Annotated in this window: 159 protein-coding genes and 1 other RNA gene (2 of these 160 cut by a window edge); 75 read left to right on the top strand and 85 right to left on the bottom strand. The window is 55.8% G+C overall.

All coding sequences use genetic code 11. From position 1 onward, the window contains the following. Both IEW06_RS10630 and IEW06_RS10625 read right to left on the bottom strand, forming a co-directional pair. A protein-coding gene (locus IEW06_RS10630; RefSeq protein WP_187732512.1) for an outer membrane beta-barrel family protein crosses the window boundary here: on the bottom strand, positions 1-784 show its 5' end (the start). 2072 nt of this gene lie to the left of the window's left edge; the window shows 784 of its 2856 coding nt (coding positions 1-784); it begins with the start codon at positions 782-784; its stop codon lies off the left edge, out of view. A 228-nt stretch (positions 785-1012) separates the two neighbouring features. Then, positions 1013-1819 (bottom strand): GLPGLI family protein, encoded by an 807-nt coding sequence (locus IEW06_RS10625; RefSeq protein WP_187732511.1) that lies wholly within the window; start codon positions 1817-1819, stop codon positions 1013-1015. Between the two features lie 150 nt (positions 1820-1969). Here IEW06_RS10625 and IEW06_RS10620 point away from each other — a divergent pair, with 150 nt between their 5' ends. Both IEW06_RS10620 and IEW06_RS10615 read left to right on the top strand, forming a co-directional pair. Beyond that, the gene (locus IEW06_RS10620) at positions 1970-3421 is read left to right on the top strand and encodes a sensor histidine kinase (protein WP_187732510.1); all 1452 of its coding nucleotides are present in this window, start codon (positions 1970-1972) and stop codon (positions 3419-3421) included. Between the two features lie 130 nt (positions 3422-3551). Continuing rightward, positions 3552-4226, top strand: a complete 675-nt coding sequence (locus IEW06_RS10615) for a response regulator transcription factor (RefSeq protein ID WP_188548254.1) — start codon at positions 3552-3554, stop codon at positions 4224-4226. A 29-nt stretch (positions 4227-4255) separates the two neighbouring features. Here IEW06_RS10615 and IEW06_RS10610 read toward each other — a convergent pair whose 3' ends face one another. From IEW06_RS10610 to IEW06_RS10600, 3 genes are all read right to left on the bottom strand, one after another. Beyond that, positions 4256-6322, bottom strand: coding sequence for an ATP-binding protein (locus tag IEW06_RS10610; protein WP_188548253.1), 2067 nt, complete (start codon positions 6320-6322; stop codon positions 4256-4258). Between the two features lie 481 nt (positions 6323-6803). After that, positions 6804-8366 carry a sensor histidine kinase gene (locus tag IEW06_RS10605; RefSeq protein WP_229743100.1) on the bottom strand — a complete coding sequence of 521 codons (1563 nt, stop codon included), beginning with the start codon at positions 8364-8366 and terminating at the stop codon, positions 6804-6806. Positions 8367-8641: 275 nt separating this feature from the next. After that, the gene (locus tag IEW06_RS10600) at positions 8642-9706 is read right to left on the bottom strand and encodes a LacI family DNA-binding transcriptional regulator (protein ID WP_187732508.1); all 1065 of its coding nucleotides are present in this window, start codon (positions 9704-9706) and stop codon (positions 8642-8644) included. Between the two features lie 564 nt (positions 9707-10270). Here IEW06_RS10600 and IEW06_RS10595 point away from each other — a divergent pair. Further along, the gene (locus IEW06_RS10595; protein ID WP_188548251.1) at positions 10271-11017 is read left to right on the top strand and encodes an SDR family oxidoreductase; all 747 of its coding nucleotides are present in this window, start codon (positions 10271-10273) and stop codon (positions 11015-11017) included. Positions 11018-11094: 77 nt separating this feature from the next. Here the strand turns inward: IEW06_RS10595 and IEW06_RS10590 are convergent, their stop codons facing one another. Then, the gene (locus IEW06_RS10590) at positions 11095-13320 is read right to left on the bottom strand and encodes a bifunctional alpha,alpha-trehalose-phosphate synthase (UDP-forming)/trehalose-phosphatase (protein ID WP_187732507.1); all 2226 of its coding nucleotides are present in this window, start codon (positions 13318-13320) and stop codon (positions 11095-11097) included. A gap of 450 nt (positions 13321-13770) precedes the next feature. Here IEW06_RS10590 and yiaK point away from each other — a divergent pair, with 450 nt between their 5' ends. Continuing rightward, positions 13771-14763, top strand: coding sequence for a 3-dehydro-L-gulonate 2-dehydrogenase (yiaK, locus tag IEW06_RS10585; RefSeq protein ID WP_188548250.1), 993 nt, complete (start codon positions 13771-13773; stop codon positions 14761-14763). Positions 14764-14788: 25 nt separating this feature from the next. Here yiaK and IEW06_RS10580 read toward each other — a convergent pair whose 3' ends face one another. The 3 genes from IEW06_RS10580 to IEW06_RS10570 are packed head-to-tail and all read right to left on the bottom strand — an operon-like array spanning position 14789 to position 19046. Continuing rightward, positions 14789-15547: a LytR/AlgR family response regulator transcription factor gene (locus tag IEW06_RS10580; RefSeq protein ID WP_188548249.1), complete on the bottom strand. Its 759-nt coding sequence runs from the start codon at positions 15545-15547 to the stop codon at positions 14789-14791. Beyond that, positions 15544-16566 carry a sensor histidine kinase gene (locus IEW06_RS10575; protein ID WP_187732505.1) on the bottom strand — a complete coding sequence of 341 codons (1023 nt, stop codon included), beginning with the start codon at positions 16564-16566 and terminating at the stop codon, positions 15544-15546. The genes IEW06_RS10580 and IEW06_RS10575 overlap by 4 nt, the downstream gene beginning before the upstream one ends. A gap of 47 nt (positions 16567-16613) precedes the next feature. Beyond that, positions 16614-19046, bottom strand: coding sequence for an outer membrane beta-barrel family protein (locus tag IEW06_RS10570; protein WP_188548248.1), 2433 nt, complete (start codon positions 19044-19046; stop codon positions 16614-16616). A 246-nt stretch (positions 19047-19292) separates the two neighbouring features. Here IEW06_RS10570 and IEW06_RS10565 point away from each other — a divergent pair, with 246 nt between their 5' ends. After that, positions 19293-20021 carry a DUF8737 domain-containing protein gene (locus IEW06_RS10565; protein ID WP_188548247.1) on the top strand — a complete coding sequence of 243 codons (729 nt, stop codon included), beginning with the start codon at positions 19293-19295 and terminating at the stop codon, positions 20019-20021. A 220-nt stretch (positions 20022-20241) separates the two neighbouring features. Here the strand turns inward: IEW06_RS10565 and IEW06_RS10560 are convergent, their stop codons facing one another. Continuing rightward, complete coding sequence (locus IEW06_RS10560; RefSeq protein ID WP_187732500.1) at positions 20242-20976, bottom strand: SDR family oxidoreductase; 735 nt, start codon at positions 20974-20976, stop codon at positions 20242-20244. A 354-nt stretch (positions 20977-21330) separates the two neighbouring features. Here IEW06_RS10560 and IEW06_RS10555 point away from each other — a divergent pair, with 354 nt between their 5' ends. Beyond that, positions 21331-24033 (top strand): glycoside hydrolase family 3 C-terminal domain-containing protein, encoded by a 2703-nt coding sequence (locus IEW06_RS10555; protein WP_188548246.1) that lies wholly within the window; start codon positions 21331-21333, stop codon positions 24031-24033. Between the two features lie 194 nt (positions 24034-24227). On the opposite strand, the gene IEW06_RS10550 is transcribed toward IEW06_RS10555, so the two are convergent. Beyond that, positions 24228-26423, bottom strand: coding sequence for a penicillin acylase family protein (locus tag IEW06_RS10550; protein WP_188548245.1), 2196 nt, complete (start codon positions 26421-26423; stop codon positions 24228-24230). Positions 26424-26764: 341 nt separating this feature from the next. Between IEW06_RS10550 and IEW06_RS10545 the strand changes: the two genes are divergently transcribed. Then, positions 26765-28012: a cysteine desulfurase-like protein gene (locus tag IEW06_RS10545; protein ID WP_188548244.1), complete on the top strand. Its 1248-nt coding sequence runs from the start codon at positions 26765-26767 to the stop codon at positions 28010-28012. Positions 28013-28201: 189 nt separating this feature from the next. Here the strand turns inward: IEW06_RS10545 and IEW06_RS10540 are convergent, their stop codons facing one another. Then, positions 28202-28948 carry a superoxide dismutase gene (locus IEW06_RS10540; RefSeq protein ID WP_187732498.1) on the bottom strand — a complete coding sequence of 249 codons (747 nt, stop codon included), beginning with the start codon at positions 28946-28948 and terminating at the stop codon, positions 28202-28204. Positions 28949-29291: 343 nt separating this feature from the next. Between IEW06_RS10540 and IEW06_RS10535 the strand changes: the two genes are divergently transcribed. After that, on the top strand, positions 29292-30305 hold the full coding sequence (locus IEW06_RS10535; protein ID WP_188548243.1) for a methyltransferase: 1014 nt from the start codon (positions 29292-29294) through the stop codon (positions 30303-30305). Between the two features lie 172 nt (positions 30306-30477). On the opposite strand, the gene IEW06_RS10530 is transcribed toward IEW06_RS10535, so the two are convergent. The 5 genes from IEW06_RS10530 to IEW06_RS10510 form a co-directional block, all read right to left on the bottom strand. Further along, positions 30478-32697 (bottom strand): tetratricopeptide repeat protein, encoded by a 2220-nt coding sequence (locus IEW06_RS10530; protein WP_188548242.1) that lies wholly within the window; start codon positions 32695-32697, stop codon positions 30478-30480. Positions 32698-32769: 72 nt separating this feature from the next. Further along, positions 32770-32955, bottom strand: a complete 186-nt coding sequence (locus tag IEW06_RS10525; RefSeq protein ID WP_187732496.1) for a hypothetical protein — start codon at positions 32953-32955, stop codon at positions 32770-32772. Between the two features lie 9 nt (positions 32956-32964). Further along, positions 32965-33378, bottom strand: coding sequence for a hypothetical protein (locus tag IEW06_RS10520; protein WP_188548241.1), 414 nt, complete (start codon positions 33376-33378; stop codon positions 32965-32967). 393 nt (positions 33379-33771) lie between these two features. Further along, positions 33772-34521 (bottom strand): SGNH/GDSL hydrolase family protein, encoded by a 750-nt coding sequence (locus IEW06_RS10515; protein WP_187732494.1) that lies wholly within the window; start codon positions 34519-34521, stop codon positions 33772-33774. Between the two features lie 168 nt (positions 34522-34689). Continuing rightward, positions 34690-35229, bottom strand: a complete 540-nt coding sequence (locus IEW06_RS10510; RefSeq protein WP_188548240.1) for a heme NO-binding domain-containing protein — start codon at positions 35227-35229, stop codon at positions 34690-34692. 654 nt (positions 35230-35883) lie between these two features. Between IEW06_RS10510 and IEW06_RS10505 the strand changes: the two genes are divergently transcribed. From IEW06_RS10505 to IEW06_RS10460, 10 genes are all read left to right on the top strand, one after another. Continuing rightward, the gene (locus IEW06_RS10505) at positions 35884-36636 is read left to right on the top strand and encodes a polysaccharide deacetylase family protein (RefSeq protein WP_187732491.1); all 753 of its coding nucleotides are present in this window, start codon (positions 35884-35886) and stop codon (positions 36634-36636) included. Between the two features lie 38 nt (positions 36637-36674). Further along, the gene (locus tag IEW06_RS10500) at positions 36675-37895 is read left to right on the top strand and encodes an oligogalacturonate lyase family protein (protein ID WP_187732490.1); all 1221 of its coding nucleotides are present in this window, start codon (positions 36675-36677) and stop codon (positions 37893-37895) included. A 150-nt stretch (positions 37896-38045) separates the two neighbouring features. Then, entirely contained in the window at positions 38046-39137 is a 1092-nt protein-coding gene (locus IEW06_RS10495) for a glycoside hydrolase family 88/105 protein (RefSeq protein WP_229743130.1), read from the top strand. A 361-nt stretch (positions 39138-39498) separates the two neighbouring features. Further along, positions 39499-42366: a glycosyl hydrolase gene (locus IEW06_RS10490; protein WP_188548239.1), complete on the top strand. Its 2868-nt coding sequence runs from the start codon at positions 39499-39501 to the stop codon at positions 42364-42366. A 205-nt stretch (positions 42367-42571) separates the two neighbouring features. Continuing rightward, on the top strand, positions 42572-43654 hold the full coding sequence (locus tag IEW06_RS10485) for a glycoside hydrolase family protein (protein WP_187732489.1): 1083 nt from the start codon (positions 42572-42574) through the stop codon (positions 43652-43654). A 15-nt stretch (positions 43655-43669) separates the two neighbouring features. Further along, positions 43670-45205 carry a sialate O-acetylesterase gene (locus IEW06_RS10480; protein ID WP_188548238.1) on the top strand — a complete coding sequence of 512 codons (1536 nt, stop codon included), beginning with the start codon at positions 43670-43672 and terminating at the stop codon, positions 45203-45205. 7 nt (positions 45206-45212) lie between these two features. Further along, entirely contained in the window at positions 45213-45527 is a 315-nt protein-coding gene (gene rhaM / locus IEW06_RS10475; RefSeq protein WP_187732488.1) for an L-rhamnose mutarotase, read from the top strand. Between the two features lie 391 nt (positions 45528-45918). Then, the gene (locus tag IEW06_RS10470) at positions 45919-49098 is read left to right on the top strand and encodes a SusC/RagA family TonB-linked outer membrane protein (RefSeq protein ID WP_188548237.1); all 3180 of its coding nucleotides are present in this window, start codon (positions 45919-45921) and stop codon (positions 49096-49098) included. A 35-nt stretch (positions 49099-49133) separates the two neighbouring features. Then, positions 49134-51071: a RagB/SusD family nutrient uptake outer membrane protein gene (locus IEW06_RS10465; protein WP_187732485.1), complete on the top strand. Its 1938-nt coding sequence runs from the start codon at positions 49134-49136 to the stop codon at positions 51069-51071. Positions 51072-51412: 341 nt separating this feature from the next. Further along, the gene (locus IEW06_RS10460) at positions 51413-52840 is read left to right on the top strand and encodes a glycoside hydrolase family 28 protein (RefSeq protein WP_187732484.1); all 1428 of its coding nucleotides are present in this window, start codon (positions 51413-51415) and stop codon (positions 52838-52840) included. A gap of 208 nt (positions 52841-53048) precedes the next feature. Here the strand turns inward: IEW06_RS10460 and IEW06_RS10455 are convergent, their stop codons facing one another. The 7 genes from IEW06_RS10455 to IEW06_RS10425 all read right to left on the bottom strand — a co-directional run bounded on the left by IEW06_RS10455 (position 53049) and on the right by IEW06_RS10425 (position 62396). Next, the gene (locus IEW06_RS10455; RefSeq protein WP_188548236.1) at positions 53049-53621 is read right to left on the bottom strand and encodes a LutC/YkgG family protein; all 573 of its coding nucleotides are present in this window, start codon (positions 53619-53621) and stop codon (positions 53049-53051) included. Beyond that, on the bottom strand, positions 53618-54988 hold the full coding sequence (locus IEW06_RS10450) for a lactate utilization protein B (protein ID WP_187732483.1): 1371 nt from the start codon (positions 54986-54988) through the stop codon (positions 53618-53620). Before IEW06_RS10450 ends, IEW06_RS10455 begins: the two co-directional genes overlap by 4 nt. Next, positions 54985-55725, bottom strand: a complete 741-nt coding sequence (locus tag IEW06_RS10445; protein WP_187732482.1) for a (Fe-S)-binding protein — start codon at positions 55723-55725, stop codon at positions 54985-54987. The genes IEW06_RS10450 and IEW06_RS10445 overlap by 4 nt, the downstream gene beginning before the upstream one ends. 236 nt (positions 55726-55961) lie before the next feature. Beyond that, positions 55962-57290 carry an FGGY-family carbohydrate kinase gene (locus IEW06_RS10440; protein WP_187732481.1) on the bottom strand — a complete coding sequence of 443 codons (1329 nt, stop codon included), beginning with the start codon at positions 57288-57290 and terminating at the stop codon, positions 55962-55964. Next, on the bottom strand, positions 57287-58567 hold the full coding sequence (locus tag IEW06_RS10435) for a sugar isomerase (protein ID WP_188548235.1): 1281 nt from the start codon (positions 58565-58567) through the stop codon (positions 57287-57289). The genes IEW06_RS10440 and IEW06_RS10435 overlap by 4 nt, the downstream gene beginning before the upstream one ends. Positions 58568-58965: 398 nt before the next feature. Then, positions 58966-60009 carry a GntR family transcriptional regulator gene (locus tag IEW06_RS10430; RefSeq protein WP_223284616.1) on the bottom strand — a complete coding sequence of 348 codons (1044 nt, stop codon included), beginning with the start codon at positions 60007-60009 and terminating at the stop codon, positions 58966-58968. A gap of 278 nt (positions 60010-60287) precedes the next feature. Then, positions 60288-62396, bottom strand: a complete 2109-nt coding sequence (locus IEW06_RS10425; protein WP_188548234.1) for a bifunctional aldolase/short-chain dehydrogenase — start codon at positions 62394-62396, stop codon at positions 60288-60290. Between the two features lie 359 nt (positions 62397-62755). Here IEW06_RS10425 and rhaT point away from each other — a divergent pair, with 359 nt between their 5' ends. From rhaT to IEW06_RS10390, 7 genes are all read left to right on the top strand, one after another. Next, positions 62756-63793, top strand: a complete 1038-nt coding sequence (rhaT, locus tag IEW06_RS10420; protein ID WP_188548233.1) for an L-rhamnose/proton symporter RhaT — start codon at positions 62756-62758, stop codon at positions 63791-63793. A gap of 489 nt (positions 63794-64282) precedes the next feature. Beyond that, positions 64283-67435 (top strand): SusC/RagA family TonB-linked outer membrane protein, encoded by a 3153-nt coding sequence (locus tag IEW06_RS10415; protein WP_188548232.1) that lies wholly within the window; start codon positions 64283-64285, stop codon positions 67433-67435. Positions 67436-67504: 69 nt separating this feature from the next. Then, positions 67505-68992 carry a RagB/SusD family nutrient uptake outer membrane protein gene (locus IEW06_RS10410; RefSeq protein WP_187732478.1) on the top strand — a complete coding sequence of 496 codons (1488 nt, stop codon included), beginning with the start codon at positions 67505-67507 and terminating at the stop codon, positions 68990-68992. A gap of 108 nt (positions 68993-69100) precedes the next feature. Next, positions 69101-72835: a DUF4450 domain-containing protein gene (locus IEW06_RS10405; protein ID WP_188548231.1), complete on the top strand. Its 3735-nt coding sequence runs from the start codon at positions 69101-69103 to the stop codon at positions 72833-72835. 141 nt (positions 72836-72976) lie between these two features. Next, positions 72977-75115, top strand: coding sequence for a hypothetical protein (locus IEW06_RS10400; RefSeq protein ID WP_229743099.1), 2139 nt, complete (start codon positions 72977-72979; stop codon positions 75113-75115). A 190-nt stretch (positions 75116-75305) separates the two neighbouring features. Next, positions 75306-76967, top strand: coding sequence for a glycoside hydrolase family 28 protein (locus IEW06_RS10395; protein ID WP_188548230.1), 1662 nt, complete (start codon positions 75306-75308; stop codon positions 76965-76967). Positions 76968-77181: 214 nt separating this feature from the next. Continuing rightward, entirely contained in the window at positions 77182-78366 is a 1185-nt protein-coding gene (locus IEW06_RS10390; protein ID WP_308422007.1) for a glycoside hydrolase family 88/105 protein, read from the top strand. Between the two features lie 63 nt (positions 78367-78429). Here the strand turns inward: IEW06_RS10390 and IEW06_RS10385 are convergent, their stop codons facing one another. Both IEW06_RS10385 and IEW06_RS10380 read right to left on the bottom strand, forming a co-directional pair. Next, complete coding sequence (locus tag IEW06_RS10385; protein WP_188548229.1) at positions 78430-81300, bottom strand: glycoside hydrolase family 2 protein; 2871 nt, start codon at positions 81298-81300, stop codon at positions 78430-78432. Between the two features lie 214 nt (positions 81301-81514). Beyond that, positions 81515-83704: a rhamnogalacturonan lyase family protein gene (locus IEW06_RS10380; RefSeq protein ID WP_308422006.1), complete on the bottom strand. Its 2190-nt coding sequence runs from the start codon at positions 83702-83704 to the stop codon at positions 81515-81517. Positions 83705-84055: 351 nt separating this feature from the next. On the opposite strand from IEW06_RS10380, the gene IEW06_RS10375 reads away from it, so the two are divergent. Then, entirely contained in the window at positions 84056-84823 is a 768-nt protein-coding gene (locus tag IEW06_RS10375) for a rhamnogalacturonan acetylesterase (protein WP_188548228.1), read from the top strand. 175 nt (positions 84824-84998) lie between these two features. Next, positions 84999-85820, top strand: coding sequence for a rhamnogalacturonan acetylesterase (locus IEW06_RS10370; protein WP_229743098.1), 822 nt, complete (start codon positions 84999-85001; stop codon positions 85818-85820). Between the two features lie 270 nt (positions 85821-86090). Here the strand turns inward: IEW06_RS10370 and IEW06_RS10365 are convergent, their stop codons facing one another. The 6 genes from IEW06_RS10365 to IEW06_RS10340 all read right to left on the bottom strand — a co-directional run bounded on the left by IEW06_RS10365 (position 86091) and on the right by IEW06_RS10340 (position 92780). Beyond that, complete coding sequence (locus IEW06_RS10365; RefSeq protein WP_187732474.1) at positions 86091-87056, bottom strand: glycoside hydrolase family 43 protein; 966 nt, start codon at positions 87054-87056, stop codon at positions 86091-86093. A gap of 12 nt (positions 87057-87068) precedes the next feature. Next, positions 87069-88109, bottom strand: coding sequence for a glycoside hydrolase family protein (locus IEW06_RS10360; RefSeq protein WP_187732473.1), 1041 nt, complete (start codon positions 88107-88109; stop codon positions 87069-87071). Position 88110: 1 nt separating this feature from the next. Beyond that, positions 88111-89445, bottom strand: coding sequence for a rhamnogalacturonan acetylesterase (locus tag IEW06_RS10355; RefSeq protein WP_187732472.1), 1335 nt, complete (start codon positions 89443-89445; stop codon positions 88111-88113). 86 nt (positions 89446-89531) lie between these two features. Beyond that, positions 89532-91184 carry an FAD-binding dehydrogenase gene (locus IEW06_RS10350; RefSeq protein WP_229743097.1) on the bottom strand — a complete coding sequence of 551 codons (1653 nt, stop codon included), beginning with the start codon at positions 91182-91184 and terminating at the stop codon, positions 89532-89534. Positions 91185-91233: 49 nt separating this feature from the next. Next, positions 91234-92016: a hypothetical protein gene (locus IEW06_RS10345; protein ID WP_187732471.1), complete on the bottom strand. Its 783-nt coding sequence runs from the start codon at positions 92014-92016 to the stop codon at positions 91234-91236. Between the two features lie 47 nt (positions 92017-92063). Then, positions 92064-92780 carry a hypothetical protein gene (locus tag IEW06_RS10340; protein WP_188548227.1) on the bottom strand — a complete coding sequence of 239 codons (717 nt, stop codon included), beginning with the start codon at positions 92778-92780 and terminating at the stop codon, positions 92064-92066. A 388-nt stretch (positions 92781-93168) separates the two neighbouring features. Between IEW06_RS10340 and IEW06_RS10335 the strand changes: the two genes are divergently transcribed. After that, a complete protein-coding gene (locus tag IEW06_RS10335; protein WP_229743096.1) occupies positions 93169-95826 on the top strand; it encodes an alpha-L-rhamnosidase-related protein in 2658 nt (885 codons plus the stop codon). Positions 95827-96150: 324 nt separating this feature from the next. Continuing rightward, positions 96151-97233, top strand: a complete 1083-nt coding sequence (gene fbaA / locus IEW06_RS10330) for a class II fructose-bisphosphate aldolase (protein ID WP_188548484.1) — start codon at positions 96151-96153, stop codon at positions 97231-97233. Between the two features lie 281 nt (positions 97234-97514). Here fbaA and IEW06_RS10325 read toward each other — a convergent pair whose 3' ends face one another. From IEW06_RS10325 to IEW06_RS10315, 3 genes are all read right to left on the bottom strand, one after another. After that, a complete protein-coding gene (locus IEW06_RS10325) occupies positions 97515-99425 on the bottom strand; it encodes a DUF294 nucleotidyltransferase-like domain-containing protein (protein WP_187732469.1) in 1911 nt (636 codons plus the stop codon). A 1-nt stretch (position 99426) separates the two neighbouring features. Continuing rightward, positions 99427-100137 (bottom strand): 3'-5' exonuclease, encoded by a 711-nt coding sequence (locus IEW06_RS10320; RefSeq protein ID WP_187732468.1) that lies wholly within the window; start codon positions 100135-100137, stop codon positions 99427-99429. A 61-nt stretch (positions 100138-100198) separates the two neighbouring features. After that, entirely contained in the window at positions 100199-101260 is a 1062-nt protein-coding gene (locus IEW06_RS10315) for a LacI family DNA-binding transcriptional regulator (protein ID WP_187732467.1), read from the bottom strand. Between the two features lie 148 nt (positions 101261-101408). Here IEW06_RS10315 and IEW06_RS10310 point away from each other — a divergent pair, with 148 nt between their 5' ends. The 3 genes from IEW06_RS10310 to IEW06_RS10300 all read left to right on the top strand — a co-directional run bounded on the left by IEW06_RS10310 (position 101409) and on the right by IEW06_RS10300 (position 106614). Then, positions 101409-102395: an arabinan endo-1,5-alpha-L-arabinosidase gene (locus IEW06_RS10310; protein WP_188548225.1), complete on the top strand. Its 987-nt coding sequence runs from the start codon at positions 101409-101411 to the stop codon at positions 102393-102395. A gap of 307 nt (positions 102396-102702) precedes the next feature. Beyond that, entirely contained in the window at positions 102703-105549 is a 2847-nt protein-coding gene (locus tag IEW06_RS10305; protein ID WP_188548224.1) for a bifunctional transaldolase/phosoglucose isomerase, read from the top strand. Positions 105550-105630: 81 nt separating this feature from the next. After that, the gene (locus tag IEW06_RS10300; protein ID WP_188548223.1) at positions 105631-106614 is read left to right on the top strand and encodes a glycoside hydrolase family 43 protein; all 984 of its coding nucleotides are present in this window, start codon (positions 105631-105633) and stop codon (positions 106612-106614) included. Between the two features lie 106 nt (positions 106615-106720). Here IEW06_RS10300 and IEW06_RS10295 read toward each other — a convergent pair whose 3' ends face one another. From IEW06_RS10295 to dinB, 12 genes are all read right to left on the bottom strand, one after another. Beyond that, complete coding sequence (locus IEW06_RS10295; protein ID WP_188548222.1) at positions 106721-108565, bottom strand: NPCBM/NEW2 domain-containing protein; 1845 nt, start codon at positions 108563-108565, stop codon at positions 106721-106723. A gap of 139 nt (positions 108566-108704) precedes the next feature. Beyond that, positions 108705-110807, bottom strand: a complete 2103-nt coding sequence (locus IEW06_RS10290; protein WP_188548221.1) for an alpha-L-arabinofuranosidase family protein — start codon at positions 110805-110807, stop codon at positions 108705-108707. Positions 110808-110900: 93 nt separating this feature from the next. After that, positions 110901-112583, bottom strand: a complete 1683-nt coding sequence (locus tag IEW06_RS10285) for a sodium/sugar symporter (protein ID WP_187732460.1) — start codon at positions 112581-112583, stop codon at positions 110901-110903. 57 nt (positions 112584-112640) lie between these two features. After that, complete coding sequence (gene araA / locus IEW06_RS10280; protein WP_187732459.1) at positions 112641-114131, bottom strand: L-arabinose isomerase; 1491 nt, start codon at positions 114129-114131, stop codon at positions 112641-112643. Between the two features lie 142 nt (positions 114132-114273). Continuing rightward, on the bottom strand, positions 114274-114975 hold the full coding sequence (locus IEW06_RS10275) for an L-ribulose-5-phosphate 4-epimerase (protein WP_187732458.1): 702 nt from the start codon (positions 114973-114975) through the stop codon (positions 114274-114276). Further along, a complete protein-coding gene (locus IEW06_RS10270) occupies positions 114972-116729 on the bottom strand; it encodes a ribulokinase (protein ID WP_229743095.1) in 1758 nt (585 codons plus the stop codon). Before IEW06_RS10270 ends, IEW06_RS10275 begins: the two co-directional genes overlap by 4 nt. A gap of 45 nt (positions 116730-116774) precedes the next feature. Then, positions 116775-117977: an aldose epimerase family protein gene (locus IEW06_RS10265; protein WP_223284602.1), complete on the bottom strand. Its 1203-nt coding sequence runs from the start codon at positions 117975-117977 to the stop codon at positions 116775-116777. Between the two features lie 264 nt (positions 117978-118241). Continuing rightward, complete coding sequence (locus IEW06_RS10260) at positions 118242-119960, bottom strand: family 43 glycosylhydrolase (RefSeq protein WP_188548220.1); 1719 nt, start codon at positions 119958-119960, stop codon at positions 118242-118244. A 40-nt stretch (positions 119961-120000) separates the two neighbouring features. After that, entirely contained in the window at positions 120001-121113 is a 1113-nt protein-coding gene (locus IEW06_RS10255) for a glycoside hydrolase family 43 protein (RefSeq protein WP_223284600.1), read from the bottom strand. A gap of 85 nt (positions 121114-121198) precedes the next feature. After that, positions 121199-122728, bottom strand: coding sequence for a RagB/SusD family nutrient uptake outer membrane protein (locus IEW06_RS10250; RefSeq protein ID WP_188548219.1), 1530 nt, complete (start codon positions 122726-122728; stop codon positions 121199-121201). A gap of 63 nt (positions 122729-122791) precedes the next feature. Beyond that, positions 122792-125965: a SusC/RagA family TonB-linked outer membrane protein gene (locus IEW06_RS10245; protein ID WP_188548218.1), complete on the bottom strand. Its 3174-nt coding sequence runs from the start codon at positions 125963-125965 to the stop codon at positions 122792-122794. A gap of 401 nt (positions 125966-126366) precedes the next feature. After that, positions 126367-127404, bottom strand: a complete 1038-nt coding sequence (gene dinB, locus IEW06_RS10240; RefSeq protein WP_229743094.1) for a DNA polymerase IV — start codon at positions 127402-127404, stop codon at positions 126367-126369. Positions 127405-127601: 197 nt separating this feature from the next. Between dinB and IEW06_RS10235 the strand changes: the two genes are divergently transcribed. From IEW06_RS10235 to IEW06_RS10200, 8 genes are all read left to right on the top strand, one after another. Further along, a complete protein-coding gene (locus tag IEW06_RS10235; RefSeq protein WP_187732452.1) occupies positions 127602-127823 on the top strand; it encodes a Kazal-type serine protease inhibitor family protein in 222 nt (73 codons plus the stop codon). 272 nt (positions 127824-128095) lie between these two features. Beyond that, complete coding sequence (locus tag IEW06_RS10230; protein ID WP_187732451.1) at positions 128096-128770, top strand: (2Fe-2S)-binding protein; 675 nt, start codon at positions 128096-128098, stop codon at positions 128768-128770. 3 nt (positions 128771-128773) lie between these two features. Further along, entirely contained in the window at positions 128774-131272 is a 2499-nt protein-coding gene (locus IEW06_RS10225; RefSeq protein WP_188548217.1) for a xanthine dehydrogenase family protein molybdopterin-binding subunit, read from the top strand. Between the two features lie 56 nt (positions 131273-131328). Then, positions 131329-132351 (top strand): FAD binding domain-containing protein, encoded by a 1023-nt coding sequence (locus IEW06_RS10220; RefSeq protein WP_187732450.1) that lies wholly within the window; start codon positions 131329-131331, stop codon positions 132349-132351. Positions 132352-132769: 418 nt separating this feature from the next. Further along, a complete protein-coding gene (locus IEW06_RS10215; protein ID WP_187732449.1) occupies positions 132770-133963 on the top strand; it encodes an XdhC family protein in 1194 nt (397 codons plus the stop codon). Beyond that, positions 133948-134625, top strand: a complete 678-nt coding sequence (locus tag IEW06_RS10210) for a nucleotidyltransferase family protein (protein WP_188548216.1) — start codon at positions 133948-133950, stop codon at positions 134623-134625. The genes IEW06_RS10215 and IEW06_RS10210 overlap by 16 nt, the downstream gene beginning before the upstream one ends. A gap of 57 nt (positions 134626-134682) precedes the next feature. Then, positions 134683-136068: an MFS transporter gene (locus IEW06_RS10205; protein ID WP_187732447.1), complete on the top strand. Its 1386-nt coding sequence runs from the start codon at positions 134683-134685 to the stop codon at positions 136066-136068. A gap of 139 nt (positions 136069-136207) precedes the next feature. Beyond that, positions 136208-136726 carry a DinB family protein gene (locus IEW06_RS10200; protein ID WP_187732446.1) on the top strand — a complete coding sequence of 173 codons (519 nt, stop codon included), beginning with the start codon at positions 136208-136210 and terminating at the stop codon, positions 136724-136726. A 99-nt stretch (positions 136727-136825) separates the two neighbouring features. Here the strand turns inward: IEW06_RS10200 and IEW06_RS10195 are convergent, their stop codons facing one another. Together IEW06_RS10195 and IEW06_RS10190 are read right to left on the bottom strand one after the other, a co-directional pair. Then, complete coding sequence (locus tag IEW06_RS10195) at positions 136826-138490, bottom strand: amidohydrolase (RefSeq protein WP_188548215.1); 1665 nt, start codon at positions 138488-138490, stop codon at positions 136826-136828. Positions 138491-138720: 230 nt separating this feature from the next. Next, a complete protein-coding gene (locus tag IEW06_RS10190; protein WP_188548214.1) occupies positions 138721-139494 on the bottom strand; it encodes an AMP nucleosidase in 774 nt (257 codons plus the stop codon). Positions 139495-139707: 213 nt separating this feature from the next. Here IEW06_RS10190 and IEW06_RS10185 point away from each other — a divergent pair, with 213 nt between their 5' ends. After that, entirely contained in the window at positions 139708-140172 is a 465-nt protein-coding gene (locus IEW06_RS10185; protein WP_187732445.1) for a type I restriction enzyme HsdR N-terminal domain-containing protein, read from the top strand. Between the two features lie 119 nt (positions 140173-140291). Here the strand turns inward: IEW06_RS10185 and IEW06_RS10180 are convergent, their stop codons facing one another. The 4 genes from IEW06_RS10180 to IEW06_RS10165 form a co-directional block, all read right to left on the bottom strand. Beyond that, positions 140292-142199, bottom strand: coding sequence for an LTA synthase family protein (locus IEW06_RS10180; RefSeq protein WP_188548213.1), 1908 nt, complete (start codon positions 142197-142199; stop codon positions 140292-140294). 10 nt (positions 142200-142209) lie between these two features. Beyond that, the gene (locus tag IEW06_RS10175; protein ID WP_187732443.1) at positions 142210-142812 is read right to left on the bottom strand and encodes an SMI1/KNR4 family protein; all 603 of its coding nucleotides are present in this window, start codon (positions 142810-142812) and stop codon (positions 142210-142212) included. Between the two features lie 259 nt (positions 142813-143071). Further along, positions 143072-144199: an alanine dehydrogenase gene (gene ald / locus IEW06_RS10170; protein WP_188548212.1), complete on the bottom strand. Its 1128-nt coding sequence runs from the start codon at positions 144197-144199 to the stop codon at positions 143072-143074. A gap of 170 nt (positions 144200-144369) precedes the next feature. Continuing rightward, complete coding sequence (locus IEW06_RS10165) at positions 144370-145113, bottom strand: DUF1573 domain-containing protein (RefSeq protein WP_262891921.1); 744 nt, start codon at positions 145111-145113, stop codon at positions 144370-144372. Between the two features lie 275 nt (positions 145114-145388). Here IEW06_RS10165 and IEW06_RS10160 point away from each other — a divergent pair, with 275 nt between their 5' ends. Further along, a complete protein-coding gene (locus IEW06_RS10160) occupies positions 145389-147809 on the top strand; it encodes an alpha-ketoacid dehydrogenase subunit alpha/beta (protein ID WP_187732440.1) in 2421 nt (806 codons plus the stop codon). 80 nt (positions 147810-147889) lie between these two features. Here IEW06_RS10160 and IEW06_RS10155 read toward each other — a convergent pair whose 3' ends face one another. Beyond that, a complete protein-coding gene (locus tag IEW06_RS10155) occupies positions 147890-148456 on the bottom strand; it encodes a hypothetical protein (protein ID WP_187732439.1) in 567 nt (188 codons plus the stop codon). Between the two features lie 116 nt (positions 148457-148572). On the opposite strand from IEW06_RS10155, the gene IEW06_RS10150 reads away from it, so the two are divergent. Then, positions 148573-149574, top strand: coding sequence for an acyl-CoA synthetase family protein (locus IEW06_RS10150; protein WP_187732438.1), 1002 nt, complete (start codon positions 148573-148575; stop codon positions 149572-149574). Positions 149575-149884: 310 nt separating this feature from the next. Here IEW06_RS10150 and IEW06_RS10145 read toward each other — a convergent pair whose 3' ends face one another. Both IEW06_RS10145 and rnpB read right to left on the bottom strand, forming a co-directional pair. Next, entirely contained in the window at positions 149885-151042 is a 1158-nt protein-coding gene (locus tag IEW06_RS10145; RefSeq protein WP_188548210.1) for a sigma-54-dependent transcriptional regulator, read from the bottom strand. 224 nt (positions 151043-151266) lie between these two features. Beyond that, positions 151267-151664: RNase P RNA component class A (rnpB, locus tag IEW06_RS10140), an RNA gene on the bottom strand. A 442-nt stretch (positions 151665-152106) separates the two neighbouring features. Between rnpB and IEW06_RS10135 the strand changes: the two genes are divergently transcribed. Next, positions 152107-153303 carry a S8 family serine peptidase gene (locus tag IEW06_RS10135; RefSeq protein WP_187734352.1) on the top strand — a complete coding sequence of 399 codons (1197 nt, stop codon included), beginning with the start codon at positions 152107-152109 and terminating at the stop codon, positions 153301-153303. A gap of 244 nt (positions 153304-153547) precedes the next feature. On the opposite strand, the gene IEW06_RS10130 is transcribed toward IEW06_RS10135, so the two are convergent. The 4 genes from IEW06_RS10130 to IEW06_RS10115 form a co-directional block, all read right to left on the bottom strand. Next, positions 153548-154669, bottom strand: coding sequence for a Smr/MutS family protein (locus IEW06_RS10130; RefSeq protein WP_229743092.1), 1122 nt, complete (start codon positions 154667-154669; stop codon positions 153548-153550). A gap of 234 nt (positions 154670-154903) precedes the next feature. Further along, on the bottom strand, positions 154904-156280 hold the full coding sequence (locus IEW06_RS10125; RefSeq protein ID WP_188548209.1) for a SusD/RagB family nutrient-binding outer membrane lipoprotein: 1377 nt from the start codon (positions 156278-156280) through the stop codon (positions 154904-154906). 81 nt (positions 156281-156361) lie between these two features. Further along, complete coding sequence (locus tag IEW06_RS10120) at positions 156362-159733, bottom strand: SusC/RagA family TonB-linked outer membrane protein (protein WP_188548208.1); 3372 nt, start codon at positions 159731-159733, stop codon at positions 156362-156364. 376 nt (positions 159734-160109) lie between these two features. Continuing rightward, the gene (locus IEW06_RS10115; protein WP_223284594.1) at positions 160110-161123 is read right to left on the bottom strand and encodes a YfiM family lipoprotein; all 1014 of its coding nucleotides are present in this window, start codon (positions 161121-161123) and stop codon (positions 160110-160112) included. 143 nt (positions 161124-161266) lie between these two features. Here IEW06_RS10115 and IEW06_RS10110 point away from each other — a divergent pair, with 143 nt between their 5' ends. Further along, complete coding sequence (locus IEW06_RS10110) at positions 161267-164131, top strand: alpha-amylase family glycosyl hydrolase (protein ID WP_187732434.1); 2865 nt, start codon at positions 161267-161269, stop codon at positions 164129-164131. Between the two features lie 110 nt (positions 164132-164241). On the opposite strand, the gene IEW06_RS10105 is transcribed toward IEW06_RS10110, so the two are convergent. The 6 genes from IEW06_RS10105 to IEW06_RS10080 all read right to left on the bottom strand — a co-directional run bounded on the left by IEW06_RS10105 (position 164242) and on the right by IEW06_RS10080 (position 176808). Next, on the bottom strand, positions 164242-165099 hold the full coding sequence (locus IEW06_RS10105; protein ID WP_187732433.1) for an N-acetylglucosamine kinase: 858 nt from the start codon (positions 165097-165099) through the stop codon (positions 164242-164244). A gap of 268 nt (positions 165100-165367) precedes the next feature. Next, positions 165368-166510 carry a SusE domain-containing protein gene (locus IEW06_RS10100; RefSeq protein WP_229743091.1) on the bottom strand — a complete coding sequence of 381 codons (1143 nt, stop codon included), beginning with the start codon at positions 166508-166510 and terminating at the stop codon, positions 165368-165370. A 50-nt stretch (positions 166511-166560) separates the two neighbouring features. After that, entirely contained in the window at positions 166561-168165 is a 1605-nt protein-coding gene (locus IEW06_RS10095) for a RagB/SusD family nutrient uptake outer membrane protein (protein ID WP_188548207.1), read from the bottom strand. 21 nt (positions 168166-168186) lie between these two features. Continuing rightward, complete coding sequence (locus IEW06_RS10090; RefSeq protein WP_187732431.1) at positions 168187-171177, bottom strand: SusC/RagA family TonB-linked outer membrane protein; 2991 nt, start codon at positions 171175-171177, stop codon at positions 168187-168189. Between the two features lie 610 nt (positions 171178-171787). Beyond that, entirely contained in the window at positions 171788-174202 is a 2415-nt protein-coding gene (locus IEW06_RS10085) for a glycoside hydrolase family 2 TIM barrel-domain containing protein (RefSeq protein ID WP_188548206.1), read from the bottom strand. A 5-nt stretch (positions 174203-174207) separates the two neighbouring features. Further along, positions 174208-176808, bottom strand: a complete 2601-nt coding sequence (locus tag IEW06_RS10080; RefSeq protein WP_188548205.1) for a cellulase family glycosylhydrolase — start codon at positions 176806-176808, stop codon at positions 174208-174210. A 203-nt stretch (positions 176809-177011) separates the two neighbouring features. Between IEW06_RS10080 and IEW06_RS10075 the strand changes: the two genes are divergently transcribed. The 12 genes from IEW06_RS10075 to IEW06_RS10020 all read left to right on the top strand — a co-directional run bounded on the left by IEW06_RS10075 (position 177012) and on the right by IEW06_RS10020 (position 190154). After that, positions 177012-178193 (top strand): alpha/beta hydrolase-fold protein, encoded by a 1182-nt coding sequence (locus tag IEW06_RS10075; protein WP_187732427.1) that lies wholly within the window; start codon positions 177012-177014, stop codon positions 178191-178193. Positions 178194-178489: 296 nt separating this feature from the next. Then, positions 178490-179944 carry an anthranilate synthase component I family protein gene (locus IEW06_RS10070; protein ID WP_187732426.1) on the top strand — a complete coding sequence of 485 codons (1455 nt, stop codon included), beginning with the start codon at positions 178490-178492 and terminating at the stop codon, positions 179942-179944. A 144-nt stretch (positions 179945-180088) separates the two neighbouring features. Then, positions 180089-180661 (top strand): anthranilate synthase component II, encoded by a 573-nt coding sequence (locus IEW06_RS10065; protein WP_187732425.1) that lies wholly within the window; start codon positions 180089-180091, stop codon positions 180659-180661. A gap of 167 nt (positions 180662-180828) precedes the next feature. Then, positions 180829-181818: an anthranilate phosphoribosyltransferase gene (gene trpD, locus IEW06_RS10060; RefSeq protein WP_187732424.1), complete on the top strand. Its 990-nt coding sequence runs from the start codon at positions 180829-180831 to the stop codon at positions 181816-181818. 89 nt (positions 181819-181907) lie between these two features. Next, a complete protein-coding gene (gene trpC, locus IEW06_RS10055; protein ID WP_187732423.1) occupies positions 181908-182720 on the top strand; it encodes an indole-3-glycerol phosphate synthase TrpC in 813 nt (270 codons plus the stop codon). 23 nt (positions 182721-182743) lie between these two features. Beyond that, entirely contained in the window at positions 182744-183454 is a 711-nt protein-coding gene (locus tag IEW06_RS10050) for a phosphoribosylanthranilate isomerase (protein WP_187732422.1), read from the top strand. A gap of 113 nt (positions 183455-183567) precedes the next feature. Next, positions 183568-184767 (top strand): tryptophan synthase subunit beta, encoded by a 1200-nt coding sequence (gene trpB, locus IEW06_RS10045; RefSeq protein WP_187732421.1) that lies wholly within the window; start codon positions 183568-183570, stop codon positions 184765-184767. Between the two features lie 115 nt (positions 184768-184882). Next, positions 184883-185662 (top strand): tryptophan synthase subunit alpha, encoded by a 780-nt coding sequence (gene trpA / locus IEW06_RS10040; protein ID WP_188548204.1) that lies wholly within the window; start codon positions 184883-184885, stop codon positions 185660-185662. A 92-nt stretch (positions 185663-185754) separates the two neighbouring features. Then, the gene (locus IEW06_RS10035; RefSeq protein ID WP_188548203.1) at positions 185755-186768 is read left to right on the top strand and encodes a bifunctional 3-deoxy-7-phosphoheptulonate synthase/chorismate mutase; all 1014 of its coding nucleotides are present in this window, start codon (positions 185755-185757) and stop codon (positions 186766-186768) included. 33 nt (positions 186769-186801) lie between these two features. Continuing rightward, complete coding sequence (locus IEW06_RS10030) at positions 186802-188115, top strand: helix-turn-helix domain-containing protein (RefSeq protein ID WP_187732420.1); 1314 nt, start codon at positions 186802-186804, stop codon at positions 188113-188115. A gap of 85 nt (positions 188116-188200) precedes the next feature. Beyond that, positions 188201-189088: a DoxX family protein gene (locus IEW06_RS10025; protein WP_188548202.1), complete on the top strand. Its 888-nt coding sequence runs from the start codon at positions 188201-188203 to the stop codon at positions 189086-189088. A 334-nt stretch (positions 189089-189422) separates the two neighbouring features. Continuing rightward, complete coding sequence (locus IEW06_RS10020) at positions 189423-190154, top strand: phenylalanine-4-hydroxylase (RefSeq protein ID WP_188548201.1); 732 nt, start codon at positions 189423-189425, stop codon at positions 190152-190154. 116 nt (positions 190155-190270) lie between these two features. Here the strand turns inward: IEW06_RS10020 and IEW06_RS10015 are convergent, their stop codons facing one another. From IEW06_RS10015 to IEW06_RS09990, 6 genes are all read right to left on the bottom strand, one after another. Next, positions 190271-191131 (bottom strand): dienelactone hydrolase family protein, encoded by an 861-nt coding sequence (locus IEW06_RS10015; RefSeq protein WP_187732418.1) that lies wholly within the window; start codon positions 191129-191131, stop codon positions 190271-190273. 142 nt (positions 191132-191273) lie between these two features. Continuing rightward, entirely contained in the window at positions 191274-192635 is a 1362-nt protein-coding gene (locus IEW06_RS10010) for an ABC1 kinase family protein (RefSeq protein WP_188548200.1), read from the bottom strand. Then, entirely contained in the window at positions 192635-193279 is a 645-nt protein-coding gene (locus tag IEW06_RS10005; RefSeq protein WP_187732417.1) for a TetR/AcrR family transcriptional regulator, read from the bottom strand. The genes IEW06_RS10010 and IEW06_RS10005 overlap by 1 nt, the downstream gene beginning before the upstream one ends. Before the next feature lie 60 nt (positions 193280-193339). After that, positions 193340-194659 (bottom strand): cryptochrome/photolyase family protein, encoded by a 1320-nt coding sequence (locus IEW06_RS10000; protein WP_188548199.1) that lies wholly within the window; start codon positions 194657-194659, stop codon positions 193340-193342. A 152-nt stretch (positions 194660-194811) separates the two neighbouring features. Further along, positions 194812-195528 carry an SDR family NAD(P)-dependent oxidoreductase gene (locus IEW06_RS09995; protein WP_188548198.1) on the bottom strand — a complete coding sequence of 239 codons (717 nt, stop codon included), beginning with the start codon at positions 195526-195528 and terminating at the stop codon, positions 194812-194814. A gap of 344 nt (positions 195529-195872) precedes the next feature. Beyond that, the gene (locus tag IEW06_RS09990) at positions 195873-196316 is read right to left on the bottom strand and encodes an META domain-containing protein (RefSeq protein WP_188548197.1); all 444 of its coding nucleotides are present in this window, start codon (positions 196314-196316) and stop codon (positions 195873-195875) included. Positions 196317-196559: 243 nt separating this feature from the next. Between IEW06_RS09990 and IEW06_RS09985 the strand changes: the two genes are divergently transcribed. The 3 genes from IEW06_RS09985 (at position 196560) to IEW06_RS09975 (ending at position 201822) form a co-directional block, all read left to right on the top strand. Then, complete coding sequence (locus IEW06_RS09985; protein ID WP_187732415.1) at positions 196560-197279, top strand: head GIN domain-containing protein; 720 nt, start codon at positions 196560-196562, stop codon at positions 197277-197279. 268 nt (positions 197280-197547) lie between these two features. After that, positions 197548-200994 (top strand): pyruvate carboxylase, encoded by a 3447-nt coding sequence (locus IEW06_RS09980; protein WP_188548196.1) that lies wholly within the window; start codon positions 197548-197550, stop codon positions 200992-200994. A gap of 90 nt (positions 200995-201084) precedes the next feature. Continuing rightward, positions 201085-201822: a hypothetical protein gene (locus IEW06_RS09975; RefSeq protein ID WP_187732414.1), complete on the top strand. Its 738-nt coding sequence runs from the start codon at positions 201085-201087 to the stop codon at positions 201820-201822. 60 nt (positions 201823-201882) lie between these two features. Here IEW06_RS09975 and IEW06_RS09970 read toward each other — a convergent pair whose 3' ends face one another. Further along, the gene (locus tag IEW06_RS09970; RefSeq protein WP_187732413.1) at positions 201883-202320 is read right to left on the bottom strand and encodes an META domain-containing protein; all 438 of its coding nucleotides are present in this window, start codon (positions 202318-202320) and stop codon (positions 201883-201885) included. Positions 202321-202408: 88 nt separating this feature from the next. Between IEW06_RS09970 and IEW06_RS09965 the strand changes: the two genes are divergently transcribed. Beyond that, positions 202409-203755 carry a M20/M25/M40 family metallo-hydrolase gene (locus IEW06_RS09965; RefSeq protein ID WP_187732412.1) on the top strand — a complete coding sequence of 449 codons (1347 nt, stop codon included), beginning with the start codon at positions 202409-202411 and terminating at the stop codon, positions 203753-203755. Between the two features lie 84 nt (positions 203756-203839). Here IEW06_RS09965 and IEW06_RS09960 read toward each other — a convergent pair whose 3' ends face one another. Beyond that, positions 203840-204709: a transporter gene (locus IEW06_RS09960; protein WP_187732411.1), complete on the bottom strand. Its 870-nt coding sequence runs from the start codon at positions 204707-204709 to the stop codon at positions 203840-203842. A 567-nt stretch (positions 204710-205276) separates the two neighbouring features. Between IEW06_RS09960 and IEW06_RS09955 the strand changes: the two genes are divergently transcribed. Continuing rightward, positions 205277-206182, top strand: a complete 906-nt coding sequence (locus tag IEW06_RS09955) for a cobalamin B12-binding domain-containing protein (protein ID WP_187732410.1) — start codon at positions 205277-205279, stop codon at positions 206180-206182. A gap of 10 nt (positions 206183-206192) precedes the next feature. On the opposite strand, the gene IEW06_RS09950 is transcribed toward IEW06_RS09955, so the two are convergent. Continuing rightward, a complete protein-coding gene (locus IEW06_RS09950; protein WP_187732409.1) occupies positions 206193-206531 on the bottom strand; it encodes a tetratricopeptide repeat protein in 339 nt (112 codons plus the stop codon). Between the two features lie 75 nt (positions 206532-206606). On the opposite strand from IEW06_RS09950, the gene IEW06_RS09945 reads away from it, so the two are divergent. The 4 genes from IEW06_RS09945 to IEW06_RS09930 all read left to right on the top strand — a co-directional run bounded on the left by IEW06_RS09945 (position 206607) and on the right by IEW06_RS09930 (position 209786). Beyond that, entirely contained in the window at positions 206607-207344 is a 738-nt protein-coding gene (locus tag IEW06_RS09945) for an electron transfer flavoprotein subunit beta/FixA family protein (protein WP_187732408.1), read from the top strand. A gap of 101 nt (positions 207345-207445) precedes the next feature. Continuing rightward, positions 207446-208423 carry an electron transfer flavoprotein subunit alpha/FixB family protein gene (locus tag IEW06_RS09940; RefSeq protein WP_187732407.1) on the top strand — a complete coding sequence of 326 codons (978 nt, stop codon included), beginning with the start codon at positions 207446-207448 and terminating at the stop codon, positions 208421-208423. A gap of 118 nt (positions 208424-208541) precedes the next feature. Continuing rightward, complete coding sequence (locus tag IEW06_RS09935; RefSeq protein ID WP_187732406.1) at positions 208542-209168, top strand: bifunctional nuclease family protein; 627 nt, start codon at positions 208542-208544, stop codon at positions 209166-209168. 81 nt (positions 209169-209249) lie between these two features. After that, positions 209250-209786 (top strand): YfiT family bacillithiol transferase, encoded by a 537-nt coding sequence (locus tag IEW06_RS09930; RefSeq protein ID WP_187732405.1) that lies wholly within the window; start codon positions 209250-209252, stop codon positions 209784-209786. A gap of 70 nt (positions 209787-209856) precedes the next feature. Here the strand turns inward: IEW06_RS09930 and IEW06_RS09925 are convergent, their stop codons facing one another. Together IEW06_RS09925 and IEW06_RS09920 are read right to left on the bottom strand one after the other, a co-directional pair. Next, positions 209857-210666, bottom strand: a complete 810-nt coding sequence (locus IEW06_RS09925; protein ID WP_187732404.1) for an ABC transporter ATP-binding protein — start codon at positions 210664-210666, stop codon at positions 209857-209859. An 89-nt stretch (positions 210667-210755) separates the two neighbouring features. Next, on the bottom strand, positions 210756-211487 hold the full coding sequence (locus IEW06_RS09920) for an MlaE family ABC transporter permease (protein ID WP_187311221.1): 732 nt from the start codon (positions 211485-211487) through the stop codon (positions 210756-210758). A gap of 116 nt (positions 211488-211603) precedes the next feature. Between IEW06_RS09920 and IEW06_RS09915 the strand changes: the two genes are divergently transcribed. Then, complete coding sequence (locus tag IEW06_RS09915) at positions 211604-212317, top strand: SDR family oxidoreductase (protein ID WP_188548195.1); 714 nt, start codon at positions 211604-211606, stop codon at positions 212315-212317. 22 nt (positions 212318-212339) lie between these two features. Here IEW06_RS09915 and IEW06_RS09910 read toward each other — a convergent pair whose 3' ends face one another. Next, positions 212340-213053: a GIN domain-containing protein gene (locus IEW06_RS09910; RefSeq protein WP_187732403.1), complete on the bottom strand. Its 714-nt coding sequence runs from the start codon at positions 213051-213053 to the stop codon at positions 212340-212342. A gap of 87 nt (positions 213054-213140) precedes the next feature. Between IEW06_RS09910 and IEW06_RS09905 the strand changes: the two genes are divergently transcribed. The 4 genes from IEW06_RS09905 to gldG all read left to right on the top strand — a co-directional run bounded on the left by IEW06_RS09905 (position 213141) and on the right by gldG (position 217461). Further along, positions 213141-213836, top strand: a complete 696-nt coding sequence (locus tag IEW06_RS09905) for an SDR family oxidoreductase (protein WP_187732402.1) — start codon at positions 213141-213143, stop codon at positions 213834-213836. Between the two features lie 108 nt (positions 213837-213944). Then, complete coding sequence (gldA, locus tag IEW06_RS09900; RefSeq protein ID WP_187732401.1) at positions 213945-214853, top strand: gliding motility-associated ABC transporter ATP-binding subunit GldA; 909 nt, start codon at positions 213945-213947, stop codon at positions 214851-214853. 131 nt (positions 214854-214984) lie between these two features. After that, positions 214985-215710, top strand: coding sequence for a gliding motility-associated ABC transporter permease subunit GldF (gene gldF, locus IEW06_RS09895; protein ID WP_188548194.1), 726 nt, complete (start codon positions 214985-214987; stop codon positions 215708-215710). Positions 215711-215763: 53 nt separating this feature from the next. Next, a complete protein-coding gene (gene gldG, locus IEW06_RS09890) occupies positions 215764-217461 on the top strand; it encodes a gliding motility-associated ABC transporter substrate-binding protein GldG (protein ID WP_188548193.1) in 1698 nt (565 codons plus the stop codon). 2 nt (positions 217462-217463) lie between these two features. Here the strand turns inward: gldG and IEW06_RS09885 are convergent, their stop codons facing one another. Continuing rightward, the gene (locus IEW06_RS09885; protein ID WP_187732400.1) at positions 217464-218189 is read right to left on the bottom strand and encodes a hypothetical protein; all 726 of its coding nucleotides are present in this window, start codon (positions 218187-218189) and stop codon (positions 217464-217466) included. 339 nt (positions 218190-218528) lie between these two features. Between IEW06_RS09885 and dnaN the strand changes: the two genes are divergently transcribed. Beyond that, positions 218529-219653 carry a DNA polymerase III subunit beta gene (dnaN, locus tag IEW06_RS09880; RefSeq protein WP_133273287.1) on the top strand — a complete coding sequence of 375 codons (1125 nt, stop codon included), beginning with the start codon at positions 218529-218531 and terminating at the stop codon, positions 219651-219653. 107 nt (positions 219654-219760) lie between these two features. Beyond that, positions 219761-220099 carry a gliding motility protein GldC gene (gene gldC, locus IEW06_RS09875; protein WP_187732399.1) on the top strand — a complete coding sequence of 113 codons (339 nt, stop codon included), beginning with the start codon at positions 219761-219763 and terminating at the stop codon, positions 220097-220099. 74 nt (positions 220100-220173) lie between these two features. On the opposite strand, the gene IEW06_RS09870 is transcribed toward gldC, so the two are convergent. The 5 genes from IEW06_RS09870 to IEW06_RS09850 form a co-directional block, all read right to left on the bottom strand. Next, a complete protein-coding gene (locus IEW06_RS09870; RefSeq protein WP_187732398.1) occupies positions 220174-220707 on the bottom strand; it encodes a DUF4890 domain-containing protein in 534 nt (177 codons plus the stop codon). 215 nt (positions 220708-220922) lie between these two features. Then, positions 220923-221459, bottom strand: a complete 537-nt coding sequence (dcd, locus tag IEW06_RS09865; RefSeq protein ID WP_187732397.1) for a dCTP deaminase — start codon at positions 221457-221459, stop codon at positions 220923-220925. A gap of 81 nt (positions 221460-221540) precedes the next feature. After that, positions 221541-222401 carry a hypothetical protein gene (locus tag IEW06_RS09860; RefSeq protein WP_187732396.1) on the bottom strand — a complete coding sequence of 287 codons (861 nt, stop codon included), beginning with the start codon at positions 222399-222401 and terminating at the stop codon, positions 221541-221543. Between the two features lie 258 nt (positions 222402-222659). Beyond that, positions 222660-223988, bottom strand: coding sequence for a glutamate-1-semialdehyde 2,1-aminomutase (hemL, locus tag IEW06_RS09855; RefSeq protein WP_187732395.1), 1329 nt, complete (start codon positions 223986-223988; stop codon positions 222660-222662). Between the two features lie 63 nt (positions 223989-224051). Further along, positions 224052-225962, bottom strand: a complete 1911-nt coding sequence (locus tag IEW06_RS09850; protein WP_188548192.1) for an ABC transporter substrate-binding protein — start codon at positions 225960-225962, stop codon at positions 224052-224054. 314 nt (positions 225963-226276) lie between these two features. Here IEW06_RS09850 and IEW06_RS09845 point away from each other — a divergent pair, with 314 nt between their 5' ends. Both IEW06_RS09845 and IEW06_RS09840 read left to right on the top strand, forming a co-directional pair. Next, positions 226277-226975 carry a DUF1361 domain-containing protein gene (locus tag IEW06_RS09845; protein ID WP_187732392.1) on the top strand — a complete coding sequence of 233 codons (699 nt, stop codon included), beginning with the start codon at positions 226277-226279 and terminating at the stop codon, positions 226973-226975. Positions 226976-227075: 100 nt separating this feature from the next. Continuing rightward, positions 227076-228992: a DUF4153 domain-containing protein gene (locus tag IEW06_RS09840; RefSeq protein ID WP_188548191.1), complete on the top strand. Its 1917-nt coding sequence runs from the start codon at positions 227076-227078 to the stop codon at positions 228990-228992. A gap of 367 nt (positions 228993-229359) precedes the next feature. Here IEW06_RS09840 and guaA read toward each other — a convergent pair whose 3' ends face one another. After that, positions 229360-230686, bottom strand: the 3' portion of a protein-coding gene (gene guaA / locus IEW06_RS09835) for a glutamine-hydrolyzing GMP synthase (protein WP_187732389.1). The gene runs 206 nt beyond the window's last position; the window shows 1327 of its 1533 coding nt (coding positions 207-1533); its start codon lies off the right edge, out of view; its stop codon occupies positions 229360-229362.

Raw genomic sequence — 230686 nt, 5'->3', positions numbered from 1 at the left:
GCGCGCGGTAGCGCTCATCGGTGCCGGCCCCGATTGACTCAGTGCCGAAATAGCCTTTGCGCTTGTCGCGCTTGGTAATCAGGTTGATGGTTTTCTCCTGTTGGCCATCGTCGATGCCGGAGAAGGCCGACTGGTCGCTGCGCTGGTTGTAGAGCTGCACTTGGTCGATAATATTGGCGGGCAGGTTGCGGGTGGCCAGCTTGGGGTCGTCGCCAAAAAAAGGCTTGCCATCCACCAGCACCCGATTCACCTGATGGCCCTGGGCCCGGATGGTGCCGTCGCGGTCGACCTGCACGCCGGGCAGCTTCTTGAGCAAGGCTTCCACGACCGCATTGGGCTGAGTGCGAAAGGCGCGGGCACTAAAGGCCACCGTGTCGCCCTGCACCGAAACCGGGGCGCGCTCCTGCTGCACTACCACTTCGCCCAGGGTGTGAGAAATGCCCCCCAGCCGCTGCATTCCGATGTCGGTGGCGCCGGCTGTCGCGGATACGGGGAGCAGCTTGCTTTTGTAGCCAACGAAGGTGAGCAGCAGGAAGTAGCGGCCGGGCGCCACGCCGCGCAGGGCAAAGCGCCCGTCGCCATCGGTGATGGTGAAGGAGATGTAGGACGAATCGCGGGCCGCCAGCAGTGATACGGAAGCCTCGCGCAGGGGCTTGCCGCTAACCGAATCGGCGATGCCGCCCAGAATCTGGCCGGTACCGCTGGCGCGGGCTGGGGTCGGCTGTTGGGCGTACGCCTGAACCGCGCTGAGGCAGCATACAAGAAGCAGTAGAACAGTGCGCATATAGGTTGAGGCTTAGTGAAATTTGCCCCCCAGCGGCTTCTTTTCAGTAAAAGCAGAGAATAATTCTACCAACAATAGCAGGTGTGGAGACGCGTATTCGCGTCTGTCGTTGAACGAGCAGCAACGCGCAATTCGTCGCCCCAGCGACCGCAACGATTAGACGCGAATACGCGTCTCTACACCCGTGCTGAAGGCTAAGAAGCTTTTTCGGGGAGAAGGAGCCGGGAATTAGTTGGAGCCGCGGCCGCCGAAGTTTTCCATCATGCGCGAGCGGAAATCGGCCCGGGCCTTTTCGCGCACGTCATTCAGCTCGGCTACGGTCACCATCTGGGCCTGGGTGCTGGGCCGCACTTCCGCTTCTTTTACTGGGGCCTTCAGGTCAACTTTGGTGGCTTTAAATTGCTCGCCAGAGCCTTCCACGGCCAGCACAACCCCTTTTTCCGGCGTCAGGTCGCGGATGGGGGAGTAGGTAAACGGCAAGTCCGTCGTGATCCAGACGGTGTAGGTTTCTTTGCGGAAGGGCACCGTGGCTTTGCGGCAGGTGTAGCCGGCAATCTTCTTGGTTTGGGCGGTCAGCTGCCAGTTTTCGGGCTTTGCGAAGGGAGCATCGGCCCGATATTCGGTGGTTTGGTCGTCTTTTTTGACCGACACTACGGTGGCGTAGGTGCGGTCTTTCAGATTCAGGAAAACCGTTTCCTCGAAGGGGCGACCAATGTTGGTAGTCTGCGGAGCACTGTTTGGGCCACCTTCCACAATGCGAACCATCGCCCCGCCGCCTTCCTGGGCTTCCCGGGCATAGTCGCCGGCGAAGCTCAGCGTCTGGCCGAAGGAGCGCACGTCGGGAAGGTCGGCGGGGAAGTCGGGGCTGCCTGGCTTCACTTCCTGGCCATTAATTACAATGCGCCGCTGGTTTGGGTCGATGCGGCGGGTGCCTTCGTAGCTGATGCGCCCGGTGGTCTGGGCCTGGAGAGACGAGGCCGCGCTCATGCCAAAGGCGAGCAGCAGCGTGAAAAGGGAAGTGGGGAGGAGTTTCATGGTAGCGGGAGTTTGAAGCAATGAATTACGCTTACAAAGCACCACTTCCGGCGTGTAAACCACTGTTATCTTGTGTTAAAGAATGTTAACGGTGGTGAGTACCATGCGGCAAGGCCGTATTTTCGTTCTGCTCTACCTTTTGCCCCACCCATGAAACGCCGTATCCGCTCTATTTTCTGGCTTATGGCAGCTTGTATTCTGGGCATCAACGGCTTCCAGGCGTACTGGCTCTACAATACCTACCAGCTCACCGGCCAGCAGTTCGACCGCACCACCCGTGAGGCCCTGCTGGCCGTGGTGCAGCGGCAGCTGCTCGGTGGTGCGCGCCAACTGGTGCAGGGCGAGCAGAAAGGCGTAAGCAGGCGGGTTATGCTACAGGAGTTCAATTCCGATGCTGGGGGGCAAATTGAGCGTATTGTCGTGTCGCCGCAGTCTGCGCCGCCTGATACGGGCCGCCGCGTGCTCCGCTCCGACAGGCTGATTATCACCACTCGCCAGCCGTCGGGCCAACGCCGGGCTGCCGCCGACACGGCCGCGCGTACCATCTCGCGCATCATCATGAACGACTGGATCGGCAGCCGCCACGTGAATCTGCCTCAGCTTCTGGCGGCCTACCAAGCGGAGCTGCGTTTGCGCGATGTGCAAACCGCCGTGAAGCTCGACACGCTGACCGTGCCCGTGGCTGAACCGATGCTGGCGGCAAATGTGCCCAACAAGCCCGCGCCCGCTGGCTACCCCGTCCAAACGCCCCCCATCCCGCTCAATCCCATTCGTTCGGTGTTTGTGCAGGCATCTTTCCCCACGCCCACACCCTATATTCTGCGCCAGATGGGCGGTCTGCTGGCTGGGTCGGTAGCGTTGCTGGGGCTCACCACGGGCTGCTTTGCGCTGATGCTGAGCACTATTCTGCGGCAGAAAAAGCTCTCGGAGGTCAAGAATGACTTCATCAACAACATGACCCACGAGCTGAAAACGCCACTGGCCACGGTGTCGGCGGCAGTGGAGGCCATGCAGAATTTCGGCGCCCTGAATGACCCGCAAAAGGCCCAAACCTACCTGAGCATTTCCCAAAAGGAGCTGCAACGGCTGTCGGATCTGGTGGAGAAAGTGCTCAACAGCGCGGTGGAAGAGCGTCAGCAATTGACTATCAACCCGGAGCCGGTGCGGCCCGCGGAGCTGGTGCAGGAACTGGTAGCGCGCCATCAGCTGCAGGCTTCCAAGCCTGTGCGTTTTGAGGTCGATATTGAGCCGTCCGAGTCGTTGTCGCTGGACCGGCTGCACGTGGCGGGCGTCATCAACAACCTGATCGACAACGCTATTAAGTACTCGCGCGAGCAGGTGACCATCGCCATCAAAGGTCGCCGCGACGAAACCGGCTGGCGCCTGACGGTGCAGGACGACGGCATTGGGATTCCGCGGAGTTACCAGGCCGCCGTTTTTGACCGGTTTTTTCGCGTGCCGACCGGCAATCTGCACCCCGTGAAAGGCTTCGGATTGGGCTTGTATTACGTCCGCCAGGTGGTAGAGCGGCATGGGGGGCATATTGACGTGCGTAGCGAGCCAAATCGGGGCAGTGAGTTTTCTATGTGGCTGCCCGTATGACGTTCAGTGTAGAGACGCGTAGTCGGGTCTCAATCGTCGCGGTTAATGTTTAGAATAAAGTATTCAACGGCGCAACACCAATCGTTCAACGACCAGACTCCAACTATTGCGTCTCTACAAAATGCCCCCCATGCCTTCCATTCTCCTCATCGAAGACGAGCCCGCGCTGGGCATGATTGTGAAAGACAGTCTGGAGGTGCGTGGCTTTACGGTGCGCTACGCCGCCGACGGGCAGGAAGGCCTGGAGCTTTTCCGGCAGCAGTGCCCCGATATTGTGGTGGCCGATGTGATGATGCCCCGCCTCGATGGCTTTTCCCTGGCCGAAATAATCCGCCGCGACAACGCCTCGGTGCCCATTATTTTCCTGACGGCCCGCTCCCAGCCCGCCGATGTGGTGCGCGGCTTTGAGCTGGGGGGCAATGACTACCTCAAAAAGCCCTTCAGCATGGATGAGCTGATTGTCCGCATTAAGGCACGCCTGAGCACAACCCCGCCAGCGGCCGCGCCTTCCGCTGTGCTCACCATCGGCCGCTATGAGTTTGATCATCCCAGGCAGCGCCTACTGCTAGGCACCCACGAAGAAGTATTAACCCACCGCGAAGCCGAGCTGCTCAAGTGCCTTTACGACCAGCGCAACCAGGTGCTGGAGCGGGCCACGGTGCTCCAGGAGCTATGGGGCAACGACAGCTTCTTCAACGGCCGCAGCCTCGATGTGTTTATAACCCGCTTGCGGCGCTATCTGAAGGACGACCCACAGGTGCAGATCGTGAACGTGCGCGGCATCGGCTACAAGCTTATCTGGTAGGTTTCTCCAATACCTACATCAGGCAAGAGCTAGCTCATAATGGCTACGTCTTCGGCCAATTCCGCGTCTGGGGGGCTTTTTTTGTAGTTCGGAACCTGGGGGAGCTCAATGGTAAATTCGGTGAATTCGCCCTCCTGACTATCTACCCGGAGCGAGCCCCCGTGGCCGTGGGTAATGATGTCGTAGCTCAGGGAAAGGCCCAGGCCCGTGCCTTCACCGGAAGGTTTGGTGGTGAAAAAAGGCTGAAAGATTTTGTCGCGTATCTGAGCGGGGATGCCCAGGCCGTTGTCGCGCACGCGCACTTCTATTCGCTTGTTGCGGCGGTACGTTTGCACCTGCACCTCGGGGCAATAATTTCCGCCTTCAACTTTTTGTCGCTGCTGCACAGCATAAAAAGCATTGTTAAGCAGGTTCAATAATACCCGGCCGAGCGCTTGCGGAATAGCTCGAATACGACCCAAGGCTGGATCTAATTTGGTGGTAATGGTAGCCACAAAATGTGGGTCTTTCGCCCGGAAACTGTGGTAAGCCAGCTGCAGATGTTCATTAGCTAGGGCATTCAAATCGGTCAGTACCCGTTCGCCCCCAATGGTGCGAGCGTGGGCCAGCATATCGCGCACAATATTGGCCGCCCGGCGTCCGTACAGGTATATTTTTTCCTGGTTTTCCTTCAACTCAGCTGCCGCGCTGCGCAGGGTGAGCAGGTCGGGCTGGGGTTGGTCGGCCTCGGCTTGAAGCTCGGTGGCTAGCTCCGTGCTCACCTCAGCGAAGTTATTGACGAAGTTCAAGGGGTTCTGAATCTCGTGGGCAATGCCGGCCGTCAGCTCGCCCAAGGAGGCCATTTTCTCGCGTTGTACCAGCTGTGCCTGGGTGGCTTTCAGCTGCGATAGGGTAGCGCTTAGCTTGTTGCGCTGGTTAGCTATTTCCGCATTCTGAGCATTTAGTTTGAGGTTCGCCCGCTGCTTATGCCGAATCGTGCGCCATAGTAGCAGCAGCACCGGAATGATGCTAGCCAAAGCAGCAATCAGCCAATGAGAGCGGTGTTCTTCATCGCTTTGGGCCTGCTGAATGGCGCGTTCCTGCTGGCGGAGCTGTTCGCTTACTTCAAGGGCCTGCACCTGCGCCATTTTGGTTTGGCTAAACAGGCTATCGCGGGTAGTGCTAGCTAGGGTCAGGTAATGGAATGCGCGGGCATTGTTGCGGCGGGCGGCATAGGTGCTCGACAAAAACCGGCTGGCTTCCAGCACTCCTTTCGGGTAGTTGCCTTTCTGGGCGGCAATCAGTGCTTTATGCCCGAAATAAAGGGCTGAATCGGCCCACGGCCCCAGCTCTTCCCTGAATAGCTGGGCCTGCCCCAGATACGCCCGGCACAAGGCAAACGTAACATGCTGGCTCAGCGCCCGCTGAATGCTGCGGCGGTAGTAATGGCGGGCCAGCTGCGGGTTGCCCAGCTTCGCGTAGATGTTGCCAAGCATGGCCGCGTCGCCTACCTCACTGATCAGGTCGTGCTCACTTAAGTCCATGGCGTAGCCAACCTGCGAGTAGTGGCGCGCCGAGTCCAGGCGGTTTAGCTGGGCATACACGTTGCCGATGTTGCCCATAATGCGGGTCAGGAGCTTAATGTTGCGGCTTTTTTCGGCTACGCTCTTCGCCTTAAAAAAGTAAGCCAGCGCCGGCCGGCTATAGCCTTGCTCCCAATACAGATAGCCCAGCGTATTCAGCGCCCGCCCAATCAGCTCCTGATCGCGCAGCTCTTCGGCCAGCCGCAGGCCCTGTATTCCTACCTGCAGCGCCGCCGGATAGTTGCCCGACTCCCGAAAACCCGATCCCAACCGAATCAAGGCCCACGCCTCACCCCGTCGATATTTCAGCTTCTGGGCCAGCTGTAGGGCTTGCTTGCCATAAAAGATAGTAGCCAGCGGGTTGCTTTGCGTGTTTTCGTAGGCCAGCTGAGTCAGCAGCAGCACCCGCCCGGTATCGGGGGGCGCTACCAGCAATAGCCGGTGCAAGCTGTCGAGCCTGACATCAAGCTGAACGGCCCTGGCAGGGACACTCAAACTTAAGCCCCACAGTAGCAGCACATAAAACCTTTTCATGGCAAGGAGCGAAGCACCACTTAAGCGAAAAAGCATCCGAACGCGACCAATAACCCCATGCCATTCTTTAACCTGGGGGGCTTTTTAGGGCTGCTGCCAGTACTTGCGGCAGCCCCAAAGTATCCTCTCTTTTGAAGGAGCAAGCGCAGTAGTCAATTCCGGCGCAAACAATTACCGGAGAGCGCAGCTGCTGACAATTTCAATCTGTGCGTACGGGAGGGGGTGGTCGTGAATGGCCGGTGATGGGAACAGCAGATTTCCAACGTCAGAAGGGGCTAAAATCCCACCGAAAGAAGAACCTTAATCTTGTAAGCCAAACGCCGCACAAGCGTCGGCACCGAAAACGCACAGGGGCCCAGCTTGCGCCCCCACCACCTGATTTTCTGCTACCGAACAAATCGGTATATGTTGCCCACTAATATACTAAAAAATACTTAATTATTTATATTAAGTGCTACGTATTTATCCACAGCTACATGTGCTAATCAGGTAGTTGGATTTGCTCCACGGGTGCGTCCTGTCGGCCCTGCTGTGCCTGCGTCTGGGGGGCTTTTTCCGGTGCCGGGCTTTGGGGGAGCTCAATGGTAAACTCGGTGAATTCGCCCTCCTGACTATCAACAGTGAGCGTGCCGCCGTGGCCCTGGGTGATGATGTCGTAGCTAAGCGAGAGGCCCAAACCTGTGCCTTCGCCCGTGGGCTTGGTGGTGAAAAAGGGCTGAAAGATTTTGTCGCGAATGGGGGCTGGAATGCCCAAGCCATTGTCGCGCACGCGCACTTCTACGCGCCCATTGGAGCGGTGGGTGTATACCTGCACCTCCGGCCGGTAGCCGTTGACCTCCGTTTTTTTTCGCTGCTGCAAGGCGTAGAAGGCATTATTGAACAAATTCACCATCACCCGGCTCAAGGCTTCCGGTATGGCCTCAACAGGGCCCAACGCCGGATCGAAGTGCGTGGTAAGCGCGGCGTTAAACTGCGGATCTTTGGCCCGGAGGCTGTGATAAGCCAGGTGCAGGTGCTCATCGGCCAGCGCATTCAGGTCGGTGGGAACACGCGCGCCGCTGTTGGCGCGGGCATGGGCCAGCATATCGCGCACAATATTGGCCGCTCGGCGCCCGTGCTGCTGAATGCGCTCCTGGTTTTGCCTCAAATCCTCGGCGGCCTCGCGCAGGGTCAGCAGGTCCGGTTCGGGCTGGGCAGCTTCGGCTTGCAGCTCGGCGGCCAGTTCAGTGCTCACCTCGGCGAAGTTATTGACGAAGTTCAGCGGGTTCTGTATCTCGTGGGCAATACCAGCCGTCAACTCCCCAAGGCTCGCCATTTTCTCCCGCTGCACCAGCTGCGCTTGGGTGTTTTCCAATGAGTTAAGCGCATCGGCCAGCTGCTCAGCCTGCAACTCCAGCTCTTCCCGTTGGGCATTCGATTTGTTCTTTTCCGCCTCGATAGTTCGGCGTTGGAGGAAATCAATCCGGCTGTTCACTTCAAAAAAGTAGCACGTTAGGGCAGAAACAAAATGCGCAGAAAGCAGCATCATTCCATTATTGATAATCAGCAGCCTGTTGTGAATTGAATGCCCGTCGGTTACCAGTACTACGAAATATATACTGATTATCAGAGTGTTGGAAACGAAAGCGTACCAGAACTTCAGCCGTGCCCACGACCCCGTAAACATCATGATGATGATCAGGCCCACGTAATAATGGGTGTGCGCCAATTCGCTCGGGTCCGTTTTCTTGATAATCAGACTGACGGTGATGGCGGCCACGATGCACCCACCGCTGATAATCTGCTGTAGATAGGAGCGTAGCGCTTTTATGTGGGTGATGATAACAATGAGCAGCAGGGTGGGGCTGCCAATGCCAAAGCGATAAAACCACGCTGTAGCCGTCGAATTGGGCGCCGAAAAGATATCCAGAATGCCAAACGATGAGTAAAGCACGAAGCCAAAAGCCAGGGATATCTTGATGGTTCTGATGTTTGTCTCTTCGTAATGCTGAATGAAATCTATCTCGGTGTCTTTGGGAAATCGCAGGCGCCAGACGGCGGGCATTAGCTGTAGATAATCCATGTTCTAATGCGATAGGGGCAGAAATCGTGGGAGCGTTTGCTGTTGGTCGGGCCTACGGTAGCGGCCGCAACAATCTAACTTACTACAGCGCCTGCTAAGTGACAAATTTGCCCCCAGGCCACTTCGAGGCGTGTTTTTCTACTGTTGTGCTTCCGGTGTTAGCGGGCGGTGCCTATGCTGCCAGACGCTAACAGTAAAAAGCCCCCCAGCAGATCTAAATTGTCTGCTGGGGGGCTTTTTACTCTTTGTTTTCCCGATCAGGAAGCCTGTAGTTGGGGCTGCCAATGCTGCATATGCAGCGAAGAGTCGCGGAGGCGAAGCTCTGGCTTGAGTACGATGGGTGGGGGTGCGTACTCGGGGCCGCGCTTGCAGAGCTGCAAGAACAAGCGCACCGCCGTTTCGCCCATCTGCTCGGCCCGCTGATCTACGGCGGTCAGGCGGGGAGTGGTCATGGTGGTGAAGGGCTCGTTGCTGAAGCAGGCTAAGGCAATATCCTGCGGCACCCGAACCTTGCGCTCATGCAGCACTTCCAGAGCGCCGGCCGTAGGGATGGCATAGGCAGCAAACACCGCATCAGGCGGCTGGGTTAGCCCCAGCAGATGCTCCATGCCCATGCGGCCCGACTCCTGGCTTAGCGCCGGCAACGCAAACACCAGGTTCTCATCGTCGAGGGGCAGACCGTGGGCCCGCATGGCCTGCGCGTAGCCCAGGTAGCGGTTGCGGCTGGTGTTTAGGTGCTGAGGACCAGCTAAGTGCGCAATTCGGGTGCAGCCCTGCTCAATCAGGTGAGTGACCACCTGGTAGGCGCCCGAAAAGTCGTCGAGAACGACGCCGGTGCTGCCAACCAGCTCGGGCATGCGGTCGAAAAACACCAGCGGCGTGCCTTGCTTACGCACTTGCTCAAAGTGGTCCGTTTGGTCGAGGGTAGTGGCCGATACCGACATCAGAATGCCCTCCACCTGCGCCGACAGCAGCGTTTCGACGTTGCGCCGCTCGCGCCGCACGTCTTCGTTCGATTCGCATAGGAGCACGTTGTAGCCTGCTTTGCTGGCTATGGTTTCGATGCCGTGCATTACGGCCGGAAAGAAATAGCCTTTTATGTGCGGTACAATCACGCCCAAAGTGCCGCTCCGGCCTTTGCGCAGCGCCGAGGCCAGTTGGTTGGGCCGATAGTTTAGCTCTTGGGCCAACTGGCGCACGCGCGCTTTGGTGGCCTCGCCAATATCTTTTTTATCGGCTAATGCCCTCGATACCGTCGCTACCGACAGGTTTAGCGCCTTGGCTATGTCGATTATGGAAACACGCTTCGGAGTAGGTGCCATGCTTTAGGTTCTGTAGAAGGAGAAAAAGGAAACTAGGATGTGGAGCGGCGACACAATGCAAAGTTCCTTATTAATTGTGTGGTGTTATGATAATAGCCTCTATTCTATGGGGCTGTTTTAATAAAAGTACAGGTTTTTTACATTCGCCCTATAAATTTTCAAGGTAGATACATTAGGTATTACCAACTTTTTTCTAAATTGCCATCATAATTGAGGCTTACACCTTAATGAAGATATTCGTGATAAGCTGTTTAGCTGGCTTTCACCAACAGTCTTAGTCTCTGGAATGGTGCCAATACTGTCAGTTGTGGCGCCGATTCTGGGAGGCTAACCCAAGTTGAAGTAGGGGTGGGACTTTGTCTTCAACTTTGGGATTTGAAAAGGGCATTCCGGGTGGGATGCCTTTTTTTATGCCTTTTCCTGTCCGTTTCTGTGGTTGTGTAAGCCGCTAGCATTGCCGCTGGCAAAAAAGGTTGGGTCAGGGTTCATGGTTTTCGTTCTCACACGCTTCGTCTGCGTTTAGGAGAAGATATTTCTACCTCAACCATTAGTCGCAGCTATTCTATGAACCTTCAAAACAACACGATTCTGATAACGGGTGGCGCTTCCGGTATTGGGTTCGCACTGGCCCAGCGCCTGCGTGAGGCGGGCAGCGACGTAATTATCTGCGGACGCCGCGCCGATAAGCTGCGCGAAGCTCAAGACAAAGTTTCCGGTTTGCACATCTACGAGTGCGACCTTGCGCAGGCCACCGACCGCGCTGAACTGGCCCGCCAAGTACAAGCCGACTTCCCAGCCCTGAATGTGCTGATCAATAACGCTGGCATCCAAAACCGTTTCCAGCTCGCCGATTTGCCCCCCAGCCTGGAGGCTTGGGAAGAGCAGCGCCAGGAAATTGCTATCAACTTTGAAGCGCCCATTCACCTGACGGCTTTGCTGCTGCCCCACCTGCGGCAGCAACCTAATCCCGTGGTTATCAATGTATCGTCGGGGCTGGCTTTTGCGCCGATGGCGGCGGCGCCTATTTATAGCGCTACTAAGGCGGCGCTGCACTCCTTTACACTCTCGCTCCGGCAGCAGCTTGTGTCCGTTGGGGTGAGCGTGCTGGAAATTGTGCCGCCCGGCGTCAATACCGACCTGGGCGGACCCGGCTTGCACACCTGGGCCGTACCTGTCGATGAGTTTGCGGACAGTATCGTGGCCCGACTAGCAGCGGGGGAGCAGGAAATAGGCTATGGCACCTCCGAGAAGATCCGACAGGCCTCGCGCGCCGAGCTTGATGCTCGATTTGAGCAGATTAACAGCCATTAGGAAACAGTTGAATGCAAAAAAGCCCCCCAGAACTTCGCTGGGGGGCTTTTTTGCATTCAATGGCTAACAGCGCGACACTAGGTAGGAGTGGACTGCGCTATGTGTACATCTGGGCGGTTGGCTTCTACCTCGGTAAGCTCGGTAAGCAGCTTGCGCACGTCCGAAACGCCGCCCACCGCGTAGCGGGCCGCTGAGTGGATGGCGCTGCCAACCTTCACGCTGTAGGCGTGGGCGGGCAAAGCCCGGAAGATGTCTTCGTCGCTGCGGTCGTCGCCGATGGCCAGGATAAAGTCGGAAGAATCAGGCGTGAGCCAGCGCTGGGCGGCGGTGCCTTTCGTAATACCGATAGTCTTTATTTCCAGCGCTTTATTGCCCTCCAGAACCTGCAAATCGGTGTTGGAAGTCATAAAATTGAGATGGTTTAGCAACTCGCGCGAGCGTACTTCGCCCAGGGCAGCGTCGGCGCGGCGGTAGTGCCACACCAGGGAGTAATCTTTCTCTTCAATGAACGCGCCGGCGGTGCGGCTGACATACTGCTCCAGCAAAGGTCGGAATGCCTGCTTCCATACCGACTCCATTGGCCGAAAAAGGTACCATTCTTCGCCCGCCCGCCGCAGCCAAACGCCATGCTCGGCAATAAAATCGAGGCGGAGGTGGCCCAGCCATTTTTCCAGCGTTGGGCGGTCGTGGCCGCTGATAATAACGACGCGGTTCTGCGGGTTGGCCGTGAGGGCGCGCAGCAGATGGAGCAGCTCTTCGTCGGGCTTCGCGTGCTCGGGGTTGTTGTGAAAACCGACCAAGGTGCCGCCATAATCGAGCAATAACAGGCGATGGGGGGCTTTTTGATAGTCGCGCCGCAATTGGGCGCTGGCATCGTCATCCAGTAAATCGGTGCCCAACGTCAGCTGCTTGATCTTGCTGTACGCCAACCGATTCATGAACAGCTCCGTCCAGGCAAACACGTCGTATTGCCGCACCAAAGCCTGCAAGCTGCTCATGCGGCTTTTTTGCTCTTCCTCCGGCATGGTCAGGGCCTGGTGCAGTACGTCGGCCACTTTGCCGGTGGCGGTGGGGTTGATGAGCAGCGCATCGGAGAGCTCTTGGGCCGCGCCGGCCCGTTCGCTGAGGATGAGCACGCCGCGCTGGTCGGCTTTGCAGGCAATGAATTCCTTGGCTACCAGGTTCATACCATCGCGCACAGGCGTTACCAGCGCCACGTCGGCTAGCCGGTAGAGCGCCACCAGCTGGTCGAAGGGCAGCGAGCGGTAGAAGTACAGAATGGGAGTCCAGGCAATAGTGCCGTACTGGGCGTTGATGCGGCCTACCAGCTCATCTACCTCTACTTTCAGGGCCTGATACTGCGTTACCTGGTCGCGGGAGGGCACCACCAGCATGAGCAGGCTCACCTGCTCGCGCCACTCGGGATAGCGCTTTAGCAGTTCTTCAAAGGCCCGCAGACGCTGGGCAATGCCCTTGGTATAGTCGAGGCGGTCGATGGACAGGATCATGCGCACCCCGCGCAGGGCTTCGCGGAAGGTTTCGATATGCGCCAGCGCAGCTTCAGACGCGGCGGCCGAGGCGTAGCGCTCATAGTCGATGCCCATCGGGAAGGCATCGACGAGCACCATGCGGCTGGGCGTTTCAATCTGGCCGTTCTGATTGGGCAGACCCAGCAGGTTGGACACCGCGCTCAGGAAATGGCGCATGTAGTAGAAGGTGTGGAAGCCAATCAGATCGGCGCCCAGCATGCCTTCCAGCAGCTCCTTGCTCCAGGGCAGCACCCGCAGCAGCTCATATGAAGGAAACGGAATGTGCAGGAAGAAGCCAATGGTGGCATTGGGTCGCGCGCGGCGCAGCATCTGGGGCAAGAGCAGCAGCTGGTAGTCGTGCACCCAGATGGTATCGTCGGGGCCGGCCAGCTCCAGTACGGCGTCGCAGAATTTCTGATTGGCCGCTACGTAGGCTTCCCAATGAGCTTCTTCAAAGCTGGCGTATTCGTTGAAATAGTGAAAAATAGGCCAGAGCGTGGAGTTGCTGAAGCCTTCGTAAAAATCCCGGATTTCGGTTTCGGTCAGGAATACGGGCGCCATGCTGTCGTTGCGGAGCTGGTCGGCTACGTGCTGTTGTTCGGCGGGATTATCTACGAATAAGCCCGGCCAGCCCACCCAAATGTTGTCATCGGCCCTGTAAATGGAGCCCAAGCCAGTTGCCAGCCCGCCTTCGCTGGGTTGAAAAGTAAGCCCGTCGGCGGTGCGCTGCACTTTGGTCGGCAAGCGGTTGGAAACAATAATGGTTCTGGCCATCAATCGAAATGTATAAAGCCTCAGACGCACAGGGACAATGGTGCCTGCTCGTAAATCTGTTGTGTATAACGTGTCGGCGCTACAGCGGGGACAGTTAGCTACTACGGATTTTACGACACTTCAGCTTCGTTTTTTGTCCGTATTACTACGGAGGAGCTATGACCCAAGCCAAAACCCATCCGCTTGCTCACGAGCCTTGCTACCATGTGGGGGGCTAATTTCTCTCCTTAAGATCTGAAAATGCCGTTGGGCAACCCGTAGATGCGCTGCCCGAATAGATGACAGTGGCGAAAAAGCAGGTAGAAATTTGAAAAATCGCGTATTGCAAACTTGAGTATGCTAGATGAAACCGGAAGCAGGCAGCGTAATGCTGGCCCGAATGCACAAGAGTAAGCTGCTTTCTAGCGGACAACCACAAGTAGCTGCTAATCATCAACAAAAAAGCCCCCCATGAGCCTTCGCATCCCTTACCCACAATTACAGCAAGAGTTAATGCGAGTGCTATTGTCGCTTTCCTTTTCGGAAGAAAGAGCCGAGCACTGTGCCACCATTTTTGCCCAGAATAGCCGCGACGGCGTGTATACCCATGGCCTCAACCGGTTTCCCACGTTTGTGCAGGTCGTGCAGCAAGGCTTGATTCATCCAGCCGCCGAGCCCGAATGTATGGAGCAAAATGGCGCACTGGAGCGCTGGGATGGCAACTTAGCCCCCGGCATGTACAGCGCCAGCGTCTGCATGGATCGGGCTATTGCTTTGGCCAAGGAGCATGGCATTGGCTGCGTGGCGCTCCGCAACACCAACCACTGGATGCGCGGCGGCACCTACGGCTGGCAGGCCGCCGAAGCCGGCTGTATCGGCATTTGCTTTACCAATACCATTGCCAACGTCACGCCCTGGGGCGGCACCGACGCACGGCTGGGCAACAATCCACTAGTAATTGCCGTGCCGCGCGCCGAAAAGCCCCCCATCGTGCTGGATATGGCAATTTCGCAGTTCTCTTATGGCAAGCTCAATACCTACGCCACCCGGCAGGAACCTCTACCTGTGCCCGGCGGCTACGACCAAGACGGTAAGCTCACTACCAACGCCGCCGATATTCTGGCCTCAGAGCGGGCCCTGCCTATTGGCTTTTGGAAAGGGTCGGGCCTGTCGTTGGTACTCGACGTGCTGTTGACCGCCCTCAGCGGTGGCCGTTCCACGGCGGCCATCACGCGGTCGGGCACTGAGGCGGGCGTGTCGCAGTGCTTTATTGCCTTGCATCAGCCCAACATGCACGCGAGCCTGATTGAGGAAATTATTAGCTACACCAAAAGCGGCGCGCCGTCGGAAACCGGCGAGCAGGTGTACTACCCCGGCGAGCAGTCGTATGCTACCCGCCAGGATAATCTGAAGCATGGTATTCCAGTGGAGGAAGACATCTGGCAGCAAGTGCAGCAAATGTGAAGGCTCACGCAGACCTCCTCACGCACTACATATCCAGCCACTGTCGGAAGGCGGCCGCCCGGCTGCTAGTCACTACCTGCTCCTCGGTTATTGGCGGCTTCACAACCAACGACAAGCGCCCCTTGAAGTAAGGCCGGACCTCCTGCACGGCCCCAATGTGCACGATGAATTGCCGATTTGCCCGGAAAAACTGGCTGCCGTCCAGCTGTTCTTCCAGCTGATCTAGCGTGAGATTGATTATAAACCGCGCCCCCTGCTTCGTAACCAAAAACACAACGCCTTCTTCCGCGAAAAAATACGCCACCTCATCGGCCCCTACCGACTTCAACCCCTGGCCTTGCTTTACCAAAAACCGAGTGCGGAAAGTAGCCGGCGCCGGCGTATGCACTAGGCGCTGCAGGTTTTCCAAACCATAAGGCAAATGGTGACGCTGCAACTCCTCGTACTTTTTCAGGGCCTTAGCCACCTCCCCGGCTTCAATAGGTTTGAGCAGATAATCGATACTATTTACCTTAAAAGCTTCAATGGCATACTCGTTATAGGCAGTGGTGAAGATGACCGGGCTCCGCACATCCACCTGCTGAAATATGCTGAAGCTATTGCCGTCGGAAAGATGGATGTCGCAGAAAATCAGGTCGGGAGCTTGGTGCAGTGTCAGCCATTCCACTGCCTCTGCCACCGAGCCGAGGGAAGCCATAATAGTAGCTTGGGGGCGCAGGCGGGTAATTATGCTCGCTAGCACCTCGGCGGCCAGCTGCTCATCTTCAATAATGAGTACGTTCATACGGTGGGGGAGGCAGACAGCAAGGGAAGCCGCACGGTAAAGGTCTCGTCAGTCGGGACAATCTGCACGGGTTTCGGCGTCAGGTGCTCATAGCGGTTGATAATATTTTGCAGGCCCAGTCCCGTTGACGGTGCTGCATCCAAGCGCGGCTGACGGTTGTTTTCTACTACTAGCTGATCTTGATCAACACAAATCCGCACGCGCAAAGGCTTGTTGGTCGTGGCTCCGTTGTGCTTGATAGCATTCTCAATGAGCAGTTGCAGCACCGCGGGAGGTACCTCGCAAACTTGCTTGTCGGCGGGTACATCTATCTGAAAATCCAGGGTATCGCCAAAGCGGGTTTTCATTAAGTAGATGTAGGCGTCGGCTAGCTCTAGCTCAGCCCGCAACGGCACTGTAAGCCGGTCGCTGTGGGTAAGCACCGAGCGGTACACACCCGAGAGTCGGTGCAGAAACGTAACGGCTTGGTCCTGGTCTTTGTAAATCAAGGACCCAAGTACGTTCAGGCTATTAAACAGGAAGTGCGGGTTTACCTGGTTTTTTAGGGCTTCCAATTGAGCCTGAAAGCTTTCTTTCTGCAGTTGCTCCGCTCGCAGAAACTCCAGTTGTAGCTTTTTCTGCACCCTTTCCCGCTCCACGAAATAGTAAAAGAACAGGAACAGGAATGCCGTAAACACCAACCAAAGCCGCAGGTCTTGAGCCGGAAATTTGGCAGTTGGAATCAATAAGGAAGCAGGGACGAAAACAAAGAGGCAGCACAGGAGCATGGCGGTAGCAAATACGGCCGCGCCTTCCAGCAGCCGTTTAGCCCAGTTAGGTAGCCAATCGAGCCGGGCAGAGGTGAAGAGCAAGGCTATTTTCTCATGCACCCAAAACGAGCTGAGCATAAAGAGAAAGATAAACGGCAGCTCTATCATGCCCCGTAGGTTGAAAAACCACACGGTGCCCATCTTGATAAATACGATGATGTAAAACCAAGCTATGGCCGTAAGCGCAGCGGTGATAATTCGTCGGAGCATGCGTGGTGTCTTCAAGGAAGGTACTAAGGACAGCTGCTAGGGCAAGGCTAGTCTTTGGCGCGATTCAGCTCATCCAGGTTGGTGGTACGGGTTTTGGCTTTAAACGCCGCGCCTTTGCTGAACGAATAGCGCACTTGCAGCCCCACGCTTTGGGTACCACGATATACGTCGAAGGCGGTGCGGTTGCTGGCCGTCTGGAAAGAGCCCCGCAGCTGGCGCGAGCGGAAGATATCCACCACGTTCAGGCTCACGTCCAGCTTGTCGCCCAGGAAGGAGCGCTTCAGGCCAGCATCTACCCACCAGATAGGCTTCACTTGGTAAATCCCGTAGGCCTGCGGTCCCAGATACATGCCGCTCACTTCCAGCTTAAGCTGGCCGGGCAGCTGTACCTGCTGGCTGGATTGCAGGAAGTAATGCAGCTGGCGGTTATTTACTTTCTGACCTTGCAGCTCCGTCTGAAAGTGTTGGTAAGCCACGCTAAGCACGTTGTTCATTTGCCACTTCGAGCCGAGCTTTACAGGCACCGAAAGGGTTCCATTCAGTTGGTCGAAGCGGTCCACGTTGCGCTGCTGCATTAGGGTCAAGGTATCCTGAGCATTCTGCGTGGGGATTTCCGCGATGTAATCGGCAGTTCGGGCAAAGCCCAGCGTGAGATTGTAAGTCGACTTTAGCGTCTGCGATACCTGCCAGGAATTCGTGTATTGTGGGCGCAACTGTGGGTTGCCCTGGGCGAAGGTGTACGGGTCGAGGAAGAACACGAAAGGGTTGAGGTCTTCGTAGCGTGGCCGGCTGATGCGGCGGCTGTACTGGTAGCTGACCTGGTACTCCTTACTCACATTTTGCTGCACAAACATGCTCGGGAACAGATCGAGGTAGCGGCGGGCCGTAGTGGTGCCCAGGGTGCGGGAGTTGCCTTTGCTGCGGGTTTGCTCAGCCCTCAGGCCGGCTTGCAGCTTCCACTTATCGCCCAGGCTGGTGCTGAAGTTGGTGTAGCCCGCCACGATATTTTCCCGATACACGAAGTGGTTGCTGCGCGTTATATCCAGGATACGCTCACTCGCGGAGTTCGTGTAGAATGCCAGCTCATTGTCGGAGCGAACTTGGCTTATTTTGCCCCCCAACTCAAGCTCAGAATTGCCCCCCAGCGCTTTAGTGTAGTCCATTTTGGCCGCGTAGATATCGTAGTTCACGGGGTTGTCGCTGGCCAGCGTTTGCGTCCTTCCTTCCTCGACCGCATTCACGGGCAGATACCGGTTTAGGAAAGTGCTGCGCGTGTCATCGGTCAGGGTTACGTAGTCGGCATCGGCCGATAATGTGGTGCCTAGGGTGTCCAGTTTGCCGAGGTAGTGCAGGTTGAAAGTGCCGCTAGTCAGGCGGTTGTTAAGAGTATTGCGCGCCTCCACCTGCTGCCGGCTGGTGTCCGCGTCAGCGCCGAGTAGCGTTTCGGTTCTGAACACATTTGATTCATCAGCCAACACCACGTTAGCCGTGACTCCTACATTGTGCTTGGCGTTGAAGTCATAATCAGTGCCTACCCGCAAGGAAGGCGTCTTGCGCGTTCCGGTCTGCCGACTGTCTTGTCGAAACTGAACACCGGGACCTGAGGCATCGAAGGTGCGATTTGCCGCAATAGTGTGCAGGTTAGGACGCTGGGCCATATCCAGGCTGCCAAACGAGTTCCAAGCGCCGTGTTTTACATTCAGTGTGCCACCGCCTGAGTAGCCGGCCCGACCATTGTATTGAGCTCCAGCATACACGCTGCCGTTGAGACCTGCCTGCTGATTTTTCTTGAGCGTCAGGTTGATGACACCGGCCGTGCCCTCGGCATCGAATCGGGCGGAGGGGTTGGAAATGAGCTCCAAGGTGCGAACCTGTTCTGCGGGCATGCTTTGCAGCACGGTCTGTAATTCTTTGCCCGTGAGGTACACCCGCTTGCCATCCAGCATAATTTGCACACCGGCCTTGCCATTCAATTGAATGCTGCCGTCCTGGTCCACAAATACGCCGGGCGCTCGGGCTAGCACGTCGAAGGCAGTGTTGCCGGCCGCCAGTGCCGTGCCTTCCACGTTGACCACCGTGCGGTCTGCGAGCTGCACCACCGTAGGCTTCATGGCTTGCACTTTTACTTCCTTGAGCAACTGCGTGCTGGGCGCCAGCACGATAGCGCCGAAATCACGTCCGCCGGCTTCTGCGCTGACCTCAAACGCTGCTGATGTCCATTGCATATAGCCGAGGCCCATCACTTGCAGGCGGAAAAATCCTGGCTGGGGGGCATTTAGTTTGAAGCCGCCGTTAACGTCCGTTACCGTGCCGACTATAAGAGCGGTGTCGGCGGCTTTGACGAGCGTTACATTCACAAAAGGCACTGCGGCGTGCTCCTGGTCGAGTACGGTTCCGGAGAGCGACGTGCTATCCTGTGCGAAGCTCTTGAAAGAAAGACTGGCAAACACCAGCAGGAGAAATTTAACAGCGTTTTTCATGGTCTAAGTGCGTGACTGGTTGTGCTAAGCAGCCTTGATGGCTGGCGTGGTACAAAGGTCACGAGCATCTTTCCGGCCCGGAATCAGATTCTGATGAAGCCGGATGTAGACGCAATGAAATAGGATATTAGCTCAGTGAATTAGCGCGCATTCCTGGCAGGTAAGGATGCGAAAAGACGCGCTAGTACTTTTATTCAATTATGGCTATATTATTATCTAGTAAGCCACTACTAACACCTGCTTTTCATGCCTACTGTCAATCTGGACTACTTGAACGCACCAGCGCCCGCCTGGCTTAGCGTGCTGTTTGTGGCCTGTACTTCTTTTACCGCGTGGCTGATGGCGCAGGCGATTCAACGCGCTGGCAGCTCAGTCAACTATTACTGGCTGATCGTTGGCCTGTGGCTTACCGCGCAGGCCGGCTTGGCGCTGGGGGGCTTTTATCAAACCGATTTGGACGCGCTGCCGCCCCGCTTGGCGCTGGGCGCACTTTTTCCGGCCCTAGCCGTGATTCTGGCCATCGTTATTTCCCCGCAAGGCCGCCGCTGGATGGCCCGCCTGCCCCTTGCCGATCTGGCTGCCATCAGCGTAGTGCGGATAGGCGTGGAAATCGGCTTATACGGACTGGCAGCCGCTCATCTGGTGCCCGAGCTGATGACGTTTTCCGGCCGCAACTTCGATGTTCTCTCGGGCCTGACGGCTCCGGTGGTGGCAAGTTTGTGGCGCAATAAGCGGTTGGGTAGGGGAGGGCTAATTGCCTGGAATATAGCTGCCTTGGTATTGCTTGGCATCATTGTAACGCTGGCTTTGCTCTCGGCCCCCACTCCGCTTCAGCGGCTAGCTTTTGAGCAGCCAAATGTGGGAGTGCTGCGCTTTCCATTTGTGTGGCTGCCCGCGTTTATTGTGCCGGTGGTGCTGTTCAGCCATATAGCCAGCCTGTATCAATTGCTGCGGCAGCCCGCATTAGCTACTTAAGAAGCGGGTTGAACGATGTAGAGACGCAACACTTTGCGTCTCGTCGTTGAACGACCCATACTGCACTGTTAAAAACATCAGCAACGACGAGACGCAAAGTGTTGCGTCTCTACATCGTTCTGATTTCTACAGTGCAGGTTTTATAGCTTCGTAAGAACCAAAAAAGCCCCCCAGGTATCTGCTGGGGGGCTTTTTTATGATTTAGTTGTAAAGCCAAGGCTTACGTCAGCGCCTCGTCCATGGTGCGCATCTGAATCTCGATGATGCGCGAGTTCGACGACTGCGTGCAGGCCAGCAGCACAGCGCCGGCCACGTCCTCGGGCTCCAGCATCCCCGACTGGGCTACTTTGTCTTCGGTGCGGCCTTTGCCCAGGGCAAACTCCGTTTTGACGCCGCCGGGGCAGATAGCGCCTACTTTGATGCCGTCGGGCCGCAGCTCTTTATCCAGGGCCTGAGCAAAGCCAACCTGAGCAAACTTGGTGGCGCAGTACACCGCTTCGCCCGCAAAACCATACACGCCCGCCATCGACGAGAGCATGAGAATGGTGCCGGATTTCTGGCTTTGCATCACGGGCACGGCGTGGCGGGTGAAGAGGAAAGTCGTGCGCATGTTCGTGTCCATGAGCTCGTCGTATTCGTCGGCGCTCGTGTCAACTAGGTTTTTATAGTTGCCAGCGCCGGCGTTGTTGATCAGGATGTCGAGGCGGCCAAACGAGTCGGTGGCGGCTTGCACGGTGCGGCGGGCAGTTTCTTCGTCGCGGGCGTCGCCGGCTACAAACGTTACTTCCACGCCCAATTGGCGCAGTTCCGCGGCTAGTGATTCCAGCCGCTCGTCGCGCCGGGCGGTCAATACCAAATTGGCTCCTTCGGCGGCCAAAGCCCGCGCGCAGGCTTCGCCGATGCCGGCACTTGCACCCGTAATGAGAGCTACTTTTCCATTGAGTTTTCCTGCCATGATTTTGCTTTTCTAGAGTAGTATAAGGTTGGGGTGAGGTAAGATCTGCGTCTTGGGTTCGAAGCTAGATAAACGTAGAGAGGCGGGCAAAGGGCTGAGTTACGAAGGCACTTATATCGGTAAGAAATACTATCACAATCGTTTACATAGATTATTTCTTGCGCTACAGCGCAGATTTGGCTTAAAATCGCTGGTCGTGGGTGGTAAGCCGCCTACTTTAGATGCGGGTCTTTGTGATTGAAACCAGCCTGAACCGAACACTTACAGTCACGCGCCCTTGCCCATGTACTATGCGTCGTCAGCGACCCGGAGTAGCCACCGCTGACCATCGTTTCACCCAACCCCACCTTCAGGATGAAGAAACTCTTAATCGTTGTATCGCTGGTAGCCCTTGCTGGGTGCAATAAAGGAAGCCAGCAAACTGCTACTGTTCCAGCCTCCGCTACTGCTCAGGAAATGCCCCCCAGCAAGCCCGAAGACTTCCCGTTTCGCAATCCCGATCTGCCCGTTGATCAGCGGGTAGATGACCTGGTCGGTCGCCTGACGCTGGAGGAAAAAGTGAGTCAGATGCTGAACGCCTCGCCCGCCATCGACCGACTGGGCATTCCGGCTTACAACTGGTGGAACGAAGCCCTGCACGGCGTAGCCCGCACGAGCATGAAAACAACGGTGTTTCCGCAGGCCATCGGCTTGGCGGCCACGTTCAACACCGAGGCCATGCTCAAAATGGCCACCATCACCTCCGACGAAGCCCGTGCTGTGCACCACGAGTACGCCCGCCGTGGCGAGCGGGGCATCTATCAGGGTCTCACGTTCTGGACGCCTAACATTAACATCTTCCGCGACCCGCGCTGGGGGCGGGGGCAGGAAACCTACGGCGAAGATCCGTACCTGACCGGGCAGCTGGGTTCGGCTTTGGTAAAAGGCTTTCAGGGCGACGACCCGAAGTATCTGAAAGTAACGGCCTGCGCCAAGCACTTTGCCGTGCACAGCGGCCCCGAGCAATTGCGCCACGTATTCGATGCTAAAATCAGCGACTACGACTTGTGGGACACGTATTTGCCAGCTTTCCGCGACCTGATTGTAGATGCGAAAGTGGCCAGCGTGATGTGCGCTTATAACGCCTACGCCGGGCAGCCCTGCTGCGGCAGCGACAAGCTCATGAACGAGATTCTCTACGATAAGTGGAAGTTCACAGGCTACGTCACCTCCGACTGCGACGGCATCAACGACTTCTGGCAAAACCACAAAACCGACCCCGACGCGGCCACCGCTGCTGCCAACGCCGTGCTCCACGGCACAGACCTCGAATGCGCCACCGGCAAGCTCTTTACTTATAACTCTCTGCTCGAATCGGTGCAGCGCAAGCTCATCACCGAGCAGCAGTTGGACGTGTCGGTGAAGCGCCTGTATAAGATTCGCTTTCAGCTGGGCATGTTCGACCCCACGGAGCGCGTGAAGTACGCCCAGATTCCGATGAGCGTGGTGGAAAGTGCCCCCCACCAGGCCCATGCCCTGCAAATGGCGCACGAATCGTTGGTGCTCTTGAAAAACGACAAGAACACGCTGCCGCTTCGCAAAGACATCAAGAAGCTAGTTGTGCTCGGCCCCAACGCCGACAATGACGCCGTGCAGCTCGGCAACTATAACGGCTTCCCGACCGATAATGTAACCCCGCTCGAAGGCATTCGGGCTAAGGTGGGCAAAGGCACCGAAGTAACTTTCATCCAGGGAGTTGACTACGCCAGCAATATCGTGTATGAAACCTTCGACATCAATAAAAACCTGACCAGCAACGGCCAGCCCGGCTTTAAGGCTGAGTACTTCAAAGGCACCGAGCTGCAAGGTCAGCCTATAGTTACTACCCAGGAAGCCGGCCTCGACCGCTATCTGGCCAACGTAAAGATTGAAGTGGTGCCGGGCTTGCCGGCCGAGAACTTCTCGGCCCGCTACACCACTACGTTTACCCCGGAAAAGTCGGAAGAGCTGGCTTTCCAAATCACCGGCGACGACGGCTACCGCTTGTTCATCGACAATAAGCTGGTGCTCGACAACTGGAAAAGCCGCGGCGTATCAACCACCCAGCACAAACAGAAAGTAGTGGCGGGTCAAAAGATGGAAATCAGGCTCGAATACTTTCAGGCCGACCGCCGTACCATTCTCAAGTTTGCCGGTGCCCACATTGTACCCATGAACGCCAAGAACATTCTGGCTCAAGTGCGCAACGCCGACGCGATTATTTTCGTGGGGGGCATTTCTCCCCGTCTGGAAGGTGAGGAAATGAAGGTAGATGTGGAAGGCTTCAGCGGCGGCGACCGCACCAGTATTGCCCTGCCCAAAGTACAGACCGAACTGCTGAAGGTGCTGAAGTCATCAGGCAAGCCGGTGGTATTTGCTATGATGACCGGCAGCGCCCTGGGTGTGCCGTGGGAAGCCGCCAACATTCCCGCCATCATCAACACTTGGTACGGCGGCCAAGCCACCGGCACTGCCCTGGCCGATGTGCTGTTCGGCGACTACAACCCCGCCGGCCGCCTTCCCGTCACGTTCTACAAATCAGAAAAGCAGCTGCCCGCCTTCGATAACTACGACATGGAAGGCCGCACCTACCGTTACTTCCGCGACACGCCGCTGTATCCGTTCGGCCACGGCCTGAGCTACACCACCTTCAAGTACAGCGCCCTAAAAATGCCCCCCAGTGCCCCCACCGGCCAACCCGTAACGGTAAGCGTAGAAGTGCAAAACACCGGCAAGCGCGCCGGCGACGAGGTAGTACAGCTTTACGTAAAACACCCCAATGCCAAAGGACGCGTGGCACTGCACGCGCTCGAAGGCTTTCAGCGGATAAACCTCAAAGCCGGCGAGAAAAAGACGATTCAGTTCACGCTCACTCCCCGGCAGTTATCCTTGCTGAATGACAAAGCCGAGCGCATGGAACAGGCCGGCCAAGTGCAGGTTTTCGTGGGTGGCGGACAGCCGCTGAAATCGGCGCTGGCCGCGAAGCAAGTATTGCAAGCCAACGTGGCTTTGACGGGTGCCAATGTTATGATTGATTAACCAGCCGGAGTAAAACAGCGAGGCCGCGCCGTCTGATTATTGACGGCGCGGCCTCGCTGTTTTACAGGGTGTAGAGACACATACTTGTGTCTCGTCGTTGCGAATGTTGTTTCTACAGTAAAACTGCGTGGTGCTGGTCGTTCAATAAGAAGACACAAGTATGTGTCTCTACATCGTTCTTGCGTCTGCAATGCCTACTCGCCGGGGTGATAGGTCTTCTTGGCATTCTTGCGAACATCTTCGGGATAAAACAGCACGTCTTTGAACCGCTGCTCCGCGTACATCGTCGCTTGGTCGGTGAAGTGGGGCGAGTTGGGGTCGCTGTTTTCACCCCCCGCCAGCACCGAGCGCGCCTTGATGCGCGGCCCGAACTCTACCACAGCCACGAAGCTGTTGCCGACGTTGCCGTAGCGCTTTTTGGTGCCGGTTTGGGCCCGCGCGCCGAAAGCGGCCAAGGAGCCCCAGGCCGAGGAGGTGAAAGCCACTGGAATGCTCGGCTTGCTGTCATCGTACACTTCCTGAATTTGGCCGGTGAGGCGTTGGAAGCGGTTTACTTCGCCCCAGGGCATTTTCCAGGTGCCGAAGTCGCGGGTCAGCTCGTCGAGGGTTTCGGCCAGGGCGACTACCTTCTCCTGGGGCGTCGTTTTTTCAATGACTAAGGCGGTGAAGGTCAGGTTGTCGAGGCGCTGGTCGGGGAGGGCGCGGGTGCGGGCTAGCTTCTGGATGCGCTCGGCCCAATAGATAGCCAGCGTTTGCCCGACGGAGGTCTTGCCGTATTTCTTGTCCCAGGTACGCAGCACCTCTATGGCTTCCGGCACCGCCTTCGAGGCAGTGCTGGCCTTGCCGGCCGGGGTTTGATAAGCGGCTACCAGGGCCGGAATTAACTCCTCGAACCCTGCCAGATATGGGTCATTGGCGGCGGCAATGAGCGTGTCGAGCGTGTATAGTTTCCGGCGGCTGAGCACGCGCACGGCATTGATGCCGCGGTAGTTTTCCGCGTCGGGAGCCATGTAGGCGGCATACTTATCCTTGGCCGGGCTGCTGGGGCCGGATACGGTAAACGGGGTGGAGTTGCAGTTTTGAATCCAGCCACTGGCAGGGTTGAGCACCTGCACTAGCTCGTTTACCTTGTGTAAGCCTTTCCACTCAGTTTGCGGATTGCTGCCATCAACGGGGCGGCTCCAGTCGAACTGGGGGTCGCGGATGGGCATGAAGTTGCCGTGCCAGTAGGCGATATTGCCCTTGCTATCGGCGAAAACGGTGTTGTTGGTGGCGTTGCCGTTGAGCTTCATCACCTCGTTGAAGCTGGCGTAGTCAGTGGCTTTGGTGCGCAGGTACGACTGCTCCAGCGCTTCCAGCGGCGTATCCATCATGCGCACCGTCACCCATTGGTTGTCGGCCTGCTGACCCACGACCGGGCCGTGGTGGGTGCGGTAAGTAGTGAACTCCTTGCGCAGCACCTGGTTGCCCTGCTTATAAGCCAGCGACACCTTTTTGACCTGCACCGGGCGCCGCTTCTTGCCAACCTTGTAATACAGCTTGCCATTTTTCTCCTCAATGGTTTCCAGGTACTCATCCATGGAGTCGGCCTGGCTGGAGGTGTGCATCCAGCCGCAGTTCTGATTAAATCCCTGATATACAAAAAACTGCCCCCACGTAACGGCACCGTAGGCATTCAGGCCGGCTTCGCTTACCATCTGCACTTCGGGCCGGAAGTAGAAGGACGTGTGCGGATTAATTAGCAGCAGGGCGTGGCCGCTGGCACTTTTGGCCGGAGCAATAGCAAATCCATTGGAGCCGACGGGTTCACGGTCTTGCTTCTCAAAATCAGGGTGCTGCCAGGAAGTTGATTTTTTCTGGCTATAAAAGGCTTTCAAACGCTCCAGCGGCACCACGCTGATATTGCCACCAATGCTGCCCTCGCTGAACATAAGCGGCATCCAGGGCTGGTAGCGCGTGAGCAGCTTAGGCTTGACGGTGGGGTGAGTGTAGAGGTAATAGTTGGTGCCGTCGGCGAAGGCATTCAGCAGCTCCTTCATCCATGGGGGGCTTTTTTTATAGATATTGATGGCCTGGGTGCTGTCCAAAAAGAGGTTAGCGCGCAAATCACTATACAAAGCCGTTTCGCCCTCTACTTCTGCTAAGCGCCCGATGTTGGTGAGGTAGTTTTCCTCCACGCGGGCGAAGTCGTCCTCGCACTGGGCGTAGAGCAGGCCGAACACGGCATCCGCGTCAGTTTTGCCATAGATGTGCGGCACGCCCCACTGGTCGCGGATGATATTTACTTGCTTGGCTTGCCGCTGCCAGCGCGCAATTTCTTCGGGTTTGAATGCCTGCGCTTGAGCCGCTAAGCAGGAGAAAAGAAGGAACAGAGTAAATAGAGGGCGCATCGGAACAGGAAGTGGACGGGTGGAGTGGTCGGTAAATGTACAGGAGCGACAGGACTACGCTACGGTTTTGCGGTAATTGCCATGACCTTTAGCGCAGCGTATGTGACTGTTGTTTCTAAAAGTAGCACGGAACATTAGAAAGCCCCCCAGGCCGTCATGCAGAGCGCAGCGACGCATCTCGCGTGCTGATGTCTGATTAGTAATCTCACCACCGCGAGCGAGATGCGTCGCTGCCGCTCTGCATGACGACCTGGGGGCTTTTTTGCGTAGGCTAGCGCATGTTCCCGCCGCTTTATACCTTACGAGCAATCTGCAGCCTCCCCTCATTCCACCCTCTTCGCATGTCGCTTACAACTCTGCCAGTCGATTCCATTCGCGCCCATTTTCCGGCCCTTCGCCCCAGCTCTCAGCACAAGCCTTATATCTTTTTCGATGGCCCCGGCGGCACCCAGATGGCCCAGCAGGCCCTGGACGCGATGGTAAACTACATCAGCGGCGGCATGGCCAACCTGCACGGCATGTTCGGGACCAGCCAAGCCACCGATGAGCTGCTGGAAGAAGGCCGGCGCGGCATGGCCGACTTTCTCAACTGCCAGCCCCAGGAAGTGGCCTTCGGGCAAAACATGACCTCGCTGGCCTTCGCCATTGCCCGCAGTCTGGGGGGCTTTATTCAGCCCGGCGACGAAATACTCGTCACCGAAATCGACCACCGCGCCAACGTCGATCCGTGGGTGACCCTGGCCAAAGACCGGGGCGCGGTGGTGAAGTTCATCCCCGTAAACCCCGAAACCTTCACCCTCGAACTAAACCAGCTCGACAAGCTGCTAACGACCCGCACCAAGCTCGTGGCCGTGAGTATGTCGTCGAACGTGACGGGCACCGTGACGCCGGTAGAGGACATAATTCGGCGGGCCAAGGCGGTAAATGCCCTCGTCGTGCTGGATGCCGTGCACGCCGCGCCGCACCTGCCGATTGACTTTCAGGCGCTGGGGGCCGATATTCTGTTTTGCTCGGCTTACAAATTCTTCGGGCCGCACCTGGGCATTGCGGTCGTGTCGGCGGCGTTGTTTGAGCAACTGCCCGTCTACAAATTGGCCCCCGCGCCCGCCCACATTCCCGATAAGCTGGAAACCGGCACCCAAAACCACGAAGCCATTGCCGGCCTGCTGGGCGCGCTGGATTTTATTCAAACTCTGGGCACGGGCGCCACGCGCAAACAGCGCCTGCGCACGGCCATGGAAGCCATTGAGAAACAGGAAGTAGAGCAGGCGCTCATGCTGGAAGAATTTCTGCAAAATTTGCCCCCCGTACGCTTGTACCGCGCCCCGACCGACACCCGCAAAACGCCCACCCTGGCCTTTACGCTCGACGGCGTGAACTCCCGGGATGCCGCGGCATGGTTTGCCGATAACTACAATATGTGCATAGCGCACGGCCATTTTTACGCTTCCACCATGGCCGATAAGCTGCAAGTAAACGAGCTGGGCGGCTGGCTCCGCATCGGCCTGGCGCCTTACAACACGCCGGAGGAAATTGAGCTGTTTAAAACGGCTCTGCTGGCGTTTATCGACATTCACTACAAGCCGTAGCAAAGAACGAAAAGCAGATGACTGAGTCTTAGAGTAATAAATAAGGCGGTCATGCAGAGCAGCGCGAAGCATCTCGCGTGCTGACGCTGGATTTCTAACCTCACTACCGCGAGCGAGATGCTTCGCGCTGCTCTGCATGACCGCCTCGTGTTTGTAAATCCAAGGAGGTCTTACGCTGTGTTCTAGGGTCTAGCTCTTGCGGGCAGCGTCGTAGCGCTGCCCTACTGCCGACCAGTTCACTGCATTCCAGAAGGCCTTCACGTAATCGGGGCGCTTGTTCTGGTACTTCAGGTAGTAGGCGTGCTCCCACACATCGAGGCCCAGGATGGGCGTGCCGCGCTGAATACCCGGTAAATCCATCAAGGGGTTGTCCTGGTTGGGCGTGGAGGAGATGAACAGCTTGCCAGCCTTATCTACGCTCAGCCACGCCCAGCCTGAGCCGAAGCGCCCCGTGGCCGCTTTGGCAAATTCCTCCTGAAACTTCTCGTAGGAGCCGAAAGTCTTGGTTAGGTCAGTAGCCAGATTGCCCGTGGGCTGCCCGCCACCTTTAGCGGCGAGTATCTGCCAGAACATAGAGTGATTCCAGTGGCCGCCGGCATTGTTGCGCACGGCGTCGGGCTGCTTACTGGCGGAGGCCAGCAGCTCGGCCAACGACTGCTTTTCCTGGGGTTTGCCCACCACGGCTTCGTTGAGCTTCGACACGTAGGTTTTGTGGTGGGCATCATGGTGAATCTCCATGGTGCGCGCGTCGATGTGGGGCTCCAGGGCATTGAAGGCGTAAGGCAGCGCGGGCAGCGTGAAAGGGCCATCGGCCATGGGCGTGGCGCGGGCTTCGGCCAGAAACTTTTCGTCGCGGGCGCGGGCCAGCAGGGCGGGGCTTACCAGGCCGCTAATGGCCAGCAGCAGACCGCGCTGCAAAAAATCACGTTTGTTCATAGTAGTGGTAGATAAAGTGAGGGTTTACTGATCTGGTGGAGGTGATTCAAACGTTGGTTTTCCTATAAATAATGAAGCTTGTACGAGAACGTACGGGCAAAAATTGCGACTAAAGCTTTATAAATAAGAATAGAATAAATAGAATAAATAGAATAAATAGAATAAATAGAATAAATAGAATAAATAGAATAAATAGAATAAATAGAATAAATAGAATAAATAGAATAAATAGAATAAATAGAATATATTAGAGTAGCGTTCTGGGGGGGCAAATTCGAGCTATAGCCTTCCAGTAAACTATAAACTGCGCTTAACTATCTGATATGCTTTAAGTAAACTATCTATGTCGCAAGAGCTACCTCCTTCCCTTCAGCTCATGCAGGTTATGTTTGGGTTTGCGCCCTCCCGCGCTATAGGGGTTGCCGCCGAGCTGGGTATTGCCGATCTGCTGCAGGACGGCCCCAAGAGCGCCGGCGAGCTGTCCCGCCTTACCAGCACGCACGAGCGCTCCCTGTATCGGGTGCTGCGGGCCTGTGCCAGCGTGGGCGTATTCTCCGAAGACGAAGACAAGCGTTTTCGCCTGACGCCGCCGGCCGAGTCGCTGCTGAGCGACGTGCCCGGCAGCCTGCGGTCCTTCGTAACCCTGATGACCAACGACTTTCAGTACCAAACCTGGGCCGAGCTGCTCTACAGCGTGCAAACCGGCGAGCCGGCCTTCGACAAGGTATTTGGTACCTCGTCCTTCGATTATTTCTGGAAGAATGAGAAGGCCGGCAAGGTGTTCAACGATGCCATGTCCAGCAACAGCGCCTTTAGCAGCGCCGCCGTGCTGGAAGCCTACGATTTTTCGGCCTTTTCTACCATCGTGGATGTAGGCGGCGGACATGGTTTGCTGCTGGCTTCTATTCTGAAAAAATACCCCCGGCTGCGGGGCATTCTCTACGACATGCCGGCCATCGTGGAAGCTGCCGCCGACCTGATACAATCGCAGGGCGTAGCCGACCGCTGCGAGCGGGTGGGGGGCAGTTTTTTCGATTCAGTGCCGGCAGGGGCCGATGCGTACATCATGAAGCACATCATCCACGACTGGAACGATGAGCAGAGCCTGACCATTCTGAATAACTGCCGCGAGGCGATGAACCCGGAAGGCAAGGTGCTGGTGGTGGAAATGGTGCTGCCCGAAGGCAACGAGCCTTCCTTCGGCAAGTTTCTGGACCTGCAGATGCTGCTGTACCTGCGCGGCTGCGAGCGGACCGAAGCGGAGTACCGTCAGCTGTTCGGGAAGGCCGGCCTAGAGCTGACCCGCATCCTGCCGACCAGGTCGCCGTTCAGCATTATCGAAGGCATACGCAAGTAAAAAAGCCCCCCAGCGCCATGTAGAGACGCGTATTGGCTGTGCCGACCTTCGGTTCGCGTCTAGTCGGTGAACGATGGGCATCGCGCCGTTCGCATAATTCGCCTAAACAACGACCGCGACGATGAGACGTGAACCGAAGGTCGGCACAGCCAATACGCGTCTCTACAGGAGTTTATACACCGGCCTTGGTCATTTCCGGTGTGGCGGTGCGGGCGGCGCGTTGTGGGGCGACGGCTAGTGGGAGGCAAATCGTAAACTCCGTGTACTCGCCCTCCTTTGTTTCTACGCTCAGCGTGCCGCGGTGGCCTTTGGTGATGATATCATAGCTCAGCGACAGGCCTAAGCCCGTGCCTTCGCCCGTGGGTTTGGTCGTAAAGAAGGGCTCGAAAATGCGTTGGCGCACCTCGGCCGGAATGCCGTTGCCATTGTCGCGAATCACAATCCGAACGTCCTTTTCGGTTTCCTGGGTGCGGATGGTTATTTCCGGCTGATACGCTTCGCCCAACTGTCGGCGCTTTTCGGCTACGGCGTAAAACGCGTTGGTGAGCAGGTTTATCAGCACCCGGCTCAAATCCTGGGGCACCACTTGCAGGCTGGGAAGCTGGGGGGCAAATTCGGTGGTGAGCGTGGCTTTAAAGTCCTTGTTGGCAGCCTGATAGCTGTAGTGCGCCAAGCGCAGACACTCCTCTGCCAGCACGTTCAGATCGGTGGACTGGGGTTGGCCGCTGCTGGCCCTGGAGTGCTCCAGCATGCTTTTCACGATGCGGTCGGCGCGGCGGCCGTGCTGATGAATGCTCAGCTGGTTATGCGACAGATCGTGCAGCAGTTCCTCAATCGTGGCCCGCCCCCTTTCCGACAGCTTTTCTTTCGCCAGCTCCTCCTGCAATTCGGTCGTCAGCTCCACGCCCAGGTCGGAGAAGTTGGTAATGAAGTTCAGCGGGTTCTGGATTTCGTGGGCCACGCCCGCCGTCAGCTGCCCCAGCGAGGCCAGCTTCTCGTGCTGCACCAGCTGGGCCTGGGTGGCGCGCAACTCCGTTAGGGCCTGGTCGAGGTCGTCGCGGTGGGCGGCGATGGCCAGGTTCTTTTCCTTGAGCTGGCGGTTGGCGCGCTGCTTTAAAAAGACGTTGCGCAGCAATAGCCCGGCCAGCAGCAACAGCCCCGCAATGCCAGCCAGCAGGCCCACGAACTTCTGCCGTTGGCGCTCAGCTTTCTGCTTCTGGAGCTGGCGGTCTTTGCTGAGCAGGTCAATCTGCGCCTTTTTGCGGTCCAGCTCGTAGCCATAGCGCAAGGCGCTGGTGCGGCGCTGAATGTCTTCCCCGGAGAGCGAATCGTCATAGGCTATCTGCAGATTGCGGTAGCGGTAAGCCTGCTCAAAATCCCGACGCTGACCGTAGGCGTCGGCCAGCAACTCGCTGGCCATGAAAATATTGACGTTGCTGCCCGATTTCTGGCTAAGCTCCAGGGCATGATGGGCCAGGGCCAGCACGCTATCGGTCTGGTTGGCGAGCAGATAGGCCCGGGCCAGCATCAGCTCCACCGAGGGCAGGTTGTACGTATCCTGAGTGGCGCGCACCAGCTGGCGAGCCCGTAGGCCGTGGGCCAGCGCCTGGGTTGTGTTTCCCTGCCGGCCATATACTTCCGCAAGGTTGATTTCATCCGAAATTTCGCCCCCCACGTTGCCCAGCTTTTTGCTGAGGCTAAGGGAACGCTGGTGATAAGCAATAGCCTGCGGCCAGTTTTTGAGCGTTTGATAGGTAGTGCCCAATCCATTCAGGGCCATTAATACCGTCTGCTCGTCATTGAGGCGCCGGGCGTTCTTTAGCGCAGCCCGAAGCGTCGAGAGCGCCTCCGTGTAGTCGCCCAGCTGGCTGTAGATATTGCCCATATTGATTTGCAGCCGCGTGCGGGTAAGCAGGTCGCCGCTTTTCTCCGTCAGGGGCAAGCCTTTCAGGGCAGAAGACAAGGCGCCCGGATAATTGCCTTGTAATAAGTCAATCCAGCTCATTTGCAGCCAGGTTCTGCCCAGTCCTTCCGGGTCGTTGGGCCTGGCAAACAAGCTCTGGGCCTGCTGGGCGTAGCGGCGGGCCAGGTCGTAATTGGTCTGGCGGCGGTAGAGGATGCTCAGGGCCAACAGCGCCTCAGCCTGGCCGTCGGTATTGGCCAGCTTGCGGGCCAGCGTGAGCGCCTGCCGATTCAGCTGCATGGCCTGGGGCATATCTGCTATACGCACCGCGTGCGCCAGGGCCAGCAGGCGCTGCACGCGGACGGTATCGGCGCGGGGCTGCTGGCGCAACAGCTGGCGCAGGCTGTCGGCGGCAGCCGGCGTTTGGCCCAGAGCCGGCTGCGGGAGCAGAATAACGCTCAAAAGAAGCAGGACTACTACATGCTTCATGCTGGCGGGCACAAAGGGTAAATACGTTGATGCGCGTGCTGGCTGGTAGGCGGTTAGCAAACAGCCGCCGCGCTATTCCTCGTCGATAGTGCTGGACTCCTGGCTTTGCTTTGCCTGGGGTGGGTTGTGCAATACGCCGCCCTCCAGCGTGGAGAGGTCGACGGGCTCATCCGGATTGCTGCCAATGGGGGTGGGGGCATCAGGGTTCGACTCATCGGGAGCCGAGTCGCCTTTGCCGGTTGTGCGAGATTTTGACATGCTGTTTTTTTAATAAGGCGGATTGTGAATAACGCCGCCTGTTCTTTCGGTAAGCTCTTCTGCTTTGCTAAACTTGAATTCGGCGAACCGAAGCGTGGCTTCCACTATTTTGCCTTCCCGCAGGGCCGTAACGTTGACGTCGTAGGGCTTTTTGAATTGGTACTTGGGGGGCATGGCCTCATAAATGAGATCCACAAAGCCTGCATGGGGCACGTCGGTGTAAGTGGCCGTGCCGGCAATCATCGAATCGCCGGTGTTTATAACGTACAGTATCTCACCATTTTCCAGCTGAAAAGCGGCAGTAAAGGGATTCGGGTCTTCGAGCCGCTTGGAGGTCTCGCTGAATGCATCAACGTAAAGCTGCCACTCGTCGGATGGCACTGGAAACTCTATGCTGTCTGTATTTCCTTCGGTGAGCGCCATAGGTAAGATAGCTGAGGTGATAATAACTATTAATGTATACTAATATTAGAAATAATACAAAAGAATATTGTGTTGTTTATATGCAAATTGAATTGTGCTATCGGGCTTCCGTTCATTGTCCTGAGCCGCCACACACGTCCAAGCTCCCCTCCTTAACAAGGAGGGGATGGTTTCGCGCAGCGCAAACGGGGGTGGTTGAGGTCGTTGTTTAGGTGTTTGGTTGTTTGATTATTGGATAGTCTGGGGGGCTTTTTCACATAAAAACGTCTCACATAAGACCGTCATGCAGAGCGGAGCGAAGCATCTCGCTCGTGCCGTTTGATTACTAATCTCTCGTCAGCACGCCAGATGCTTCGCTCCGCTCTGCATGACGGTCTAGTTTATGAAATCGTATTACTTGCCTGCCTTGATAACCGCCACGATGGACTTGGCGAAGATGGGTGCTACTACCTGCTGGCCGGCGTCGTTGAGATGCACGAGGTCGTGGTAGTAGGTTTTGTCTTTCTCGGTGCCGCCTGGGCCGATGCGCGGGTCCTGGGCTACGTCGGCTAGCTCATGGAACAGCGTGTTGCCGCTGGCTTTTACGGCGCGCAGGGCCACGTTTACGGCCAGACGGTCGCGCTCCTGGGTGGCGGGGTAGTCGTCTTCGGAGCGGGGCAACAAGGTGCCCATCACGATTTTCCACTCGGGGTGCGCGGCGCGCGCCTTGCGGCACACTTCAAGCAGCGACTCTTCGGCTTGCTTGGCCGTGGCTCCGTAGTAAATATGATTGGTGCCTTCCCAAAGCACCAGCACGTTCACGTCCTTGGTTGGGTCGAAGGCCGCGTTAATCTTCGGCAGCTGGTCTATCACCTGCGGGGTAACGTAGTTGGCTACCGCAAAATTTTCGGAGGTGCCGGCGCCTAAAGCAGCTCCGCCTTGGCTCTTGACCTCGGCCATGATCTTGGTATCAATCACGAAGCCCAGGTAGCCGGAGAGCAGGCTGTTGCCGGCATACGTGATTTTGTAGGTGATAGGAGCCGCCGGGGCAGGGGGAGGAGCTGGCGCAGGCGTAGGTTCCGGGTCGGAGCTGTTGGAGCTACAGCCAAACACGCTAATAGAGAGGGCAATAAGTAAGCTGCGGGTGGTGATTTTTATAGACATGAAGTTGGTTCTTGGATCAGGAATAACCAGAGTACAAGCTTTAGCGGAAAAGTGCACTCAGGCCGGCAAGGACCCTAGAACGTTGGTGGAGGGCAAAAAGATATTACTGCCGGGCTTTAAATGTCCAATAGACCCATCTTTTTGCCCCCCGCTTCCCTCAAAATGCCCTCAGGTCCGGCGCACATGGATGCGCACCCGCTCGCCGTCGTGGCTGGTGGTGGGCATCACATCGATGCGGTCGGCCTCATCGAAGTAAGTAGCCAGGCCGCGCACGATGCCCACAGCTAGCCCACTCATGCGGCGCGGCGACACGTAGTCGATGATCAGTTCGTTTTCGCCCAAACGCTTTACATTAAGCACTGGGGGGCTATTTTCGGGGTGCTCACGCCGTACTTGTTTGTGCATGGTAAGCTCGGTATGCTCTATCATGTCGAGGGTTTTCCACTCGGGCTGCACGTATTTCTGATACATAAACATCAGATCAGGCACCAGGTACTCACCAAACTTCTCGTGCAATTCGCCCGCCGATAGGCCGGTCATCTCGGCAGCCTGACCTACCAAGGCATAAATGTTCTCGTCAGGGTATACTGTTTTGTGGTCGAATTCAACGTTTTCGAGGCCCGAAAGCTCCATGAGCTTGAGCCATGTGCTGTGGTCGTACTGAGTTTGAACGTAACGCTTAAGCAGCATAAGAACGGTGCCATGCATAATCTGGGCTGAGGGTACAGGTAAAAATGAGTGATAGAACTGGCCGTGTCCTTGCCTTCACCGGGAGTTGTTATTCTACTAAATATTCAACGTGCGGCTTGTCTGCTGATGTGCCCAATCTATTGTTCAGCTTACCAGGCAGCGGCTTTGCTAAGGTACAAGCTCTAGGCTAAGGAATACTTTCAACTCCTATTGCTTGCGCTATTGCCTAGTCGAGCATAGCGGCTAGAAGTGCTTTAGCGCCCTGACTCGTGAATATAATTGTCTAATCATCCGTATTCACCCACATTTCCCCCGCTGTCATCCTGAGGCACGAAGAATCTTTTCACCGATGAACGACTAGCATAACAACGATCCGTGCCTGAGTGAGAAGGTCCTTCGTGCCTCAGGATGACAGCGGGAGAATGACAATATAAAGGATAACTGTGCTAATAAAGCGCAAAGCCATATCGTAACATCGTGCTAGCTACAGTAACCATTGGTACACTTCGAACGCAGAAGCTACAGACCCAAAGGCTATAGTATCGGGCATTTCACAGCGAATGAATTTCACTGCACCCCAGAGTACAGGAGGGTTGGGGCAAGGGAAGAGTGTTTCTTGTACACATGCTTCACGCCATTCGTGTACATACCGCAGAGCTTCACTTACTTAGAATGCTGCTTCTGGTAGCGCTCGGCCTGCGTGTTGGCAGCAGCCACGCCCAGCAGCTGCGCCGGTCCGTGCCCGACAGGCTGGTAGTGCTCACCTTCGACGATGCGGCCGTAACGCACGCCACCTACGTAGCGCCTCTGCTCAGGAAATACGGCTTCGGCGCCACTTTCTACGTCTGCGAGTTTCGCCCCGATTTCGCCGACAAAACCAAGTACATGAGCTGGTCTCAGATTGGAGACTTGCACCGGCAGGGTTTCGAAATCGGGAGCCACACGCTCACACATAAGCACGTGAACAAGATGAGCGCGCCGGAACTGGTGGCCGAGCTGGATTCTATTGAAAGCCGCTGCCGCAACAATGGTATTGCTAAGCCAACCACATTTGCTTATCCCGCTTACGATACGCACCCGATAGCCTTCACCGTGCTGCCCCAGCAGGGCTACCAGTTTGCCCGCGTAGGCGGCGACAAGCCCTACGACCCCGCCACCGATAACCCCCTGCTCATCCCCAGCTTCACCACTACCGGCACCGACAAGCAGCGCGTGCTGACAGCCATTCAGCAGGCCGTGGGGGGCAAAATTGTGGTGCTCACCGTGCACGGCGTCCCCGATTATGCCCACGACTGGGTAACCACGCCGCCCGCGCTATTTGAGGAATACCTGCGCTATCTGCACGACAATCACTACAAAGTCATTGCCCTGCGCGACCTCAAAAAGTACGTGCGCGTGCCAGGCGCTAGCACGCCCAAATCCTGACTTCGGAATTCTCTCCCAAATCTCCCACTCTCCCGACTATGAAATCAACCAGACTTTACCTCCTGCTCAGCGCCGGCCTGCTGCTGGCCACTGGTACGCAGGCCCAAACCAAGCAGGAAACCGGCGGTAAACCCATGCCCGCCGACTGGATAGACCAGGACACGGGCCACAAAGTGATGCGCCTGACGCCCACCGACGGTGGCAACGGCAGCTTCTATTTTCACAACAACCCCTTCCTGAAAGGCAAGGCAGGTGAAGGCGACAAAATGGTGTATTACCACACCGATGAGCGCGGCAAGCAGCTACGGTTGGTAAACCTGAAAACGCGGCAGGTGGAACCGCTGACCCGCTATTTTACCAAAGTGAGCGGCGAAATAGTAGCTCCTAAAGGTCGAGATGTGTTCTACCAAGCCCAGGATACGGTGTACGCCACCAACGTGGACACCAAAAAGACCCGCCGCATCTACGTGTTCCCCAAGGATTTTCCGGGCAATATCACCAGCCTGAACGCCAACGAAACCACGATTGCCGGCGCGCTCGGCGGCAAAGAAGCCCGCGAAATCCTGCGCAAATACCCCGCAAAGAGCGACTTCTTCAACCGCATCTACGATGCCAAGGTGGAGCACATTCTGTTCACCATCGACGCCAAAACCGGCAAGCGGACGGATATCTACAAGGAGAATACTTGGCTGGGTCATGTGCAGTTTTCGCCCACCGACCCCGATTTGCTCATGTATTGCCACGAAGGTCCCTGGCACAAGGTGGACCGCATCTGGCATATCAACATCAAAACCAAGCAGAACAAGCTGGTGCACAAGCGCACTGTGGAGGGCGAAATTGCCGGCCACGAGTTTTTCAGCCCCGATGGCAAAACGGTGTGGTTTGACTTGCAGAAGCCCCGCAGCGTGACCTTCTATCTGGCCGGTGCCGAGGTGAAAACCGGCAAGGAAAAGCTCTACCAGATGGACCGCAACGAGTGGTCGATTCACTTCAACATCTCGCCCGATCAGAAGCTATTCGCCGGTGACGGCGGCGACGCGGGCCAGGTAGCCAAAGCGCCCGACGGCATGTGGATTTATCTGTTCCGCCCGGAGGGCGACAAATTCAAATCGGAGCGGCTCGTGAACATGAAGCACCACGGCTACAAGCTCGAGCCGAACGTCCATTTCTCACCCGATGGCAAGTGGATAATTTTCCGCGCCAACTTTGAGGGCCAGGAGCAGGTGTACGCGGTAGAAATTGCCAAAGCGGCGTCGTAGCAAAACGTGCCCGAACGACAACAAAAATCACTAACACTTATGACACCACATACCATGACAATGACGCAGCGCTGGGGGGCTTTTTATTGTAAATTATTGGTGGCGGCTTGCCTGCTGACCAGTCTGGCAACTTCGGCTGAGGCCCAGAAAATGCCCAAGCAGAAGGACGTGCTCAAAACCCTGCGCAAGACCAACGCTTACTTCATGAAGAAGTGGCCGGATACGGGCAAGGAAATCGTGACCAACAAAACCCGTCCCAGCCACATCTGGACGCGGGCCGTGTACTACGAAGGCCTTATGGCACTCTATGGCATCGATAAGCAGAAGCAGTACTACGACTACGCCGTGGACTGGGGCGAAAAGCACCAATGGGGCCTGAATAACGGCATCACCACGCGGAACGCCGACAACCAGGCCGCCGGCCAGACCTACATTGCGCTCTACGAAATAGACCCCAAGCCCGAGCGCATCCGCGACATTAAAGCCAGCATCGACCTGATGGTGAACAGCCCGAAGGTAGACGACTGGTGGTGGATTGACGCCCTGCAAATGGCCATGCCCGTGTACGCCAAGCTCGGCGTGATGACCAAGGATACGGCCTACTACGAGAAGATGTACCGCCTCTACAACTACTCCAAAACGGTGCACGGCACCAACGGCCTCTACAACCCCCAAGACCAGCTTTGGTGGCGCGACAAGGACTTTGTGCCACCATACAAAGAGCCAAACGGCGAGGATTGCTACTGGAGCCGCGGCAACGGCTGGGTGGTAGCCGCCATGGTCCGGACGCTCGAAATTCTGCCCCAAGATGCCCCCCACCGTGCCGAGTACGAGCAAATGTACATGAACATGATGAAGGCCCTACCCGCCCTCCAGCGCCCCGACGGCTACTGGAACGTCAGCCTCCACGACCCCACAAACTTCGGCGGCAAAGAGCTAACCGGCACGTCCCTTTTCATCTACGGCATGGCCTGGGGCATCAATAACGGTCTGCTCGACGCCAAGCAATACCAGCCCATCATCGCCAAAGCATGGAACGCCATGGCCAAGGAGTGCGTGCACCCCAATGGCTTCCTGGGCTACGTGCAAGGCACCGGCAAAGAGCCCAAAGACGGCCAGCCCGTGAGCTACACCAGCAAACCCGACTTCGAGGACTACGGCCTCGGCTGCTTCCTGCTGGCCGGCAGCGAGATCTACAAAATGAATGATATTAAATCAAAGTCAGTAAGCGCCGGAAACTAGAACTAGCTCCCCTCCTCAGTTGAGGAGGGGACGCTTTGGCAAAGCCAAAGCTGGGGTGATTGACCTCGTTGCTGATGTTGTTTCGGCAGTATTGCCCCCCAAGGCCGTCATGCAGAGCGGAGCGAAGCATCTCGCGTGCTGATGGCAGATTAGTAATTCTACATCAGCACGCGAGATGCTTCGCTCCACTCTGCATGACCGCCTTTTTTAAGCAACAAAACACCGCTCCGGTCAACCACCTCCAACCCCTCCTCAGCTGAGGAGGGGAGCTAGTTCTAGTTTTCGTCTTAGATTCTTTAGGCTTCGTTGCTTTCTTCTTAGCACCAGCTTCCAGCTACGCTTTCTTGCTCTTCTTTTCCCCATGAAAAAGTCCCTGTTTCTTTCCTTACTGGTTGCCGCGGCGCTTCATCAAAATACTGCATCGGCCCAGGCCTTGAAATGGCCTGAAATCACCCAGCAAAACAAACCATGGACGCGCTGGTGGTGGCAGGGCAGCGCCGTGAACGAGCAGGACTTAACACGCTTGCTTACCCAGTACCAGCAAGCCGGCTTAGGCGGCACCGAAATTACGCCTATTTATGGGGTGAAAGGCACGGAAAACCAGTTTGTTAATTTCCTGTCGCCCAAGTGGATGGATATGCTCACGCACACGCTTACCGAGTCGAAGCGCTTAGGGCTGGGTGTGGATATGGCGCAGGCGTCGGGGTGGCCGTTTGGTGGCCCGTGGGTGACGCTTGAGGATGCTTGTAAGTACGTGGCTTACCAGACCTATACTGTGAAAGGCGGGGAGCAATTGAAGGAGGCTGTCAACTACATGCAGAAGCCTATGATACGCACGGTGGGCCAACCCATCGACATCAAGCAGCTGGTAGAGCCGGTCGCCCAAAACAAGGATTTGCAGCTCCATGCGTTCGACCAGGTTCGGTTCGAGAAGCCGCTACCGCTACAGGCGCTGATGGCTTATTCGGATAAGGGCCAAACGGTGGATTTGACCAGTAAAGTAGATGCCAGCGGCAAGCTGAACTGGACTGCGCCCGCCGGCAACTGGACCTTGTTTGGCGTGTTTCAGGGCTGGCACGGCAAGCAGGTAGAGCGGGCCGGCCCCGGTGGCGAAGGCGACGTAATTGACCACTTTTCCCAAACCGCAACCCAGCACTATTTGCAGCGCTTCGACGATGCCTTCAAAGGCAAAGACGTGTCGGGTATTCGCGCTTTTTTCAACGATTCCTACGAGGTAGACGACGCCCAGGGCGAGAGCAACTGGACGCCCCAGATGTTTGCCGAATTTCAGAAGCGCCGTGGCTACGATTTGCGCCAGCATTTGCCTGCTTTGTTCGGTAAAGCCAGCGAAGATCAGAACCAGCGCGTACTAACTGATTACCGTGAAACCTTGTCGGAGCTGCTGCTGGAAAACTACACCAAAACCTGGAGCGACTGGGCCAAAACGCACAAAGCCCTGATTCGTAATCAGGCCCACGGCTCGCCGGCCAACATCCTCGATTTGTACGCCGTCACGGATATTCCCGAGATTGAAGGGGAGGACTTGCTGCGAATCAAATTTGCTTCTTCGGCCGCGCACGTAACAGGCAAGAAGCTTACATCTTCGGAGACGGCGACGTGGGAAAATGACCACTTCTTGTCCAAGCTCAGCGACATCAAAAAAGCGATGGACCGCATGCTGCTGGGGGGCGTAAATCACACGTTTTACCACGGCACTAACTACTCACCCCAGGCTGCGGCCTGGCCGGGCTGGCTGTTTTACGCGGCGGTTCACTTCAACCCCAATAACACGTTCTGGACGGATTTTGCCCAGCTAAACCGCTACGTGGCGCACGCGCAGTCATTTATGCAGGCCGGTCAGCCCAGCAACGACGTGCTGGTGTACTTGCCCATATATGACTCTTACGGCAAGCCCGGCAAGGTAATGCTTCAGCACTTCGACGGCATTGACCACGGCTTTAAAGGCATACCCGTAGGAGCTACCGGCGAAGCATTGCTGGCCAAAGGCTACGGCTTCGATTTTATTTCCGATCTGCAAATTCAGCAGGTAAAAAACACAGGCAAAACCTTGCAAACCGGCGGTGGCTCGGCCTACCAAACCATTCTGGTTCCGGCCGCTCAGGTGATGCCCCTGGCCACGATGGAGCAGCTCATGAAGCTGGCCCAAAACGGTGCTACCATCGTGTTTCAGGAGCAACTACCCACCGACGTACCCGGTTTAGGCAAACTTGATACTCGCCGTGCTGCTTTCAAAAAGCTGGTTGGCACGCTCAAGTTTACCACTAGCGGCGGTGTACAAAAGGCTACCGTGGGCAAAGGCTCGGTGCTGGTTGGTAAAGATGTGGATCAGGCGCTGACTGCTGCCGGCGTGCAGCGCGAAACGATGGTGGATAAGGGCTTAGAGTTCGTGCGTCGTCGCCATGATAAAGGGCACTACTACTTCGTGGCTAACTGGGGCGAAAAACCAGTGGAAGCCTGGGTGCCGCTGCGCGTGGGGGGCAAATCGGTGGCCCTGTACAACCCCATGACCGAAAAGCTGGGCCTAGCCGCCTCGCGCACGTCGTCGGCCGGTACGGAGGTGTATGTACAATTGGCCCCCGGCGAGTCGTGCATCCTGGAAACCAACGATGCTGCCCTGACTGGCCCTGCTTATGCTTATCTGAAAGCTACCGGCGCTTCGCAGCCTGTGCAGGGCACTTGGGACGTGAGCTTTGTGTCGGGTGGACCAGAGTTACCGGCCAAAGCACAGGTGAAAGACTTAAGCTCGTGGACCAGCTGGAACGGTGAGGCGGTCAAAAACTTCTCCGGCACTGCCACTTACGCCATTTCATTTGCCAAACCCCAGGGTACGGGCGAAGGATTTATGCTCGATCTGGGCCGCGTGGCGGAAAGCGCCCGCGTACAGCTCAATGGGCAGGAGCTAGGCACGTTGGTTGGTCCGACGTATCAGGTATTTGTGCCCAAGGAGAAAATGCAAGCCACAAACAAGCTGGTAGTTACCGTCAGCAATAGCATGGCGAACCGCATCATCCACATGGACCGCAACAAGGTGCCTTATAAGAATGCTTACAACATCAATATGTCGAGCAAGCTCAAGGAAAACCGTGGTGCAGATGGCCTATTCACAGCTGAGAAATGGACCCCGAAAGAGTCTGGCTTGCTAGGCCCCGTGACCCTGACGCCCACGACCACGAATGGCCAGCAGGGGAAAGCATCGCCAGGTTTGTAAGGTGGTAGAAACGCAATAGTTGGAGTCTCCTCTTTGAACAATAATCATCTGTCATCCTGAGCTTGCGAAGGACCTTCTCACCGTTGAACAACCTGTGCCTCTTCGATAAGGTCCTTCGCAAGCTCAGGATGACAGGCGTATAAGCGACTAAACAACATCAGCAACGAGGAGACGAAAAATATTGCGTCTCTACAGTGTTACCAATATGCTTACTCGTCGCACCTTTCTTGCTACCCTGACACTGGCTCCTATAGCACGGGCGCTGGGGGGCTTTTCTGCGGGCCGGCTGATTGATTATCCCAAGGGTAGCCTCTCCAAATTCAGCAAACACCTGAAGCCCGTGGGCCGCGCCCTGGAGCTGCCCGATTACTTTGTGTGGTGCACCAGCCCAATCGAAGACCCCGATGGGAAAGTGCACGTGTTTTTCTCGCGGTGGCCTGCTAAAAAGGGCATGGGTGGCTGGATTAACAGCTCTGAAATAGCCCACGCCGTCGGTGACTCGCCCGAAGGCCCGTTTACCTTCGTGGACGTAGTGCTGGCCCCGCGCGGGCCTGGCTTCTGGGACGCTACTACCTGTCACAATCCCAGCATTCAGTTTGTCGATGACAAGTACTGCCTGTTTTTCATGGGCAACAGCAACGGCAAAACCAACACCAAGCGCATTGGCCTCGCCACGGCTGACTCATTAAATGGTCCTTGGCAACGACCAGATGCACCCTTGCTGGAGCCCGGCGCCGAAGGCGCCTGGGACGACCATTGCACCACCAATCCAGCTTTCATTAAGCACCCGAATGGGCAGTATTGGTTGTACTACAAATCGTGGAATACCCAGGACTACCTCACGGCCAAAGACCCCACCATTCGCGGCAACCGCAAGTACGGCTTGGCCGTGGCCGATAAGCTGGAAGGCCCTTATGTGAAGTACACGGGCAACCCCGTTATTGATTTCTCCAACCAGGGCCACAACAAGCAGTTTGAAGACGCTTTCGTGTGGCGGCAGGGGGGCAAATTTCGGCTCCTGGCCCGCGACATGGGCGTGTACAACCACGAAGTCGGCCTTTACCTCGAATCGGAGGATGGCAAGCGCTGGGACTTCCCTAAGATTGCCTATTTACCGCTGCGTGAGTACGGTGTGGTGGAGCCGCCCGCTCCGTCTAACCTGAAACGCTACGGCCGCTTGGAGCGCCCGCAATTGCTGCTGCGCGACGGTAAGCCCGCCTACTTATTTGGTGCTTCCCAGGGCGGTAAATCCATGACCGCTTCTGCCTTTATCTTTAAAATAATCTAGAAAAAGCCCCCAAGCATGACTCACCGGCTTCCTTTGCGCCACCTACTGCTTCTGCTGCTTTTTGCACTGGCCAGCCCTGCTTGGGCCAACATCAAGCTACCCGCTTTGATGGCCGACAACATGGTGCTTCAGCAAAAAACCACCGTAGCCCTCTGGGGCTGGGCCGACCCCGGCGAAGCCGTAACGGTAACTGCCAGCTGGCAAAAAGCCCCCCAGAAAGTCACGGCCGATGCCCAGGGCAACTGGCAGGTTCGCATCCCCACCGATAAAGCCGGCGGACCACACACCATCACCTTTCAGGGCAAGAATAAGCTGACGGTCAGCAATGTGCTGCTGGGGGAAGTGTGGCTGTGCTCGGGGCAATCGAACATGAATTTCCCGGTGGCTAAAGGGGCATCTAAGTGGATGACGGGCGTCGTGAACGAAGCGGAAGTGGTGCCCAAGGCCACGTATCCGGCCATCCGCATGTTTACGGTGCCGCAGAAAGTGTCCGATACGCCCCAGATGGATACGGAGGGGAGTTGGGTGGTGTGCAGCCCCGAAACAGTGGGGAGCTTTTCGGCCGTGGCCTACTTTTTTGGCCAGGAAATTCACGAGAAAACCAAGGTGCCGGTGGGCCTGATTCACTCCTCTTGGGGTGGCACCCCGGCCGAGTCGTGGACGCGGAAAGACGTGCTGGAAAAAGACCCCGACCTGCGCCCCATCCTCACCCGCTATGACGAAGGGCTGACCCAGCGCCCGGCCTACGAAGCGGCCCTGACCGCCTGGAAGCAAGAGCAGGCTGCCTCTCCCCAAACCAAAACGCCCAAGCCCGCCGAGCCCCTCAGCGCAACCAGCAACAAGTCGCCCTACAAGCTCTACAACGGCATGATAAAGCCCCTGATTCCGTACACGCTCAAGGGTGTAATCTGGTATCAGGGCGAGAGCAACGCCGTGCGGGCCTATCAGTACCGCAAGCTATTTCCGGCCATGATAGCCAACTGGCGCCAGGACTGGCAGCAGCCGAATCTGCCGTTTTACTTCGTCCAGATAACCCCCCACAAGGAGCAGAATCCCGAAATTCGGGAAGCGCAGCTGCTAAGTATGCAAACCGTGCCGAACACGGGCATGGTGGTCATTACCGACGTGGGCGACTCGCTGGATATTCATCCGCGCAACAAGCAAGTCGTGGGGCACCGATTGGCACTGTGGGCCTTAGCAAAAGAATACGGGCAGAAAAATCTGCCGTATTCGGGGCCTATCTACAAAAAGATGGAAGTGAAAGATGGCAAAGCACGCCTGCAATTCGACTATACTTCCGGTGGCCTAGTTGCCCAAAACGGCGATCTGCGCGAGTTCACCATTGCCGGCCCCGACAGCGTGTTTCGGCCCGCCCAGGCTCGTATTGAGGGCAACTCGGTGGTGGTGTGGAGCGAGCAGGTAAAGCAGCCGGTGGCCGTGCGTTTTGGCTGGAGTAAGTCGCCCATGCCCAATTTATACAACGGGGCCGGCTTGCCCGCTTCGCCCTTTCGCACCGACCAATGGCGGGTAAGCACCCAAGGAAAACTGTAAGCCTTTTATGGAAGAAATAGCCTTCACCATGCAGCTGCGCCCCGGCGTGCAAGCCGAGTACCAGCGCCGCCACGACGAAATCTGGCCCGAACTGACTGCGGCCCTGCACGAAGCCGGCATCCGCGAGTATTCTATCTACCTGAACCCCGCTACTGACACGCTATTTGCCGTGCAGCGTCGCCTGCCTGAGCACACCGCCGATCAGCTGCCGTCGCTGCCAATCATGCAGCGCTGGTGGGCTTATATGGCTGATTTGATGCTGACCAATCCGGATAACTCGCCGGTGGTAACGCCGTTGGAAAGGGTATTTTATCAAGCATAAAAAGTTTGTATGATAGATGATTGAACGTGTCATCCTGAACTGAGCCGAAGCTTATTAACCACTCCGTTTGTCATCCTTAATCTAGCGTACGGCACGAAGGACCTTCTCTCCGAAGAACGATTTGTTTCAACGTGAGAAGGTCCTTCGTGCCGTACGCTAGATTAAGGATGACAATGATGTGAATAGGTAGTATAGAAACATCAGTATGCGTAAAGCTTCGTCGCAGCTGAAGGCGCAGAATACACGTCAGGATGTTTAAGAGATATTTTTGATCACTTCGAAGAAATACTAGCACGGCAGCAGGAGAGTGCGGGAGAGATTTGGGGAAGAAAGACAGGTACTTGGTAGGTAGAAACTCCCTGTTTGCATTCCCACTTCCAACTCCTCCTTTATGTTACAACTTTACAACTCAGTCCGCTGGTTGCCCCTGACAGTAGTAGTTGGTCTGGCGCCCGCCAGCGTCTTTGCCCAGACGGATCAAACCGTAACAGGGCGGGTCGTTACGGCCACCGACAAAAGTGGTTTGCCAGGGGTAACGGTAGTCGTGAAAGGCACCACCACCGGCACGAGCACCAACCCCGATGGCAGCTTCACCCTGACGGCCCCGGCCGGAGCCACGCTCACCATCTCCTCGATTGGCTATGTAACCCAGGAAGTGCCCGCCAGCGCATCACCGATAAGCGTGGCGCTGGCCGAGGATGTAACGCAGCTGGCAGACGTGGTAGTAGTTGGCTACGGCACCCAGAAAAAGAGCGACGTAACCGGCGCGCTGTCGTCGGTGTCGGAAGAGAAGATCAAGCAGGTGCCGGTTCAGAACCTGACCCAGGCCCTGCAAGGCCGCGCGGCCGGCGTCGACGTGGCGGGGGGCAATTTTCGGCCCGGTGAAACGCCCGCTATCCGTATTCGCGGCAACCGCTCGGTGCGGGCTTCCAACGAGCCGCTTTATGTAGTTGATGGCATTCCGCTGGCGCAAGGCACGGGCCTGAATGACTTCAACCCCGATGATATCGAATCAGTAGAAGTGCTAAAAGATGCTTCGGCAACCGCTATTTACGGTTCGCGGGGGGCAAATGGCGTGGTCATCGTGACTACCAAGCGCGGCAAGGAAGGCAAGTTTAATATCAGCTACAACACCTACGGCAGCTTCGACCGGCCTTTGCGCCTGCCGGAACTGTTCGACGCAGCAGAGTTTGCCGATGTGCGCCGCGAAGCGTACCGTACGTCGGGCTCTTATACCACGCCTTATCCTAATCCCGTAAACGATTTCACGCTGTTTGGCACCGACCCGAACGTGTGGGCCAACATCGCCGGGGCGTACACTTGGCGGGATTTTGACGCGCGCATTCCCGAAACGCGCGAAGCGACAGAGGAGGAGAAAGCCCGTTATGCCCTCTACGGCTTCCCGAACGTCACCCAGATTCCGATTTACGACCCCAGCAAGATCAGGAGCTTCGACTGGCAGGATGCCGCCTTGCGCAACGCCTTCACCCAAAACCACCAGCTTAGCGCTAGTGGCGGCTCCGAGAACCTGCGCGCGTCGCTGTCGGTGGGCTACCTGAATCAGGAAGGTATTCAGCCTGGCCAGGACTTCACCCGCTACACAGCCCGCGCTACCTTCGATTTCAAAGTCAATAAGATCATTTCGGTGGGCGGCTCTACCAACGCCAGCCTGGGTATTCAGAACGTCGGCCCCGACATCTACGGCAAAGCCGTTGGGCAGCTGCCGTATGCTACGCCCTACAACGCGGAAGGCGTATTCCAGACCAACCCCGGTGCCGACGCCAACATTTTGAACCCGCTGCTCGACCCGGAAAACACCTTTAGTGAGCGACGTGTGGCCCGTTTCTTTACCAGCCTCTACGCTGAGGCCCGGCTGCTGGAAGGCCTGCGCTACCGCCTCAACGTAGGCCCCGACTTCCGCAACGCCCGCAATGGTCAGTTTCGGTCGGCCCGCTCTACGGGACAGGGCGGCGGTGCCAACGCGGTATCGTTCGCGCAATACGATCAGAATCAGAACTTTACTTACGTCGTAGAAAACCTGCTTTTCTACGATAAGCAGCTCACCGCAGACCATAGCCTGGGCGTGACGCTCCTGCAAAGTATTCAGCAGGACCGCAGCGAAGGCTCCTCCATCAGTGCCACCAACCTGCCCTACGACTCGCAGAAGTGGTACAACCTAGGCTCAACCAACAACGCGGCGGCACAAAGTTTCGGCTCGGGTCCGTTTATCCAGCGCCAGCTGATGTCGTGGATGGGACGGGTAAACTACAGCTTCCGCGACAAGTACGTGTTGACGGCTACCGGACGGGCCGATGGTGCTTCCGTGCTGGCTGAGGGCCGCAAATGGGCATTTTTCCCTTCCGTAGCCCTAGCCTGGAAACTCCAGGAGGAGGGCTTTTTTAAGGACATAGCCATGCTGAGCGAGCTGAAGCTGCGCGGCGGCTACGGCTCCGTAGGCCAGGCGTCCGTAGACCCTTACACCACCGGCGGCACCTTGCAGCAAACTCCCTACGTGTGGGACGAGACGCCAGCGTATGGCTACACGCCCACGCCCGGCACGCTGCCCAATACGCTGGGGGGCTTACCCAACAGTGAGCTGGAGTGGGAGCGGACCAACACCGTAAACGTAGGTCTGGACTTTGGTTTGTTTAAAAACCGCATCAACGGTTCGGTGGAAGTGTACCGTGCCAACACCACCGGCCTGTTGCTGCCCCGCGCGCTGCCTACGGTTTCGGGCTTTAATAACGTGCTGCAAAACATCGGTGCCACGCGCAACACCGGCGTAGAAGCCACTGTGTCGACGGTGAACGTGGAAACCATCAAGTTCCGCTGGGGCTCTGACTTTGTCTTCACCAAGAACAAGGAAGAGTTCGTGGAGCTGGCCTCGGGCAAGCAGGACGACCTTGGCAACCGCTGGTTTATCGGCGAGCCCTTGGGCGTGTACTACGACTACAAGTACGAAGGCATCTGGCAGAGCTACGACACCGAAGGCCTAACTCGCTATAACGTGCGGCCAGGTACGATAAAAGTTGTGGACGTAAACAACGATGGCCAGATCAACACTCAGGACCAGATTGTGCTGGGCTCGAACCGCCCCAAGTGGAGCGGCAGCGTAAGCAACAGCTTCTCCTACGGCGGCTTCGATTTGAGCTTCCTGGTGTATGCCCGTGTCGGCCAGATGCTGGCCACGGGCTTCCGGCCCGGCCTTGGGGGGCGTTTTCCAGGTCAGAAAGTCGACTACTGGACACCAGCCAATCCAACCACCGAGGAGCCCCGGCCAAACAGCCAGCAGGACATTGCCACCTTTGGCGACGCCTTGCGGTACCAGGATGGCAGCTTCGCCAAAGTGCGCAGCATCTCGCTCACTTATAACCTCCCTAAGGAGCTAGCCTCTAAGTTCTACAGCAGCAACCTGAGTGTGTACGTGAATGCGGTCAACCCCTTCCTGATCACCAAGTTCAAGGGGCTGGACCCCGAAGCCACCGATATCGGTACTACCTCTGGCGAACTGGCGCAAGCGCGTAACCTGAGCACCAAAAGCTTGGTGCTTGGCCTCCGCATTGGCTTCTGATTTGACGACTAATTCCCCACGTCTAGCCTAGTATCATGAAACGTTCATATCGACTCATAACCATTGCCCTGCTTACTACCTTCGGCCTGACTACCACGGCCTGCAAGGATTATCTGCAGGAAGAACTCGTCTCTACCCTTACCAACGATTATTACACTACGGAAAAAGGGCTGGAAGACCTTGTAAAAGCGGCCTACGAACAGACCCGCTTCAAGTACGCCAACGAGCACAGCTACGCGATGTTCAACTTCGGCACCGATGAGTTTACGCATGCCGATCAGGTTAACTACGTTTACTGGAATACCTACGACCGTAGCCGTCTGAATACCGGTAATGGCATCGAAAGCTTCGTGCACGATGTGTGGACGGCCGACTACGATGGTATCAACCGCTGCAACATCGGCATCGATAAGATTCCGGCTTTCACTGGCGGCACTACCACGCTGGCTACTGCGGCACAGAAGGCCCAGCGCCTCGGCGAGCTGCATTTCCTGCGGGCTTACTACTATTTTCAGCTAGTGCAGCAGTACGGTGCCATCCCAGTTTCGCTGAAGCCTACCGAAAGTATACAGCTGGAATACGAGCGCACGCCCGTGCCGCAGGTGTATCAGCAGATCATCAAGGATTTGCGCTTTGCGGAGGAAAATTTGTCCCCCACAAGCGCGGAGTTTGGTCGCGCTACCAAAGGCGCGGCTCAGCATTACTTAGCCAAAGTGTACCTGACGCGCGGCAGCGCCATCACCGACGAGCGGGGCCAGAAGCCCACCGACGTGGATAGCGCTGCTTACTACGCCGACCAGGTGATTACCTCGGGCCGTTACGTGCTGGAAAACGACTTTGCCAAACTCTGGGATATTTCCAGCTATGCGAATAACCGCGCCGGGCAAACCAGCCGGGAAGTCATTTTCTCCACGCAGTTCAACAACGTCATTACCCTGGCAGGCCGCTTTGGCAACCGCGTGCACTCGTATTTCACCATGATCTACGAAGACACCCCCGGCATGGCCCGCGACCTGCTCAACGACCGGCCCTTCCGCCGCCTGATGCCCACCAACTACACCATGGATATCTACGACCGGCGCAACGACTCGCGGTTTTATAAGAGCTTCAAAACGGTGTGGATTGCTAATAACGCCGCCACCATTCCCAAATGGACGGCCGCCAATGCACCTACTCCCGCGCAGGTAGGGCAAAACAAATTTGCCATAGGCGATACGGCCATTTTTATCCAAGTAAATACCCCGCAAACCACGCTCACTGCCAACCAGATTTCGCGGACGCGCTACGCTACGTTTGCGCGCTACTTCCGCAACGGTAGCAACGCTGTGTCTTCGGCTTATGACCCAACCGGCCCGGTAGGCGTGCGCAACAAATATCCTCAGCTGCTGAAGTATATCGACCCGTTTCGGGCCGGCTCTGGCGTAAATGAAGAGGCTGGCACGCGCGACGGTATCCTGGCTCGCTTTGCTGAAACGTATCTGATTGCCGCCGAGGCTTATGGTCGTAAGGGTGATTACGCCAAGGCTATCGGCTACATCAACACCCTGCGCAACCGGGCAGCATACAAGGCCGGCGAAGCAAAGCCCACGGCTTTCTCACTAGTGGAAGGCGGCACCCGCGGCGACGTGACGAGCACGGCTCCGGCCTTGCAGGTTACTATGACCAAGTTCACCACCAACGACCCAGCTGAGTTGTATCCGCCGTCGGCCACCACCACGCAGGCTCGTTTTATCGCCTTCATCTTGAATGAAAGAACCCGCGAGCTGGCCGGGGAGCTGCACCGCTGGGAAGATCTGGCCCGCACCGAAACGCTGCTGGAGCGCGCCCGCACCTTCAATCCTGATACCCGGTCCGAAATACAGCCCTATCACAAGCTGCGGCCCATCCCGCGCGAGCACTTGGAGCGGATATTCCGCGGTGGTCAATCACTAACCCAGGAACAGCGCCAGACCGAGCAGAATCCGGGCTACTAACCGGCTGTTAATTGTCCATTTTTAAGTCCGTCATGCTGAGCATGACGGACTTATTTTTTAGCCCCTGGATGAATAGCTCGCAGCACGCATGTGCAACTTTCAACGTGTAGCCGCCCCGGATTTCTGCTGCGTTTTGCTAGGGTAATTTTCAGTAGCAGGAGGGTGCGGGAGGGTTCGGCGGGTGAGAAAATGCAGATTTGGATGAGTAAGCAAAAGTGAGTGTTAACTGACGTGGGGCTGGGGGGCAAATACAGCGGTGGTGGGAATCTGTTGTTCCGCCGCTCAGTCCCGCGTCATGTTACAATTCCCGTTTCTTCCTGATTCGGTCAATCCTGCCTCCTATGCAACTGCTGCTCTCTTTTCTGTTTCCGCTCATCACTTGGTTAAGCCTGTTTGTAATTGAGCCAGCGGCACCCACTGCCCATGATCCCGCCTGGGTGAAAGAAGTAGGCGCCAAAACCCGACCCACGGCCAAAACGACCTTTGCGGCTGCCAAGTACGGTGTAGTAGGCGACGGCAAAACGCTTAACACCAAAGCCATTCAAAACGCCATCGACGCGGCCGCCAGGGAAGGCGGGGTTGTCACGTTTGAGCCCGGTCAGTATCTGACGGGCTCTATTTTTTTGAAGAAAGGCGTCACGCTACAGCTTGACAAAGGCGTGACTCTGCTCGGCAGCCAGTACATCAAGGATTATCCCGAAATGCCCAGCCGTATTGCCGGCATCGAGATGGTGTGGCCCGCGGCGCTGATTAATGTGCTGGATCAGGACAACGTGGCCATCATCGGCCAAGGCACTGTAGATGGTCAGGGCAAACCCTTCTGGGAGTTGTATTGGGCCATGCGCAAAGACTACGAAGCCAAAGGCCTGCGCTGGATTGTGGACTATGACGCCAAGCGCCCGCGCACCTTGCTTGTGTCAAACTCCTCGAACGTAACCATCAAAGACATTACGTTGCAGCGGGCCGGTTTCTGGACGGTACACGTGCTCTACTCCAAAAACGTAACCGCCGACGGCCTTATCATCCGCAACAACCTCGGCGGCCACGGCCCCAGCACCGACGGCATCGACATCGACTCCAGCAGCTACGTGCTGGTGCAAAACTGCGACATCGACTGCAACGACGACAACTTCTGCCTCAAGTCGGGCCGCGACGCCGACGGTCTGCGCGTAAATAAGTCCACGGAGTACGTGCTCATCCAAAACTGCGTGGCCGGGGCCGGTGGGGGGCTTTTTACCTGCGGTAGCGAAACCTCCGGGGGCATTCGTCATGTCATTGCCCGCAACCTGAAAGCGAAAGGAACCAAGGTTGGTATCCGGATCAAATCGGCGCTTACGCGGGGCGGTACGGTAGAGGATATTCGGGTTGATAATATCGAGATGGATGGCGTAGGTACGGCCATCGAGATGACGATGAACTGGAACCCGTCCTACAGCTACTCCACGCTGCCCGAAGGCTACACGCAGGAGACATTGCCGGCTCATTGGAAAGCCATGCTGACCAAAGTCGAGCCTGCTGAAAAAGGCCTCCCATACTTCCGCGACGTGCACATCAGCAACGTGCGCGTGACCAACGCCAAAAAAGCTGTTTCGGCCGAAGGTCAGCCCAATTCCTTGCTCGAAAACATGACCCTGAGCAACATTACCATAACAGCCCAGACTGCAGGCGACATCAGCTACGCGAAAAACTGGACTGTCAAGAATATCAACATCACGGCCCAGGACCAAGAGCCCGTAGCAGTGGTGAATAGCACGAGCGTGAAATTCTAAAAGCTATGAAAACGCAAAGAGCGCGGACAACAGCTGCTGGCATCCAGGATCTTTTGCGTTTGTTTTCACGAGTTTTTCAAACTAAAGGCGGTCATGCAGAGTGGAGCGAAGCATCTCGCGTGTTTATCAAGGGTACTAATCCCACTAAACACGCGAGATGCTTCGCTCCACTCTGCATGACGGTGGTTGAACCGATGCTTTCTAACTACTACGTCGTGAGTAGCACCGTGAGGCTGCGCGCGCCGTGGGCTCCAATAACCAACGACTGCTCAATGTCAGCCGTTTTGGAAGGGCCCGCGATGAACAGGCCGTAGCCGCCTACATCTTGCACCCGCGCATACGCTTCGTGCATGTTGGCCACGATATTTTGCTCGGAAAGCACAAGCACTAAATGCTGGGTAATCAGCGGTAAAGCCCGGTGCAGCATGTTTACTTCGGGTAGCCAGATGCAGGCGTTTTCGGCTACGCCAAAAATGCCCCCCAGCACGGCTACGTCCACCGTATCGAGCACAGCGGTTGGTGTTTGCTCATCGATAGTGATGGTGGCGGGCAGCAGGGGAGAAGCAACAGAGCCAGCGGCTGGGAAAAGCTCCTGAACTACTTCGGCCAATGGCTGGCATGCTGGTACGCGCACAATTTGCCCCCCAATGCTTTGCAGCACTTCCGTAAAGCGCTCCACCGAATCGTTGCCGGTGAACTGAGGCACCGTAGGCAGCGGGTTTGCTTCGAAGTGATTGGCGCGGGTAGCGGCCAGAATTCGCTCGCGGGCAGTGGCCGTCATGGTTTGGGGTTGGTTTGCTTGAACCATTCGCGGAAGCTTTGGGGCGGCGGCTCGGGTAGTTCGCGGGCAATGGCCCACGGGTTGTAACCGGGGGCGTGGGTGAGGGCGTGGGGCACAAAACGCAGGCTGGTGCGGGCAAATTTGCCCCCCAACTCGTACATAGCCGGCCGGGCCAGCACCCGACTCAGCAGGCGCATGCTCCACTTCTTGCTGGCCGGAATTTCATCGGCCGCGGCAATTACCTGCCGCCACTTATAGAGCTGGGTGTGAATATCAATCTTCACCGGGCACACATCGGTGCAGGAGCCGCAGAGCGTGGAGGCAAACGGCAAAGATGCGTGCTGGCGCATGTCGATGTTGGGCGATAGAATTGCCCCAATCGGGCCCGGCACCGTGAAGTCGTAGCTGTGGCCGCCGCTGCGCCGGTACACAGGGCAGGTGTTCATGCAAGCGCCACACCGAATGCACTTCAGCGAGGCCCGAAAATCGGGGCGGCCGAGCTGCTGGGTGCGACCATTATCTACCAGAATTACGTGCAGCTCTTTGCCCGCGGCGGGGCGGCTGAAGTGCGAGGTGTAAGTAGTGGCAGGCTGCCCGGTAGCGCTACGAGCCAGCAGGCGCGTGAATACGCTTAGGTCGGAGAGGCGCGGAATGAGCTTCTCGATGCCCATGCTGGCAATGTGCACCCGCGCCAGATTTACGGCCAGGTCGGCGTTGCCTTCGTTGGTACACACCACGACGCTGCCCGTTTCGGCAATAGCAAAATTAACTCCCGAAATAGCCACTTCCGCGGCCAGGAATCGGGCGCGTAAGTGCTGACGCGCAGCTTCCGTGAGAACCTGCGGATCGACTTCGCCCTCGGCCGTGCCCAGATGCTTAAAAAACGTGGCACCCACGTCTTCCTTTTTCAAGTGAATGGCCGGCAGCACCAGGTGGCTCGGCGACTCCTGCCGCAGCTGCACAATCCGCTCCCCGAGGTCCGTATCTACGATTTCCACCCCGTGGCGCAGCAGATACGGGTTCAGGTGGCACTCCTCCGTCAGCATCGACTTGCTTTTGACGATGCTAGTGGCGTTTTGCTGACGGATAATGTCGAGCACAATGGCGTTGTGCTCCTCCGCATTGCTGGCCCAGTGCACGTGCACACCATTTGCCTTGGCCTGAGCTTCAAACTGTTCCAGGTAATCAGCGAGGCGGCTTAGCGTGTGCGTTTTGATCTGGGAAGCCAGCTCGCGCAGCTCCTGAAATTCGGGCACCGCATACACGGCTTTGTCGCGCTTCTGGCGCACAAACCACAGGGTTTCGTCGTGCCAGGTGGTGCGCTCCGCATCGCGGGTAAATATCTCAGCTCGTTTGGGGTGGCTCATAAGATGGTGCCGTTCAATATTTCGGCGGCGTGCATCACCCGCATGGGTAGTTTTTGGCGCCGTACAATGCCCTCTAGGTGCATCAGGCACGACATGTCGCCGCCCGTCAGTACCCGCGTGCCGTTGCGCAGATGGTCCTGCACTCTGTCCTGACCCATGCGCGCCGAAATAGCCGCCTCCGACACGCAAAATGTCCCCCCAAAGCCACAGCACTCGTCATTACGGTCAAGCTCCGTTAGCTCAATGCCCTCTAACGATTTCAACAGCCGCCGCAAATGCCCATCCCGCACGGGCGTCATTTCCGACTCGTTGGCCTGATGTAAGCCGCGCTGTCCGTGGCAGCTCAGATGCAGGCCCACTTTGTGCCGAAACTCACCCGGTATTTTCGTAACGCCCAGAATAGTGGTGATAAAGTCAATCAGATCGTAAGTCGTTTCGCGCACGTGCTGCACGGCCGGAGTCTGCTCAATGATATTGAAATGCTTGCGCACGTGATACACGCAGCTGCCCGCCGGCGCTACCACATAGTCGTATCCCTGAAACGTATCAACAAAATGGTGATACACAGGAATGGCGTCCTGCTCGCAGCCGCTATTGGCCATCGGCTGCCCGCAGCAGGTTTGCTTCTGCGGAAATTCGGCCTGTATGCCCAGCTTTTCCAGCAACTGATAGGTAGCAATACCTACCTGCGGGTAAAACTGATCAACGTAGCAGGGAATAAATAAAGCGACTTTCATTAAAGTTTATAAAGCTTGGACCAGAGCTGTTTTCCAGTTCTGTTTATGATCGTTAAACGACTCGCGTCTGTCATGCAGAGCAGAGCGAAGCATCTCGCGTGCTGATGAGAGGTTAGTAATCTTACTAAACACGCGAGATGCTTCGCTCTGCTCTGCATGACGGCCTTTTAAAAAACCAAAAAAGCACCTCAGGCCATTTGCTGTGAAATTCGAGCGAGGCTTGGAACTCTAAAATCTTACGAAAACAACAACTGCGTTTTCTTCCAAGCTTCCCCTTGTTCTAAGTGAATCAAGGCACCAAGGGCGGTAGCTTGAGGAACCTCTAGAGTCTTGATTTTCGCGTCGGGGAAATTCCAACTGAGAATCTGCATGAACAACGGGTTACGGGCGAAGCCGCCATCTACGTAGATCAGCTTCTCATCGCGCCGGATCAGGTTAATGGATTCGGTGAGGATGTCCATGAGGCCGTGCATGAGGTGATGGTACGCATCTCCCGCCGTATTGAAGCCGGATAGATCCCACTCACCGGCCTGCCGCTCTGGGAAGGGCCCCGTGCCCCTCATGCACCAGGGCTGAAAGTCATGCGAGGCCTCATCGTAGGGGCGGGCCAGCATGAGAGAGTGGTAAAAATCGGGCTTTACGTGGAAGTGGTGGGCAATGCGCTGCACCTGGAAGTCGTGCTCACGGCCGAAAAATACCCGCGATGCTTTGGTCATTTCGCCTTTGGGCGAGAGAAAGCTCAGGCAGTCGCGGCGCAGAAGCTCCGGGCTGAGCGGCTCCCGGTTGAAGGGGCTCAGCGTCACGGCCCACGTGCCGGTCGAAATCAGCAGGAAAGGCTTCTCGTCCTGCTGCATATACGGCAACAGCGCCGCCGAGCTATCATGCAAGCCAACGCCGACCAGAATGCCATCAACCACGGACGCAATTGAGTCTTTGGTCAGGGGGGCTAATTTGTCGTCGATGCCCTCGCGGTACACCCAGTCGTGGTATTGATTACGCTTGAAATCCCACAGACCCGTATGACAGCCTACGGATGTGTAGTCGCTAAATGCCTCACCCGTAATCAGGTACGACAAGTACTGCGGCAAATGCAGCGACGTGCGAATGCGGGCGTATTGCTCCGGTTTGGTTTGCTTAAGCCAGTACAGCTGCATACCGGAGTTGAGCATGCCCATCTGCGGCGAGCAGGTAGCCGTGGCAAAGTCAACGGGATCTTCGTCCAGCTCAGCGTAAAACTGCGCGCTCACGGCCGGCGGCATGGGCTTCAGATAGTTGTAGAGAGGCAAAATGGGCTGCCCATTGGCCCCCAAATGCACAAAGCTGGCACCGTAGGAAGTGAAATTCACTCCCTTCAGACTATAGTGCGGATTGTGCCGTAAAGTGTGCCAGCGGTCCTGCACCCACTGCGAAAGCCGTGAGAGAGTTTCACACGGAAAACCTTCCTCATCCACGGTTTCCAGACACACTTGCTGGTGCTCGTCGATGATCTGTCGATCCTCGTCGAAGAGCAGTACTTTTTTGTTGGTCTTGCCAACATCGAACACAGCGTAGATAGACTTTTTCATAAGCCAGTAGACAGACTGAGTTTGCCGCGTTGCTGAATAAGCTGCTCCCGAATCTGGCCGGCGCGATAGGCCGCAATGGGGTTGAGCGCTCCGCCACTTTGGCGGTAGGCTTCGGCCACCAGCGGACGTACATCGGTGAGGAAGGCGTCGCGCAGAATCTCTTCGGCCCGAACCACGTCGTTATTTTCCTGGGCTTCCTGCAAAGCGGCGCGGTCGACGAGCAGGGCTTTGGCGTAGGCGCCGAGGATGCTTTCTACCGATTGGAGCAGGTCTTCCAGCGGGTCCTTGGTGTTGTGGCTGGCATCGATCATGTAAGCCACGGCCGCGTTGGTAACGGCGGAATCCTGAGCGCCATCGACCAGCTCATTGAAAATCAGGAAGAGCTGATAGGGCTTGATGCTGCCCGTGGTCAAGTCGTCGTCGCCGTACATGGAGCCGTTGAAGTGAAAGCCCCCCAGCCGCCCAAAATGCAACAGGCGACCCACGATTTGCTCGATGTTGGTGTTAGGCAAATGGTGACCTAAATCGACCAGCACCTGCGCATTCTCACCCAGGTATTGGCACAGCGAGTACGACGTACCCCAATCCGGAATAACCATGGAGTAGAAGTGCGGCTCGTAGGGCTTGTATTCAATCAGCATGGTCATGTCGGAAGGCATGGCCTCGTAGATGCTGGCCAAGGCTTCGGCCGTGCGCTGGTAGGCGCGGCGCAGGTGCTGCTGACCGGGGAAGTTGGAGCCGTCGGCGAGCCACACCGTATGAATTTTGGCCCCCAGTTGCTTGCCGTATTCCACGCACTCAATGTTGTGCTGAATGGCCTGCTGACGCACCGCTTTTTCGGTGTGGCTGAGCGAGCCAAACTTGTAGGAATACGCCTGATCTTTCTGATCCTGAAACGTATTCGAGTTCATCGAATCAATCGTCAGTCCTTCCGCTTGCAGCTGCTGCTGAAGCGCTGGAATATCCTTCGGAATATCCCACGGAATATGCAGGGAAATGGAGTTGGAGGAGCGATTAAGACGATTAAGCAAGGTCACATCGCCAATCTTCTCCTCAAGGCTGCGCGGCTCGCCCCCCGATGGGTAGCGCCCAAAGCGCGTGCCCCCCGTACCCAGGGCCCAGCTCGGAATAGCTACCTGAAAATCAATGAGCTGCCGGATAACATCCTGGGCGTCGAGGCTGCGGCGGGCCAGCATATCGGTCAGATAGCTGAAGCGCAGCTGGTGCTCGCTCAACAACGGTTGGTTGAGGTCCTGAATTTGTTGGTCGGAAAGCATAGTAGAGTAGGGGTCGAGGGTGAGAAGATGGAGCCCGGCAGCTTCGTTTTAGCAAGTCGGCCAGGCAGACGATACACACAGCTTCATTAGGATAAGCAACCTAGCACCAACCCGCGCCCAAACTCTTCTGAACTCTCCTGTGTGGGGGGCTTTTTTCCTGGATAAAAATCAGCTGCCGAATATCAACTGATCAGATAGGTGAAAAAAGAAGAGGAGAGACAATTTTCTGCCTCTCCTCGCCTGTTATTTCATGGTGCCATTACGGTGTAGAGACACATACTTGTGTCTTATGATTGAACGACGTATTTCGCTCAACAAACAACGATGAGACACAAGTATGTGTCTCTACAAAAAAGCCCCCAGATAATCAGAGAAGGTTGTTTCTGAGGCTGCCGCCACTACAGCGACCCGCGCCGAATCGTGTAAAACGGATTCTTCACTTTTACGCGCTGCTTCTCCAGTAAAAGCTCCGCCGCCGTGCGGCCCATCGCCTCAAAATCGGTGGTGATAACGGTGATGCCCAGCAGCTCTTTCAGCGTGCTGGCATTGAAGGATAAAATGCCGATTTCACGCCCCAATAAGTAAGGCGTTTGGCGCACTTTTTTCATCAGCTCAGCCAGGTCGGTGGTTTCTACAACTACGTAGGCAGTGCCGGCTTCCAGCACTTCGTTTATGGCGTTTTCCTTAACTGAAAAACCCTTGTTGTAATTGATGCAGAAAGTGCGAAAACCCCAGGCAATTTCGACCGGATAGTTGTTGCCTACGCTGGGCAGCACGAGCACCATACGCTCGTATTTTTCCAGCAAATCCTGCACGCCTTCCAGAGCCGTAAAAATGTCCTTGTCGAAGTCCTGATACACGGTCAGCACGTCGCGCTTCATGTCGGGCAGGTCTTTATCGAGCAGAACTAATTCGTTTGCGGGAATGGAGTTAAGAACGCTTTTGTAGTCGGCTTTATCCAAGTCCAGCGCAAAGTGCGGCATCACCACGTAGTAGTTGTACTTGCCCAGATTCTTCTCGATAATTTCCTGAAAAAGATGGGCGCTGTAGTGATGAATTTGCAGGTCAACAGTGGCCCGGTCGCCGAGGGCTTGCAGGAAAGCGTAATAAATGATCTTTTTATAAGAGCTGAGCTTATTGAAAACCAGCAAAATCTTGATTTTGGTGGCGTCGGTGGCCTGCACGTAGTAGCCTTTGCCTTGCACAGAGGTGCAAAAACCCCGCTCCCGCAGCTCTCGATACGCTTTTTCGACAGTGTCGCGGGCCAGGTAGTATTCGGCGCTGAGCTCACTGATGGAGGGCAGTTGGTCGCCTTTTTTCAACGTGCCCCGCTCAATATCGGTAATCACCGACTGCACAATCTGCTTGTACTTGGGGGTTTTGTCGAAAGGTTTGAACTGCAACTTATACATGCTCTGATTAGGCGAAAGTACAACGGCCATAGCGAGTAGTTGGGTGGGAAAACTAGAGCTAAGAACACCGGCACCGAAGCAACGAAGTTCTCTTCCGCTTCGGGGGGCTTTTTTTGGGCAGACTTCTACTTGTTAGAGCATAAATTAAGGACTTAAAAATACAGTTGGAAGTAAAAAGGCCAATTTCATTGCGTCATCGTTGCCGGGAACGTTCCCAAAGGTGCGGCCCCGCCACGAAGTTTGAGAAGCGCACAAAAAAACGGGCCGGCTATGTAGCCGGCCCGTTCCGTTTTCAATCAGGTTTTTGCTTAGCGCACGAATGCCATTGCTACGCCGCCATCCACGTTGAGCACGTTGCCTGTGGATTTGCTCAGAGAGCCATCCACGAACACGCGCACGGCTTTGGCAATGTCTTCGGCCAGCAGCTCCTCGCCCAGCAAGGTGCGCTTGGCGTAGTGCTGGGGCAGCTCTTCCACCGAAATACCGTAGGCTTTGGCCCGACCTTGTGCCCAGGCGCCTTCCCATATTTTGGAGCCGCGCAATACAGCGTCCGGGTTCACGGTGTTCACGCGAATCTTGTCGGGGCCGAGCTCGGCGGCCAGCAGGCGCGACATGTGCAGCTGGGCCGCTTTGGCCGTGCCGTAAGCCACGTTATTCGGGCCGGCCACAAGGCCGTTTTTGCTGGCGATGTTCACAATATCGCCCCCCAGCGCCTGCTGACGCAAAATCTCCACGGCGGCCTGGCTTACCAGGAACTGCCCTTTTACGAGCACGTCGTTGAGAATATCCCAGTCGGCCTGGGTGGTTTCGGCCAATGGTTTGGAGATGCTCAGGCCGGCGCAGTTGACGATGATATCGACGCCACCGAACTGCAGTACGCTTTGGCGCAGCGCTTCCGCAATGCCTTCGGCGCTGGTGACTTCGATGCCCACGGCCAGCGAGCTGTCCTTGCCAAATTGCTTGCGCAAATCGGTTTGCGTTTCGTCCAGGTCGGCACGGTCGGCAGCGACTACGCAAGCACCCTGTTGCAGCAGGGCCTCACAGATTGCTTTGCCGATACCGCCCGTACCACCCGTGACGAAGGCTACCTTGCCCGAAAGCGACTTGGGAGGCGCCATGCGCTGGAGCTTGGCTTCTTCCAAGAGCCAGTATTCAATGTCAAATGCTTCCTGTTCCGGTAGGCCTACGTAGGTGCTTACCGCCTCGGCGCCCTTCATCACGTTGATGGCGTTGGTATAAAACTCAGCGGCTACGCGGGCGGTCTGCTTGTCTTTGGCAAAGGCAAACATGCCCACGCCGGGCCACAGAATAATCACCGGATTGGCATCGCGCATGCCGGGGCTGTTAGCGTGCTTGCTGCGCTCGTAATACGCCGCATAATCCTGGCGATACGCTTCAAACTGCTCCTGCAAATAGGTTTTCACCTCGGCCAATGGCTGGCTCATCACCGCCGGGTCGAGCACCAAGGGGCGAATTTTAGTACGCAGGAAGTGGTCGGGGCAGGAGGTGCCTTTTTGAGCCAAGCGAGCCAGATCATGCGAGTTCACGAACTCCAGCACGCGGGCATCGTCGGTGAAGTGACCCAGCATGCGGCGGTGGCCCGAAGCCAGACCGCGAAGCGTAGGCATGATGGCTGCCGCCTGCTGCTTACGCGTGGCGGCATCGGGGCCGTTGGATAGCTTTACGCCCCCAAACACGGGCTTGTTCTTGCCATAGTTGCTAGCCAGATAAGCAGCCGCCTGCTCAATTACCTCCAGCGTATTCATATACGACTCGTACGAGGTGTCGCCCCAGGTAAACAGGCCATGGCCGCCGAGAATGACACCGCGCAGGCCCGGATTTTCTTGCACTACCTTTTCGAGTTGCAAACCCAGGTCGAAGCCGGGGCGCTGCCAGGGCAGCCACGCCATGCTGTCACCCCAGATGTCGCGCATAATCTGCTCGCCGTCCTGGCTGGCGGCAATAGCAATCAGGGCATCGGGGTGCAAGTGGTCGATGTGCTTGAAGGGCAGCAGGCCATGCAAGGGCGTATCAATAGAAGGGGCTGCGCACTTCGGGTCGAAGAGGCAGTGGTTGAACAGCTCTACCATCTCGTCTTCGTGCTCGAGGCCGCGGTAGCGGTTTTTGAGCTGGTGCAGCTTCTCTACGTAGAGATTAGCGCAACCGGCTTTGGTCAGGGTGCCGATGTCGCCGCCGGAGCCTTTTACCCACATCACGGGCACTTGCTCGCCGGTTACGGGGTCGGTTTCGGTGATTTTGACGGAGGTGTTGCCGCCCGCATAGTTGGTTAGGCGCAAATCCGCTCCCAGCAGGTTGGAGCGATAAATAAATAAGGCTACTTCATCGCCGGCTAGTGCCGCCGCCTGGGCCTCGTCCCACAAGTAACTGACGTGCTGAAAGGTGAGCGTTTTTTCCATATTGAGGCTACTGATTTGAGGGCCGAAAACCGGATAATTAGATTGCTCACAAAAGAATAGGAACTGCAAGCGGTAAAACTCCTGCACTCTCCTGTTCGGGCGTGAATAAATTTTGCAAGAGTCTATTTTTCACTTAGTATACGGATGTATAAACGCGCCACTTCGCGGCTCCGCGTTGAACAACCGATACTGAGCAACCTCAGCAGCGAGGAGACGCGAAGTGTCGCGTCTCTACATATCCAATAACCGATTCACCATTGCTTCCTGCCGTACTTTCCTGCTTTCAGGAGAGAACAGGAGGGTTTGCGTAAAGGATTAAGGCAGCTTTGGTAAAACAACACGACCAACAACTTCGACTTATGAGTGTTTTTCTGGGAGTGGTGCTCCACGCACTAGGCGGTTTCGCCTCCGGCAGCTTTTATCTGCCCTACAAGAAAGTAAACGGCTGGGCCTGGGAAAGCTACTGGCTTGTTGGGGGGCTTTTTTCCTGGCTTATGGCTCCCTTGTTGCTCGGCTATCTTACGGTGCCTAACCTGTTTGGCGTGCTAGCTCAGGCGGATACCGAAACCGTCCTTTGGACGTATTTCTGGGGTATTTTGTGGGGCTTTGGTGGCCTTACCTTTGGCTTGGCCATGCGCTACTTGGGCTTGTCTTTAGGTATGGCCGTTACGCTGGGTTTATGCGCCGTTTTTGGTACGCTGGTGCCCCCTATTTGGGAAGGCACTTTTCCGACCCTGATTAGCACCCTGTCTGGCAAGGTGATTATCATGGGACTGGTAGTGTGCGTAGCGGGGATTCTGATTTGCGGCATGGCCGGCGTGATGAAGGAAAAGCATCAGACTACGGAGGAAAAGCAAGCCGGTGTAGCCGAGTTCGACATGCGCAAGGGCTTGCTGGTGGCTGTATTTTCGGGCGTGATGAGCGCTTGTTTTTCCTTTGGCCTAACGGCTGGCCAATCCATTGCGGAGCTGGCTACTGATAACGGCACGAATCCGCTTTATGCCAACAATGCCATCTTAGTTATCATCCTGCTCGGCGGCCTCACCACCAACGCCATCTGGACGATTTATCTGAACATCAAGAACCGCACGTACACCGACTATACGAATATGTCGGTGCCCATTGCGCGCAATATTATCTTCTGCGCTTTAGCTGGCTTCACCTGGTATTTCCAGTTCTTTTTCTACGGCATGGGCGACAGCCAGATGGGCGAGTATCGCTTCTCCGGCTGGACGCTGCACATGGCCTTCATCATTGCCTTCAGCAGCATGTGGGGACTGATTCTGCACGAGTGGCGCGGCTCCAACCGCCTGACCATGCGCACGATTTCGCTCGGCATTCTGGTCGTGGTGTTTTCGACCGTGGTTGTCGGCTTTGGCAATTACCTGGGCTCCTAAAGCTTGAATGGAAGTTTGAAAAAAGCCCCCCAGCTACGGTTTAAGTTAGCTGGGGGGCTTTTTGTGGGATATGGGTAGAGACGCGTATTCGCGTCTGGTCGTTGAACGATATTCGCTTGGTCATCTTCCGTTTGTTATCGTGAGCAAGGCAGCTGAACCAACAACCGCGACGATGAGACGTGAATACGCTTCCCTGCAACCGCCTGGCATGTTGCTGAAATTTAGGTAGATGCGTAGCCAAGCCAGCATTTGTAAGCTCCACGGTTATTGGTAGCGTGCCAAAAACGCAGTCCAAAGCATTATTGGAAAAATAATTTCAGGGTAATCGGGGTGGGGCGGTAGTCTACAGGAGTGTTTCGGCTAGAGGAGGTAATAATTTGGTCATGCTTAAAAGGCCCGGTCTTGTCTTTACACTCTCCTTCCTACCCATACCTACTCATGAAGAAAAGTTACACATGGCGGCGCTACCCAATAGCGGTATGCCTGCCAATGCTACTGCTAGCAGGACCGGGCATCACGGCCGTGCAGGCACACACCAGCAGCACCAACAAAGTAGCCGAATGGCAGCTGACCGGTAAGGTCGTGTCGCAAAACAACGAGGGCCTGCCCGGCGTTACGGTCGTTATTAAAGGCACCACCAACGGCACTACTACCGGCCCCGATGGCGCCTTTAGCTTATCAGTGCCCGAAACGGCTGGCACGTTGGTATTTAGCTTCATTGGTTTTACAACCCAGGAGCGCCCCTTCACCGGCTCCCAGGCCTTCACCATCAAGATGGCTGAAGATGTGAAGAGCCTGGAGGAAGTAGTAGTAGTAGGCTACGGCACGCAGAAGAAAGGCGACGTAACCGGCGCCATTGCCACCTTCGACGCCAGCCGCTTAGAGGAGCGTCCTATTGCCCGCGTCGATCAGGCCCTGGTGGGGCAGATGGCGGGCGTGCAGGTAAAGCAAAACACCGGCGTACCCGGTCGCGGCTTTAGCGTGCAGGTGCGGGGCGCAGGCTCTATCACCGCTGGCAACGAGCCGCTGTACGTAATCGACGGTTTCCCGCTCGACAACGTGGCCCAGAATGGTGGGGGGCGTTTTGCCAGCGGCAGCCCTTTGGACAACATCAACCCCAATGATATTGAGTCGATTCAGGTGTTGAAGGATGCCGCTGCGGCTGCCATCTACGGTTCGCGCGCTGCGAATGGAGTAGTACTTATTACTACCAAGAAAGGCAAATCGGGTAAGCCCCAGATTACCTTCAATTCCTACGTGGGTGTTTCGCAGGCCGCCAAAAAGCTGGACGTGCTGAGCGCCGAAGAGTGGGCTGAGCGCGCCGCCGAAATCATCAATGATAACTGGGTGCGTTCGGGCCCCGGCCGCACCGCCAGCCAAACCACGGCCGAGCGTCAGGCTATTCTAAAGGTGAACAACATTGTGCCTGCGCAGATGATTGATGAGCGCTGGTTTCAGCCCGGTCACCCCGGCTTGCAGTACATCGACTGGCAGGATGAGGCTTTCCGCACGGGCCGCACCCAGAGCTACCAGGTAGGGGCCAGCGGCGCCACCGACAATGTGAACTACTTCATATCAGGTAACTACACCGATCAGCAGGGCATGATGGTTGGGCTGGGCTACAAGCGCTATTCGGCGCGTGCCAACGTGGAAGTGAAAGCCAGCAACAAGCTGCGCTTCGGCCTGAACGTGACACCAACCTACTCCGTCACCAATGACCCTGGCATTGAAGGCAAAGACAACCGTCTGCACCAGCTCGTATCTATGGCGCCCATCGTGGAGGATACAGCCGGCGTGGCTTCGGGCTACGGCAAAAACGAAGTGTACCGCTGGGGCGTTTCGACGGCCAGTCCGGTGCGCGTGATGGAAAATGCCATCGGCGAAACCAAGACCTTCCGCACCCTGAGCACCCTGTATGCTGAATATGAAGTGATTAGCGGCCTGCGCCTGCGCAGCAGCATCAACTTCGACAACAACGACGTGACCAGCAAGTCGTATAATCCGGCCGTGCGAGACCTGCCAACGTCGCAGGCTTCAGGCTCTTACAGCGGTTTCCGTCGTCAAACATTCGTTAACGAAAATACGGCCACCTACACGCGGGTTTTTGGCGAGAAGCACGACCTGACGGCGCTGGCCGGCTACGCCTACAATATCTCCCGCATCGATAACGTGCGCCTGGGTGCCACCGGTGGCTTTGTGAATAACCAGGTAACCACGCTGAACGCGGCCACCAACATCAACGGCACCGGCAGCAACAACACCACCGAAAGCCAGAACGTCCTGATTTCCTACTTCGGCCGTTTGCAGTATAGCTACGCTGGCAAGTACTTGTTGTCTACCAGCATCCGCCGCGACGGCTCGTCGCGCTTTGGGGGGCAAAATCAGTTCGGTGTATTCCCGGCTGCCTCCGTGGGCTGGCGCATTTCGCAGGAAGAGTTCATGAAGAACATTACGCCGCTCAGCGACCTGAAACTGCGGGCCAGCATTGGCTTGTCGGGCAACAACAGCATCGGCGACTACAACAGCATTGCCACGCTAGGCATCTATAACTACACTTTCGGCGGTGCTTTGGCGACAGGGCAGGCTCCTAACCGGGTAGAAAACCCCGAGCTGCAATGGGAGCGTAACCGCACTATCGACTTCGGTGTGGATGTAGGCTTCTTTCAAAACCGCATCTTCGGCTCGTTCGATTATTACACCAAAACCAGCAAGGATCTGCTGCTGAACGTGCCGATTAACACGGCTTCGGGCTTCGGCAACAACCTCGTAAACATTGGGGAAGTAGAAAACCGCGGTTGGGAAGTGGAATTGACCACCAACAACCTGAACAACGCTCTGGAGTGGACTACCTCGCTCAACTTCAGCCACAACCAAAACGAGGTGAAGCACCTCGGCCCCGGCGATGCCACTATTGAAGTAGCCTCAGTAGCCGACCTGCCCAGCAACGTGCTGCAAGTAGGCAAGCCTATGTACAGCATCTTCGTAATTCGCCAGAATGGCATCCTGAGCCAGGCTGATATCGACAACGGCGCCGCACTCTACAACAACCAGACGGCCGGCGACCCCCGCTACGAAGATGCCAACGGCGACGGTAAGATTGACGCCAACGACCGCGTGATTGTGGGCCAGCCGAACCCCAAATACACCTGGGGCATCACGAACACCTTTAAGTACAAAGGCTTCGATTTGAGCTTCCTTGTGCAGGGGCAGAATGGTGGTTACATCTACTCCATGTTTGGCCGCGCCATCGACCGCACCAGCGTGGGCTACCAGGAAAACGCCCTGGGCCGCTCCCGCGACCGGTGGCGCTCGGAGGAAGACCCCGGCGACGGCGTGAAAGGCAAGGCTACTGCTCGCTTTGGCTTTATCAAGAACACCGACTGGCTGTACTCTTCCGACTACTACCGCGTGCGCAACATCACGCTGGGCTACGACCTGGGCCGCATTATCAGCAAGAGCGTGATGCAGGGTGCCCGTGTGTATGTAACGGCTGAAAACTTCTTTGGCAAAGACAAATACTACGGCGGCTTCAACCCCGATGCCGTGAACACCGACAACGGCAGCACCTTTACCTCGGGTGTTGACTACGGCGGTCTGCCTTTGGCTAAATCGTTGGTTTTGGGCCTTAACGTTACTTTCTAAGCTACATCCAGAAGACAGCTGCGGGCTGCCAAGCGGTAGCCTGCTCCTAACTCCTAGCTCCAACTTCCCATGAAAAGAATATCTCTCCTTCTGGCCACCGCCTGCATGCTCACCCTGGGTAGCTGCGAAGATGACCTCGATCAAACACCGCTTTCCAATGGCTCGGTGCCGGCTTTCTTCAAAACTGCCGTTGACTTCGAGCAAGCCATGAACGCGGTGTACAGCCAATTGCGGGGCTACCCCGACCGCGTCCTGATTCTCTCAGACCTGCGCTCCGACAACTTCTACGGCGTCAGCAGCCAGGGTGTGCGCGACTGGGACGCCATCAACAACTTCAACACCACGCTCTCGGTAAGCCCCTACATGTCGGATACCTGGGCATCAGACTTCGGCGCTATTTTTCGGGCCAATACCATGCTCGACCAACTGAAAGCCAACGGCTCGGTGGTAAGCGAGGGTCTGCGGTTGCGCTATGAGGGCGAAGCCCGCTTCCTGCGCGCTTTCCACTACTTCGACCTGGTGCGCATGTTTGGCCGCGTGCCCGTTATCGATAAAGCCTTGCTGCCCCAGGAAGTAGCCAAAATTCCGCGCGGCTCGGTGGAAGAGGTGTACAACCTGATCATCGGCGACTTGGAATACGCTAAGGATAATCTGCCCCTGAATTACACGGGCGCCAATGTGGGCCGCGTGACGTCGGGAGCCGCTAAGGGCTTACTGGCGTTGGTTTACCTCACGCGTTCGGGTCCTACTTACGGCATCGATGGTCCGGGTTTGGCCAGCAACGAGAACAACAAAGCTTTGGCGCTGCTCAACGAAGTAATTGATAGCAAGCGCTATTCTTTGGTGTCCAGCTACGCTAACGTGTTCTCCTACACCAATGAGAACAATTCGGAAGTGTTGTTTGACGTCCAGTATATCGTGGGCAATGGCGCCACTCATCCGGGCGTAATGGTGCCCGATAACTACTTCACTTCGCTACAGATACCGTTCGGCTCGCGCGGGATTGAGATCAAGCCAGTTTCAAATGACTTCCTGAGCATCCTGGCAGCCAATGATGACCGGCGCGCGGCCAGCGTGCAGACGGGTTATCTGGTGGCTAACGTGGCCGAAAATCGTACTGTACTGAAGAAATACATCAGTGCCGCCGGCCGCGGCACGGGCAATACTGATTGGCCTATCAACTTTATTGTGATGCGCTACGCCGATATCCTGCTCATGAAAGCCGAAGCGATTCTGCGCGGCGGCGGTGGCACGCAGGCGGATGCTCTGAAGGCCGTTAATGAGGTTCGTACCCGCGCCAAACAGCCGGCTCTTACCAGCCTGACTATGGCGCAGCTGCTGGATGAGCGGCGGCGCGAATTCCTCGGCGAAGGTTTGCGCTGGCACGATCTGGTGCGCTCCGGCACCGTGCTGACCACCATGAACGCCTGGATTGCCAAGGAAGACGCGTCGGGCAAGATGCGCCGCAACATTGGCGCGAATGACATTATCTACGCCGTGCCGTTGAACGAATTGAGCGCCACGCCGGGCCTCTACGATCAGAACCCCGGCTACTAAAGTCGCTGAAAGGCAGGTAAGTAAAGCCCGGCTCTCCCAGGAATATAGCCTGGCCAGAGTCGGGCTTTTTTGCGCCCTGGGGGGCAAATTCACGGATAACGAAGCATAATGAGTAGGTACGACAGTAGAAAAAACCTAACAAGAAATTCGCTGCCGGCGCTGGTAGCTGGCTGGCTGGTGGTAGGCATGAGCTGTCTGCTGCCAATAGGCGCACCGGCGCAGTCGGGGCCGCCCGCTCCTCCGGCGCTTTGGCACGACCAGGCCCGCACCCTGCGCTACCGCCCCGACGGCTCCGACTTCGTCATTACCAACGGCAACAAGCGCTTTGCCCGCGCCCTCTACGGCACCAACACCGCCTTCCGAGTAGAAGCCGGCGACCTGCCGGAGTTTGCGCTTTACCTACCGGGCATGGGGGGCAATTTTAAGCTCGGTTTGATGATCGAAGGTCAAAGCAAGTGGCTGATCGAGGCCGAGAACATCGAGGCGCGCTACCGGCCTGGCGCGATGATCTACGAAGTGAAAGATCCGTTGCTAGGAGCCGGCAAGCTATACCTGGAAGTACTGGCCCAAGCCGACGCCGAGGGCATGCTGATCCGTGCCCGCTTCGAGAATGTACCCGCTACCAAAGTGCGCCTGCTGTGGGCTTTCGGCGGCGCTACCGGCAAGAAGTTCAGCCGCGACGGCGACATCGGTGCCGACCCCGAATCCAACTTCTACCTTAAGCCGGAGTATTGCCAAGGCAACGTTTTTGAGCTAAAAAACAACACCTTCCGACTAACCTACGGCTCCCCGCCGAAACCCCCGAAAAACGAAGACGCAGCGGCAAAAATGCCCCCCAGCACCACTGCGCGCCCGACGCTGACAGGCGTGCTGCCACCAACTTCCGAAACCCACGTAGCTGATGCCGCTCAGCAGGCATCACCTGCCCAACTCTATGCTTCACAAGCATCAGCCACGCCGGTTCTTACGGGAGCCGTTAAGGTGAAAGCGGGGGAGGTACTTTACTTCGCTATTCAAAAACCGGAAGCAGCGGCGTTGCGCTACGCAGATTTGCCGCAGGCCTGGGCTCGTACCGAAGCTGCCCGCCAAAAGCTGGCCAGCCGCGTGCGCGTGCAAACGCCTGACCCCTACATCAATACCTTGGGCGGCGCGCTGAGCATTGCCGCCGACGCCATCTGGCAGGACCCCGCGTATCTGCACGGCGCTATTGCCTGGCGCATGCCTCTGAATGGCTGGCGCGGGGCTTACACCGCCAGTCCGCTCGGCTGGCACGACCGTGCCCAAACTCATTTTCGGGCTTATGCGAAGTCGCAGCTGACCAGCCCGGAAGTTGGTCCGTTGGTCATGGATACGGCCTTGCACCTGGCGCGTCATCAGGAAAAGCTGGGTACGGCAGTGTTCAGCAGCGGCTACATTTCGCGCAACCCCGGCGGCGATTTGCGCCCCCACCACTACGATATGAACCTGGTATACATCGACGCGCTGCTGCGGCATCTGCGCTGGACCGGCGACCTGACTATGGCCCGCGAGCTGTGGCCGGTATTGGAGCGGCATCTGGCCTGGGAAAAGCGCAACTTCGACAAGGATAATGATGGCCTGTATGATGCCTACGCCGCCATCTGGGCCAGCGATGCGCTCCAGTACAGCGGCGGCGCGGTCACGCATTCATCGGCTTATAACTACTGGGCCAATAAGCTGGCCGCAAAATTAGCCCCCCGCGTAGGTCAAAACCCCCAGCCATACCGACAGGAAGCGGCTAAGATTCACCAAGCCCTCAACGCCCGTCTGTGGATGCCCACTCAAGGCTGGTACGCCGAATATCAGGATGCGCTGGGGCTGAAGCAATTGCACCCCGCCGCCGGCCTCTGGACAGTATATCACGCCCTCGATTCTGAAGTGCCCGACGCTTTCCAGGCTTATCAGGCCTTGCGCTACGTGGATGCTAATATTCCGCACATTCCGGTGCGGGCCACTGGCTTGCCGGATGAAGGCTATCATCTGCTTTCTACCACCAACTGGCAGCCCTACGATTGGTCTATCAACAACGTGGCCATGGCCGAAGTGCTGCACACCACGCTGGCCAACTGGCAGGCCGGCCGCACGGAAGAGGCGTTTAAGCTCTGGAAAAGTGCTTTACTGGAAAGCATGTATTTGGGCTCTAGTCCGGGTAATATTCAGCAGGTTTCTTTTTACGATGCCCACCGGGGCGAGTTGTACCGCGACTTTGCCGACCCCATCGGCGTGACGGCCCGCACCCTGCTGGAAGGCTTATTCGGCATTGTGCCCGACGCGCTGGGGGGCATTTTGACCATTCGCCCCGGCTTGCCAGCTGCCTGGAACAACGCCTCCCTGACGGTGCCCGACATTGACTTCGACTTCAAACGGCAAGGGCCACGCGATGCCTACAGCATTACGCCCCGCTTTGCCAAGCCCCTACAGCTCCGGTTGCAGGCGCAGGCCCGCGCCGAAAATATTCAGTCGGTAATCGTGAATGGGCAGGTTGCTACGTGGCAGTCAGTTGATACGGCCGTGGGGCAACCCGTCGTTGAAATCAGCAGCGCTCCTGCTGCCAAACACGAGGTCGTTATCACCTGGCAAGGCGCGGCCCCCGACACGGCTACGCTGGCTCCCGTGTACACCGTAGGCAGTCCGCTGGAAGTACGCTTTCCGCGCGCCACCATCACCAAGGTATTCGACCCCCAACAAGTGCTGCGCAACGCCACCCCAAATGGCTCGGTGCTAACAGCCCAGATAGCAGGGCAGAAGGGTGCCCGCACTGCCTTCGTGCAGCTCCGCCAGGGCGGACTTACCTGGTGGAAACCTCTGCCGATTGAGGTTCGGGAAGCAGTTGAAATCATTGCCGAAAAAGCCCCTCAGCCCAATGGAATGCGGTTCTTGGTCCAGAACAATACGAGCGATGTAACCGCGAAAGTAACCGTAGGCAACGGCCGCAAGCCCTACATAACAAACGTGAAAATTCCGCGCGGAACTACCGCCGAAGTAACAGTGCCGGCTGCCTCGGTGGTGCCGGGCTCTAATGTCGTGACGGTGGAATGGGACAAGGGCCGGGTGGTGGAGAAGGTAATAACCTGGGATTCGCCAAAGCCTGCCAAAACCCGCTACGAAACCATCAATCTGGCGCCTCACTTCAACGACCAGGTAACCCGAATTTTCCAAAACGAATACCTCTCGCCTCGCCCCGAAGGCCCCACACTTCAGCTGCCCACCCAAGGCATCGGCAACTGGTGCTACCCGCTCACCCAAGCCGTAATCGACGACACCGGTTTGCGCCAGCTGGCGGGGGGCAAAAATGAAATCACGCTGCCCTGGGGAACGCCCTTGCGCACGCCCGGCGCGGCCGGAGAGAAGAACATTTTGTTCGTGTCGCAGTGGGATAACTACGCCGACCAGGCCACGGTGCCGCTGGGGGGCAAATCCAGCCACGCTTACCTGCTGATGGCCGGATCTACCAACCCCATGCAAAGCCAGCTCGTGAATGGCGAAGTGGTAGTGACCTACACCGACGGCACCACCGATACGCTGCCCCTGCGCAACCCCGACAATTGGGCCCCTATCGAGCAGGACTACTTCCAGGATGGTTTTGCCTTCGATACAGGCGCCCCAAAACCCTTTCGCCTGCATCTCAAAACCGGCCTGCTCACCCGCGATTTCAAGGATTACACCAGCATCAAAGGCTTCAGCACCCGCGCCATCGACGGTGGTGCTGCCACTGTGCTTGACATGCCCCTCAATCCCAAGAAAAAGCTTCGCAGCCTCACGCTAAAAGCCCTAGCTAATGACGTGGTCATCGGTCTAATGAGCGTGACATTGGTGCGGGAATAATAAGTACAAATATCAAATACAGAACGTCATGCAGAGCGCAGCGAAGCATCTCGCTCACGCCGTTAGATTAGTAATCCTACATCAGCACGCAAGATGCTTCGCTGCGCTCTGCATAACGTTCTTTTAATATCAAATTAGCCTATGCACCCTCTCCCGAAACTACTTCTCAGCCTACTGACTGGCGTCAGCTTGCCGCTTGTTGCTCAGCAAAAGCCAATTGATCGTCAGGCGCTGGTGGAGCGCCACCGCGTAATTATCACGAACACCGATACGCTCTCGTCGTTGTCGGTGGGCAATGGGGCGTTTGCATTTACAGCCGACGTTACGGGCCTACAAACCTTCCCGACTTACTACGAAAAGGGCGTGCCGCTGGGCACGCAGTCGGAGTGGGGCTGGCACTCGTTTCCAAATACGCAGGGCTACAAGTTTGAGCAAAGTCTGCGCGAAGTGGAATTGAATGGCCGTAAAGTGCCCTACGCGGTGCAGGTAAAGACGCCCGGCAACAAGGAAGCCGTTGATTTTCTGCGGGCCAACCCGCACCGCTTGCAGCTGGGCAATCTAGGCTTTGTGCTGCTGAAGAAGAACGGACAGGAAGCCACCATCAAGGACCTGCGCGACATCCGCCAGGAATTAAATCCGTGGACGGGCGAGCTGAAAAGTCACTTCACGCTGGAAAACGTGCCCGTCGATGTCGTAACTGTAGGGCACCAGGAGCAGGATGCGGTAGCCGCGCGCGTAGAGTCTGATTTAATAAAAACGGGCCGCTTGAAAGTAGCGCTGCGCTTCCCGTTCCCTACGGCCGGTTGGGCTGATATGGGCACCGACTACTCCAAACCCGATCAGCATAAATCAGCCATTGCCGAGCAGAAAAAAGGCACAGCGCTGATTTCTCACCAGCTAGATACCACCAAATACTACGCGGCACTAAGCTGGGCGCAGTCGGCAACTGTGGCGGCGGGCAAAGCGCACGAATTTGTGCTCACGCCCGGCAAAAGCGAAAAGGTGCTGGAGTTTAGCTGCCGTTTCTCGCCGCGCCCGCGCCCAACGGCCGCGCCAACATTTGCCGCTACTCGCCAGAATAGTCAGCAGCAGTGGGGGGCTTTTTGGCGGAGCGGAGGCGCTGTCGATTTTAGCGGCACCACTGATTCGCGGGCCAAGGAACTGGAGCGCCGCGTTGTGCTCTCGCAGTACCTCACCAAGCTGCAAGGCGCTGGCTCACAGCCGCCCCAGGAAACGGGCCTCGTGCTGAACAGCTGGTACGGCCGTCCTCACCTCGAAATGCATTGGTGGCACTCGGCCCACTTCGCTTTGTGGGGTCGCCCGGCCTTGCTCGAAAAAAGCCTGACCTGGTACGCCCGCCCCGATGTGCAAGCCGTAGCGCGCGGCATTGCCAAACGCCAGGGCTATGAGGGTGTGCGGTGGCAGAAAATGACTGATCCCTGGGGACAGGAAGGGCCATCGTCGGTGGGGGCTTTTTTGATCTGGCAGCAGCCGCACTTCATCTACTTCGCCGAGGAAATCTACCGCCAGCGCCCCGACGCAGCCACGCTTAAGCTGTATCAGGACCGTGTGTCTGCCACGGCGGAATTTATGGCTTCGTATCCTTTTTTCGAGAAAGACAAAGACCGTTACATTTTAGGTAAAGGCGTGATTCCGGCGCAGGAGCGCTTCAAAGCCGAAGAGACATTCAACCCAACCTTCGAGCTGGTGTACTGGAATTGGGCCCTCAATATCGCCCAGCAGTGGCGCGTACGCCAGGGCCAGCCCCGCAACCCCAAATGGGATGCTGTATTGCAAAAACTATCCAAGCTTCCCCAGGCCAACGGCGTGTATCTGGCCACCGAAAGCGCGCCTGATTCTTACACCAACCCCGAGTTTAAAACCGACCACCCCTCCGTGCTGGCTGCCCTGGGCGTGATGCCCGCCACCGGCCAGGTAGACCCTGCCACTATGCGCCGCACCTTCGACCTGATCTGGAAAGATTGGAGCTGGGACAAAACCTGGGGCTGGGACTTCCCCATGACCTCGATGACAGCCACCCGCCTCGGCCTGCCCGACCGCGCCGTGGATGCTCTGCTCATGAAAGTGCGCACGAATACCTACCTGCCCAGCGGCCATAATTATCAGGAAGACCGCCTCCCCATTTACCTGCCAGGCAACGGTGGTTTATTAGCTGCCGTGGCCCTCATGTGCGCCGGCTACGACGGCTGCAAAGAAGCAAACCCAGGCATACCGAAAGGCTGGAAAGTACAGTGGGAAGGCCTAAGCAAAATGCCCTAGCGCACCAGATAGCAATTTGTAGAGACGCAATATTTTGCGTCTCGTCGATGAGCGACTTATGCCAGAACAAATGCGGCATGAACACCATCAGCAACGATTGAGACGCAATATTTTGCGTCTATACACCTCTTTTATTACCTAAATAAGTAATTCAAAAAAAGTCAAATACTTCATCCGCTTTCCCTTTGCTATGATCAAACGACTCGCTGTTTTTAGCCTTCTCGCTCTGCCTGTTCTGGCTTCTGGCCAAACCTCTTTTACGTCCAATTTGCCCCCCGTCAAAACCACGTCCTTCCGGGCGGATACATTTTCGATTGCCAAGTACGGAGCTGTGGCCGATGGGGTAACTTCCAACACTACGGCCTTGCAGCAAGCCATTGACGCCTGCGGGCAGAAGGGTGGGGGCGTGGTGCTGGTGCCGCGCGGGCACTGGCGCACGGGCCCCATTGAGTTGCGCAGCAACGTGAACCTGCACATCGCAGCAGGTGCGCTGGTGCAGTTCAGCGATAAGATGGCTGACTACAAGCTGATTAAAACCAACTGGGAAGGTCTGGCCGCCGTGCGTAATCAGCCACAGATTTACGGCAAGAACCTGGAAAATGTAGCCGTGACCGGTAAGGGCATTGTCGATGGTGCGGGCGAGGCGTGGTACATGGTGCAGAAAGGCCGCTCGACGGAGTCGGAGTGGAAGCAGCTGGTGGCCTCGGGTGGCGTGCTGAATGAGAAGCAGGATCGGTGGTACCCGACGCCGCAAAGCTTGAAAGGCACGATGGTCAAAGAAGCGGGTGTGCTGAGCGAGGAGAAATCAGAAATCAAGGATTTTGAGGAAATCAAGGATTATCTGCGACCCGATATGCTGGTGCTCGACCACTGCAAGCGTCTGCTACTGGAAGGCGTGACGTTCCAGAACTCGCCGGCCTGGACCTTACACCCTATGATGAGCGAAGACGTAATTGTGCGCAACGTGACGGTATTTAATGGCCCTTACACGCCCAACACCGACGCGCTGGATCTGGAATCCTGCAAAAATGGGCTGGTGGAAGGCTCCACCTTTGACGTGGGCGACGATGCCATCTGCATCAAATCGGGGCGCAATGAGCAGGGGCGGGCGCGGGCTATGCCCACCGAGAACTTTATCATTCGCAACTGCAAAGTTTACCGGGCTCACGGCGGCTTCGTGATTGGCTCAGAGATGTCGGGTGGGGCGCGCAACATCTACGTATCCAACCTCACCTTTATCGGCACCGATATTGGCCTGCGCTTCAAAACCACGCGGGGTCGTGGCGGCGTAGTGGAGAATATCTTCATCGAAAATGTGGACATGAAAGACATTCCCGGCGAGGCTATTCTCTTCGACATGTACTACATGATAAAAGATCCCACGCCTCAGGTAGCAGGCTCCAAGGAGCGGCCCGTTTCGCCGGCCAAGCCAGTGGACGAAAGCACGCCACAGTTTCGTAAAATCCAGATCCGCAACGTGACCTGCAACGGCGCCAAAACTGGTATTATGGTGCGCGGCCTGCCCGAAATGAGCATCAAAGACATCAGCATTGAAAACGCGGTGCTGCAAAGTCAGCAAGGCCTAGTGTGTATCGAAGCCGACAATATTCAGTTGCGCAACGTGACGCTGCTAACGCAGAAAACCGACCCAGTAATGGAAGTGCACAACAGCCAGAATATCACCCTCGATAACATCAAATTTGCCCCCCAGGCAGCGGTGCTGCTGCGCGTATCAGGCGCCGATAAAGCGAAGAATGTGCTCCTCACAAATACGGATGTTTCGAAGGCCAAAACAGGCGTTGAATTCGGTCAAAACGTGAAGAAAAAAGCGGTAGTCGTTTCCAAAAAATAAGACCAAAGGCTTGGTAGAATTATCTATCAAGACCAAAGAGAATGTCATGCAGAGCGAAAGCGAAGCATCTCGCGTGATTAGTTGTTTAGCTTGGCAACATCAGCACGCGAGATGCTTCGGCTTTGCCTCTGCATGACGTTCAAATTTTGATTGTTAGCAAACTAATTACTGCGCTAGATAATCCGCAAAAAAGCCCCCCAGACGTGCATTCTATATGAAAAAAATCCTGCTGTTTCTGCTGTTATATCTGCTGCTCTGCCCAGCGGTTTTTGCCCAAAAGAAAACGGCTGCGCTGTCGCAGCGCATGGCTGATTCGTTTATCAAGCGCTACCCCGATTCGCTGGGATTGGAGCAGAATAAAGTGGCTCGCTGGGGCTACGAGCAAGGGCTAATGCTAAAAGCCATTGAGCGCGTGTGGGAGCGCACCGGCGACAAGAAATACCTCGACTACATCGTGCGCATCATGGACTATTCTATCGGCGAGGATGGCTCCATTCAGCGCTATAAGTACGAGGACTTCAACCTCGATAACATCAACACGGGCCGCATCCTGCTTACCCTGAGCCAGCAGCCGGGCTTACAGCAGGAGAAGTACCGCAAAGCCGCTCACCGCCTGCATCAGCAGCTGGATGCGCAGCCGCGCACGAAGGCCGGCGGCTACTGGCATAAGCAGCGCTATACCAATCAGATGTGGCTCGATGGTTTATACATGGCTGAGCCGTTTTCCGCCGAATACAGTAAGCTGTTCAAGCAGCCCAAAGGGTTCGACGAAGTCGCTAAGCAGTTTGCGCTAATCGAGAAAAACCTCGTTGATGCTAAGACTGGCTTGCTTTACCATGGATACGATGAGAGCCGCACGGAGCAGTGGGCCAACAAGCAAACCGGCCTATCGCCTAACTTCTGGGGGCGCGGTATGGGCTGGTACGCCATGGCGCTGGTAGATGTGCTCGATTACTTTCCCAAAGACCATCCGGAGCGGGCAAAACTCATCAAATATTTGCAACGTTTGGCGCAGGTATTAGCCAAGTATCAGGATCCCAAAACAGGTGCGTGGTGGCAGGTTTCGGACCAAGGTAGCCGCGCGGGCAACTACGTAGAAGCTTCCGCTTCCTGCATGTTTGTATATGCGCTGGCCAAGGGCGCCCGCTTGGGCTACTTAGATAAGTCTTTCCAAAAAGTGGCCGACAAAGGCTATCAGGGCATTCTAAAGCAATTCGTGCAAACTGAACCTGATGGACTTGTGACTTTGAATGGCACGGTGAGCGTGGGCGGTCTGGGGGGCAAACCTTACCGCGACGGCAGCTACGAATATTACCTGAGCGAGCCCATCCAGAAAAACGATTTCAAAGGCGTGGGGCCGCTTATTATGGCCAGCATAGAAATGGAGATGCTGAAGTAGGGGAGAACTTCACTAGGCCGTCATGCAGAGCGGAGCGACGCATGACGTTCTGGTTATTACTTTCTAAAATAAATCGTTTTTGGCGGGCACTGTGTAGGGTTGGGGCGTGCCGGTGGTTTTGGGCAGGCCGAAGAAGAAATACAGCGTGCGTTTGGTGGAGCCGTTGAGGTGGTTTATCTCGCTGTTGGGACCCAGGTTTTTCGTGTTCGTGTCGAGGTTCAGGGCTAGCTTGGTGCCCAGGGGTGGAATGGCATCGAGGAAGGATAAATTGCCCCCCGGCAGGTCGGGGCTGGGTTTTATGCCCGAAAGGCCGTAGAAATCGAAGAGGCGCACGAACAGACCTTTGTCGGGGCTGGCGACCAGGAACTTGCCTTCTACGGTGTTCATTTCCAGCCAGGTAATGTCGGCGAAGTAGCCCTTGAACTCAGGGTAAATCCAAGGAGCGGCGCCCGTTTGAGTGTTGTTGTAGGCGTTTTCCCAGACGTCGGTGTTTACACCTTGCATGCGGTTTTTCCAGACACGATAGGGGCCTTTGCCCAGCCATTTGGCGCTTATCACGAAGTTTTCGGGGTAGGTGAAGCTCAGGCCCGCGAAGGGAAAGTCACCTTGCAGGGCGTACTCATAATCGAGCTGAAGCCAGCCGCTGCCGTACATTTTCCAACGTACCGTTTTGAGGTCGCCCTGGTAGCTGGCTTCAATAACTTCTCCGTCGGATTCGGTGCGGCGGCGCAGGCCGGTAAACTTGGCCTGACCGGCCGCTAGAACGGGGCCGTTGCCGAAAGAAAGCTTGTCGCCGCTGTTGCCTTTCAGGCCCGTGATGTGGCCGTTTTGTTTATTCCAGGTTACGGTGATATTGCTGGCTTTGAGCGTGAGGGTGCTGTCGGTTTCGGTTGTCTCAATAGGCTGTTTTTCCTTTTCCTGGAGCGTCAGCACATTGCGGAGCAGCTGTTTATTGCCCCCCGTCGACCACGTCCACTTGTACACCAGATTCTTTTGTGGGTCGAAAGCTGAGAGTACCAAGGCATCGTAGTTTTTCCAGTCTTTGGGTAAGCCGAGTTTGATTTTGCCCTTCGCTAGGGGGGCAATTTTGGGGCTTTCCACGCGGCTTTTTTTCATGGTAGTCGAACCAGTAAAGGTTTCGCCGGGCTGGCGATGATTCACTAGTTCCCACTGAAAAAAGCACTGGCTAAGGTTGTTGAAATGGTAGCGGTTTTCGACTTCAAGCGTACTGTTAAACTTATTTGGCAGCTCTTTCAGATCAATCTTGATGGGGGTGAAAATCTCGCGAATAGCATAGAAGCTGCCTTCCTTTTCGCGGTGCGGACCCACCACGCCGTCGGGGGCGTTTACGCCATTCACGTCGATGATATTGCGCTGATCCGTGCGCACGATGCCTTCATCCACCAGGGCCCATAAAAAGCCCCCCGCCGAGCGTTGGGAAGCCCAGTGCAGCTCCCAGAAGTCGTGCAGACCCACGGCCGCGCCGCCGTCGTCTTGGGCGTGCAGAAACTCCGTGGGCATATAGATGAGCGAATCAGCCAGGATTTTCTGCGAGCTGTAGTAGTTCTCGTAATGGTTGCAGTCGATGCCGTTGTGCTGGTTGCCTGGGCGATGGTGGGCGTGAATGACGGGGCGGTTGGAGAGGTCGTGCTGGCCGTAGTCATCGTCCAGTTCTTTGTTGTGGCCGCCCTCGTTGCCGTTACTCCAGAAGATGATGCTGGGGTGGTTCACGTCCTTCTGCACCATCTCCTGCACCAGCTTAGCGCCGGCCGGTGTGCTGTAGGCTTTCTGCCAGCCCGCCAGCTCATCGAGCACGTATAGGCCCAGCGAGTCGCAGAGGTCCAGGAACTTAGCGTCGGGTGGGTAGTGCGACATGCGCACGGCGTTCATGTTCATTTCCTTCATCAGCTGCACATCCATCAGGTGAATGGAGTCGTTGAGCGTGCGGCCGGTTTCGGGCCACCAACTGTGCCGGTTGATGCCTTTGAATTTTACCTGCTTGCCATTCACATACACGCCCTTGCCACGACGAATCTCGATGGTGCGAAAACCGAAGCGCTCCGAGGTCTGATACAGATTTTGCCCCCCAGCCTGCATAGCCACGTTCACGCGGTACATATTCGGGGTTTCGGAGGTCCAGAGCAGCGGCTTGCTGACGGTCGTTTTCAATTGAATCAGCGTGTCCTGGGCATTGGCCCGGCCCCGCGCCGTGCCTACCACAGCGCCTTGCGCATTTACGATATCAGCCTGCACATCGGTGGCCTGGCGCAGTCCTTTCAAGGCTACGTTCATCTTGAACGAGCCGTCGGCGCGGGCGTCAATTGCGAGGTGGGGGCTGAACTGCTTGGGAAAAGCTTCGAGATAAACGGGCCGGAAAATGCCGCCGAAAATCCAGTAGTCGGCCAGGCGCTCGGCGTTGTTTACGGAGGCGTCGGCCGACATTTTGCTCACCGTTACTTCCAGCACATTGGGCTTGTCGAATTGCAGCTTGTCGGAAAGGTTGTACTTGAAGCGGTAAAAAGCCCCCTGATGAATTGGGCCCGCAGACTGCCCGTTGATTTTTACCTCCGTGTCCGTCATCGAGCCCTCAAACACGATGAATACCTCCCGGTCGCGCCACTCGGCGGGCACCTGGAAGGTGTGTTTGTACATACCTTTCTCGTCGGCGAAGCGGAAGTTTTTGCCGTAGGTTTTGTAGTCGCGGCCGTAGTTGTAGCTGCCGAAGCCCTGCTGCTCCCAGCACGATGGGACCTGAATCTTGGTCCAAAAACCGCTTTTTCGGCCGCCGGTGCAGTAAAAATCCCAGGTGGCGGTGTGCGTGTTGTCGGTGCCGGAAAGGTAGCGCACCTGCTTTTGCGTGGGCGCCTGGGCGGTGGCAACACCGGTCCAGAGCAGCGTCAAACAGGTAAGCCAGGTCAGCAGATTGGTTTTCATAATCAGTAGCTCAGAAGGGCAGAAGAGGCGTTTGGTAAGCCAACTTAGGCCAGATTTCCGCTACCTGCTACCTGTACTATCCTGCTTCGGCCGGATGGTGGATTTTATGCGCTCACAATGGCGAGTCGGCTCTCCTTAGTCACACACTCAGCAAGCACAAAAAAAGCCCCCCAACTCTACAGTCGGGGGACTTTTTCGCTGGAATACTAAATGCTTATTCCTTTGACACTTGCAAGGATTCAACGCCCTCGGTGGTATGCACCTTCACTACGTACATGCCGGCCTGAAGACTGCTGCCTACTTCTTTTCCATGCTTGCCTTCGCCCTGCTCCACCACTTGCCCGAAGCCGTTGTACACTTCATAGGTGAAGTCGTGCTTGGAAGCAATTCGGAAGGAGTTGGTAGTAGGATTAGGATAGACGGTAGCCTTGCCTTTCACCTTGTTTGGGGCTGCTGGGCTTGCACTTGCTATGTCCATGTCGGAGCCCAGGTAGAAGCTCGTGTGCGGTGGCTGGTTGTAAGCCACGTTCTGCCAGGCGATGCTCAGACGATACTGAGGGTCGTGCATGAGCGTGGTGAGGCGGTACTGAGTTGGAATGGTGGTCGTGAAAATCAGCAGCTCCTCATCGTTTGCGTTGCGCCAGATAACCTCTTCCCGCCAGTCGCCAAACAGGTCGGCGGAGAGGCCGGGATTGGCCTTTGTAGTGTTGTTCTGGGCCGCCCCGAACGTTGAGGCTGAAAGCATACGCTCCGATTTGCTGGTTTCATAGTTCCACTTGTCAATGGAAGTGCCGTCCAGCAGCTCACGCGACAAGTCGCCATCCCACCAGATAGCGAAGTTTATGCTGGGGCGGGAAGTGGTGATTTGTTCGCCTTTGGCCGAAACCAAACCGCCTCTGGAAGCCCAGGCTTCGAAGCCCTTATAGCGCGGGTCGATGTCGGCGGCCAGGCCGCGGCCTACGTCACCCTGATTAGGGCCAGGCCATCCCCAGATAAGCTGCCCGGTGCGGGCGTCGCGGAAATCGGCGGGGGCGCTGCCATACGCTTTCTGGTCTTCGTGGGGTGAATAAGCCTCCAAGCCGGGGCGGTCGGGGTCCATGTCTGACACGTGCAGCGCATCGCCGTGGCCGCGACCCGTGGAGTAGATTCCTTTGCCATTATCATCAATAGCGCACGAGCCGTACACGATTTCGTCTTTGCCGTCGGCGTCTATATCGGCTACGCTGAGGTTGTGATTGCCTTGGCCGCGGTACGCCTTATTGCCGGGCGCGCTTGGGTCTTCCGTATCGAAAGTCCAGCGCTGGGTGAGTTGGCCATTCTTAAAATCCCAGGCTACCAGCACCGCCCGAGTGTAGTAGCCCCGGCACATCACCAGGCTCGGGTTTACGCCGTCGAGGTAAGCCACCGCCCCCAGGAAGCGGTCGACGCGGTTGCCGTAATTGTCGCCCCAAATAGCGTTTAGCTCAGAAGTTGTTGGGTTGTCGCCCTTGGTGGGGTGGCGCTGGGGCAGGTAGGTCACACTTGGGTAAGCGGCGCCCGTGAGGCCATTGAACACGGTCAGGTATTCGGGGCCGCGCAGAATGTAGCCGGCTGAGTTGCGGTAGTCGGCGTTGGCATCGCCCAACACCTTACCCTGACCGTCGATGGTGCCGTCAGAAGTTTTGCAGGCTACTTCCGCCTTGCCGTCGCCATCCAGATCGTACACCATAAACTGCGTGTAGTGGGCGCCGGCCCGGATGTTTTTGCCCAAATCAATGCGCCACAGCTGGGTGCCATCGAGCTTATACGCATCGAGGTACACGTTGCCGGTGTAGCCGCTCTGCGAGTTGTCTTTCGCGTTGGAGGGGTCCCACTTTACAATAATCTCGTAGGTGCCATCACCGTCCACGTCGCCCACCGAGCAGTCGTTGGGGCTATATGTGTAGGGGCCGCCCGCGTTTGTGCCGCCCGCGGGCCGTTGCAGCTTCAGCGTTTTGTATTGTTGGGGCCAAACTGTGGCCAGCTCCGGTTTCGACGACTCCTCTCCGTGGTCAGGGCCGCCATTGCGCACGGCGCGCACGAAATAAGTAGCATCGGGGGCCGAAGCAGCGGTTGCGTCTACCCAGTTGGTGCTTTCGGTGATGGGTTTGGCGTTTAGTTTCACCGCTTCGCCATCGGGGCCTTTGCGAAATAGATTGAATCCCACTTTGGCGTTGTCGGTTGCCAGAAGGCGCCAGCTCACGAACACCTGGCCATCGGGTAGCTTCACCGCCACAATGCCACGATTGAGCTTCTCCAGTTGCCGCTGCGCGGCCTGGGGGGCTTTTTTTGGGCCCTGCGCCATACTCACGACGGGCGTGCTCAATGCAGTCAGCATCGCGCACATGGCTACATTGCGGTTGAGCCATTGTAAGTTTCTAATCATAGAAATAGAGTTGGAAGTGAAAATGGGTATAGGTCGGAAATACCAGCCCGCCAGATGGGTGCCCTGGTACTTATCAAATGTGATCTATAAAATACCGGGAAGTGTCCTGCAGTGTCCTGCGTATAATATTTTAATGATCAGTGTATTCTGACTGTTGCCGTGGGCTTTGTCTGGCCTTTTCAGGCCTTGAGGTTTGTCTCAATTGCCACTCAAAAACAGCTTATGGTTGCGCTGACGGCGCTTGGTTGGAGTTGTCGGCTTGCTGTTCGCCCCAGGCTGGGCACGGAGAGTACAGGAGAGTTTGGGCGGGGCGAAGCTTTTCCTTGTGTATGCTTCCTGATGCCGCCCTTTATGAGAAACACGTTCGTACTGCTCGTCCTGCTTTGCTGCCTTACCGCCTTCGTGCATTCGGCGAAACCCAAGCCCACGCTTTACCTCATCGGCGACTCCACGGTGAATAACTCGCACTTGCCGCAAATGGGTTGGGGAAGCAAGCTGGGGGGCTTTTTTGACACCACCCGCATCACTATTGCCAACCACGCCATGGCCGGGCGCAGCACCCGCACGTTCGTGTCGGAAGGCCGCTGGCGCCGCGTCGATTCGCTGCTGCGGCCCGGCGACTTTCTCATCATGCAGTTCGGCCACAACGAAGGCAGTGAACCCGATACTACCAAGGCCGGGCGGCGCGGCGTACTGCGTGGTACGGGCGAAGAAACCAAAGACCTGACCTGGCCCGATGGGCGCCAGGAAACGGTGCATACCTACGGCTGGTATCTGCGCTCTTTTATTCGGGGGGCAAAAGCGAAAGGCGCCACGCCCATCGTGGCCTCCATGATTCCGCGCAACCAGTGGAAAGATGGCAAGGTGAAGCGGGCCAACCAGGATTTCGGCAAATGGGCTGCCGAAGTAGCTCAGCAGGAAGGCGTACAATTCATCGACCTGAACAGCATCACAGCCGACAAATACGACAAGATGGGCCCGGAGGAAGTAGCCAAATTGTTCGCCGGCGACCACACTCACACCAACGAAGCCGGCGCCCGCATCAATGCCGAATCGGTAGTGGCCGGAATCAAGCAAATCAAGCGTTTGCCTTTGCGCAGCTATCTGGTCGAACGATAAGCTCTTAGCAATTAGAACGATGTAGAGACGCGTACTTGCGTCTAATCGTTGAACGACCGAAACCGCGCCAACTAAACAACATCAGCGACGATTAGACGCAAGTATGCGTCTCTACATGCTGCATTATTTATCACCCGCCGCAACAATGAAAATCACGCGGTCAGCCTCCTCTTTCATGAATAGTTTCTTCGCAAAAATGCCCCCCAAAGGACTTGGTATACTGCTGGCTTTCTTCCTGTTTTTCTCCCTGGCTTTTCTGCCCAAAGAGCGGCCAAAACCCACCTTGTATTTGATTGGCGATTCGACTGTGAAAAACGGCAAAGGCAATGGCGACGGCGGCCTCTGGGGTTGGGGGGCTTTTTTGCCCGCACACTTCGACACAACCCGCCTAGCTATCCGCAATGCAGCCTTGGGCGGCACCAGCAGCCGTACGTTTCGCACCAAAGGCTTGTGGGCCGATGTGCAGGCCAAACTCAAGCCCGGCGACTTTGTCATCATGCAATTCGGCCACAACGACAACAACCCCCTGGCCGACACGGCCCGCGCCCGCGGCACCATCCGCAGCAACGGCGACGAAAGCGAGGAGATTTATAACCCCATCACCAAGCAGCAGGAAGTAGTACACAGCTACGGCTGGTATTTGCGCCAGTACATTGCCGAAGCCAAGGCCAAAGGTGCCACAGTCATTGTGTGTTCCCTCATTCCGCGCAATCAGTGGCAGGATGGCAAAGTAAAGCGTGCCTCCACCGACTACGGGCGGTGGGCCGCCGAAGCAGCCAAACAAGGAGGCGCCTTTTACATCGATTTAAATAGCCGTGTGGCCGATAAATACGACGCTGAGGGCGAGCAAAAAGTGCGTGCCACCTACTTCAACGCCCAGGACCACACGCATACCATCGAGGCCGGCGCGAAACTGAATGCTGCTGTTGTAGCCGAAGGAATACGCGACCTCAAAAAATGCCCCCTACAGAAGTATTTGGCAAAGAAAGCGGGCTAAATGCTACAATAGAACGTCATGCAGAGGGGTAGCGAAGCATTTCGCGTGCAGTCGTTGGAATAGTAAAATCAACCAAAAAGGCGGTCATGCTGAGCTTGCCGAAGCATCTCTAATAGTTAGCCTCAAAATCGATGCAACAAAGCGGGAGAGATGCTTCGGCAAGCTCAGCATGACGTATAGTAATCCTGCGTCAGCACGCAAGATGCTTCACTGCGTTCTGCATGACGGCCGACTAATGAAATGAACGCCTCTGCGTTAGCACTGCAACATCTACTGTTTTAGCAGCAACTCCAGTTCCTTCTGCGTCACTTGAATCACGGTGCCGTGGCGGGCACCGGTTGGAAAGCGTACTTGGTCGGAAACGTCGGTCCAGGTTTGGAGGTCATCGGAGCGGACGGCGCCGTACTTGTGCTCGGTGTATTTATCGAAATACACCAGCCACTGCTTGCCTAGTTTAATGGCGGTAGGCCCTTCAGCCCAATACTTGACGGTAATAGGAGTAGAGGCTTTGCTGTAAGGACCAATCAGGTTATTGCTGAACGCCACCTTAAGCTTCTTTTGGGCCGGCTCGCGAGTTTCGTCTTTCAAAATCATGATGTAGCGTTTGCCGTCGCGCTGAATGGTGGCGTCGATGGAGTTAAAGCCGGGCTCATATAGCAGCTTTGTGTCGGTAAAAGTTTTGAAGTCCTTGGTTGTGACGTAGTAAATGCGGTGGTTGTAGGCTTTGTCGGCGGTGCTTTGGGTTTCAGGAAATTTGCCGGTGATGGTGGTAGCCCAATAGATTAAATACGTGCCGGTTTTTTCGTCCAATGTGATTTCCGGAGCCCAGCAGTTGCGCGCTTCCGCCTCGTGCTGCATCACCGGAATAAACCGCTGCGCTGACCAGTTCACCAGATCATTGGAGGTGGCGTAGCCGATGCCCTTATCGTTCCAGCTCACCGTCCAGACCATGTGAAACAGGCCATCCTTGCCCCGAATCACGCAGGGGTCGCGCATGAGCTTGTCCTTGGCCACGGTGGGGCGCAGAAAGGTGCTGTCTTTTTTTAGCGCCGACCAGGTGTAGCCATCCTGGCTGTGAGCCAGGTGGAGGCCATCCTGCCCGTTGCCTTTGAAGTAGGCAAATATCAGCGCCTGTTCTTTGGGTAAAGGCTGTTGGGCAAAGATATTCGAGTACAGAAAAAAGCCAACGAAAAGCAGGAAAGCCTTAGCGTTTTTTGAGGAGAGAAATTGCGGCATCTGGGGGGCTTTTTACAATCGTTTTTTGGAATGCTTGGTGGGCTTTAGCTGAATATAAGTGGGCTGGTCCCGGTCGCAGGTGAGCTTGCCGTTGATGTAGTGCAGTTCGGCTACTTGTATCAGGCTGCGCTTGGTGGCGATGGTGGCGGCCGCGGAGGGTGTGCCTTCGGTGCGGCCGGGATGGGTGAAATAGAACAAATAAGCTCGGTCGCCCTGCACTACCACGTCGGGGTGGCCGCCGATGGCCTGATCTTCCGGGCCTTTGCCGGGCAGCTCCACGAGGCGTTCTTCCTGCGGCTGCCACTGCTGCAAGTCGGTGGAACTGTACACGCCTAAGCCCTTCCACTTGTCGATGATCATCCAGTAGCGGTCATGCCAGCGAAACACTTTGGGGCCTTCGCCGCGCTCCTTGAGGGCCAGACCTTTATCCTGCCACGTGTACAGGTCGGGGCTGTCGGCGTAGTAGATAGATTTGCCGTCGCGCTCGTTGTTATACCACATGCGCCATGTGGCATCGGGGAGGCGAAAGACGCTGGCATCAATCACCTTATCGGTAATGAGAGGCAGGGTCGATTCGTACTTCCAGTTCAGCAAATCGGAGCTGGTGAGGTGCAGAATATGGCGCGGGTGGTTCCAATCAGTAAATATGCCCGGCACATAGGTCAGAAACATATGGTAACCACCCTGAGCGTCCTCCACGACATCAGGCGCCCAGTGCGTGTATTGCGGGGTAGGGCGGTAGTTGATGTTGGCCGTATCGCGGTAGCTCCACGTGGCGCCACCATCCACCGATTCGGCAATGCTGATGCGCGTGCCGTGCACCCAGGTTACGCCTTCGGCAGCGGGGTCGGTGGCGCGGCGGTTGGTGTAAAACATAAACCACTTTTTCTGCTGCTTATTCCAGATCACAACAGGGTCGGCGGCGCCGTCGAAAGTAGGGTCACGATACAGCGGCTTAGCCGCCAGCCTGCCAGACGGCCGGCGCTGCGCCAACGCATATGTGGGGGGCAAAATTGAAAGCAAAAGCAGGCAGTAGAAAACGTGTTTTATCATGCTAATTGCCATCAGGTTTTATGGTGTCGGTGCGCGGACTTTCGGCCCATTGCCAAGAGGCCAGCGCATCTGGTCTGGTGGGTGAAAAAGGCGGGGTGTCATTCCTCAGAAACTTCACCAAATCCAGCTTGTTGGCCTTGATGCCCTCCGCCACGCATTTGGCAATCTGGTAGGCGCCATACGGACTGAAATGGGTGTTGTCGGCCAGGGCCTGCGCCTGACCCGGATAGGCATTGGCGGGGTAATGCACGAAGGCTTTTTTCGATTCTTCCACACCTATCGTTTCGTAGAGCGTTTGGGTCATGGCGGTGAGGTCGATGAGGGCCACGTTCTCGGCGCGGGCGACGTTGCGGGCGGCTTCGGGGTAGTCGCCGAGGCTGTTCTCAATCTTGCCATCGGGGCCGAACGAGCGGCGGCTGGTAGAAGTCAGAATAACCGGAATTCCGCCCTTCTTTTTGGCTTCGGCTACGAACAGCTTCAGGCGCTCGGTGTAGGAGTTGTAGGCGCCATCCTGGGGGCCTTTTTCCTTCTGATCATTGTGCCCAAACTCAATGAAAAGGTAGTCGCCGGGCTTCATGATGCTCAGTGCTTTTTCCAGGCGCCGCGAGCCCAGAAAGCTGCCCAAGCTTAGGCCCGATTCGGCGTGATTGGCCACGGCCACACCGGGCTTTAGAAAGCGCGGCAGCATCTGACCCCATGAGGCCCACGGTTCGTACTCCTGATTGACTACGGTGGAGTTGCCGGCCAGAAAAACCGTTACGGCGTCAGGTGCAGGCGTTATTTCCAAAGAACTCAGGCAGGTAGTAGCGCCGTTAAATTCCAGCGTCAGCTTGTTATCCCAATCCAGCTTGGTTAGCTCCCGCGGCTTTAAAGCCACAGAATTGCCCCCCAGGATCTCTCGGCTTTTGATGTTGATAGTAAACGTGTGCGTGCTGAATTTGCCGGCCGCGGTTTCCGTCTTTTCCAGCAACAAGCGGCGCGATTCCGCCTTCACCGACGTAGACGAGCGTCCCTTGGCGTCACCCAGCGTAAAGGTCACATTGTAGTTGCCCTCCGGCAGATCGACGGAGAAATAAAACGGCTTGTCGCTGGTAACAAAATCGCTTTTCAGCGCATCTTTTCCGCCCCGGTCGACGGCCTTGACGGTGGTGTTGAAATCGAAGCCGTAGCCTTGGTCGGGCGTGTAAAGCGCAGAGGGCAGAATCTGCTGATAGCCCGGCGCGGTTTTACCCGATCCGAAATCGAATTTAAAGCTGGTTTTGGTCGGTTGCGCGGCCGTGCTTTCCGCCAGCAGCAGACTAACCAAGCCAGCCAATAAGAGGCGTGTGCGTTTCATATAGGCAGTGGCAGCTACGTGAACGTGCCAACGAACTAAATGTAAACGCCGCCTCGTTGGTAGCTTCCCTGTACTGTAGGGTGCGGCTAAATAACGGCGTGCGCCGCGGCGCGGCCGGCCACGCGGCCCGAGAAGAGGCAGCCACCCAGAAAAGTGCCCTCCAGGGCGCGGTAGCCGTGCATGCCACCGCCGCCAAAGCCCGCTACCTCGCCCGCTGCATATAGGCCGCGCACGGGGTTGCCGTCTTCATTCAGCACCCGCCCGGAAAGGTCGGTTTCGAGGCCGCCCAGCGTTTTGCGGGTGATGATGTGCAGGCGCACGGCAATGAGCGGGCCAGCGGCGGGGTCGAGGAGGCGGTGAGGCTTGGCCGTTCGGATAAGTTTGTCCCCCAGGTAGTTGCGAGCACCGCGCAGAGCCGTTATCTGGCTGTCTTTGCTGAAGGGGTTATCCAGCTGCCGGTCGCGGGCCCGGATTTCGCGCTCCAGCGAAGCCAGATCGATCAGGGGCGCTTCGGTCAGCGCGTTCATGCCCCGCACGAGGTCGGCCAGGTTGTCGCGTACCACAAAGTCGGCGCCGTGCTTTTTGAAGGCTTCGACGGGGGCGGGCGCAGCTTTGCCGAAGGCGCGGCCTAGGGTTTGGCGCCAGTCTTTATTGGTCAGATCAGGGTTTTGCTCTGATCCGGAAAGGGCAAACTCCTTGCGCAGAATACGTTGCGTGAGCACAAACCAGCTGTAGTCGTGGCCCGTTTGGCGCAGGTGGCGCAGGGTGCCCAGCGAGTCGAAGCCAGGGAACAGGGGCACGGGCAGGCGGTTGCCGTGGGCATTGAGCCAGAGGGAAGACGGGCCAGGCAGAATGCGAATGCCGTGGTTGGGCCAGATAGAGTTCCAGTTCTGAATGCCTTCCGGGTAGTGCCACATGCGGTCCTGGTTGATTAAATGCCCCCCAGCCGCCGCGCTGATGCCCAGCATGAGGCCATCGACGTGGGCCGGCACTCCCGATAGCATGCTTTTGGGCGGCTCGCCGAGGCGCGTGGGCCAGTTTTGCCGCACCAACGCATGATTGGCCCCAATACCGCCCGACGTAACGATAACCGCCTGCGCATAAAACGCGAAATCTCCCACGGCTATACGGGAGCTTTTCTGCCCACGCAGCACGTCGCTGGGCTCCAAAATTTCGCCCAGTACGCCGTTCACAACGCCATTTGTCACGATTAGCTCTTCTACCCGATGGCGAAACTTGAAGGTAATCAGCCCGCGCTTTACAGCTTCCCGCACGCGGCGCTCAAAGGGCGCCACCACGCCCGGCCCGGTGCCCCATGTCACGTGGAAGCGTGGAACCGAATTGCCGTGCCCGATGGCGCCATAGCCGCCGCGCTCAGCCCAGCCCACTACCGGAAAAAAGCGCATGCCCTGCTGGTACAGCCAGGAGCGCTTCTCGCCGGCCGCAAAGTCTACGTAAGCCTCGGCCCAGCGCCGGGGCCACTTGTCCTCGGGGCGGTCGAAGGCGGCGGTGCCGAGCCAGTCTTCCAGGGCCAGGGCGTGCGAATCGCGGATGCCGAGGCGGCGCTGCTCAGGTGAGTTGACCAGAAAAATGCCCCCCAGCGACCAGAAAGCCTGCCCGCCCAGACTTTGCTCGGGCTCCTGGTCTAGCAGTAGCACGCGCTTATTCGCGTCGGCCAACTCGGCAGCGGCTACCAGGCCCGCCAAGCCGGCACCAATGACAATAACATCAGCTTCCATAGGCAGAATGGAACAGGTACAAGTACCGAAAGTAAGCTATATCGCCTGATTAAGGCTTTGGATTCTGCGCCTGATGCCAGGTGTTGTAGCGACGTACGATTTGCGGGATGTCGCGCTGCCGGTACTGGCCTGATTTCAGATCGGCGACTAGGTCGGGGAAATCGGCAAAATAAACAGCAGCATCCTTCGGGAATCTCCAGCCATAGACGTCTTCTAGCCGCTTCCTATCCGGGCGATAAATGACGAGGGTGTTGTCGGGGTAGTACATTCCGCGCTTACTCAACGGCCCGAACGCGGGATATTTCGCGTTTTTCCTCGGAGTGACAGGAGGGCTGGATTGACTGTTATTAATCAGGGAGTTGGCATAGGCACTTACGCGGCTGGGGCCAGTAGAATTGCGGTGCCCAGTACTGAGCAAGCCACCACTGCTGAAAGGCGCTCCTCCCTGACCAAGATTGAAACTGTAATAATATAGCTGCGCTTCCCCCGCTACCACCTGCTGCAAGAAACCCCGGCAGGGCGTATCTGAGCCCTTCTGGGCAAAGAGGAGCGAAACGTAGCGTATAGTATCCAGGTCTACATAGTAAGTGAAGGAGGCCAGCTGATAGCCATCCAAAAAAAGGCGTTGGTGGCCCTGTAGCAGAATAAACTCCACCCGATACTGCTGCGTGAGCCTTGGAGCCGGAACAATTGCCCCCCGCAGCGTATCGCCCCCCATCGTGACCACATACCCCGGCATTGGCTTGTTCTTTTGGGCAAACGCGCTAGCACTAAAACTCAGCAGGCTAACAAGCAGAAGCAGATGATACTGCCGGGGTAGAAGACGGCTCATAATAAATAATGAAATATATATCAGACCCTAAGTGAGAAGACAGCCTCCTAGTGTACGGGCTTTTGCGCCTGATGCCAGGCGTTGTAGCGCCGCACAATCTGGGGAATGTCGCGGGCACGGTACTGGCCTGATTTAAGGTCGGCGACCACCTCCGGACAGTCGCTAAAATAAGTGACAGCATCTTTCGGGAATCTCCATCCACTGACATCTTCTAGCTGTAGCTTATCCGTGCGATAGATGACGAGGCTGTTTTTAGGATTGTATACTCCGCGCTTACTCAACGGCCCGGACGTGGAGTGGTTTCCATCTCTATTGGAAATGATACGAGCATTTTCCTGCCAGCTACCACCCCTCAGGGATGCATAGATATTGCCGGGATTGGGGTCTTTAGGATTGCTATAGCTGGAACCGGACCGGCCGTTATTGCTAACAGGTAATCCTTGCCGAACATGATTGAAGCTGTAATGATATAGTTGCGCTTCGCCCGCTACTACCTGCTGCAGAAAACCACGGCAGAGGGTGTTAGTGCCCTTCTGGGCAAAGAGGAGCGAAACGTAGCGTATAGTATCCAGGTCTGCATAGTAAGTGAAGGAGGCGAGCTGATAGCCATCCAGAAAAAGCCGTTGGTGGCCCCGTATCGGAATAAACTCTACCTGGTACTGCTGCGTCAGCCTTGGAGCCGGAACAATTGCCCCCCGCAGCGTGTCGCCGCCGGCCGTAACGACGTAGGCCGGCAAGGGCTTTTTCTGCGCAATAGTGTCCACGCTTAGCCCCAGTAGAAAAGCTAGTAGGAGGGAGCAACGAAACCAGTAAAATAGAAGCTGCATAACGGAATAGAAATACAATTGAGAAAAGCCTACTACTAAGTAAGTAAAGTATAGCTATTCTCCTACGGTTTCGGCCGGTCAATTTGCAACATTCCCATCTTGTGTAGAAAGATAACCGTGTCAAGCGAGCCTACTGCGCCAGTAAATGCCTGCGCGGCTGCCAAAACTGCTTTATCTTTCGCCTTCCCACCTGAGGTGCCGTGCCTGATTAGCCAGCCGCTGGCCGAACCAATGCAAGCAGCCGTATTTCCATTTTGTCAGTATGAAGCAACCATCCTTTTCAGCGGGCTTTGTGCTTGCTTGTTCTCTTTTAAGCTCCTGCCAGATGCAGCAATCGACCGAAACGGGTGACAACTCCGGGGCTATATGGAAATCGGAGGCGTACGCCGTGTATCGCGATAGTGTAGTGCAGGGCAAGCACGTAGCACGCGTGCTTTCACCTACCTCCCTCACGTCGAATTATCAAAGTCCGGCCAACGCGTTTCAGAGCCCCGAGATCAACTTTAAGTTTAGTATAAACGGCAAGGATAACGAGCTTGCGCCGGGCCAGGATCACCGGTTTGTAGCCGTGCCGCGGGCGGGCGCCAACGCACCCGAATTGCCGGTACTCGTGTTTGGGCAGCGCTACGTAGACCCCGGCCCGGTGCCGGCCGATACCTATTTGCCCCCCAACACGCCCATGAAGATCCGGCTGGATATGCGGCCGGTGCTAGAAGCGTTCAAGAAGCAAGGCTACTACACCACGTTCAAGGGCGAAAAGATTTATAAGGAAGACTTTAAAAAGGTATTTGTGGCCGGCAACACAGCGCCGCTCAGCTGGGATTTTGACAACCTCATAAACAAGCCCGAACTGGAGCTGAAAGACCCCGATGGCAACGGCATTTACGAGGCTACGCTGACGCTAAATGCCCCCCAGGCGGCCAAAACCACCGCTGGCAAGTGGGAGAAGTCGATTAAGACCGATGACTTTCCGCAGTACACCTCCCAGTACCCCATTGCCGATGCGCTGTATAATCTGACGCTGGAGGAAGCCCGGCGGGCCGTGGAGCCGGACAGCACCTTCCGCACGGGCAAGGAGTGGGCCGGCGTCTGGACCCGCGACATCAGCTACAGTATCATCCTGGCTATGGGTATCTTGCAGCCGGAAGTGGCGATGAAAAGCCTGATGCGCAAGGTGTCCGGGGATGGCCGCATTATTCAGGATACCGGCACGGGCGGCGCGTATCCGTGCTCCACCGACCGCATGATCTGGGCCACGGCGGCCTGGGAAATCTACAAAGTGACCGGCGACGAGCAGTGGCTGCGCACAGTATATCCCATCATCAAAAAGTCGATTGAGGACGACGTGCAGAACGCTTACAACGCCCGAACGGGCATGGTGCGCGGCGAGTCGTCGTTTCTGGATTGGCGGGAGCAAACCTACCCGAAGTGGATGCAGCCCGTGGACATATATGAGTCGGAAACGCTGGGAACCAACGCCGTGCATTATCAGGGCAACGTGGTGCTCAGCCAGATGGCCCGCATACTTGGCGAGCCGGCCGTGGCCAGCAAACATCAGCAGCTAGCGGAGCAGATCAAGCAGGGCATGAACAAACACCTCTGGATGGCTGAGAAGGGCTATTACGGCCAGTTTCTGTACGGCCGCACCTACAAAATACTGTCGCCACGAGCGGAGGCGCTGGGCGAGGCGCTAAGTGTGCTTTTTGGCGTGGCCGATGGTGATCGGGCGGAGCGAGTGGTGCAAAAAACGCCCACCACAGCTTACGGTATCAGCTGCATCTATCCACAGATTCCGGGCATTCCGCCGTATCACAATAACGGCGTGTGGCCCTTTGTGCAAAGCTATTGGGCGTTGGCGGCGGCCAAAGTTGGCAACGAAGCCTCGCTGACGGAAAGCATGGCCGCCATCTACCGGCCTGCCGCCCTGTTCCTAACCAACAAGGAAAACTTCGTGGCTGAGAACGGCGACTTTGCCGGCACCCAGATAAACTCCAGCAACATGCTTTGGAGCCTTTCCGGCAACCTGAGCCTGGTGTACAAGGTGCTGTTCGGAATGGATTTTCAGGCTGATAAGCTCGTGTTTCGGCCCTTCGTACCAAAGGCATTTGCGGGGCCGCGCAAGCTGGCCGGCTTCAAGTATCGGGGGGCGGTGCTGGATATGGAGATGGAAGGCTACGGCAATGAGATAACGACCATCACCCTGGATGACAAGCCATTAGCGAATGCCACCATTCCGGCCACGCTTACCGGTCGCCATAAGGTGCGCATTCTCTTGGTCGGAAAAGCCCCCCAGACGGCCTCAGTAAACCAGGTAGCCAACCGATTCTCGCCCGCAGCGCCCGAAGTTGCTTTTGCAAACAATCGCATCAACTGGAATAAGCAGGAAGGCGTAAGGAGCTACCGCATCCTGAGAAATGGCCAGACCATCGCCACTACCACGGCCCAGGAGACGCCGGCCGATGCCACGGGGTACGCTGAGTATCAGGTAGTAGCGGTGGATGCCGCGGGTCTCGAATCGTTTGCCAGCGAGCCGCTGGTGGTGAATGGGGAGAAGTTCAGCCAACTGTACCAACTGGAGTCCGTTACTCCGAAGGCGGCTTTGCCGTACAAAGGCTTTACGGGTCAGGGCTTTGTTGAAATCAGCAAAACAAAAAACAAGGCGCTGAGTATTCCCGTGACGGTGCCGGAAACGGGTCTGTACGCCATTGATTTCCGCTACTCTAACGGCAACGGACCGATCAACACGGAGAATAAGTGTGCCCTGCGTACCCTGCGAAACGGTCAGCAACAGCTGGGAACCATGGTAATGCCCCAGCGCGGAGTAGCTGAATGGTCGAACTGGGGCTTCACGAACTCAGTGCAAGTGCAATTGGAAAAAGGCCCCCAGACGTTGACTTTGGCCTTTGAGCCCGCTAATGAGAATATGAACGGCGAGGTGAACCAGGCCATGCTGGACTACTTGCGCCTGACACGAATTCAATAATAACCAATGCCGCAAAACCGTCAAAAATAAACAACCAGAACGTCATGCAGAGCAACGCGAAGCATCTCGCCCGCTTCGTTGCAATAGTAATCTAATGTCAGCGAGCGAGATGCTTCGCGTTGCTCTGCATGACGTTCTTTTCGATTATATTACTATTCCAGCATCAGCACGCGAGATGCTTCGCCCTGCTCTGCATGACAACGATTTAAATAAGGAGACTGAAAATCGTCTTCTGACAAGGCGTTTGGTTCGTCGGTAAAATGTTGGAAATTGCCGCACGTACTTCCCACCCTATACTTTTTTGCTTTAACACCATTTCTTATGATGACTGAACAACTCACCACACTGCGGGCCGGCGTGCTTCACGGCGACGAAATACAAGCACTTTTCCGTCATGCCAAGGCTAATGCCTACGCGATGCCGGCCGTAAACGTGACGGGTACCAACACGGTGAATGCCGTTTTGGAAGCCGCCAAAGCGGTGAATTCGCCGGTTATGATTCAGTTCTCGAATGGTGGCGCCCAGTTTTTTGCGGGTAAGTCAATCCCCAATGGCGACCAGCGCGCCAGCATCGCGGGGGCCATTTCGGGTGCCCAGCACGTGCACCTGATGGCGGAGCTGTATGATGTGCCCGTTGTTCTGCACACCGACCACGCCGCCAAGAAACTGCTGCCTTGGATTGATGGTTTGCTGGAAGCCGGTGAAAAGCATTTCGCCCAGTACGGCCAGCCGCTGTACAGCTCCCACATGCTGGACTTGTCGGAAGAGCCGATTGAGGAGAACATTGAAATCTGCAAGCGCTACCTGGAGCGCATGGCTAAGATCGGAATGACTCTGGAAATTGAGCTGGGCGTAACCGGCGGCGAGGAAGACGGCGTCGACAATACCGACGTGGATAGCTCCAAGCTTTACACCCAACCCGAGGAGGTAGCTTACGCCTATGAGCAGTTGAGCGCTATCAGCCCGCGCTTTACCGTCGCGGCGGCCTTTGGCAACGTGCACGGCGTGTACAAGCCCGGCAACGTGAAGCTGCAACCCAAGATTCTGCACAACTCGCAGGAGTTTCTGCGCAGCAAGCACAACATCACCGAGGCTCTGCCCATCGACTTCGTGTTCCACGGCGGCTCAGGCTCTAGCCAGGAAGAAATTCGTGAGGCCATCAGCTACGGTGCCATCAAGATGAACATCGACACCGATTTGCAGTGGGCGCTGTGGGAAGGCATCAAAGATTACTACAAGAAGAGCGAAGGCTATCTGCAAGGCCAGATCGGCAACCCCGACGGCGCCGATTCGCCCAACAAAAAGTACTACGACCCGCGCGTGTGGCTGCGCAAAGGTGAAGAGACTTTCGTGGCGCGCCTGAAGCAGGCGTTTGAGGATTTGAACGCGGTTAATCGCCGGCCGTAGTTCGCCTCGCCCCCCGGCTCCCTCTCCTAGGGGAGAGGGGGAGCCTAGCGCTGGGCCTCCGCGGCTACGTCGGCTGCCGCCTCCGCAACCGCAACCGCTACCGTGTTCCTTTCTTGGTTTTATAAAGCAACAAAGCCCCCCAGAGGTATATCTGGGGGCTTTTTTTATGCTAACCTTAGCGGATGAAACAGGTAGCCGTACCTGGAGCGAGAGCGGAAGGTGCGGCATAGGCCGAGCGTGAGGCTCCCCCTCTTTTTGGGAGAGGGGGCCGGGGGGTGAGGCTACAACGTCTTCGTAAAGCTTACCCGAATTTTGACCTGAAAATCGGATATTACTTTGAAGGTTTCCTTGAGTGTAACCTGCTCCACTTGCGTGAGCGTGCGCGGGTCGAGGTAGTTGGTAGGAGGGGTGCGGTCGTTGATAATCTGTTGAGCCTGTTTCTTGAGCCGGATGCCCATCAGGTAGTAGTAGGCGTGCAGAAGCTCCTGGTATTCTTTGTCGGTAAACACGTTTTGCTCATTAAGCAAAGCCATGCGCTCGCCGGTATTGGTGGTGAAAATCTGCTGACGCAGGGCGTACACGCGCACCAGATCCACGATGGGCGTCATGGTTTTCTTCAGGTCAAATACTTGCTGCGATCCTTGAGCGAAGGTGCGGATGTTGCGGAAAAACGTGAGGGGCGGCTCGTATTGCAGGGCATTGTTGGCCATGTAGTACAGGAAGCGGTCGAGGCGGCCTTGCAGCTCGGCGCGCAAGTGGTCTTGCAGCTCCGTTACCAGGCTTTCCTCGCCGTAGAGGAAGCGGCAGTCGAAGAAGCTGGAGAATTTCATCACCGTTTCCTGATTCGCTTCCGTCATCCAGGCCGTGTAATTGCGCTTCCAGTGCGAGAGCGAATGCGTCCATTTGGGGTTCATAGCCATCAGGCCGCCCTCGCAAAAGGAGAAGCCAATGTTATTGAGCCGCTCCGACACGATGCGGGCAAACTCCAGAAAATACGCACGCACTGCTTCGCGCTGTTCGTTGGCTTTGTCTTCGTAAATGATGGCGTTATCCTGGTCGGTAAGCAAGGTTTGCTCTTTGCGGCCCTCGCTGCCCAGCACGATAAACGCGAATTTGGCGGGCGGCGGACCCTGCTCCTGAATCACGCCTTCGATAACTTTCAGGGCAATGGTGTCGGAAACGCTGGAGATAATCTGATTCACGATTTCGGGCTTCACGCCGCGGTCCAGCAATTGGTACACCATGTTGGGCACCTGCTGCCAGCGCCGCTTCAGCTCCCGCACCGAGAGCGTCTGCTTCACGGCCTGAATGAACACAAACGGCGACTGCGCCTGGTCGCTGAGCAGCTTGTTGCGGCTGATAAAGCCAATGTACTCGTCGGCCTTTTTTACCAGCAGATACCGGGTTTTGGTCCTGAACATCCGCAGTACAGCTTCATACACAAAGGCGTGACTATCAATGTCTACCACGGGCGCGTCCATAATTGCAGCCACCGGCTGATTCGCGTCGAGCAGGCCGGCTACCACCTTGTCGCGCAGGGTTATATCCGTCACGTAGCCTATGATGGACGCGTCGGGCTCGTCGTTGGTGATGAAGTAGCAGCTGGTGCGCGCGGCGGCCATGCGGCGGGCCACTTCATGAATGGGCGTGCTGCCAGCGCAGGCCACAATATCGCGCAGCTCCACGGTTTCTAGGCGGCGCGAGTAGAGCTGATCGGAGAGGATATAATTTTGCCCCCCAGGCTTCTGATCGGGCCGCAAAAAGTGCGCATACTCAGGGTTGAGCATCTGCTGCCCATACCGGTGCGTGAAGTACTGGAAAAAATCCTCGTACGCCTGGCACAACGCCCGAAAGTCGCGGCGGTGCAGGAAGTACACGCGCGTGCCTTTGCGGGCCATCACGGTGCGCAACGACCGTTTTTTATTCAGGAGCACCGATACGCCCCCGTAGCAGGAGCCTGGGGGGCAAATTTCGATCAGGCGCTTGTTCTGCTGGCTGTCGTAGAAAAACGTTTCGTACTCGCCCTCCGCCACCAAATCAATCCCGCGCAGCTTCGACACATCCTGCAGATAAATAACCGCTTCCTTGGGGTGCGTCACTTCCTGCAGCAAGGCAGCTACTTCCTCCAGCACGTCTTCGGGCAGGCGGTTGAAAGGCGTTACCGTTTTGAGAAATTCCAGGCGGTCGTTCATGTCAGAAAATAAGGAGCAGAGCCACTAGGGCAGCGAGGGCCAGAACTATTATGAAATGGGTGGAGGGGCGCCACCGCCGCGAAACGGTTTTCCCGGGTTCGCCAAGAGGTCGTTGGGCCATCATTATTTGTTCGTTGATGTCGCCGCGCTCCCAAAGTGCAAAAAAGCAGCGCGCCGTGGCATACGCGTCGGTCAGCGCGTCGTGCTCGCGCGCCATTGGCTCATTAAAAAGCCGTTGGTGCAGCTCATTTAACCGCAGCCCGCGTTTTGGCTGAGTCGAATACTGTAGAAAGCGGGCCGAAGTAATCATGGTGCAAAACGTGGGTAGCTCACTGACCGGATTATCAAGCCCGGCGCGATAAAAGCCCACGCCCATCATATGATAATCGAGCTGCATAAAATGCGCGACTACAAACGGCTGATACTGGAGTAAATCGTCGTACAAACGGCGCATTACCTCGTGCCGCGGCTTCCCGTGTTCCCGCAAAAATTCCGGCGTGATGCCGTGAATGGTAGCAGAGGCCGGGCTCATGTCGTAGTCGCTAGACAAGATGTAATGATTCTCCGCCTTTACTTCCTGACCGTCGCGCGTGTACACCACCCACGCCAACTGGGCTATATGGGGCCAGTTGTCGCGACTCGAATACGGCTTGTTCCAGTCCTGCGGGATGCCGGAAGTCTCTGTATCAACGAAAAGCAGATATTCTCTCACGCGGCCCTGCTTTAGGTGTGATTGTTCAACGATGGCTACCGCTGGGGGGCAAATTTACGTCCTAGCGCTTGCCCGAATGCAGCGACGACTCCCGAATAAATAATTGCGGCTGCAACACCACCTGGCGCTGATAAAAGGGCGTGCCTTTGGCCTCTACCAGTTCCATAAATAAGCGCACCGTTGCCTGCCCCATTTCCTCGCAGCGCTGATCTACGGAAGTCAGCATGGGCTCGGTGATGGCAGTGAAGCCTTCGTTGCTGAAGCCTGCCAGCGCAATATCCTGTGGCACGCGAATACCCCGGCTTTTGAGTAGTTGGAGCGCGCCCAGAATAGAGGAGTCGCCGGCGGCAAAAACGCCATCGGGCGGATTCGGCAGCGAGAGTAGCTGCTTCATGCCTTCCTGGCCCTGTTCAAGAGTCATGTCGGAATAAACGATCAGCTCTTCATCGGGGGGCAAATTGAAGCTGCGTAGGGCGTCGAGGTAGCCCTGGCGGCGGTTTTTGTAGATGTTCAGGTGCTGCGGACCCGCAAAATGCGCCACCCGGCGGCAGCCCTGCTCCAGCAGGTGCTTGGTGGTTTGAAAGGCACCTTCCCGGTCATTCAGCACCACCGCATTCACGTTGTCGCCTTCCAGAATGCGGTCGAAAAAGACCAATGGAATACCCCGTTTGCGCACCTTTTCAAAGTGTTTGAAATCGCGTGTATTGCGGGCTAACGATACCAGAATGCCCGCTACCTGCGCATTAAGCAAGGTTTCGATATTCTTGCGCTCGTTGGCTACATCCTCATTCGACTGGCAAATAATGACGCTAAATCCTGCCTTGCGGGCCGCCGTTTCGATGCCATGTACCACCGAAGGAAAAAAGCGGCCTTCTATATAGGGCACAATTACGCCTATAAGCTTGCTTTTGCCCTTGCGCAGTGCCGCCGCCATATGATTGGGCTGGTAGTTAAGCTTTTTGGCCAGCTTCAATACTTTCTGCTTGGTAGCAGGCCCAATACTGTAGTGGTCGCTGAGCGCGCGGGAAACCGTGGTCATGGAAACGCCTAGCTCCTTCGCTAAATCGGCCATGGAAACTGGGCTGTCGGGCACTTCCTCTTTCTTAGGTTTGCGTGGGTTCATAATTTGTATTCGTGGTACTCGGTGGGTGGGTACCAGCCCATGGCTCGTTCATTCGCTCCCGCTGTCAACGAAGAGTAACAATGAATCCGCGCAATTTTACTTATTTAAGCATAGATTACACAATCGTTAATGTAAACCAAATGCTTTGATGAAAAAACTTCTATATCTGAGCTTGCTGCTAGTCGCTCATTGGGCACAGGCGCAGGCCAGCAAAGACCTGATTCCGGCCCACGATCCGGTGATGATTCGGCAGGACGGCACATATTATATGTTCTGCACAGGGCCAGGCATTGCCATATGGTCGTCGAAAGATAGACAACAATGGCAGCGCGAGAAGCCCGTATTCAGTGAGGCGCCCAGCTGGGCGGTAAAAGCTGTGCCGGGTTTCAAAAATAACCACATCTGGGCGCCCGATATTTCCTTCCAGAATGGGCAATATTACCTTTATTATTCCATCTCGGCCTTCGGAAAAAATACCTCCTGCATTGGCTTAGCCACGAATAAAACCCTGAACCCGGCATCACCCGATTACAAATGGGTAGACAAAGGCAAGGTCATTCAATCGGTGCCGGGCCGGGATATGTGGAACGCCATCGACCCCAATCTGGCCCGTGATGCAGACGGGGCGCCGTGGCTCAGTTTCGGCTCCTTCTGGAATGGAATCAAGCTGGTGAAGCTCCGCGACGACCTGACGGCCCCCGCCCAACCCGAGCAGTGGCGCACCATCGCCAGCCGGCCCCGCAACGCCCAGTTCACGGACTCCATGCCCGGCGACGCGGCCATTGAAGCCCCCTTTATTTTTAAGAAAGGCGCTTATTATTATCTGTTTACGTCGTTTGACTACTGCTGCCGTGGCCCGCAAAGCACCTACAAAATGGTTGTGGGCCGCGCCAAGGAAATTACGGGCCCTTACACCGATAAGGCCGGAGTGGGCTTGGAGCAAGGCGGCGGCACGCTGGTGATGGAAGGCAACAAAGACTGGTATGGCGTAGGGCACAACTCGGTGTATACCTTTGATAACCAGGATTACCTGGTGTTTCACGGTTATGATGCGGCCGATAAGGGACGGGCCAAGCTGCGGATGGAGAAGCTGGTTTGGGATAAAGAGGGCTGGCCAACACCGGGGCAGAAGTAATTAGCGCGGCAAGAAGTTTGTTTTTGCATACTTTGCACAAACGATTGTGAAATAACGTCTCAAAATTGGAAGCAGTGGTTGCGTAATCCGATTCTTAAATTGAATTTGTGAAGCCAGACGGCTGTGTAAAATAAGTTTGCTTCATGCCTGACCATGAGCTGCACAGGGCAAATCCCACCTCATTTCCCTGAGCCCGTTTTTTATAGTTCTCTTTGCTGAATTAACACGTAGACAGAATGTAGGATGGGGGCATTTATCTTCAGCCGCTCAGAAAGACTAACACCGAAGCTTTAAAACCAACTTTCGCATGAATCCATTAGTAGCTATCCGCCAGTTTGACCAAAGCATCTGGCTTGACTTCATTCGGCGCAAAATTCTCATCAACGGTGAGTTGCAGCGTCGCATCACCGACGAAGCCCTGCGCGGCGTCACGTCCAATCCAGCCATTTTTGAGAAGGCCATCGGAGGCAGCGACGACTACGACGCGGCCATTGAAAGCTTGGCTTTGCAGAATAAATCGGCAGATGAAATCTACACCGAGCTGGCCATTGCCGACGTGCAGCACGCCTGCGACCTTTTCCGCCCCGTGTACGACAGCCACGATAACGCCGGCGACGGCTACGTGAGCCTGGAAGTATCGCCGGCGCTGGTGAACGATACGGAAGGCACCATTGAGGAAGGCATGCGCTTCTGGAAAGCCGTCGACCGCCCCAACGTGATGATTAAAGTGCCGGCAACTCTGGAAGGACTGCCCGCCATTCGCCGCCTCATTGCCGAAGGAATCAACGTGAACGTGACGTTGATCTTTGGGTTGGAGCGCTACAGGCTGGTTGCTGAGGCCTATATGGCTGGTCTGGAAGACCGCGTGAAGGCCGGCCAGCCTATCGACAACATCGCCTCCGTGGCCAGCTTCTTCCTCAGCCGCATTGATGTGCTGATTGACCCCATGCTGGAAAAGATTGCGGCTGAAGGCGGCGAGAAAGGCTCACTGGCGCAGTCGATGGTGGGCGAAGTAGCCTTGGCCAGCGCTAAGCAGGCGTATCAGATCTATAAAGAAATATTTGCGGGGCCGCGCTGGGAGGCTTTGCAGGCAAAAGACGCCAATACCCAACGCTTGCTGTGGGCCAGCACCGGCAATAAAAACCCGAAGTACGACGACCTCAAGTACATCACTAACCTTATCGGGCCGCGCACGGTGAACACGGTGCCGGTAGAAACGCTGGATATTTTCCGCGAAAAAGGCCAGCCTGCCAACCACCTGGAAGAAGGTCTGGAGAAAGCGCAGGAAGTGCTGCGCCGCCTGCCCGAACTTGGGCTTAACCTGGAGGAATTGACCAACCATTTGGAGGTTGATGGCGCCAAGAAATTCAACGAGCCCTTCGGCAAACTCATGGAGTCGTTGGAGAAGAAACGGCAAAAAGCCTTGGGCATCACGGTGGCTTCGGCTACAATGCAGCTAGGCGAGTCTCAAACGGCCATTGATGCTAAGATTAAGGAGTTCAACGGTAAGAACTTCACCGAAGGCTTCTGGCAAAAAGACGCCGCCCTCTGGACCCAGGATGCGGAGGCTCAACAGAGTGTGCGCAGCTTTATGGGCTGGCTGCGCGTAGCCGAAACGATGGTGCAGGCGGTGCCCGAAATCGAGCAGTTTGTGCACGAGGTAAAAGCCGCCGGTTTCAAGCACGTAGTCGTGATGGGGATGGGCGGCAGCACGATGGCACCTATCGTGTTCAAAGAGTCGTTCCCGATGGGCGAAAACGGCCTGCCTATCTCAGTGCTCGATACGACAGACCCCGGCACCGTAAAGCAGATCGAAGAATCGGTGCCGCTGGCTGACACGTTGTTTATCGTTGCCAGCAAATCGGGTACGACGGCCGAGCCGTTGGCTTTCGGCGACTATTTCTACGACCGTATAAAACAGATAAAGGGCGATAAGGCCGGCGAAAACTTCGTGGCCATTACTGACCCCGGTTCTAAGTTCGTGACCTCGGCCACGGAGCAAGGCTACCGGCGCATCTTTCTCAACTTCCCGGAGGTTGGGGGGCGTTTTTCGGCCCTGACTTACTTTGGCTTGGTGCCCGCGGCCCTGTACGGAATAAGCATTGGTGAGCTGCTGGCCCGCGCCATCGGGATGATGCGTGCCTGCGGTGCTTATGGCAGCACTGGGGGGCAAAATCCGGGCTTGGAGCTTGGAGTGGCCCTCGGCGTACTGGCCGAGCAAGGTCGCGACAAGCTGACGCTGGTAGTGCCCAACTCGTTGAGCGACTTAGGGCTGTGGCTGGAGCAGCTGCTGGCTGAGAGTACCGGCAAAGAAGGCAAAGGCATTCTGCCGGTGGCGGGTGAGCCGCTCGGGGAGCCCAGCCTGTACGGGCACGACCGAGTATTCGTGTACGTGGGCTACGAGAATGAAGCGGACGAAGCCAACCAAAGCAAGCTGCAAGCCTTGCAGCAGGCGGGCCACCCGGTTATCACCATTCTGATGAAGGATGCCTTGGATCTGGGGGCTGAATTCTACCGCTGGGAAGTAGCCACAGCCGTAGCCAGTGCGGTGTTTGGTATCAATCCCTTTGATCAGCCTAACGTGCAGGCCGCCAAAACTGCTACCGACCGCCTGATGAAAGTGGTAGAGCAGGAGGGCCAGATTCCGCAGAAAGAGCAGCCCAAAGTGACCGAAAACGGCGTGGCCTACTACACCGCTGTAGGTGGTAATGATGCCGCCGAAGTGCTGCAAAACTTCTTCGCCCAAGCCAAGCCCGGCGACTTTTTGAACGTGCAGGCTTACCTCACCGAATCGCCGGCGATGAATGAGAGCTTGCAGCAGCTGCGGGCTCAGGTGCAGGAGCAGCTGCACATTGCTACTACCTCGGGGTATGGACCGCGCTTTTTGCACTCCACGGGGCAGTACCACAAAGGTGGACCCAACACGGGCCTGTTTGTGCAGTTTACCGTTGATCACCCGCAGGATTTGCCGTTGCCGGGCCGCTCGTACACGTTTGGTACGTTCAAGAATGCCCAGGCCCAGGGCGACCTAGAGGCCTTGCAGCAAAATGATCGGCGCACGTTGCGGGTGCATCTGGGTTCCGATGCCGGACAAGGAATAAAAACTATGTTGGCAGCACTGGCTACTGCGCCGCTAAGCGTGCAGGAAGCGTAAGCTGATTACAAATGGCCTGCTCACTTGCAGGGCAGGCCATTTGTTTTTACGTGTTCATTCCCATCTCTTAATTCCATCTATATGAGAGTAAACCTAACCGTTGCGGCAGCTTGCCTTGGAATAGCTGCTTTTTTTTCTGCTTCTGCACAATCGATTGTGAAGCCGGAGCTTAACCCGCCGGGGGGCAATCCTATCATTAAAAACAAGTATACTGCCGACCCGGCTGCGCTGGTTTACAAAGACAAAGTGTACATCTACGCCGGCCACGATGAAGCGCCGCCCAAGCAGGAGCGCTACGTGATGAACGAGTGGCTCTGCTTTTCGTCGTCGGATATGGTGAACTGGACGGAGCATCCGGTGCCACTGGCGGCCAAGGATTTTGCCTGGGCCAAGGGCGACGCGTGGGCTTCGCAGGTGGTGGAGCGCAACGGCAAGTTTTATTGGTACGTGGCCGTGGAGCACGGTACTATCCCAGGCAAAGCCATTGGGGTAGCGGTGGCCGATAATCCGTTGGGGCCATTCAAGGACGCGCGCGGCTCAGCTCTGATTACCAACAATATAACCACCAAGGCTACGATTAGCTGGGACGATATTGACCCCACCATCTGGATTGATGGAAAAGGCCAGGCGTATCTGTTTTGGGGGAATACAGCTTGCTACTACGCCAAGCTCAAGCCCAACATGACTGAGCTGGACGGCCCAATCCAAACCGTGGACCTGCCCAAGTTCACCGAAGCCCCCTGGATTCATAAGCGCGGCGACTGGTATTACTTGTCGTATGCGTCAGGCTTTCCGGAGAAAATCGTGTACGCCATGAGCAAGAATATCGAAGGGCCGTGGGAGTACAAAGGTATTCTGAATGAAATAGCAGGCAATTCCAACACCAACCACCAGGCTATCATTGACTTCAAAGGCCAATCGTATTTCATCTATCACAACGGCGCCTTGCAAACCGACGGCGGCAGCTTCCGCCGCTCCGTCTGCATCGATAACCTTTACTATAACAAAGACGGCACCATGAAGCGCGTGGTGATGACAACCGAAGGAGTGAAGCCGGCTAAATAACCGCACTGTTTTGGCAACAGCAAGGGCCGACTGCATGCAGTCGGCCCTTGCTGTTAATTGGTATTTGGTACGGAGCTAATTTATATGATGAAGAAAGTTGCGGAAGCTACTTCGATTTTGGCTTGGCTGAGATTCGATACAGCCCCGCGCCGTGTCGTCGGATGTGGGGGGCAAATGTGCCGGTAAACGTGCCCACTTCCTTGCCCGTCCACAGGTTACGAATAGTGCAGGCGGAGTTGAAACCCAATTGCTGTAAGGCTACCTCCATCTGCGCAGAATCGGGCGGAACGGGCTTAAACGGGTTTTTGGTGAACACCAGAAACTGCACCGTGCCGCCGGTATTCTGCGAGGCGCCCGCGTTGTCGAGGCCGACGGTAGCGGTGAAGCGGGTGAAGCCGGGGGGCAAATCGTACTCAATCATGGAGTTGGAGTGGGTGCCGATGCCGTTCGGGTACTTTTTGCCCCCCACCAGCAGCTCAGCGCCCGATACGCTTTTGTTGGCCGTTACCTTACCCCAACCAGCCGAAGCTTGCTTCCAGGGAATGGTACTCAGGGCCACGCTTTTTTGCCCATCGGATAGGGTAGGAGCCAGCCAATCGGCGTGGTCCCAGGCAATGTCGTCGCCGCCGTTGCGCACGTTTAGGTAGAGCTTTTTTGCCCCCCGAATGTCGATGTCAACCGGCTTACTATGCCCGGGCGTCTGGCGCGTAATCAGCCCACTCGACCACGCCGCTTCTTCCTCCGCAGCAAGCTCCTGGTCCTGCGCATTAAACAGGGCCAGGTATTTGTCGCCGGTTTTAGGGTCGTCGGCAACCCAGGCAATGAGGTCGTTTCGGCGGAATAGCTGACGGTTGTTGGTGCTTGTGCTATGCATGGCCAACACTTCCTTATTGGTCAGCAGAGAAAGAGTAAAGGCGTCATTGCTAGGCAAGTCGCCCCCAAACATCAGCGGGGAGCGAAACACCGACCACAGCGACATGAGCGTGTACTGCTCGTCTTTGGTGAAGCGCGACATACGGTCGTCGCCCCGCTCGGCCCGAATCCCGATGCGGCCCAGCGGCAGCATATCGGCATCGGGCCAGGCGCCGGGCATGCTGTAGGGCGCCCACCGGTTGCATACTTCAAAGTGCTCCTTCAGCTGCTCCCAACTATCCCAGAAGTCGCCCACGGTGCGCCACATATTGGCGTGCTGCTGCACATGCTTGGCCTGGGCAATGGGCGTTTCGCCCGGCGACGTGCTCAGCACAATTGGCCGGCCGGTCAGGTCAATGGCCTTGCGAATCATCTCCACTTCGGGCGCATGGTAGGGCGAGGAAAGGTCATCGACTTTCACGAAATCCACGCCCCAGTCGGCGTACATCCTGAACAGCGAGTTGTAGTACTCCTGCGCGCCCGGCCGCCCAGCCACTACGGTGTACATATCGCGCAGCCAGCCCGCTTGGTCTTCCGTCGAGTAGATATCCGCCGCTGTTGCCTTGCTCCCCAGAATGGGCAGCTTGCGGTTTACAGCCACCACGGGCACGCCGCGCATAATATGAATACCGAATTTGAGCCCTTTGCTGTGCATATAATCAGCCAACGGCTTGAAGCCCTGCCCATTTGCCGCCGACGGAAACCGATTGACGGCCGGCACGAAGCGCCCGTATTGGTCGATGTTCCATTCAGGGTTTTTCTCGTTGTAGCCGTGGGCCGTGTCGTTGCCCACGTACCACCGAATGTCCACTACCACGTATTGCCAGCCGCTGGTTTTGAGGTACTTCGCCATATAATCGGCGTTGGCTTTCACCTCGGTCTCGGTTACGGTAGGGCCATACGAGTCCCAGCTATTCCAGCCCATCGGCGGAGTAAGCGCCCACTGATGAAAAGCGCGCGTGGGTGGCATTTTCTGGGCCTGCGCAGATAGCGCCAGCGCCAAGGCTGGGGCCAGCAGGAGTCTGGTTTTGTGGTTCATAGACGTGATGTTCAACGAGGGCCTCACCCCCGGCCCCACTCCTAGGGGTGAGGCAAAGAGCCCAGGGCCAAAAAAATGGGTGGAAAAAGAAACCGGCTGCTTCCTTTTTCCACCCATCAACTTCGGATTGATAAATCGTTTAGCGCTTTCCAGGAACGCGCAACACCGTGAAGGAATTGGGGGCCAACGTATAGCTTATCGTCGAAGATTTGACCGCAAACTTTTCCTCCTTAGGAGCAATGTTCATGGGCTGCTCGATGCTGTTCACTGCCTGCAAATCGTTGCTGGCAAGTACAATAGCTTTACCCGATTTGCCCAGTTTCTTGGCACCGGCCAGGTTCAGGGTTACGGTGCGGGGCTGGGGCGAGTAGTTTACCAGTTTCACCACTACTTCACCGGCTTTATCGTCGGCTACGGCGCTGGCGAATAGGTTATCCTGGCCGTTTTTGGCGTTGTTGCCGAGCTGCACGGGCAGCATAGTAGTGCCCGGATTAGTGGCAAACAGCTTCTGCACGTAGTAGTTGGGCGTGCCGTAGGCTTTCAGGTTGTCGAACCAGATAAGGTCAGGCGTCCACTGCCAGGCATCCACGTGAGCAAACAGAGGAGCGTAGGAAGCCATTGTTACAACGTCAGCGTTGCGCTCTAGGCCCGTCATAAAGGCGGCTTCCGAGATGGCGCAATCCCAGTTGTTTTTGTTGTCGGGGCTGCCGATGGCTACGCTTTGGGCAGCGTATTCGCCAGCGAAGATCTTGGGGCCTGTGCGGGGGTAGTTGTCGTAGCGGCCCACATTCTCACGAAACCACTCAGGCTTGGCGTAGTAGTGCTCGTCAATCAGCTCGGCTTTTAGCTCCCGCAGCTTTGCGCTGGCCTTATCAAACAGCTCGCCACCCGGCGACGGACCAGCGCTGCTCACGATGTTCATATTGGGGTACTTGGCCTTCACGGCTTTGGCAAACGGCTCGTAGCGCTCCAGATATTGCGGGCCCCATTGCTCGTTGCCAATCCCGATGTATTTCAGATTGAATGGTGCCGGATGACCCATCGCCACCCGTTTTGCCCCCCAGGTGCTAGTAGCGGGTCCGTTAGCAAACTCAATCAGATCCAGTGCATCCTGAATGAAGGTGTCGAGGGTCGGGTCATCTTCGGCGTGGTCGTGGGCGGGGGCGCTGGGGCCACCGGCGGCCGTGATGGGGGCCAGTTCTGCGGAGTTGAACTGGCAAGCCATGCCTACGTTCAGAATAGGCAGCGGCTCAGCGCCAAGATCTTCGGAAAGCTGGAAATACTCGAAGAAGCCCAAGCCAAACGACTGATAATAATCGGGCGTGAAGCGGTGCTTAAACTCCGTATTCCAGCGGTTGATGATAGGCGAGCGGCTGGCCACATCACCAATGGTTTCCTTCCACTGGTAGCGGTTGTCGAGCGTGACGCCCTCTACGATGCAGCCGCCTGGGAAGCGCAGGAAGCCGGGGTTCATGTCCTTCAACAGCTGCACGAGGTCGGCCCGCATGCCGTTTTCGCGCTTCATCCAGGTGTTTTTTGGGAATAACGATACCACATCCAGATCGAGCGTGCCGGTGCCGTCTACGGTGAGCTTCAGGCGCGCTTTGGCGGCCGTAGCCGAGGGCTTCAATACTACGCTGTACTTTTTCCACTCATTGGTCAGGCCAGTGATTTTGGCTGTGGCCAATACCTTACCCGAGGCAGGCGCTTCGGGGCCGCTTGCCTGGGCACGGGCGGGCTCCTCTATCGTCACATTTAGCCCCCCAACATTGCCGGGGCCACGACGGGCATACACCGAAAACGTGTACTCGGCCCCCTCCTTCACGCCCATTCCCCGGAAGCCTTCGTTCACGAAGCCCGCGTCGGGGCTGGCGGTGGTAGCGGTCAGGCGGAGGAAGTGGCTGTTCTTTTCGCTGATGGGCTGCTGGCTGGAAACCGTGTAGGTGGAGAGGGCCGAGGCCCCTTTGATGCCTTTCCAGCCGATCAGGCGGTCATCGGTTTCAAACGACTTGTTCTTCACCAGCTCGGGGTAAAGACCGCCATCAGCGCCGAAGTTGATATCCTCGAAAAACAAGCCATACATAGTCTTGGCAACCGGAGCGCCGGGCTTGTTTACCTGCACCGTAATAGTGCTGGTAGGGCTGGCCGTCTGGGCGTGTACCAAATTGGTAGTCAGCGCTCCACAGAGGCCTAAACCGAACACAATCGATTGTGCTCGATGGGAAATAAAATGTGTCTTCATGAGTATATTTTTAGGTGGGATGTAGCGTGTTGAAGTCATGACGCAAATCATTTAAAAAAAGCCCCCCAGAAGGTAACTGGGGGGCTTTTTTGGTTACCAGTAAACCGTGTAGAGGGTGGTGATGAGGATAAAGACCACGATAGAGCCAATAGCGAAGCTACGGTTCGTTTTGAACATGCTCCGGTCAATTTCCAGCCCGTTGGTTTTTACGCCCATACTGTTCTCAATCAGGCTAATAACCACCATCATCAGTACGCAAATGACGAACACGATGCCCATACGGTCGAGGAAGGGAATCTCGTAAACGCCGGTTGCGCTCGGCACGGCAAAACCGATGGGAGCCAGGAACGACAGATCCATCATGTTCGGCAGGAACTTCAGCAGCACCGATAGCAGGAAGCCGCCGATGGTAGCAAACAGGGCCGCCGTAGAGGTGGTTTTCTTCCAGAAGAAGCCCAGAATAAACATGGCGAAAATACCCGGCGACACGAAGCCTGTGTATTCCTGAATGTACTGGAAGCCGCCTTTCTTGTCGATGCCCAGGAAGGGAGCGATGAGCACGCCCAAAATCATGGCGACTACCACCGAGATTTTGCCTACGCGTACCAACTGCTTTTCCGAGGCGCCCTCGTTGAACACTTTCTTATAAATGTCGAGGGTAAAGATGGTGGCAATACTGTTGGCTTTGCCAGCCAGCGAGGCTACTACCGCTGCCGTAAGAGCTGCAAAAGACAAGCCCTTCAAGCCTACGGGCAGAATATTGAGCAGCACCGGGTACGCCCGGTCAGGGTTCAACTCTCCATCCTGCATCATTTCACCACCGAATACGTCGGCCTTAAACAGTACATACGCTGCAATACCTGGCAACACAACAATTACCGGCATCAGCATCTTCAGGAAAGCAGCGAACAGCAGGCCAGCGCGAGCCGTTGGCAGGTCGGCACCCAAGGCGCGCTGGGTGATATATTGGTTGCAACCCCAGTAGTTCAGGTTCACAATCCACATACCGCCAAGTAGCACCGTCAGGCCGGGCAGATCGAGGTAGTTCGGATTGTCGCGATTGAAAATCATGTGGAAGTGGTCGTTGGCCTGGCTCGTCATTAGCGAGAAGCCCTTAAGCACGCCCGTACTGCCGTAATGCTCAGCCACCAGATTCAAGGCCAGATACGTAGTCGCCAAACCGCCCAGAATCAGGAAGAATACTTGAATTACGTCGGTGTAGCCGATTACTTTCATACCACCCAGGGTGATGAAAATAGCGAAGATCGCCAGCAGATACATGCAGAGCGTAATGTCGAAACCCGAGATGCTGCTGATGGCAATAGCCCCTAGGTAGAGAATCGAAGTCAGGTTTACGACCACATACAGCATAAGCCAGAACACAGCCATAATCATGGCCACCGTGCTATTGTAGCGCTGGCTCAAGAACTGCGGCATCGTGGCAATGTTGTTTTTCAGGTATACCGGAATGAAAAACACCGCCACGATAATCAGCGTGATAGACGCCATCCACTCGTAGGTGGCAATGGCCAGACCCATCTTAAACCCGGAGCCCGACATACCCACAAACTGCTCAGCCGAGATGTTGGAAGCAATGAGGGAAGAGCCAATGGCCCACCACGTTAGCGAGCCTTCGGCGAGGAAGTAATCCTTTGAGTCGCCGTCCACCGTGCCATCGTGCGTGTTTTTGCGGCGATAAATCCAGATGCCATAGCCGGCAACAATGATGAAGTAAATAATGAAAACGATGTAGTCAATCGTTGCGAGCTGATTCATTTGAAAGGAGTAGGGCTTTTGGCTGACAGATGGTAAGGATTTGGGAAAGTAGTGAAATTATCGGCTGCCATAAGCTACTTCGTTGTAGCGCAACTCATTTTTAAAGGTGCGCAGCTTGGTATCGTCATCTATCAAAACGTATTCGATACCGGCCATCTCGGCAAAGTCCTCTAAATATTCGGCCGTTAAATTCTGGCTGTAGCCCGTGTGGTGAGCACCGCCGGCCAGAATCCAAGCCGCCGCGCCTACTGTTAAGCTGGGTTTTACTTTCCACAGTACGCGGGCTACGGGGAGCTTCGGCAGGTCTTGCTCGGGCTCTACGGCTTCCACTTCATTCACCAGCAAACGGAAACGATTGCCCATGTCAACCAGCGTAGCGTTCAGGGCTGGGCCGGCGGGGCAGTTGAACACGAGGCGCACCGGGTCAGCTTTACCGCCAATTCCTAAGGGGTGTACTTCGCAGCGCACTTTGCCCGTGGAGATGGTGGGGCAAATTTCGAGCATGTGGGAGCCCAGCACCTGATTGTTGTTGGGTGCCAGGTGGTAGGTGTAGTCTTCCATGAAAGAATTGCCCCCCGGCAGACCAGCGCCCATCACTTTCATAGCCCGCACCAGCGCTGCCGTTTTCCAGTCGCCCTCACCACCAAAGCCGTAGCCCTCAGCCATCAGGCGCTGCGTAGCAATGCCGGGTAGCTGAGCCATGCCGTGCAAATCCTCAAAGGTATCGGTGAAGCCTTTGGCGCCGGTGTCCTGCAAAAACTTGCGCATACCGGCCTCAATGCGAGCCGCCTCGCGCAACGACTCGCGCTGGCTGCCGCCATCTTTTAACGTGTCTGCCAACTCGTACTGCTGGGCGTAGTCGGCCATCAACTCATCGATCTGCGCGTCGCTCACTGCATTGATGACAGCCACTAAATCGCCAATACCATACGTGTTCACGGAGTAGCCAAACTTGATTTCAGCTTCCACTTTGTCGCCCTCGGTCACGGCTACGTAGCGCATATTATCGCCGAAACGGACAAATTTTGCCCCCTGCCAGTCGGCCCAGGCGCAAGCCACGCGGGCCCACACATTCAGGCTCTGGTGCACGGCGGGATCCTGCCAGTGGCCCACCACCACCTTACGATTTAGGCGCATGCGTGTGCCAATGAACCCAAACTCCCGGTCGCCGTGCGCCGATTGGTTGGTGTTCATGAAGTCCATATCGATGTCAGCCCACGGAATATCGCGGTTGAACTGGGTGTGCAAATGAGCCATCGGCTTGTGCAGAATCTTCAGGCCGTTGATCCACATTTTGGCGGGCGAGAAGGTATGCATCCACGCAATCAGCCCCACACAGTTCTTGGTGGTGTTGGCATCCTGCATGAGCTGATAAATCTCATCGGGGCCAGTTAGCACAGGCTTGAACACGATTTTGATGGGTAGCTCGGTGTCCAGCGCAGCAGCAATCTGCTGAGAATGCTGCGCCACCTGTTCCAGCGTTTCGGGGCCGTAGAGGTGCTGGCTACCAGTAATAAACCAAGCTTCGTAGTGGGAAATGTCTAGCATAATTAGGGAGAGTTTTAAAGACTTTGGTCATGCAGAGCACAGCGAAGCATCTCGCGTGTTTAGTTGTTTAGCTTGGCAACATCAGCACGCGAGATGCTTCGGCTCCGCCTCTGCATGACGTTCTGGTTATTCGGATAGCTTCTTAAGACTGCCCGTAATAGGAATTCACGCCGTGTTTGCGGTCGTAGTGTTTTTGAATCAAGGCGTCTTTCAGGCGTGGCACATCGGGGCGCAGAGTGCAGCTGAGGTAAGCCATGCGGGCCACTTCTTCCAGCACTGCGCTATTGTACACCGCCTTTTCCACGGTTTTGCCCCAAGTAAAAGGTGCGTGGTTGCTGAGCAGCACCATTTCCACCTCGGTAGGAGAGAGGCCGCGGCGCTGAAACTCATTGAGAATCTGCCAGCCGGTTTGGTGCTCATAGTCGCCCGCAATCATGGCGTCGGCCATGGGCGGGGCGCAGGGAATATCGGCGGTGAGGTGGTCGGCGTGGGTGGTGCCCAGAATGGGAATATCGAGCTGGGCCTGCGCCCAGGAGGTAGCGTAAGTGGAATGCGTGTGTACAATGCCGCCAATGTGTTCCCAGTGGTTGAAAAGGACCGCGTGCGTTTTCGTATCCGACGACGGGCGCTTAGTACCTTCCACCACTTTGCCCCCCAAACTCATAATCACGATGTCATCGGGCCGCAAAGTGTCGTAGGGGACGCCGCTGGGCTTTATGGCAAATACGCCCTGTTCCCGGTCCACCACGCTGGCATTGCCGAAAGTGAAAAGCACCAGCCCAAGCTTGGGTAGCTGCATGTTGGCCTCGTAGCAGGCCTGTTTTAGATCCTGATACTGGCTCATGCGTTGGTATTTAGGGCTGGCTCGGTTTCTCTCGATTCGCTAGGCTCCGGTGCTTCATTTTTGCCCCCCAGCGTCTTGGATTCTACAAAATGACCAAAGGCCTGATACTGGGCGTAGCGACGCTGATAGTCAGCCACGCGGGCGGGATTTGGGTGATATGTTTCGGCAAAGCCGCTACCCATAACCCGCTGAGCGGTTAATACATCGGGGTGCACGCCGGCGGCTACAGCCGCATACATGGCGGAGCCGAGGGCCGGAGCCTGCTCAGAAGTGGCAATCTTAATGGGCCGGTCGAGCACGTCTGCCAGGGTTTGCATCACGAATTGCGACTTCTTAGCTACGCCGCCAATACCGATAACCTGCTTGATGGGAATACCTTCCTGCTCAAAGCGCTCCACAATTTGCTTGGAGCCGTAGCAGATGGCTTCTACCAGCGCCCGGAAAATCTGGGGGGCATTTGTGCCCATAGTTAGGCCCATGATGGCGCCTTTCAGGGCTTGGTTAGCATCCGGCGTGCGCCGACCATTCACCCAGTCTAGGGCCAAAACGGACGACTCTTCAGGGTCAACTTCGGCGGCCGCTTTCGTGAGTTCAATCAGCAGCCGGTCGCTCATTTCTTCGCGTAGGGCTTCCTGCTGCTCGGGCGTTAGCACTTTCGACTGCGGCAGCAGCGTGAGCAAGGGCCACTCGATAATCTGCCGGAACCAAGCCAGCAAATCGCCAAAGGCTGATTGACCCGCTTCCAGGCCCAGCATGCCCGGAATCACAGAGCCATCTACCTGACCACAAATACCTTGCACCAGCTTATCGCCTACTTCCTCATTTGGAGCTACTACGATGTCGCAGGTAGAGGTGCCCATAACTTTCACCATGGAGTAGGCCTCAATCTCGCCAGCTACCGCGCCCGCGTGGGCATCGAACGAGCCGACTGCTACTACTGTATTCGTAGTCAGGCCCAGGCGCTTTGCCCACTCCTCCGACAGGTTACCGGCAACTTGGTCAGCGGTGAAGGTGTCCTGATACAGGTGCCCGCGCAGCAAGGTCAGCTTGGGCTCCAGGTGAATGATAAATTGCTCCAGCGGCAGACCGCCCCAGCTCTCGTGCCACAGTGCCTTGTGACCTGCGGCGCAGCGGCTGCGCTTGAAGTCATGCAAATTGCCCCCCGTGAGCTGTAGCGTTACCCAGTCGCAGTGCTCCATCCAGGAGTAAGCAGCTTTGGCTACGGCCTCATCTTCGCGGACCACGTGCATGATTTTAGCCCAAAACCACTCCGAGGAATAGATGCCGCCTTCATACTTGGTGTAGTCCTCGCCGCCCCAGGTGCGGGCTTTGTGATTGATTTCAGCGGCTTCTTCCAGGGCTGTGTGGTCTTTCCAGAGCACAAACATGGCGTTGGGATTTTCCTCAAAGCCAGGCGTCATGGCAAGGGCAGTACCATGCTCGTCAACGGCGCAGGGGGTAGAGCCAGTGGTATCCACGGCTATGCCCACTATTTGCTCGGCGGGCACCTTTTGGGCTACCTGACGGATGGTCGTTTCCAGCCCCTCCAAATAATCCAGTGGGTGCTGACGAAACTGGTTGCGGGCGGGCTTGCAGTAGAGCAGCTTTTTCCAGCGGGCGTAGTAATGCACGGCCTGGGCCACCTCGGCGCCAGTGCGGGCATTTACCAGCAAAGCACGTACGGAATCGGTGCCATAATCGACCCCGATAACGTAGGCATCTGCTCCGGAATCAATCGATTGTGAATCTTGCACGATAGAAATGAATAAGTCGGTTTTCAGGTAAAATAGCAGGCCGGATTACTTGCGCACCCCAAACTGATGCACCGTGGAGGAACGTAGAGTTTCGCCTGGCTTCAGGATGGTAGAAGGGAACTTAGGCTGGTTGGGCGAATCGGGGAAATGCTGGGTTTCCAGGCAGAAACCGCCATTTTTGACATACTTGGTGCCGCCTTTGCCCGTGAGGGTGCCATCGAGGAAGTTGCCGGTGTAAAACTGCACGCCAGGCTGGTCGGTGGTGATGGTAAGCGTGCGGCCCGAGGTAGGCTCGTACACCATCGCAGCCTGGCGCATGCCGCTGCCGGTACCTTTCAGCACCCAGTTGTGGTCGTAGCCGCCTTCTACCTGCCCAATCCGCTCGCCGATGGCATGGGGAGTTGTAAAGTCGAAGGGAGTGCCTGTCACGGGGCGCAATTCGCCCGTCGGAATCAGGCCGGCATCTACTACCGTGTAGCGGTCGGCATTCAGGGTTACCTGATGACTCAGGATGTCCTTGGCCGTGCCGTGGTTGAGGTTGAAGTAGCTGTGGTTGGTGAGGTTAACGGGCGTAGCCTTGTCGGTAGTGGCCGTGTAGTCGATGCGGAGCGCATCGTCGTTGGTGAGCGTGTACACTACCTGCACGTTGAGGTTGCCGGGGTAGCCTTCTTCGCTGTCTTTGCTGGTGTAGGTCAGCGTCAGGTTTTGACCATCGGCAGAGCTACCGGGCTGGGCCTGCCACACTACTTTATCGAAGCCTTTTACGCCGCCGTGCAGGTGGTTCGCGCCGTTGTTGGTAGCCAGCTTATACTCCTTGCCATCCAGGGTAAATTTGCCCCCCTTGATGCGGTTGCCGTAGCGGCCAATCAGTGCACCGAAATAAGGCCCCGACTTAACATACTCCGGGCTCTGGTAGCCGCTCACATTATCGAAGCCCAATACGATGTCGCCCAGCTTGCCGCTTTTGTCCGGCACCAGCAGGCTGGTAAGCGTACCACCGTAGTTGGTGATTTTGGCTTGCAGACCGTGGGAGTTGGTGAGCGTGTACAGTTGGACTTCCGTTCCGTCGGTGGTTTTGCCGAAGGAAGTAGCGGTTGGGGTCATAGCGGTGGAGGCAGTTTGGGTGGAGTCGGCGGCAGCGCTGGAATTGGCGTTTTCGCTGCTGGAGGGTTGCTGGTTGCAGGCTACGAGAAGCAGCACGCCGGCCAGGTTTCCGCCCAGCGAAGAAATACGGGAAAAAGAATTCATAGCGGGGAGAGAAAAGAGCTTTAAGTGGTCAGGAATAGGAGGTGGAAGGCTAATGAGAGGATACCAAAACGGTTTAGCAAGCAGAGCTTTCAGGGCGTCAGTTTACCACTAAATAATTAGAGGTAAATCGCTTGAGGCACAGAAACGACGAATAACAACGGCGTGCACCCATAGCAACATCCTCAGATTTGGTATGTAAAGTAGAAAGACTTCCTGAATTACACAATCGTTTGTGTCTCTTACATTCTATTCCATTGCCTTAGCTTACTCAACTGTCACCTTCTGATTCAGCAGTTTGCCGGCCTGCTGCACCTGCACCAAGTAAACGCCCGGCGCCAACGCGGCCTCCACAGCTACCTTGCTCTGCTGGGGGGCAAATTTGCGTTGATACACTGATCGGCCCTGCAAATTGAAGATCTGAACCGTGACGGCGCCACCTGTTTTTTTGCCCCCCAGCTCTACCGTAAAGCTGCCCCGGATAGCCGGAATAGGGTAGATGCTGACTTCCGTTAGGAGCGCCGGCGTGTTGGTTGCGGTAAGCGTGCCCGGTGCGGCCAAGGTCCAGCGTTGGCAGGCACAATCGTTGTAGTCCCAAAGGCCCAGCTGTATGCCGACTGCGGTAGAAGCGAAGGGCACTTCTACTACCCGGTTGCCATTTACGGAAGCGAAAACCAAGGTACCATCGTTGGCCCGCTCAATGCGAAATTTCTGGCAGGCCAGGCCATTATCGGCAAACAGCTGAAGCTTGGCCCCAGCATCGGGGGAGCAGCCCGATACATCGGCGGCGAGGCCCCCCAGCGCAGTCGTTATTTTGTATTCGCCATTGCCCAGCGCCGTAAAATCCCATTGCTGGCAGTTCAGGCCGGACTTTGTGCCCTGCGCAATCATCTGGCCCGAGACACCGGTGCAACCCCAGGCATCCCAAACCAAGCCGCTGTTTTTATTGGCAATTTCGTAGCGGCCCGGCTTCACCCAGTCGCGGCTGATAACGGGCCAGTCGGTGGCATCCCAGGTCAGATTGGCCAGCCCGAGCTTGGGCACGCCGTTGTCATCCCGGTCATAATAGTGGTGCGAAACGTAGCTGACGCCGCCTTCCTCGAATACCCCGATGTGGCCCGGCCCAATATAGCGACCCGAGGAATTTAGCACGGTGGTGCCGCCGCTATTATTCAGGTCGACGCCATTCTTATCGAGGAACGGTCCTGAGGGCGAAGCTGACCGGCCCACCTGCGCGAAGTAGGTACTATTTGCCCCCCGGCAGCAGGCGCCGCGGTTAATAAACAGATAATAGAAGTTGCCGTGACGCATGATGTGAGCCGCTTCTACATCGCCGTTGGCAATGCTAAACTCGCTGGTGCCCAAAAGCTTGCCCGTAGCCGGGTTCAGCTGCGTGGTGCGTAGGCCACCGAAAAAGGAGCCATAGCTAAGCCATACATTGTTGTTGGCGTCGCGGAATACGGCCGGATCAATGGCATTCACACTACTGTTACTGCTGGTTGAAATCACCTCGCCCTGATCGACCCAGCGGTAGTTGGGGCTGCTAGGGTCCAGGGTTACGTTGGTGACTAAACCAATGGCCGATACCTTGGAGCCAAACGTGGAGCAGGAGTAATACAGGTGAAATTTGCCGTTCATGAAAAAGCACTCCGGAGCCCAAAAATTGCCTTGAAAACCGGGCACTTTCGTGTTGATCCAGCTCGGGTAAGCATTGTTGACGAACACCGCACGCGGCCCCGGAGTCCAGTTAATTAAGTCCGTCGACGACATGCTGTAAATGCCTTGCCCCGTGGCGAAAATCCAGTAACGGTCGCCGTCTTTAACAATCGTAGATGGATCGTGCACGCCCGTTAGCCCCTGCAAGGCGTGGGCTTTTATGCTTAGCAAACCGCCGATTAGTAAGAGCAAGAATCCGAGGCGGAGCCGTGTAGGTATCCACCGGGTTGTAAGCGGTGGTTGGGGGGCTTTCTGTAGAAGTGAAGGCATGAGCAGGGGTAGTTGAATGCTATTAGAATAGGGCAAAGGGTTACTCTCCCCCAGGTTTCGTAACGGGGGTGTTGATAGCTACCGGTGTGCCGAAATTGGGTGAGCCATCAGCGTTCCAATTGAACTTCTGCATGCGTGGATTTCGCTTCTCTACGCAACCCTCGCCAGGGTTGGAGTTAGCGTGATAAATCAGCCAATCCTCTTGTCCATCTTTCGACTTGAAAAAGCCATTGTGGCCGGTGGCAAAAGCGCGGTTAACGGGACTTTGGGTAAAGACTGGTTTGCTTGACTTAGTCCAGGAAGCAGGGAGCATGGGGTCAGCCGTAGCCGTGGCTGTCAGCATGCCTAGCGCATAGGAATCGGTGCCGCAAAAGCTGGCCGAGTACACCAGAAACGTCTTGTTATCGTGCTTGATAATTTCGGGCCCTTCGTTTACGTAGGGCGGGCCCACGTTTTCCCACGGATGCTCGGGGCTCGAAAGCTCTACCCGTGGCCCCGTCAGCGTCCAGGGGTTGCTCATCTCAGAGATATAAAGCCGCTGAACACCATTTACACCATCGTGCCCCGACCAGATGAAATAGCGCTTGTTATTTTGCTCCAGCACGGTACCGTCAATGGCCCAAAAGTCGGCATTGGGATTATAGACGCGACCTTTATTAATCCAGGTTCCAGTAGTTGGATCGGCGGCGCTGTTTTCCAGTACCCACGTGCGCTGCAGGCCCAAGTTGGTGCCCGCCGGACCCGCTGAATAGTATACATACCACTTCCCATCAAAGAAATAGAGCTCCGGAGCCCATAAGTTGCCACCTGCTGGGCTGTTCGCCTCAGGTCGCCAAATGGTAGTGCTATTCGCCAGCGACAGGTCCGACATCTTGGCCGTTTTCCAGATGCGCAGGTCAGTGTACGTGGTATTCATGTAATAGTAAAACCCATCCTTTTGGGCCACCCACGGATCGGCGCCCGAGGGCAGCAAAGGGTTAGTAAAGGTTGTGTTGTTCGGTGCCGGTGGGGTAGTAGGTTGGGTAACAGGAGAGGGGGCTGGGGCGGCCTTTTCTTTGCCGCAGGCAACAGCTAGCACCATGCAAACCATAAGCAGCCAGCGCGACCCAGAATGCATAAGCTGTTGGAAAGGCTGGGGAGCAAAATCACGCATAGCAACACTATTGGTAAGTACCAGACGAAAACAGCCGCTCCAGCTGTGGCCGGAGCGGCTGTGTGTCTATCAATTAATCAATCGGTTAATAGCCAGGATTCTGTTTGAGGTTGGGGTCAATACCAAGGTCACGCCGTGGTATTGGCAGTAGCTTCGAGACACCCAGACGGAAGTTGTTGAAGTCCGTATCGCGCGTTTTCAACTCATCAATGCCAGCTTGGTTGTCCATCAGGCCCCAGCGAAGAATATCGAACCAGCGGGTACCTTCGCCAGCCAATTCTTTCGCCCGTTCCATATAGATAGCCTGGAGCATAGACTCACGCGTGAAGTTGCCAGTTAGCGGTCTCAGGTCTACGCGGGTGCGTACTCTATTAACGAGTGGCAGCGCTGCACTTACCTGATTGAGTTGGGCGAGAGCTTCGGCTTGCATCAAGAGTACATCGGCGTAGCGAATAACGCGGTGGTTGATGCCCGATGAAAAGTTCTCATCAGTGCGGGTGCGGTCATTCAGATACTTGCGCCAGTACTGCTGGTTGGGGTTCCAGTTCCATTGCTGGAAGGTGCGGCCGTAGAAGACATCCGGGTTGCCAGCGTGAATAATGCTGATATCGCGCCGAGGATCGATTCTGTGTCTGGTTGTGCTGCCCGGAGCAAACGATACCGTGGAGTCCGTATAAGCATTGAGCAACCAGCGACGGGGCTGCACGTCGGCAAACGTAGGACCGGGAGGGCCAAAGAAGTTGGGACGGTCGTGGCTTTCCGAAGCCGAGCCATTGTCCTGGCCCTGACCCACTTCCAGCACTGAACCCGTAAACTGCACTTCAAATACCGACTCGCGGTTATTCTCGTTCCGATCGGTGAAGTTGTCAAGGTAGTTGGGTACCAAATCATATTGGTTTGAAGCCGCGATTTGAGTGAATAAAGCAGAAGCCTCTGCCCACTTACGCTGCTGCATGTACACTTTGGCGAGCAGTGCCTGCGCCGCGCCCTTAGTAGCACGACCTTTTTGGTCGTCATTGTACGAAAGGGGAAGGTCTGGAATAGCAGATTGTAAATCGGTAATCATCTGTACCTCCGTCTCTGCCTGTGTTACCTGAGGTGCCCGGGCAGTTACGTCACTAGGCTCTTCCAAGATCAGAGGCACATTGCCGAAGAAATAAGCCATATCGAAGTACGACAGGGCCCGTATGAACTTGGCTTCGGCAACCAACTGTTTTTTCAGCGTTTCGTCCATGGTAATACCGGGCACCCGGCCGATTACCTGATTCGTACGGTAAATCGTACGGTAGTAATCGTTCCAAGCAAACGACGAGATAAAGAAGTCTACATCGGGCTGGATGAAGCGCGTAAAGTTGGCCAACTCCACAAAAGGGCTTGCACTGAACGACTCATCGGAGCGGTGCGCCATGAAGTGCCAGCTGCGGTAGTACACAGCAAACTGCTGGAGACCAGAGTAAGCGGCATATACTCCTTTTACAGCATCAGCCTCGTTTTGCCAGAAGTTGTCCTTGGTGGGAGCGTTCGGATTGCTCTGATCCAACAGGTCCTTTTCGCAGGCTGTGGTCATCAAAAGACCCCCCGCGAGCAGAAGAGTAAGTAGTTTATTGCTTTTCATCTAAGTAGAGAAAACGATTTGGGTGGGGCAGTAGGTAAAAAGTATCTATTACCCCGTCGTGATTTAGAAGTTAACCTGTACGCCGCCCGTGAAACTGCGCACGTTGGGATAAGAGCTGATGTCGACGCCGCGGCTGTAGAAGCCCGTGCCGGTAATCTCCGGATCGAAGCCTGTGTAGTCCGTAGCGGTAAATACATTGCGGCCGGTCACATACACACGAATGCTGCCCAAGCTTGGTACTTTGCTTGTCACTGACGTTGGCAAGGTGTAGCCAAGCTGAATGTTCCGCAAACGGATGTATGATCCATCTTCCAGCCAGCGCGTTGTGTTAAACAGCGAGTTGGAAGCAGCAGCTAAGCCCAAGTCGCCGCTACCACCACCTTGCAGCAACCGTGGCGTAGAAGTCGATGGGTTTTCAGGAGACCAAGGTTCTACGTCGGCGTTGTAGTTGTTTGGGCCAGCGTAGCTTTCCAAGTCTCTGCGGGCTTGGTTATAAATCTTGTTGCCGCTTACGGAGTTAAAGAACACTGACAGATCAAAGCCTTTGAAGGCAGCATTCAGATTCAGACCCATCAGCAGGTTAGGAATTGATTTCCCTGAATAAACCGCGTCACTGTTGTTAATCCGTCCGTCATCGTTGGTATCCCGGTAGCGCACGTCGCCAGCTGAAGCGAAGGGTTGAATAACGGTACCAGCAGAGTTTCTGTAGTTGGCTACTTCATCCGCCGATTGGAAGATGCCATCGAAAGGAATCAGGTAAAACTCACCGAGCGAACGGCCCACCTCCGAGCGAGTCAGGAGTTCGCCACCTTCTAATACTTGGCCTACAACGGGCAGCGATGTAACCTCATTTTTAACCGTGGTGAGCGTAAAGTCAGCACCATAAGTGAAGGCACTTTTGTTTTCGTGGTAGCCTAAAGCCAATTCAAAACCACGGTTCTCGATATCGCCCGCATTTTGGAACAGAGTAGCACCAAAGTGACCTAGGTAAGTCAGCACCTGTACTGGTGCCAGTGCGTTGCGGGTTTTGGAGATATAGTAATCAGTAGACAGCGTAATACGGTCATCCCATGCGCCAAGGTCCAAACCTACGTTTGTCGTGTAGCGCTCTTCCCATTTAATATCAGGGCTAGGAAGAGCCAACTGTGACTGACCATTGACGATGTTCTGGCCAGTACCAATCACGTAGTTCACGTTTTGGCCTACAATAGCCTGCGTAAGATAGCTACCACCGGCAGCACCGGCTACGGCGTCGTTGCCATTGGCACCATAGCTGGCACGTAGCTTCAGGTTATTCACCTGCGGTACAGTTGTCTTGAAGAATTCTTCTTCGCTTAGGCGCCAGCCAACCGAGGCGGCACCAAAGTTTCCCCAGCGGTTATCCTCTGTAAAGCGGGAGGAACCATCGCGGCGGGCGCTAACGGATAACAGATAGCGGTTTTTGTAATCGTAAGTAGCCTGAGCGAAGAAAGAACGTTTTGTGTTCCTGAAAGAGCTGCCTTGAACAACCCCAACTTTTGGTGCAGCGCTCAGCTCGAAGAAATATTGCCCCCCAGCCTGAGTGTAGCCCTGTCCGCCAGCTTGCACGTTATGAGCACGGAGGCTCTGTTCCGAAACACCAACCAGCGCATTCACAGTGTGGTCACCTAGTCGCTTATTGAAGTTCAACGTGTTTTCACCCAGCAGGAACAAGTCATAGCCTAAAAACTCATTAAGCGACGAGGTGTTGATGCGAGTGTTCTGACGGAGAATACCAGACTGCTGGGCATCAGCATTGCTGTACGTATGGCCGTCCATGGCCACGTTCAGGCGGTAAGTAAGAAAATCGAAGAAGGAGTACTCAGCACTGATGTTACCTGCCAAGCGGTTGTCAGATTGCGTGCGATTCAGCAACGCTTGCGCACCAATGGGGTTCGTGGCAAACGTGTTGAGGCGGGTCGAACCAGTTCCAAATCCTCCTTCATTCGCCGGATCATATACCGGAATGCTGGGCAGCATGGTGAGCACATCGATGAATGGCGCGCCGTTTAGCAGCGTGACATCGAGGTGGGTGAGCTGCACGTTTTCTTGTAAGCGTAAACGTCCGCGGGTAAATCCGGAGTTAAGGCGTAAGCTGTAGCGCTGAAAGTCAGGGCCTTTTACAATTCCTTCTTGGTGAAAATATTCACCTGAAATCAGGAAGTTGGTAGTGCTCTTCTCCCCCGATGATCCACCAGAGAAAGATAGGTTGTAATCCTCGAGTCGGCCAGTTTGGAAAAACTCATCTTGCCAATCGGTATCGATACTCGGGTCGAAGGCACCACCCGGACCTTTTACAGCGCCAGCTAAGCTGTTTTGTCCGTTATTCAATGGGTCAAGGCCAGCGTTCTGATAAGCAATAACGGCGCGGTCGGCCCACTCGCTGGCGTTGGTTAGGTTATAGGTCTTAGAGATCTGATCTACGCCCATATACCCATTGAAGCTAATGGCAGGTGCGCCAGCTTTACCCTTTTTCGTGGTAATCTGTACTACGCCGTTGGCACCCCGTGAACCGTAAACGGCTGTAGAAGAGGCATCTTTCAGGACAGTGAGCGACTCAATATCATTTGGGTTCAGATCCCGAATATTATCAGTCCACAACCCGTCGATTACATAGAGTGGGCCACTGCCAGCATTACCTAGGGTACCAATACCTCGAATATTAACAATCGGGGCAGCACCTGGTCCGCCCGAGCCGGTTACCTGTACGCCAGGCAGGCGGCCCTGAAGCGCTTGGGTAGCCGTTGCTACAGGTGCTTTGTTCGCCTCTTTCACGTCGAGGCTGCTCACTGAGCTACTCACGTTTTGGCGGTCTTCGGTCAGATAACCTACTACTACTACCTCACTCAGTGCCTTCGCATCGGGTACCAAGCCCACATTAATGGTAGTTCGCCCTCCAACAGCTATTTCTTGGGAAGTGTAGCCTACGTAAGAAATGACCAGCGTGGCATTGTCGGGGGCCGTAAGGGTATAGCTGCCGTCTGCACCTGTTTGTGTACCATTGGTAGTGCCTTTGACCACTACGTTTACACCAGGCAAGCCTTCACCATTTTCGTCCGTTATCCGGCCATTAATGGTCACGTCGGGAGTCTGAACGGTTAGTGAGCTAGCTAAGAACTCAGAGTAAGATGCTGCCGCCGCTGTGTATGGCTGAAAGGGCAGGCAGCAAAGAAGAGCCGGAATAGCTAACCGACTCATTTTGGGTACAGGCTTTTTCATGAAGTGGGAAATGGTGGGGATGGAAAATAATAGAATGCACAATCGATTGTGTCGAGACTTATTCACAAACGATTGTGTAAAGGCTCAAAAAAAAGGGTGGCTACATGCCAGACATCACCAGGCTACAAGGGCCAAACCAGCTCGCAGTGACATTATGAGGACATTCATAAGGGGTTAGAGAGCTGGGATGTTGGGCGAAATTCTTGTTAAGAGTACTAGAAACTCCAACAATTTGCAAATTAAATCATGTGCTTCCAAAAAAAATCTGCCTTATAAATCTACCTATCTAAATCGATTGAGGTAGGTTAGTGGTGAGCATAATAAGCGAAAAAGCCCCCAGCTTAAAGATTTGGGGTTTTTAATGTGCAGAACATTAGGATTTAGGTGGTCAGTTAGAAATCCTAAAAAATTAAGGCTAATTGTCGGCCGGTAACTTCTTCACTATCCAAATTTGACAGGGACACGCCCAGCAGTCGAACGCCCTGGGACAAGGGCAGCAGTCCGGCTAGTAGCTCTAAGCTGATCTGTTCAAGCATGGCTTTGGTATGGACGGAAGCTAGGGCTGTGCGGCTACGTGTGACTTGCTGGAAGTCGGCATATTTGACTTTCACCGTAACCGTGCGGCCTCTGGTTTCGGTGCGCTCACAATAGTCCCATACGGATTCCAGGCAGGGGGCAATTCCTTGCATCAACTCTTCATAGCTGGCCAAGTCCTGCTCAAATGTGGTTTCGGAGCCTACGGACTTACGAATCCGGTCGGCTACCACGGGGCGGTTGTCTTGCGCGCGGGCAATTGCATAGTAGTAACTGCCCGCTTTGCCGAAGTTCTGCCGTAGAAACGCCTCTGTTTGTAAGCGCAAATCGAGGCCGGTGAAAATGCTTAGCTGGTTCATGCGCGCGGCCGTCACGGGGCCGATGCCGTGGAACTGGCCCACGGCCAACGTCTCTACCAACGCCAGCCCTTGGTGTGGACGAATGACAAACTGCCCGTTTGGCTTGCGATAGTCGGAAGCTAATTTGGCTAGAAACTTATTGTAGGAAATGCCCGCCGAGGCCGTGAGTTGAGTTTCGGCCAGAATTGCCCCCCGAATCTGCTGGGCCACCTGCGTAGCCGACGCAATGTGCTTGAGATTTTGAGTTACGTCTAGGTAAGCCTCGTCCAGCGAAACGGGCTCGATAAGCGGCGTGTATTCCGCAAAAATGGCTCTGATCTGCCGCGAAACGGCTTTGTATACATCGAAGCGCGGCTTCACAAAAACCAAATCCGGGCATTTGCGCAGCGCTACCGACGACGCCATGGCAGAGCGTACGCCAAACTCGCGCGCTTCATAGCTGGCGGCCGCTACCACGCCGCGCTGCCGCGAGCCACCAACCGCCACAGGCCGTCCGCGCAGGGCAGGATTGTCGAGCTGCTCCACGGAAGCGTAGAAGGCGTCCATGTCGAGGTGAATGATTTTGCGATGTTCGGGCTGGGGCTCCACTGCTTCGTTTCTCTGCTTCCACGAAGATACAGTCCGTAGTGCGAGGTGCCAGCGGCGGGTTTCTTATTTTATCCAGGCCCGAACACATCATCAATGCAACCTGGGGGGCTTTTTAAGGCTCCATTTATTACTCCCGCCTCAATCAGTTTAGAATCATGAAAAAGGTATTGTCCTGCTTACTGCTAGTAACTCTGATGGCCTGCAACTCCGACTCCGATCCGGACCCGAATTGCATTGACAAAAGTAAAATCAGCTCCGGGCCTTGCCCCGCAAACGTAGACCCAGTCTGCGGCTGCGACGGCAAGACCTACGGCAACGCTTGCGAAGCTGGTAGAGCGGGCGTCATTTCCACGACACCTGGCCCTTGTCAGCGTTAGTAATTCAGCCCTTATTAAGCCCTAGAAAAGCCTGGCCCTGGAGTCAGGCTTTTCTGTGTGCAGGTATTTTAAACCACCTTTTGAAGGTAGCCTCAAGCCATTTTTGGAATGATCTGTTTATCTTAGTCATAGCTGATCATACTGCGTATGGTAAGCTCAGCTATTGGTACTGAACAATACCTGCCTCTCAGCTGATCTGCATTGCTTTGGCCTGAAAAAGCCCCCCAAATGCTTGGCTGAGTATTCGAAGCGCTTTTCTATTTATAAGCTAGATGAAAGATCCCGAAGAGAACTCTGAACAAAGCGCCAACGCGGGCCGGGGCCTGTCGCGGCGTGGTTTCCTGAAAGGCGCTGGCATCACGGCGGCTGGTGGCGTACTGATGACCAGCGGCATTGCTGGTTTGGCCGATGCCGAAGCAGCGGCCCCCGCACCCGATACGGTTGGTCCAGGACGCACCAGCGTCACGCTCAAGATCAATGGTGACAAGAAGAAAGTCGCTATTGAGCCTCGTCAGACCTTGGCGGAAGTGCTGCGCATAGAGCTGAATCTGACGGGCACCAAAGTAGTGTGCGACCGGGGAGCCTGCTCGGCTTGCACGGTGTGGCTCGATAATACGCCCGTCAACTCCTGCATGACGTTGGCCATTGAAGTAGGCAAGCGCGAAATAACGACCATCGAAGGCTTGGCCAAAAATGGCAAGCTTCACCCCGTGCAGGAGGCTTTTGTGGCTCACGATGCCAGCATGTGCGGCTTCTGTACGCCGGGCATGGTGATGAGCTGCGCCAGCCTGTTGCAACGCAACCCCAAGCCCACGCTCGACGACGTGAAAACAGCCACCAGCGGCAACCTCTGCCGATGTGGTACATACCCCAAAGTATTTGAGGCTACGCTGGCCGCGGCCGGTATTGCTTACTCCCAAACCCAGGCCCAGGCCGCCAAAGGATAGATTATGGCCAGCTACCGTAAACTCAAAAAGTCGGCGAAGAAGGAGGGCAAGTTTGCTGCCCTCGCCGCCGCACTGGCGGCCCCGGCCATCGGTTCGGCGGCGCCGGCTGCTACCCAGTCGCTGACAATGCCAATGGGCATTCCGGGTGTAAATCTGAAGACCATTACCCGCGAAGTGCCCACCGATGAGCCGCCCGTGCTGGCGGTAAACGACAAGCTGAACGTGTTGGGCAAGCGCACCCGTCGGCTCGATGCGCATTTGAAAGTAACCGGTCAGGCCAAGTATACCTACGATATCAACCTGCCGGGCATGCTGTATGGCCGCATGTACCGCTCGCCGCATCCGCACGCCAACGTGAAGGGCGTAGATACCAGCGCCGCCGAGCGTTACCCTGGTGTGAAGGCCATTTATATCATTGAAACGGTGATGGGCTCAGCTATTGAGCGCGACCCCAACCACAAAAACCCGAAAGTGCAGTCTACGGGGGGCAAATTTCCGAAGGTGCGCTACGCCGGGCAGCCCATTGCGGCCGTAGCCGCTACCACCCAGCAAGCCGCCGACGAAGCTGCCCGCCTGATTAAGGTGGAATATGAATTGCTGCCCTTCGTAACTGACCTGGATGATGCCCGCAAACCCGATGCGCCGCTGGTGTACGGCGGCAAGCAGGTAAGTATGGAGGAGAGTGGCGGTGGCGGCGGCGCGGCCGGGGGCTTGCCCCAGAAAGGCAACGTGCGCGGCCCGAGTACCAAAAGCATGTTTGGCGGCTCGCGCGGCAACGTAGAAAAAGGCTTCAAGGAAGCCGAAATCATTGTGGAGGGCGAGTTTAGAACCCAAGTGCAAACCCACGCCCCACTGGAAACCCATGGCATGGTAGCCGACTACCGTCCCGATGGCCTGACCGTGTACCTCTCTACTCAGGATACGGCCGGCGCCCGCAGCGAAATGGCCGAGCTGTTTAAGCTGCCCAAAACGCAGGTACGCGTGATTACCGAGTTTATGGGGGGCGGATTTGGGGCCAAATACGGCGCCGGTAACTACGGCGTAGCCGCCACGCATTTGTCGAAGAAAACAGGCGTGCCCGTGCGTATTATGCTCGATAGGCGCGAGGAGCACGTAGCAGTTGGTAATCGGCCTAACTCGGTGCAAAATCTGCGTATTGGGGCCAAAAAAGATGGAACGCTCACTGCTATGCAGCTCACCAGCTACGGCACGGCCGGCGTGGGCTTGGGCGCGGGCGTTGGCTGGATTGCCGAAACCATGTACCTCACCAACCCCAACTTTAAGGGCGAGCAATACGACGTACTTACCAATGCCGGACCAGGCGCAGCCTTCCGCGCGCCTGGCGCGCCGCAGGGGGCATTTGCCCTGGAGCAGCTCATCGATGAGTTGGCTGAAAAGGTAGGTGTGGATGCTCTAGCCCTACGCGACAAGATTGACAAAAGTGAGATGCGCCGCGAGCAGCGCCGCGTGGGCGCTGAGCGTTTTGGCTGGAGCAAGCGCCAAGCCCCCGGCTCCTCGCCCGGCGTGGTGAAGCGCGGCGTGGGCGCGGCCCAGTCGGAGTGGGGGCGTTTTATTGATATGGACTCCTCCTGCGAGGTGCGCTTGCACCAGGATGGCTCCGTGGAAATCATGTCGAGCGTACAGGACTTGGGAACAGGTATCCGCACGGTGCTGGCCCAGGTGGTAGCCGAAGAGTTGGGCCTGCAACCCACCGACGTAACCGTACGCATCGGCGACACGAATTATCCGCCCGGCCCTGGCTCGGGCGGAAGCAAAACCACAGGCTCCATTACGCCGCCGGCCCGCACCGCCGCCTACAAAGTTGGACAGCAGCTATTGACCGCGGTGGCACCAAGCATGGGCGTGGCGGCTAGTGAGTTGGCGTTTGTGGGGGGCAAAATTGTGGCGAAAAGCAACGCTGGTAAAAGCTTGAGCTTCCGCGAAGCAGCCCAAAAACTGCCAACCCAGCAGGTTTCGGCCACCGAAAAGCGCAAGGATGACTATGGCGGTTTCTTCCGGCCGGGGGTATCCTTCGGGCAATCGGGCGGAATTCAGTTTGTGGAAGTGAGCGTGGATACCGAGACTGGCTACGTGAAAGTGGAGCGGGTAGTGGGTGCCCACGACTGTGGCCGCCCTATTAATCCACTGGCGCTGGAAAGCCAGATCAACGGGGGAATTTTGCAGGGCATCAGCTGGGCACTGTACGAAAACCGCCATATGGACCGCAACTACGGCCACATGATGAACGCCAACCTCGACCAGTATAAAATACTAGGCTCACGCGAGGTACCCCAAATCGACATCATCATGGTAGAGGAATACACCGCTACCAGCTCAACCGATGCGCTGGGTATTGCTGAATCGGCCAACGTAGCTACTGCCGCAGCCGTGGCTAATGCCGTGTACAATGCCATTGGGGTGCGTATTTATGAGCTGCCCATTACGCCTGAGCGAGTCCTAAATGCGCTGGCCAAACCCAAACAGAAACTAGGCAAAGTATAGCTCAGGTTACTTCACTTTCTGACTAGCAAATACTGCCTAATTAACGACATAGCAGGATGAACGCCTTTCAATGGACCGACGCAACAAGCGTCAAGCAGGCTACGGGCCAAAACACAACGCCGGTAGCCGATGCTATGCTGGTGAATGCCAAGCCGGAGTCGGCCACCATCTTCAAAGCCGGTGGCGTGGACGTGCTGGATTTGATGAAGGAGCACGTACTGGCGCCCGCTCGCATTGTAGGAATCGGCAACTTGCCCAAGCTGGACGCGATTCGTAATGCGGGCAAAGACGGCACTCACCTTGGCGCTTTGGTCACCTTAGCCCAGCTGGAGCGCGACGGCGACCTGCACAAAAGCTACCGTGCTCTTACCGAAGCAGTCAGCCATGCCGCAACGCCGCAAGTGCGCAACGCGGCCACGCTGGGGGGCAATATTATGCAGCGTCCGCACTGCTGGTATTTTCGCAATGAGAATTTTAAGTGCCTGAAAAAAGGCGGTACTGTTTGCTTCGCTAACCAGCCCGGCGCCGAGAATAAGTACCATGCAATCCTGGGAAACCAGACTTGCTCGGCGGTGCATGGTTCCAGCATTAGTACGGCTTTGGTCGCCTTCGGAGCCCAAGTCGAATTGACGGGTCCGCAAGGCGTGCGACGGGTGCCGCTGGAGCAGTTTTTCGTGACGCCGGAAAAGGATGTAAAGCGCGAGAATTCGATTCAGCCCAATGAGCTGATTACTGATGTGTTGCTGCCCACGCCCGCTGCCGGTACTGGCTCTTGGTACATCAAATTTGGGGAGCGCGAAAGCTATGATTGGGCGCTGGCCGACGTAGCCGTGGTGCTGGAGCAGCAAAATGGCCGCTGCACCAAGGCCAGCATTGTGCTGGGCGCCGCCGCCCCGGTTCCACTGCGTGCCGCCGCTGCTGAAGCAGCCTTAATTGGCAAACCAATAAACGAAGAAACTGCCCGCGCCGCCGGGCAGGCAGCTACTACCGGAGCAACTCCGCTGGAACACAACGCCTACAAAGTGCCGATTTTTGCAGCCATAGTGAAGCGGGCGATTTTGAAAGCAGGGGAGGTGTAGGAGAGGCCTCAACCCCTAGCCCCTTCTCCTAGGGGAGAAGGGGGACTAGTTCTAAATTACTAAAGTTCTAACTATAGCTAGTTTTCTAGAATAACTAAAAACTAGTCCCCCTTCTCCCCTAGGAGAAGGGGCTAGGGGTTGAGGCCTCCATTGAACAACATATTTATATGCCCACTTACATTCCCGTTCTCCTTGAAACTCATACCGGTATCTGTCGTTTTTTGCGTAGCAAAACGGGCTTAGGGACGAGTGAGGGTGGAGATCAGCCCTGGCTTTTAGTTGATGGAATGACCGCTACTTGCTGGTGTTTGCGTACAATGGAGTCGTTTGGTCCGGATGACGAGGTGGCGGAAGCTGCTGAGTGCCGCGCGGGCCGGGTATGCTATGAGGCGGCTGATGCAGATTAATAAGCAGTTTTATGAGTGAAATACGCCGTTTACTTGCTGCCTACGACGCGCATCGTGCGGCTGGCCGGGCGTGTGCGCTGGCTACCGTGGTGCATGTAAATGGCTCGGCTTATCGTCGGCCGGGGGCGCGTATGTTGGTAACGGAGGATGGACAGCTGACGGGCGCCATTAGTGGAGGTTGCTTAGAAGGAGATGCTCGTCGGAGGGCTCGCCAGGCCATCGTACGCCGCAAACCGGCGCTGGTCACCTACGATTCTATGGATGAGGAAGAAGACGTGGAGCACGGCGTTAGCTTGGGCTGCCAAGGAATAATTCAGATTCTGCTGGAGCCCCTCGATTTTAGTGACCTGACAAATCCCATAGAATTGCTGCGTGCCTGTGTCCAGCAGGAGCAGCCAGCAGTATTGCTGACGGGCTTTAGCTTAAGTACAAATACCGAAGTGAAGGTAGGCGAGCGTCTGCTTTTGCTGCGCGATGGTACCAACCAGGGCGCGCTGAATTTTGAAGCCAGTATAGCTGCCCAACTACTAGAGCACGCCCAACAAACCTTGAACAGCGTCCAGTCAGCCACCGCCGATTATGACACGGTGGCGGGCACGTTGCGGGTTTTTCTGGAAGTGATACCGCCGCCCGTGCGCGTTACGGTATTCGGTGCCGGCAACGATGTGCAGCCCCTGGTGCGCCTGGCTGCTGGCTTGGGCTGGCTGGTGCGCGTGGTGGATGGCCGGCCGGCGCAGGCTACGTCTGGGCGGTTTCCGGAGGCGGAAGAGGTGCGCGTGTTAAGCTTCGACGAGCTTTCAAATTTGCCCCCCAGCCAGCAGTTTGCCCTGCTCATGACTCACAATTATCATTACGACTTGGCTGCGCTACGTTACCTTTTACCTACCGCTACGCCTTACATCGGTTTGTTGGGGCCGCGCAAAAAAGCCAATCGACTACTGGCGGAATTGGAAGCGGAAGGTTTGCAGCCGAACCAGCAGCTCGTGCCGCGCCTGTATAGTCCGGTGGGCTTGAATATCGGGGCAGAGACGGCGGAAGAAATTGCGCTTTCCATTGTGGCCGAGATGCAGGCGGTGCTCAAAGGTCGTCCGGGGGGCTTTTTGCACCAGATCGACGGGCCCATTCATGAGCAGACGCCCGTGCTTACTTCTTCCCTTGCGCCGGAAAACAATCTGACGGTAGCAGCCTCATGCTCTCTGAGTTAAACCCCGATTCTGCTACCGCGGCGTCCGTAGCTCTGATCCTATTAGCGGCCGGCGCATCTGCCCGGATGAGGCAGCCCAAGCAGCTGTTGTACTATCAGGGCAAAACGCTGCTGCGCTGGGCGGCCGAAACAGCCGCGGCCACGGGTTGCCAGCCGCTGGTGCTCGTTACGGGCGCTTTGCATGAGCCTTTAATTCCCGAAGTCGAGGGTTTGTCTTTCCTCACAGCTCACAATGCTGACTGGGCTACGGGTATGGGCTCCTCTATCCGGGCCGGACTAGCAGCTTTGGAAAAAGCCCCCCAGCCGCCCTCAGCCATAGTTGTTATGCTCTGCGATCAACCTTTGCTGACGCCTGCATTGCTGCTGCAATTAATTAAGAAACAGCAACTGACCCAGGCGCCGGTGGTGGCCGCGGCTTACGGTGGTACACTCGGCGTGCCCGCCGTTTTTAGTGCTGATACGTTTCCTGCGCTTCGCCAGCTGGGTGGCGCGGAGGGGGCTCGCCAGCTCATTGCTAGCTACGGCAGCGCCGTGGGCAGCGTACCGTTTCCGGGGGGGATTTTGGACGTTGATACGCCCGCCCAATACGCATCTTTGCTGGAAAATGACATGGGCGAACAAGCCGCCGAGAATGCGGATTCGCAAGCTGAACCACTGGCGTAACCCGGACTGCCCGAAAACCCGTTATCTTGCCCACTACCACTTTCTTTCCCTGTTTGTATGCAGCAAGCTGCCGTGGCTACTTCGGCCCCAGTCGAGAAGAATAACTCGCGTATTACCAATGGTTGGGCCATGTACGATTGGGCCAATTCGGTGTATCCGCTGGTGATTACCAGCACGATATTTCCCATTTATTATGGCTCGGTGGCCGTCAATGAGCGGGGTCAGGATATGGTTAACTTCCTGGGCTTCAACCTGCCCGGCTCTTCGCTGTACACATACGCTATTTCGGCGTCATTTCTCATTATTGCGGGGCTCAGCCCTATTCTTACCGCCATTGCCGACTTTTCGGGTCGCAAGAAGCTGTTTCTGCGTTTTTTCTGCTTTCTGGGGGCGGCCTCATGTGCGGGTTTATTCTTCTTTACGAAAGAGACCTTTGGGTTGTCGGTGCTGCTGCTGATGTCGGCCACCATTGGCTGGGCGGGCAGCATCGTGTTTTACAACTCCTATCTGCCACTTATTGCCACCGAAGATCAGTATGACCGGCTGTCGGCCAAGGGATTTTCGCTCGGGTATGTGGGCAGTGTTATTCTGCTGGTTCTGAGTCTGGTAATCGTGCTCAAGCCCGATCTGGTCGGCATCGACCCGGCAAATAAAGCGTTGCCGCCGCGCATCTCTTTCCTGTTTACGGGCCTGTGGTGGGCTATTTTCGGCCAATTCGCTCTTTCGCGCCTGCCCGCCGACACCGGCCGCCCCGACCATATGCCCGCCGCCCAGGGCAACTTCCTGCTCAACGGCTTTCACGAACTGAGTAATGTGTGGCAGCAGATCAAGCAGCTTCCTATGCTTAAGCGCTTTCTGCTGGCTTATTTTACCTACAACATGGGCGTGCAAACGGTGATGTACGTAGCCACCGTGTTCGGTGATAAAGTGCTCAAACTAGAGTCGCAGGCACTGATTATCACCATCTTGCTTTTGCAGGTAGTAGCCATTCTGGGCGCCTATTTATTTGCTCGTTTGTCCGAGGCCATTGGCAATACGCGGGCGCTGAGCTGGTCGGTGGCCGTGTGGGCGCTGATCTGCGTGGCGGGCTACTTCGTGCAGGCTGGATGGAGCTTCTACGCGTTGGCGTCCGTCATTGGCCTGACTATGGGCGGCGTACAGTCGCTTTCGCGCTCTACCTATTCCAAAATTATTCCCGAGAATACACCCGATACAGCTTCCTATTTCAGCTTTTTCGACGTCACTGAAAAGCTCAGTATTGTAATCGGAACGGCCGTTTTTGGCATTATTTCCCAAATCACGGGCGATATGCGCAACAGCATTCTGGCCCTCATTGTGTTCTTTATTCTGGGCCTGATATTCCTGTTCAGAATGCGTGGCCAGAACCTGCGCCCCGATGCCGCTACTGCAGAAGAAACCCCTATCAGACAGGCCGCCCTGTAGAGACGCAATACCTTGCGTCTCGTCGTTGTTTAGTTGAGTGTTTTAGCCAGAGTTGTTCTGCAACGAGTCGTTCAACGATGAACCGCAAGGTATTGCGTCTCTAATTGTTACATTCCAGTTTCCTCTTATAATCCACCCCATGCACACTTCTTCTCTTCAGCAAAATATACTCTCCGAGCTCGACCACGAGCTGTTGACCACCCGCAAAATACTGGAGCGCGTACCTTTCGATAAGGCGGATTACCAGCCGCATCCGAAAAGCATGAAGCTGGGACAGTTGGCATCTCACGTGGTAAATCTGCTGGCGTTCAAAACGCTTTTCGTGCAGCACGATTCGCGGGATTTCCTTGACAAGAACGGTCCCAAACCGGGCCCAACGCCCACGTCAAAAGAAGAGCTGCTGGCCCGCTTCGACGAGTATTCGGCCACGTTGCGCAAAGCCCTGAGTGAGTCGGATGACGAGAAGCTCACGCACTCCTTTAAGCTGCACGCCGGCGACCAGGTGTTTATGGAGCGTCCCAAAGGTGCTGCGCTGCGCATTATGGGCCTGAATCACAGCATTCACCACCGCGGCCAGCTCAGCGTGTACCTGCGCCTGCTCGATATTCCGGTGCCGGCCATGTACGGCCCCAGCGCCGATGAGCAAGGTTGGGGTTAAGAATTTGATTCACGAAAAAAGCTCCCCAGAATCATATCTGGGGAGCTTTTTTATGGGTTTGTAGCACTCGGGAATAGCCTGTGCTCAACTCTGCTGCAGCTACTTCTTAAGCGAAAAAACCCGCTCTCCAGCAATCCAGGTTTGCTGCACCTGGGCACCACGTAGCTCGGGCGCCGGGGCTGTGAGCAAGTCCTTATTGAGCAGCACAAAATCGGCGGCCATACCGGGCTGAATGCTGCCTTTTTGCTTGTCCTCAAACGCAGCGTGGGCCGCCCAAGTGGTCATGCCGCGCAGGGCATCGGGGCGGGAAAGGGCGTTTTCGGGCTGAAAACCACCTTCCGGGTAGTTCTTCGCATCCTGGCGAGCCACAGCGGAATGGAAGCCGAAGAGAGGATTAATATCTTCCACCGGAAAGTCGCTGCCCAGGGCTACTTGCCCATATTGCTTGCGCAGCTGCTCAAAGGCGTAGGCTGTTTTTACGCGCTCCGACCCAAGCCGCTCACCGGCCCAATACATGTCGGAGGTGGCATGGGTCGGCTGCACCGAAGGCACAATGCCAAACTGCCCAAACTTGCCCATATCGGCGGGCGTGATAACCTGGGCGTGCTCGATGCGCCACCGTCTATCTTTTTGGCCCTTAAGCGCTTCCCCGTAGATATTCAGGATAATGCGGTTGGCCGAGTCGCCGATGGCGTGGGTATTCATCTGGAATTTGCTGGCTGCAATTTCTTTAGCCAGAGCGCGGTATTCCTTTTCAGTAGACAGCAGGAAGCCTGTTTCTTTGGGCCGGTCGTGGTAGGGCTCTACCAAGCAAGCACCCCGCGAACCCAAGGCTCCATCGGCATACACTTTGAAAGAGCGCACTGTCAGCCGATCCGTTTCTACGGGGCCATTTTTAAAGTAGAATTGCTTGTTGGCCGCCGTCGGATTCAGCATGGCGTACAGGCGCAGCTTCAGCTTGCCTTGTTTCTGCAAGGCCTCCATTTGGTCGATGTTCGCTTTGTCTAGGCCCGCATCAGCGAGGCTGGTAAGGCCCACGGCTACGCACAATTGCTGCGCTTGCAGGAGCGCGGCGTTGGCTTCCGTTGCGGAAGGCTCCGGAATTTTAGCCGACACCAGATCCACGGCATTATCTACTAGCAAACCAGTTAGTTCTCCCAAAGCATCGCGGCCAATAACGCCACCGCTAACGGGTGTGCTTATCGTCACACCGGCCAGGTCCAGAGCCTTCTGGTTGACGATGGCGGCGTGGCCATCCACGCGAGTGATGAGCACAGGCACGTTAGGAAATAGCTTGTCCAGCGTGTCTTTGGTAGGGAATTGCTTGGCGGGCCAGTCATTCTGGTCCCAGCCGCGACCTATGAGCCATGCAGCCTGAGGGTACTGCTGGCGCTGCCGTTGTAGAGTGCTCACCACGTCGCCCCACGAGGTAGTGCCTACCAGATCAGCGAAGCGCAGGCCCAGGGCGTAGCGGTAGAAGTGGCAGTGCGCATCATAGAAGCCAGGGTAGATAAATTGCCCCCCAGCGTCTACTTCCTGCTTGCCCTTATACTTCTGCCGTATTTCGTCCGCCGTCCCGACGGCCAGAAACTTGCCATCCTGCACGGCAAAAGCCTGAGCCTTGGAGAATGCCGAATCGACGGTGTACACGGTGGCGTTGTACACCACCAGGTCGGCGGCTTGCTGCTGGGGGGCATTTTGGCAGCTGCTGAATCCGCCAAGCAGCGGCAGCAGTAGGAAAAGCGGGCGTAAAAGTCGAATCATAGGGGCAAGTTAAGCGGTGCTGCAAAATTTATAGCCAGATACTTTGCGCATTAGGATAAAGCAAACGCATTAGTAGGCATAAAACAGAACGTCATGCAGAGCGGAGCGAAGCATCTCGCTCGCGGTTGTCAGATTAGAAAATCCAACGACTGCACGCGAGATGCTTCGCTCCGCTCTGCATGACGTTCTGTTTTAATAATGCCAGCTACTTCTAAATTCAGGCTTCCTGCTTACTCGAAGCGCATGTGCTTCACCGATTCGCCGGAGTTCTTCAGCTCAATCAGCGAGTCGATGCCGATCTGCAAGTGCGTGTGCACGTAGCCTTGGGTTACTTTCGAGTCGCTTTCGGCGGTTTTCACGCCTTCGGGTGTCATTGGGTTATCGCTTACCAGCAGCAGGGCCCCGTGGGGAATCTCGTTTATAAAGCCCACCACGAAAATCGTGGCCGTTTCCATGTCAACGGCCATTGCCCGAATCTGGCGTAGGTACTCCTTGAACGCGTCGTCGTGCTCCCACACGCGGCGGTTGGTGGTGTACACGGTACCGGTCCAATAGTCCTTTTCGTGCTTCTTGATCATCGACGACACGGCCCGCTGCAAGCGGAAGGAGGGAAGGGCTGGGATTTCAGGCGGCAGATAGTCATCGGAAGTACCCTCGCCGCGGATAGCCGCGATGGGCAGAATCAGGTCGCCGAGCTTGGTTTTGCTTTTCAAACCGCCGCATTTGCCCAGAAACAAAGCCGCCTTGGGCTTGATGGCCGACAGCAGATCCATAACTGTGGCCGCCATGGGCGAGCCCATGCCGAAGTTGATGATCGTAATACCATTGGCTGTGGCTGACTGCATGGGCTTATCTAGGCCCCGCACCTCGACGTCGAACTGCTCAGCGAACATGTTCACGTAATTGATAAAGTTGGTAAGCAGGATATACTGCCCAAACTCCTTGAGTGGCACGCCGGTATAGCGCGGCAGCCAGTTCTCCACTATCGCGGATTTGTTCTTCATAGGGTGGGGTTAAATGGTTGTTGGTTAAATGGCTGTTTTAAAGGACTACATGGTTGGAGGTTAAATAGCTGATTGTCCAACAAAGTGATAAGACGACCAGCCATTCAACCCAAGACCATTTAGCCATTTAAACAAAAAACCGTCGCACTTTCGAACGACGGTACAGCGGGTGAAAAGCGGAAGCAGTGATTCCGGGCCGTACCTTTGGAGGTGATGCAAGCCCTCGACCTGCCGCCTTTCGAGTACAAACTTACAAAATCAGGCGCAAACTCCCTGATATGGGATGTCTTGCGCCGCAAAAACGTGGTGCTCACGCCCGAAGAGTGGGTGCGCCAGCACGTGGTGCACTACCTCACGGGGCATTTGAACTACCCGCGGAGCTTGCTTAGCCTTGAGCGCGGCCACGCCTACAACCAACGCCAGAAACGCACCGATATCTGCGCTTTCGGGCCCGGCGGGGCGCCACTGTTATTGGTAGAATGTAAGGCTGCCACGGTGCCCATCACGGCTGCCGTTGCGCACCAGGTTACCACCTATAACCAGACGATTGGAGCGCCGTTTCTGTTGTTAACCAATGGCTTGCAGCACTATTGCTGGCTGGTTGACTTCGCTCAGAAAAACAATCAGCGCTTAGCTGAAATTCCCAGTTACCCGCAAGCGCTAGCTCTGATTGCGTAAAAGGGTCTAAGATAGGAGGTCATGCAGAGCGCAGCGAAGCATCTCGCTCGCGGTCGTTAGATTTAGTATTGCAACATCAGCGAGCGAGATGCTTCGCTGCGCTCTGCATGACAGATGAGTTAATCTTGCTCAGGTAATTTGTATAGTGAGTTATCCAGCAGCCCATTGGTCAGATACTGCACGCTGGCCCGCAACTCCCGGCCGTACTGTTGGGCCTTGGCAGCGTTTTCGATGGGCGTGGGGGGCAAATTATGGCGTTGGTAAGGGTAGAGGCGTACCTTGTCGTCGGCTGTCAGCTCCGTAACATAGTCGTTGTGAACAAGATAATACGAGCCGCCCGTGAGGAAAAAGGCGCGACCGTTGGCCAGCGTGTCGAATACGGAATAGCCAAAAGGCAGCAGCTTGCCACCAGGAGCCATGCCCAGATAATCGAGCACGGTGGCGGGAATATCGGCTTGCTGGGTGATGCGACCCACGTTGGCGGGGGGCAATTTCCGGCCCGGGTGGAACAGTAGCAGGGGTGTTTTGTAGCTGCCTAAGGTATTTTGATACTCGGGCGTAAGCGTCTGGGAGGTGTGGTCGGCCAGCAGAATGAACAGCGTATTCTTGTACCAGGGCTGCTGGGCGGCCGTTTTGAAAAACTGCCGGAGCGCGAAATCGGTGTAGCCGATGGAGGCGTGAATGGGTAGTTTGCCGGGAGTGAAGCGGTCCTTGTACTGCGTCGGCACCGGGAACGGCTCGTGGGAAGTGAGGGTGAAAACGGTAGAGAAAAACGGCTGTTTCTGCTTACTTAGCTGCCGGGCAAAGTATTGTAAGTAAGGCTCATCGAAGATGCCCCAGTGCCCATCAAAGTCGGGACTTTGGGCGCCGTCGGGATATTCATTGAGCCCGAAATACTGCTGCACGCCTACCATGCCGGCAAACGTATTAAAGCCCATCGTCCCGTTCTCGGCCCCATGAAACACCGATGTGGCATAGCCCTGCCGTCCCAGCAACTCGCCCAGGCCGTGCAGCTCATTGGTTTGAAAATTCGAGGTGATAAACGGGCTTTCCATCAATGCCGGCATACCTGCCAGCACGGCCGGCAAGGCTTCTATGGAGCGGCGGCCGTTGGCGTAGTGGTCGTGGAAAAAAAGCCCCCCAGCGGCCAACGAATCGAAGAAAGGCGTGTAGCCGCGGCCCCCGTTCTCAATGCCGGTGTACTCGGAGGAAAAGCTTTCCAGCAGCAAAATAACTACGTTGTCGCGCGGGGCACCGGGGTTGGCGTCTGGCATTCGCGGCGCCAAGGCTTGCTGCAATTGCGCATCAGACTGAAAATAGGTTCGCCTTTCCACGGCCTGATAGCCCAGACTGCGCAGAAAAGTAAAGGTGCTGTTCAGTGCCAGATGCCCCAACACCGGTGGCACTTGCACGAAGGCGTGGCCAGTGCGTAACGGCTTGAGCTGCAAGCCGCCCCGGATGCCAACAACTGTGAGTGCCGCTATAAGCACCACCGCCAGCAGCGGTCGAATGAGGCGGCGTGACGGGGAACTTTTTATTGGGCTGGGGGGCAAAATTGCAGCCGTGGGCATGGGGTAGAAATACCACAGCAACCCAAACAACACCACGAACGGCGGCACCAGAAACCAGTAGTGAAAAGCCAGTTGGCCTGCCTGCCGCTGAATGTCGCCGGTAATGGTAAATAGCTCATCGGTAGTGCGCCTACCGATGAATTTAAAGTACTGGCTGTCAATAATGTTGAGCGCCATACCCGTGGCGTTCAAGGTAAGATAGACGCCGCGCACCAAACCCTGCCAGCCTTTGTCAAACCGCGGCACCATTGACAGCAGCAGAAACGGCAGATTCAGCAGCAGCAGGGCCGCAATATCAAACCGGAAGCCGTGCCAGAATGCCCACACCACCTCCGGTCCCGATGCCTCCCGAAATACTTCCTGATTTGCCCAGTAGAAGCCCGCGCGCAACAGCACATAAACACCCAGCAGAAGAGCGAAGCGACGAAGTAGCAGGCGTAAAAGAGGAGACGGCATTCTAAGAAATCTAATCCTGCAACGGCTTTATAGTCAGCGCCTGACCGTCGGGCAAGTGCTTGATTTGGCGATATAAGTCAGCTAGGAAAGCCAGACGCTTTGGCGCTGAAACAGTTGCTAGAGTTGCTTTATCGGTATCGGCAGCAATGCAAACCGGCGGATACACATGTAGCAACTGACCGGGAGCCAGCATGCCTCCCTGTTGCTGCCACCGCCGCAGTGGCTCCAAGCCCAAAGCATCGACCGGAAACTTATCCGCGCCGATCAGGAAATGCTTGAAATCAACCTCCAGCGGCGCTATTTCTCCGGTTTCCGTGTCAAGAAAAACGACCTCGCCCTGGCGCAGCAGAAACTGGTTGCCCACGCAGTCCTGGGCAAATGGAATGTCATTCTTCAGAACGGTGTCGTAGGTTTTTTGCAAAGACTGCTCGCCTTGCCAGGCCTCCCGCAACGAGTGCCACGCCGGCTCAGTACAGCAGCCCCGAATATGCAGGCCGCCGAAGTATGCCACTACGCCATTGTGCTGCCGCAGAAAGGCTTGCAGTTCTTTGGGCAGCATGGCTAATAGCTTGTGGTCGGTGATGGTCTCGCCGGTATAAATAATTCCCTTCATCAATAGCTAGAGCAATTTTATAAGCAGAGTGCCAAGTAGAGACGCAACATTTTGCGACTAGTTTTTGAGCAATCCAAGTCAAGACAATCAATTAAACAACATCAGCAACGACCAGACGCAAAATGTTGCGTCTCTACTCGTAAGAACTGTTGTATCAAGCAAGCTGTACATTTATGTTTAAGCCAGCGAATACAACACTCATCAACTAAAAAGCCTTCCCGATGAGGTATCGGGAAGGCTTTTTAGCACAAATAGATACTTACGCGTGGGCTGGCTCCAATACAGAGTCAACGCTCACCAGCGGCAGGTTCCAGGCTTCGGCTACGCCTTGGTACACCACTTCGCCGTTTACCACGTTCAGGCCCAGGCGCAAAGCTGGGTCGCGGCGGCAAGCTTCCTGCCAGCCCAGGTTAGCCAAGCGCACGGCGTAAGGCAACGTAGCGTTGGTCAAAGCCAGGGTAGAAGTGTAAGGCACAGCGCCTGGCATGTTGGCCACGCAATAGTGCACGATATCGTCGATGATGAAGGTCGGGTCTTCGTGGGTCGTTGGCTTGCAGGTTTCGATGCAGCCGCCCTGGTCCACGGCCACGTCTACGAGCACAGTGCCGGGGCGCATGGTCTTGAGCATGTCGCGCGTGATGAGGTGGGGGGCTTTTGCACCCGGAATCAACACAGCACCTACTACGAGGTCAACAGTTTTGATGGCTTCGCGAATGTTGTACTCGTTGGAGTACTGGGTAATTACATTCTTGGGCATGAAGTCGTCGAGCTCGCGCAGACGGTTCAGGCTGATATCCATGATGGTAACCTGAGCACCGAGGCCGGCAGCTACTTTCGCAGCCTGCGTACCTACAATGCCACCGCCGAGTACCAGCACATTGGCGGGCTTCACTCCAGGAACGCCCCCCAGCAGAATGCCGCGGCCTTTCAGCGGCTTCTCCAGATACTTAGCGCCTTCCTGCGGTGCCATGCGGCCGGCTACTTCGCTCATCGGAATGAGCAGAGGCAGGGCGCGGTTGGGCAGCTCTACCGTCTCATAAGCCAGGCATACCGCTTTGCGCTCAATCATGGCGTGGGTGAGCTCCTCGCCGCTGGCAAAGTGGAAGTAAGTGAAGAGCAGCTGGCCTTCTTTGATCAGGCTATACTCCTCCTTGATCGGCTCTTTCACTTTCACAATCATCTCAGCCTGAGCGTATACTTCCTCGATGGTAGCGAGGATCAGCGCGCCGGCTTCTTCGTATTCGGCATCCTGAAAACCGCTACCTAGGCCGGCAGTAGCCTGTACATAGACAGTATGGTTGTGCTTGCGCAACTCAGCAACGCCAGCGGGCGTCAGGCCTACGCGGTTTTCGTTGTTCTTGATTTCTTTTGGTACGCCGATGATCATGGCAGAGAAGTGAAGATTGGGTGGAAGACGAGGGGTGAAAACGGCCGCAAAGATAGGCAATGTGGCGAGTAGCACGAACTTTCAGTTCGCGTATCGTTGAACAATGACGTTGGGGGGCATTTTTCAATGCCTTCTACCATCTACGGTGATATGCGAACTAAAAGTTCGTGCTACTTAAACGGTACAGCCGTGGCGCTTTCTTTTACCATGCTGGCCGCGTTCAGATCGCGCACTACATTGGCCTTAATGGTGAGCTTGGCAGGACCTTCTACAGCGTTGGAGTTGAGCGTGGCTACATCCGTCATTTGGCCAATCTGGCGCTGCGCGTAGAGAATCTCCACCACAGCGCTTTGGCCCGGCTTAATGGGTTGGGGGGCTTTTTTGTAGCCTACGCAGTTGCAGGGCGAGGTTATCATACCCAGCAGCAAATCCTGCTTGCCCGTATTTTTTACCGTGAACCGAGCCGAAGGCTGCTGACCGGCCTCCATCTTGCCAAAGTCGTGAGCGGTGCGGTCGAGGACGAGGCGGGGCGCCATCGCTTTTTGAGCAGGCGTGAGGCTGGCCTTAATTTCCTCCGGGCCAAGTACGGTGCCTTTGATAGTTAAGGTGGTGCTCGGCGTGGCGGCATTGCTGGTTACGGTCACCGTTTTGTTGAACACGCCGGGGCGGCCAGCGCTGCTGTACACGGCTTTCACCATACCGGTTTTGCCGGGCAGCACGGGCGTTTTGGTCCAGTCGGGGGTGGTGCAGCCGCAGGAGGCCTGCACGGTGGCAATAATAATAGGCTGATTGCCAGTGTTCTTGAATTTGAATTCGTGGGTGGCCATCGTGCCTTCGGGCACGTTGCCGAAGTCGTGCTGCTCTTTTTCGAATGTCATAACACCCTGCGCTTGGGCCGAAAAACAGAAGAGCATCAGGACCAGAGCAAATAGGAGAGAGGCGCGGTTTTTCATAAAATGATAACGTGAAAGGAAGAAACCCAAGACAGCGCTTCTGGCTTTAACTAGATGTAGCAGAACCAAGCAGCACGGCGTGATACCCCAAAGATAGACAAAAAGTGTCCGGCCTCGTAGGGGGCTCTGGGGGGCATTTCATCAGCATCGCGCCCAAATCCGTACTTTTGCAAAACGGACGGCCCCACCCCCAGTTATGCCGACCGCCACCACCTGCCTTATTCCCACTCTTCCTTATGTCCACTGCCGAATCCGCACTAGCCGTCACCCCGGCCACTCTCAGCAAAGAAGACCTGCTCCATGACTACCGCTTGGGTTGGGAAAGTCGCCACGCTTCCTTAGCTGGTCGGAAGGAAGTGTTTATGGGCAAGGCCAAGTTTGGCATCTTCGGCGACGGCAAAGAGCTGCCCCAACTGGCCATGGCCCGCGTGTTTCAGCCCGGCGACTTCCGCTCGGGATACTACCGCGACCAGACCTTTATGATGGCCGCCGGCGAACTGACCTTGCAGCAATACTTTGCTCAGCTGTACGCTCACCCCGACGTGGAAGCCGAGCCCGCCACCGGTGGCCGAGCCATGAACGGCCATTTCGCCACCCGCCTGCTCGACGAAGACGGTAATTTCAAGAACCTCGCGGAGTTGAAGAATTCGTCGGCCGACGTGTCGCCCACGGCTTCGCAGATGCCGCGCCTCGTGGGTCTTGCTTACGCCTCTAAGCTGTACCGCCAGAACCCCGAGCTGCACGATCGGACGCAGTTCAGTGTGAACGGCAATGAGGTGGCCTTCGGTACTATCGGCAATGCCAGCACTTCGGAGGGAATGTTTTTTGAGGCCCTGAATGCTGCCGGTGTATTGCAGATTCCGATGCTGATGTCGGTATGGGATGACCACTACGGTATATCCGTTCCGGCTGAATATCAAACGTGTAAGCAAAGCATCAGCGCCATTCTGAGCGGCTTGCAGCGCGATGCGCCCGGCGAGCAAGGCTTCGAGATTTTCGTGGTTCGCGGTTGGGACTATCCGGCTCTGCTGGATACCTATCAGCGCGCCGCCGACGTTTGCCGCCGCGAGCACGTGCCGGTGCTGATTCACGTAACGGAAGTAACGCAGCCCCAGGGTCATAGCACGTCGGGCTCGCACGAGCGCTACAAAACCAAGGACCGCCTGACCTGGGAGGAAGAGCACGATTGCCTGCTCAAAATGCGCGAGTGGCTGCTCTCGGAAGAAGTTGTCACCGCCGAGGAGCTGGATCAGCTGGAAAACGAAGCGAAGAACACCGTGCGCGAGGCGCGCACCGCGGCCTGGGGAGCTTTTTTCAACCCCATCAAGCAGGAGCGCGACGAGGTAGCGGCCCTGCTGGAAAAGCTGGTAAACGAAACCGGCCAGCAGAACGCTCTGCACGAAATGGTAGAGCAGTTAAAGCACAATCCTGCACCCATCCGCGCCGACCTGGTGCGCACCGTGCGCAAAGCCCTGCGCTTCACCCGCGACCAGCAGCGCTCCGCCAGTCGCCGCGAGCTATCACAATGGCTGGATCAGGCGCTCGCCGAAAACGCTGACCGCTACAACTCTTACCTCTATAGCCAAAGCGAGCAGGCGGCGCTGAACATCGAGGTGGAGCCCGCCAAATTTGTCGAAAATGCCCCCCAGGTGGATGCCCGCGAAGTATTGCAGGCTTGCTTCGACGCTAACTTCCGCCGCGACCCCACTATTTTTGCCATCGGCGAAGACGTGGGCCGTATCGGGGATGTGAACCAGGCTTTTGCCGGTTTGCAGGAGAAGTTCGGCGAACTGCGCGTGACCGATACCGGTATTCGCGAGTGCACTATTGTGGGGCAGGGCATCGGCGCGGCTTTGCGCGGCCTGCGACCCATCACGGAGATTCAATACCTTGATTATCTGTTGTATGCCGTCCAGATTTTGTCGGATGACGTGGCGTGCTTGCAGTACCGTACCAAGGGTGGCCAAAAAGCCCCCCTTATTGTGCGTACGCGCGGGCACCGGCTGGAGGGCATCTGGCACAGCGGCTCACCCATCGGCATGATTCTGAGCAGCATACGCGGTATGCATGTGTGCGTGCCCCGCAATATGACACAGGCTGCCGGCTTCTACAATACCTTGTTACGCAGCGACGAGCCCGCCCTGGTAATCGAGCCTCTGAACGGCTACCGCCTCAAGGAGCGCATTCCGCAGAACGTAGGCGAGTTTACCTTACCGTTGGGCGTGCCGGAAGTGCTGCTAGCCGGCACCGACGTGACCATCGTAACCTACGGCTCGATGTGCCGCATTGTACTGGATGCCGCCAAGCAATTAAGTGAGGTAGGCATTTCGGTGGAAGTAATTGACGTACAAACGCTTCTGCCTTTCGATTTGCAGCATGTCATTGCCGACAGCATCCGCAAAACCAGCCGTGTGCTTTTTGCCGATGAAGATGTGCCCGGCGGCGCTACGGCCTACATGATGCAGCACGTGCTCGACGACCAGCAGGCCTACCGCTTGCTCGACTCCCAGCCTCGTTGCCTGGCCGCTCAGCCCCACCGTCCGCCTTACGGCTCCGACGGCGACTACTTCAGCAAGCCCAACGCCGAAGATGTATTCGATACGGTGTATGAGATGATGCAGGAAACCGATCCTAAGCGCTTCCCAGCCATCTATTAAGCACCCAAGTCAACACGAAAAACCCCGACTGGAAAGGCTCAGTCGGGGTTTTCTTATCTCTGATTAATAACGAAGCGCGTTTAGCGCGGAATCGTGATGGGGTCCGTGATGATGGTGTTGCTTTTATTCAGTGCGCGGTCGTAGATAAAGACTTCGAAGCGTACAACTTCTCCTGGTTTTAAAGGGTCACCAGCAAAAAAGTCCGTGGTAAAGCTTAGATCGCCGCGCAACGGTGTTTCGCGCCCATTACTGTCTTTATCCAGAGGAGGATAAGTGCTGTTATAATTGTCATTCGGGTTATCCAGCTCCAGCGGAAGGAACTCACCGGCCGCATTCCGAATAAGGGGGGTAATGTAGTAGTTATTGTAGAATGGGTTTAGCGTCAAATCAGGATTCAGTCTGGCCCAGGGCGAACCTTCTACTTTATCTTCTTCCCGTAGGCCCAGGTCACCGTTGCCATCTTTGAAGCTGACGGTTATGGTCACCCGATCATAGAGACCAAACCCATCGGAAACGCGCTCGGAGGAAATGCTTTTAAAGCTAATAGAAGGTGTTTCGGGATAATCAGGCATTTCAAGGCAAGAAGACACTGCCAGGCCCGTGAGCAGGAGCAGCGTGCTTGTCCGAAGAGTACGAAGTAGTTTCATATCAGAGTAAAAAAGACGGGTCGAACGCGGCCTTTTCAGCCAGAACGGAAGATACAACTTCTCAACGAAGACGTGCTGCGTTTGTTATATCTAGCTTTTAACCCCACTGTTTTGCAATGAGTTTCCGTGATGAGCACCTCCGCGCTTTGCCTGCTATATCCGCTGCCGCTTTTGAGCAAACGGCCCTGCGCTTATTCCAGCATCAGGCTCAGAATTGCCCCCCATACCGCGAATACCTGGCTGCGCTGGGCCGCGACCCCAACGACGTTCATGCACTGACGGATATACCATTTCTGCCCATCGAGTTCTTTAAAACGCACGAGGTACGCACCACTCCCGCCGACTGGGCGCCGCAGGAAACCTTTCTGAGTAGCGGCACTACCCAGCAGCAACGGAGCCGCCACCTCCTGCGCGATCCTGCCTTGTACCGTCAGAATGCCGCGCGCATCTTCGAACAAACCTACGGCGCCCTTACCAACTGGATTTTCCTGGCGCTTCTGCCTTCCTACTTAGAGCAGGGGCAATCTTCCTTGGTGGCTATGGTTGAATATTTTGCCAAGGCATCGGGCCAAACCCAGCCCGCGTTTTTCCTCCACGACCACAAAGCTTTGTTGCAGGCGCTGGCCACGGCCAAGCGCAATTCCGGTCGTCAGGTAATGCTTTTGGGCGTATCGTATGCCCTGCTCGATTTAGTGGCCGCCTATGCAGGCGCACCCGAGTTGTTGGGGCTCACGTTATTGGAAACTGGTGGTATGAAAGGGCGGCGGCGCGAAATGATTCGGGAAGAGCTGCATGCTGAGCTACAAACGGCTTTTGGGCCCCAGGGTATTCACTCCGAATACGGCATGACCGAGTTGCTTTCTCAAGCCTATAGCACCGGCGACGGCCGCTTTTTTTGCCCCCCAGGCCTGCGCATTCTGCTCCGCGAGCCCTCCGACCCGTTTTCAGTCGATGCCACGCGTCCGGCTGGCGCTATTAATGTCATTGATTTGGCAAATATTGATTCCTGCGCCTTCATCGAAACCAAAGACTTAGCTCGCCAATACTCCGATGGCTCGTTTGAAGTGCTCGGGCGGCTGGATAACTCCGATGTGCGCGGCTGTAATCAGATGGTGTAAGTTTGACCTGTTCGGGTCGTTCAACGAGGGCCTCACCCCCCGGCCCCCTCTCCCAAAAAGAGGGGGAGCCTAACGTTAGTCGTTCTACGCGGCTGCGTCGGCTACCGCCTCCGCAACCGAATTATTGTTTCTAAAATGTAAAAAAGCCCCCCAGACGTGTATCTGGGGGGCTTTTTTATACTGAACTTAACCTACTAAAACAGGTAGCCGTACCTGGAGCGAGAGCGGAAGGTGCGGTGTAGGCCGAGCGTCAGGCTCCTCCTCTTTTTGGGAGAGGGGGCCGGGGGATGAGGCCCTCGTTGAACGGCCGCTACTTGCCTGAATACATCTTAGCGTCTGACTCCGTAATGGTGTCGTCGCTCATGATTACCAGGCGCTCTACCACGTTGCGCAGCTCCCGGATATTACCGCGCCAGTCGAGGCTCTTCAAATAAGCAAGCGCTTCGGGGGTGACGGTTTTGGGCTTGTTGCCGTAGTCGCGGGCAATATCGTCGAGGAACTTCTGCACCAAGTCGCCGATGTCCTCGCGACGGTCGTTGAGAGGCGGAACCTGGATAAGAATAACCGAGAGGCGGTGATACAAGTCCTCGCGGAAGTTGCGCTCCGCGATTTCCTGCTGGAGGTTTTTGTTAGTAGCGGCCAGTACGCGCACGTCCACCGTTATTTCCTTTTCGCCCCCCACGCGGGTGATTTTGTTTTCCTGCAAGGCCCGCAGCACTTTCGCCTGAGCCGACAGACTCATGTCGCCGATTTCATCCAGAAACAGCGTGCCGCCGTGCGCCTGCTCAAACTTGCCGATGCGTTGCTTTACGGCCGAGGTAAACGAGCCTTTTTCATGACCAAACAGCTCACTTTCAATCAGCTCCGAAGGAATAGCGGCGCAGTTAACCTCAATCATCGGTCCGTTGGCGCGGTTGCTTTGCTCGTGCAGCTGGCGTGCTACCATCTCTTTGCCAGCGCCGTTGGGCCCCGTGATGAGTACGCGGGCATCGGTGGGGGCTACTTTTGCAATGGCTTTGCGCACCTGCTCCAGCGCCGGCGAGTTGCCGACCATCTCGGAGCTTTTGGCGATTTTCTTTTTAAGCGTCTTGGTTTCAGTTACTAGCTTCGTGCGGTCGAGGGCGTTGCGAACCGTTACCAACAGGCGGTTCAGGTCTGGTGGCTTCTGCAAGAAATCGTAGGCGCCTTTTTTGGTGGCGTCCACGGCCGTGTCGATGCTGCCGTGCGCCGAAATCATAATAAAAGCAGCGTCGGGGGCCAATTCCTGCGCGCGGCTCAATACCTCCAGCCCATCCATTTTGGGCATTTTGATATCGCAGAGCACCACGTCGTACTTATTCTTGATAAGCATATCCAAGCCGGACGGACCGTCTTCGGCCTGGTCAACGGCGTAGCTTTCGTACTCCAGAATTTCCTTTAGCGTATTGCGAATCGACTTTTCGTCGTCGATAATGAGGATTTTGGGCATAAGCTGAGAGCAGAATAAATTAATACTGAGGGTGTAGCGAAGGTAACGAAAAGCATTACCCGTTTAGTGAGTAAAGTTATTGAAGGATTCAATGAGGAAAGAACACAATACACATGAAAAATTGTAATTATTTAATTTTCAGGCGTCTGCCTTCCATATTTGCCACCCAGACTACCAAAAACAAAATCGGTCGCCGCAACCGAAGCTGCAACGACCGATGATACGGTGGTGATGAGTCTGTAAGCCGGGTTTTGTCCGCCGGGCCCGAAGGCTCAGCGTCTCCACCATTTATCTAGGCCAGTCGTTGCCGAAAGGCTCCATCAACCTACCCACGGACGCCGGACGAGCCGCCCGGTGCTGCCTGTTGCCAGACAGCGTGCCCGCTTATTTGGTCTTTCAACCCCTGAGGTTTACCCAGCCGACACGGTTGCCCGGCCGCTGGTGCGCTCTTACCGCACCTTTTCACCCTTACCGGCTGCCCGAAGACAACGTAGGCGGTAGTTTTCTGTGGCACTGGCTGTCTGAGCCTTACGGCCCATCCTTCCCGTTAGGAAGCAGGGTGCTCTGTGTTGCCCGGACTTTCCTCGCCGCCCGAAGGCGCCGCGGTGGAGCGACTCATCACAAAGACAAAGGTAGCGCTTTCAGTGGTTGGGCGCTTATGTTTGAGGTTGCTGCCTGTCTAAATAAAGGCCACGGGGTCAAAATTCGATGGTGCGCCGGCGGGCTTTCCAGAGTTCAATCACCCCTGAAAATACATATAGTTCTTTCTATGTCACAAATACCGTGATATTTTCCCATTTCTACGGTAGCGCTAATCTCAAGCGCGTTTTTTGGGCTTAAAATGGGGTTAAAAAGCCTGATTTTGCCCCCCAGAAAGGATGGGCCGACTTGGATGCCATTTTTGAATCGATACATTGGCTAAACAATCACCCCACTGGTCGCTGACAGAATAGAGGCTTTAAAGCTTCGGCAGCGGGCGGCGAACAAGTCATTTTTCACCCATTACTCCATTCTTCAAAAGCATGCAGAAAAACCAACTACATCCGCGTCTTTCTTTCTGGGTAATGAGCGCTTCGCTCGTAGCTGCTTCAGCCGTTTTCACCGCCTGTTCCGACAATTCCATTGATGCCGAAGATCCATCGGTAGCCCAGATCAGTACCGACGCAAAAGCTTCCGATGATTTGATTGAGGGCCAGTACATTGTCGTGCTGAAAGACGGTGCCGTTGATACCGATGGCGACGCTTCCTACGACGCGAAAGTAAACAAAGTAAAAGGTGTTGGTCAGGGCATACTTCGTGCCCGTGGCCTGAGCGGCGATAAAGTAGGTCATGCCTACGGTCATGCACTGAAAGGCTTCGTGGCCCAGCTGAGCCCCGGCGAAGCGGCTGAGCTACGTAAGGATGCAAACGTAGCCTACGTGGAGCAAGACCGGATTATCACGCTTGGTAATCCTAACAATGGCGGCGGCAGCACCATACAGGCTGCACAGGTGACGCCTTATGGCATTGCCCGCGTGGGTACCGGCGATGGTGCCGCTACTGGCCGCACGGCCTGGGTTATCGACACTGGTATCGACTTGGATCACCCCGACCTGAACGTTGATGTAGCCCGCAGCAAGTCTTTCCTGACCAGTGGCAAAAACTACGCCTCGCCAGATGATGGCAACGGCCACGGCACGCACTGCGCTGGTACTATTGCCGCCAAAAACGACGCTAGTGGTGTAGTAGGGGTAGCCGCTGGTGCTAAAGTAGTAGCAGTTCGCGTACTGGATTCCCGCGGTAGCGGCTCCAACTCGGGCGTAATTGCCGGTGTGGATTATGTAGGCGCTAATGGCGCATCCGGCGACGTAGCTAACATGAGCCTTGGCGGTGGCGTATCTAGCGCGCTTGATCAGGCCGTTTTAAACGCTTCTCAAAAAGGAGTACTCTTCGCTTTGGCCGCCGGTAACGAAACCGACAACGCCAATAATCACTCACCTGCTCGGGTGAATGGAGCGAATATCTACACTATCTCAGCTATGAATAGCTCAGATTCGTGGGCTTCGTTCTCCAACTTTGGCAACCCGCCGGTAGACTACTGCATGCCCGGTGTTAGCGTACAGTCAACTTGGTTGAATGGTGGCTACAACACCATCAGCGGCACCTCGATGGCTACGCCACACATGGCCGGTGTACTTATCATGAAAGGCAAAAACTTCACTACCAGCGGCACCGTGAAAAACGACCCCGATGGTAACGCTGATCCAATTGCTCACTTGTAGGCTTGATTAGTTGTTTGTAAAAAAGGCTGCCTTTGCGGGCAGCCTTTTTTTGTGAAGTCTGGAACGGATATTCGCTTTTTAAAGCGGTTTCAAATTGGTATACCAGATGTAGAGACGCGACACGTCGCGTCTCGGCGTTGTTTAATAGAACGTTCTATTTGAATCGTTCAACAATGAGACGCGACGTGTCGCGTCTCATTGTTCGGCCTACTAAGTGAAATGATTGAATCGCTTAAGCGGAGAATTACTTTAGCCGCACAAGTGTCGCGCCGTAGCCGAACTTCTCTTTCTGCGCATCCTCGAAGAACTTGATGTCGCGGTTGCGGCTCAGATTTTTGTGAATCTCCTTCCGCAAGGTACCGTTGCCGGTGCCGTGAATAAACACGATTTCGTGCATGTTGGTGGCCAATGCCCGACTCAACGCATCCTCAAACGCGTCGAGCTGCAGCCGCAGGATGGCCGTGTTGGTAAGCGGCGGGTCGAGGATAGCGGCATCAGGGTTGAGCACTTCCAGGTGCAGATCAACCTCGTGCGAGGGTGGCAGAATGGTTTTGACCGGCTCCGGAACAGGTGCTACCGCCGCTGGTTTGGCCGGCGCATTACCGCTTAGCTGGGCTTGCAGGTTTGCAGCCAGCTTTTCGAGTGCTACGGGTGCAGCAGGCTTCTCGTCGAGCTGAAAAAGATACGCTTCTTTCTGCAAGATAGGCGCTGGCTGCCGGCTGGTATAAAAGCTGTTGGCCCGGAAAGCCAAACGCTTGGTAAGCAGCTCAAACGCCGTGTCGCCATTCAGGCGGTGGGGCAAAAGCTGCACCACTGCGGCGGGCCACTGCTCGAAATCTTTAAGATGAAGGTGAGCCAAGGGCTTACTTACTGCCTTCGGACCGAGCTTGTCGGAAAGCAGGCCCCGATATTTCTCTTGCTGCTCCTCGCCATAAGTGAACAGCAAATCGGTGTCGGTATTATTGATCAGCTGCACGGCCAGCAGCTCCGGCGACTGGTGGCTGAGCGCCAGATACAAGCCTTTTTGTGCCTTGGGTAATTCTGGTTTCGGGCCTTTGTCCGCTTTTTTGCCCCCCACGCTGCTATTGGCGGGCGCATCAGGTTTCTGGGGGGCAAAACTAGGCCGTGGGGCGCTGGCAGCGGCTTGGCGCTCAGCGGCCACGGAGGCCGCGCTCTGCCCAAACGCTTTGTGCTCCTCAGCGGCTACTACTACCACCTCGCGCCGCAGCACCGGAATCGTGAAGTCGTTATCTATGGCAACCTCAACAAGATCGTTGTCGAGCAAACGGGTGACAATGCCTTCTTCGCGCCCGGTGAGCAGGCGTACTCGGTCTCCTACATTCATATCGGTAAGGCGTGGGTTCAACTTAGGGTGAGAAGCAAAAGTAGCGTAGAGTTTCGGGCTTTGCTTCGGGCTGAGGTATAGCGCGGATATTCTCCGTGTTATATGCCTCAACCAAGCCGCCAAAAGTAAGGTGCCCTGTCCTCTGCGTGCCTTTTAATTATAATTCGCCCCATTCTAACAACAAAAAGTCCCGGCTCAAAACAGCCGGGACTTTTCATGAAATGTAGCGAGTTGGCCAAGCCAGCGAAGCTGAAGCTACCGGTTGACTTCCGTCGGCTCGTAGAGCCCCGGAATAGGATCAGGCACATTGGGATTGGCGTTCACCTCATTCTGCGCAATCAGATAGCGCTGCGGAATGTTGGGCGCATCAGTGCGTTTCTTGGGCACGCCGATCAGATTATTCGTGCGGCGCACATCGTTGTAGGGCTCAATCTGACCAATCAGACTCAGGTATTTCTCCGTCAGAATTTCCCGCAGCAAGGCTTGCTGCTGCGATTGGCCCGTATTCAGAAGCCCACCCAACGCAAAATCGGCCAGGGTGTAGGCAGCGTAAGTGCCACCTGTGAAGGTGGTGCGGTTGTATGCCCGGATATTGTTGAGCGAAGCCAATGCGCCGGTCAGGTCGTTGGCGCGGGCTTGGGCTTCGGCCAGGATAGCCTGTGTCTCGACGTAGGTAATAAGCGGAAAGTCAGCATCGGCCGCGAAGGCACCACCCTCCAGAATGTTCGGGTCGACGTCGCTGTAGCCAGCTTCGGTGGTGTAGAAATACTCGAAGCGGGCCGACTCATTTGTACGGGCATTATCGCGCTCACCCTGTAGCAGACGCACCCCATACGAGCCAGCCGCTCCCATATAGCCAGTACGGTTGATATCGATAAAGTCGTAGTAAGGGTTGGCGCTCGTGCTCACCGTACCACCGTACGGCATCAGCATATCTCCGTCGGGGCTGGCAATCCCAAGCCTTGCTTCGGCCGCCGCCTGCGGGTAGTTGCGCACGTGCATATAAAACCGTGCCTTCAGCGAGTGAGCCGCTGCCCGCCATTTGGCCAGGTCGCCGCCATAGTATATGTCGCGCTCCTGCGGATTAATACCAGTGCGTCCCAGGTTGGTAATGGCGGTGCTGAGTAAGGTTTGAACGCTGGCATAGATGTCGGATTGCCGGTCAAATGGAGCTGGCTGGCCCGGCTGCAAAGCTTGCGAGTAAGGAATGTCGCCCCAAACCGAGGTAGCCATCCCAATCATCTGGGCTTCGAGCACCTGGGCAATGCCCGTCAGCTGAAAATTCTGGACTGCCTCCGCCTTCTGGGTCACAATGCGGGCGTTGGCCAGCACCAGCGTGAAGGTATTGCTCCACATATTATCGTAGTCGCCCGATACGGTGGTGTAGTTCTGCAAACCCTCATACTGGCGGTCGGTGCCGGTGAAGTAGTCGCTAAATAAACCGGCCGTGCGGGCCATCTCGCCACTCAGCACAAAGCCTTCCGATACCTGCACCGCCGTCAGCTGTTGGTCGGCTGGGGCGTCCTGGGGGGCATTTGGGTTGATGTCGTAGCCCTCTGTAAGTTTTTCGCAACTGCCCAAGCCCACCAAAAGCAGGGCCAGCAGCAGATAATAACGCAGGGATGTTTTCATATGATTGAACGAGCAAAATCGTGGAGGAAGGTGTCAGGAGGCCCCTTCAGCACGTCAGTACTGAGAGCCTCCTGGCACTGCTTAAAAGTTGAAGTTCAGGGACATGATATAGGAGCGGGTGCTGGGGTTGTTGAAGTAGTCCAGCCCGCGGCCGTTGGATACACCCGTTAAGTTGGTTTCAGGGTCTACGCCGGTGTAGTCGGTCCACAAAGCCAGGTTGCGCCCCGTCAGCGACACGTCCACCGATTGGAGCTTGGCACGCTCTGTCAGCCAGGGAAGCTTCAGGCTGTAGGCCAGCGTGATTTCGCGCAGGCGGGTGTAGCTCACATTTTCGATAAACTGCTCGGCTGGTCCGGTAAAGCCATTGCCCAAGCCATTCCGATACCACTGCTCGTCGGCCACTACTGGTCCGGCCCCAAAATCGGTGACAGACCCGCGGAAGGTATAAGTGCCATCGGCATTGGGCTGGTAGCGCTGCGCTACCGTCTGGCTGTTCCACAGGCGCAGCGTAGCCGCATCGGCCGCCGATACTGTCGTTTCTGCTTCCGTGTCTTTGGCCGTACCGTAGGAGTAGAGCGCACCCTTGGTACCGTTCCACACGTCCAGGTTGTCGACGTGGTCGAACAACACATTCAGCGACAGGCCTTTGTAGCTAAAGGTATTGCCAAGGCCCCCCCGCCACCTAGGGTTGGGGTCACCAATTATGCCCTCGGTAGCGGCCTGAATTGGGAAGCCATTGGTATCGAATACCAGGCTGCCCGTTTCGGAGTTGCGCTCCCAGCGGCTGCCCCACAAGGCGCCCATCTGGTAGCCCCGCACGGCCCGCGACGAAGTGCCCGTGAAGCCATTGAGGAAGATAGACTCCGCGCCCGACAGGTCGGTTACCTCGTTGCGGTTGAGGGAGTAGTTGGGCGCAATATTCCACACAAAGCCATCAGGCTGATTGATAACATCGGCACCAAGACTTATTTCCAGGCCCTTATTTTCGATTTCGGCCGCGTTGGCACTCGTTGATACAAAGCCAGTTGTGGCCGCCACCGGCACGGTCAGAATAGCGTCCTTGGTGCGGTTGGTGTAGCCCGTAATGCTAAAGTTGATGCGGTCTTGCCAGAAGCGGAGATCCAGACCACCCTCCAGCTCGGTTTTGCGCTCCGGCTTGATTTCGGGATTGCCCTGCACGTTCGAGCGCACAAAGCCCCCACCGTAGTTGGCCGCATCCAGGGTGGTACCCCATCCATCGGCAATGATGTTAGCATCGCCGGGCACGTAGTAGGTGCGGGTGAGATAGGGGGTAGGCTGCACACCCACCGAGCCGTAAGCCAACCGAGCTTTACCGAAGCTCAACACTTTGTTCTCGGTGAAGGGCGCAAGCTTGGTAAACTGCCAAGCCAACGTACCAGCCGGAAAGAAAAAAGTGCTGCTGGTTTCGGGACCAAACGTGGAGGCAGTTTCGGCGCGGCCGGTGCCCGTGAGGTAGAGCTGGTTGAAGAAAGCCAGATCTACTTGCGCGTAGGCGGCCGCGGTACGCTGCTCCAGCACAAGGTTGAAGGGTTGGCGGCTGTCGGCGAGGGTGTTGTCCAGCTGAGGCGGCGAGAAGGGGTTAATAAAATTGGTCGCATTAGCACCCACCTGCTCGCCCCGCCGGATGTTAATATTGGCCCCCACCAGTAAAGTGCCCCCCAGGCTCTCGGAGAAATCATGGGTGGCGCGTGCGATCAGGTCGTTGTTGATCTGCGTCTCCTGAATCGTCGATTGCCCAATTTGCCCCGTAGGCGACTGCCCCGCCCCAATGGGATACACCGTGGAGCGCCGGTCGGTATAGGTGTCAACGCCCGTACGATTGATAATATTCAGCCAGTTCGTGGCATCATACGTCAGCTCCAGGGCCCCAATAAGCCGCTGCACCCGCGTCTGGTCGCGCACGTTATCGATGGTCCAGAAAGGGTTGTCGAATCCGGGGTTATTGCTGTTGCCCAGCTGATTACGGTACGAGGATTGGCGCCGGAGGAAGATATTGCCCTGCGGGTCGGTGTAGTCGCCGATGTAGTAGGCGTTGTTGAAGTCGGCAGGGCTACGAAGGCCCCCCAGGAAGATGCTGCTGCCACTGGAGCCCTGCTGCACCCTGTTGGAAAACGTGCGCGCATACGTGGCGTTTATACCTGCCCGGAACTTGGTGGCCAGCTGCCGGTCTACGTTTACCCGGAAGGTAGTGCGGTCGTTGTCGCTGTTGTTGCGCGCGATGCCCTCGGTGTGAGTGTTGCCCAAGCTGATGTAGAAGTTGCTGCGCGGGTCGCCGCCGCTGAGCGTGGCAATATTATCCCAAGTATAGCCCCGGCCAAATACCTCGTCGCTGTGGTCGTAGGTGTCGCGGCTGTTCTTGCCGCCGTGAGGGTTAGCAGCAGTACCGGCCGGAATGGCGAAGCGCTGCGTTCCATCGGCGAAGGTAATAAAGCCCTGGTAGCCAGGCGCGCCAGGCGTTGTAATAGCTGCATCGGCTCCCCCGGAGCGGTCGGCAATACGGTCGCCCCAGCTGCGGGCATTGCCCTGGGCAAACAAACCATTGAGACCTTGCCCGTAGCGCTGCTGAAGCTCAGGCACCTGGTTTATTTCGTCGATGCCGTAGGTGGTACGGTAGGAGAGGTTGAGCTTGTCGGCACTGCGGCCTTTTTTGGTGGTAATCACCAATACGCCATTCGCGGCCCGCGTACCCCACAGTGCGGCGGCGGCGGCTCCGCGCAGTACTTCCATAGAGGCAATATCGTCGGGGTTGATGTCATTGAGGCGCGACTGCTGCACGACACCCGAAATCTGGTTGGAGGCCGCCCCGCCACCGCTGGCCACAATACCGCCGGCGGTACCGGGCGTGTTTTCGCCCACCGACGTGTTGGATATCGGAATCCCATCCACCACAATCAGGGGCTGCAAATTGCCCGTGATGGTGCTGGCGCCCCGAATCTGAATGTTAGCGCTGGCACCGGGGTCGCCGGTAGAGCGGGTGATGAGCACACCGGGCGCCTTGCCCGAAAGAGCCGTGATGGGGCTGGTTTCGCCGGAGCGTACCAGCGCTTGCCCCTGCACCGTAGATTGCGCCGTACCAAGCCGGTCGCGGCTGGTTTCTAGGCCCAGCGCCGTTACGACCACTTCACCCAATTCGCGGGCAGAGGCCTCCATCGCCACATTGATAGTGCTGGCGTCGGTGATGGGCCGATCAAGGGTGGTATAGCCTATAAAGCTAAACGTAAGCGTAGTAGCTGAAGCCGGCACCGATAGAGTATAGCTGCCTTCCGAGTCGGTTGAGGCCCCGATAGTGGTACCCTTCACGAGCACGGTTACACCAGGCAGGCCGTTGCCCGTAGCACGGTCCGTTACTCGTCCTTGTAGCGTTCGATCCTGGGCCATCGCTAAGCGAAAAGTGGCCAAGACCATTAAGGTTAACAATAAGAGTTTTTTCATATCTAGGTTTCAGGTTTAAGGATGAGGCATGGTGTGTGGATAGAGTAAGTGGCGAAGAGTGGGAATGGTTGAGCTAGCGTTTGGTAGTCAGCGTTTTGTAGAATGAACGTCCCCGGTTAGTTTAGCTATGAGCCGGAGCAACATCAAGGATATTTCTCTGAAGTGAGTATTTGCAGATAATGTATTGATGAGCTTTTCTTGTGCTGAGAATTGTATTATTATAATGATGCAGTTGTATGGGGTGTAATTTTTAGCCTTGAAATTGTAGACACGATAATTCAAGCCCGCTGTTTGCAGCGGGTAATAATTGCTCTGAAGTGAAGGGTGCAGTAAGTAGCAGGCTGGCTTCGCCGCCGAGGCAGTGTATGCCTATACTTTAATAATACAGTCCGTGCAGGACGAAACCGCGCCGGGAGTTATATTCCAAAGCGGGGGCGGGCAGGTGGAAAATGCTAGCTACGTAGAACACGCGCTTGAGAAATTTGCTGCGCGTCGGAATACGCATCAGGTTTACATCGAAGCTCAAATAATACTGCCGGTAATCGTTGAGGCCCAGAATGGCGTTGGTAGCGGGGTCGTTGTACACCATTTGCTGAGCGCCGTAGCCCACGGCCGGTTGCAGCCACTTGGGCCATTTGCTTTCCTGCGGCAGCCACGCCGCTACGTCGGCGCAAAGCCAGTAGGTATGGCCGTTGTAGTCCTTCAGGTGCTGCTCGCCTACGCTCTTGCCCAGCACATTGGGCCGGAGCGCCGCGTATCGGGTGGTGCGGAAAGAGTATTTGGGCATTATCCGCACTTCATTCCATGCCAGCTGCTGAGCAATAAGTCCGGCCGAGCCCAGAAAATTGGCCCCCAGATCATACGCGGAAGCGCCATAAGCGGGGTCGCGGCCATCGAGCAGCTCTAGGGGGCTTTGGAGCAGGAAACCCACGAAGCCGCCATACCAGAGGGCTTTGCGGTCGGGCACGCCGGCCCAGCGCAGCATATCCACCGCGCCGCGGCTTTCGTGAAAAGCCCCCCAGAAGTGTCCGGCCTTGTCTAGCTGCTTCCACTCGCGGCTATCATCGAACCAATGAAAGGCAGTCCGCTCACCGGTATACCAGCTTTTGCTCAAGCCATACACGAGGCCCGTGTAGCTCAGCGCGAGTCCGCCCGCCAGGATGGGAAGGCGGTGGCTTATGCGGGCCGTATCGGCGGGTAGGGCTGAGTGGCGTAAGAGGGGAGGAGCCGGCGCAACTAAAGCCGTATCAGCATTGCTTTGGGCCTGGCAAATGACTGGTCTTAACCCACTTATTGCCAGAAGAAGCACTAAGCACCACCGGACTTTTATAGAAAAGCGAAAGAAAAGCGTCATGCGGGAGCTGATGACCTCGGGGGTCAGAACAATCAAAGCTACAAACAAATGGACGCGCTCAGGAGCTAAGCTAAACAGTTCGTTGTGTACCTTTATTCTTCTTGCTTATTAACGCTGAATGAAATGAAGCATTATGCTTTGTTCAGCTCTCCTGACTTCCCACCATCAATCCATTTTTAATGAAAACACTTCGACTTTTATTTAGCCTGCTTGTGCTACTAACGGGGCTTCCCGTAGCGTACGGACAGGTTACAACCCAGCCAGCCGTTTTTCTGGCTTCGGAGCCCGTCACGATCACCTTCAATGCCACGCAGGGCAACGGCGAACTAGCCAATTTCACCGGTGACGTGTATATCTGGACCGGCGTTATTACCAGCGGACCTACTGGCTCTACCTGGACCAACGTCAAAAGCCCCGCCTTCAACCAGCCCGACCCAGCGGCCAAAATGACGCGCTCGGCTACCAATGCCAACATTTATACTATCACCTTCACGCCGAATACTTTTTACCCCATCACGCCCGGCACCACGATTTATCGGCTGGGAATGATTTTCAAGAATGCGGACGGCAGTAAAGTAGGTCGGGGACCCAGTGGCGACATTTTCATCGATGTTGCTCAGGATCGGTTTAATCTGCGCTTTACCGCTCCCACTGGGCCGGGCAGCAATTTCTTCGTGCTGAATACGCCGACCACCGTTACGGGCAGCTCAATTGTGCCCGCCACGCTGGCTTTGTACCTGAATGGCGTGCAGCTGGGCGCCTCAGAGCCAAATGCAACCACCATCACCCGAACGGTGACGCTGACCGCGCCGGGGGCCAATACCATTCGCCTTACCGCTACGGACGCTAATGGTATAGCCGAAACACTGCTGACCGCACAAAGCCGCGAAGCTGTTGCCGTGGCGCAATTGCCGGTGGGGGCCAAAAAAGATGGCGTAACGTACTTGAATGGCGGCTCATCCGCGATATTGAGTCTGACGGCACCCAATAAGCAGTTTGTTTACGCCATTGGTGACTTCAACGATTGGCAGCCCACTACGGCGTCGGCCATGAAGCGGACGCCCGTGAGTGCTACCGACAATGCGCCCGACAACAGCAGCAACGGCCGCTGGTGGATACAGTTGGATAACCTCACGCCCGGCCGCGAATACACGTATCAGTACCTGGTAGATGGTGCCCTGCGTGTTGCTGACCCTTATACCCAGAAAGTACTCGACCCGAACAACGACCAGACGATTCCGGCAGTCACGTATCCGGCGGCTTTGTTGCAGTACCCGACCGGCAAAACCACTGGCATTGTCTCTACTTTTCAGTCAGGGCAGGCAGAGTACCAGTGGCAGGTTACGAACTTCCAGAAGCCGAAGCGTACCGATTTGGTGGTATATGAGCTGCTGGTGCGCGACTTTATTGCCCGCCACGATTACAAAACCCTCACGGATACGCTGAGCTACCTGCAACGCTTGGGCGTAAACGCCATTGAGCTGATGCCCATCAATGAGTTTGAAGGCAACGAAAGCTGGGGATACAACCCATCCTTCTACTTCACTCCCGACAAATACTACGGCACCAAGGATGACCTGAAGCGCTTCGTGGATGAGTGCCACAAGCGCGGTATGGCCGTCATCATCGATATGGTGCTCAATCACTCTTTCGGGCAGTCGCCGATGGTGCAGATGTACTTTGAAAACGGTGCGCCCACTGCCGGGAGCCCGTGGTTCAACCGGGCGGCTACGCACCCTTTCAACGTAGGCTACGACTTCAACCACGAAAGCTCGTTTACCAAATACTTCGTGGAGCGGGTAAATGAGTTCTGGCTACAGGAATACCGCATCGATGGTTACCGCTACGATTTATCGAAGGGCTTTACCCAGCGCAACAACCCCAACGACGTGAGTGCCTGGGGCCGCCGCGACGACTCGCGTATTGCCATCTGGAAGAACATCTACGATCAGATTCGCGCCATTGACCCCAACGTGTACTGCATTCTGGAACACCTGAGCGACAATGATGAGGAGAAGGTATTGGCTGACTACGGCATGATGCTGTGGGGCAATCAGAACGGCAGCTATGCCAACGCCGTGCGTGGCCTGAACAGCGGCTCCGACTTTAGCGGTGGCTACTACGCCAACCGCGGCTGGCAACAGCCCAACCTGATTACCTATATGGAAAGCCACGACGAGGAACGCCTGATGGTGCGGGCCGTGAATGAAGGCAACCAAAGCGGTGCCGCTCCCGGCTACAACGTGCGCGATGTGAATACCGCCCTGAGCCGCATGGGCCAGGCGGCGGCTTTCTTTTTTACCGTTCCCGGCCCCAAGATGGTGTGGCAATTTGGCGAGCTTGGCTACGACGTCGGTATCAACTTCAATGGGCGCGTCGGTAACAAGCCCATCCGGTGGGAATATCAGCAGGATCCGGCCCGTCGCAACTTGTACAACGTGTACCGGAGCCTGATTGAGCTGAAGAAAACGCAGTCGGTGTTTGAAAGCCCGGCAACCTACACGCAAAGCCTGAGCGGAACCACCAAAAGCATTCACGTGGCGAATGCCGACTTAAGTGTGACGGTTATCGGAAATTTTGATGTCGTGTCGCGTACTATTGCGCCCGGCTTTCAGAGCGCCGGCACCTGGTATAACTACCTCTCCGATGCTACTTTAACCGTGAGCGCCGCAGAGTTGAACACACCCATCACGCTGGGACCCGGTGAGTACCGCGTGTATACATCGCAGAAAGTGAACCGGCCGCAGGGCGTGGTATTATCGGCCAAGCGTAAGCAGGATTTAGTGTTGAACCTGACGGCTGCGCCCAATCCGGCCGCGGCCACCGCTACACTTCGCTACGAGCTGAAGACGGCCTCTCCGGTCGCGGTAACTATCACGAACCTGCTCGGGGCCAACGTGCGCACGCTGCCAGCTACCCCACGTCAGGCTGTAGGGGCCCACGAGCTGCCGGTATCGGTGGCGGGGCTGGCCAACGGCGTGTACTTCGTTCGTTTGAGCGCCGGGGGGCAAATTCAAACCACAAGATTGGTAGTTCAACACTAAAAAAGCCCCCCAAGAACCAAAAAGAGCGACCCTGCCAGCAGGGTCGCTCTTTTTTATTGGTAGCAAGTCTGGAAAGAAAGGACAGTGCCCCGACCTGCCAGCCGTGCATTCTACTTCTGTTTTTTAGTAAGGATGGTGTGATAATCCACCAGATCATCGATGGGGGAGCGGATGATTTTGCCCACTTCCATATCGTGGCTTTTGGCCACCTGAATCAGCGCGTCGCGGAAGTTGTAGCCTACCGAACCGATGCAGTTGAAGGTGTAATCCTGATAGTTAGGATATTTGGTTACCAGATTGTCGAAGAAAGCCTTGAAGCCGTCGAGCACTATTTCGCGGCAGTAGCTTACGTTGTTGTGGTCGTAGGCATACTTGGCGAAGCTGGCCAGAAAACGGTTGGGCAAAGGCTGATTATAGAGCCGATCGAGGATTTCGTCGCGGGTAAGGCCATAGGTTTCGCGGAAGTTTTCCTGCAAGCCATCGGGCAGAAAGCCACGCAAGTAGTCGCGGAGCAGCCGCTTTCCAATGAAAGAGCCGCTGCCTTCATCACCCAGAAAATACCCGAGCGAGTCGACATTCATCGCTACATTCTTGCCATCATAGATGCAGGAGTTGGTGCCTGTGCCTAGAATGGCCGCAAAGCCAGGCTTTGTGCCTAGCAGCGCCCGGGCGGCCGCCAGCAAATCATGATCAACTACTACTTCCGCCTTCGTGAATACCGCCCGCATAGCGGCGGCTACTATCTCCGCTTTTTTAGCCGATGAAATACCAGCGCCATAGTAATGCACTTCCTCAATTTTGTCCAGCTCCAGCGTGTCGGGCAGGTTTTTCTGCAGGGAGGCTTGAATACCCGCCGTATTAATGAAATCGGGGTTGTAGCCCTCGGTATTGAAGTTGATACGCGTACCCGCGTCGTCAATGAGGCACCAGTTCGTTTTGGTGGAGCCGCCGTCGGCAATAATGATCATAGAAGAAATGGTCTGAAGAACGGATGGGAAGATCAGGAAATGGGTTAGCTACCGTTGCGATGCCCGTAGCAGCAGAAGCGAAGCACGGAAAAGAATCTGGTAGATGAAAGCTTTACGCTTGAATAGCATGCTGGGGGGCTTTTTTTAGAGAAAAAGCCCCCCAGCATGCTATTCTCTGCTATTGGTATCTATAACAAGGAAACGGGAAAACAAGAAGGCCACCGCATCGCGGTGGCCTTCTGGGAATGATAAGTCAGATGAAACTGGTTTAGTTTTTCTTGAACGTGTAGCTGTAGTTACCAGCTCCTTTGCTCAGATCCAGCGTAATGGTGTAGTTGCCAGCACCGGGCACCGCAATATCATCGGCACCACCCTCTAGCAAGCCATCGCCCTTACCATCAACGAGTTTGTCGCCATAGTTGATGGCCCAGTCACTATTCGCACGAAACTTTATCTTTCCATCAGCCGAAAGGGTAGTAGTTACCGTCCAAACACCAGTGGCAGGATCGTACGTCATAGGCGTATCAGCATCCCACCCTTTGCTAGTAGCTGAACCAATCACAGCCCATGTGGTTTTTTCAGCCGACCAAGTCAATTTATCGGTGTTGGCTTTTATTAAATAATAGCCGGGTGACGGCACCTGTAAGTTGCCCGCGCCGCCGTCGGTAGAAAGGGTGTTATCTGCATCACCTTTTCCGTAGTTCGTACCAGACCAAGCAGCTACGCTTGTCAATTTGAAGTTTAAATCAGTTCCCGTAAAGTTGATGTAGCCTTCATATGTCTTTGTATTTGCTTTGTCTCCCGAAGCAATCAAAGGGGCCTTTTCCGGAGCCCAGCCCTGATAAGCGCCCGGTACCCAAAGTGAAGGGTAAACGATGGCAGCATTGGCGTTGTAAGGCTTGCCAGAAAGGGCAGTAACCGGGGAATACTTAGCTAATGCATTAGCCGTAGGGCTTGCGCCAAGGGCTGCTTTAGCGCGTACTTCCAATTCAATGGGGCTGTACTCTTTTGTCTTGTCATCCTGTACCGCACCCAAATCAATCATCAGGTTATTGATTTCATTTACCGTGAATGTTTTGGTAAGTGCCGCGCCAGTAGAATACGATTTGGGAGAGGCAAACTCATTCCCTTTTTTATCAACTTCTAAAGTGTAGGTAACCACTTCACCTTGGTAGCCAAACGAAACGGGTGTCCAAGAGTAGACCACGTAGGTCTTGTCCTTGTCCTCTAGCGTAAGGGGTACATTGGTGGATACAGTAGTGAGAGTAGTCTCTCGGCCGGGCTTTGCTACTATCTGATTTTCATCCTTTTCGCAGGAAGAGAGCAGTAGTACGGCTGTGCAAAGTCCCAGAATTTGGGTAAGCCAGTTTTTCATCTGTATGGGAATTTTTTTGAGGATTTGAAGAATCAAAACCGAATATCTAGAGTCGCTAGATATTCGGTTTTAACTACGTCGGTCAATTAGTAACCTGGGTTCTGCTTCAATGTAGGATTAGCAGTGAGGTCGGAAGATGGAATAGGGTAGAGGTTCAGCGCTTCAGATACAGGGCGTCCTTGTAATACACCACCTTTCCAGGGCCAGTTATACGTCACGTTGGTACCACCAAAGCGGCCGAAGCGAATCAGGTCGGTACGACGGTGGCACTCCATGTGCAGTTCACGAGCCCGCTCATCCAACAGAAAGTCCAGCGTTAACTGACCAGCAGTGATAGTGGATGCTTTGGCGCGTTGGCGCACGCGGTTAACGTAAGTCAGAGCATCAGCAGCACTTCCAGCACCGCCACGAACTACAGCTTCTGCGTACATCAGATACACGTCGCCAAGGCGGAACATAGGGAAGTCGGTATCGATAAACTCACCGGAGGTGTCATTGCCTTTGCCACCAGTTGAGGTTACGTTGCGATACTTCTGCAAGCCATAGCCATCTGTGAAGGTGAAAATATCGGTGTTCTCCTTCTTGTGGCCATCAGTCACAAAGTTGCGGGCACGGTCGTCATTGGCACCAGTTAGATCCGTGAACTTATCAGCAAGAGTAGACTTGGCGCGGAAGCCCGACCAGCCACCATTAACGCCATAAGCAGCAGGGTCCATCGTGCCATTGTTCACACCAGCGTGAACTAGGAAGGTCATGCCACCATACGTCTTCGTCCGCAATCCATCGAAAGTGATGGGGAAGATGATTTCGGAAGCGCCTGTTATGTTGTTGTTAGCTACAAACAGGTTGTTGTATACTGGTGTGAGCGTATAGCCTGAATCGATTACCTTCTTAGCATAGGTAGCAGCTTCCGTAAACTTTGGCTGACCAGTATACACTTGGGCATTCAGGTAGAGCTTAGCTAATAACGTCTGGGCAGCACCGCGGTCGGCACGGCCATACTCGTTCTGCCGAGCAGCAGCTAATTCAGGCTCGATAGCCAATAGCTCCGACTCAATGTAGCTAAATAGCTCAGCGCGGGTAGTTTGCTTCGGCAGGAATGCGCCTACTGGATCATTCTCGGTCACGAAGGGCACATTGCCATACATATCGAGTGCATGGAAATAGCTCAGAGCACGCAGAAACCGAGCTTCTGCCCGATACTGCTTAACGTTCTCCGCCAGCGCACCCGAAACACCACGTCCACTTAGCTTTTCGTCGGTGGTTTCACGAATGAACTCGTTGCAAACAGTCACCTGATAAAACAGGCGATTGTACATGGTGCGAACAAACGTGTTACTCGGAGTCCAGGTTAAGCGATTGAGCTCAGGCAGGTCACCGTCGTTCCACGCAATGATAGCCTCATCGGTAGGGAGCTCCTGCGTAAACCAATACATACGCAGGTAAGGGGAAGTACCTTCATCGAAACCGCGTAGATCGGGGGCACCACTAGGACCCTGCTGACCGCTAACCGCCAAGCCAGAATAAAGCTTCGCCAATACAGCTTCATAGTTGGCTGGATCATTATAAACTATGGCAGAGGTCGGATCAAATTCAGGCTCTCTGTCGAGATCCTTTACGCAAGACGAGAGGCCTAGCGTGGAGGTAGTCACCGCAATGGCTAATAAGCTCCTTATTAGTAAATTTTTCATGTCTGTTGAAGTACGAGGAAATTAGAATCCCAGATTTAGACCAACCGTAAACGTTCGCGGACGGGGGTAGAAGTTACGGTCGATGCCGCTGAAAATCTCCGGATCGAGCCCTCTATAGTCGCTGATAACGAACACGTTCTGAACAGCGAAGGTCAGGCCAAAGTTTAGCTTTTCGTTGAAGAGCTGTCCGCCGTTATAGCCAACAGTGATGTTGTCCATACGCACGAACGAAGCATTCTCTACATAGTAATCTGAGAAGAACTGGTTGTTGGCAAAGTTGGTCTCTAAAGCATTCGTAGAAACGTTGCCGAGGAAGTTATTCGGATCAAACAGGCCACGGTAAGTACCCCGGTCCGCGTATACGTTGTTGTACACGTAGTTATCGAGGTAGCTACGCATCGTGAAGGACAGGTTAAACTTCTGGTACGATACGTTGGAGCTGAGGCCCAGCGTAGTCTTAGGGTTAGATGACTTGTAGCGATACTTGTCTAGTTCCGTTACTTGGCCGTCACCATTTAAGTCGGCATACACTCCTTCGAGGGGATTACCTTCAGGACCATATACCTGCTTATACACATAGAACGAATTGGCAGGGTATCCTACAGAGTTGATCTGAATGCGGTTACCCGTACCACCTGAAATGTCGCCAACCAAATAGCCTGTGAAGTTAGGATCGGTAACGTCGCTTAAGCTGGTGATTTCGTTGTCGTTATAAGCCGCATTGAAGTTGACGCTCCAGTTGAAGTTTTCAGAGCGGACCGGTACAACATTCAGGGCAACTTCGATACCACGGTTTTCCAGCGTACCAATGTTGCGGGCAAACTCATTGATCAGGTTAGAACCTGCTGGAAGTGCTACGACTGCTAACAAGTCCTTGGTTTCGCGCTTGTAGACGTCAATCGAACCGGAGATGCGGTCATCCAGAATTCCGTAGTCAAGACCAGCATTATAGGTGGTGGTCTCTTCCCATTTCAGGTCTTTATTGTATCCTTCTGGGCGTTGGGTACTAATGTAACGAGGGGTACCATCAGCGTTATAACCAAACTGATATTGGGTATTCAAATCGCCTACGGTATAGCGAGCTAGGAAGGGATAGTTGCCGACAGCCGTTTCCAAATCCTGCTGACCTGTGATGCCGTAGCCAGCACGCAGCTTAAGTTGCGTTATCTTATCTACACCTTTTAGGAAGGTTTCATCCTTGATACTCCAGGCCAGACCAACAGCTGGGAAGTAGCCAAACTGCTTTCCTGGAGCAAAGCGAGAAGTACCGTCAGAGCGAAGCGTAGCCGTAGCTGTGTAGCGGTCCTTCAGGTTATAAACAGCGCGTCCAAAGAAGGAAACCAGCGTGTTCTGCGTCTTAAAAGGGAAAGGGAAGGCAGCTGGTGAAAACACAGTGCGGTCTTCACGAAGGTCGTCGAAGCGCGGCTCCTCCCGGATGAAATCCTGGTAAGAATAGCCCCCCGTGAGGTCGAGGCGGCTCCCACCAATTGACTTCACATAGTTCAGGTAGAAGTCGAGAAGCTTGTTGTAACGATCCTGGGCGTACTGGTTGTTTTCACCACCACGAGTAAACGAACGTGCTGCAATAGCCGGTACGAAGCGGGTGCCAACGCTGGAAGAGCGGTCAGTGCCGAGGTTTAATACGGCGCGCAGATCGGTGAGGAAAGGCAGGCGATAATCGAACTGCACGTTGCCGATGAAGCGGTCAACCGTGGCTTCATCGCGACGCAATTCTAATAAGCCTAGTGGGTTGCGGGTAGCCAATGCTAGTGGGTTACCATTCGCTTGAGTCCACTCGTAGTAGCCACCAAAGTTGTCACCAGTAACGGGCTTGGTCGGATCGAAGTTGATAGCGGCACCAATTGCCCCTTCGTCAGCGAAAAAGCTGTTAGCCCGGCTACCTTTTGCATTCAAAGTCAAACGCAGATTGTCCTTCAGCAGCACGGGCGTCAGGCTGATAGAGCCTGTGAAACGCTCCAAATTGCTCGTTCTCAGAATACCATCCTGGTTGAGATAACCAGCTGACACCCGGAACGGCAATTTGCCGAGCGCACCGGTCAAGCTGATGTTGTTGTCGGTCGTAGAAGCGGTTTGGAAAATAACATCCTGCCAGTTGGTGCTTGCTGCACCTACTTGCGCTTTTTGCGCCTCATTACCACGCTGATCAACTACGGCCCGAAATTGGTCGGCTGAGAGAACGTCTACTTCGTTGTACTTCTTGGCTATTGAGAACTGGCTGCTGAAAGCAACGGCCAATTTCTCACCTTGCAAGCCTTTCTTGGTGGTGATGATAATAACCCCGTTGGAAGCGCGCGAGCCGTAAATGGCTGTGGCCGATGCATCTTTCAAAACGGTGTAAGTTTCAATATCATTGGGGTTAATGGTGCTTAAGGGGCTAGCTGCTCCACTGATGCTATTGCCATCAATAGGAACACCATCAATAATGATCAGCGGCTCGTTGGTAGCATTCAGCGAAGCACCACCACGAATACGAATGCTGGTAGCCGAGCCAGGAGCACCGCCACCCGATGTGATTTGCACACCAGCTACTTTGCCGTTAATCAGCTGCTCGGGGTTGGTGATTTGTCCCTGCACGAAGTCTTTGGAGTCAACGGTAGCTACGGAGCCTGTCACGTCTTGCCGGCGCTGCGTACCGTAGCCAACCACTACTGCCTCATTGAGCAGGGTAGTATTTTCACCTAGGGTTGCGTTTACTTCCGTATTCTGACCTGCTGTGACGGCAACCGGCAGACGCTTTGTTGTATATCCAATAAAGGATACGACCAAGGTCTGCTGGCCCGCCGGCACGTTTTGGATAGAGAAAGTGCCGTCGGCATTTGTGGAGTTACCAAGTGAAGTACCCTCAATCAGTACTGTCACGCCGGGTAATCCTTGGCTCTGCTCGTCCAGTACCCGACCACTCACGGAGCCGGTCTGGGCGAACGCGCCGGTAAACCCGGCACAGATGAACAAAAGGAGAAACAGTAGTTTCGCCAGGTAAGGGTGTTTCATTGAAAAAATGTTTGAGGTGGGAATAAAAGAACCGGCTAAGCCGGGCAAGCAAAAAGGTGGGTGGAGAAATGAAGAATCACTACGGCCGGCGGACCATAAAATTCAGACTTGGCTATTTCTGCCCACATTCTAAAATGGTGAAAAAACTGCGCAAGTTAAAGGTTTGACGTTAAAAAATGCAATTAATTTAAGCTGTCATTTATTTAAAACTGCCTGATTTATTTGTGTCAAATTCAACATTACCAACTGCAATTTTCGGAATTGCGGAAGTGTCTAAAATACCTTTCTGTATTTGTTGAGCCTGATAAATCAGCCCCGTCGTACTTATCAACCACTCATTCAATCGCCGTGCACATAACTGAGCGCCCTACTACTGAGTAAATTTATAATGTCAAGAAAAACACAATCGATAATTAAATTTCATTAGCTTTTGGTAATCGCGTATTCTGTGATAATTGAATATTCAATTCCACGTGTTTTTTAAAGCCGATTAATTGCTTGACTTAAAGTGATATGCATTCTGCTTATTTCACACAAACGATTGCTAAAACAGGGGCTCTGAATTGCAGTGCCATGCAGTATTTTGTTTTCGTAACAGCAGCAACAATTATTATTCGCTCCCGACGGTGAGAGTGGCAGAAGCCAAGCCATCCGCAGTGGCGGAAAGTTGAGCTGAACCTTGCCTGGGGGGCATTTTTAGCAGAATAGTGGCTATACCGGCTTCAGCCTTTACCGGGTTATTGCCGATCAACTCGCCGCCTTTAGCGTTAAAGCGCACCGAATTAATGGCATCGGGTACTACGGTGCCATTTTCGTCAACTACAGATGCATAAAGAAACACGGCGTCGTTCTGGCCGCCTACTAGGTCTTTGCCATTGCGGGCGTAGGAGAGCTTGATGCTTTGGGCGGCTCTTGGCGTGCGCCGCTCCATTTGGGCCGCTTTCTTACTTTGATAGTAGCCCACGGCCCGCAAGGTGCCCAGCGTGTAGTTCGGCAGCGTGAAGGTGAAGGGCGGGTGAGGCAACTGGTCGGAAAAGTTGTTTTTGTCGGGGCGTTGGCGGGCTACTACTTTGCCGTTGAGCGAGAGCTCTACTTCATCGCAATTACTGTACACCACTACCTGCTTACTGGAGGTTGGCTGCCAGTAGTTGGCAATGAAAACCATGGGCTTACCGAAGCCGTGGGGGGCATTTATGGGGCCATACTGGCTTTGATAGAAGTAGTAGGCAAACTTCGGCAGCCTGAAAATGTCGGCTATGCCAGACGACTCGATATCGGGGGCGTAGCCGCGCTTGTAGTCAAACATCAGCCAGTTGGCGTCGCCGACGGCGGGGCTGCGGTAGTTGTCGTTGTGGGCTTCCTGAAAGTTGAGGGCCTGCTGGGCCAGAGCCCGCTCGCCCTGCCCGCGCAGCTGGCGCGACGTGCGCTCCGATTCTTTCAGGCCCGCATAGGCGGTTTGGTTGAAGCCGGCATTGTGCGCATAGTATTCCCAATCGCCGTATTCGCACAGAAACAGGGGCTTTTTGCCGGCGTACTTATTCCAGTAATCGGGGGCTTTGCGGTGCTGGCGGGCCGGAATGAACACGTCGTAGGCGTAGTCCATCCAGCCGCAAGTGTATACGCCTTCCTTCCAGGGCAGCTCCTCGTGCACGGCCGCGTGGGTTTGCTCCATGTAGGGCTTGCTCATGTCGGTCTCATTCAACGACGACTCCCAGAGCACGATGCTGGGGTGGTTGCGGTCGCGGCGCACCATGTCGCGCACATCTTGCAGGCTGTTTTTTTGGAAATCGGCGTCGCCAAAGAACTGCCAGCCGGGAATAGAGTTCATGACCAAGATTCCCAACTCATCACAGGCCTCCAGAAAGGCCGGGGAAGGCGGGTAGTGGGAGCAGCGCACGAAGTTGAATCCAGCCTCCCGAATCTGCCAGGCGTCGCGGTACTGGGCATTGTCCGACAGCGCGTAACCCAGATAAGGATACTCCTGATGACGGTTGGTGCCGCGCAAGCGTAGCTTTTGGCCGTTTAGGTAAAAGCCATCCGTAGCAAAGCGAATGGTGCGCACGCCGGTTTTTACTTCCTGACGATCAATAACTTTGCCCTCGCGCAGCACTTCTACTACCAAGCGATACAGATACGGCGTTTCTGGGGACCACAATTGCGGCTTAGGGATAGTGAGCTGCTGGCTTACCTTGCCGAAAGCGCCGGCAGCAATATTGACTTCTTTGTTCTCGATCTTGCCTATCTCGGTGCCTTTGGCGTCGAGCAGGGTAGCGCGCACTTGCACTGGTTGAGCCTGAGCGGCATCGTTCTGCACATCCGTTTGCACCTGTAGCGTCGCCGATTGGGGGCTCACGTTTTCATAATGCAGCAAAATGCCTCCACCTGCCGGTCGGCCCGCTTGCACAGGGTCAGTGATGTATACTTTGTCTTGAACTAACAACTGCACCTCACGATAGAGGCCGCTGTAGAAGTTGAAGTCCAGGTCTTTGAGGGGCTTGCCGGGCGGTACGTCGGGGTTGTCTTGGTTATTCAGCTTCACTACCAGACAGTTCTCCTGTCCGAACTTCAGCTGATGCGAAATATCCACAGTGAAGGGCAAATAGCCCCCCAGATGCCGCTGGAGTCGCTTGCCATTCAGATACACATCGGCCGTGTGCATAGCCGCCCCAAAATGCAAGGCCACACGCTTACCCGAATCGGTGGCGGCCACCTGAAAAAACTTGCGGTAGAAACAGGTGCCCTGCCACTGCTTTTTATCAGTTACAACGGGCTCGATTTGGGCCGTATGCGGCAACGATACAACCTTCCACTGGGCAGCGCTGTCGGCTGTTTTAACAAAAAACGAAGGAGTGACAACCGTATCTATGTCTTTTGCAAACTGCCATTCCTGATTGAAGTCAATGGCTGGGGCTGGGGTCAGGTCCTTCGGCTTATCGGGGCTGGTGCACTGACTAAGGGCTGCTACCAGCAATAAGCCGCCGCTGATGCGTGAAAGAACAGGTAAAAGCGTCGGGATAGAAAACATGCGTTTTATCGTAAAGAGACTGATTCAATATCCACGTGCAACTGACCATTAGCGGGAGCAGCAGCGTCGAGCACTAATTGCAGCACTTCAGCGTCAGTGAGTTGCAGGGCTGGTTGGCTGGAGGACTGATGCGTAAGCGGCAGGAAACCAGGGTAGGGCCGAGGCAGCAGCAGGAGCGCATCGGAGCGGAATGCGGCGAGCGGGATACGCACCTCTTGCACCTCCGCGCCCAGCTGCACGGTAGCCGAATAGGCCGCCGCGTCTTTTGTTTGCAGCACTACCTTCACGGCGGTGGCGGGCTGGTTTGCGCGACCCTTCACCACCACCTCTTTGAAGCTGGCTAAATCAGCAGCGCGACCCGCCAGCTTGTGGCCGAAGTAAGCCCGCAAAGCCGCCGAAGGGCCAGCCGTTGCGGCCGGTTTCGGTTGGCCCAACTGAGGTTGGCCCACCACCATGCGCAAAGCCAGCTCGCCGGCCGGCGTCGTGACGTAATCGGTCCAGGCCGTGCTGCTAATGCCGCGCGCTTCTACCTGGTCCTTGTCCTGGGCGGCACTGAACAGGGGCAAAGGCGTGCCGGCGGCCACAATGGGCACGGCGTAATGCTCGGGGTGGTGATAATCCCAGTCGCGGGGCTGACCGGGAAAACCGCCGGGAAATGTCAGCGCTTGCTGGGGGGCTTTTTTCAGCACAATCCAGTAGCGCAGCAAGCCCGGATACGCCAATTCGGCCGGCACGGTAGCTTCCACCGTCGCGTAGCTGGTGGTGGTCATGGGCAACACCTGGGTGCGGCCGTAGTAATGCTGCGCTACGAGGAAGATACTGTCCTGCGGCTCGGCCCCGGTGAGGCGGGCGGTAATGCGCACCGGCTGCCCCGCCGATACTTGCGCCATTGGCACGTGCAGCACCTGGGGGGCAATTTTGGTGGGAGCAGGGGCCGCGAACTCGCCTAGCTTAGTCTGATGGAAAGTCGATTGGGCCGTGTATCGATTGGTCGATTTGCCCCCCGCCGCCAGCAGATACACGCCCGGCCGCACGGTGGTGCGGCCATTGGTGGCCTGGGTTTGCATGGTGTTGCCTACGTTCAGGCCGCGCAAAGAGAAATTGCCCCCCAGCTCGGCCAGCGTGATTTGCAGGGGCTGGTCGTTCCACAAAATCTGCGTGACGGGCTTGCTCAGCGAAGCTTTTTCGAATGGGTCGCGGATGGGCACGGCATCGGGCATCACCTCCAGGCGCCACACCCCGGCGGCCAGCCGGTCGAGGAAGTAGGCGCCGGTGCCGCCATATTTTACAATTGGCGAAGAGCCCACGCCGGCTACATGGCGCAAACCGGCGGCCTTTTTCGGTTGGGTGGTCGTGGAAGAAGTGTAGTAAAACTCTTCCGGTGTGTTCATCTCGCTCAATTGCTCGCGGTAGCTTACCCGAAACGCATCGAACACTGAATCCTGGGGGTAGCTGGGAAACGATTGGCCCCGGCCCACGCGGTGGAATACTTTGGACGCGATGAGCAGGCTCAAAGCCTTGGCCGGCGTGTAGGCCAAGTTGAGGTAGTGCGTCTGGTACTCCGTGTTAGCAAAAGCAATGGCCATCGGGTCGTAGGCAAACTGCGTGGCCCACTGAAAACCTGCCTCCCGGAAGCTGCGCGCCATAAAGGGGTACATCACCGGCTGAATAATGTCGGCCGACTCGAACTCATACACCATTTTGGCCTTGGTAGTGAAGCGCTTATCCTGGCGAAACGGAATCGGGTACTGGTCCACGTAAGGCAGGAAGTTGCCGCGCAACGCGTGCCCGCTCACCAGCCCCTGGGGATACCACTGAAAAGTGACGCCGTCCACGTTAGCATCCAGAATGGCATCGTACACGGCGGGGCTTTCAGCAATGTTGTAGAATACCGGCTTGCGGCAGCCCGTGGCCCGGATAGCCTGGGCCATGCGGTTGGCAAAAGCCGTAACCGGTGCCTCGGGCTTGCTGTACTTGGGCTCATTGCAAACTTCGTAAGCAATGATGTCCGGGTCTTCGCGGTTGAGCTGCTGCGTGTACGGGTTGCGGTGGTTCAGAAACTGCGTCAGATACCGTTCCTGCGCCAGAATAGCTCGCGGGTTGGTATAAGCCTGCGCTTTGGAATAAATGCTGGAAAAACCAGTGCCGGTGTCGGGCTCCGGGTAGCCGTTGTTCCAGTAGGCAATGGGCGTCAAAATGATTTTGATGCCGCGCTGCTTGAGCTCAGCCACCAGAAAATCGAGCAGCTTCAGGTGCTCATTTTCTTGCAGATTGCCCAGCGTATCCGTGATTTCCACGTCCCACACGTGCACCCGGAATGCATCGAGGCCGAGCCGGGAAAGGTGATACACATCCTGCCGGATAGCCTGCTCGTGCGCGGCGCCTACGCGCTGATGGGCACGGTAGGCGTGGGCAAAGGGCGTAGTGTAATTCACCCCGAATAAAGCCACTTCTTTCTTCGTCTTTTGCCACCGCAACACACCCTGTTTATCAACAAATACATCCCCATCTGGCCGACGCGCTTCTTGCTGAGCCACCGCTGAGGCCGGCAGCAAGCCATTGCAGAGGAGTAAAAGAAATACAGCGCTGAGTAAGCGTATGAGCATAAAACCAGGAAAACGGACTATTAATAAAGCGTCTTGAAACGCCTGATGCTATAAATTTGCGCAAACGATTGCGTTGCGAAGATACAGCATTATTCTTTCTCTGGTTGGTATAAAAACGAGGTTGTGATTCGCTGCCTATCTTCGCCAGCTGATGAAGCCTTACCTTAGAAACCCGCTTGTGCTTCAGTAAGCACCCTATTTGCATGCGTATTCTTCTCATAATAACCTGCTTACTCTGGTGCGCCAGCGTCACAGTAGCCCAGACCATTTTGCGCGTTGAGCGTGTCCCGACCAACACGCCCGCTGATGCCGTGCTGTACGTCGCGGGTTCTTTCAACAACTGGAACCCAAAAAATGCCCCCCACGCCCTCACCAAAAACTCGGATGGCAGCTACCAACTGGTTTTGCCCCCCAGCCTCGATAATTTCGAATACAAATTCACGCGCGGCTCCTGGGAAACAGTAGAAACGGATGCCGCCAACAAGGCCATCGATAACCGCCGCTATTCGGCCGCTACGGGCAAAACGGTAACGCACGAAATCAAGAATTGGCAGGATCTGGCGGGCGGCGCACCCGTGAAGCAGCACACGCTTACACCCAACGTGACCGTTCTGGCCGATTCTTTTGCCATTCCCCAGCTCAACCGCAAGCGGCGCGTGTGGGTGTATCTACCCAACGACTACGCCACCAGCCGCCGGCGCTACCCCGTACTGTACCTGCACGATGGCCAAAATGTATTCGACGAATTCACTGGCTTCAGCGGGGAGTGGGGCGTAGATGAAACTCTGCGCCAGCTCCAGCTCGCGGGTCAGGATACGGGCTGCATTGTGGTGGCCGTAGACCACGGAGGCGACACGCGCCTCGATGAGCTCTCGCCCTGGCGCAATGCCAAGTACGGCGGCGGACAAGGCGATGCTTACCTGAATTTCATGGTGCAAACCCTTAAGCCCTACATTGATGCGAAATATCGCACCTTAAAGAACCGACAACATACGGGCATAGCCGGCTCCTCCATGGGCGGGCTTATTTCTTTGTACGCGGGCCTGAAATATCCGCGCGTGTTCAGCAAAATCGGGGTGTTTTCGCCGGCGCTGTGGTTCGCGCAAGACTCCATTTTAGCCTACGTGAGTCGCGCTAAAGTGCGGCAACCCATGCAGTTTTACTTGGTAGCCGGCGAGCAGGAAAGTGAAACAATGGTGCCGCTGATGGCTGCTATGCGGGATTCTTTGCGGAAGGCTGGGGTGAAGCCCACGGCCATCAGCTACCGGGCCGTAGCCGATGGCAAGCACGCCGAATGGTTTTGGCGGCGCGAGTTTCCGGCAGCTTATCAATGGCTCTATAAAACGAAGGCGCTGGGGGGCAAAAATTCGCGTGCAAGCCAATGACATTGAGCAAGCTGCGACATTGCCGATTTAAAAATTACTTGCGCAGTGTAAGTTCGCCCGTATATTTGCGGCACAAACGCCTTTACTCAGTGGCAATGAATTTCTCAATGACTTCGCAAGCATGGTGGTGGCCTCTCCGAAAATCCGGACGGGAAAACCTGTGCGTGCGGTAAGGTCATTCAATAACAAAACCTCGCATCGAACATAAAGGAAAGCCCGGCCACCCGCCGGGCTTTTTTGTTTTCCGGTGGTTTGAAAAAGGCCTAGCTCACCACTAAAAAAGCCCCCCACATTTCATGAATAACTCGCCGCAACCTTCTTACTCGCTCAAAACCCGCCACGTACGCCTGCTGGCCGATACCGTGACGCCGGTAGGCCTCTACCTGCGCCTGCGCGATCAGTACGCCAACTGCCTGCTACTGGAAAGCTCCGACTACCACGGTCAGCAAAACGCGTTCAGCTACCTGGCCTGCGACCCGCTGGCCCGCTTTGAGCTAAGCCGGAGCGAGTTGCGCCAAACCTTTCCTGATGGCACCGCTACCACCGAAATGCTGGCAGGGCCCCGTTTGGCGTTGGACCACCTGCGCGAATTTGCCGGCCGCTTCCAAACTGAGAAAAGCGAGTTCGACTTTATTACTGGGGGACTTTTTGGCTACATGGGCTACGAGGCCGTGCAGTATTTCGAAGACCTGACGCTGAACCCCGCCAAAGAATCGGCCGGGCAGATTCCTGATATCATTTACGGCACTTATCGCTACGTCATTGCCATCAACCACTTCCGCAATGAGCTGTATGTGTTTGAGCACTCGCCCGCCGATGAGCCCACCGACCACGACGGCCTGACGCGACTGGTGAATCTGGTGCGCAATCCGAGCTTACCGGAGTTCGGATTTGCGCCAGTAGGCGAGGAGACGACCAACCTCACCGACGAAGAATTTCTGGAAAAGCTGGCCGCTGGTCAAAACCACTGCCGCAAAGGCGACGTGTTTCAGATCGTGTTGTCGCGGCGCTTTTCGCAAGGTTTTGTGGGTGATGAGTTCAACGTGTACCGTGCCCTGCGTTCCGTGAATCCGTCGCCGTACCTGTTCTACTTCGACTACGGCAACTTCAAAATCTTCGGCTCCTCCCCCGAAACCCAGTTGCTGATCAAAGGCCGCGCCGCCAGCCTGTTCCCGATTGCCGGCACTTTCCGCCGCACCGGCCACGATGCCGAAGATGCCGCCCTCGCCCAAAAGCTAGCCGACGACCCCAAGGAAAACGCCGAGCATGTAATGCTCGTGGACCTGGCCCGCAACGACCTCGCCCGCCACGGCGACGAAGTAAAAGTCAAGGTCTTTCGCGAAATTCAGTACTACTCTCACGTCATTCATCTAGTCAGCGAGGTAACTGCCACCTTGGCCTCTGACGCGTCGCCCCTGCAAGTGGTAGCCGATACTTTCCCGGCCGGCACCCTCTCCGGCGCCCCCAAGCACAGCGCTATGCAACTGATAGACAAGCTCGAACCCACCGGCCGCGGCTACTACGGCGGCGCCCTGGGCTACTTAGGCTTCAACGGAGACTTCAACCACGCTATTATGATTCGCTCCTTCCTCAGCACCGGCAATCAGCTCCACTACCAAGCCGGCGCCGGCGTAGTAGCCGCCTCCGACATCAACTCCGAACTAAACGAAGTGCATCACAAGCTGGCCGCCCTGCGCAAAGCCCTGAAAATGGCCGAAGCAATAGGAGAGAAGCTAACCGCCACGGTATAGAACGACAAGCTCCCCTCCTCAGATGAGGAGGGGACGCCGCGCCAACGGCGCGGCTGGGGTGGTTAACCTCGTTGCTGATGTTGTTTTACTCAGAAAAAAGCCCTCCAAAGCCAAGACAACTATTAAATATTAGCTCTTATCCTCATGAGCATTCTCGTTCTCGATAACTACGACTCCTTCACCTACAACCTCGTGCAGCTCTTGCGTGAGCTAGGCTACGGCGCCCAAACCACCGTTGTGCGCAACGATAAAATCACGCTGGAAGAAGTAGACCAATACGACGCCATCATGCTTTCGCCCGGCCCCGGCGTGCCCGCCGATGCTGGCCTGATGCCCGCCATTATCCAGCGCTACGCGCCTACCAAACGGATGCTGGGCGTGTGCCTCGGCCACCAAGGCATTGCCGAAGCTTTTGGGGGGCAATTATATAATCTGCCCGCCGTGCTCCACGGCATCGCCACCGACGCCGACATCATCACGGGCGAGGATAGGTTATTCAAAAATTTGCCCCCCAGGTTCAAAGTTGGCCGCTACCACTCATGGGTCGTAACACCGGAGTCGATGCCGGCCGAGCTGGAAATAACTGCCCGCGACGCTAACGGCCAGGTATTGGCCCTACGCCACCGCCAGTATGACGTGCGCGGCGTGCAGTTTCATCCCGAGTCCATCCTGACCGAGCACGGTCACGAGATGCTGAAGAACTGGTTGAGCGAATAAAAAGAAGTGGTTACTGCAGCACGTCATGCATAGCGCAGCGAAGCATCTCGCTCGCGGTAGTGAGATTAGTAATCCGGTTAAACACGCGAGATGCTTCGCTGCCGCTTCATGCGCGGAATGCTCTGCATGACGTTCTTAATTATAGTAAACCAGCATAACCCTCGATTTTGAAACAGATCCTCACCACCCTTTTTGACCAGCAGACCCTCACCCGCGAGGAAGCCCGTGAGGCGATGTTTCGCCTGGGCCAAGGAGGCGTAAATGCGTCCGAAACGGCGGCTTTCATGACCGTGTACCGGATGCGGCCCATCACGGTGCCAGAGTTGAGCGGCTTCCGCGACGCGCTGCTCGATCTTTGCCGTAATCCGGAGCTGGGAACCCACGAGGTACTCGATATTGTGGGCACCGGCGGCGACGGCAAAGACACCCTGAATATCTCCACACTGGCCTGCTTTGTGGCGGCCGGGGCTGGGCACAAAGTTGCCAAGCACGGCAACTTCGGCGTGTCGTCGGTGTGCGGATCTTCCAATATTCTGGCTCACTTCGGCTACGATTTCGAGGCCCCATCCGACACATTGCGCCGGCAGCTGGATGAGGCGAATATCTGCTTTCTGCACGCGGCGGCTTTTCACCCGGCCATGCGCCACGCCGGACCCGTGCGCCGGGAGTTGGGTGTGCGTACCTTCTTTAATATTCTTGGTCCGCTTGTTAATCCGGCCCGGCCGGCCGCGCAACTGGCGGGCGTGTTCAGCCTGGAATTGCTGCGTTTGTACAACTACTTATTTCAGCAAACCAGCACCCGCTATGCCGTAGTGCACGCCCTCGATGGCTACGATGAGCTCTCGCTTACGGGCACCGCCAAAGTAGTGTCGGCGCGGGGCGAGCAGGTGGTAACCGCCGCTACGCTCGGCTTGCCCACCTACACCGCCACCGACCTGGCTGGGGGGCAAACGGTAGCCGAATCGGCAGCTCTTTTTCTAAAGGTGCTTGATAACGAAGGCACTCCAGCCCAGCGCGACGTAGTAACTGCCAATGCTGCCCTCGCTATTCAATGTGCCGACCCAACCCTGTCTCTGCCCGACGCGTTGGCAGTAGCCCGCGAGTCGTTGGCCAGCGGTGCTGCGCGGGGGGCATTTCGGCAGTTGTTGAACGTGTAGAGACGTAATAGTTGGAGTCTCTACACCTCATCCTGATTATTCATTTCTCTCACAGCCGACCAACTCCCACGGCTTCTTGTTCTTAGCTCATGGCTACTATTCTTGATCAGATTATTCAACACAAGCGTGGCGAGGTGGCCGAGCGCCAAAGTCTGGTGCCGGTGAAGCTGCTGGAGCGCAGCTTGTACTTCAACACCCAGCCACTATCGTTGCGCCATTATCTGCTGCGCGAGGACTTAAGCGGTATTATCGCCGAATTCAAGCGCAAATCGCCATCCAAAGGCTGGATAAATCCCCACGCGCCCGTGGAGCGCACCACTATCGGTTACATGCAAGCCGGCGCATCGGCTCTTTCCATACTCACGGATAGGGAGTTTTTTGGGGGGCAAAATGAGGATCTGATTACGGCCCGCCGCTTCAATTTCTGCCCCATTCTGCGCAAAGACTTTGTGATAGACGAGTACCAGATTCTGGAGGCCAAAAGCATCGGGGCCGATGCCGTGCTGCTCATCGCGGCCGTGCTCACACCCGTCGAAATAGCTACGCTTGGCCGTTTTGCCCGCAGTCTGGGCATGGAAGTACTGCTAGAGGTGCATAACGCCGAAGAGCTGGACCGCAGCCTCGACGCGGAAGCCGTGAACCTGGTAGGCGTGAACAACCGCAACCTCCACGACTTCAGCATGAGTCTGGAAACCTCCGCCGAGCTGGCCGAGCGCATCCCCAACAGCTTCGTTAAAGTGTCGGAGAGCGGACTGAGCACGGCGGCCGCCATCCGGCAGGTGCGCGGCTACGGCTACCGGGGCTTCTTGCTGGGCGAGGCGTTCATGCGTCACAGCCGCCCCGAAAAAGCTTGCGCGGCGCTGGTGCAGGAGCTGCAAGCTGCCGCACCGATTACGGCATAACGTTCAGCGTAAACTCCCAAACTATGAACCCAACTCTCCATATAAAAGTGTGCGGAATGCGCGAACCAGCCAGCCTGGCTGCCGTGGCCACGCTGCAACCGGATTTTCTGGGCTTCATCTTCTATCCCAAATCCAGCCGCTACGTGGGGGAGGAGCTAAGCGCTGACAACCTAAATAATTTGCCCCCCAGCATCAAGAAAGTAGGCGTTTTCGTCAACGAAACGACCGAAATTATTCGGCAGCGCGTGCAGGAGTTTAAGCTGGATATGGTTCAGCTGCACGGCGACGAAACGGCCGCTCAATGTCAAGAGCTACGCGCACCGGGCTTGCTGGTAATGAAGGCCTTTGCGCTGGGGGGCAAATTTGACTTCGACGCGCTGTTGCCCTACGTCCCGCACTGCGACTATTTCCTCTTTGATACCAAAGGCGAGCAGCCCGGCGGCAACGGCCTCACCTTCGACTGGGACCTGCTGCGCGACTACGCTTTACCCGTTCCTTACTTCCTCGCCGGCGGCCTCGATCTGGCGCACGCCGAAACGCTCCGGAACCTCCAGCTCCCTGGCTTGTTTGCCGTAGACTTAAACAGTCGGTTCGAGATTTCGCCCGGCGAAAAAGACCCGACTCGATTGCAACAGATGTTTCAGCAGCTTCGGGGCGTGACGCCTACACCTTATATAGAAGGCGGTCATGCAGAGTGCAGCGAAGCGTCTCGCGTGCAGTCGTTGCCAAACTAACCAGACGTCAGCATGCGAGATGCTTCGTCTCTGCTTAATGCGCAGAATGCTCTGCATGACGTTCAAATAATCTTCTGACTCCAAAACCAGCATTCCAACCCATCACCTACGATATGGCTACTACTTCCGCTTTCCAACCCAATGCCCGTGGCTACTACGGTGAGTTCGGGGGGGCATTTATTCCCGAAATGCTTTACCCAAACGTGGAAGAATTGCGCGAGCAATACCTTACCATCCTCGCCGACCCTGACTTCCAGCGCGACTACCAGCAGCTCCTGCGCGACTTCGTAGGCCGGCCAACGCCGCTGTTCGAAGCCAAGCGCCTCTCAGCCCGCTACGGTACGCGCATCTTCCTGAAGCGCGAGGACTTGTGCCACACCGGCGCCCACAAAGTCAATAACACCGTCGGGCAGATTCTGCTGGCTCAGCGTTTGGGCAAGACGCGCATTATTGCCGAAACCGGCGCCGGCCAGCACGGCGTGGCCACGGCCACCGTCTGCGCCCTGATGGGTATGGAGTGCATCGTGTACATGGGCAAAACCGATACGGAGCGCCAGCGCCCCAATGTAGAGCGCATGCGCCTGCTCGGCGCTGAAGTGCGGCCCGTGACCAGCGGCAGCCAAACCCTGAAAGATGCCACCAACGAAGCCATCCGCGACTGGATCAGCAACCCCGTGGATACGCACTACATCATCGGCTCGGTGGTAGGACCGCACCCGTACCCCGATCTGGTGGCTCGTCTGCAAGCTATTATCAGCGAAGAGATTAGAAAGCAATTGCTGGAGAAAGTAGGTCGTGAGCTGCCCGATTACGTGGTGGCGTGCGTGGGCGGGGGCTCCAATGCGGCGGGGGCTTTTTACCATTTCCTGGATGAGCCTTCAGTGCAGTTGATTGCGGTGGAAGCGGCTGGGAAGGGCATCAAGTCGGGCCACTCGGCGGCTACGTCGGTGCTGGGCAAGCCGGGCATTATTCACGGTTCGCGCACGTTGCTCATGCAGGACGAAGACGGGCAGATTACGGAGCCATACTCGCTCTCAGCGGGCCTTGATTATCCGGGCATCGGGCCGCTGCACGCGTTTTTGGGTGCTTCGGGTCGGGCGCGGTTTATTTCTATTGAAGATGAGCCGGCTTTGCGGGCGGTAGCGGAGCTGAGCCGTTTAGAAGGCATTATTCCGGCCCTGGAAACGGCGCATGCGCTGGCCGCCTTGGAGCAGATAGGAGCGGGCCCCGAGGATATTGTGGTGCTGAACCTGTCGGGCCGCGGCGATAAAGATTTGGATACCTACCTCAAATACGCGGAGCAGATGAGCTAGCGTCGGTTTCCCGCAGTGTTTCGCAGTGTTGGCGCGGTGTTTCGCAGTGCGCTGGCGGGCTGAACACTGCGCGACACTGCGTTTTTAACACTGCGAGACACTGCGAGAAATCATCATGAACCGTATCCAACAAGCCTTCCAGAAGAAAGGCAAAGACCTGCTCAATATCTACTTTACCGCCGGCTACCCCACGCTCGACGCCACGGTGCCGCTGATTCAAACCTTGGCCGCGGCCGGCGCCGACCTCATCGAAATCGGTATGCCCTTCTCCGATCCGTTGGCCGATGGCCCCGTGATTCAGCAGAGCAGCACTGCCGCCCTGGCCAACGGCATGAACATGCGCGTGCTGTTCCGCCAGCTCCAGGATATCCGCCAAACTGTGCCCGACACGCCGCTGCTGCTCATGGGCTACCTGAATCCCGTCATGCAGTTTGGGGTAGAAAACTTCTGCCGCCAAGCCGCCGAAGCCGGTGTCGATGGTATCATCCTGCCCGATTTGCCACTGGATGATTATGTAAATGAATACCAGGAAATCTTCCGGCGCCACAACCTGCGGCCCGTGTTCCTTATCACGCCCCAAACCAGCGAATCCCGCATCCGCCGCATCGACGAGCTGACGGATGCGTTTCTGTACCTGGTGTCAGGTCCCGGCACGACTGGGGGGCAAAATACGCAGGGCGTGGGCGTGCAGGAAGCGTATTTTGAGCGCATTGCCACCATGAACCTGCGCAATCCGCGCCTTATTGGCTTCGGTATCGGCGACAAAACCAGCTTCGAGCGCGCCTGCTCCTACGCCGACGGCGCCATTATCGGCTCGGCCTTTATCCGGGCCCTGGAAGGCGCCGATGATGCGCCCGCCGCGGCCAAAGCCTTTGTTTCCTCTGTTCTTAATTAATTAGCCCGCAGAAGACGCAGAAGTTCGCGCTGAAGTCGCAGAACTCAGCGTCCTCTGCGCAAATCTTCTGCGCCCTCTGCGGGAACCGACATATGCTCATCCAACTCGAAAAAGATATTGCCGCGAACACCAAAGTGGACATTATCAACCAGATAAAAGCCCTGAAATATAAAGTCACGGAGGTGACGACCCAGCGCGCCAGCTACCTCGTGGGCATCGGTAAGGCGGAGGTCGACTTGCGCGCCATTGGGCAGCTGCCCGGCATCCGCGACATTCATCAAGTATCCGATGACTACCAGTTGGTTAGCCGCAAGTGGCGCGTAAAGCCCACCGTGCTTGACCTTGGCGATGGAGTTTACATTGGTGAAGGCTCGTTGAGCCTCGTGGCCGGCCCGTGCAGCATTGAGAGCGAGGAGCAGATGGAAAAAGTCCTGCAGCATTTGCTCGATAACAACGTGCGGCTGATGCGGGGGGGCGTTTTTAAGCCGCGCTCCTCGCCATATTCTTTCCGCGGTCTGGGTATGGAAGGCCTGAAGCAATTTCACCAGATGGCCCGCGCCCGCGGCATTAAAGTGGTGACGGAGGTAATGCAGGTGTCGCAGGTAGAGGAGATGCACGACTACGTGGACGTATTCCAGGTCGGTGCCCGCAACACCCAGAACTTTAACCTGCTCGATGCTTTGGGCGGTGTAGACAAGCCGGTGCTCATCAAGCGCGGTATTTCGGGCACCATCGAAGAGCTATTATCCTCAGCGGAATACGTGTTTTCGGGGGGCAATGAGAAGCTGATTCTGTGTGAACGGGGCATCCGAACCTTCGAAACCGCCTCGCGCAACACCCTAGATTTGAACGCGGTACCGATTCTCAAAGAGAAGACCCACCTGCCCGTCGTGGTAGACCCGTCGCACGGCATCGGCATCCGCGACTACGTGGCCCCGATGGCTCTGGCCGCCGTTATGGCTGGTGCCGATGGCATTCTGTACGAAACCCACGAGAAACCCGAAGAAGCTGCTTCCGATGGCCAACAAACCCTGAACTTCGAAGAATCGGCCCGGCTGATTCAGAACCTGCGGCGGGTGTACGGGTTGCGGAAAGAGCTGGTGTAGCGTCGTAACGTGCTGGTTGTGTAGCTTTAGCGCATGTTCTTCGAATTCAGCCCGTATAGCTCATTGCTGCTGCCTTTTTTTGTGCAGGGCGTGGTGTTTATAGTGCTGTTTCTGGTGCGCGGGTGGCAGCGCGGCATTGCCTCCGATACGTGGTTGGCTTTGCTGCTGCTGCTTAACACGCTGCCTCTCACGCAGTGGATGCTGGGTTTCGCCGGTTGGTACGACTCCCACGATGCGCATTCAACCTTCATGTTTTACTTTCCCTTCAGCCATTGGCTGGCATTGGGACCCACTTTTTACTTCTACTTCCGCAGTCTTACCAACCAGGATTTTCGCTTTGGTTGGGCCCAGAAACTTCAATTTCTGCCTGCCCTGGCATACCTGGGTTGGCGCTTAGTGGTGTTTGGATACGATGTAGTGTGGCAACACTGGGTTCTGGGGGCACCTTTTACGGAGCACTTCGGCACCAAAGGCCCGCTTGCCAACGTGAGCGAAATAGCGGATGGTACCATAGAAATCTTGGGCTACCTGTCGGTGTTTGCCTACGGCTGGCTCACCCTGCGCGACTACCAGCGCTACCGCCGTTACCTCGACGATAATTATTCCAACACCGGGCCCATCAGCTTCCCATGGCTACGCAATCTGATGGTGGCGGTGCTGGTCGGCTTGCTGGTTTCTTTTTTCTTCGGCCTGGTAAATAAAGTCCTGACGCCGCTGTCCTACATTCAGGTGTGGTACTCGTTTTTGGCCACCGGCCTGCTGATCTATTACCTGAGCATTGCCGGCCTGTTGGCTCCGTATCAGCCCGCGCCAGCATTGCACTTTCAGCCCGACGGCGCAGAAGAACTACAGCCCGTTGCGAGCGTGGCAGCGTCTCCGACTCAGGTTGCAAAAGTGCTCGCGCCAAACCAGGGGGGCAATTTTAGCGAAAATGCCCCCCAGCGTCTGGTCTCAGACTCTGTCGAACTCACCGCCGAAATTCCAACAGCGCCCACCGATCCTGACTTAACGCGGTGGGCCGATAAGCTCACGCACCACATGCAAACGGCGCGGCCCTACCTGAACCCGGAGTTGACGTTGGGCGAATTGGCCAACCAGCTCCGCACCAATACCTCCCTGCTGTCGCGCGTTATCAATACTTGCTTCGGCCAGAATTTCAATGACTACATCAACACCCACCGCATTGCCGAGGCCGAGCGCAAGCTGCAAGATCCGCGCTTCCAGCATTACACTTTGCTGGCGGTAGCTTTGGAGTCGGGTTTCAATTCGAAGTCGACGTTCAACCGGGTGTTCAAAAAGCTGAAAGCCGCGACGCCCAGCGAGGTGGCGGCTCGGCTCAATACATAAGTTGGGACGCCCTAAAGCGTAATCCGGGGCGTTTCGGAGTGGGCTGGGGGACAATTTTGGGTCGTTCAATCAAACCCTGACGACCATGAAAAACCTCCTGTTTTCCGCCACCCCTGTAGGCTCCCGCCTCGCCGATGTTGCCTGGCTGCTCCTGCGCCTGCATGTGGGTTTGTCCATGGCCATCGGGGCCGGCTGGGCAAAACTAGTGAACATGACTACCGCCACGGAAGCCGCCAAGCTGGCCGGTGAGGCAAGCGCGCTAGCTCCCCCCGATTGGTTTGTGCAGCAAGTGGCTAACCTGGGCTTCACGTATCCTTCCCCTTACCTGTGGGCATGGCTGGCCTGTTGGGGCGAGTTTGCGGGCGGCCTGCTCATTGCTTTTGGCCTACTCACGCGTTTGGGTGCCGTGCAGCTGGCTTTTCAGTTTTTCATCATTGCCTTTGTGTGGTACGAGAAGCCGGAACCCGTACTGGGCATGTACTATCAGCAGCTCCTGTTCTGGTGCTTCGTGCTCGTGACTGTAGTAGGCGGTGGGCGCTATTCGCTGGATTATCTGCTCACGCACAATACCAATTGGGTGCGCCGCCTGGTGCCAACTCGGCCTGTAGCCGCGACTGGCGCTGCCGCCCTCACGCTGTTTCTGGCTACGGCGTGCTGGGCCGGTGGCGGTTTGAACTCCGACTTGCTTATCGAGCCCGGTAAGCAGTTTGCTTTGGGCGGCGGGCAGCCGGGGGCCTTTCGGGTAGTGGCGCGCAATACGGGCAAGGTGCCGGTAGAAATAAAGGAGCGGCCCCACGGGGGTGGCATTTTTGGCAAAGCTACCTTAGCGCCCGGCCAGCGGGCCACGCTCCGTTTTCTGCCCGGCTCCACTGCACTGTTGCTGAATCCATCAAACCAAAAAGCCCGCCTCGATCTGCACGTAACCGGCGATACAAACCTGAGTATGGGGTATGAAGCCAACGGCAAGCAGTAAAACCCCATCAATCGGTTGACGAATGCCGGCCACGCACCCGACAACTTTTTTGAAGCTCAAAAAGCCCCCCAGCATCATTTTGCAGGACTTTTGTATCTGTCTGAAAATAAGTTGAATAGTCGAGTGTAATTTATTATTCTGATTTTCTATATTTGCTTCATGTTACTGCAATCCGCCAAATGCATTATGCTAACCGTCAATCGCCCCAATAGAGGCGGAGTCGAGCTGCATGGCCGGAAAGGAAGGTAAGTAACCACCTCCAACCCCGAAACCTCAAGCCCGACTCCGTCAAGAGTCGGGCTTTTTTTGTGTCCTTATTTTATTTAGAAGAGCTATGTTCGAACAAGCCCACGACCAGTACACCACACAGGATCAACTCGTTTGGAAAGTATTATTCGACCGCCAGACGGCTCTGTTGCATAAGCGGGCGGCCCAGGCCTTTGGGGCCGGGCTCGCGCGCCTCGACTTTCAGCGTACCGTCATTCCGCGTTTTGATGCGGTGAGTGAGCAGCTGCAGCGCTATACTAATTGGGAGTTGGTGCCTGTGCCTGAGGCAGTTGACGACGCTACGTTCTTTGCGCTATTGGCCGAGCGTAAGTTTCCGGCTGTCACGCGGTTGCGGGCCATGGAGCAGTTCGACTTCGTGAAGACGCCCGATTTGTTTCACGACGTATTCGGGCACGCGCCCTTGCTCACCGATTCTGCCTTCGCCGACTTTCTGCACTTTCTGGGCATCGTAGGCCGGCAGCACCGCCACGATCTGCCGGCTTTGGTGCGGCTGCGGCGCTTGTATGGCTTCACGGTTCAGTTTGGGCTGGTGCAGGAAGGCGGGCAGCCGCGCATCTACGGGGCCGGTTTGCTGTCCTCGGCCGGCGAAATTCACCACTGCGTGCACGACGAAACCGCCCGCCACGCCTTCGAGCTTTCGACGGTGCTCGACACGCCTTACTCCGAGGAGCGGTTTCAGGAGCAATACTTCGTGCTCAACTCCTGGGAGCAGCTCACGGCCAGCGTGGCGGAAATGGCGGCCTTGCTGGCCGAGAGTTGGCAACTGAAGCCGGCGTAACCCGACCCTCAACTTTCGCCGGAAAGTTGGCTGATACGCTTACGCCTCGTCCCACCAAAGCTTACACAAAAAAGCCCCCCAGAAATGCATCTGGGGGGCTTTTTTGCAAAATTGAATTAAGACTTCAGCTTGAAATTCTTGCGTAAGTAAGCCACGGCGGCGGTATGCGCATCGGTGGCAAATTGCTTGTTATACTTTGGGTTCGACGGGTTAGCAAACGCGTGGTCGGCGGCGTAGCTCTTGATAGTGACCTTCTTCTTGGCAGCGGCCATATCCTTCTGAAACTGAGCCACCACCTCGGGGTTGATCCACTTGTCTTCGCTGGCAAATATGCCTAGCACGTCCGTATTCAATGTTTTGAGCTTGGCTACGTCTTTCTCGGGCATGCCATAATACATCACACAACCCACGGCTTTGGGCCCCGCGAGCAACGCCGTCTGCAACGACCAGCCGCCGCCGAAGCACCAGCCCACGGAAGCAAACTGCGCATCCTGACCCGCATACTGCATCGCCCCGCGAATGATATTCTGGGCCCGCTCGGTTTTCACGGCTTGCATGTACTTGCCGGCTTCTTCGGGCGTAGTGGCCACCTGGCCGTCGTACAAGTCCAGCGCAATGATGTTGACGCCCGGCAAGTCGCGGGCAAACGTGGCGGCTTCCTTCTTGATGTAATCGTTCAGGCCCCACCACTCATGAATCACGAACAGGTACTTTTTGGAAGGCGTCACGCTCTTGATTTCAAAGCCCTGACCGGTCTGGCCATCGGCAGTTTTGAACTTAACTATTTGGCCTTCGCCCTCATACGAATAAGGCAGCGGCGCATCGTGGCCCCCGGAAAAGTCGGTATTGGAGGCCAGCAGAGCAAACGTTTCGGTAGCTGCGACTGGCTTGGCGCAGCAGCTCATAGCCGTAGTTTGGGCCGAAGCCGCGGTAGCCACGCTGAGCAGCGCGGCGCAAAGAGTCCAGAGTTTTTTCATGGAAATTGAGGGAAGAAAGTTAATGCGTCCTGAGTAAGCCCTGATTCGTGTAGCTACACGAATCAGGGCTTACTCAGGACGCATTAACCGGAGGCGCCGAATATAGTTTTAGGCGAAGCTCAATGGCTGGCTTCAATCGGATTTACTTGGTGCGAATGTGCGCTCCAAGCTCCGTCAGCAAGGCGTACAGGCCGACATAGGTGCGATTGAGGTAGATAAAATGCTCGGAGCCGCGCGGCTCGCGTTGCTGCCGCAGCTCCGGCTCCTGCATCAAATCATCGCCCAGAGCGTACAGCGACGCCATGTAAGCGGGGTCGCCAAAGTCGAATGTGGCTTCCCGAAACGGCCGGCCAACCAGCTCCAATGACGCGTGCAGGGTGCGCACGTACAAGGCGCGGCGCTCCGCCGTATCAGTAGAGCGGAGGATGCCGGTTTCGTCGAGCAGGGCGGCAAGACGGGCTTCGTCGGCCAGGGTTTCGGGGGCTAGCAGGGCGTTGAAAAGGCGGTGTACATCGGCCGGAATTTCCTTGACGCAGCCAAAATCCAGCACGCCCACGGTGCCGCCGTTCTCTGCGCGCAGCAAGAAGTTGCCGGGGTGCGGATCGGCGTGTACGCGCAGCAGCGTATTGAGCTGATACATATAAAAGTCCCACAGCGCCTGCCCCAGCTGGTTGCGGGTTTCCTGGTCGGGATTCGTGGTCAGAAACTCCTTCAAATGCTCGCCTTGCAGCCAATCCATCGTCAGGATACGGGCCGAAGACAGCTCCGGATAATAGCGGGCAAATTCCAGATGAGGCAAGTGAGCGCAGCTGGCCGCTATTTCAGTGCCCCGCCGCAGCTCCAGCTTGTAATCGGTTTCTTCAAGCAAGCGCGTTTCCACTTCCTCCAAATAGGGCCGTACCTGTGCTTCATCCAGGCCCATCACGCGCAAGGCAATGGGCTTCACCAGCCGAATATCCGAGCGAATACTATCGGCCACGCCGGGGTACTGCACCTTCACCGCTAGGGGGCGCTTTTCGCCCTGCGATACGGCATAGTGCACTTGACCAATGCTAGCCGCTTGCCGGGCGTTCACGTCAAACTCCGCAAACAGCTCAAACGGCGACTTGCCGAACGCATCCCGGAACGTCTTGATAATGAGAGGGGCCGAGATGGGGGGCGTCTGGTACTGGGCCTGGGCAAACTGGTCGGCGTAGGCGGGGGGCAAAAACTTTTTTTCCAGCGCCAGCATCTGAGCCACTTTCAGCACCGAGCCTTTCATCTCGCTCAGCGTGCCGTACAGCTCGGCGGCGTTGGCCGCGTGTAGGTCGGCCTCGCTGCTGGTAGCGCCCACCGAGCGGCGGGCATAGTGCTTCACGTAGTTGGCGCCTACTTTCAGCCCTGATTTGGCAAAGCGGGCCGCCCGCGCCACTTTGGTGGTGGGCAGTGAATCGAGCTGACGGCCGGGCGTAGCCTCGTCCGCCACTGGCGGGCTGGGGGGCAAATTATCCACGAAATCAGCCATTAGCGACGCTTGTGCAGCAGAAAGCGCGTCAGATCGAGGGCCGAGTCGAAGGAGTTGGGGCCCACTAAGTCGAAGCTGAGCGTGACGGCTTTTTCAACGGCCGCGTCGGTGCGCTCGAAGTTCAGGCTTTCGTCCTTGGCAAAGAAAGTGAGCACAAACAGCGCCTGCGTCCAGAAAAGGCGGGGGTAACTATCCTGCACGAAGCGCCGGGGGGCAATTTCCTCGGTCCGCCGGCCCTCACGCAGCAACGCTTCCACAAACATGATAAACTCACTGCGAAAATCGTCCAGAACGCGGGGCGTAATTCCCGGCACGTTCGGCATGGAGCGCCGCAGCGCCATGAGGGCGTAGCTGCGGTTTTGCTTCAGGATTTCGAGCAAGGTATAATAGAAGGCCAGCAGCTTTTCGCGGGCACCATATTCCTGCCATACAGGTTCCAAGGCAGCTTTTTCGCGCGCTTGTCGGCCAAAATCAGCCCAAAGCTCGCGGTCGACAGCGCCAAAATTGGGGTAATAGCGGTAGAAAGTTTCCTCAGGGATGTTCAGCCTCTTGGTAAGCTTAAACACCGAAGCTGGGGGCCTGTTTTTGTCTAGTACGTAAGTCAGGTAAGCCTGCTTAATGCGGTCCTTTTCCGTGTTTTCCATAGAACAGATACAACAGCTAAAGACTTGGTAAAGTTGAAGTAAGGGCACCACCCACTGCCCTTACTCGGCTTGGCGGTAGGCGGCGCGCAGGGTTTCGATGGCCCGTTCGCGTGCAAACTTGTGATCTACAATGGGTTTGGGGTATTCACAGGTGCCAAACTCGGGTATCCACTGCCAGATGTAGGCAAACGTAGGGTCGTATTGTTCCTGCTGACTTTGGGGACTGTACACCCGAAACCACGGGGCGGCTGTGGCTCCGGTGCCGGCCATCCATTGCCAGTTGCCCACGTTCTGCGACATATCATAGTCGAGAAGCTTGTCGGAAAAATACTTATCGCCCCAGCGCCAATCGATGAGCAGGTGTTTGACCAGGAAGCCGGCCGCGGCAATACGGGCGCGGTTCGGCATGTAGCCTGTCGCGTTCAGCTCCCGCATGCCCGCATCCACGAGCGGGTAGCCCGTACGGCCTTCGCACCAGGCTTCAAACTCCTGTTCATTGTTGCGGTAGGGCACGCGGCGCAGCTTAGGGTCGTAGCTTTCGGTGGCCGTGAAGGGGTAATGCCAAAGCAACATCATAAAGAAGTCGCGCCAGATTAATTCGGACAGCAGCTTGGGATTCAACTCCTTGGCTTGGCGCATGAGTTCGCGCGCGCTCAGCGTCCCGAAGCGCAGGTGCACCGAGCGGCGGGTGCTGCTGTTCACCAGGCCGGGCTGGTTGCGGGTGAGGTGGTAGTTGCGAACCAGGGCCTCGTCGGGCAGTTCGGTGGCGGGCACGAATTGTTCAAAATGCTCGAAGCCCATATCCTTCAGCGTCGGGCGAGCGGGCGCATCGGGCAAGCGGTGCAGGTTGTCATCGCGAAACAACTCGGCGGACGGATGCGCCTTTAACTGCTCGTCGCTTAGTGCCGCCAACCACGCTTTCTGGTAAGAGCCAAATACTTTCGGAACCGTGCCCGATTTGGTCATAATCTCGCTTTTGGCAAAAATAACCTGATCCTTGAACGCCCGAAAACCGGCGCCGTGCTGCTGGCAAAGGGCTGCTACGGCCGTGTCGCGCTCCTGAGCGTAGGGCTCGTAGTCCTCGTTGGTATACACGGCCGCTATGTCGTGCTGGCGAAGCAATTGCTCAAATACCTCGAGCGGCCGGCCGTAGACAGCCAGAAAATTGCCCCCCGCAGCCTCCGTCTGAGCCGCCAGGTGTTCCACTTGCTGATAGATAAACGTGACGCGCGCGTCGCGGCGGCTAGGCAGCAAATCCAGAATCTCGCGGTCGTATATGAACAGTGGCACTACTGGGTGCCCGCTCTGCAACGCCGCAGCCAGGCCCACATTATCATGCACCCGAAGGTCGCGCCGGTGCCAGAAAAGCGTGATTTTCATAGGTAAAGGTGAAATGGTGAGTTTGTGAAGTGATGAATGGCGAAACGGAAGTGCTGGCTGAGCTTGAGTCTGTAGCGTGTTCGAATACACAAGTGAATTCCTGAACGGAAACTCACCACTTCACCACTCACCACTCACCACTCACCATTTCACTACTTTAGCCGGCCCATGCCGCCATCAACCGGCATTATCTGGCCCGTGATAAAGCTGCTGTGGTCGGAGAGCAGGAAAGACGCCATATACGCCAGATCCTCGGGTTGCCCGATGCGCTGCAAGGGGTGGCGCTTGGCCCCGCCTTCCGCTTTCTCGGGCGTGTTCAATAAAGGGGCGGCCAGCGGCGTGTTGGTCAGCGACGGTGCCACGGCGTTGACGCGGATGTTCTGGGGGGCAAATTCGGCGGCCAGCGCGCGGGTGAGGCCTTCCAGAGCGGCTTTGGCAGTGGCAATACTGGCGTGAAAACTCATGCCCGTAGTGGCGGCCACCGTGCTGAACAGAATTACCGAAGCGCCGTCGGCCTTCTTCAGACGCTTCATCAGGGGCTGTAGCAGCTGCACGGCGCCCATCACGTTCAACTCAAAATCAGCCCTGAAATCATCCAGCGGAATCCGCTCGAAGGGCCGCAGCTTGATGCTGCCAGGACAGTACACAAAGCCGTGCAGCGTATCGGGCAGAGCATCGAGGGCGGTAGGAGGGATGGGTTGAGTTGCGTCGAGGTCCAGGTGGGTGGTTTGCAGCTCAGCCAGCTCGGGTGAGAGGTGGCGCGAGGCGGTAAACAGCTGGGCACCAAGGCCGTGCAGCAATTTGGTTGTAGCCAGTCCGATGCCCGACGAGGCACCGACGATGAGAATATTCTTTTGGGCGAAATCCATGCGTGTGGTTCAGGTGTGAAGGGTCTCTTGACAACTGAACCAAAGGGCCAAGGTTTGCGCCGCCCTTAACTATCGTGACTCAATTCGCGCAACCTGGTTCCGCCGACGATGTAGAGACGTGATACTTTGCGTCTCCTTGCTGGCGCCATCCGACCTACCATTGTTCAACACGAAGACGCGAAGTGTTGCGTCTATACATCATTCATTTAATTGCTGAGTAAAAGCTGCTACGAGCAGCAAAAAATCAGGCCGGCAGAAGCGCACCTTCTGCCGGCCTGAGAAATAAGATAAATGATAGATAATTGGCTAATAATCAGTGGATAATATAAAGTAGTTGAGTAAGTTTATTCTTCTGCGCGAAAGGTTAGGATTGGATCTGTCGACTGGGTAGCATCGTACAGGCGAAGCTCCCTATTGTTGACCTCGTAGCGGGCGGTTCGAAGCAGCGCTGCCAGATAACGCACGCCAAATACCGGACTGGAACAACTGCCCGGCTTCACTGTGATTTGCGTGATGGTGAACGTTTTGCTGCCAGCATCAAGAGAAAATTGCCCCCCAATCTCGTCGCAGGCCGACAAGCCTTGCAATTTGCTGTCAGACGCAACGAACTGAATATAAGACTGCCGATCGAAGGAAAAGCTCGAAAGGCGTATATCGTCGCCCTCTACTTCGGCCAGCTTCCAACGCTCATTCAGCAGCGCGGCGTCCACATCAGAATCATCTGAGCAGCTGCTGAGCGCGAAAGCTATTCCAAGCCACAAAAAAGAGCGAGTAAAGCGTGGTATCATATACGTCGAACTGTGGGTGCTATGTGAGAGGGAGACAGCACGAAGACAAAAGGTTGCAGGCTATCTTGACCGAAGGCAAAAAATATTTTGCCCCCCAGCCATTAAAACGCTGATAGCAAATGCCATTGCAGATTATTTCTGCTTTATATAAACGTCTAAATGATTATATTATCTGCACTTTAGGCAACCCTTCCTGTGGCTTATTCATCTACCTCGACAACTCTCTAATCATTATTCTACACCATGAAAACCTCGACTCAGCTCAAGACTCTTATTCTGCTTTTAGTAGCATGTACGCTCCAGGTTTATGTACAAGCCCAGACCAAGCAAACCCGCCAAACAGGCAGCTTCGAAGCCATCAGCGCAAGTGGTGCGGTGAATGTATTTCTACGCCAGGGCGGCGCAACAAGCGTGGTCGTTGAGGCATCGGAGGAAGTGCAGGAATACCTGAAAACGGAGGTGCAGAACGGTACCCTGAAAATATACCGCGACCGTAATTTCAACTGGCGCGACCTGGTGGGCCGCAATGAGAATAGCGTTAATATTTATATCACCTGCCCCAGCCTCAAGGCAGTTTCTGTGAGCGGTGCGTCGGCGGTGAAGGGCCAATCGACCTTCGCTGCCAACGACTTTAAAGTGCAAGCCAGCGGCGCCAGCGATATAACGCTCAACCTCAATGCCAGAAGTCTGGATGTGAACTGCTCCGGTGCCAGCGATGTAAAGCTTTCCGGAAAGGCCGACCGGCAGAAAGTGAACGTCAGCGGCGGTAGTGAGTACCAGGCGTATGCGCTGCAATCCAAAGGTGCTCAGATAGTTGCTTCGGGCGCCAGTGACGCGCAGGTTAATATCGACGGGGAACTGTCATCAACCGCTTCCGGCGCCAGCGACATTCGCTATAAAGGCAATGCGCGTCTAGTAAGCAGCCGCGCCAGTGGGGCCAGCTCGGTGAGAGCTGCCCGCTAAATCCGGAATTGTTTCTGGCTTCAAATCCCCTGTTTGGCTTTCGGCAGCCGAGCAGGGGATTTTTGTATAGAGCAGGACACTACCGGGGGGCTTTTTTAGCAATGCTTACTACCTTGATAAGCAGCAGCTATTTCGAAGCAACTAATAAAGCTGATATTGCGAATAAGTGACAACTAGCAAAAATTCGCTAACTGTTCATGAAGCTTGTTGCGCAATTGCCTAGCTTCGTCCCGATTCCACTTTCCCGCTCTTCACTTACCTCCAAACTATGAATATCAAAAAGCTACTCGTTGCCAACCGTGGTGAAATTGCTATCCGGGTGCTGCGCGCCGCCACCGAGTTGGGTATCCCGACGGTGGCTGTGTACACCTATGAGGATCGCTATTCCCTGCACCGCTACAAGGCCGATGAAGCCTATCAGATTGGCCGCGACGACGAGCCGCTGAAACCTTATCTGGATATAGAAGCCATTCTGCGTACCGCCAAAGAAAACGGTGCCGACGCTATTCATCCTGGTTACGGCTTTCTGGCCGAAAACGCCACGTTCGCTCGTCGCTGCCAGGAGGAAGGCGTGATTTTCGTGGGGCCGCGGCCGGAAGTAATGGAAGCCCTCGGCGACAAAGTAGCCGCCAAGCGCGTGGCCGTACAGTGCCAGGTGCCCATTATAGAAAGCAGCGAAGCGGAGCTGGTTGATCTGGAAGTAGCACTAAATGAGGCGCATCGCATTGGCTATCCGGTCATGCTCAAAGCAGCTTCCGGCGGTGGTGGGCGCGGTATGCGCGTTATCCGGACCGACGACGAGCTGGAAAAAGGCTTTTTTGAAGCTCGGAATGAGGCGTTGAAAGCCTTCGGCGACGACACCGTGTTTCTGGAAAAATTTGTGGAGCGCCCCAAGCACATTGAAGTGCAGCTGGTAGCCGATAACCACGGCAACATTGTGCACCTCTACGAGCGCGACTGCTCGGTGCAGCGCCGCTTTCAGAAAGTGGTAGAAATTGCCCCCGCTCTGGATCTGGCTGATCATCAGCGCCATTTGCTGTATGAGTACGCCTTGCGTCTGGGCCGGGCGGTGAACTACAACAATGTGGGCACGGTGGAATTTCTGGTAAATCCCGAGCTGGACCGCATCTACTTTATTGAGGTGAATCCGCGCATTCAGGTGGAGCACACCGTCACGGAGATGATTACCGGCATCGACCTGATCAAAACGCAGATTTATATTGCGGCCGGCTATAATCTTTCTTCCCCAGAAATTGGGCTGGAGCCGGGGGGCAAACCGCTCAAAACCGGCTTCGCCATTCAGTGCCGCATTACTACCGAAGACCCCGAGAACGACTTTAAGCCCGACTACGGCACCATCGTGGCGTATCGCTCGGCGGGCGGCTTCGGTATTCGCCTCGACCAGGGCTCGGTGTATCAGGGCGTGAAAGTGTCACCCTTCTTCGATTCGCTGCTGGTGAAAGTGTCGGCCCACGCGCCTACGCTGGAAGGTGCAGCCCAAAAAATGGCGCGTACGCTGGATGAATTCCGCATTCGTGGGGTACAGACCAACATTCAGTTTCTGCAAAATATCATTGCTAACCCCGAGTTTGTAAGTGGTAAGGCCAACGTGGACTTTATCAAAGACCACCCGGAGCTATTCCAGTACAAGCCCCGCCAGGACCGCGGCACAAAAGTGCTGGCTTACATCGGCGATGTGGTGGTCAATGGCAACCCCGACGTTAAGAAGCTGATTGACCCCACACGGGACCTGCGCAAGCCCAAAATCCCGTTCGCCAACATCACCGAGCCGCACCAGCCCGGCACCAAAGACAAGCTCACAGAGCTTGGTCCCGAAGGATTTGCCCAGTGGTTGCGCGCCGATAAACCCATTCATTACTGCGATACTACCTTCCGCGACGCCCACCAGAGTTTGCTGGCCACGCGCATGCGCACTTTCGACCTGCTGAAGGTGGCCGAACGCTACGCCAAAATGCATCCTCAAACCTTCTCGATGGAGGTGTGGGGTGGCGCTACGTTTGATGTGGCCCTACGCTTTCTGCACGAAGATCCGTGGGAGCGGTTGGCTAAAATCAGAGCGGCGGTGCCTAATATTTTGCTGCAAATGCTCATCCGGGGGGCAAATGGCGTGGGCTACAAAGCATACCCGGATAACCTCACTGAGCGTTTTGTGCAACAGGCCTGGGAAACGGGCGTCGATGTGTTCCGCATTTTCGACTCCCTTAACTGGATGCCTGGAATGGAGTCCTGCATCGGTTTTGTGCGCAACAAAACCCAGGGTTTGGCCGAGGCCAGCATCTGCTACACCGGCGACATTCTAGACCCCAAGCGCCCTAAATACAACCTCGACTATTATCTGCGCTTAGCTAAGCAGATCGAAGATGCAGGCGCCCATATTCTCTGCATTAAAGACATGGCCGGCCTGCTCAAGCCTTACGCCGCCACTGAGCTTATTCAGGGACTTCGGTCTACCATCAGCTTGCCTATTCATTTACATACACATGATACATCATCCTTACAAGCAGCTACTTACCTAAAGGCAGTTGAAGCAGATGTAGATGTGATTGATGTAGCGTTGGGCTCTTTATCAGGGCTTACTTCGCAGCCTAATTTCAACTCTATTGTGGAGATGCTGCGTGGTACGCCCCGACACCGGGAGTTCGATCAGCGGAGCTTGAATGAGTTTTCCAACTACTGGGAAACGGTGCGCGAGTACTACTATCCGTTTGAGTCAGGTTTGAAAGCCGGTACGTCAGAAGTGTTTCAGCACGAGATACCTGGGGGGCAATATTCCAACCTGCGGCCCCAGGCGGCGGCGCTGGGCCTGGGCGATAAGTTTGAGCAGGTAAAGCAAACCTTCGCCGACGTGAATCAGCTATTTGGCGACATCGTGAAAGTAACGCCCTCGTCGAAAGTGGTGGGCGACATGGCGCTGTTTATGGTGACGAATAACCTGACAACCCAGGACGTGCTGGAGAAAGGGGAGAGCCTGTCGTTTCCGGAGTCGGTGCAGAGCCTGTTCCGGGGCGACATTGGGCAGCCAGAGGGCGGCTGGCCCGCTGACCTGCAAAAGCTTATTCTCAAGGATGAAAAGCCCTTCACTGACCGACCCAACGAGCACTTGGCGCCCATCGATTTTGACAAGGAGTGGGCGGCTTTTCAAACCAAATTTGGCCCCCAGACTAAGTTTACCGATCTGCTTTCCTACCTGCTCTACCCCAAAGTATTCGAGCAGTATTGGGCGCACGTGCAGCAGTTCGGCGACGTGTCGCTGATTCCAACGCGGGTGTTTTTCTATGGCCTTAAGCCCGGCGAGGAAACCATCATCGACATTGCTCGGGGCAAATCAGTAATTGTGAAGCTACGCTCGGTAGGCAACGTGAACGACGACGGCAACCGTACCGTGTTCTTCTCTTTCAATGGCCAGACCCGCAACCTGGAAGTGCGCGACCGCTCGGTGGAAGTCAAAACGGTGCGTAATCAGAAGATTGACAAAGCCAATCCGCGCCAGGTGGGCGCTCCTTTGCAAGGAATGCTGTCGAAAGTGCTGGTGAAAGACGGCGAAGCGGTGAAGCGCAACACGCCGCTCTTCATCATTGAAGCCATGAAAATGGAAACCACCATCACCGCCCCCGACGACTCTACCGTGCAAAGCCTGCACCTGGGCGAAGGGACCTTAGTAAATGCTGACGACCTTGTATTGACGCTGGCATAACTGCGGCTGTGGGTAGAGTGCGGCTTCTATCCCGAAAATTGTATATATTTTCGAAGTTGTAGCATTTCCCATTCACTCTGTTATTCAAATATGAATCTCTTACGCACTTTTCTTATTGCAGCCAGTGCTTTTGTAAGCCTGCACGCGCAGGCGCAAAGTGCAGCCGTTAGCTCGGGCAATGCAGCACAGGAAAACCTGAAGTCGCTGGTGAACGGTTCGGCTGCCATCAGCTTCGACAACCGCTACGAGGGTGTGCGCGGTACGCCTTATTTGATTTCGGCTTGGATACCGGGCACTATTCAGCTGGCCTCCAAAGTGCCCCTGCCCGAAACAAAGCTGAAGTACGATGCCAACCAGCGCCTGCTGTTGATGCTGCGCAGTCCCAAAGACTCCACTTATGTGGACATGAATAAGGTGGAGGGTTTCGTGCTAAATGACCCCACCAAAAATCAGCCGCGAGCTTTTAAGCGCTTTTATGATGCGCCCGACCCGGCTCTGCGCCAAGAGTATTTTGAAGTGTTAGTGCCGGGCAACTACAGCCTGCTCAAGCTTCAGCGCAAAACCCTGCAAAAAGCCAGCTACAGCGGGGCCTACAGCGCCGACCGGCGCTATGATGAGCTGCTCGACCAGACTGACTACTTCATCCGTACGGCCGATGGTCGTTTGCAGCCCATCAAGCTTAACGCAAAGGCGTTGGCAGCTGCATTGCCGGAGCACTCGGCCCAGATTCAGGCGGAGCTTAAGAAGCGCCCGGCGCTACGCACCGAAGCTGATTTTGTGGCTTTCGCGCCCTGGCTGAATACGTTGCCTGCGCTTCCTGCTAAATAAATTATGCTTTAGCGACTTAAAAAAGCCCCCCAGATCTTACTGGGGGGCTTTTTTGTGAGCCTATTTTAAATAAACGGCCTCAAACACTGCCAGCGGCTCGTCGCTTTTTTCGGCGTACAACCGTAAGGTGTTGCCTTGTATTTCAAAGCGTGAAGCGTCTTGAAGCGCTTTCAAATAGTTGGTTTCCAACTGTTGGCGGGCTTCGCAGAACATCCTAGTAGAGCCAATATTCAGGAGGCGCAGCGTGGTAGCCGTGGGCTGCTCGAAGCGGCCGAAGTACCGGTTGCAGCCCGCGTAGCCATCCAGCTGATTGGTAGTAGCGTTAAGTTGTAGGTAGATTTCCTGACTGCTCTCCAGTGTGTTGATGGGGGTGGCAGCCAGGGTTCGGAGCACCCAGCGTGTATTGCGCAGGCTGGCATCGGGAGGGGTTTCTCGTACGGTTGTGCAGGCACTGAAAAGCAGAAATAGTAGCAAAATCAGGGGCGGGCGGAGCGGCATAGGAACAACGATAAGTGAAAAGCCTGGCAGAAGATAGGTGAACCGTGATAATTGGTTTTGTCGTGAGGCAAAATTCCTACCTTGAGCCATGAAAAAACTTGTCCTGATCATTGGATTGGCTTGTATAAGCCAGCTAGCTGAAGCACAGAAAAATATTAAGCAGGCAAACGTTGAGCGTGTTATCCGCACGTTGGCGGCTGATGACATGAAGGGCCGGGCAGCCGGTAAGCCGGGTGGCTTGCAGGCCGCTAAGTTTCTGGCCGCCGAGTTTGACCGGATTGGGCTGGAAAAAATGCCGGGCTTAACCACATACGAGCAGGTATTTCCGGCGTACGAAGTACGTACGACTGCGGGCAGCGTAACGCTCGACGGCTTGGCAGTAGCGACCGAAAACGTGCTGCCCATATCGGGGCTGCCTTCCCTCAGCTGGACCAGCGAGGATGCCACGCCGCCGCGTGTGGTCGTTATTGGCCCCCAGGACAACGTGCGGCAGCAAATGGGCGCTTTGCTGCAACCGACTGCCAACACGCTGGTTCTCGTGGATCCAATCCATGCGCCGCGTTTCAAGCAGCTGGCTGACTACCTGAGCCATAGCAGTATGCAGGGCGAACAGCCGAAGCCATTTGCCAGCGTATTTGTGTTGGCGGCTGCTCCGGCGGCGCCCGTCAAATTTGCTGCTACGGCCACCACCACCATCAAAACGGTAGAGCTGCGCAATGTGGTAGGAGTCCTGCCCGGACAGGCCAAGGACAAAGCCCGTGCAGCCGAAATGGTAGTGTTTTCGGCTCATTATGACCATATCGGAATTTTGCCCCCCACGGCCGGCGACTCCATTGCCAACGGGGCCGATGATGATGCCAGCGGCACAACGGCCGTGGTAGCTCTGGCGGAGTATTTTAAAAAGAACAAGCTGGAGGTCGGCAAGAAGAAAAAGAAGAATCAGCGGACGCTGGTATTCGTGGCGTTCACGGCGGAGGAAATCGGGGGCTTCGGCTCGAAGTATTTTTCTCAGCAGATTGATCCGCAGAAGGTGGTGGCCATGTTCAACATCGAGATGATCGGGAAGGAAGCCAAATTTGGCCCCCAGACCGCCTTTATCACCGGCTACGAGCGCTCCGACTTTGGCAAGCTGCTCCAGCAAAAGCTGGAAGGCACACCCTTCCGCTTCGAGCCCGATCCGTATCCCGAGCAAAACCTGTTTTACCGCTCCGATAATGCCACCCTGGCCCGTCTGGGCGTGCCGGCCCACACCATCAGCAGCGACCAGATTCCGACGGATAAGCTTTACCACACGGTAGACGACGAAGTGGAAAGCCTGAATATGACCAACATGACGGCTATTATTACGGCCATTGCGCGTAGTGCTACCGGCATTATAGCCGGCGACCAAACGCCTACCCGCATTGAGCCCGCCAGCGTAGGTCAGCGCCCGTAGCGCTTCGAAGTAGAGTAAAAGCGGCCGCCCCGACACTAAGTAAGTATCGGGGCGGCCGTCTCGTTTTAAACGAATAGTAAGTTATTACTTAGGAAGGCGCACGCTAAAGCCAGCTCCCACGGATAAGCCTTCGGCTTCGGAGGTGAAGCCTTGGCCGGCATTCAGGTCGAAGTGGAGGTTAGGCAGCGGCCGCCAATAAATTCCGGCCGTAGCACCGGGCGCCAGCTTCGATTCGCGCTGCCATGTGGTATACGTTTCGGCGAAAAAGCCAAAATTGCCCCCCAGCGGTCCATTCAGCGCCAGCGTGCCGAGATAGGTGCCTAGCTTGGTGTCGGCGGCGCGGAAGCCACGCTGACGAAAGCCGAAGTTTGCTTCCAGCCCATAGCGCTGTCCTAACTGTTGCGAGATTAGTAAGCGCGCGCCGGGCTCCAGCACTTTGTTTGGGAAAGAGGCGTCGCCATTGCGTAGTGTTACCTCGCCCAATAGCACCACTTGGGAGCGGGCATTAGGTACCGTTGATGCCAAAAACTTGGCCCCAACGGTTAGGGGCGCGAAACCACCGGGCAAAGCGGTAGAAGGAACGGGTGCCTCAGAATCGACTGCTGCAGCCATTGCGGGCGTGACGGCGCGCTTGTCGGTAGGATGGAGGTAGCCTTGCGTCAAGCGCAGCTCAATGTGGCTGGGTAGTCCAATGCGCAGGGTGGCGCCAGACAAAGTGCGAGTCGAGCCGAAACCTGTGGCGTCGGCCGGCTCAAAGCGGTTGGTGCCCGCATCTACCTGAACTTGGCCCAAGGGCACCATACTGGTTGTAATGGTGCGGCCGGGCCGATCAGGGCGGATGTTGCGCACAAAGGGCGCATCAGCATTGAGGGTAGGGTCGGTGGTCTGGGCAAGCAGACTGGCTGGAGCAGCCACAAAAAGCCCCCCAGCAAACAAAAAAGCGGTTTTACGCATGCCCCCTCTGACACGAGACTACCAGAGAAAGTTCAGCGCCACGAACGGACGATACCGCCGTTACCGTTTGGACAAAGATGCTAGCTCTACAATGGTTGGCGGTAATAAGGGAATAAAAAAGCCCCCCAGTGAGATAAACGCTATTTTGTGAAAAGCTGAGCTCGCTTTATTCTCTACTAAATGATGTTGAGGCGCTGAATTTTATACGAAACACAAGCTCGTCATTAAATGACGAATGAAAACGCAATAAGTGAAACCAGCCAGCCTAGTTCACAGTAAAAGCACGAAGTAGCTTTAGTGCCCTTTCCCTACACAATAGATTCTATTAGAAGTATATAGCGGTTGAGAAGATAAACTGCGCGGTAGTGTTATGATGGCAGCAATGGGAAAGTAGCAATGAATGTAAAACAGCAACGTACGGCCGAAACCATTTATCAACAGGCCGAGAGCATAACTGAGGAGGCTGCAGTACTTTATTGTCAGTTGTCGCCGGACGTAGACTACTGTGGGGGAAGTGAAGAAAGCCGCCGAGCACTCGAACAAGAGATGCAAGGCCATCTTAATGCTTTGGCCAACGCCATTTTGATGAACAGTGCCGGCTTATTTGAGGCGCATTTGTTTCATTCCCGGCACCATCCAGCCGACGAGGCCCACGACCAGATGCTGACTCAGCAGCTGACGGCCCTCAAGCAGGTTCTGGCCCAGCGCTTACCCATCGCGGAGTATATAGCCGCAGCGGGCTATCTGAGCGCAGCTTTTAAAGAGCTGGAGCACCCAGTGATAGTAGCTGAGCCTTCCCCGCCAGTTGATTCTTCCCAAGAGGCACCTTTGAAAGCGCTTGCTGATGCGTACTTGTCAAATCTCTTGGCTGGACAGCGCGCCGAAGCTATCAGCTTACTCCGAAAAGAAGCTAAAGAAGGTATTGATGTGCGCCTTATCTACGAGCATGTATTTATGCCTGTGCAGTGGGAAGTGGGCTCGCGTTGGCACAGGGGCGAAATCACTGTTGCCCAAGAGCACTATTGCACCGCCGCCACCGAGCTGGCCATGGCTATGCTCCACCCATATTTGCAGGCACCTGCTCCCAATGGCTTCCGTTTCGTGGCTACTACCGTGTCCAGCGATTTGCACAGTATGCCGGTGCGTATGGTGTCTGACTTCCTGGAATTTGATGGCTGGACGCCCTACTTCTTAGGCGCCAACACCCCAACCGATGATATCTGGAAGGCGGTTGTCGGGTTTAAAGCCAATTTGCTCGTGCTTGGCGCTTCCATGCCTCACCATGTGAACATTCTGCGCCAGCTCATCAACGCCAAACAGTATACAATTGGCGCCAGCCAGGTGTCGGTGATGGTAGGAGGGGCGCCATTCAATGCCGATCCTACGTTGTGGCGCACAATCGGGGCTGATGCCTATGCGCCCAATGCCCGGGTAGCCGTGGAAGCGGCTCGTGCGCTAGTGCAAAATAAGTAAGCTAATGGCTTTACTCGTCTTCGTAATCTAGGCCCAGTAGCTGATTCAGCGCCTGTTGAAGCTCACTAGCGGCGTGCATCTGACCAGCTTTACGACTCACCTGCAACCCTAGGCGGTAAACTTTTTCGGCCTCTTCGGGCTTTTCTAGTTGCTCCAGCAGCTTGCCCGCATGGTAGTAAGTCCCCACGTAGTCGGGGTGCTCTTCCAGCAGCGTTTGATAATATTTCATAGCTAGCAGTGGCTCTGTTGCTCGATATTCGGTGGCCAGCGCATAGATCGTAAATGCGTCGTTGGGGTCATCGGCGTAGAAGGCCAAGAGTTGCTGTAAACGGCTGGGTGAGGTTTCCATAGGGCAGGAGTTTTCTGTATCTTCGCCCGAAATTAGGGGCTTTCCCGTAGTTATTCGTCCATATAAGCACCTTCGATGAAGTTTCTCGTTTGTATCAGCAACGTGCCCGACACGACCACCAAGATTGCCTTTACTCCTGATAATAAGGAGCTCAACAAGGCTGGGGTGCAGTTTGTAATTAATCCTTGGGATGAATATGCCCTCACCCGCGCCATTGAGTTAAAGGAAAAGCTGGGCGGCAATGTGACGGTGCTCAACGTAGGCGAAGCCGATACGGAACCCAATATCCGTAAGGCCCTGGCCATTGGTGCCGACGACGCTATCCGCGTGAATGCCAAGCCCACCGACGCTTTTTTCGTGGCTCAGCAAATTGCCGCTGCCGTTAAAGAAGGTGGCTATGACATCATCTTGATGGGTAAGGAAAGCATTGATTACAACGGCTTTCAAGTGCATGGCATGGTGGGCGAGCTGCTCGGCATTCCGACCGTAGCGCCGGCCATCAAGCTTGATGTTGAAGGCAACACCGCCACGCTGGAGCGTGAGATTGAAGGTGGCAAAGAAATAGTGGAGGTGGCTACGCCTTTCGTTGTTTCGTGTCAGGAGCCCATGTGCGAGCCCCGCATTCCTAACATGCGTGGTATCATGACGGCCCGGACCAAGCCCTTGAAAGTAGTAGAGCCTACCGGCGAAGCTGCCCGCACCCAGGTTACCGAGTTCGCTTTGCCCCCCAAGAAGCAGGGTGTTAAGCTTATTCCCGCCGAATCGGCCGGCGACCTGATCAAACTGCTGCGCAACGAAGCCAAAGTAATTTAATACAGGATTGAGGTTAGAGAACCACAAAGCACATGCTGCTGATATCAAGCTTCTCTAGTAAACATCTCATTTCTTGTACTTCACTTCTTATGTCTAAATAAATGTCTGTTCTAATTGTAGTTGAGTGTGATAACGGTGAGGTGAAAAAGTCCTCGCTGGAAGTAGCTTCCTACGGAAGCCAGGTAGCCCAAATGCTTGGCACTACGGCTACGGCTGTGGCCGTGGGCGAGGCTACCGAGACCAACCTTGCCACCCTTGGTGAGCAAGGCATCAGCAAAGTATTATACGATAACGATTCCCGCCTCAAGGATTTCGTAAACGGCGCTTACACCAAGCTGATTGCTGCGGCAGCCCAGCAGGAAAGCGCGCAGATAATTGTACTGGCTAACTCCAACATTGGAGCGGCTGTTGGTTCGCGCTTATCGGTGCGCCTGCAAGCCAGCTTGGCTACCAACGTAGTAGAGCTTCCCAAGATGGATGGGGGGCAATTTGTAGTGAAGCGCGGGGCGTATTCCGGCAAGGCTTTCTCCGACGTTATTCTAAGTGGCGAGCGAAAAATTATTGCGGTCAAGAAAAACTCGATGGAGCCTCTGCACAATGCTGGCCAAACCGCCACTGTGGAGCAGTTCTCTGCCCAGCTCACCGACACTGACTTCGCCGATGCTCCAAAGCAGGTGATCATGCAAGAGCAAGCTGGTGGTATTCTGTTGCCCGAAGCTGATAAGGTTGTATCTGGTGGCCGCGGTATGAAAGGCCCAGAGAATTGGAATCTGATTGAAGACTTAGCCAAAGCACTGGGCGCAGCTACTGCCTGCTCCAAGCCGGTATCCGACGTCGATTGGCGTCCTCACCACGAGCACGTTGGCCAGACGGGTATCACGGTGTCGCCGAACTTGTATATTGCCTGCGGTATTTCGGGCGCCATTCAGCACTTGGCTGGCGTAAACTCGTCGAAAGTTATCGTCGTCATCAACAAAGATCCAGAAGCTCCGTTTTTTAAAGCGGCTGATTATGGCATCGTTGGCGACGTATTCGACGTACTACCGAAATTAACTCAGGCCGTTAAAGAGTTGAATTAATGCGTTGCTAAATTGAGTTTTGATAGGTTGATGCTTTTGTTTTTATTTATGGCATTAACTTATTGATTACTAGTTTAATAAACGCGAATCGACACACCTAAAATCAGCTTAATCGCTTGTGAAGAAAATTCAGCTCGAAATCCTCGGCCTCTCATCCAGCCAATCCCAATCGGGTTCTTTCGCTCTTATTCTGGGTGAAAAAACGGGCAACCGTCGGTTGCCTATCATCATTGGCATGTTTGAGGCGCAGAGCATTGCTATTCAAATAGAAAAAATAAGTCCCAACCGTCCGCTGACGCACGACTTGTTCAAGTCGTTTGCCGAGCACGTGCATGTGGCCATCATCGAAGTGATGATTTCGGATTTGAAGGAAGGCGTATTCTACTCCAAAATTGTGTGCTCCGATGGGGCCACGACCTTCGAAATAGACGCGCGGCCCAGTGACGCCATTGCTATCGGCCTGCGGTTCGGGGTTCCGATCTTTACCGTGGAAAGCGTGCTGAGCGAAGCTGGTATCATCCTGAGCGACCTTGATGAAAACGCCGAAGATGCTTCGGACGATGATGACGAGGACGACGATGACGAGGACAATGGCGGCACTCCGGCATCGGCGCCCAGCCCCCGCGACCCGAGCGGTCAGGTGTCGCTGGATGAGCTGACCAAGATGCTGGCTCAGGCCCTCGAAAAAGAAGATTACGAAAAAGCGGCCAAAATCCGCGATGAGCTTAATAAGCGTAACGGCTAAGTTTTGGTCATGTTAGAAAGAAAGCCTTCCTTGTATGGAAGGCTTTTTTTGTGCCCTATCCTTCCACTCAACCAGTTGAAAATGCCCCCCAGCCCTGATCTTCGCTACCCAATCGGTCAGCCGACGCTGCCCGCGAGCCCGCTTTCCGCCCCTGAGCGCGCGACTTTTATTCAGCAGATAGCTGAGCTGCCGGTCCAGCTTAATACTGTGGCGCGCGAAATAGGCGGCGTCCGGCTCTTAGAGCCGTATAGGCCCGGTGGCTGGACGGGCCGCCAGGTCATTCACCATCTGGCCGATTCGCACATCAACAGCTACACGCGTTTCCGCTTGGCTCTCACCGAGGAACGGCCCACCGTGCGGCCCTACGACGAGCATGCCTGGGCTGAACTCCCCGATATAGAGGCAACACCTATCACCGTATCCTTGACGCTGCTGGAGGCTTTACATATCCGCTGGACCGTGTTGCTTCACCACCTGACGGAAGCGCAATGGCAGCACACTTTTTATCATCCCGGCAACGATCGGGATTATACCTTGGATCAAGCCTTGGCGCTCTATGCCTGGCACGGCCAGCACCACTTGGCCCACCTGACAGGCCTGCGTGACCAGAATGCGTAGCACAGATTGAATAAAAAAGCCCCCCAGAGAATAGTCTGGGGGGCTTTTTTTGTGGAAGAGAAACCCAGAGTTAAGCGCTGGTTGATTCGCCTTCTGTAATGGCTGCAAGGCCTCCTTCCGATTCGTCGTCCACTTTTTTGGCGGCTCGCACCAAGCTGCTGCTGAAGATAAATTCTTTCAGTTCAGGTACTTGAGCGTTCAGGATTTCTTCCTTGGTACCATCCCACAGCTTTTGGCCTTTATGCAAAAAGATGATGTGGTCGCCAATTTCAATCACCGAGTTCATATCGTGGGTGATGATGGCAGTGGTGATGTTGTACTCGTGGGTGATTTCGTGAATCAGCTCGTCAATCTTGAGGCTGGTGAGCGGATCGAGGCCGGAGTTGGGTTCGTCGCAGAAGAGGTAAGTACAGTTGGGTGCAATGGCGCGGGCAATACCCACACGTTTCTTCATGCCGCCGCTGATTTCGGCGGGCATTTTGTTGCCCGCGTTTTCAAGGCCTACCCGCTTCAGGCAAAACTCCACCCGGTCGCGGCGCTCTTCCCTGGTCATCTCAGGCGTCAGCATCTTGAGAGGAAACTCGATGTTTTCGTACACCGTCATGGAGTCGAACAAAGCCGAGCCCTGAAACAGCATCCCGATCTTGCGCCGGATCTCCTGCCTGATCTGCACCTTGTTGTTGGTAAACACGCTGCCATCGTAAGTTATGCTGCCAATGTCGGGCTGCATAAGACCTACAATACATTGTAGCAGCACGCTTTTGCCAGTACCTGAGCCACCCAGCAACAGGTTGCATTTGCCCGTCTCAAACGTGCAGGTGATACCCTTCAGCACTTGGTTGCCATTAAAGGATTTCTGGACGTTATGAATTTCAATCATGAGTTCAAAACAGATAATAGGGGAAGAGGTTAGAGCGGAGCAATCGGGAGAGGGGCTTTATGTTGCCAGCCTATGCCCAACCTACTGCTTTACAAAAGCAGCGCTGCTAACACGAAGTCGGCTATCAGGATTGCAATAATTGAGTTGTTTACGGCACCAGTGCTGGCTGCTCCTACTTCCAGTGCGCCGCCCGTCGTGAAGTAGCCTTTGTACGATGAAATAGCCGACACTAGGAAGGCAAATACAACCGATTTGATCAAGGCGAAGGCGATGTTGTAAGGAATAAAATCGGTGCGGAGACCTTCGATATATTCCTGAGCTGAGATAGCGCCGGTGAGCGTACCAGCTAGGTATCCGCCCAAAATAGAAAGCGCCATAGCCAGAATAACCAGCAGCGGGAACATGAGAATGGCCGCCACAATACGGGGAAGTACTAAGTAAGAAGCTGAGTTGATGCCCATTACCTCTAGGGCTGCTACCTGCTCGGTGATGCGCATCGTGCCCAAGCCACCCGCAATGCTGGAGCCAACTTTACCGGCCAGCACAATGCTGGTGATGGTAGGCGCCAGTTCCAGGATGGTCATTTCGCGCACCATAAACCCGATGGTCGATTTCGGAATGAGCGGGCTAACCAGGTTATAGGAAATTTGAACGCACGTAACAGCGCCAATAAACGCACTTACAATAGCGACAATGAAAACCGAGTCGAAGCCAATAATTACGGACTCTTCGAGGGTGCGCTGCCAAAGCGTTTTGAGGCGCTCGGTCCGCGTGACCATACTTTGAATGAAAAGCAGAAACTCGCCGAAGTTTTTGACCATAAAGCGGAAGAAGGAAGGGAGAAATACAGGAACTTGCAGAGCAAACAGCTACGCCACAGCGATGCTCGGCCCGTGTTTGGTAACCCTACGTAAAAACGAACTCAACAAGTAAAGGAATGAAAAAATATATCATTGTTACCGGAGGAACGAAGGGAATTGGGCGGGCTGTGGTCATGCGCTTTGCGCAGGCTGGCTTTGCGGTCGTCACCTGCGCCCGCTCTACCGCCGATTTGCTTACGCTCGCCACTGATATAGAGCAGGCAATTCCGGGCAGTGAGCTCTATACGCTTTCCGCCGACCTGAGCCAACCCGACGAAGCCCGCCGCTTCACCGATTTCGTGCTGGCTCTGGGGGGCAAAATTGAGGTGTTGGTAAATAATATCGGAGCCTTTACGCCCGGCCGCCTCCAAGATGACACCGAGGATGGATCGGTGCTGCGCCACATGATCGAGGTGAACCTGTATAGCACCTATGATGTAACCCGCGCCTTGCTGCCCAGCATGTTAGCGCACGGTGGGGGGCATATTTTCACGATGTGCTCGGTGGCCAGTTTGCGGGCATACCCCAGCGGTGGCGCGTACAGCGTAGCGAAGTTTGCCTTGCTTGGCCTGACGAAAGCCTTGCGCGAAGAGCTGAAAGAGCAGAGTATCCGGGTGACGGCTGTGTTGCCGGGGGCTACACTTACGGCTAGCTGGGAAGGCGCCGATTTGCCCCCCGAGCGCTTTATTAAGGCCGAAGACGTAGCTGAGGCCATTTTCGGAGCTTACACCTTGTCGCCGCAGGCAGTAGTGGAGGAGCTGTTGATTCGGCCGCAGCTAGGCGATATTTAGCCAGCGGCTGGTAAGCCAATTGTTAATTGACCTCTACTACCTTGCCCTTGCCGGTTACCCGGATGTCGGTGGCAGCCGGATTGCCACTATAGTAAAGCGTGCCGGTGCCGGAATGGGTGCCTCCCACAACGTCGGAAGCCCTGACGTAAGCTGATCCGTCGCTGCTGCGGGTAAGCTCAAAAAAGCAGCGCTTGGTTTGTAAGTCGGTGGCTCGCACCGAGCCAAGCCCGCCCACAATCAGGCTTAGCTCATCGGCCGCACCGCGCAGGCGCACATCGCCTAACTCGTACATATCCAGATACACAATGTCGCTGGTAAGGTCGAGGTCGTAGTCGCCGGCACCTACGAGGTGAAAGAAAACGGTGCTGACCCGGAAGTTGCCGGCCGTGCGGATGCTGCCAGCGCCCAGCAAGGCTACGTCGTGGATACTGGCTACGTGCAGGATTACTTCGCGGGGCGTGTCGTAGCGGCGCACCCAGTTGCAGCGGCTCGTATTACGAACGGTAAGCCGGCCATCTTCTACCTGAAGCTCAATATCCTCCTGCAAATTTTTGCCGGTGCGCACCTCGGCGTAAGGTTCAGCCAGCGTAGTATCCTGCACCAGCGTCACATCAACGTTGGTGTAGGTGACTAGGTCCTGAAAGGGTGGCAGCGCCCGGCGTTCAGTTACGATGCTGCCCGTGCTTTTAAAACAATCGCCTTCGTGATCCTTGGCGCAGCCCGAAAGCCACGACATCAGCACCAGCAGACTTACCCAACTGCGAAAAAGCCGCGGCGGGCAGCTAACTTGCAACCAACTATTCACTCGCAACATCACCAAACTATGGACCTGACCGGCAAGGTAGCTATTCTAACGGGCGTCAGCAAAGGCATTGGCCTGGCCACAGCGCAGGCATTGCTGGCCAAGGGCGCTATTGTAGCCGGCTGGGGGCGCACCCGCCCGAAGGATCTGAAGCACGAACACTTCCATTTTTTTGAGTGCGATGTGCGCAAGCAAGCCAGTGTGCAGGTTGCGTTTGCCAATACAATCAAGCAACTCGGCGCTGAGGTGCATGTGCTCGTGAACAATGCTGGCTTAGGCATTGCTGGTCCGGTAGATGGCTTCTCGGCTGATGACTGGCATATGATGTTTGATACCAATGTACACGGTACCTTTTACTGCTGCCAGGCCGTGTTGCCTGCCATGAAGCGCCAGCAAATAGGCCATATCGTGAACATCTCATCTATTGCCGGAACTACGGGCATTGAAAAAATGGCGGGCTACTGCGCATCCAAGTTTGCTGTGCGCGGCTTTTCGCAGTCGTTGTTTAAGGAAGTGCGCAACGATGGTATCAAAGTCACCTGCCTGTATCCGGGCTCGGTGCGAACCAATTTCTTCGACGATATCCCCGGCACCGATGCCAATGAGCATATGATGCAGCCCCAGGATATTGCCGATACCATCATTTATGCGCTGCAAACGCCATTTAATTTCCACATTGTGGACATGGAAATGCGACCATTACAGCCTAAAAAGTAAACTTGTGGCGCGAAGCTCCAGCTTCGCGCTTCCTTGTACCCACTTGTCGTTGTCTTCCGTTTTAGGCTCGGCAATGATGTCCGGAGCTGGAGCTTCGCGCTACATTCTATGGTTGAAATACAGCATCTGACCAAAAATTTCGGGAGCCAAGCTGCCGTGAATGATATTTCGTTCTCGGTGAGCAAAGGCGAGATTCTGGGCTTTCTAGGGCCAAACGGGGCCGGCAAGTCCACGACCATGAAGATTGCGACCGGCTATTTGCCCCCCAGTGCCGGTACGGTGCGCGTAGCCGGCCACGACGTACTGGCTGAGCCCCTGGAAGTGCGCCGCCAGGTGGGGTATCTGCCTGAGCATAACCCACTTTACCTGGATATGTACGTGCATGAGTACCTCGAATTTATTGGCTCTGTACACGGGTTGAAAGGTGCTGCGCGGCGCCAGCGCGTGGCCGCAATGGTGGATAGAGTAGGACTGGGCCGCGAGCAGAACAAGCAGATCGGGGCCTTGTCGAAAGGCTACCGGCAGCGGGTGGGGTTGGCGCAAGCCCTGATTCACGACCCCGGCGTACTTATCCTCGATGAGCCCACCACCGGCCTTGACCCCAACCAGATTGGCGAGATTCGTACGCTTATCCGGGAGCTGGGCGAAGATAAAACCGTGATTTTCTCGACTCACATTCTGCCCGAGGTAACTGCTCTGTGCACGAGAGTAGTAATTATCAATAGGGGCCAGCTTGTAGCCGATAGCTCGGTGAGCGACTTAGGGGCCCGCGCCGCTGGCGATACGCTGATCCGGGCGGAATTTGAGCAAGCCATCGACCCTGCTCCTTTGCGAGCGTTGCCGGGCATTACCAGCGTCGAAATTGCCCCCCAGAATATGTACCACATCCGGGCTAGCGCCGGGACCGATGTTCGGGGGGCAATTTCGCGCCTCGCGGCCCAGGAAGGTTGGGTACTGCTGGGGTTGCGTCAAGAAGAGCAGTCGTTGGAGCAAGTATTTCAGAACCTGACTAAATAAAATCATTAGGCGGTCATGCAGAGCAACGCGAAGCATCTCGCGTGCTGATACTGGATTATTAATCATGCTAAACATGCGAGATGCTTCGGCTCCGCCTCTGCATGACCGCCCTTTTTCACTAATTGACCCCAATGTTTGCCATTCTTCGCAAAGAATTTAATGCCTTTCTAAGCTCGCCAGTTGCCTACGTGGTGCTAGGCGTTTTCTTGGTGGCTACCGGGCTGTTCGTGTGGGTGTTTCCGGAGAGCAGCGTGCTGGACTACGGCTACGCTGACCTGCAAACCCTGTTCAATATTGCTCCCTGGATCTTTCTGTTCCTGATTCCGGCCATCACCATGCGCACATTTGCCGAGGAAAAGAAGGCGGGCACCATCGAGCTGCTGCTCACCCGCCCGCTCACCGATGGTCAGATTCTGGGGGGCAAATTTCTGGCTTGTCTGCTGCTGGCGCTGCTAGCATTGTTGCCTACGCTTCTGTATTACTATTCGGTGTACAAGCTCGGCAATCCGGAAGGCAACATAGATTCGGCAGCTACAGTCGGCTCGTATCTGGGGCTGGCGCTTTTGGCCGGGGTGTTTGTGGCCATGGGTGTGTTCGCCTCCGCCATTACCCGCGACCAGATTATTGCCTTTTTGGTGGCTGTGGTGGGCTGCTTTTTGGTGTATTCGGGGTTCGATTCGCTGGCATCTGTCTTTGAAGGAAGCCCGGCTTATTATATCAGTCAGCTCGGCATCGCGGCCCACTACCGCGACATTAGCAAAGGTCTGATCGACTCCCGCGACCTGACGTATTTCTTTAGCCTGATGGCCGTGCTGCTCTTAGCCACCCGGCTAGTGCTGCAAAGCCGCAATTGGTAACTCTGCTTACATCTTGACCCCTCCAGAAAGCTAAGATGGAAGCCTCGCACAACATGCCCGAACCACCCATTCAATCTTCCCGCAAGCGCCGCGACCTGATCCGGTTTCTGCTCATCATTGGACTGATTTTACTTTTCAATTTCATAGGACAGCGGCTCTTTTTTCGCCTCGATCTGACGGAGGAAAAGCGCTATACCATGTCGCCGGCCACCAAGCAGCTGCTGCAAAATCTGCCGGAGCCAGTTACGGTCACGGTGTACCTGGATGGTGACTTTCCGCCCGCTTTCCGCCGCCTCCAGCAGGCCGTGCGCGAAACCCTGAACGAGATGCAGGTATTTGGGGGGGCAAATTTGCGCTACGTGTTCGTCGACCCTTCGGCCGCCAGCTCCGAGAAAGCACGCAGTGAGTACCATGAAACGCTGATTAAGAAAGGCCTGCGCCCTACCAATCTGGCATCTAGTGAGAACGGTAAGCGAGTCGAGAAAACCATCTTTCCCTGGGCCACCGTGGCCGTTGGTCCGCGCGAGAAGCACGTGCTGCTATTACGCGGCAACCAAACCGCGTCTTCTGATGTGCGCCTGAATCAGAGTATCGAAGGCCTGGAATACGAGCTGGCCAGCAACATCCGCAAATTGTCGCCTGGTCGCCGCAAAATCATTGGCGTGGTGGAAGGACACGGAGAACTGACCAACGCCCAAGCCGGCGACCTGATCGGCTCATTGCAAGAGTATTACGATGTGTACCGGGTTAATCTGGCTGCCGTGCCCAACCTGCGCACTCTCGACGCGGTCATCGTGGCCAAGCCCGAGCAAGCCTACACTGAAATTGAGAAGTTCAAGCTCGACCAGTTTATTACCCAGGGCGGCAAAGCGCTCTTTTTCATGGATGCCATGCGCGTCAATCTCGACAGCGCAGCCCGCGGCGGCATGCTGGCTTTCCCGTATCAACTCAATTTAGAAGATCTGCTCTTCAAGTACGGCGCCCGCATTAACCCTGATTTAGTGCTCGATCTGAACTCCGGCGTAATCCCGCTCGTGACGGGTACCACCGGAGACCAGCCCACCGTGGAGCCGATGCCGTGGCAGTTTTATCCGCTCATCAATCAGTTCAGCCCGCACCCCATCACCCGCAACCTCGACGCGGTTTACACCAAGTTTGTGAGCACCATTGACACGGTAAAGGCCGTGGGTATTCGCAAAACGCCGCTGCTGTTCACCTCGCGCTATACTCGTGTGTTGCCTTCGCCGGTGCCTGTCAATCTGAACGATGCCCGCATGGAGCCCAATGCCAAGCTCTACCGCGAAAGCTTCAAGCCAGTTGGTTATCTGCTCGAAGGCCAGTTTCGCTCCTTATTTGCCAATCGTGCTCAGCCCGGCACCACGCAGTTTCAACCGGCCACGGCAGCCAATGCCCGCCCCGGTAAAATACTTATCATCGGTGATGGTGACTTTGTGCGTAGCGAGCTGGACCCCAAAACCGGGCAGCCCTTCCGCCTCGGCTTCGACCGTCTGGCCAACACCGAGTTTGCCAACCGCGAACTGGCTCTGAACGCCGTCGATTATATGCTCGATGAAACCGGGCTCATTGCTGTTCGCAGCAAGCAGATTACGCTCCGGCCGCTTGATAAAGTGAAAATAACGGAGCAGCGCCGTCGCTGGCAGATCCTCAATATCGGCGCGCCACTGGTGTTGCTGGGGGGCTTTGGGTTATTCCGGGCATGGCGCCGCAAACGACGGTATGCTCGGTTTTAAGTTTAATAGATAAAGGTTATTTTATTTTTATCGAATACTTCGCCAGTCTCAGCATCAACCTTTAACTCAGTACAACCATCACAGTGATTTTCTATATCCCAATAGAATCTGCGCTTTTCTATATCAAGCAAATAGATTAAGGTTTTTAAATTTCTTAGCGTCTGCGTGTTCCTGTTGTAGCTGTCTCCCGCGTTAGATCTAAACTCTGCCACTGCTGGAGCGTGTGTGGAGTTCACATCTATTCCCTTTGCACTAGATATACTTAAAGCCTTGGTCTTCGTGATTTCTAATTTATCATTAAGAAAATATTTCTGCCCAATCATCTCATCGAGACGACAGTAAGTGACTTTAAATGTGCTGTCTACTGTAATTACACTTGATCCGATCGAATCTCCTTCATATAGCAAGACGTAGCTTATGTGATAGTTTAAAGGCGGTCTAATGATAGAGTCATTACTGTATCTCTGTTCATCATAATACTCGAAATGATATGTGCAATAAAAGTTTCCTAGCTTTTCAGGAGCGATTACAATACGAGCAACGCTGTCAGCAATTTCTTTAGCCCTTGTAAATCTTTCCTTTATTTTCCTGCTAGATGTCTTAATAATAAAGTTGTCCATGGTCTTGTCACTAACATTATGTGGGCTGCCACAATTGCATAGCATAATTGCCAACATCGCAACTGGCAGAATGTAGCTTCGGGAACCAACAGGTTGCAGGATGTTCATTGTGAGACTAAGGACGCCGCAGTAGCAATAAAGATGATCTGATTGAAACGCGAGTTAGTAAGGCTCTTTCTTCATCTAACGAAACAATTATTAGCACTGGTATTAGCCACGATATATTTGGCTTTGTTCAACTTCTCATAAACACATAGCTTAACTCAAATTCATCTAACAGTTTGCGGATCATGGTGAGCAAGATTGTTTTCGTCGTAACGGGTTAGGATTGGTTATACTTACAATTGAATGTTTCATTAGCAGAACATCAGCCATTCTCCTTTTCAAAGCCCAGCCTTCCTACCTATCTTTGTCGCCTTATCCCAACCCTGGCCGAACCCCCACTATATGAAATTCATTGTCTCGTCTTCTGCCTTGCTCAAGCAGCTCCAGAGCATTAACGGCGTAGTCACGAATAACCCCGTGGTGCCTATTCTGGAGAACTTTCTTTTCGAGATTGAGGACGGCAAGTTGACCATTACGGCTTCCGATCTGGAAACCAGCATGATAACCGAGCTGCCGGTTGAAGCCCGCGAAACAGGCCGCATTGCTGCCCCCGCCCGCATTCTGCTGGATACGCTCAAAAATCTGCCCGACCAGCCTGTTACGTTTACGCTGGACGAGGAAACGTACACCATCGAAATCAGCTCGGCTAACGGCCGCTACAAGCTAGCCGGCGAGAATGCTACCGATTTCCCGCGCGTTCCGGTGGTGAAGGGTTCAGCACCGATTGAGATACCATCGTCCTCATTAGCACGGGCTATCAACAAAACCATCTTCGCGGTAAGCACCGACGAGCTGCGGCCAGCCATGACCGGTATTCTGGTGCAGTTGGCTGATAATCAGGCTACGTTTGTAGCAACGGACGGTCATCGTCTGCTGCGTTACCGCCGTTTGGACGTAGGCGCAGGTCAGTCAGCTAACCTCATTATTCCGCGTAAGGCTTTCAACCTGCTTAAGAGCGCTTTGCCATCGGAGGCTACCACGGTGAAAGTGGAGTTTAATAGCTCCAATGCCTTCTTCAGCTTCAACCAGATGCGCCTCGTATGCCGCCTGATTGATGAGCGTTATCCTGACTACGAAAACGTAATTCCGGTTAGCAACCCAAACCGCCTGATCATCAGCCGGGCCGATTTCCTGAATTCGGTAAAACGTATTTCCATTTACTCGAACAAGACGACTCACCAGGTTCGGTTGCGTCTGGCTGGCTCCGAGCTAACGGTTTCGGCTGAGGATCTGGACTTCAGCAACGAAGCCAGCGAGCGCCTGGCTTGTCAATATGAGGGTGAGGATATGGAAATCGGCTTCAATGCCCGTTTTCTGGCTGAAATGCTTTCCAATATTGATTCCGAAGAAATTACCCTTGAACTGAGCACGCCTAACCGCGCTGGCTTGCTCATGCCGACCACTGCCGACGACAACGAAAGCATTCTGATGCTGGTGATGCCGGTAATGCTTAACAACTACGTTTAAATTTTAATGGTTAAATGGCCTTGGGCTAAATGGCTGATCATTCTGCTGGCACCAATACGGCCGCAACGATCAACCATTTAACTCAAGGCCATTTAGCAATTCAAGCAATGAAGAAATCTGAAATTCGCTTTAGTATTGCCCTCGACGATCAGAAAGTGCCGGAAGCCATCAGCTGGCAGGCCACCGATGCTGGTCCCGATATTCACTTCGCCAAAGCCATCAATATCGCTCTCTGGGACCGTGACGAGCGGGGCACGATGAAAATCGACCTCTGGACCAAGGAAATGCCCGTTGATGAGATGAAGCGCTTCTATGTGGATACCATCGGGGCAATGGCCGAAAGCATTACTACAGCTACCAACGACAAGGTTATGGCCGCCAAAATGCAGGAGCTGTGCCGTACGCTTATGCAGCATCTGGAGGAAGAGGAAAGCAAAAGCAAGTAGGCTGCTTCCATACATATCATAAAAAAGCCCCCCAGAAAGATTCTGGGGGGCTTTTTTATAGTAGAAACCGGGTGTTACCTGTTACCCGAGCTTGAAGCAGAACGAGTAGGGGTGGTTGTTTTGGCCGGGCCAATGGTAGCACCTTTACTATTCGCTGGTAGCGGGTTCTTCACCGAATTCACGAAAAGGAAGTCGGAAGCGGTAGCCGCATAGTCTTTATCATACTTATAAAAAGAGCTACGAGAGCTATAGTAGTCGCTGTATTGGTTGGTAGACAAAACTGCGGTTAACTCTTTGTCGCGCTCTTTGCACACCCCTTTGCACTTTTCTTCAATAAGAGCGGGGTTGCCGGCGTGCTGCTGCTCGATGGCGGCCATCTTAGCAACTTTATCTTCGTTAATGGCGCGCAGCTTAGTGGCCTGATAGCCATTAAGGCGCAACTCCTTAGCCATCTGATCGGAGAGGCGTTGGGCACGCTCCTGCACGGCGTTCAGTCGTGGGGTGGGGCGGGTCTGGTCCTGAGGCATAGCGGCGACAGGCTTCTGTTGAGCCTGCGCACCGAGAGCAACGGTGAGAGCCAGGGTAGCGGTGGCAAGTTTCTTTCTCATCAGTGTCAGTCGTTTATCAGCTCCTAAATCAATCATTACCGGTCGGAACAGCATAAAGCTTACGACAACGGTTGTGTATGATAGTAACGAAAAACTGTGCCAGTGGGTTCAGCCCTTACCGCGCGAAGCAGCGCTATTAGCCAAATTTTTATTTTCATTATACAGTAAGCGCACCGGTATAACTACTTGTTTGGCCCGGGTATTTCAAGCCTTTCTTACCATTCGTTTTTCCACATCATCGACTCAACGGGCTTATCGGTGCGCTCATTGTACTTGGCGTTGGCTTTGCGATTGTAGAAGGTCTGCACGTCGCCCTGCACTGCAAAATAGATAAGCTGACCGATGGGCATGCCGGGATAAACGCGCACCTGTTGGGTCACGGATATCTCAAGCGTCCAGGTGTTGCAGAAGCCGACGTCGCCCTTGCCGGCAGTGGCGTGAATATCGATGCCCAGACGGCCTACGCTGGATTTGCCTTCCAGAAACGGCACCTGCGCGTGGCTTTCCGTGTACTCCTCCGTTACGCCCAGATAAAGAGTGCCGGGCTGAAGCACGAAGCCCTCAGCGGGCATTTCAAACACGTCAATCTTATTGTGAGCGCGAGCGTCGAGTACAGCATCGCGGTACGTGGCCAGGTAGCGGCCCAGGTGCACGTCGTACGAATTGGTCCCTAAGCAAGCCCGATCATAGGGCTCAATGACGATATTGCCCCGCTCTATTTCGGCCAGGATCTGCTGATCAGTAAGAATCATGTTTTAAGAAATAAAATGGATAAACAGCTAAGAAGCAGTTCGATGGCTGGTATTCGCTCACCGCTTAAAGCGTCATAGCTGTTAATTGTCTTCCTCTTCGTAGCGGTCTTCGGGTAGGTCCATCGCATCACGGCGCGGTGTGCGGCGCTGGGCCTGTGGGTCTATCTGGTCGGCTAGTCCGTCGAGGCGGGCGCGAAGATCGGGCAGCACACTCACGATAAGGTAGACCAGCAGCAGGGTAGACGTGCCGGCCAGCAGCAGGGTAAAGTAATCAACCCAATCGTGGCGCGCGGGGCTATCGGTAGTATTGGTGTGCGTAGCAGAAGCAGTTTCCTGCACTCCGGCTTCGGGCTGCGGGGCGGGGTCTTCGAGCGGCTCAGCGGGTGCTGTCGCTTCCGGATCGGCATCAACATCGGCGGGAGGCACAGCCGCGCCGTCAGCCGCCAGGTCTTCCGGGGCCGGATCTTCGGAGGCGTTAAATTGGGCAGTAGATTGTTTGATGATCCGCTGCAAAGACCGGATGAGGGCTACACGCTCATCGCGGGGCAGCACGCGGATAAAGAACTCAAAGTTCTTGTCAATGAGGACGGAGTTGAGCTGCTTTTGAAACTCGGCCAAGTCGCGGCGACCCTTGCCAAAACGGTTCTTAAAGCGCTCGGATACGTCGTTGTAGTTTTGGAACAGCTTCTTCAGGTCAGCGTTATTGTTGAAGTCGTCAAACTCGCGTCGGGCCTGATAGGTACGGAGCGTAACCGGAAACTTGCGCCGGGTAAACGACTTGTCGTACACGGTCTCCATGGTACGAAAGTTTAGCTCATCAATGCTTCGGTCGAACAAGCGCTTATTGGCCTCCGCGGGCGTCTGGGCTTGTGCCATTTGGGAAGCAGGCAAGAGCAGGCACCACAACACAAATAAGGAAGAAAAGAGACGAAGTTGGGCCATAAGAGGAGCTACAGTTTGGCCGCAAAGGTAACTGCTAGCTCATGGCTACGATAGAATAAGGCAATATTTGAGCAAAATGCGCTCGATCAAACGGAATAAGCCGCGCATGTAGTGAGGCCTAGGACCGTCTCTGGCTGTTGCAGCCGGAGCCGATGTCATGTTTAATGTTCTTCCCATAACCTCAACCTGCACCATTGGCTACTAAAAAAGCCCCCCAGATCCTTTCTGGGGGGCTTTTTTGTCTTACAAATCGTTCGTTTACAAGCCGTGTGCTTCCCGCATAGACTCCTGACAGGCTGTGAGATACACATCAACCAGCTCGTCGGTGATGGCAGTGCTCACAAACAGCGCTTCGTATTGGGCCGGCGCCAGGTAGATGCCCCGCCGCAGCATTGCCTGGAAGTAGCGACCAAATGCCTCGGTGTCTGAGGTTTTGGCGTCCTCCAAATTGTGAACTGGTTTGTCTGTAAAAAATACGCTGAACATAGAGCCAACGCGGTTGACGGTATAGTTCAGGCCGAGGTCGGCGGCAATCTGCCGGGTGCCGTCAGCAAGGCGGGCGGTGATGCGGTCGAGCTCGGTATACAGGTCAGGGTTTTGCTGCAGATAGGTTAACTGAGCAATACCAGCAGCCGTTGCAATGGGGTTGCCAGAAAGCGTGCCGGCCTGATACACTTTGCCAGCGGGCGCTACATTATCCATAATATCCTGACGGCCACCGTAAGCGCCAACCGGCATGCCGCCGCCAATGATTTTGCCCAGCGTCGTCATGTCAGGCTTGATGCCGTACAGCTCCTGCGCCCCGCCGCGGGCAAGGCGGAAGCCGGTCATCACTTCATCAAAAATCAGGACGATGCCGTGCTCAGTGCACAGGTCGCGCAGGGCTTGCAGATAGCCTTCGGCCGGTGCTACCAAGCCCATATTGCCGACCACCGGCTCCAGAATAAGCGCCGCCACCTGGCCCGCGTTTGCCTCAATGGCCTGGCGGACGGCCTCGGTATCGTTGTAAGGAACGGTGATGGTATCGCGGGCCACGCCGGCGGTTACGCCCGGCGAATCGGGTGTGCCCAGGGTGAGGGCACCGCTGCCGGCCGCAATAAGGAAGGAATCGCCATGGCCGTGGTAGCAGCCCTCAAACTTGATGATCTTGTCGCGCCCTGTGTAGCCGCGCGCCACGCGGATGGCCGACATGGTGGCCTCCGTACCCGAGTTCACCAGCCGCACTTTTTCAATGCTGGGCACCATGGCTTTAATCAGCTCGGCCATTTCCACCTCACGCTGCGTAGGCGCGCCAAACGACAGCGAGCTGGGAATAGCTTTTTGAACTGCCTCCACTACAACTTGTGGCGCATGGCCCAATATCATTGGCCCCCAGGAGTTTATAAAATCTAGATACTTGTTGCCATCCACATCTGTAAGCCAGGCGCCCTGCGCCGACTGCATAAATACCGGATGACCACCTACGGCCCGAAAGGCTCGTACCGGCGAATTAACACCGCCGGGAATATGGTTCTTGGCGCGTGAAAAAAGAGCTTCGCTAGTGGTAAGCGTAAGCTCGGGAGCAGGAGAGAGGGAGGTTGAATTCATAGAGATAAAACAGAGAACAGGCGTAAAAGTCTAGTGAAAGTGAGGCGAATACAGGTGCTGGGCTTAACGGCCGCCTACCGGGTTCTGCACTTCTACCTCTAGTCGCTCAAGCTTGATAAGCGGTACGTATTGATTGTCGTGGGCACCATTTGGGTAGCCAATACCCTGGAATAGCGGGCCCGAAACCGGACCTGACGTAGCCAAGCCTTGTTGAAATGCAGGGCCATGCTGATGTAGCTGATGACCGAAGTAATACAGCAACTCAAACCCCGAGTGGGCAAACACGCTGGGGGGCAAATTGTGGCGCTGCACATACAGCTGGCGAAAGCGCCGCACCCCAAAACTAGTCGGGTCAAGGTACTTGCGATGAATCAGATACACGTCGCGCGCATCGAGGCGGCTGGGGCTCACCGACGGATTTTCCAGCCACGAGCCGTAGGTAATAAGCGGTAGTTGGGAAGTCTGGGCTTGCAGATGCTTGAGGGTATACGCCCCGGCCTTCCGATTGTCGGAGGCAACAACTAAATGACCGAGAGTAGTGAGGTCGACGCCCGTAAAGCCGGCCTCTAATGACTCTTCCAGGTTGGAGTTAAGGCGCCGTAGCACCTGCACTTTGCCCCCCAGCGCTTCATAAGCTGTCTTATAAGCCTGAGCGAAGGCCAGATCGTCGCTGGTGTCTTCGTGCAGGACAGCCGCCGTGCGGCCGCTGAAGGTGCGAAAGGCATACTGAGCGGCTACCTGAGCCTGGGTCGCCATACTGGGCTCAAACAGATAATGCCAGTTGTTGCTGATGATCAGGTTGCCATCCTGCGAAAGCGGATTGATGGTAATAATCTGACGCTGTTGGGCATAGCGCGCCAGCAGCTTGCTGCCCGACTTATATATCGGTCCGATGATCATGTCCATGCCGGCTAGCTCGGGCAAGGCCAGCACCTGCTTGAGTTGAATGGTATCGGCGCCGGTGTCGTAGGCAAAAAGCTGAACGGGCCGGCCTTCGCGCTGCAAGGAATCCTGGGCGAGAAGCAAGCCTGCGTAAAGGTCCGTAACAAACTGATTGCGACGCACTTTCTCCCAGCTTGGATCATTAAACTCGAAGGGCAGCAGCACTGCTACTCGGTAAATGGCCTTCTTTTGGGCCTGAGGAATAGCAGAGTAACGGGCCCGGTCGAGGGAAAAATCCTTGATTAATTGCTCCAGAACGGGCTTGTCGGCCTCCGTATACCAACCGCCGGCTATCAGCTTGTCGGCATAAGCCCGACCTACGGCGGCATCTTTGGGATAGCGCTGCAATAGGTTCTGAAACAGCGCTTTGTCCTGAATTCGAGCCAGATAGGTAGCCTTTATGACGTCCTGCTCGGCGGCAAGCGTCTTGTTCGGAATCTGTTCGAGCACCTGCAAAGCATTGTCGGGCTCGCCCTGCTCAAACGACACCTGCGCTTGCAGGAACATGGCTTCGGGTAGATTCTCCCACTTATTATACTCGGCCCGAATCAAATTGAGCATTTGCTCCGCCTCCGCCCACTTTTTAGCACGGGTGGCAGCTACCGCATACAAGTAAGCAGCCTCAGCACCACGCTCAAAGCGGGCGGCTGGGGGCGTAAGGGGTGCCAGCTCCTGCATCGCCAGGTCGTAGCGGCCCTGATCGAGCAGCACCTTGCCGTTCTGGTAGCGCGTGTTCTGATCGGAGGAGTTGAGATTGGCAGGTAAGGCGGGGCGGGGCTTGGCTGTGGCCGTCTTTGGGGCCGTGGGGGGCAATTTGCGGGCCGCAGATGATGGCGTTGGTTTAGTGGTAGTTATGGCCTTGGTGGAGGCAGTGCTGGTGGGCTGGGGGGCTTTTGTGGTTGCTGGCTTCGTACTAGCTGGTTTGCTGGCCGGCCGGGCTGCCGTCGTCGTCTGGGCGAATAGGGGCACTGCGGTCAGCCAGCTAAAACAACACAGGCAGGCAATGAAGCGAAGAGAGTACAGATGCCTCATAGAGGAGGGGCAATGGAATAAAGAGGGAGAGAAAAGGCGGCAGTGAGCGATGCTTGCGTGCGCCATACAAAGGTACGCAGGATCGGCGGGGATGATATCGGCCCGGAGCCGCTTACGTCCGGCTGATTTACTGCTGGGGCCGCTGGGGGGCAAATCATTGAATATTCGCAGAGCAGCCCGCGCGAGCAATTGCTTAGGCCATACACGCTTGTGTTTCGGACTCGTGTCTTATCTTTAGCAAGTGCGCACGGCTCGGCTATACCCAAGCGCCGCACTTGGTCGTTACGGTATTTCTCTCATCGCTTCGCCTGCTTATGCCTGTTTCTCTGCCTCAGCTCCCCTCAGCCACTCATCTGCGCCAACGTCTTGGGCTGCTGTTTGTGCTGGGCGCATCCATTACCCTGAGCGTCGTGCTGATTACGTTTCGGGTATTCATGACGCAGGAGCTGACGTTTGTGTTTCTGCTCTGGAACCTGTTTCTGGCCTTAATTCCCTTCGGGCTCAGCACGATGCTCGGCCTGGCGGCCGGGCCGGTTCGGCGGCGTCTGCTACTGCCGACTGGCGCCGTCTGGCTGCTATTTTTTCCGAACGCGCCCTACATTCTCACCGACTTATTTCATCTGGCCCAGCGTCCCGGCGTGCCCTATTGGTACGACCTGGCCTTGATCCTGACCTGTGCCTGGAACGGATTAATGCTGGCTTACGCATCCCTTATTGAGATGCAAGGCTTGGTGCGCCGCCGCATGGGCACGGTCGTCGGCTGGGGCTTTGCCACGGCGGCGATTGTGTTGAGCAGCTTCGGGATTTATCTGGGCCGCTACCTGCGCTGGAACAGCTGGGATATATTTATGAATCCGCTCACGCTCTTCTACGACATCCTCAACCGGGTGCTGCACCCCATGGCTCACCCGCGCACTTACGGCGTCACTGTTCTCTTTTCCGCGTTCCTGCTGCTGGGTTATATCACAGTTCGCCAGCTCGCGGGTATGCATAGAGAAGAGCAGGAGCGCTAAACAACTTTTACGGCAAAATTTCTGGTTTACCTGCTGTTCTCTATAACATAGAAAACAATGAATATTCGCGTTATTTGGTAGCGCTGATTTCGCGCTTTCCATGAAACTGCCTTCTCTGCAGCGCCTCGTGCGCGAAGCTGCCCGCGTGGTGCGTCGCTTTCCCCTCACGCTGTTGTGCGCATTGATATTGTGCGCCGCTGGTATCTATGCCCAGCGTCTGGATGACTTCGAAAAAAACTTGCCTGAATGGCTTTTTCCGCTGATTTCGGCGTCGGTGCTGGGGCTCACGCTTACGCTGAGCGTCAGTTTGGCCGGTGAGCGCTACCATTGGCCTCGTTGGCTGAAACTCTTAACGCAAGCCGGAGCTATACTGCTTCTAGCGGTTTGGTACACCCTATGTCCGCCCGAACCAGACCTGGTTTGGGGACTGCGGCTGCTACTGATGCTAATTGGGATGCACCTGTTGGTAGCTGTATCGCCCTATTTACTCGAACTGCGCCGGCAAGCTGATACCCCTGGGTTCTGGCGCTACAATGAGACACTGTTCATCCGCATTCTGACGGCGGGCGTGTATTCGGGTGTATTGTTTGTTGGCTGCTCGCTGGCTCTGGTGGCGGTTGATAACTTGTTTGATGTCGATATTGATAACAAGGTTTACCCTCACTTATTCACGGTGTTGGGTACGATATTCAATACTTGGTTCTTCCTGGCTGGCGTGCCCGAAGACTTTGAGGCGTTGGAGCAGGAAGCGACTTATCCAAAGGAACTGAAGCTCTTTACTCAATTCGTGCTCTTGCCCTTGGTAGTCTTGTACCTAGTCATCCTTTACGCTTACATGGCCCGGATTCTGGGGTTGTGGGAGCTGCCAAAAGGGTGGGTATCCACGCTAATACTGGCGCTAGCCGTGGCGGGTATTTTCGCTTTGTTGCTCATCCATCCCATCCGCGACAATGCCGAAAACACCTGGATTCGCACATTCGCACGTTGGTTTTATTGGTCTTTGTTTCCGCTGTTGGGGCTGTTGGTTGTGGCCATTGGTACACGTATTCGCGCCTATGGAATCACGGAGGAGCGGTATCTGGTGCTGGCCCTGGCCGCCTGGCTCACCATAATCACCATTTACTTTCTGGTGCGGCAGGGGCGGGGCATCATCTGGATTCCTGCCTCCTTGGCCGTCGTTGCGTTTTTGTCGGCTGGCGGCCCCTGGGGGGCTTTTTCGGTGGCCGAGCGTAGCCAGTTGGCCCAACTGCGCGAGGTTAGCGAGGAGTACAAGCTGCTGCAAAATGGTAAGCTTGATAGTGCTGGTCAGCGCGTTGCCGAGTTGCCCAAGGAAGCAGGTAAGCGTATCACGTCTATTTTTGACTTCTTCGCTGAGCGTAATAATCTGGATGCCGTGCAGCCCTTTTTTACCGCTTCGCTCGTCACGCCCGATTCGTTGCAGGGCAAACATTTGGAAAGGCGCGATTGGCAGCAGCAACGGTTGTTTGACGTGAGCGGGTTGGAAAGAGTAGACTATCACGAAACCGAAACGACCAAAGATCAAGGCCAAAACCTCTATTTTGAGCCTGTCGAATCTCATGTGACGGTTCTTGGGCCTGGATATTACTGGCTACGCAACATAAACAGCTACAGGAACCGCGAGAGCCACATAAAGAGACGCATAAATGGTAGCGCGGCGCTTGATACGTTTAAGCTGGCTGAAGGCACATTTCGGTTGCGCCATACCAAAACCGGCCGCTATATTTATCTGGAGCGCCTTACTCAGCCGAATCGTTGGCAGTCAATCCTCTCCGTATCGCCAGCTGGCTTCGCCGACTCATTGGCTCGCAACAGACAACAGGGTGGCTATGAAAATGTACAACTCCCAACTCTCAGCCTTACAGCTTCTAGTGCCACAATGCAGCTACGCGTATTGTTTACTTACATCCGCCGAGAGCAGAAACCGAAGCAACCGCCTACCTACTATTACGCCGCCGACGCTATCCTAACATTCAAACAGCCTTCTCAAGAGGAATAAAAAAGCCCCCCAGCAATTCATCTGGGGGGCTTTTTTATTCCTCTTGAGAAGGCTGTTTGAATAGATTAAATAATTAACGATCAGATACTTGTGAATGATGTGTTTGAGTAATTATTATACCCAAAACCAAAAAAAATAAAAGAATACCAGCTGCAAGGTTTATCAAAAAGCAGATCACTAAGAGAACCCGTTTCCATAGGGGTTGTGGCGGAGGCCACTTTAATCCTGGCCAACTTAACCATAAGCAAAAGGCAACTACAATCACAGTTGCGAATGGGATAAGGAACTGTGGATTTCTCATAGGACGTTAATAAAGCAAAAGCCGCTTCGGGTTACCGAAGCGGCTTTTGCTTTATTAACGTCCTATTTATTCCCACTCAATGGTAGCGGGCGGCTTCGAGCTAATGTCGTACACCACGCGGTTGATGCCGCGCACCTGGTTGATGATTTTGTTCGAGACGTGGGCCAGAAAGTCATAGGGGAGGTGGGCCCAGTCGGCGGTCATACCGTCTACGCTGGTCACCGCGCGCAGGGCTACTACCTGCTCGTAGGTGCGCTCATCGCCCATTACGCCCACGCTCTGAATGGGCAAAAGCATCACGCCCGCCTGCCAGATTTTGTCGTAGAGGCCATACTCACGTAGCGAATCAATGAAGATGGCATCAGCTTTCTGCAATAGCAGTACTTTCTGGGGCGTGATGTCGCCGAGGATGCGGATAGCCAAACCAGGACCGGGGAAAGGGTGCCGGTTCAGGATATCGGGGGGCAAATTTAGGGCCGCGCCCACTTCGCGCACCTCGTCTTTGAACAGCATGCGCAACGGTTCCACTACTTTCAGGTTCATCAGCTCCGGCAGGCCGCCCACGTTGTGGTGACTTTTGATCGTCACGGCCGGCCCCTTCACCGACACCGATTCAATCACGTCGGGGTAGATAGTGCCCTGGGCCAGCCAGGTAGCGCCTTCTACTTTTTTAGCTTCGCGCTCAAATACCTCAATAAAGGTGCGGCCGATGGCTTTGCGCTTTAGCTCGGGATCAGAGAGGCCGGCGAGCGCCGAATAGAACTCCTGCGAAGCATCCACGCCGCGCACGTTTAGGCCCAGCACTTCATAGGCCTGCAATACGCCTTCGTACTCGTCTTTACGCAGCAGGCCGTTATCCACGAAAATGCCGTGCAGACGCGGCCCGATGGCTTCGTGCAGCAGCAAAGCTGCCACTGAGGAATCGACGCCGCCGGATAAGCCCAGAATCACCTGATCGGTTTCGCCGATGGTGTGCTGCAAGGCCGCCACCATGCTGCTCACAAAGTGCTCCGGCGTCCAGCTTTGGTCGCAGCCGCAGATATCGACCACAAAGTTGCGCATCAGCGTTTTGCCTTGGGTAGAATGCGTTACCTCGGGGTGAAACTGAATGCCGTAAGTGGGCTGGCCAGCAATATGATACGCGGCTACGTCTACCTCGTGTGTGCTGGCAATAATCTCGTAGCCGGGGGGCAACGTTTGAATAGTATCGCCGTGCGACATCCACACCTGCGATTCGAGGCTTAGCTCCCGCATAAGCGGGCTGCTCCGGTCAAGGTGACTGATGCGGGCGCGGCCGTACTCGCGGATGGTAGCGGGCAATACTTCGCCGCCGCCCTGCTGAGCCAGCAGCTGCGCGCCGTAGCACACGCCCAGCACCGGCACGTGGCCCAGG

It is taken from the genome of Hymenobacter qilianensis (assembly GCF_014638675.1).
In the GTDB taxonomy this organism is placed as follows: domain Bacteria; phylum Bacteroidota; class Bacteroidia; order Cytophagales; family Hymenobacteraceae; genus Hymenobacter; species Hymenobacter qilianensis.
The sequence above is the reverse complement of the archived record's forward strand: the minus strand, read 5'-3'. Positions and strand labels throughout refer to the sequence as shown.

What these genes read in the sequence shown, in the direction of transcription:
- IEW06_RS10625 (WP_187732511.1), bottom strand. Translation starts at nt 1,819, where the DNA reads ATGAAACTCCTCCCCACTTCCCTTTTCACGCTGCTGCTCGCCTTTGGC.
- IEW06_RS10620 (WP_187732510.1), top strand. Translation starts at nt 1,970, where the DNA reads ATGAAACGCCGTATCCGCTCTATTTTCTGGCTTATGGCAGCTTGTATT.
- IEW06_RS10615 (WP_188548254.1), top strand. Translation starts at nt 3,552, where the DNA reads ATGCCTTCCATTCTCCTCATCGAAGACGAGCCCGCGCTGGGCATGATT.
- IEW06_RS10610 (WP_188548253.1), bottom strand. Translation starts at nt 6,322, where the DNA reads ATGAAAAGGTTTTATGTGCTGCTACTGTGGGGCTTAAGTTTGAGTGTC.
- IEW06_RS10605 (WP_229743100.1), bottom strand. Translation starts at nt 8,366, where the DNA reads ATGCCCGCCGTCTGGCGCCTGCGATTTCCCAAAGACACCGAGATAGAT.
- IEW06_RS10600 (WP_187732508.1), bottom strand. Translation starts at nt 9,706, where the DNA reads ATGGCACCTACTCCGAAGCGTGTTTCCATAATCGACATAGCCAAGGCG.
- IEW06_RS10595 (WP_188548251.1), top strand. Translation starts at nt 10,271, where the DNA reads ATGAACCTTCAAAACAACACGATTCTGATAACGGGTGGCGCTTCCGGT.
- IEW06_RS10590 (WP_187732507.1), bottom strand. Translation starts at nt 13,320, where the DNA reads ATGGCCAGAACCATTATTGTTTCCAACCGCTTGCCGACCAAAGTGCAG.
- yiaK (WP_188548250.1), top strand. Translation starts at nt 13,771, where the DNA reads ATGAGCCTTCGCATCCCTTACCCACAATTACAGCAAGAGTTAATGCGA.
- IEW06_RS10580 (WP_188548249.1), bottom strand. Translation starts at nt 15,547, where the DNA reads ATGAACGTACTCATTATTGAAGATGAGCAGCTGGCCGCCGAGGTGCTA.
- IEW06_RS10575 (WP_187732505.1), bottom strand. Translation starts at nt 16,566, where the DNA reads ATGCTCCGACGAATTATCACCGCTGCGCTTACGGCCATAGCTTGGTTT.
- IEW06_RS10570 (WP_188548248.1), bottom strand. Translation starts at nt 19,046, where the DNA reads ATGAAAAACGCTGTTAAATTTCTCCTGCTGGTGTTTGCCAGTCTTTCT.
- IEW06_RS10565 (WP_188548247.1), top strand. Translation starts at nt 19,293, where the DNA reads ATGCCTACTGTCAATCTGGACTACTTGAACGCACCAGCGCCCGCCTGG.
- IEW06_RS10560 (WP_187732500.1), bottom strand. Translation starts at nt 20,976, where the DNA reads ATGGCAGGAAAACTCAATGGAAAAGTAGCTCTCATTACGGGTGCAAGT.
- IEW06_RS10555 (WP_188548246.1), top strand. Translation starts at nt 21,331, where the DNA reads ATGAAGAAACTCTTAATCGTTGTATCGCTGGTAGCCCTTGCTGGGTGC.
- IEW06_RS10550 (WP_188548245.1), bottom strand. Translation starts at nt 26,423, where the DNA reads ATGCGCCCTCTATTTACTCTGTTCCTTCTTTTCTCCTGCTTAGCGGCT.
- IEW06_RS10545 (WP_188548244.1), top strand. Translation starts at nt 26,765, where the DNA reads ATGTCGCTTACAACTCTGCCAGTCGATTCCATTCGCGCCCATTTTCCG.
- IEW06_RS10540 (WP_187732498.1), bottom strand. Translation starts at nt 28,948, where the DNA reads ATGAACAAACGTGATTTTTTGCAGCGCGGTCTGCTGCTGGCCATTAGC.
- IEW06_RS10535 (WP_188548243.1), top strand. Translation starts at nt 29,292, where the DNA reads ATGTCGCAAGAGCTACCTCCTTCCCTTCAGCTCATGCAGGTTATGTTT.
- IEW06_RS10530 (WP_188548242.1), bottom strand. Translation starts at nt 32,697, where the DNA reads ATGAAGCATGTAGTAGTCCTGCTTCTTTTGAGCGTTATTCTGCTCCCG.
- IEW06_RS10525 (WP_187732496.1), bottom strand. Translation starts at nt 32,955, where the DNA reads ATGTCAAAATCTCGCACAACCGGCAAAGGCGACTCGGCTCCCGATGAG.
- IEW06_RS10520 (WP_188548241.1), bottom strand. Translation starts at nt 33,378, where the DNA reads ATGGCGCTCACCGAAGGAAATACAGACAGCATAGAGTTTCCAGTGCCA.
- IEW06_RS10515 (WP_187732494.1), bottom strand. Translation starts at nt 34,521, where the DNA reads ATGTCTATAAAAATCACCACCCGCAGCTTACTTATTGCCCTCTCTATT.
- IEW06_RS10510 (WP_188548240.1), bottom strand. Translation starts at nt 35,229, where the DNA reads ATGCATGGCACCGTTCTTATGCTGCTTAAGCGTTACGTTCAAACTCAG.
- IEW06_RS10505 (WP_187732491.1), top strand. Translation starts at nt 35,884, where the DNA reads ATGCTGCTTCTGGTAGCGCTCGGCCTGCGTGTTGGCAGCAGCCACGCC.
- IEW06_RS10500 (WP_187732490.1), top strand. Translation starts at nt 36,675, where the DNA reads ATGAAATCAACCAGACTTTACCTCCTGCTCAGCGCCGGCCTGCTGCTG.
- IEW06_RS10495 (WP_229743130.1), top strand. Translation starts at nt 38,046, where the DNA reads ATGCCCAAGCAGAAGGACGTGCTCAAAACCCTGCGCAAGACCAACGCT.
- IEW06_RS10490 (WP_188548239.1), top strand. Translation starts at nt 39,499, where the DNA reads ATGAAAAAGTCCCTGTTTCTTTCCTTACTGGTTGCCGCGGCGCTTCAT.
- IEW06_RS10485 (WP_187732489.1), top strand. Translation starts at nt 42,572, where the DNA reads ATGCTTACTCGTCGCACCTTTCTTGCTACCCTGACACTGGCTCCTATA.
- IEW06_RS10480 (WP_188548238.1), top strand. Translation starts at nt 43,670, where the DNA reads ATGACTCACCGGCTTCCTTTGCGCCACCTACTGCTTCTGCTGCTTTTT.
- rhaM (WP_187732488.1), top strand. Translation starts at nt 45,213, where the DNA reads ATGGAAGAAATAGCCTTCACCATGCAGCTGCGCCCCGGCGTGCAAGCC.
- IEW06_RS10470 (WP_188548237.1), top strand. Translation starts at nt 45,919, where the DNA reads ATGTTACAACTTTACAACTCAGTCCGCTGGTTGCCCCTGACAGTAGTA.
- IEW06_RS10465 (WP_187732485.1), top strand. Translation starts at nt 49,134, where the DNA reads ATGAAACGTTCATATCGACTCATAACCATTGCCCTGCTTACTACCTTC.
- IEW06_RS10460 (WP_187732484.1), top strand. Translation starts at nt 51,413, where the DNA reads ATGCAACTGCTGCTCTCTTTTCTGTTTCCGCTCATCACTTGGTTAAGC.
- IEW06_RS10455 (WP_188548236.1), bottom strand. Translation starts at nt 53,621, where the DNA reads ATGACGGCCACTGCCCGCGAGCGAATTCTGGCCGCTACCCGCGCCAAT.
- IEW06_RS10450 (WP_187732483.1), bottom strand. Translation starts at nt 54,988, where the DNA reads ATGAGCCACCCCAAACGAGCTGAGATATTTACCCGCGATGCGGAGCGC.
- IEW06_RS10445 (WP_187732482.1), bottom strand. Translation starts at nt 55,725, where the DNA reads ATGAAAGTCGCTTTATTTATTCCCTGCTACGTTGATCAGTTTTACCCG.
- IEW06_RS10440 (WP_187732481.1), bottom strand. Translation starts at nt 57,290, where the DNA reads ATGAAAAAGTCTATCTACGCTGTGTTCGATGTTGGCAAGACCAACAAA.
- IEW06_RS10435 (WP_188548235.1), bottom strand. Translation starts at nt 58,567, where the DNA reads ATGCTTTCCGACCAACAAATTCAGGACCTCAACCAACCGTTGTTGAGC.
- IEW06_RS10430 (WP_223284616.1), bottom strand. Translation starts at nt 60,009, where the DNA reads ATGGCCGTTGTACTTTCGCCTAATCAGAGCATGTATAAGTTGCAGTTC.
- IEW06_RS10425 (WP_188548234.1), bottom strand. Translation starts at nt 62,396, where the DNA reads ATGGAAAAAACGCTCACCTTTCAGCACGTCAGTTACTTGTGGGACGAG.
- rhaT (WP_188548233.1), top strand. Translation starts at nt 62,756, where the DNA reads ATGAGTGTTTTTCTGGGAGTGGTGCTCCACGCACTAGGCGGTTTCGCC.
- IEW06_RS10415 (WP_188548232.1), top strand. Translation starts at nt 64,283, where the DNA reads ATGCTACTGCTAGCAGGACCGGGCATCACGGCCGTGCAGGCACACACC.
- IEW06_RS10410 (WP_187732478.1), top strand. Translation starts at nt 67,505, where the DNA reads ATGAAAAGAATATCTCTCCTTCTGGCCACCGCCTGCATGCTCACCCTG.
- IEW06_RS10405 (WP_188548231.1), top strand. Translation starts at nt 69,101, where the DNA reads ATGAGTAGGTACGACAGTAGAAAAAACCTAACAAGAAATTCGCTGCCG.
- IEW06_RS10400 (WP_229743099.1), top strand. Translation starts at nt 72,977, where the DNA reads ATGCACCCTCTCCCGAAACTACTTCTCAGCCTACTGACTGGCGTCAGC.
- IEW06_RS10395 (WP_188548230.1), top strand. Translation starts at nt 75,306, where the DNA reads ATGATCAAACGACTCGCTGTTTTTAGCCTTCTCGCTCTGCCTGTTCTG.
- IEW06_RS10390 (WP_308422007.1), top strand. Translation starts at nt 77,182, where the DNA reads ATGAAAAAAATCCTGCTGTTTCTGCTGTTATATCTGCTGCTCTGCCCA.
- IEW06_RS10385 (WP_188548229.1), bottom strand. Translation starts at nt 81,300, where the DNA reads ATGAAAACCAATCTGCTGACCTGGCTTACCTGTTTGACGCTGCTCTGG.
- IEW06_RS10380 (WP_308422006.1), bottom strand. Translation starts at nt 83,704, where the DNA reads ATGATTAGAAACTTACAATGGCTCAACCGCAATGTAGCCATGTGCGCG.
- IEW06_RS10375 (WP_188548228.1), top strand. Translation starts at nt 84,056, where the DNA reads ATGAGAAACACGTTCGTACTGCTCGTCCTGCTTTGCTGCCTTACCGCC.
- IEW06_RS10370 (WP_229743098.1), top strand. Translation starts at nt 84,999, where the DNA reads ATGAATAGTTTCTTCGCAAAAATGCCCCCCAAAGGACTTGGTATACTG.
- IEW06_RS10365 (WP_187732474.1), bottom strand. Translation starts at nt 87,056, where the DNA reads ATGCCGCAATTTCTCTCCTCAAAAAACGCTAAGGCTTTCCTGCTTTTC.
- IEW06_RS10360 (WP_187732473.1), bottom strand. Translation starts at nt 88,109, where the DNA reads ATGATAAAACACGTTTTCTACTGCCTGCTTTTGCTTTCAATTTTGCCC.
- IEW06_RS10355 (WP_187732472.1), bottom strand. Translation starts at nt 89,445, where the DNA reads ATGAAACGCACACGCCTCTTATTGGCTGGCTTGGTTAGTCTGCTGCTG.
- IEW06_RS10350 (WP_229743097.1), bottom strand. Translation starts at nt 91,184, where the DNA reads ATGGAAGCTGATGTTATTGTCATTGGTGCCGGCTTGGCGGGCCTGGTA.
- IEW06_RS10345 (WP_187732471.1), bottom strand. Translation starts at nt 92,016, where the DNA reads ATGAGCCGTCTTCTACCCCGGCAGTATCATCTGCTTCTGCTTGTTAGC.
- IEW06_RS10335 (WP_229743096.1), top strand. Translation starts at nt 93,169, where the DNA reads ATGCAGCAATCGACCGAAACGGGTGACAACTCCGGGGCTATATGGAAA.
- fbaA (WP_188548484.1), top strand. Translation starts at nt 96,151, where the DNA reads ATGACTGAACAACTCACCACACTGCGGGCCGGCGTGCTTCACGGCGAC.
- IEW06_RS10325 (WP_187732469.1), bottom strand. Translation starts at nt 99,425, where the DNA reads ATGAACGACCGCCTGGAATTTCTCAAAACGGTAACGCCTTTCAACCGC.
- IEW06_RS10315 (WP_187732467.1), bottom strand. Translation starts at nt 101,260, where the DNA reads ATGAACCCACGCAAACCTAAGAAAGAGGAAGTGCCCGACAGCCCAGTT.
- IEW06_RS10310 (WP_188548225.1), top strand. Translation starts at nt 101,409, where the DNA reads ATGAAAAAACTTCTATATCTGAGCTTGCTGCTAGTCGCTCATTGGGCA.
- IEW06_RS10305 (WP_188548224.1), top strand. Translation starts at nt 102,703, where the DNA reads ATGAATCCATTAGTAGCTATCCGCCAGTTTGACCAAAGCATCTGGCTT.
- IEW06_RS10300 (WP_188548223.1), top strand. Translation starts at nt 105,631, where the DNA reads ATGAGAGTAAACCTAACCGTTGCGGCAGCTTGCCTTGGAATAGCTGCT.
- IEW06_RS10295 (WP_188548222.1), bottom strand. Translation starts at nt 108,565, where the DNA reads ATGAACCACAAAACCAGACTCCTGCTGGCCCCAGCCTTGGCGCTGGCG.
- IEW06_RS10290 (WP_188548221.1), bottom strand. Translation starts at nt 110,807, where the DNA reads ATGAAGACACATTTTATTTCCCATCGAGCACAATCGATTGTGTTCGGT.
- IEW06_RS10285 (WP_187732460.1), bottom strand. Translation starts at nt 112,583, where the DNA reads ATGAATCAGCTCGCAACGATTGACTACATCGTTTTCATTATTTACTTC.
- araA (WP_187732459.1), bottom strand. Translation starts at nt 114,131, where the DNA reads ATGCTAGACATTTCCCACTACGAAGCTTGGTTTATTACTGGTAGCCAG.
- IEW06_RS10275 (WP_187732458.1), bottom strand. Translation starts at nt 114,975, where the DNA reads ATGAGCCAGTATCAGGATCTAAAACAGGCCTGCTACGAGGCCAACATG.
- IEW06_RS10265 (WP_223284602.1), bottom strand. Translation starts at nt 117,977, where the DNA reads ATGAATTCTTTTTCCCGTATTTCTTCGCTGGGCGGAAACCTGGCCGGC.
- IEW06_RS10260 (WP_188548220.1), bottom strand. Translation starts at nt 119,960, where the DNA reads ATGCCTTCACTTCTACAGAAAGCCCCCCAACCACCGCTTACAACCCGG.
- IEW06_RS10255 (WP_223284600.1), bottom strand. Translation starts at nt 121,113, where the DNA reads ATGCGTGATTTTGCTCCCCAGCCTTTCCAACAGCTTATGCATTCTGGG.
- IEW06_RS10250 (WP_188548219.1), bottom strand. Translation starts at nt 122,728, where the DNA reads ATGAAAAGCAATAAACTACTTACTCTTCTGCTCGCGGGGGGTCTTTTG.
- IEW06_RS10245 (WP_188548218.1), bottom strand. Translation starts at nt 125,965, where the DNA reads ATGAAAAAGCCTGTACCCAAAATGAGTCGGTTAGCTATTCCGGCTCTT.
- dinB (WP_229743094.1), bottom strand. Translation starts at nt 127,404, where the DNA reads ATGGACGCCTTCTACGCTTCCGTGGAGCAGCTCGACAATCCTGCCCTG.
- IEW06_RS10235 (WP_187732452.1), top strand. Translation starts at nt 127,602, where the DNA reads ATGAAAAAGGTATTGTCCTGCTTACTGCTAGTAACTCTGATGGCCTGC.
- IEW06_RS10230 (WP_187732451.1), top strand. Translation starts at nt 128,096, where the DNA reads ATGAAAGATCCCGAAGAGAACTCTGAACAAAGCGCCAACGCGGGCCGG.
- IEW06_RS10225 (WP_188548217.1), top strand. Translation starts at nt 128,774, where the DNA reads ATGGCCAGCTACCGTAAACTCAAAAAGTCGGCGAAGAAGGAGGGCAAG.
- IEW06_RS10220 (WP_187732450.1), top strand. Translation starts at nt 131,329, where the DNA reads ATGAACGCCTTTCAATGGACCGACGCAACAAGCGTCAAGCAGGCTACG.
- IEW06_RS10215 (WP_187732449.1), top strand. Translation starts at nt 132,770, where the DNA reads ATGAGTGAAATACGCCGTTTACTTGCTGCCTACGACGCGCATCGTGCG.
- IEW06_RS10210 (WP_188548216.1), top strand. Translation starts at nt 133,948, where the DNA reads ATGCTCTCTGAGTTAAACCCCGATTCTGCTACCGCGGCGTCCGTAGCT.
- IEW06_RS10205 (WP_187732447.1), top strand. Translation starts at nt 134,683, where the DNA reads ATGCAGCAAGCTGCCGTGGCTACTTCGGCCCCAGTCGAGAAGAATAAC.
- IEW06_RS10200 (WP_187732446.1), top strand. Translation starts at nt 136,208, where the DNA reads ATGCACACTTCTTCTCTTCAGCAAAATATACTCTCCGAGCTCGACCAC.
- IEW06_RS10195 (WP_188548215.1), bottom strand. Translation starts at nt 138,490, where the DNA reads ATGATTCGACTTTTACGCCCGCTTTTCCTACTGCTGCCGCTGCTTGGC.
- IEW06_RS10190 (WP_188548214.1), bottom strand. Translation starts at nt 139,494, where the DNA reads ATGAAGAACAAATCCGCGATAGTGGAGAACTGGCTGCCGCGCTATACC.
- IEW06_RS10185 (WP_187732445.1), top strand. Translation starts at nt 139,708, where the DNA reads ATGCAAGCCCTCGACCTGCCGCCTTTCGAGTACAAACTTACAAAATCA.
- IEW06_RS10180 (WP_188548213.1), bottom strand. Translation starts at nt 142,199, where the DNA reads ATGCCGTCTCCTCTTTTACGCCTGCTACTTCGTCGCTTCGCTCTTCTG.
- IEW06_RS10175 (WP_187732443.1), bottom strand. Translation starts at nt 142,812, where the DNA reads ATGAAGGGAATTATTTATACCGGCGAGACCATCACCGACCACAAGCTA.
- ald (WP_188548212.1), bottom strand. Translation starts at nt 144,199, where the DNA reads ATGATCATCGGCGTACCAAAAGAAATCAAGAACAACGAAAACCGCGTA.
- IEW06_RS10165 (WP_262891921.1), bottom strand. Translation starts at nt 145,113, where the DNA reads ATGCTCTTCTGTTTTTCGGCCCAAGCGCAGGGTGTTATGACATTCGAA.
- IEW06_RS10160 (WP_187732440.1), top strand. Translation starts at nt 145,389, where the DNA reads ATGTCCACTGCCGAATCCGCACTAGCCGTCACCCCGGCCACTCTCAGC.
- IEW06_RS10155 (WP_187732439.1), bottom strand. Translation starts at nt 148,456, where the DNA reads ATGAAACTACTTCGTACTCTTCGGACAAGCACGCTGCTCCTGCTCACG.
- IEW06_RS10150 (WP_187732438.1), top strand. Translation starts at nt 148,573, where the DNA reads ATGAGTTTCCGTGATGAGCACCTCCGCGCTTTGCCTGCTATATCCGCT.
- IEW06_RS10145 (WP_188548210.1), bottom strand. Translation starts at nt 151,042, where the DNA reads ATGCCCAAAATCCTCATTATCGACGACGAAAAGTCGATTCGCAATACG.
- IEW06_RS10135 (WP_187734352.1), top strand. Translation starts at nt 152,107, where the DNA reads ATGAGCGCTTCGCTCGTAGCTGCTTCAGCCGTTTTCACCGCCTGTTCC.
- IEW06_RS10125 (WP_188548209.1), bottom strand. Translation starts at nt 156,280, where the DNA reads ATGAAAACATCCCTGCGTTATTATCTGCTGCTGGCCCTGCTTTTGGTG.
- IEW06_RS10120 (WP_188548208.1), bottom strand. Translation starts at nt 159,733, where the DNA reads ATGAAAAAACTCTTATTGTTAACCTTAATGGTCTTGGCCACTTTTCGC.
- IEW06_RS10110 (WP_187732434.1), top strand. Translation starts at nt 161,267, where the DNA reads ATGAAAACACTTCGACTTTTATTTAGCCTGCTTGTGCTACTAACGGGG.
- IEW06_RS10105 (WP_187732433.1), bottom strand. Translation starts at nt 165,099, where the DNA reads ATGATCATTATTGCCGACGGCGGCTCCACCAAAACGAACTGGTGCCTC.
- IEW06_RS10095 (WP_188548207.1), bottom strand. Translation starts at nt 168,165, where the DNA reads ATGAAAAATTTACTAATAAGGAGCTTATTAGCCATTGCGGTGACTACC.
- IEW06_RS10090 (WP_187732431.1), bottom strand. Translation starts at nt 171,177, where the DNA reads ATGAAACACCCTTACCTGGCGAAACTACTGTTTCTCCTTTTGTTCATC.
- IEW06_RS10085 (WP_188548206.1), bottom strand. Translation starts at nt 174,202, where the DNA reads ATGTTTTCTATCCCGACGCTTTTACCTGTTCTTTCACGCATCAGCGGC.
- IEW06_RS10080 (WP_188548205.1), bottom strand. Translation starts at nt 176,808, where the DNA reads ATGCTCATACGCTTACTCAGCGCTGTATTTCTTTTACTCCTCTGCAAT.
- IEW06_RS10075 (WP_187732427.1), top strand. Translation starts at nt 177,012, where the DNA reads ATGCGTATTCTTCTCATAATAACCTGCTTACTCTGGTGCGCCAGCGTC.
- IEW06_RS10070 (WP_187732426.1), top strand. Translation starts at nt 178,490, where the DNA reads ATGAATAACTCGCCGCAACCTTCTTACTCGCTCAAAACCCGCCACGTA.
- IEW06_RS10065 (WP_187732425.1), top strand. Translation starts at nt 180,089, where the DNA reads ATGAGCATTCTCGTTCTCGATAACTACGACTCCTTCACCTACAACCTC.
- trpC (WP_187732423.1), top strand. Translation starts at nt 181,908, where the DNA reads ATGGCTACTATTCTTGATCAGATTATTCAACACAAGCGTGGCGAGGTG.
- IEW06_RS10050 (WP_187732422.1), top strand. Translation starts at nt 182,744, where the DNA reads ATGAACCCAACTCTCCATATAAAAGTGTGCGGAATGCGCGAACCAGCC.
- trpB (WP_187732421.1), top strand. Translation starts at nt 183,568, where the DNA reads ATGGCTACTACTTCCGCTTTCCAACCCAATGCCCGTGGCTACTACGGT.
- trpA (WP_188548204.1), top strand. Translation starts at nt 184,883, where the DNA reads ATGAACCGTATCCAACAAGCCTTCCAGAAGAAAGGCAAAGACCTGCTC.
- IEW06_RS10035 (WP_188548203.1), top strand. Translation starts at nt 185,755, where the DNA reads ATGCTCATCCAACTCGAAAAAGATATTGCCGCGAACACCAAAGTGGAC.
- IEW06_RS10030 (WP_187732420.1), top strand. Translation starts at nt 186,802, where the DNA reads ATGTTCTTCGAATTCAGCCCGTATAGCTCATTGCTGCTGCCTTTTTTT.
- IEW06_RS10025 (WP_188548202.1), top strand. Translation starts at nt 188,201, where the DNA reads ATGAAAAACCTCCTGTTTTCCGCCACCCCTGTAGGCTCCCGCCTCGCC.
- IEW06_RS10020 (WP_188548201.1), top strand. Translation starts at nt 189,423, where the DNA reads ATGTTCGAACAAGCCCACGACCAGTACACCACACAGGATCAACTCGTT.
- IEW06_RS10015 (WP_187732418.1), bottom strand. Translation starts at nt 191,131, where the DNA reads ATGAAAAAACTCTGGACTCTTTGCGCCGCGCTGCTCAGCGTGGCTACC.
- IEW06_RS10010 (WP_188548200.1), bottom strand. Translation starts at nt 192,635, where the DNA reads ATGGCTGATTTCGTGGATAATTTGCCCCCCAGCCCGCCAGTGGCGGAC.
- IEW06_RS10005 (WP_187732417.1), bottom strand. Translation starts at nt 193,279, where the DNA reads ATGGAAAACACGGAAAAGGACCGCATTAAGCAGGCTTACCTGACTTAC.
- IEW06_RS10000 (WP_188548199.1), bottom strand. Translation starts at nt 194,659, where the DNA reads ATGAAAATCACGCTTTTCTGGCACCGGCGCGACCTTCGGGTGCATGAT.
- IEW06_RS09995 (WP_188548198.1), bottom strand. Translation starts at nt 195,528, where the DNA reads ATGGATTTCGCCCAAAAGAATATTCTCATCGTCGGTGCCTCGTCGGGC.
- IEW06_RS09990 (WP_188548197.1), bottom strand. Translation starts at nt 196,316, where the DNA reads ATGATACCACGCTTTACTCGCTCTTTTTTGTGGCTTGGAATAGCTTTC.
- IEW06_RS09985 (WP_187732415.1), top strand. Translation starts at nt 196,560, where the DNA reads ATGAAAACCTCGACTCAGCTCAAGACTCTTATTCTGCTTTTAGTAGCA.
- IEW06_RS09980 (WP_188548196.1), top strand. Translation starts at nt 197,548, where the DNA reads ATGAATATCAAAAAGCTACTCGTTGCCAACCGTGGTGAAATTGCTATC.
- IEW06_RS09975 (WP_187732414.1), top strand. Translation starts at nt 201,085, where the DNA reads ATGAATCTCTTACGCACTTTTCTTATTGCAGCCAGTGCTTTTGTAAGC.
- IEW06_RS09970 (WP_187732413.1), bottom strand. Translation starts at nt 202,320, where the DNA reads ATGCCGCTCCGCCCGCCCCTGATTTTGCTACTATTTCTGCTTTTCAGT.
- IEW06_RS09965 (WP_187732412.1), top strand. Translation starts at nt 202,409, where the DNA reads ATGAAAAAACTTGTCCTGATCATTGGATTGGCTTGTATAAGCCAGCTA.
- IEW06_RS09960 (WP_187732411.1), bottom strand. Translation starts at nt 204,709, where the DNA reads ATGCGTAAAACCGCTTTTTTGTTTGCTGGGGGGCTTTTTGTGGCTGCT.
- IEW06_RS09950 (WP_187732409.1), bottom strand. Translation starts at nt 206,531, where the DNA reads ATGGAAACCTCACCCAGCCGTTTACAGCAACTCTTGGCCTTCTACGCC.
- IEW06_RS09945 (WP_187732408.1), top strand. Translation starts at nt 206,607, where the DNA reads ATGAAGTTTCTCGTTTGTATCAGCAACGTGCCCGACACGACCACCAAG.
- IEW06_RS09940 (WP_187732407.1), top strand. Translation starts at nt 207,446, where the DNA reads ATGTCTGTTCTAATTGTAGTTGAGTGTGATAACGGTGAGGTGAAAAAG.
- IEW06_RS09930 (WP_187732405.1), top strand. Translation starts at nt 209,250, where the DNA reads ATGCCCCCCAGCCCTGATCTTCGCTACCCAATCGGTCAGCCGACGCTG.
- IEW06_RS09925 (WP_187732404.1), bottom strand. Translation starts at nt 210,666, where the DNA reads ATGATTGAAATTCATAACGTCCAGAAATCCTTTAATGGCAACCAAGTG.
- IEW06_RS09920 (WP_187311221.1), bottom strand. Translation starts at nt 211,487, where the DNA reads ATGGTCAAAAACTTCGGCGAGTTTCTGCTTTTCATTCAAAGTATGGTC.
- IEW06_RS09915 (WP_188548195.1), top strand. Translation starts at nt 211,604, where the DNA reads ATGAAAAAATATATCATTGTTACCGGAGGAACGAAGGGAATTGGGCGG.
- IEW06_RS09910 (WP_187732403.1), bottom strand. Translation starts at nt 213,053, where the DNA reads ATGTCGTGGCTTTCGGGCTGCGCCAAGGATCACGAAGGCGATTGTTTT.
- IEW06_RS09905 (WP_187732402.1), top strand. Translation starts at nt 213,141, where the DNA reads ATGGACCTGACCGGCAAGGTAGCTATTCTAACGGGCGTCAGCAAAGGC.
- gldA (WP_187732401.1), top strand. Translation starts at nt 213,945, where the DNA reads ATGGTTGAAATACAGCATCTGACCAAAAATTTCGGGAGCCAAGCTGCC.
- gldF (WP_188548194.1), top strand. Translation starts at nt 214,985, where the DNA reads ATGTTTGCCATTCTTCGCAAAGAATTTAATGCCTTTCTAAGCTCGCCA.
- gldG (WP_188548193.1), top strand. Translation starts at nt 215,764, where the DNA reads ATGCCCGAACCACCCATTCAATCTTCCCGCAAGCGCCGCGACCTGATC.
- IEW06_RS09885 (WP_187732400.1), bottom strand. Translation starts at nt 218,189, where the DNA reads ATGAACATCCTGCAACCTGTTGGTTCCCGAAGCTACATTCTGCCAGTT.
- dnaN (WP_133273287.1), top strand. Translation starts at nt 218,529, where the DNA reads ATGAAATTCATTGTCTCGTCTTCTGCCTTGCTCAAGCAGCTCCAGAGC.
- gldC (WP_187732399.1), top strand. Translation starts at nt 219,761, where the DNA reads ATGAAGAAATCTGAAATTCGCTTTAGTATTGCCCTCGACGATCAGAAA.
- IEW06_RS09870 (WP_187732398.1), bottom strand. Translation starts at nt 220,707, where the DNA reads ATGAGAAAGAAACTTGCCACCGCTACCCTGGCTCTCACCGTTGCTCTC.
- dcd (WP_187732397.1), bottom strand. Translation starts at nt 221,459, where the DNA reads ATGATTCTTACTGATCAGCAGATCCTGGCCGAAATAGAGCGGGGCAAT.
- IEW06_RS09860 (WP_187732396.1), bottom strand. Translation starts at nt 222,401, where the DNA reads ATGGCCCAACTTCGTCTCTTTTCTTCCTTATTTGTGTTGTGGTGCCTG.
- hemL (WP_187732395.1), bottom strand. Translation starts at nt 223,988, where the DNA reads ATGAATTCAACCTCCCTCTCTCCTGCTCCCGAGCTTACGCTTACCACT.
- IEW06_RS09850 (WP_188548192.1), bottom strand. Translation starts at nt 225,962, where the DNA reads ATGAGGCATCTGTACTCTCTTCGCTTCATTGCCTGCCTGTGTTGTTTT.
- IEW06_RS09845 (WP_187732392.1), top strand. Translation starts at nt 226,277, where the DNA reads ATGCCTGTTTCTCTGCCTCAGCTCCCCTCAGCCACTCATCTGCGCCAA.
- IEW06_RS09840 (WP_188548191.1), top strand. Translation starts at nt 227,076, where the DNA reads ATGAAACTGCCTTCTCTGCAGCGCCTCGTGCGCGAAGCTGCCCGCGTG.